Source organism: Chitinophaga nivalis (assembly GCF_025989125.1).
In the GTDB taxonomy this organism is placed as follows: domain Bacteria; phylum Bacteroidota; class Bacteroidia; order Chitinophagales; family Chitinophagaceae; genus Chitinophaga; species Chitinophaga nivalis.
In genome coordinates this window covers 3,684,861-3,915,546 of the sequence record NZ_JAPDNR010000001.1, presented here as the reverse complement: position 1 = coordinate 3,915,546, position 230,686 = coordinate 3,684,861, and the positions used below count along the sequence as shown (strand labels likewise).

Annotated in this window: 156 protein-coding genes and 2 tRNA genes (2 of these 158 only partly in view); 67 read left to right on the top strand and 91 right to left on the bottom strand. The window is 46.6% G+C overall.

The window, feature by feature from the left end; genetic code table 11:
- From OL444_RS15620 to OL444_RS15560, 13 genes are all read right to left on the bottom strand, one after another.
- Positions 1–2,248, bottom strand: partial view of a SusC/RagA family TonB-linked outer membrane protein gene (locus OL444_RS15620; RefSeq protein WP_264731872.1) — the 5' portion only. Its footprint begins 812 nt before the window's first position; the window shows 2,248 of its 3,060 coding nt (coding positions 1–2,248); the start codon lies at positions 2,246–2,248; its stop codon lies beyond the left edge, outside the window.
- A 399-nt stretch (positions 2,249–2,647) separates the two neighbouring features.
- The gene (locus OL444_RS15615) at positions 2,648–4,429 is read right to left on the bottom strand and encodes a family 43 glycosylhydrolase (protein ID WP_264731874.1); all 1,782 of its coding nucleotides are present in this window, start codon (positions 4,427–4,429) and stop codon (positions 2,648–2,650) included.
- Positions 4,430–4,439: 10 nt separating this feature from the next.
- Positions 4,440–5,768: a glucoamylase family protein gene (locus OL444_RS15610; protein WP_264731876.1), complete on the bottom strand. Its 1,329-nt coding sequence runs from the start codon at positions 5,766–5,768 to the stop codon at positions 4,440–4,442.
- An 18-nt stretch (positions 5,769–5,786) separates the two neighbouring features.
- The gene (locus OL444_RS15605) at positions 5,787–7,463 is read right to left on the bottom strand and encodes a glucoamylase family protein (RefSeq protein WP_264731877.1); all 1,677 of its coding nucleotides are present in this window, start codon (positions 7,461–7,463) and stop codon (positions 5,787–5,789) included.
- 17 nt (positions 7,464–7,480) lie between these two features.
- Positions 7,481–8,320 carry a LamG domain-containing protein gene (locus OL444_RS15600; RefSeq protein WP_264731878.1) on the bottom strand — a complete coding sequence of 280 codons (840 nt, stop codon included), beginning with the start codon at positions 8,318–8,320 and terminating at the stop codon, positions 7,481–7,483.
- A 16-nt stretch (positions 8,321–8,336) separates the two neighbouring features.
- A complete protein-coding gene (locus tag OL444_RS15595; RefSeq protein ID WP_264731879.1) occupies positions 8,337–9,818 on the bottom strand; it encodes a RagB/SusD family nutrient uptake outer membrane protein in 1,482 nt (493 codons plus the stop codon).
- A gap of 14 nt (positions 9,819–9,832) precedes the next feature.
- On the bottom strand, positions 9,833–13,075 hold the full coding sequence (locus tag OL444_RS15590; protein ID WP_264731880.1) for a TonB-dependent receptor: 3,243 nt from the start codon (positions 13,073–13,075) through the stop codon (positions 9,833–9,835).
- Between the two features lie 225 nt (positions 13,076–13,300).
- Positions 13,301–14,377 carry a FecR family protein gene (locus OL444_RS15585; protein WP_264752024.1) on the bottom strand — a complete coding sequence of 359 codons (1,077 nt, stop codon included), beginning with the start codon at positions 14,375–14,377 and terminating at the stop codon, positions 13,301–13,303.
- Positions 14,378–14,464: 87 nt separating this feature from the next.
- Positions 14,465–15,034 (bottom strand): RNA polymerase sigma-70 factor, encoded by a 570-nt coding sequence (locus OL444_RS15580; RefSeq protein WP_264731883.1) that lies wholly within the window; start codon positions 15,032–15,034, stop codon positions 14,465–14,467.
- Positions 15,035–15,135: 101 nt separating this feature from the next.
- Complete coding sequence (locus tag OL444_RS15575; RefSeq protein ID WP_264731884.1) at positions 15,136–27,099, bottom strand: hypothetical protein; 11,964 nt, start codon at positions 27,097–27,099, stop codon at positions 15,136–15,138.
- Positions 27,100–27,165: 66 nt separating this feature from the next.
- Positions 27,166–30,687, bottom strand: a complete 3,522-nt coding sequence (locus OL444_RS15570) for a hypothetical protein (protein ID WP_264731885.1) — start codon at positions 30,685–30,687, stop codon at positions 27,166–27,168.
- A gap of 213 nt (positions 30,688–30,900) precedes the next feature.
- The gene (locus OL444_RS15565) at positions 30,901–31,515 is read right to left on the bottom strand and encodes a hypothetical protein (RefSeq protein WP_264752023.1); all 615 of its coding nucleotides are present in this window, start codon (positions 31,513–31,515) and stop codon (positions 30,901–30,903) included.
- A 182-nt stretch (positions 31,516–31,697) separates the two neighbouring features.
- Entirely contained in the window at positions 31,698–32,366 is a 669-nt protein-coding gene (locus tag OL444_RS15560) for a hypothetical protein (protein ID WP_264731887.1), read from the bottom strand.
- Positions 32,367–32,904: 538 nt separating this feature from the next.
- On the opposite strand from OL444_RS15560, the gene OL444_RS15555 reads away from it, so the two are divergent.
- From OL444_RS15555 to OL444_RS15545, 3 genes are read left to right on the top strand one after another with little or no spacing between them, the layout of a single operon-like run.
- Positions 32,905–33,885, top strand: a complete 981-nt coding sequence (locus tag OL444_RS15555; RefSeq protein ID WP_264731888.1) for an NAD-dependent epimerase/dehydratase family protein — start codon at positions 32,905–32,907, stop codon at positions 33,883–33,885.
- Positions 33,882–34,649, top strand: a complete 768-nt coding sequence (locus tag OL444_RS15550) for a phosphatidylethanolamine N-methyltransferase family domain-containing protein (protein WP_264731889.1) — start codon at positions 33,882–33,884, stop codon at positions 34,647–34,649. Before OL444_RS15555 ends, OL444_RS15550 begins: the two co-directional genes overlap by 4 nt.
- Before the next feature lie 21 nt (positions 34,650–34,670).
- The gene (locus OL444_RS15545; protein WP_264731890.1) at positions 34,671–35,777 is read left to right on the top strand and encodes an ABC transporter permease; all 1,107 of its coding nucleotides are present in this window, start codon (positions 34,671–34,673) and stop codon (positions 35,775–35,777) included.
- Between the two features lie 44 nt (positions 35,778–35,821).
- Here OL444_RS15545 and OL444_RS15540 read toward each other — a convergent pair whose 3' ends face one another.
- Positions 35,822–36,820: a quinone oxidoreductase family protein gene (locus OL444_RS15540; protein ID WP_264731892.1), complete on the bottom strand. Its 999-nt coding sequence runs from the start codon at positions 36,818–36,820 to the stop codon at positions 35,822–35,824.
- 142 nt (positions 36,821–36,962) lie between these two features.
- Between OL444_RS15540 and OL444_RS15535 the strand changes: the two genes are divergently transcribed.
- The 7 genes from OL444_RS15535 (at position 36,963) to OL444_RS15505 (ending at position 43,883) form a co-directional block, all read left to right on the top strand.
- Entirely contained in the window at positions 36,963–37,301 is a 339-nt protein-coding gene (locus tag OL444_RS15535; RefSeq protein WP_264731893.1) for a winged helix-turn-helix transcriptional regulator, read from the top strand.
- 318 nt (positions 37,302–37,619) lie between these two features.
- A complete protein-coding gene (locus tag OL444_RS15530) occupies positions 37,620–38,096 on the top strand; it encodes a DUF4920 domain-containing protein (RefSeq protein WP_264731895.1) in 477 nt (158 codons plus the stop codon).
- A 479-nt stretch (positions 38,097–38,575) separates the two neighbouring features.
- A complete protein-coding gene (locus OL444_RS15525; RefSeq protein WP_264731898.1) occupies positions 38,576–38,716 on the top strand; it encodes a hypothetical protein in 141 nt (46 codons plus the stop codon).
- Between the two features lie 362 nt (positions 38,717–39,078).
- A complete protein-coding gene (locus OL444_RS15520) occupies positions 39,079–39,219 on the top strand; it encodes a hypothetical protein (RefSeq protein ID WP_264731900.1) in 141 nt (46 codons plus the stop codon).
- Between the two features lie 167 nt (positions 39,220–39,386).
- Positions 39,387–40,628, top strand: coding sequence for an outer membrane protein assembly factor BamB family protein (locus tag OL444_RS15515; RefSeq protein ID WP_264731902.1), 1,242 nt, complete (start codon positions 39,387–39,389; stop codon positions 40,626–40,628).
- Between the two features lie 233 nt (positions 40,629–40,861).
- Complete coding sequence (locus tag OL444_RS15510; protein WP_264731904.1) at positions 40,862–43,222, top strand: mechanosensitive ion channel domain-containing protein; 2,361 nt, start codon at positions 40,862–40,864, stop codon at positions 43,220–43,222.
- Positions 43,223–43,364: 142 nt separating this feature from the next.
- Positions 43,365–43,883, top strand: a complete 519-nt coding sequence (locus OL444_RS15505) for a VOC family protein (RefSeq protein WP_264731906.1) — start codon at positions 43,365–43,367, stop codon at positions 43,881–43,883.
- A 107-nt stretch (positions 43,884–43,990) separates the two neighbouring features.
- Here OL444_RS15505 and OL444_RS15500 read toward each other — a convergent pair whose 3' ends face one another.
- Entirely contained in the window at positions 43,991–44,251 is a 261-nt protein-coding gene (locus tag OL444_RS15500; protein WP_264731908.1) for a hypothetical protein, read from the bottom strand.
- A gap of 180 nt (positions 44,252–44,431) precedes the next feature.
- Positions 44,432–44,560: a hypothetical protein gene (locus tag OL444_RS15495; RefSeq protein WP_264731910.1), complete on the bottom strand. Its 129-nt coding sequence runs from the start codon at positions 44,558–44,560 to the stop codon at positions 44,432–44,434.
- A gap of 489 nt (positions 44,561–45,049) precedes the next feature.
- On the opposite strand from OL444_RS15495, the gene OL444_RS15490 reads away from it, so the two are divergent.
- The 3 genes from OL444_RS15490 (at position 45,050) to OL444_RS15480 (ending at position 47,133) form a co-directional block, all read left to right on the top strand.
- A complete protein-coding gene (locus OL444_RS15490) occupies positions 45,050–45,394 on the top strand; it encodes a hypothetical protein (RefSeq protein ID WP_264731912.1) in 345 nt (114 codons plus the stop codon).
- 3 nt (positions 45,395–45,397) lie between these two features.
- Positions 45,398–46,078: an SMI1/KNR4 family protein gene (locus OL444_RS15485; protein ID WP_264731913.1), complete on the top strand. Its 681-nt coding sequence runs from the start codon at positions 45,398–45,400 to the stop codon at positions 46,076–46,078.
- A gap of 245 nt (positions 46,079–46,323) precedes the next feature.
- Positions 46,324–47,133, top strand: a complete 810-nt coding sequence (locus OL444_RS15480; RefSeq protein ID WP_264731915.1) for an AraC family transcriptional regulator — start codon at positions 46,324–46,326, stop codon at positions 47,131–47,133.
- 15 nt (positions 47,134–47,148) lie between these two features.
- Here OL444_RS15480 and OL444_RS15475 read toward each other — a convergent pair whose 3' ends face one another.
- Positions 47,149–48,318, bottom strand: a complete 1,170-nt coding sequence (locus OL444_RS15475) for a cupin domain-containing protein (RefSeq protein WP_264731917.1) — start codon at positions 48,316–48,318, stop codon at positions 47,149–47,151.
- Positions 48,319–48,641: 323 nt separating this feature from the next.
- On the opposite strand from OL444_RS15475, the gene OL444_RS15470 reads away from it, so the two are divergent.
- Together OL444_RS15470 and OL444_RS15465 are read left to right on the top strand one after the other, a co-directional pair.
- On the top strand, positions 48,642–49,556 hold the full coding sequence (locus OL444_RS15470; protein ID WP_264731918.1) for a bestrophin family protein: 915 nt from the start codon (positions 48,642–48,644) through the stop codon (positions 49,554–49,556).
- A gap of 178 nt (positions 49,557–49,734) precedes the next feature.
- A complete protein-coding gene (locus OL444_RS15465) occupies positions 49,735–50,430 on the top strand; it encodes a porin family protein (RefSeq protein WP_264731920.1) in 696 nt (231 codons plus the stop codon).
- A 64-nt stretch (positions 50,431–50,494) separates the two neighbouring features.
- Here the strand turns inward: OL444_RS15465 and OL444_RS15460 are convergent, their stop codons facing one another.
- Both OL444_RS15460 and OL444_RS15455 read right to left on the bottom strand, forming a co-directional pair.
- A complete protein-coding gene (locus OL444_RS15460; protein ID WP_264731922.1) occupies positions 50,495–50,908 on the bottom strand; it encodes a carboxymuconolactone decarboxylase family protein in 414 nt (137 codons plus the stop codon).
- Positions 50,909–51,015: 107 nt separating this feature from the next.
- Positions 51,016–51,876, bottom strand: a complete 861-nt coding sequence (locus OL444_RS15455; RefSeq protein ID WP_264731923.1) for a helix-turn-helix transcriptional regulator — start codon at positions 51,874–51,876, stop codon at positions 51,016–51,018.
- A 201-nt stretch (positions 51,877–52,077) separates the two neighbouring features.
- On the opposite strand from OL444_RS15455, the gene OL444_RS15450 reads away from it, so the two are divergent.
- Entirely contained in the window at positions 52,078–52,824 is a 747-nt protein-coding gene (locus OL444_RS15450; RefSeq protein ID WP_264731926.1) for a class I SAM-dependent methyltransferase, read from the top strand.
- A gap of 85 nt (positions 52,825–52,909) precedes the next feature.
- Positions 52,910–53,311, top strand: coding sequence for a DoxX family protein (locus OL444_RS15445; protein WP_264731928.1), 402 nt, complete (start codon positions 52,910–52,912; stop codon positions 53,309–53,311).
- A gap of 117 nt (positions 53,312–53,428) precedes the next feature.
- On the opposite strand, the gene OL444_RS15440 is transcribed toward OL444_RS15445, so the two are convergent.
- Complete coding sequence (locus OL444_RS15440) at positions 53,429–54,208, bottom strand: AraC family transcriptional regulator (RefSeq protein WP_264731930.1); 780 nt, start codon at positions 54,206–54,208, stop codon at positions 53,429–53,431.
- Between the two features lie 98 nt (positions 54,209–54,306).
- Here OL444_RS15440 and OL444_RS15435 point away from each other — a divergent pair, with 98 nt between their 5' ends.
- Entirely contained in the window at positions 54,307–55,461 is a 1,155-nt protein-coding gene (locus OL444_RS15435; RefSeq protein ID WP_264731932.1) for an Atu1372/SO_1960 family protein, read from the top strand.
- 137 nt (positions 55,462–55,598) lie between these two features.
- Here OL444_RS15435 and OL444_RS15430 read toward each other — a convergent pair whose 3' ends face one another.
- Positions 55,599–56,093, bottom strand: a complete 495-nt coding sequence (locus OL444_RS15430; RefSeq protein ID WP_264731933.1) for a hypothetical protein — start codon at positions 56,091–56,093, stop codon at positions 55,599–55,601.
- Between the two features lie 234 nt (positions 56,094–56,327).
- Between OL444_RS15430 and OL444_RS15425 the strand changes: the two genes are divergently transcribed.
- Both OL444_RS15425 and OL444_RS15420 read left to right on the top strand, forming a co-directional pair.
- Positions 56,328–56,738: a helix-turn-helix domain-containing protein gene (locus OL444_RS15425; RefSeq protein ID WP_264731934.1), complete on the top strand. Its 411-nt coding sequence runs from the start codon at positions 56,328–56,330 to the stop codon at positions 56,736–56,738.
- A 307-nt stretch (positions 56,739–57,045) separates the two neighbouring features.
- Positions 57,046–57,729, top strand: a complete 684-nt coding sequence (locus tag OL444_RS15420) for a DUF6624 domain-containing protein (protein ID WP_264731936.1) — start codon at positions 57,046–57,048, stop codon at positions 57,727–57,729.
- 159 nt (positions 57,730–57,888) lie between these two features.
- Here OL444_RS15420 and OL444_RS15415 read toward each other — a convergent pair whose 3' ends face one another.
- Together OL444_RS15415 and OL444_RS15410 are read right to left on the bottom strand one after the other, a co-directional pair.
- On the bottom strand, positions 57,889–58,353 hold the full coding sequence (locus OL444_RS15415; protein WP_264731938.1) for a VOC family protein: 465 nt from the start codon (positions 58,351–58,353) through the stop codon (positions 57,889–57,891).
- Between the two features lie 238 nt (positions 58,354–58,591).
- Positions 58,592–59,962: an OmpA family protein gene (locus OL444_RS15410; protein WP_264731939.1), complete on the bottom strand. Its 1,371-nt coding sequence runs from the start codon at positions 59,960–59,962 to the stop codon at positions 58,592–58,594.
- A gap of 731 nt (positions 59,963–60,693) precedes the next feature.
- Between OL444_RS15410 and OL444_RS15405 the strand changes: the two genes are divergently transcribed.
- Positions 60,694–60,921: a hypothetical protein gene (locus tag OL444_RS15405; RefSeq protein ID WP_264731941.1), complete on the top strand. Its 228-nt coding sequence runs from the start codon at positions 60,694–60,696 to the stop codon at positions 60,919–60,921.
- Positions 60,922–61,389: 468 nt separating this feature from the next.
- On the opposite strand, the gene OL444_RS15400 is transcribed toward OL444_RS15405, so the two are convergent.
- Positions 61,390–63,531, bottom strand: coding sequence for an Ig-like domain-containing protein (locus OL444_RS15400; protein WP_264731943.1), 2,142 nt, complete (start codon positions 63,529–63,531; stop codon positions 61,390–61,392).
- 306 nt (positions 63,532–63,837) lie between these two features.
- Entirely contained in the window at positions 63,838–65,757 is a 1,920-nt protein-coding gene (locus tag OL444_RS15395) for an Ig-like domain-containing protein (RefSeq protein ID WP_264731945.1), read from the bottom strand.
- Between the two features lie 314 nt (positions 65,758–66,071).
- On the opposite strand from OL444_RS15395, the gene OL444_RS15390 reads away from it, so the two are divergent.
- On the top strand, positions 66,072–67,013 hold the full coding sequence (locus OL444_RS15390) for a FimB/Mfa2 family fimbrial subunit (RefSeq protein ID WP_264731947.1): 942 nt from the start codon (positions 66,072–66,074) through the stop codon (positions 67,011–67,013).
- Between the two features lie 105 nt (positions 67,014–67,118).
- On the opposite strand, the gene OL444_RS15385 is transcribed toward OL444_RS15390, so the two are convergent.
- The 3 genes from OL444_RS15385 to OL444_RS15375 all read right to left on the bottom strand — a co-directional run bounded on the left by OL444_RS15385 (position 67,119) and on the right by OL444_RS15375 (position 75,618).
- Positions 67,119–70,403: an Ig-like domain-containing protein gene (locus OL444_RS15385; protein ID WP_264731949.1), complete on the bottom strand. Its 3,285-nt coding sequence runs from the start codon at positions 70,401–70,403 to the stop codon at positions 67,119–67,121.
- 311 nt (positions 70,404–70,714) lie between these two features.
- The gene (locus OL444_RS15380) at positions 70,715–72,931 is read right to left on the bottom strand and encodes an immunoglobulin domain-containing protein (protein WP_264731951.1); all 2,217 of its coding nucleotides are present in this window, start codon (positions 72,929–72,931) and stop codon (positions 70,715–70,717) included.
- 506 nt (positions 72,932–73,437) lie between these two features.
- A complete protein-coding gene (locus tag OL444_RS15375) occupies positions 73,438–75,618 on the bottom strand; it encodes an immunoglobulin domain-containing protein (protein ID WP_264731953.1) in 2,181 nt (726 codons plus the stop codon).
- A gap of 592 nt (positions 75,619–76,210) precedes the next feature.
- Here OL444_RS15375 and OL444_RS15370 point away from each other — a divergent pair.
- The gene (locus OL444_RS15370) at positions 76,211–76,675 is read left to right on the top strand and encodes a hypothetical protein (RefSeq protein WP_264731955.1); all 465 of its coding nucleotides are present in this window, start codon (positions 76,211–76,213) and stop codon (positions 76,673–76,675) included.
- A gap of 17 nt (positions 76,676–76,692) precedes the next feature.
- Here the strand turns inward: OL444_RS15370 and OL444_RS15365 are convergent, their stop codons facing one another.
- The gene (locus tag OL444_RS15365) at positions 76,693–77,088 is read right to left on the bottom strand and encodes a hypothetical protein (protein WP_264731957.1); all 396 of its coding nucleotides are present in this window, start codon (positions 77,086–77,088) and stop codon (positions 76,693–76,695) included.
- Between the two features lie 88 nt (positions 77,089–77,176).
- Positions 77,177–77,557 carry a DoxX family membrane protein gene (locus OL444_RS15360; RefSeq protein ID WP_264731959.1) on the bottom strand — a complete coding sequence of 127 codons (381 nt, stop codon included), beginning with the start codon at positions 77,555–77,557 and terminating at the stop codon, positions 77,177–77,179.
- 164 nt (positions 77,558–77,721) lie between these two features.
- On the opposite strand from OL444_RS15360, the gene OL444_RS31815 reads away from it, so the two are divergent.
- The 4 genes from OL444_RS31815 (at position 77,722) to OL444_RS15340 (ending at position 82,377) form a co-directional block, all read left to right on the top strand.
- Positions 77,722–78,306: an acyl carrier protein gene (locus OL444_RS31815; RefSeq protein WP_307734882.1), complete on the top strand. Its 585-nt coding sequence runs from the start codon at positions 77,722–77,724 to the stop codon at positions 78,304–78,306.
- Between the two features lie 397 nt (positions 78,307–78,703).
- On the top strand, positions 78,704–79,276 hold the full coding sequence (locus OL444_RS15350) for a Crp/Fnr family transcriptional regulator (RefSeq protein ID WP_264731961.1): 573 nt from the start codon (positions 78,704–78,706) through the stop codon (positions 79,274–79,276).
- Between the two features lie 274 nt (positions 79,277–79,550).
- The gene (locus OL444_RS15345) at positions 79,551–81,266 is read left to right on the top strand and encodes an amidohydrolase (protein ID WP_264731962.1); all 1,716 of its coding nucleotides are present in this window, start codon (positions 79,551–79,553) and stop codon (positions 81,264–81,266) included.
- A 142-nt stretch (positions 81,267–81,408) separates the two neighbouring features.
- Positions 81,409–82,377 (top strand): leucine-rich repeat domain-containing protein, encoded by a 969-nt coding sequence (locus tag OL444_RS15340; RefSeq protein WP_264731964.1) that lies wholly within the window; start codon positions 81,409–81,411, stop codon positions 82,375–82,377.
- A gap of 14 nt (positions 82,378–82,391) precedes the next feature.
- Here the strand turns inward: OL444_RS15340 and OL444_RS15335 are convergent, their stop codons facing one another.
- Positions 82,392–82,751 (bottom strand): DUF4180 domain-containing protein, encoded by a 360-nt coding sequence (locus OL444_RS15335; protein WP_264731966.1) that lies wholly within the window; start codon positions 82,749–82,751, stop codon positions 82,392–82,394.
- A 44-nt stretch (positions 82,752–82,795) separates the two neighbouring features.
- The gene (locus tag OL444_RS15330; protein ID WP_264731968.1) at positions 82,796–83,923 is read right to left on the bottom strand and encodes a helix-turn-helix domain-containing protein; all 1,128 of its coding nucleotides are present in this window, start codon (positions 83,921–83,923) and stop codon (positions 82,796–82,798) included.
- 211 nt (positions 83,924–84,134) lie between these two features.
- Here OL444_RS15330 and OL444_RS15325 point away from each other — a divergent pair, with 211 nt between their 5' ends.
- Positions 84,135–85,193, top strand: a complete 1,059-nt coding sequence (locus OL444_RS15325; RefSeq protein WP_264731970.1) for an alpha/beta hydrolase — start codon at positions 84,135–84,137, stop codon at positions 85,191–85,193.
- Here the strand turns inward: OL444_RS15325 and OL444_RS15320 are convergent.
- Positions 85,190–85,627 carry an SRPBCC family protein gene (locus tag OL444_RS15320; RefSeq protein ID WP_264731973.1) on the bottom strand — a complete coding sequence of 146 codons (438 nt, stop codon included), beginning with the start codon at positions 85,625–85,627 and terminating at the stop codon, positions 85,190–85,192. The two genes, OL444_RS15325 and OL444_RS15320, sit on opposite strands and share 4 nt — an antisense overlap.
- Positions 85,628–85,909: 282 nt before the next feature.
- Between OL444_RS15320 and OL444_RS15315 the strand changes: the two genes are divergently transcribed.
- The 4 genes from OL444_RS15315 to OL444_RS15300 all read left to right on the top strand — a co-directional run bounded on the left by OL444_RS15315 (position 85,910) and on the right by OL444_RS15300 (position 92,034).
- Complete coding sequence (locus OL444_RS15315; protein ID WP_264731976.1) at positions 85,910–86,530, top strand: RNA polymerase sigma-70 factor; 621 nt, start codon at positions 85,910–85,912, stop codon at positions 86,528–86,530.
- Between the two features lie 65 nt (positions 86,531–86,595).
- Positions 86,596–87,555 carry a FecR family protein gene (locus OL444_RS15310; protein ID WP_264731978.1) on the top strand — a complete coding sequence of 320 codons (960 nt, stop codon included), beginning with the start codon at positions 86,596–86,598 and terminating at the stop codon, positions 87,553–87,555.
- Positions 87,556–87,680: 125 nt separating this feature from the next.
- A complete protein-coding gene (locus OL444_RS15305; protein WP_264731981.1) occupies positions 87,681–90,893 on the top strand; it encodes a TonB-dependent receptor in 3,213 nt (1,070 codons plus the stop codon).
- A gap of 70 nt (positions 90,894–90,963) precedes the next feature.
- Positions 90,964–92,034 carry a hypothetical protein gene (locus tag OL444_RS15300; RefSeq protein WP_264731983.1) on the top strand — a complete coding sequence of 357 codons (1,071 nt, stop codon included), beginning with the start codon at positions 90,964–90,966 and terminating at the stop codon, positions 92,032–92,034.
- Between the two features lie 144 nt (positions 92,035–92,178).
- Here the strand turns inward: OL444_RS15300 and OL444_RS15295 are convergent, their stop codons facing one another.
- Genes OL444_RS15295 through OL444_RS15280 form a run of 4 tightly spaced genes read right to left on the bottom strand, consistent with a single transcriptional unit; the run spans position 92,179 to position 96,301 of the window.
- Complete coding sequence (locus OL444_RS15295) at positions 92,179–93,261, bottom strand: hypothetical protein (RefSeq protein ID WP_264731985.1); 1,083 nt, start codon at positions 93,259–93,261, stop codon at positions 92,179–92,181.
- A gap of 47 nt (positions 93,262–93,308) precedes the next feature.
- Complete coding sequence (locus OL444_RS15290; protein WP_264731987.1) at positions 93,309–93,830, bottom strand: hypothetical protein; 522 nt, start codon at positions 93,828–93,830, stop codon at positions 93,309–93,311.
- Positions 93,831–93,845: 15 nt separating this feature from the next.
- Positions 93,846–94,910 carry an RHS repeat-associated core domain-containing protein gene (locus OL444_RS15285; RefSeq protein ID WP_264731988.1) on the bottom strand — a complete coding sequence of 355 codons (1,065 nt, stop codon included), beginning with the start codon at positions 94,908–94,910 and terminating at the stop codon, positions 93,846–93,848.
- Between the two features lie 23 nt (positions 94,911–94,933).
- The gene (locus OL444_RS15280) at positions 94,934–96,301 is read right to left on the bottom strand and encodes a hypothetical protein (RefSeq protein WP_264731991.1); all 1,368 of its coding nucleotides are present in this window, start codon (positions 96,299–96,301) and stop codon (positions 94,934–94,936) included.
- Between the two features lie 546 nt (positions 96,302–96,847).
- Between OL444_RS15280 and OL444_RS15275 the strand changes: the two genes are divergently transcribed.
- Both OL444_RS15275 and OL444_RS15270 read left to right on the top strand, forming a co-directional pair.
- Positions 96,848–98,812, top strand: coding sequence for an amidohydrolase family protein (locus OL444_RS15275; RefSeq protein ID WP_264731993.1), 1,965 nt, complete (start codon positions 96,848–96,850; stop codon positions 98,810–98,812).
- Positions 98,813–98,822: 10 nt separating this feature from the next.
- On the top strand, positions 98,823–99,653 hold the full coding sequence (locus tag OL444_RS15270) for an outer membrane beta-barrel protein (RefSeq protein ID WP_264731994.1): 831 nt from the start codon (positions 98,823–98,825) through the stop codon (positions 99,651–99,653).
- Positions 99,654–99,678: 25 nt separating this feature from the next.
- On the opposite strand, the gene OL444_RS15265 is transcribed toward OL444_RS15270, so the two are convergent.
- The 3 genes from OL444_RS15265 to mrdA form a co-directional block, all read right to left on the bottom strand.
- Positions 99,679–100,068 carry a RidA family protein gene (locus tag OL444_RS15265; RefSeq protein ID WP_264731996.1) on the bottom strand — a complete coding sequence of 130 codons (390 nt, stop codon included), beginning with the start codon at positions 100,066–100,068 and terminating at the stop codon, positions 99,679–99,681.
- A gap of 128 nt (positions 100,069–100,196) precedes the next feature.
- On the bottom strand, positions 100,197–100,766 hold the full coding sequence (locus OL444_RS15260) for a Crp/Fnr family transcriptional regulator (RefSeq protein WP_264731999.1): 570 nt from the start codon (positions 100,764–100,766) through the stop codon (positions 100,197–100,199).
- Positions 100,767–100,909: 143 nt separating this feature from the next.
- Complete coding sequence (gene mrdA / locus OL444_RS15255; protein WP_264752022.1) at positions 100,910–102,886, bottom strand: penicillin-binding protein 2; 1,977 nt, start codon at positions 102,884–102,886, stop codon at positions 100,910–100,912.
- A 975-nt stretch (positions 102,887–103,861) separates the two neighbouring features.
- On the opposite strand from mrdA, the gene OL444_RS15250 reads away from it, so the two are divergent.
- A complete protein-coding gene (locus OL444_RS15250; protein WP_264732000.1) occupies positions 103,862–104,371 on the top strand; it encodes a GNAT family N-acetyltransferase in 510 nt (169 codons plus the stop codon).
- Between the two features lie 64 nt (positions 104,372–104,435).
- Here the strand turns inward: OL444_RS15250 and OL444_RS15245 are convergent, their stop codons facing one another.
- The 14 genes from OL444_RS15245 to OL444_RS15180 all read right to left on the bottom strand — a co-directional run bounded on the left by OL444_RS15245 (position 104,436) and on the right by OL444_RS15180 (position 153,260).
- Positions 104,436–104,666 carry a DUF4287 domain-containing protein gene (locus OL444_RS15245; protein ID WP_264732002.1) on the bottom strand — a complete coding sequence of 77 codons (231 nt, stop codon included), beginning with the start codon at positions 104,664–104,666 and terminating at the stop codon, positions 104,436–104,438.
- 778 nt (positions 104,667–105,444) lie between these two features.
- Entirely contained in the window at positions 105,445–105,912 is a 468-nt protein-coding gene (locus tag OL444_RS15240) for a hypothetical protein (protein ID WP_264732004.1), read from the bottom strand.
- Between the two features lie 127 nt (positions 105,913–106,039).
- The gene (locus tag OL444_RS15235) at positions 106,040–106,477 is read right to left on the bottom strand and encodes a PepSY-like domain-containing protein (RefSeq protein ID WP_264732006.1); all 438 of its coding nucleotides are present in this window, start codon (positions 106,475–106,477) and stop codon (positions 106,040–106,042) included.
- A 110-nt stretch (positions 106,478–106,587) separates the two neighbouring features.
- Complete coding sequence (locus OL444_RS15230; RefSeq protein ID WP_264732008.1) at positions 106,588–108,219, bottom strand: hypothetical protein; 1,632 nt, start codon at positions 108,217–108,219, stop codon at positions 106,588–106,590.
- 4 nt (positions 108,220–108,223) lie between these two features.
- The gene (locus tag OL444_RS15225) at positions 108,224–109,054 is read right to left on the bottom strand and encodes a DUF4397 domain-containing protein (protein ID WP_264732010.1); all 831 of its coding nucleotides are present in this window, start codon (positions 109,052–109,054) and stop codon (positions 108,224–108,226) included.
- Positions 109,055–109,069: 15 nt separating this feature from the next.
- The gene (locus OL444_RS15220; protein ID WP_264732012.1) at positions 109,070–112,486 is read right to left on the bottom strand and encodes a TonB-dependent receptor; all 3,417 of its coding nucleotides are present in this window, start codon (positions 112,484–112,486) and stop codon (positions 109,070–109,072) included.
- Positions 112,487–112,629: 143 nt separating this feature from the next.
- Positions 112,630–113,565, bottom strand: coding sequence for a FecR family protein (locus tag OL444_RS15215; protein ID WP_264732014.1), 936 nt, complete (start codon positions 113,563–113,565; stop codon positions 112,630–112,632).
- Between the two features lie 45 nt (positions 113,566–113,610).
- Positions 113,611–114,210: an RNA polymerase sigma factor gene (locus OL444_RS15210; protein ID WP_264732016.1), complete on the bottom strand. Its 600-nt coding sequence runs from the start codon at positions 114,208–114,210 to the stop codon at positions 113,611–113,613.
- A 122-nt stretch (positions 114,211–114,332) separates the two neighbouring features.
- Positions 114,333–115,490, bottom strand: coding sequence for a glycosyltransferase family protein (locus OL444_RS15205; protein WP_264732018.1), 1,158 nt, complete (start codon positions 115,488–115,490; stop codon positions 114,333–114,335).
- Between the two features lie 18 nt (positions 115,491–115,508).
- A complete protein-coding gene (locus tag OL444_RS15200; protein ID WP_264732020.1) occupies positions 115,509–147,848 on the bottom strand; it encodes a non-ribosomal peptide synthase/polyketide synthase in 32,340 nt (10,779 codons plus the stop codon).
- A 540-nt stretch (positions 147,849–148,388) separates the two neighbouring features.
- On the bottom strand, positions 148,389–149,150 hold the full coding sequence (locus tag OL444_RS15195) for an ABC transporter ATP-binding protein (protein WP_264732022.1): 762 nt from the start codon (positions 149,148–149,150) through the stop codon (positions 148,389–148,391).
- An 11-nt stretch (positions 149,151–149,161) separates the two neighbouring features.
- On the bottom strand, positions 149,162–150,172 hold the full coding sequence (locus tag OL444_RS15190) for a FecCD family ABC transporter permease (protein ID WP_264732024.1): 1,011 nt from the start codon (positions 150,170–150,172) through the stop codon (positions 149,162–149,164).
- Entirely contained in the window at positions 150,169–151,041 is an 873-nt protein-coding gene (locus OL444_RS15185) for an ABC transporter substrate-binding protein (RefSeq protein WP_264732026.1), read from the bottom strand. The genes OL444_RS15190 and OL444_RS15185 overlap by 4 nt, the downstream gene beginning before the upstream one ends.
- A gap of 38 nt (positions 151,042–151,079) precedes the next feature.
- Positions 151,080–153,260: a TonB-dependent siderophore receptor gene (locus OL444_RS15180; RefSeq protein ID WP_264732028.1), complete on the bottom strand. Its 2,181-nt coding sequence runs from the start codon at positions 153,258–153,260 to the stop codon at positions 151,080–151,082.
- 94 nt (positions 153,261–153,354) lie between these two features.
- Between OL444_RS15180 and OL444_RS15175 the strand changes: the two genes are divergently transcribed.
- Positions 153,355–154,350: a helix-turn-helix transcriptional regulator gene (locus OL444_RS15175; RefSeq protein ID WP_264732030.1), complete on the top strand. Its 996-nt coding sequence runs from the start codon at positions 153,355–153,357 to the stop codon at positions 154,348–154,350.
- Positions 154,351–155,161: 811 nt separating this feature from the next.
- Here OL444_RS15175 and OL444_RS15170 read toward each other — a convergent pair.
- On the bottom strand, positions 155,162–155,557 hold the full coding sequence (locus OL444_RS15170) for a VOC family protein (protein ID WP_264732032.1): 396 nt from the start codon (positions 155,555–155,557) through the stop codon (positions 155,162–155,164).
- Between the two features lie 338 nt (positions 155,558–155,895).
- On the opposite strand from OL444_RS15170, the gene OL444_RS15165 reads away from it, so the two are divergent.
- From OL444_RS15165 to OL444_RS15140, 6 genes are all read left to right on the top strand, one after another.
- Positions 155,896–156,666: an NAD(P)H-binding protein gene (locus tag OL444_RS15165; protein ID WP_264732034.1), complete on the top strand. Its 771-nt coding sequence runs from the start codon at positions 155,896–155,898 to the stop codon at positions 156,664–156,666.
- A 13-nt stretch (positions 156,667–156,679) separates the two neighbouring features.
- Positions 156,680–157,138, top strand: coding sequence for a GNAT family N-acetyltransferase (locus tag OL444_RS15160; RefSeq protein ID WP_264732036.1), 459 nt, complete (start codon positions 156,680–156,682; stop codon positions 157,136–157,138).
- A 398-nt stretch (positions 157,139–157,536) separates the two neighbouring features.
- On the top strand, positions 157,537–157,986 hold the full coding sequence (locus tag OL444_RS15155; protein WP_264732038.1) for a lipocalin-like domain-containing protein: 450 nt from the start codon (positions 157,537–157,539) through the stop codon (positions 157,984–157,986).
- Positions 157,987–158,096: 110 nt separating this feature from the next.
- A complete protein-coding gene (locus OL444_RS15150) occupies positions 158,097–158,801 on the top strand; it encodes a thioesterase II family protein (RefSeq protein WP_264732040.1) in 705 nt (234 codons plus the stop codon).
- 473 nt (positions 158,802–159,274) lie between these two features.
- Positions 159,275–165,727, top strand: coding sequence for a type I polyketide synthase (locus tag OL444_RS15145; protein ID WP_264732041.1), 6,453 nt, complete (start codon positions 159,275–159,277; stop codon positions 165,725–165,727).
- Between the two features lie 270 nt (positions 165,728–165,997).
- Complete coding sequence (locus tag OL444_RS15140; protein ID WP_264732043.1) at positions 165,998–166,447, top strand: SRPBCC family protein; 450 nt, start codon at positions 165,998–166,000, stop codon at positions 166,445–166,447.
- A gap of 211 nt (positions 166,448–166,658) precedes the next feature.
- On the opposite strand, the gene OL444_RS15135 is transcribed toward OL444_RS15140, so the two are convergent.
- Positions 166,659–168,053, bottom strand: a complete 1,395-nt coding sequence (locus OL444_RS15135) for a S41 family peptidase (protein WP_264732045.1) — start codon at positions 168,051–168,053, stop codon at positions 166,659–166,661.
- Between the two features lie 325 nt (positions 168,054–168,378).
- Between OL444_RS15135 and OL444_RS31965 the strand changes: the two genes are divergently transcribed.
- From OL444_RS31965 to OL444_RS15125, 3 genes are all read left to right on the top strand, one after another.
- On the top strand, positions 168,379–168,708 hold the full coding sequence (locus tag OL444_RS31965) for a LytR/AlgR family response regulator transcription factor (RefSeq protein WP_371878155.1): 330 nt from the start codon (positions 168,379–168,381) through the stop codon (positions 168,706–168,708).
- Between the two features lie 93 nt (positions 168,709–168,801).
- Positions 168,802–169,314: a hypothetical protein gene (locus OL444_RS15130; protein ID WP_264732047.1), complete on the top strand. Its 513-nt coding sequence runs from the start codon at positions 168,802–168,804 to the stop codon at positions 169,312–169,314.
- Between the two features lie 59 nt (positions 169,315–169,373).
- Complete coding sequence (locus tag OL444_RS15125) at positions 169,374–170,792, top strand: S41 family peptidase (RefSeq protein WP_264732049.1); 1,419 nt, start codon at positions 169,374–169,376, stop codon at positions 170,790–170,792.
- Between the two features lie 128 nt (positions 170,793–170,920).
- On the opposite strand, the gene OL444_RS15120 is transcribed toward OL444_RS15125, so the two are convergent.
- Positions 170,921–171,868 (bottom strand): tetratricopeptide repeat protein, encoded by a 948-nt coding sequence (locus OL444_RS15120; RefSeq protein WP_264732052.1) that lies wholly within the window; start codon positions 171,866–171,868, stop codon positions 170,921–170,923.
- A 264-nt stretch (positions 171,869–172,132) separates the two neighbouring features.
- On the opposite strand from OL444_RS15120, the gene OL444_RS15115 reads away from it, so the two are divergent.
- On the top strand, positions 172,133–172,849 hold the full coding sequence (locus OL444_RS15115) for a YARHG domain-containing protein (RefSeq protein WP_264732054.1): 717 nt from the start codon (positions 172,133–172,135) through the stop codon (positions 172,847–172,849).
- 283 nt (positions 172,850–173,132) lie between these two features.
- Here the strand turns inward: OL444_RS15115 and OL444_RS15110 are convergent, their stop codons facing one another.
- The 13 genes from OL444_RS15110 to OL444_RS15050 all read right to left on the bottom strand — a co-directional run bounded on the left by OL444_RS15110 (position 173,133) and on the right by OL444_RS15050 (position 190,642).
- Positions 173,133–173,342 carry a class I lanthipeptide gene (locus OL444_RS15110; RefSeq protein ID WP_264732056.1) on the bottom strand — a complete coding sequence of 70 codons (210 nt, stop codon included), beginning with the start codon at positions 173,340–173,342 and terminating at the stop codon, positions 173,133–173,135.
- A 568-nt stretch (positions 173,343–173,910) separates the two neighbouring features.
- Entirely contained in the window at positions 173,911–175,392 is a 1,482-nt protein-coding gene (locus OL444_RS15105) for a S41 family peptidase (protein ID WP_264732058.1), read from the bottom strand.
- Positions 175,393–175,467: 75 nt separating this feature from the next.
- Entirely contained in the window at positions 175,468–176,787 is a 1,320-nt protein-coding gene (locus OL444_RS15100; protein ID WP_264732060.1) for a MutS-related protein, read from the bottom strand.
- Complete coding sequence (locus OL444_RS15095; protein WP_264732062.1) at positions 176,784–178,097, bottom strand: MutS-related protein; 1,314 nt, start codon at positions 178,095–178,097, stop codon at positions 176,784–176,786. The genes OL444_RS15100 and OL444_RS15095 overlap by 4 nt, the downstream gene beginning before the upstream one ends.
- A gap of 34 nt (positions 178,098–178,131) precedes the next feature.
- The gene (locus OL444_RS15090) at positions 178,132–180,456 is read right to left on the bottom strand and encodes an ABC transporter permease subunit (protein ID WP_264732064.1); all 2,325 of its coding nucleotides are present in this window, start codon (positions 180,454–180,456) and stop codon (positions 178,132–178,134) included.
- Positions 180,456–181,391 carry an ABC transporter ATP-binding protein gene (locus tag OL444_RS15085; RefSeq protein WP_264732066.1) on the bottom strand — a complete coding sequence of 312 codons (936 nt, stop codon included), beginning with the start codon at positions 181,389–181,391 and terminating at the stop codon, positions 180,456–180,458. Before OL444_RS15085 ends, OL444_RS15090 begins: the two co-directional genes overlap by 1 nt.
- A gap of 29 nt (positions 181,392–181,420) precedes the next feature.
- Complete coding sequence (locus OL444_RS15080; RefSeq protein ID WP_264732068.1) at positions 181,421–182,188, bottom strand: hypothetical protein; 768 nt, start codon at positions 182,186–182,188, stop codon at positions 181,421–181,423.
- A 31-nt stretch (positions 182,189–182,219) separates the two neighbouring features.
- Positions 182,220–183,677 carry a RagB/SusD family nutrient uptake outer membrane protein gene (locus tag OL444_RS15075; protein ID WP_264732070.1) on the bottom strand — a complete coding sequence of 486 codons (1,458 nt, stop codon included), beginning with the start codon at positions 183,675–183,677 and terminating at the stop codon, positions 182,220–182,222.
- 10 nt (positions 183,678–183,687) lie between these two features.
- The gene (locus tag OL444_RS15070; protein WP_264732071.1) at positions 183,688–186,987 is read right to left on the bottom strand and encodes a SusC/RagA family TonB-linked outer membrane protein; all 3,300 of its coding nucleotides are present in this window, start codon (positions 186,985–186,987) and stop codon (positions 183,688–183,690) included.
- Between the two features lie 227 nt (positions 186,988–187,214).
- Entirely contained in the window at positions 187,215–188,414 is a 1,200-nt protein-coding gene (locus OL444_RS15065; RefSeq protein WP_264732073.1) for a FecR family protein, read from the bottom strand.
- 63 nt (positions 188,415–188,477) lie between these two features.
- On the bottom strand, positions 188,478–189,065 hold the full coding sequence (locus OL444_RS15060; RefSeq protein ID WP_264732075.1) for an RNA polymerase sigma factor: 588 nt from the start codon (positions 189,063–189,065) through the stop codon (positions 188,478–188,480).
- A 385-nt stretch (positions 189,066–189,450) separates the two neighbouring features.
- Positions 189,451–189,960, bottom strand: a complete 510-nt coding sequence (locus tag OL444_RS15055) for an AAA family ATPase (RefSeq protein ID WP_264732077.1) — start codon at positions 189,958–189,960, stop codon at positions 189,451–189,453.
- Positions 189,961–190,165: 205 nt separating this feature from the next.
- Positions 190,166–190,642 carry a hypothetical protein gene (locus OL444_RS15050; RefSeq protein ID WP_264732079.1) on the bottom strand — a complete coding sequence of 159 codons (477 nt, stop codon included), beginning with the start codon at positions 190,640–190,642 and terminating at the stop codon, positions 190,166–190,168.
- A 470-nt stretch (positions 190,643–191,112) separates the two neighbouring features.
- Here OL444_RS15050 and OL444_RS15045 point away from each other — a divergent pair, with 470 nt between their 5' ends.
- The gene (locus OL444_RS15045; RefSeq protein WP_264732081.1) at positions 191,113–191,706 is read left to right on the top strand and encodes a 2OG-Fe(II) oxygenase; all 594 of its coding nucleotides are present in this window, start codon (positions 191,113–191,115) and stop codon (positions 191,704–191,706) included.
- A 216-nt stretch (positions 191,707–191,922) separates the two neighbouring features.
- Here OL444_RS15045 and OL444_RS15040 read toward each other — a convergent pair whose 3' ends face one another.
- The 4 genes from OL444_RS15040 to OL444_RS15025 are packed head-to-tail and all read right to left on the bottom strand — an operon-like array spanning position 191,923 to position 199,200.
- On the bottom strand, positions 191,923–192,624 hold the full coding sequence (locus OL444_RS15040) for an HlyD family secretion protein (protein ID WP_264732083.1): 702 nt from the start codon (positions 192,622–192,624) through the stop codon (positions 191,923–191,925).
- A 12-nt stretch (positions 192,625–192,636) separates the two neighbouring features.
- Positions 192,637–194,826 carry a peptidase domain-containing ABC transporter gene (locus tag OL444_RS15035; protein WP_264732085.1) on the bottom strand — a complete coding sequence of 730 codons (2,190 nt, stop codon included), beginning with the start codon at positions 194,824–194,826 and terminating at the stop codon, positions 192,637–192,639.
- Between the two features lie 13 nt (positions 194,827–194,839).
- Positions 194,840–197,986: a lantibiotic dehydratase gene (locus OL444_RS15030; RefSeq protein WP_264732087.1), complete on the bottom strand. Its 3,147-nt coding sequence runs from the start codon at positions 197,984–197,986 to the stop codon at positions 194,840–194,842.
- Between the two features lie 32 nt (positions 197,987–198,018).
- Complete coding sequence (locus OL444_RS15025) at positions 198,019–199,200, bottom strand: lanthionine synthetase LanC family protein (protein ID WP_264732089.1); 1,182 nt, start codon at positions 199,198–199,200, stop codon at positions 198,019–198,021.
- Positions 199,201–199,496: 296 nt separating this feature from the next.
- Between OL444_RS15025 and OL444_RS15020 the strand changes: the two genes are divergently transcribed.
- The 7 genes from OL444_RS15020 (at position 199,497) to OL444_RS15000 (ending at position 203,451) form a co-directional block, all read left to right on the top strand.
- Complete coding sequence (locus tag OL444_RS15020; protein ID WP_264732091.1) at positions 199,497–199,697, top strand: class I lanthipeptide; 201 nt, start codon at positions 199,497–199,499, stop codon at positions 199,695–199,697.
- 72 nt (positions 199,698–199,769) lie between these two features.
- Complete coding sequence (locus tag OL444_RS15015) at positions 199,770–199,949, top strand: hypothetical protein (RefSeq protein WP_264732093.1); 180 nt, start codon at positions 199,770–199,772, stop codon at positions 199,947–199,949.
- Positions 199,950–200,159: 210 nt separating this feature from the next.
- The gene (locus OL444_RS15010; RefSeq protein WP_264732095.1) at positions 200,160–200,336 is read left to right on the top strand and encodes a class I lanthipeptide; all 177 of its coding nucleotides are present in this window, start codon (positions 200,160–200,162) and stop codon (positions 200,334–200,336) included.
- A gap of 149 nt (positions 200,337–200,485) precedes the next feature.
- Positions 200,486–200,674, top strand: a complete 189-nt coding sequence (locus tag OL444_RS31960) for a class I lanthipeptide (protein WP_371878156.1) — start codon at positions 200,486–200,488, stop codon at positions 200,672–200,674.
- A 69-nt stretch (positions 200,675–200,743) separates the two neighbouring features.
- Positions 200,744–200,938 carry a class I lanthipeptide gene (locus OL444_RS31955; protein WP_371878157.1) on the top strand — a complete coding sequence of 65 codons (195 nt, stop codon included), beginning with the start codon at positions 200,744–200,746 and terminating at the stop codon, positions 200,936–200,938.
- 664 nt (positions 200,939–201,602) lie between these two features.
- Positions 201,603–202,703 carry a sensor histidine kinase gene (locus OL444_RS15005; RefSeq protein ID WP_264732097.1) on the top strand — a complete coding sequence of 367 codons (1,101 nt, stop codon included), beginning with the start codon at positions 201,603–201,605 and terminating at the stop codon, positions 202,701–202,703.
- Positions 202,704–202,713: 10 nt separating this feature from the next.
- Complete coding sequence (locus tag OL444_RS15000; RefSeq protein WP_264732099.1) at positions 202,714–203,451, top strand: LytR/AlgR family response regulator transcription factor; 738 nt, start codon at positions 202,714–202,716, stop codon at positions 203,449–203,451.
- A 215-nt stretch (positions 203,452–203,666) separates the two neighbouring features.
- On the opposite strand, the gene OL444_RS31950 is transcribed toward OL444_RS15000, so the two are convergent.
- From OL444_RS31950 to OL444_RS14940, 13 genes are all read right to left on the bottom strand, one after another.
- Positions 203,667–203,858: a class I lanthipeptide gene (locus OL444_RS31950; protein ID WP_371879031.1), complete on the bottom strand. Its 192-nt coding sequence runs from the start codon at positions 203,856–203,858 to the stop codon at positions 203,667–203,669.
- 57 nt (positions 203,859–203,915) lie between these two features.
- Entirely contained in the window at positions 203,916–204,821 is a 906-nt protein-coding gene (locus tag OL444_RS14995; RefSeq protein ID WP_264732101.1) for an LLM class flavin-dependent oxidoreductase, read from the bottom strand.
- A 45-nt stretch (positions 204,822–204,866) separates the two neighbouring features.
- Positions 204,867–205,025 (bottom strand): class I lanthipeptide, encoded by a 159-nt coding sequence (locus tag OL444_RS14990; protein ID WP_264732103.1) that lies wholly within the window; start codon positions 205,023–205,025, stop codon positions 204,867–204,869.
- A 56-nt stretch (positions 205,026–205,081) separates the two neighbouring features.
- Positions 205,082–205,252, bottom strand: a complete 171-nt coding sequence (locus OL444_RS14985) for a class I lanthipeptide (RefSeq protein ID WP_264732105.1) — start codon at positions 205,250–205,252, stop codon at positions 205,082–205,084.
- A 174-nt stretch (positions 205,253–205,426) separates the two neighbouring features.
- Positions 205,427–205,579 (bottom strand): class I lanthipeptide, encoded by a 153-nt coding sequence (locus OL444_RS14980; protein ID WP_264732107.1) that lies wholly within the window; start codon positions 205,577–205,579, stop codon positions 205,427–205,429.
- Positions 205,580–205,751: 172 nt separating this feature from the next.
- Positions 205,752–205,904, bottom strand: coding sequence for a class I lanthipeptide (locus OL444_RS14975; protein WP_264732109.1), 153 nt, complete (start codon positions 205,902–205,904; stop codon positions 205,752–205,754).
- 173 nt (positions 205,905–206,077) lie between these two features.
- Complete coding sequence (locus OL444_RS14970) at positions 206,078–206,248, bottom strand: class I lanthipeptide (RefSeq protein WP_264732112.1); 171 nt, start codon at positions 206,246–206,248, stop codon at positions 206,078–206,080.
- A 100-nt stretch (positions 206,249–206,348) separates the two neighbouring features.
- Positions 206,349–207,458: an MDR/zinc-dependent alcohol dehydrogenase-like family protein gene (locus tag OL444_RS14965; RefSeq protein WP_264732114.1), complete on the bottom strand. Its 1,110-nt coding sequence runs from the start codon at positions 207,456–207,458 to the stop codon at positions 206,349–206,351.
- Positions 207,459–207,475: 17 nt separating this feature from the next.
- A complete protein-coding gene (locus OL444_RS14960; protein ID WP_264732116.1) occupies positions 207,476–209,884 on the bottom strand; it encodes a TonB-dependent receptor domain-containing protein in 2,409 nt (802 codons plus the stop codon).
- 152 nt (positions 209,885–210,036) lie between these two features.
- A complete protein-coding gene (locus OL444_RS14955; RefSeq protein WP_264732119.1) occupies positions 210,037–210,297 on the bottom strand; it encodes a hypothetical protein in 261 nt (86 codons plus the stop codon).
- Between the two features lie 258 nt (positions 210,298–210,555).
- The gene (locus OL444_RS14950) at positions 210,556–211,212 is read right to left on the bottom strand and encodes a hypothetical protein (RefSeq protein WP_264732121.1); all 657 of its coding nucleotides are present in this window, start codon (positions 211,210–211,212) and stop codon (positions 210,556–210,558) included.
- 179 nt (positions 211,213–211,391) lie between these two features.
- Positions 211,392–211,464: transfer RNA gene (locus OL444_RS14945), tRNA-Lys, on the bottom strand.
- Positions 211,465–211,570: 106 nt separating this feature from the next.
- The gene (locus OL444_RS14940; RefSeq protein WP_264732123.1) at positions 211,571–211,840 is read right to left on the bottom strand and encodes a hypothetical protein; all 270 of its coding nucleotides are present in this window, start codon (positions 211,838–211,840) and stop codon (positions 211,571–211,573) included.
- A 270-nt stretch (positions 211,841–212,110) separates the two neighbouring features.
- On the opposite strand from OL444_RS14940, the gene OL444_RS14935 reads away from it, so the two are divergent.
- Positions 212,111–212,569, top strand: a complete 459-nt coding sequence (locus OL444_RS14935) for a glycosyl-4,4'-diaponeurosporenoate acyltransferase CrtO family protein (protein WP_264732125.1) — start codon at positions 212,111–212,113, stop codon at positions 212,567–212,569.
- Between the two features lie 426 nt (positions 212,570–212,995).
- Entirely contained in the window at positions 212,996–213,859 is an 864-nt protein-coding gene (locus OL444_RS14930; RefSeq protein WP_264732127.1) for a CPBP family intramembrane glutamic endopeptidase, read from the top strand.
- A 345-nt stretch (positions 213,860–214,204) separates the two neighbouring features.
- Here OL444_RS14930 and OL444_RS14925 read toward each other — a convergent pair whose 3' ends face one another.
- Positions 214,205–214,714 (bottom strand): hypothetical protein, encoded by a 510-nt coding sequence (locus OL444_RS14925; protein WP_264732129.1) that lies wholly within the window; start codon positions 214,712–214,714, stop codon positions 214,205–214,207.
- Positions 214,715–215,489: 775 nt separating this feature from the next.
- Between OL444_RS14925 and OL444_RS14920 the strand changes: the two genes are divergently transcribed.
- Positions 215,490–216,221 (top strand): DUF1266 domain-containing protein, encoded by a 732-nt coding sequence (locus OL444_RS14920; protein WP_264732131.1) that lies wholly within the window; start codon positions 215,490–215,492, stop codon positions 216,219–216,221.
- Between the two features lie 300 nt (positions 216,222–216,521).
- Here OL444_RS14920 and OL444_RS14915 read toward each other — a convergent pair.
- A tRNA-Lys gene (locus tag OL444_RS14915) sits at positions 216,522–216,594 on the bottom strand.
- A gap of 205 nt (positions 216,595–216,799) precedes the next feature.
- Between OL444_RS14915 and OL444_RS14910 the strand changes: the two genes are divergently transcribed.
- The 4 genes from OL444_RS14910 to OL444_RS14895 all read left to right on the top strand — a co-directional run bounded on the left by OL444_RS14910 (position 216,800) and on the right by OL444_RS14895 (position 222,394).
- Positions 216,800–217,612 (top strand): SDR family oxidoreductase, encoded by an 813-nt coding sequence (locus tag OL444_RS14910; RefSeq protein ID WP_264732133.1) that lies wholly within the window; start codon positions 216,800–216,802, stop codon positions 217,610–217,612.
- A 255-nt stretch (positions 217,613–217,867) separates the two neighbouring features.
- Entirely contained in the window at positions 217,868–218,695 is an 828-nt protein-coding gene (locus tag OL444_RS14905) for an SAM hydrolase/SAM-dependent halogenase family protein (RefSeq protein WP_264732135.1), read from the top strand.
- The gene (locus OL444_RS14900; protein WP_264732137.1) at positions 218,692–218,985 is read left to right on the top strand and encodes a putative quinol monooxygenase; all 294 of its coding nucleotides are present in this window, start codon (positions 218,692–218,694) and stop codon (positions 218,983–218,985) included. The genes OL444_RS14905 and OL444_RS14900 overlap by 4 nt, the downstream gene beginning before the upstream one ends.
- Positions 218,986–219,169: 184 nt before the next feature.
- Positions 219,170–222,394, top strand: a complete 3,225-nt coding sequence (locus OL444_RS14895; protein WP_264732139.1) for a glycosyltransferase family 117 protein — start codon at positions 219,170–219,172, stop codon at positions 222,392–222,394.
- Between the two features lie 71 nt (positions 222,395–222,465).
- Here OL444_RS14895 and OL444_RS14890 read toward each other — a convergent pair whose 3' ends face one another.
- On the bottom strand, positions 222,466–223,311 hold the full coding sequence (locus tag OL444_RS14890; RefSeq protein ID WP_264732142.1) for a sugar phosphate isomerase/epimerase family protein: 846 nt from the start codon (positions 223,309–223,311) through the stop codon (positions 222,466–222,468).
- Between the two features lie 207 nt (positions 223,312–223,518).
- On the opposite strand from OL444_RS14890, the gene OL444_RS14885 reads away from it, so the two are divergent.
- From OL444_RS14885 to OL444_RS14875, 3 genes are all read left to right on the top strand, one after another.
- Positions 223,519–224,613 (top strand): vWA domain-containing protein, encoded by a 1,095-nt coding sequence (locus tag OL444_RS14885; protein WP_264732144.1) that lies wholly within the window; start codon positions 223,519–223,521, stop codon positions 224,611–224,613.
- 56 nt (positions 224,614–224,669) lie between these two features.
- The gene (locus tag OL444_RS14880) at positions 224,670–226,169 is read left to right on the top strand and encodes a sigma 54-interacting transcriptional regulator (RefSeq protein ID WP_264732146.1); all 1,500 of its coding nucleotides are present in this window, start codon (positions 224,670–224,672) and stop codon (positions 226,167–226,169) included.
- Positions 226,170–226,501: 332 nt separating this feature from the next.
- The gene (locus tag OL444_RS14875) at positions 226,502–227,239 is read left to right on the top strand and encodes a 3-keto-disaccharide hydrolase (protein ID WP_264732148.1); all 738 of its coding nucleotides are present in this window, start codon (positions 226,502–226,504) and stop codon (positions 227,237–227,239) included.
- A 76-nt stretch (positions 227,240–227,315) separates the two neighbouring features.
- Here OL444_RS14875 and OL444_RS14870 read toward each other — a convergent pair whose 3' ends face one another.
- Entirely contained in the window at positions 227,316–227,789 is a 474-nt protein-coding gene (locus OL444_RS14870; protein WP_264732150.1) for a GNAT family N-acetyltransferase, read from the bottom strand.
- A 430-nt stretch (positions 227,790–228,219) separates the two neighbouring features.
- Between OL444_RS14870 and OL444_RS14865 the strand changes: the two genes are divergently transcribed.
- From OL444_RS14865 to OL444_RS14855, 3 genes are all read left to right on the top strand, one after another.
- Positions 228,220–228,816 (top strand): RNA polymerase sigma factor, encoded by a 597-nt coding sequence (locus OL444_RS14865; protein WP_264732152.1) that lies wholly within the window; start codon positions 228,220–228,222, stop codon positions 228,814–228,816.
- A gap of 69 nt (positions 228,817–228,885) precedes the next feature.
- Positions 228,886–229,878, top strand: a complete 993-nt coding sequence (locus tag OL444_RS14860; RefSeq protein WP_264732154.1) for a FecR family protein — start codon at positions 228,886–228,888, stop codon at positions 229,876–229,878.
- 168 nt (positions 229,879–230,046) lie between these two features.
- Positions 230,047–230,686, top strand: partial view of a TonB-dependent receptor domain-containing protein gene (locus OL444_RS14855; protein ID WP_264732156.1) — the start only. It continues 2,504 nt past the right edge of the window; the window shows 640 of its 3,144 coding nt (coding positions 1–640); its start codon is at positions 230,047–230,049; its stop codon lies beyond the right edge, outside the window.

The following is a 230,686-nucleotide window of genomic DNA, read 5'->3' as shown; positions in this document are numbered from 1 at the left end:
GCATATCGCCGGCATTCAGGCTGGCAGCGGCAAAGCCGGTAGCCCCGGAAATAGGTGTACCCGGTGTTAAGAGGTCGAGACTTTTCTTATCGAAGTAACTGATATCGAGGGAAGCCCGGTTGCGGAAAAATTTGGTTTCCAGACCTATTTCAAACTCCTTCACTTTTTCGTTGCGAAGCGGGAAGGCGTAGGTAGTAGACAGCTGGTAACCATTTTGTCCGTTGAAGGGGAATGTAATATTGCCGATGGAGGTAGGCCGGATAAACGGCGTGGTAAGCGAATAAGGCGGCACATTATCATTACCGACAGCAGAATACGATACGCGGATCTTACCAAAATTAAAAATCGGATTATCCGCCATCTTCAATGGTTCGGTGAAGATAAAACCAGCGCTCACGGAACCGTAGGGATAGAACTGTTTATCTTTCGACAATACGGAGCTACCATCGTAACGGCCGGTCAGGCCCAGGGTAAGCATCTTTTTATACTCAATGGTAGCCTGGCCATAGAAGCCTACTTTCCGGCTCCGGTAGTAATGATAGGTAGAACTTACATTACTGGCATTGGCCACGTTGTATAAACCAGGTACGGATAACCCTACCCCCTGTACGAAATTACTGTTGTTGTAGTTGGTCAGGATGTTGTTACCCAGGATCAGGTCTGTTGTCCAGTCTTTCCCGAAATCTTTTTTAATCTGGATCATCAGGTCATTGTTGAACTGCTGGAACTGATTCTGCCGGGTGTACAGGCGGCCATCTGTAGAAGTAGAACCGATGATACCGATATTTTCGTGGTAGTCGGTATTGTTGACATACATATCCGCGCCTAATCTTTCAATGATGGTGAGCCAGGGCAATGGCGAGTAGCTCAGGTTGATCACCGGCAGGATACGGTTGGTACGATCCCGCAGGCCGGTGTTATCTGCCAGCCAGTAGGGATTGTTACGCGCTGCACGAAACACGCGCTGTGAGCCGTCATCCGCATTGGTACTGGGTTTCGGATTCCAGGAAATCGGCGCGGAATACACCGTCCACAAAGGACTGGCCAGGCTGTTTCCTTCCAGTAACCGGTTGTTGTCTGAAGAGATATAATTGAACTGGGTGGTGAGTTGCAGGTTCTTCAACAGTTTGGTGCCGTATTTGGCAAACAGGGCATGCCGGGAATAATTGGTATTGGGCATGGTACCATCTGTTTTCAGATAGGAATAAGACACCAGGTAGTTGGAATTTTCTGTAAAGCCGCTCACCGTCACGTTGTTATCGGTAGTATGACCGGTTTTAAAAAAGTCTTTTACATTATCGCGTTTCGGTACCGCTACACCTTTTACTTTTAAGGTGTCGATGAGCGGGCCCCAGGAGCCGGAGCCCTGTTCTCCGTTGTTACCATCTACATATTGTCCCTCCGATCCCTGCGCATATTTGTCCTGAAACTTAGGCAGGATCGGATTTTCGAAAGAGTAGCTGGAACTGAAAGCCACCGTAGGCCGGCCGTTTTTGATGCCACCCATCCCGTTTTTAGTGGTAATGATAACAGCGCCACGAGCGGCAGCTGCACCATATAAAGCCGTTGCAGCAGCGCCTTTCAGCACGTTGATACTTTCAATGATATTGGGATCAATGTCACTGGCACGGTTCACGGTACCGCCCCCACTGAGGGAACCGTCCGGATTACCTGCTTCCCCGTTGTCCATGGGAATACCATCTACCACCAGCAATGCCTGGTTTTCACCGGTGAGGGAGCTGTTACCACGGATCACAATCCTGGCAGAACTTCCCGGCATACCGCTGGAGTTGGTGATTTGTACGCCCGCCACTTTTCCGGACAGGGCATTGACCAGGTTATTTTGTTTGGCATCTACGATAGCTGCGCCTTTTACTTCCTGCGTAGCATAGGTAAGGGTGCGTTTATCCCGTTTGATGCCCAGCGCGGTGACTACTAATTCGTTCAGCGCCGTATTGCCCGCTTTCAGCTGTATGTTCATGGCGGAAGTACCATCCGGCGAAACCGTCTGGCTGATATAACCTACAAAAGAAAATTCAAGTGCGGCGCCGGTGGGTAGTTGTAATTTAAAAGAGCCGTCTGGTCCGGCTACGGTGCCTTTACCGGAACCTTTAATCAATATGTTCACTCCCGGCAACGGCGATCCATCCCTGGCATCTGTTACCTTACCGGTGATAGTTCGTGTCTGGGCATACGCATGCATCACACTTATGGCCACGAACAGCCAAAGGAATAATCCTTTCTTCATAAAACTAATTCAGATTTTGTGAGAGAAAACGCTGGCAATAATAAAAATGGCACATCCACCTTTTAATCATGACACGCTGCAGTCGTGTAATGCATTAAAAGCACTATTGATTCCCGATATAAATTGTAAATACCTTAAAAGCAAAGCTGGCAAATGCTTTTCTTAGACGGATTTAGATTTAGATTTTTACTTCGATCAGATTTTTGGTCTTTTGTTGTTTACGCCCTTGTTTCAGTTAGCCAGAACAAATTAAGTAAATTTTTTAAAATTATCTTGATAATTCATCACTTTTTTTTGATTATCAGTCACATTAAAGATTTTACTTATCGAGATATACAGGTCCCCAACTACCTGAAAAGGCAATAGGATCGCGGTAAAACAAGGACGGGGCCATCCTGTTTATTCTGCCTTTATGATCCGGCTTCTGGCCGACACCCCATTTTCATTAATCGCTTCAATGGTAAAATAATACGGACGTTCTTTATCCATCCCTTTAAAATAATATTCATTGCTGCCATGTACCATGATGCAGTTGTAGAGCTGGTCCGGTGCAATACCGGTATAAATGTTATACGCCCAGGCATGGTCTACCGGCGACCATTTCAGCCACGCACTTCGTTTATCCTTCTCCGTACGTAACACCTGGAATCCTGCTACCGTATCCGGTGCTGTACCACCACCCTGTCCAAAAACCCGGAGCCCGCTCACGGCAAATTTTCCGCCGGGCATATGTATATTTTCCAGCTTAATAAAACGCGCTGCTACCGGCGTTTTCAGCGGCACATAGTCGTGTGGCACATCGGTTTTGTTCTTACTTTTATCTGCCAGTATTTTCCAATGACGACCATCTGTTGAATAATACAATTTATACTGATGATAGCTATCCGTTTGTTTACCCATCCATTCCGCATCCTGGTCTGCATAATTTATCTGAACCGCATTTACGGTACTCAGCTGCCCGAGATCTGTTGCGATCCATTCTCCTGCATGCCCGGTTGCCGCGCTCCAGTAGGTTTTAATATTTTCATCTACGGCATAGTTGGGAAGGTACCCACCCAGTGTGGATGACACGGTCACCGGTTTGTTATAGTTCAATAGCATCCAGCCGGTAAATGTTTGCGCCGTTGCCTGAAATGTTGTTGACGTAGGGGCGTTGCCGTTACCCTGCAACAGATAGTGCGGATAATCACCAAATGCCGTGTTGCAGAACATGGTGCCACTGCTGTCGAAACCCATCGGCCATAAACCGATACGCCGTTCAAAACTGTTTTTCACGGCAATCACCAGGGTAGACACATGCCACCAATAACCTTTGTTATCGCGGAAAGTAGCGCCATGTCCGGCTCCCCGGGCAAAGCCACCCGGCTTGTACGCTACCGGGTTATGCGCCTGTGGCACAAAAGGTCCCAGCGGATGATCACTCACCACTACCCCATCTGCATAACCGCTGAACTCTGTACCCGGCGCACCATATTGCAGGTAATAACGGCCGTTGTGTTTGGTCATCCACGCACCTTCTATAAACGGGTCCAGGAAAGTATTATCCAGCAACTCTCCGAAACGCTGCCACCCGTAACGGTCCGGCTCCAGCAGATACAGCTCCCGGCGGGCGCCCAGCGGCTGCCAGGTACGCCGGTTCATCTCCACCCCGTACAACGGATAGCGGTTGCTGCTGCCATTGTACATATACAGCCGGCCATCGTCGTCCGGAAAAAAGGCAGGATCCCAGCCACCAATGGTCAGTGAGTCCACGGCTTCTTTCCATTCGTTGGCTTTCGGGTTGGTACTCATCCACACGGGAAAGTCAGCCGTATAGGTAGACCCGAATACCAGCAGGGTATCGCCCATCACCCATACTGCCGGCGCACATAACTCATCGTATACGTGATGCTGTGGTTTCAGGAACTTGCGGGCAATGAATTGCCAGTGCAGCAAATCGGGGCTCCACCAGTATCCCCACTGATTGGTGGCAAACAGGTAATAATCTCCTTTGTATTGCACGATCACCGGATCAGCGGTAGCGCGGTGCCGGCCCCACTCCGTAAAGCCGGGAATGGGGCAGTAACCGTAATCAATATTTATCGGGTTACAATACGTGTCGCCCGGCGATTGCGCCGCAACAGCATTTGTTACCAACAATAAGTAGCATAACAGCCAAAGTTGCACTATGATCCGTTTCATCGGGTACCATTTATTTTTTTAAATACGGACTCTGAAAACCCAGCTTACCTAATCCGGCCTGGATTTCCGGACATCCCATAAACAGTTTCCACAACAACCCTGTGCGGTAGTTTTCGATCATCACAATCACCGGGCCCTGGTCGATGGCCAGGTGTGAATCTGCATACCATTGCCGGCTTTCATTAAACGCATCTGCAAACCCGTAAGGGCGCCAGATCTTATCACCCAGCTGGTAATAAAAATGTTTCAGCGCCTGCATGGAATAAACCGGCGTATAGGGAAAAGCAGACAACGCTGCCGTAGGCGCAATGGTACCAAAATCATTATCCGGCGCATGTGCATTATAACCATCATAGGTATCGCAGGCGGTCAATCCCCAGCAGTCGGCCCCATAACCTTTGAACTGTTTGGGATTACGGATACAATGTTCCCGGTTAATGAGGGTATGGTGCAGGTTCTGTTCCCAATAATCAGCGTACTGGTCTTTTAAGCCATGCGGGTCCAGTCCCAGGAAAGTATAATGGGTAAAAAACAGCGGGCCGCCGTAGTTCATACCCAGCGGCAGGCGGATATCATAAAAGGTTTGCCCGTTTTTAAACGAGCGGCCACCGGCCCAGCCTTCGTGGTATACTTCCGGTGCAATGGCATACGAAGGAGAAGCAGCGGCCATCACATAAGTAATCAGACATTCATTCCAGCCTTTGATAGCATGGTTCATACTCCAGCCATGGTTGGGACTCCAGTGCCAGTACAACTGATGTTGTCCGCCCTGGGTATACCAGTTCCATTCCGCTTCCCGCCAGATCTGGTTGATGTTATTGCGCAGGGCCGTTTCCCGGGCATCTGCGCCGTTAAAATACTGCCGGACGCTCAGCAGTCCCTGGAACAGAAAGGACGTCTCCACCAGATCTCCCCCATCATCCTTACGGCTGAAAGGAATGGTTTTACCTGTCGTACCATTGAGCCAATGCGGAAAAATACCGTGGTAATGATCCGCATGCCGCAGGAAGTCCACCAGCTTATTCAGCCGCTCCACAGCGGCTTTGCGGGTAATCCATTTTCGCTCCGTCGCTACAATGATAGCCATGACTCCAAAGCCGGTGCCACCGGTGGTCACCACCTCATTCCCATAACCAAAATTATTGTTGCTCCGCTCCCGCGCCATGCCGGAAACCGGATGGCCAAAGTCCCAGAAATACCGGAAGGTTTGTCGTTGTACCCGCTCCAGCAGCTGCTCATCCGTCAGCGACGGCCGTTTGTTTTTGGCGGGTGGCTGTGCTACCGCCATGGTAGTGCATAATAACAACCACGTATATACGTAAACGATATAAATTTTCATTTCCTTTTTTTGATGATATTATACATGCGGACTTTGAAAGCCCAGCCGGTGCAGGCCGGACTTTATCTCCGGACAGCTCATAAACAATTGCCACAACAGGCCGCTGCGGTAGTTCTCCATCATAATCATGGCAGGCCCCTGGTCGATGGCCAGGAAAGAATCGGCAAACCAGGCCTGTTGCAACGAGAAAGCATCCGTAAAGCCATATGTCTTCCAGATGCGGTCGCCCAGTTTGTAATAGAAAAAATGTAAGGCCCGCAACGATGCTGCCGGCGTATAGGGCATAGCCGATAAGGCCGCCGTAGGGGCAATTACGCCTACATCATTTAACGGCGACGACGCCGTATAACCGTTGGGGTTATCGCTGGCTGTCAGGCCCCAGCAATCGCTGCTATAGCCATACATACCTTTGGGATTGGCCACACAATACTGATAGTTGATCTGCGTATGATGTAGGACCTGTGTCTGGTAATCGGCATAGGCATCGGTGAGGCCCATGGGATTGAGACCCAGAAACGAATACTGGGAAAAGAAAAGCGGACCGCCGAAAGCAGGTCCCAGCGGCAACGCCAGCCCATAGTAGCGGCCATTATGCCGAATGTTGCCTTTATCGGCCCAGCCCTCGTCATACACAGCTTTGGTAATCGGATAGGTACGCGACGAAGCCGCCAGCACATAGGTGATCAACGCCTCATTCCAGCCACGCACCGGCAGATTCATCTCCCAGTTGTAATCCGGACTACGATGCCAGTATAATACGTTGGCCCCGTCTTTCTGAAACCGGTTCCACTGCACGCTGTCGCAAAGTGCGTTGATGTCTTTCCGCAACCCGGTTTCCGTAGGGTCGTTACCGTTAAAGTACTGTCGCACCGTCAGCAGGCCCTGTACCAGGAAGGCCGTTTCCACCAGGTCGGCGCCGTTGTCTTTGGCACTGAAAGGAATCACCTGCCCGGTGGTGCCATGCAGCCAGTGCGGGAAGGCGCCCTGGTATTTTACGGCTTTATGCTGCAGGAAACCAACGATCTGCTGCATACGCGCCAGGCCTGCCGCACGGGTAATAAATCCGCGGTGGATGCCTGCCACGAGCACCATCAGCCCGAAGCCGCTGCCTCCTGTTGTCACGGTTTCACCGGAAGTATTTCTTTCCCGTGCCAATCCACTAACGGGATGGGCAAAGTCCCAGAAGTATTGAAAGGTGCGTTGCTGCACCAAGGTGAGCAACGCATCATCTGAAAGCCGTGGAAATTTATCGGTGGAATCTATCTGTGTGGTCAGCTGCAACGTGATGCCAGACAAGAGCGGTTCCTTTTTTACCGACTGCAGCGCCGTAGATATGCTTACCTGGTAACGTGTTATATACGCCAATGGCGACACCGGCTGCAGTACCACCGTACTGTCGCCATTTTCATACGTCACCGAAAACGGTATAGCCGTACCCGTGCGACTGCTAAAGGCACACGCAGCCGGTACGGTTGACCGGTCGGCTTTTCCGGAGAAACGGAAACGTATCACAGGCCGCACACCCGCTCCTTCATACACAAAACCACGCGGCGCCCCGTCTACCGTGAGGGCGGTATAGCTGAAAGTAGCGGCTGGCAACGGCGGCGGCGTGGCTGTATCCTTTCCTTTGCCGCAACCAGCCAGGATGGCTACTCCCAGCAACAGCCGCGTAATCATCGGATATCCGGTTTTCATCTGCCTGATTTTATGTGTTATTTACCTCTCCCCTCCAGCTTTACCAGGGCATTGATTTCTTTCTCCGTCAATGCGCGGTTATACATCCTTACTTCATCCAGCGTACCGGTCAGGTAACTGGCCCAGGACTGTGCATCGCCGCCAGTAGTGAGACTGGGATTCGTTTGAAACTGCATCGTACCCAATACCATACGGGTGGCGTTCTTAAAGGTCACAGGACCATAACCGCTGATGGCCTGGGTGGCAATCGCCACACCGTTGACATACACCCTGAAGGTATCTGCACCATTGTAGGTAAGCCCCAGGTGCGTCCAGTTATCCCAAACATTCCGCAGGTAATAGACGCCCAGCCACGCATCTTTGGTATCATTGGTCACATGCATTTTCAGCACGGCGGTATCTTTACTGCCGCCGTTCTCAAAAAATATTTCCAGGTTACCCCAGAAGTTCTTATTGTTATTCAACGCCAGCAAACCCACCACACCCTTTGTATTCTGCGGGCTGTTTATCCATAACATCGCACTAAAGCTTTGCAGCTGTACCAGCGGATTACCGGGCGTTATCAACGCGTAGGACTTATCGGCTCCACGCAGCCCCTGCCCTTTTATACCGGCCGAAAAACCAGTCCCGCTACCCACACCGGTGGTTTTGGAAACATCGTCTGTCAGGTTGCCTTCAAATGCCCAGTGTGCCACCAGGTTGCCGGCGGCTATCTGATTCGTTTGTGTAAAGCCGCCTATTTCCACGGGGGGCGCGTAGGAAGACGGATCAAATTTTTTGTAGCAGGCAGTCAGCAGCACACTGATCATCATCAAGGTGGTCAGACAGATCCCGCTGGTATGATATCGTTTTTGCATGATCATGTTTTTTGAATTAGTAACCTTTGTTTTGGGTAAGTGTACCGGCGCTGATGTCGATTTCATTCTGCGGCACCGGCCACAGTTCATTTTTGCCGGCGACAAAGCCGCTAGGCCCAAACAGTGTCGCTGCGCGGCCCTGGCGGATCACATCAAAATAGCGGTCAGACTCCATGGCCAGTTCCACCCGGCGCTCCTGCCAGATAGCCAGGCGCAGCTGTGCCTGATCCGTGGTGGTTACATCCGGCAGAATAGCCGGATTACCGCCGCGCGCCCGTGCCCGCACCGCATTCAGCGATTTCAGCGCCAGCGTGGCATTTCCCAGTTCGTTGGCTGCTTCCGCCTGCATCAGCAACACTTCCGCATAACGGATCACGCGTACATTCTGGTCGGCCCCTTCATTATAGCCGGTTACATACAGCCGGAAGGGTACATAGGATTTCTGGTTATACATCGGATTATCGCCGAGCGGCGGAATGATATCGCCATCCGGTGTAGTTTCTCCCCGGAAAATAATGGTGGCATCGCGGCGCGGATCATTGGGTTCATAGGCCTTCACCAGCTGCTCCGTAGGCACATTAAAACCCCATCCGCCACCTACAGAGGCCCGCACGCCCTGTATCTGAGAGTATTGCGAATTGGAAGCATCTTTATTACCCGGTATAAACTGACATTGAATTTCAAAAACAGATTCCGGCGCATTTTCATTACGGATGCGAAACAGTTGCTCATAGTTGGGAAACAGGGAATAACCCAGCGTAGTGACTTCATTCGTATAGCCCAATACGTTAGCCCACTTTTTCTGGTACATGGCTACCTTCGCATGCAGCGACAACGCCGCTCCTTTCGTAGCCCGGCCCAGATCTGCGGGGCCATAGGCTGGTGGCAATACCGCTGCAGCTTCCGTCAGGTCCTTCTCTATGGCTGCCCATACCTCCGCTTTATCTGTACGCGGCAGGTTGTATTCGCTGGCATCTTTCGGCACACGCAGGCGTAACGGCACATCGCCATAGGCGCGTACCAGCCGGAAATAGGCATAGGCCCGGATAAACTTAGCCTCTGCCAGGTAACGGTTTTTCAGGTTTTCATCCATACTGATCTGCGGCACATTATCCAATACCTGGTTACAGAAATTGATCTGCTGGTACTGCCCTTTCCAGAAGTCCATCACCTGCCCGTCGGTAGCACCTACCGTGAAGTCGTCGAATTTGGTGAGGTAGCTCGCATCACCCGGACTACTCCCTTTTTCGGTATCGTCAGATCCCAGGCTTTCTACGGCTACCGCCGCAAAACCCACCTGCCGCCATTCGTGCAGATTGGCATACATGGCGTTCACCGCTTTGGCAGCATCGCCGGCATTTTTCCAGAATTCTTCACCGGGTTGTTTACCCTGGGGAGGCGTATCCAGGAAGCTTTTACCGCAACCGGACATCAGGAGGAAAGCAGCAGGTAATCCCCATCTCACTGCTTTTTGTATATAGGAAGTAGCTTGTTTCATAAATGAGTGTTTAATCAGAAGGTTACATTCACGCCAAAATTGTAAGTAGCATACAGCGGATAGAAATTATTGTCGATGCCCGCATTGGTAGGCTTTCCGCCTACTTCCGGAGAAAATCCGCGATACCGGAAGAAATTAAAGGCATTCTGTGCATTGACGTATACCCGCAGGTTTTTCATGCGCCACCGGCTGGTAACAGCAGCCGGCAGGTTGTAACCTAACTGCATATTTCTGATCCTGAAATAACTGCCGCTTTCCACGAAAAAGGAATTGGGCAGGTAGTTGTCGCGGCCGCCCAGGTTGGCAGAAGGATACGTATTGGAAGTACCTTCCCCATGCCAGCGGTTATCATAAAATGCTTTGGTGAAATTTTCATTTCCATACCGGATCACCGGGTTGGCATTGTAGATATCAATACCGGCTACACCTTGAAAATCGAGGGTCAGGTCAAACTGTTTATAGGCAAAGAAGGTATTGATGCCGTAATTGTATTTAGGATTGGGATTGCCCATCGGTACCCGGTCGTTGCCGTCAATCCGGCCATCTGCTTTTACGTCGCGGTATTTGAAATCGCCCGCTTTGGCATTGGGCTGCGCAGAAGCCGCCGCTTCTGCATTTGTCTGGAAGATGCCATCTACAATATAGCCGAAGAACTGACCAATAGGTTGCCCGACGATGGTGCGGGTAGCCAGCGCACCGCCGGTAGCGGCATCGCCGCCGGCATAGATCGGATTGTTACCGGAGATAACAGACAACACTTTGTTATCGTTGATGCCTATATTACCACTGATGGAATAGGTAAAGTCCTTCCGCGTTTCTTTCCACGTTACAGCTAATTCCACACCCTGGTTCCGGATATTGGCCTGGTTGGCAATGAGCAGGCCACTGTTGGTACCCACTGATGCCGGAATAGGTACATCAAACACAGCCCGGTCTGTTGTTTTGCTGTAGAAGCCCGCTTCTACCATCAACCGGTTTTTCAGCAAGGTAGCTTCCAGTCCGATGTCTGTACCCACACCTCTTTCCCAGTAGGTAGTGGGCGGCACTACCGTATTGATGCTGGCGCCGGTATAGATACCACCGCCGAAAATAGCCGTCAGATAAGGGTCCTGGGCCACCTTTAACACCGATACGCCGGACTTGATGGAGGCATTCCCTATTTTACCCCAGCTGCCGCGCAATTTCAGGTTATCGAAAACGTGCTGTCCTTGCATGAAAGCTTCTTCACTGATCACCCAGCCCACACCTATTGAAGGGAAGTATCCCCAGCGGTTTTCGTCATAATATTTGGAAGAACCGTCTGCACGTAGCGACGCTGTAAGCAGGTATTTGTTTTTATAAGCGTAATTGATACGGCCAAAGTAGGAAGATACGGTAGACAGATCTCCTTCATCCTTTACCAGGCGACCGTCGAGATTACCCAATACCAGGTATTTATCGCCGTCGCTGCTGTTGGGTACATTGGAAGCGGAGCCGGTGAGTTTATAAAATTTATACCGCTGCGCGCCTTGTCCGATCAGGGCTTTGATGCTGTGGTCTCCGAATTTGTTATCATAGGTCAGGGTATTCTCTACGATCCAGTTCCGGTTATCTGAATTTTCCAATGTCAGCAGGCTGGTGGTATTGCGTTGCTTGAGTGTGGCAGCATATACCGGTATATACGATTTCATTTCATCGCGGCTGAATTGTCCGCCGGCGCTGGTATGAAAAACAAAGTGTTTCGCGATGCGCAGGTCTGCATATATGCTGCCTGTTACCAGGTATTTCCGCATTTGCTGATCATAGAAATCCAACGTGGCCTGCGGATTAAAACTAGCGCCATCTCCCAGGTTATAATCGTTCGGATCACCATAGGTACCATCTGCATAATATACCGGAACAACAGGCGCCGCGGCAAACAGCTGGTGATGGATATAATCCGGTATATCATGAGACGTACTGGCCGCCGCCGTAATGGTATAACCTATCTTCAACGGTTCAAATACCTGGAAGTCGTTTTGCAGCCGCGCCGTATACCTGCTATAGGCATTGGTTTGTACAATCCCATCCTGTTTCAGATAACCCAGTGAAAAATTATAGGTTGTCTTTTCTGATCCGCCGCTCACAGATAGCTGGTGGTTGGTGATCAGGGCATTCCGCAGGATCTGGTGATGCCAGTCTGTTCCTTTGCCATAGGCAGCAGGATTCAGCAAAGCCGGTTTACCATTCTGCGCACTCAGTTCATTCACCAGCGTAGCGTACTCATTGGCATTCGCCATCTTCACTTCGTTGGTCACTTTCTGATAGCCTACAAATCCATTGTAGCTGACAACGGCTTTACCTGGCCGCCCTTTTTTGGTCGTAATCAATACTACGCCATTGGCTGCACGAATACCATAGATGGCTTCACTGGAAGCATCTTTCAGGATACTCATGTTGTCGATATCTGCCGGATTCAGGAAACTGATATCTTCAAACCAAACTCCATCTACCACATACAACGGCGTAGCGCTGCCATAGACGGTACCCAGGCCGCGGATCTTGATTTCAGGCGCCGTACCGGGCTTGCCGTTATTGATGATCTGTACACCTGCTACCTTTCCCTGCAGGGCGCTGACCGGGTTAACGGCCGCCTGTTTCGCAATTTCTTCTCCTTTCACCTGGGCAATCACACCGGTGACATCCAGTTTACGTTGTACGCCGTAACCTACTACCACTACCTGTTCCATCTGGCTCACTGCTTCTTCCAGGCTGATGTTTACCACAGCGCGACTGCCAACCGCCACCTCCTGCCGGGTGTATCCGATGAAAGAGACCACCAGCATTGCGTTTTCAGGCACCGTTATCGTATAGGAACCATCTGTATTGGTAACAGTACCATGGGCAGTACCTTTAATGGTAATGGTTACACCGGGCAGGGGTTCTCCTCTTTTACTGGTTACCTTTCCCGTAATTTTTATATCCTGCAAAGCAGCTGTACGCAACAGGATAACGACCAGGTTATTTTCAATGACTTTGTAAGTCAGCTCCGTTCCGGAGAGCAGGTTACGCATAAATGCATCGATATCCGCATCGGTCACCGCTACGTTTACCTTCTTCCGGATATCTTTTAAAGCATTATTATACAGAAACCGGTAGTGGCCTTGTCTTTCAAGACTACTCAGTACATGTGTGATTTCAGTTTCCTTAAAGCGAAGGGTAATGGCACTTTGCCCGTGTACCCTGGCAGATACGTGCATAGCACCTACCAGTAGGAATAACATAGTGAACTTCATCATCAATAGGGCTTTTTTGATGGCATGGGGTATTCGCTCCCTAATAGTTAGCGATTTTTGCATAATTTTAAATCTGGAAGGTTATAGAATGGAAGCCCGGTGTATTTTCTCACGACACGTCCGGTATTCCTGTTAAGCTTCTGCGGGAGATGTTAGCGCATTTCCCGTTTTTTATGTCTTCTCTGTTATCAGGAACTATTATACTGATGACGTTTCATAACGGCGGAATTATTGGTTGATAATAATTTGTGTCCCCTCTATTGTATAGTCAAAAGCAGCAATCAGCTGCAGCGCATTCAGGGCCTGTTGTACCGTTTCTTTTTCAAAGATGCCGGTGAACTGCAACGCCGCTGTGGCAGGGTCTTCGAAACGTATGGTCACGCCATACCGGCGCTCCATCCGTTTGGCCAGCGCAGCAAAGGATTCTTCCCGGAAAACAAGTTTATTTTCCATCCAGGAAGTTTCCACAATTGCATCAGCGTTGTTATTATAATGTGACAGGGTTTGTATGAACAGGGCCGGTGTGCTGGTATCTTCAGCCGGCAGCGAGGCCTCCGGGTTATTACGGATCAGGACTTTCTCATGGGGTTTCAGCCGGATAGCTTCCCGGGGCCGGTCTTTCAGGGAGGCTTCAATACTTCCCTGTATCAGGGTAGCTTCTGTTGTTGGCTCATTGGGATAGGCTTTTACATTGAACTGCGTCCCTAATACCTTTACATCCATTTTAGCGGTATGAATGATAAACGGCTGCTCCGCATTTTTTGTCACGTCAAAAAAGGCTTCTCCTATCAGCGTTACTTCCCGGTTTACCTGGCCAAAGGCGTGGCCATAGGTGAGCTTACTGCCCGCATTCAGCCATACGCGTGTACCATCCGGCAGTTGCAGCTGGGTTCTGGTACCATTGCGGGTAGCCACTTCGTACGTATCGCTACGCTCCGCGGGGCCTCTTCCGGCAATCATCCACCAGCAGGCAGCCATGACCATACCTGCTATGGTAGCCGCGATCATATACCGGCGATAGGTGGGTATCCTCACAGCAGGCGTAGCTTCCGCGACCTCTGCTGCCGGTAGCCCAATAGGAATACCTTGTTGCTGCATCCGCAGAATATGCTTTTCATGTGCTGTCTCCGCTATGGATTTTGCTGCCGGGTCTACTGATTTTTTCCAGTATGCTGCAAGCACGGTTGCCGGGAAATGCAGGTCGGGATTGGCACGCAGCAATTGCTCCAGCTCCTGTAGTTCCGCTACAGCAGCCTCGCCAGCCAGCTTTTTTGCCATTAGTTCCCAAATACGGTGCTCGTTCATAACGTGAATATGGAGGGTCCTCTATCACTAAGACCCGATTTTCCCGGCTATCTACTAAAAGAAAATAAAAAAAATGCTGGTGGGTCTTCAGCGGGGTGTTTTCCGGAACGTCACTTTTATGGTATTGGCTATTTTAGTGAGCGCAATGGCTAACTGATTATCAATGGTTTTAACCGATACATTCAGTATCTCGGCAATTTCCTTATACTTCAATCCATCTTCCCGGACCAGTTTAAAAATAGCTTTACAACGCGGCGGCAGTCCGTTGATAGCCGCTTCAATACGTTGCAGCATTTCAGCCGTTACCATCAGCTGCTCCGGATTGTGGTACTGACTTTCCGGCTCCACCAGTAAATCGTCGATGGTAACAGCGGCTTGTTTTTGTTGCTTCAACAGGTATTTCAGCGACCTGTTTTTGGTAGCTACATACAAGTAAACTTTCAGCCGCTGAATTGCTTCCAGTTGCCGGCGTTTTTCCCAGATATTGATAAATACATCTGAGACAATCTCTTCTGCTGTTTCGTGGGAACGTACAAAGGAAAAAGCGAATTGTAACAAGGGTTTGTAAAACACCACAAACAACTCCCTGTAGGCGATCTCATCGTCCTCTAAAGCAATGCGGCGCTGCCATTCTCTTATCTGATCGGCGTGGAACATAACGCTTACCAAGATAAGTTAAAAATCAATACTGATAAAGAAATCAGACAGGATGAAAAGATGGATCAACGGGTTGTTTTTTTCATCCTGTCTGTTGTTTTTCAGGAGGGCCAATCCGTTACATACTGGATTTCCAATACCAGGTTTCTGAGACGGATCAATGGCAATGGCTGTGCCGTCAGATTGGAGAAAAGTGTCAGGTCTATACATAAGGTACCTGCTTCCTGTACCGGCTGCAACGTAGCCGCCCACAACAAGATACTATCTGCCCAATCACGGATCATAGCGGATAGTTTTTTATCTGTGCCGGTATCATCTTTTACCCATATGCTTTCCATGGGTTGCATCATGACCGGTAAACTCACGGGTATCATACCATCGTTTAGTTGATAAGTATACAGACAGCTGGCCAGTACGCTGATAGTATCCTGTGAATTTTCTTTCAGCAGGGCATCAAACAAATTCGTCAGCTGTGCTGCCAGTGTAGTAATATTATAACCACTGCTGCCACTGTTGATCGCTGCAATATTGAGCAGCTGGGGACAGTCTGCCGCCGGATGATATGGATTGGCAAACGATACCGGTCCGGCCGTATAGATAAATGGTTCGCTGGAAGGCTTACCAGGTATCAGTTCCGCATTTCGTTTAAGCGTGGCCGTTGTAAGTGCATCCTGTCTGGCCAGCAGGTTCATTTCCGGTATTACCACCGTACGGTCCTGTATCACTTGTCCATCTGCGGCTTTCAGGATGGTACCGGTTCCTTCCTGCTCGTAGTAATAACAATAATCTCCTCCGCATGGCTGACTCAATGGCTGTGCCTTATAACCTGCAATGCGTACCTCCGGTTTACCGACGCCGGCAGGCGGCTTACCATAAATAGTTACCACCAGTGCTTTTACACTTTGTATGTCTGCGCTGCTTTCCCGGATGAAGAAGGAATACGGCAAGGCTTCGGTACTGCTGAAACGCGACAACGATGCGCTCATCGCCATGGCATTACCCTCCGAAGCAGCCACAATATGCTGTACCATCTCCAGGAAGGAAGTCAGTGCAATGGATACCGTTTCCAGCAACGGATCATTCGCGGGCGTACTGGCAGTAATCTGCGTGAGCTGGGTATTCAGTACCTTGTTCACGTCCGGATATACGGTAATAAATTCTGCCAGCTGCGGGAAGGCATCCAGCATTTCACTTGCTTTCATATTTCCATTATCTGCCACGTTGAAATCAATGGTCATATCCACTTCATCCTGCGGATAATGTACCGGCAGTGAATACTGTATGATATAACCCCAGTTCAGCATATCGCCGATACGACTGGCGTCCGGCGGACACTGGGCTTCTCCGTTTTGTTTTACCATCGCCGGTGCAGCCGGGAAGGCACGTAATATCATCGGCACCTGGAAGCGTTCCAGGTCGGCCGCCAACGGACTGTCTGCAGCTGCTATCACAAAACTCAGCCAGGAAGACGCTTCATATCCTTCGATATTGGGCAGGGTGCTGATCTGCTGTTCGATGGCTGATCCGGCGTAAGTAAGATCCAGATCTGCATAAGGCAGTATTTCATTATCTGTACCCCGCACCAGTTGCGGCGCGGTAATCAGGAATGGTAATGGTACGCTTGCATCCGGCCGCAACGCCAGCCGGCTGGCCGTGAAAATAAGGGTATCACTATTGTTGCCGCCATCCGGTACCGCCGTTACTTTCCGGGTATATGGCGCCAGCAGCAGCTGCCCGCTGACATCCCGCAACGTATTGCTGACAGTGACCTCCGTGGTATCTACTGTGACGTTGTTATCCAGTGTTAAGATCACACTGCGGGTATTGCTGGTATCCACCGCGGCGGTCAGGATACTCAGACTGCCGGAAACGGTATAATTAGCCACATTGCTGGCTGCCAGCGGATCTGGTGGTGTGGTGAAATACAAGTATACCACGGTGTATTCTTCCTGTTGTACAGCTGCATTCACCAGGCGGAAATTCCGGGTAAAGTTGCCAAACAGCCGGGGTGCTATGCCCACCGGTTTATCCGCTGTTACTGTGGCGTTGAACTGTACTGCCGCCTGCGTATTATAGGCGTTACTCAGTTTCACCAGCAACAATTGCCGGAAGGTCTCCTGTACATTGGTTGCATCAGGTGTCTCCCCTGCCAGCACCGGGATCATCCAGTTTTGAATGATGTTGGCCAATGCTGTTTTATTCTCCAGGATATCCTGCAGGTATCCCGTTCCTTTTTTCTGGTCCACCAGTTGAATGGCTGCTGTAAATTCAGGCGCCAATACACCATCTACACTGGTCAGGAACTGCTGGCCCCACTGGTCCATATCAATGTTCATAAAGTCCATGTAGGTGCTGGGGGTGCTGAAATCGATACCGGTTTCCGGTGAATAGGCATACACCGGTACCTCATGGCGGCTTTCCAGTTTATTGGAAATCGGCCGGGGTGCAAAGAGTGCCGGATTGCCTTTGTCATTGATCTGGTATCCCAGCGCAGTGGTTTTATCCAGGCCTAACCGCACGGCCCATACTTCACGTTTGCCGGCGGGCGCCAGCCGGTCGTTGCCGGTGGCCACTTTCAACACATACTTATCTTTTTCCGTCAACGCGGCTTCAAAGCGGGCCGCAAATACATTGAGACTTTTTGCATCGCTGCTATCCCCGGCTGTAAGCGGCGCGATGGCAGCAGCTACTGTGCGGATACCGCCTGTGGTGGCAAAATCGCCGGCTACGGCGCCACCGGTACGGGTGATAATGAAGTCAAGATCCAGCCGGAATAACTGCGCCGTATTCAGGTTTGTTTTTACGATCGGACACTGAATGAGGTGCCATGCTGCCGGCGGCGGTACGGTAGTTAACCCCTGCGCACGGTCAGCCAGGAACTGATAGATAGATACCAGCCAGGTTTGTACCAGGGCATCTGTCTGTGTAGCCGTCAGCGTATAGCTGCTTTGCAGCAAGGTAGTACTTACCGTATAGGCAATACCGTTAGGGTCTGTCAACTGGAAGTATAACTGCCGGTATACCTGCAGATCCTGTTGCGCCTGCTGGATCAGCGAAGAGCCGGATTCTTCCGGAATATCCGGATAGGTAAACTGCGCATTACCACTATAGGTACGGGTTTTATCAGCATTACTGATACCGTTGATGGTGAGTGTTATTTTTTTATCCTGCGGGATATTATCTACCTCCAGTGTAACGGCCGCATTACCGGTATCTAACGTTACCTTCTTAATGACTATCTGTGCATCCAGCTGATAGTTGTTCACGTCTGTAGCCGTTGCCGGGTCCAGCGTAGTGGTAAACTGCGCCTGCAGCGTGGTGGTGCCGGTGGCTTTGGCACGCAGCAATCCCTGATAGTAGCTGTCGCTGAAAGAACAATTGAGTTGTACCTGCGGCGTAGTGCCGTTACCGTTATTCACTTCCCATGATGTAGCAATCGATGGCCATTGATTCAGACCGATGATCGGATCGGTATAGCCAGTCAGTACCGGCGGCTGGTTCAGCGGAGCGCCGGAACCTGCCACTGGATTCGACAAGTCGGTGAACAAGCGGTTACCATAAAGATCCTGCCATGCAAAGTCTGCCTGCAGCAATTTGCCTAAGCCACGGTAAGGACTTTCTGCCGGATCCGGCAGGTTTTGCAGCCGGGCGGCCGCCTGTTTGGCGAAGCGGCTGTAGGGAACAGACACTGTGTATTCCCAGTCGTCGCCCACCTCCAGCTCTCTGGCATAGCGTATTTTATCGTCGCCGGCATCCGGTGCATCAGACAACGGAGAAGCCGGTAAGCCCAGGCTACTGCTATTGAAAAACGCATTGGCTGCTAACTGATAAGACAACAGGTTATAGGTATGTTGCAGGAACAGTTTGCCATAGTCTGCGGCAGCCGGATCATCCGGAATCGGCGCCGGTACAGGCCTTACCGCTTCCAGTCCTGCTACGCCGGCAGGTACGGTCGCGGTGCGGGTTACAGGTCCGCCGCTGACCAGGATGTTGCCGCCATCAGCAAAAATACCGGCCACCAGTTGGTTACTATCTGCCAGTACCGTCAACGAGGTACCGTAATAAGCCGCGATGCTTTCCAGGGTAGTTCCTCCTTTGCTGGTACCTACTGTTACCGGGATATCCGGTAAATATAAGGCGGTATAAAGCGGCAGTGCCGTCTGCCAGTCGGTGATCTGTGGATTGGCCGCTTTAATGGCGGCATCTGTGGTACCAAACCAGGCCGCAATAGCAGCGAGGTTACCTCCCGGCGTACTGCCTGCCGGGCCAACTTCATATACACCTTGTTTCACCTGCAGTACGATGGTGCTCCGCAGGGTAAGGGTCGTATTATCTGCGGCTACATCTGCCACATTACCATAATAATCATAAGCCAGTGCAGCAAGCGTCTGGCTGCTGTTGGCCGCTATAGTAACCGCATAAGGGTCCGCCTGGGTAAACACCACAGTATTGGTGGTATCAATGGCTTCTCCGGTAACAGTAGTATTCATATAGGCGGTTACGTTATTACGCAGGGCTGCGGTATCCGGTGCGGTATACAACACCACGAGCGACAGCACCGCTTCGTCTCTGTCGTTGAAAATACGGTCTGGTAAGCCTCTGTCGCTTTCACTGTTGTAGTAATAGAGGTAGTAACCACCACCACGGGTGATGCCTGCCTGCCATAACAGCCGGATAAAGTCTGCCGGCTGATTCAGCAATACGATTTCTTCCTGTGCCAGTACCACTGCTTTCGCGGCAGCATCCGGCCGGGTTTCGGTAGAAAGATTTACCTGGGCAATACCAATGGTGAGACTATCAATTACATCGGTTTGTATACCATTGGTAGTAGTACCGTTGGGATCTACCGGATACGCAAGCGTTAAGGTATGAATCAGACTGTTGTCGGTACCAATACCACTGACCATTTTTTCCAGGATGGCTACATTGCTGCCATCGGCGCCCATCACTTCATACGTATAGGCGGTATTCGGGCTATCCGGTACCAGTGGCACCCGTTTGATGGTAAAGGCCACGAGCGAACCATAGCCGTAATACTGTACCGGCGTATTTTTCATGGTGCGGGTAGCCTCATCAAAACGGCCCGTCAGCAGTTGTACACGCGGATCTGTTTTACGGGTAGCACGATCCGGCAATTGCAGCAAGGTATCCGGCAGCGGCCATATGGTGAGGGCAGGCACGCCTGGTGCTGTTCCGCCATAAGGCATCGGTACACTGGCGGCACTGTTCCAGGCAATCGCTGTTGTAAAAGGATAGGTGGCGGCCTCTCTGCTGAATACTTCCTGTGCGCCCAGCCAGGTAAGGCCGGTATCCAGGTTGTTGCCGGTAGCATACGTTCTGACACTGTTGATCCGTTTGGCATCTACAGAATCAGGGGCAATGCTGATCGTCAGCGTTGTTTTATCGGTACCGGCAAACTGCAGCCAGCCGGGGCCGCCGGTATTGGTGAATGTTATGTTAAACGGATCTTTACCGGTTAATGCCGGAATCGGAAACTGCTGTCCGGTAAGGGCATATAAACCCGCGTAGGATGGTAGTTTGTAATCACCGGCATTGCCCGTTACCCACATACCCGGGTAGTTCGGCGTTACGCCTTCCGTTGGTAACCGCAGCCCGGCCATGTAATACCGGGACGACATACCAGCCAGGTATTGTAAGCCGTGGGTAGCCTGTATTTCGCGAATCAGCTCTCCGGCTTCCATCTGCGATAACATCGCAATGTCTATGGTAGCACTGGCGTTGCTGTCGAACAGGTCGGTGACGGCGCCATTGGCGGTTGGCGTACCCAGTATCGCCAGGGTAATATTGAATTTCGCGGCGATGGTCTGCAGGTTATCACCCGCTGCTGTGTTGTATCCGAAAACAGGTACTTCCAGGGTGGCCACTGGCAACAACAGGTCAGCCAGTGTGGTGATATTTCCTTTCTGAATCAGGTCACTCACGGAAACGCCTATACTATCTGCTACCTGTTGCAGGGATTGTCCCGGCAAAGTGGTATACGGATCTTTTCCGGGATAGGTGATGATTACACCCGCCTGCAGGATATTGAGGGTAGCCGCATTGGCCGTTGCCAGGCTACTGCCGGTAAATCCTTTACCAAACAGCGGCAGGGCAGCAATGCTGTCGAAGGTATCTCCTGCCTGTATCAGGTAGGTTGCTTCCGCTATCTGTAATGTCTTATTCGTATTCAATGCCGCTGTAGCGTTATCGGTAAACAGGTGCGCCAGCGTATAGGTGTCATCGTGGGTAATTTTATGTACCTGGTCCACAATGCCCTGTGTACTTTGCCCCGGTATCAGATTATATTTATAATCCCGGAGGGCATCTCTGGCTGCCTGCAGCATCTGCCGGCAGATCAATACAAAATAGTCGCCGAAAATAAAGCTGCCTACAGATACCGCCGCGGTATCATTCAGGGCAAATGTTTCCTTCGCGGCAGGCGTTTTAGGCGCTACCTGTACCGCCAGGTCATTAAAGTAGGTGCGCAGGAATTTCGTATAGCCGGAAGCGGTATTGTTGTAGCCGCCGAAAGTATAGGACACACCTTTATAGCCCGTACCATAGGCGGGCACGCTCAATGTCAGTTCCGGTGGCACCGGGAAGTATACGGCATTCACATCTGCCGAAGGCGCCTGTACAGTCAGACTGAACTGTCCGGTCATAAAGCTGCTGATAGCTGTTGCCGGTATGGGTTCCGCCAGGTTTTCATCATTCAGATAGGCCAGGAATGCCACCAGTTGCAGATCTGTTACCACCTTGGTATCTACTTCGCCTCCGCTCACAGGTCCTGACTGCAGCGAAGCAATCGCCCAGCGGAAGATTTGTTTACAAAGGGTTTCAAAAGAAGTATCGCCCGCATCGGCATAGGCTTTCAACCGGGCGCTTACCCGATCCGCTGTGGCGGATTGTGGCGATTCGAGGAACAGCATGGCAACGTAACAAGCCACCTGGTCTGCCAGTTGTGTAGCAATGTCGCCGGCCATCGTGAGCCCCACGCCCATATAACCGGTTAAACCAACGGGTGTTGCCGGCGCCTGCAGGTTACTCCATACCGGGTTAAATACGGCCAGAGCAGCCAGCAGTTCCTGTCTTTCGTAGGACAACTGTCCGCGGCGCAGCAATGGCGCACTTATACGGGCGGCAGGTTTGCCCACCACATGCCACGGCGGCGTACCACCAATACCTCTGATGGTAATACCTTGTTGTATGCGTGCGGAGAAACTCAGGTGTATCTTTATTTTGAAAATACCCAGATTGATGGACACACTCAGGGAAACATCCACAGAAGCCGTAATGGATAATTCAATGTATTCATAAGGTGCAAAAGTCATCTGCACCAGCAACCGGATATCAATATTCAGTTCTGCCTTGATAATCTTAAAGTCGATACTGCCATAAAGCTTACCGATGATACCCACGGTACCCCGGAACCAGAAGTAATAGGATGTTTCCAGCTGGTTATTGGTGCCAATGGCATTCGTTGGCTGGTAAGGGTTAAACTTGGCCAGGATACCTTCCAGTATCGCTACCGCCGTAAGACTGAAACCGGCTTTCAGGATACCGGCATCAAAATCATATCCGAAGCCAAACTGGATACCAAATCCAAATACCAATACCGGGTTAAAAGTACCGTTGTCGATCTTGGGTACCCGGTTGGTAGTGGCGCTCGAAAGCTTACCGAAATAAAGGCCCACCGAACCCATTACCGGGATCGGAATACCGATCGGTGTCCAGATCAGCGTCTGGAAAGTAAAGGAGCGGGAGAAGTCTGCTTTCCACGGAAAGCCTATATCCACCTGAAAATCGCCGTTGGTATAGATCGCAATACCAAATACCGGCAGGGTGATATTAAACTGCCCCATTTTTATTTTACGCATGACATCCGGCAGCGCTATTTCTGCCTGATACACGCCTACACTTTCACTGATCTTTTTATACATGATCTGGAAGTCCAGCCCCTTGAATATCTTAGCGGGGGTACCTTCCAGGGCTATACGCAGTGCATATAAATTGGGATCATTAAACACTACCTGCAGCGTGAGGAAGTATTGGGCAGCAGCAGCCAGCTGCGCTTCTTTATCGCCACCTTCTTCCAGCTTCAGAATACCAAAGTCCATACCGGTGAGCCAGGAGCTGTTGGCATCCAGTTGTACGGCTGGTATTTCACCATCTTTGGTATCCGGCAGTTTCGCCATACAGGCAATGGCATCCTGTACTTTATCTGCCGTACGGAAACAATCCAGGGTAACATGTTGCCCCATGGCCAGCAGGCGCAGATCCAGGTATTTGTTGCCCTGGCCGGAAGGCGCCGGTGTGGTTTCCGGTTTGGCGGCATTCCATTTCTGCGGTTCACCAGGATTAGACTGCCAGAAGAAGGAACCTTTCAGTTCCACTATCACGCCATTATCTTCCGGATTCGCCGCACCAGACACATAGGATACACTGATCGCCTCTATGCGGGCAAAGCCCATATTGATAGGCCCGATGTTAATCTCGAAGCTGACTTTATTATCTGTGAAGTCGTATACCAGCTGTAATTTATTCAGCGGAATACTGTTCAGGATACTCCAGGGCGCTGATAGTCCAAAGGTGGTACCGGTAGCCCAGGAAATCATGGTTTCCACGATACTGCCCAGCGTAGTGGGTTTGTTGAAACCCAGTGTTGCAATTTTATGCAGTTTGTTATTGATGATTTTTTCTTCAATTTTTCCTGTGAGAATACCCCAGGAAATACCGTAGGATTTATAGGTAGGATCGAAGTTGTAAAAAATGGTTAGTTCAATATTATTCCAGCGGATACGGGCATTCAGGGTACCATAGTAACCCACTGCCATTTCCATACCCACCGCTGTCACGTAATGTACCCGTTTATCGTCCAGCAACAAGGGTACTGCGGCAGTGCCCAATGGTACGCGGGTCATCGTGGTCGTGGTCGTAGTGGCTTTACCGTTATAGCCTATTTTCATATCGCCGGTAAAGTCGCCCAGTGGCGTCACCCAGGCGCTGGCAGTTTTAGCGGTAAATTCCCAGGAGCTGCTGCCGGTAATAACAGTAATGCCTAAACCGTCGACCTGCAGGCTGAATACTTCCGGATCAGGCCTCCAGTCGGCGGGTAAATACCAGGTAATCATCTTCACCAGATCTACGGTACCGGAAGTTTGCTGCCCCATAAAGCGCCAGCCGTTATTGGCACCCAGGTAATCAGCGGTAAGTGTCAGTCCGATGCGGTCTGAATCAGGTAATACCAGCAAAGAACCGTTCAATGATCCGGTACGTAAAGCGTCGGTACCGTTCATGGTCATACCTACACTTTCGATCTGAAAGATAGTAGTGCCAGCCACCGTCAGCGGCCATTTCAACTCCAGTTGCAACAGTACGGCATAGTCGCCGGTATTCATCGCATAGTTGAAACTGAAATCTGTTACGACCGGCTCTTTACCACCAGGCCAGCCAGGTTGCAGGCCCGGCCAGAAAATATTAATCAGTTTATTGATAGGCAATGTGGGATCATAGAGTTGCCCCCGCAGTACCAGGTCCGGTACGGTAGCGGCGACTTCCAGCCGGGGATCGGTATCGCCGGTGCCTAAACGTAATTTAGCGCCCATCGTGGCGATGGTCTCCCGCTCTGCTAAAGAAGCAGGGTATCTCACCGATACCACTACATCAATATCTTCCAGCTGTAATACATCAAAGAAATTCCACGGCGTAGCCGTTTTTACATTAAAGGAAATATAGTCGATGGTGGTTTGCGCCTTGTTATAGGCAAACTCCATGTATTTAATACCTAACCCTGCCAATGCCTGAAATGGCCCTGGTATATACTGTAGCAGGTTAACGCCACCAGCTATACTAAAAAAGTCGGCGATGGTTTTCAGCTGTTCAAATTCTCCACGAATGAGTATCCGATCTTCTGCTATCGGAAAGTCCATCATCAGTTCAAAGTCTTTGCCTTTTATTTTACCACCGATGGCAGTAGCCGGCGGCAGATCGCCTTCCGATATGCGCGCCTGCAGGAACGGACTTTCAAAGATGATCCAGGGGATGTTGCCCAGGTTCCAGGGTAATCCGGCGGTAAAACGGGCCGAACTGAGTATATCGCCGAAAGAGAGGGTAAACAGGAATTTAGCAGTAGTCGTTAGTCCAAAAGCCCGGGTACTACCGGTCAGGGTTACACTTTCTGTGATCCCGTTTTGCTGTACGGCTTCCACTACAGGGGAAGTGATAATCAGCGTGCCGCCATAATCTGCCAGCAGACTGGTGTAAAAGTCATGAATATTACCTTCCGGGAAAATATCATCCAGCAGGTCTACCTCACCCGTAGCCGCTGCGGCTTGCAGTTTTTCATACAACACGGTCAGCGGATCATCATCGGCAGCAGCCTGTGTTGTTTGCTGGTTACCAACAAAAAAGCCTCTCATCATCTGATAAGCAGCACCCAGCGCTACGTTGAATTTATCATTCAGGTTATAGCCGGCCATTGGATCGGGCTGGCTGTAAAACTGTTTGAGGGCGCCAAAATAGATGAGATAGGGATTGCCGGGTACCTGCATCTCATTCATCGAATTACCCATGATCAGGGTGGGCGCATCCTTCCCTATCGTAGGCCAGGTATCCAGGCTGCTTTCTATCTGATCGGCAATACTTTGTAATTTTTTAACCGGCGCCAGGATGTTCTGACCACCCAGTAATCCTGTGGGATACAGAATTTCCTTACCACCGGGGCGATTGGCATTGAAATAGGGATTACCCGTATTGATGGCTACCACAGCGGTATTAGGGCCTTCAAAAACAGGCGGTAGTTTTACTTTACTCATGTAATAGTTAAACACCAGCGGCGGTACAAATCCCATCTGTAAAAACAAGACTCTTCTCGGTGCACCTGTGACCCAGGTGATCACTTCTTTCACATCCAACCCTGATTTCAGGTAGTCTGCCAACAGGTACTGGGTATCGACATCCTGAAAGTTGATGCTCCTTTTACGGTTTTCCCAGTTGAGTTTTTTCAGTGTCCAGGCTTCTCTTTCCAACCGCGTCGCATCGGGTAAAAAAGACATCGCACGGGCTAACTGTTCACCAATTGTTAACCCTCCCTTCAGCAGATAGCTGATATTGTTATAATGCATGATAAAATTCTCTTCCGGCTGATAATTACCGAAGTTGAGTATCAACGGCGGAAGAATAGGATGGAGTGCCGCATTTTCCAGGGCCGTTCTGACGGCCGCCATTTCCAGAAAAATCCGGTAATGGGTAGGCTTGGCAAAAGCGCATGCTTTGGGATAGTTGATACCATAGGTTAAAGTAGGCGCTATTTTACTGACTACCGGACCGCTCAGGAAATATTCGATGGCCTCCACCCTCCTTCTTATTTCATCCGAAAAGTCAGGCCCCTTGTAATAGTCCCAGTCTGCCTGCACCAGTTGCTTCACGGGCAGAAAGTAAGCCCGGTCCTTTATCAGCAATTGTTTGGTATCACCATCATCCAGGTTAATTTTCGCTACTTTTTTATTATCCGGCGTCAGCGATACCTGCAGATTATTTCCCGGCATCAGGTTTTGGGTGCCGCCGGCATCCATGGCCTCATAATTAAACGGTTGCAGGATAAGCGTCAGCGAGGATTTATAATCTTCATTCAGGTTAAATTGCACCAGGTCCCAGCCACCGGTAAAAGCCAGGAGTACCTGCTCCGCGGGTTTTACCTTATCGAAATTCAGGATGGCCACTGTGGCGCCATCCAGCCGACCCGTCAGCTGCCCTTTCAGTTCAGGCAGCAACGATAATATCTTGGGTAAGGGATCTTCCAATTCAGGGGTACCATCATAGTCATACCAGATTTCCACGGCACCGCTATATCCGAACCCGTTATATAAACCATTCGGTGCACCGGTTATTCTCCGGAGAATATTAATACTGGATGCCTGATGCCCATATCCGGGTGTGCCGTCTACCACTATGCGGATGGTAGCCTGCTGATTGATAATACCTGCCCAGGCGGCCAGGTTATTGGTCAACGTATCCCTATACTTAGTAGTTGTAACGTTATTCACGAGGTCAAACGGAGGAAACATGTGTGCCTGATTTAAACGGGTAAACAAATATTTTTACCAGCGGAAAGTGTTCAACAGCTGCTATCATCAGCTGGTAAGTGCTGGTTTGTTTTGCCGGTACATGGCGTACCAGCCCAGTCCGGAAGCCTTTCCGCCGGCATCCGGGTTGCCGAATAAATAAAATACCGTTGCACCATTCGGCGGTACCTTCAACAATCCGAAAAACTTGAGTGCGATTTCTGTAAACAACAACAGAAAAGATTTTTGCGTATCGTTATAGGTAAGCCTGATTTGGCCGATGGATAAATTCAATACGGTTTGTAAACTGATCAGCTTTGCGCCGCCACCGGTGCCTGGTAAGGCAATACCGAGCGCCGAACGGTAGTAGTTGTCTTCTGTACTGAGTGGCGACCAGGCGGTCAGTAAATAGGCATTCAGTCCTAATTTTCCGGCCAGCTCACCCGGTGTACCCAGGTTTAAACGGTACCGCAGCCCATACCAGGTATCGTCGCTGACATCCGACATCGCGAGATCCGGTATGACGCTCACATAACCATGCTCCTGTAAAGTAGACAGCGGTGCAGCTGTGAGTAGTCCCTGGAGATCCAGGGCGAAGTTGAGGAATAAGCAATTTTTACGGGGCGTACTTCTGCTGGTGTCAAAGGTAATCTCTGAGGTATTCAGGTTTAATTCTTTCAATGTCGGATCTGCAGCCGGGAACACCATACGTACGCCCAGGTTGCTGAACATCAGTCCTTTATTGGGTGCATCGCTGTTCGCATCATTTCCAAAAGAAAAAATATCAAAAACAGTATTATTGGTCGTATCTGCTACTATCTTAAAATCAATCATCCCCTGTAATCCAAACCAGGATTCCACCATTCCCTGATTATTACTGTTACGGGTACTCATCACCACATTCGTTACCTGTATCTTGTTGATGATATTACTGTTGAAGTAAAAAGTATTATCACCTGGCGCAGACAGATTGTAGATAATGCTCTTTCCATTCAGCTGGAAGCTACCACTCAGCAGGATGTTCCGGTATACATTCTGTTGGTCGGCCATGGCTGAAACAGGCATATTCAGGATTTCTGCCATCGTCAGCTGGGCAAGGCTTTCAAAGCTGCTCACGGCTGTACGTTCAAACAATACCTTTAAGGTCAGTAACCGGAAGTCATAGATAGCGGGCGTAGTGGGGGCAATCGTCACCGGATTATTATCGTCCACAAAATCCGGATCTACATAATAAATCAGGCCGAAGATATCGCCGGGATTATCTACTACGGCGCCCCCCTTCCCTTTCTTCACGGGATTGATCTGTATGCCCAGGTGATGTACATTAAATGAATCCGGTGCTGTCACGCCAGCCATGATGCCCAGCAGGTTTTCCGGTAGTTTGGAAATATCCATGCGCAGGAAAAGAATGCCGGTCCAGTTTTCACTCCTGGCAATCGTGTTAAACTGATCGAAGTATTTATTGTCGGTTTGTAAAGATGCCTGCAGGAAATAATTTTGTATCCACTGCGAGAGAATCACCAGCTGATCCGGATCGGGTGGCATCAGCTCTCCTTCCCGGTCTATGACCGAAGGGGATGCCATCTCCGCTCCCTGTGTCCATTGTGATGGATTGGCGGTCAGGCTGTTGATAAGGTCATCGGGATCAAATAATTTACCCCGTTTCCCTTTTACAATCATCACATTGCGGTAATCGTCGTAGCGGTTGGCAGTACCTACTGCAGCCGTCATTTCCCAGCTGCCGATACTCATTGTATTGTAGAAGGCGCCCTGGCCATTTCCTCCGCCACCAGCTGTACCCAGATAATCAGCATTGGCCACCACCAGCATCAGGTCACCGCTTTGCAGGGCAGTGATGAGGGCATCATCCGGCCGGGTGAATTTCAGCGTATATTCCTTTCCGTTATCTGTGTTCTTTCCCAGAAACACTTCTTCCCACGTTAATACACCTGCCGTAGTACTGGTAGTCACCAGCAAACCGGAAGGCGTTGTAGCCGTAGCGATGTTCGTATCGGCCAGCATTGCTCTGCCAGCGGCGGCACTGGTGCCTGCCCCCGACAACTTACTTACATATTTTCTGCGCACCGGGCTTACCAGCGTATTCTCAAAGTCTTCCAGCTGCGTAGCAGAAAAGGTAGCGCCATTCTTGGTGAAAACCGCACCGGTATAAGGTATCAGCGGGAAGGTAACGGTATCGTTTGTCCGAACGGTAAAGCCGGGGGTGACGTGTCCGAAAATATCGGTAAAGGTATCTGTTACAAAAGAGTCGACGCCAAAGAGGGCCGATCCTTTGGGTTGCGCCACATAGGCAACGGTATTGCCTTCTCCGGGTACCACGGTAGCCCAGGCGGTGGTATAGGTGGTATCCAGCAAGGGGGCGTCCGGTTCCTGCGGCGCTTTTACCGGCGACGCCATTTCAAACGGGAATACCGGCGCATAGGCGGGCTGCCCCGATAAAAAACGGAGGGTATCACCCGGTTGGTCAGTCAGCTGCGGCAGGAGGCTGAAAAATTCGGTTCCCTGCCAGCCTCCCATCAGGAATTGTGGTTGTCCGGCTTTGGCGCCGGCAATCACCGGGGTAAAGTCTCCTTCCGGTGTTACAATAAACTGTTCATTCACCAGCGCATAGTTGCCTCTGGCAAATACCAGCCGGGCGGGCATGGCGCCTGTAGCTACGGGCAGCAGTTGTACCTGTGTACCATATACCGTACGGTAAAAAGAAGACAATACGGTGGTGGTGTTATCATCATTCAATCCGCTGAAACCAAACCAGGTACGCCTGCTGGCATAAGCGCCACTGATCGTACAGGTACCGGTGGTACAGGGATTAAACACCTCGTTGTATACATCCGTCGGATCTATGTTTATCGTAAATCCCAGGAAATCATCCGGGTCCGGCACGTAATCTGCCAGCGGCAACCACGACGATAGCAAGGTAACCCCATCAGCCGCTGTATACAACAGTTGAAATCCCCATGTCATATTTTCGTATAGTGCCTGGCGTTGTATGGCGGCGCCGAATTGCACCGTCCCCATCAAAGATCCGCTGAAAGCCAGCGTACCCATGATAGGACTTCTCATAGCCGGCGACATATTTCCGCTGAAACTGATGTGGTACTGATAATCCTGCAGGTTACCAATCACGATGACAGGCGTACTGCCGGTTTGCCACGACAACTCCATCCCGTTATCCATGGTTAGTGCAAGACCAGGCGCCAGCAGGGCCGTAAATGATGTATTCAGGGCGCTGCCATCTGCTTTGATGCCAACAGCCGGCGCGGTGTCCTTGTTGATGATATGCAGGTCCTGCAACCATACCAATGCCCGGTAGAGATTTTTATTTCCCAGCACATTATATATCGCCGTCAGAAAAGCAGTGATATCAGCAGGAGAAGATAGTACGGGCGTAGCCGCAGAAAATACAAAGGTACCGGCGTAAGCCGTGTTACTCCAGGCATCTTTCAACTCAATGGTATCTTTACCAGGTGGCGCGATAGCAGCCGGGATGACAAAGGCTATAAAGCCTTTATCATCCGCTGCATTATCCGATACGTATAAACGGTCATCGCTGCTTTTACGGAAAAAGTCCATGAGGGTTTTATTTCGGTAGTGATGAAAATGGGGCTAACCGGCAGTATACACCACTTAAAGGGCAGCGCATACCCATCCTGTTCAATGGGGAAAGGAACCGGTTAAATAGCTCATTACCCGCAAAGACAGTGCGGCCTGCATTTTCCGTTCTGGTGATACGGACTACATTCACTTATCCCACACTGGTTAACGGGTATACTGCGTGTAGGGATGTTAGTTAGTAAAGGAAGCAGAACAAGCCAGCGCAGACTGCGTACTACCACCCGAAGATTTAAAGCCGCTCATGAACAGACCAATGGTATAGCTGGTGCCGATACCGATGCTCACATTGTTAAAACCGGTGGTACCCTTGGCCACATTGGGACTGATTTGAATGGCGGCAGTAGGAGGCGTACCATAGAGATCAGGATTTAATCCTCTCCACAGGCCGGCCCATGCCCCATTTGCGGTAGGTGTAACGCCATCCGGCAGGCTAAAGTCAAATAATACAGAGGTAGATCCTACATAAATATTCTCAATACTGGAACTGAATACCGTATTGGCACCAGTAGAACCCAGTGGTATGTAGGCAGTAGCGCAGATATTCCCAAATTGCTGTACCGTAGACCCGGTCAGCTCCTGCCCTACTGCATAGCCGATAATGTAATCGCTTTTAGTAATGCTCAGGTTGAGGAAATTGGCGTCGCCACTGGGCGTATCTGTAGAGATAGTCTGGATACCGTTTTTACCCGGACTGGTACTCCAGGGTATGGAGGAAAAGTTTTGCCAGATGGCGAGAAAGTTATTGTTTGTTTTAGGGCGGTTACCCGGCATCGTGTTATAAGACAAAAAGATTGCATCCGTGGTTACTCTGATAATAGAGATTTTTGTTTGGTACACAAGCTGGGACTGAACTTGAATGAGGGTTTCTTGTTCCATGATGGTAATTTTGGGAGGTGAGAAAAGAAGTCGCTTAACGAGTCGTGTGTTGTCTTCTAATGAATCTTATTCTGAGGGAGATAAATGCATTATTACTCGGACATCAGGAAATTAGCAGTGCTGAAATTGAGGATGGCCGCAGCTGATGAGTAAGCTGCTCCTGTAAAATAAATAAGGGTATAGTTGGAATTGATGCCCAGCTGTATGTTATTGATGCCTACGCTGCCTTCCGTGTTATTCGTATAAATAGGTGTATATCCAATTGGGTCGGGCGCGTTATAAGGAGATACCAAGCCTTTCCAGATGCCTATCCAGTTGTTGTATTGATTAGGGAGATATCCTGCCAGTGTCTGATAATGGATTGTAATAGATGTTGTGCCTATATTCTGAATACTGATACTGATGTGTTGAGGAGTGACAATCATTCCACCCAGGGAAATAGTGTTGGAACACGCGATATTGGTAACATCAGGTCCTACACTGTATCCAACTATGTAGGAAGATCTGGTAATAACCAGTCCTTGTAATACCACCGAGCCTGTCTGTGCATTAATCCCTATATCCACAAAGGTAATGGGTGGCACATTCCAGGGTATCATCGAAGCTTCCCAGATAGCTATATAGTTCTCGTAGGTAGCTGGCTGATTTGCCGGCAGGCCACTATATTTAACGGTAACGGTGTCTGAGGTATAGTCAGTGATAATAGCTGAGCAGGTATACAAATCAGAAGTACCAAATACAACAGCAAGGTGACTAGTCATAGTTTGGGAATTTACCGTTAATGGTCTGAGGATGCACACTGGTTACTTTTAACCGGCCATGAAAGTAGGATAAAAAAGAGATAGATAAAATTTTTATTTTCCGGCTTTATTTGATATTTTTTAATAACCGGTAAAATATTCGCCGGTAGCAGCTTGAACCATCCTGTTCGTGATTGTACACGTACTTTTTTCCTCTTCGCGTAAATTGTTTTCCTGATTGCGTAATATTTTTCCCCTTACATGTAGTACATTTGTAGCCGTTTACACAAAGCAAAGTACTTATACTACCCGTACTTTACAGCCATTGTGCATATGGAGAACCACCAACGTTGTTTTCCATTCTCCCCCCACTTTATTCAAACACCGATAATTCTTTCGTAACCATACCGGGCCGGCTTATTTTGGCCGGCTCTTTTCGTATACCCGTATACGTTAAGTACCGCTTGCGTACTGCGCGATTCTTCTTGTCTGCTCTTGATTATTGTAATTAATGCCTTATTTTACCGGCGATTTAAAGACCCGGACAATTACTTTCCAGATGAAAATTGCTATCACCGGCGCGACTGGTTATATTGGTACTGTACTCACGCCGCTGTTATTGGCAAATGGGCACCAGCTACAGCTTTTAACACGCCGCCCTCCTGCCGTTGCTCCCTTACCGGCAGTAACCTTCGTACCCGGCGACCTGTTGGATGCCGCCGCCATCCGGCAACTTGTCAGTGGCGCGGATGCGGTGATACACCTCGCTGCCGTTATCTCTGTCAGCGACCAGCCGGATGAACAGCTATTCCATACCAATACGGAAGGTACCCGCCTGCTGGTGACTGCCGCACAGCAAGCCGGCGTAAAAAGATTCATTCACGTCAGCTCCGTTACGGCCTATAACCAGGTACCCTGCGATGAGCCACTCAATGAACAACGCGCCGCCGCTCCGGATACCCATTACGGCTACGATCGTTCCAAAGCCGTATCCCAGGCCATTGCACTGGCGCACAACGGCAATGGCATGGAAGTGATTGTACTGGCCCCCACAGCAGTGATTGGCCCGTATGACCAGCGGCCTTCCCTCATCGGGAAAGCAGTGATCAGTTTGTACAAAGGGAGAATACCTGCACTATTCCCCGGCGGTGTTGACTTTGTAGATGTAAGAGATGTGGCGCAGGCGATTGTAAATGCCCTTACCATGGGCACACCCGGCCAGGCTTACCTGCTGGGCGGCGCGTGGCATTCGCTCACTGCATTGAGTAAAGAAATCGGCATCATCAAAGGGAAAAAAAGCAACCTCCCCGTTTTACCGGTATGGCTGATATTTGGTATGCTGCCGCTGGTAAAAGGACTGGCCGCCATCACCGGCGGTGCGCCTTACTATACCCGTCAATCTGTTTACAATCTGCTCTACAGCAATAAAAAAATAGATCACTCCAACGCACGCACAGCATTGCAATTCCAGCCACGTAGCCTGTCTGTCACCCTACAGGATACGATACAATGGTTCAAACAAACAGGTAAATTATCATGATCACCTATCCTTCGTACACCGCCTACACCTTATTCATCACCTGCTGGTCGGCCATCGGTATCGGCGCCGGGTTGTACCTGCTGCGGCAGGCCGCTCCCTACGGCCGGCATACCAGCAGCAACTGGGGCCCGATGGTCAGCAATAAAATAGCCTGGCTGCTGATGGAAACAGTCGTGCTGATTTCCTTTGCCGCCTGGATTCCCTGGTCCTCCTTTCAATGGGCTTCCATCAGTGGTTTTATGATTGGGTTGTTCCTGCTGCATTACCTGCATCGCAGTTTCGTATATCCGTTTATGATACGTACCAACGGTAAAAAAATGCCATTGGTCATTATGTTATCAGCGATCCTGTTTAACACCGTCAATGGTTCCCTGCTGGGCATCTGGTTTGCGGCCTTTGCCCGGTATCCGGATAACTGGGGGACGTCTCTGCCGTTCCTCCTGGGCGTAGTTTGTTTTGGCGCCGGCATGTGGCTCAACTGGTGGGCCGATTACCGGCTTATCCGCTTGCGCGGGAAAGGCGACACCGGTTATAAAATCCCGCTGGGCGGCGGCTTCCACTATGTATCTTCTCCCAACCTGCTGGGCGAAATACTGGAATGGGGCGGCTATGCCCTACTGACCTGGAGCCTGCCCGCACTGGCCTTTTTCATCTGGACCTGCGCCAACCTGGTACCACGTGCTTTATCCAACCATCGCTGGTACCGGCAAAAGTTTCCGGAATATCCTGCTCAACGCAAAGTATTAATCCCGTTTATCTGGTAGAATTATTAGATTTGGTGCCTTATGTCGAAGAAATACAGTCAGCTTAAAGCGGCGATGGTACTGGCCAAAGCCAGCCTTATTGCTACCCTCCGCAGCCCTACTTCTGTAGTGTTTGCCCTCCTGTTCCCGATCATCTTTGTTACCGTATTTGGGGCTATGGTAGACAGTACTGCCGTGAAAGTAAAAATAGTGCTCTCCCCGCACAGCGATACCAGCAGCCCGTTATACACTGCGATAAAAAAAATCTCCATCTTTAACCTGGAAGCCGGTAAAGACTCCACAGCGATGTTGTCCGGACTAAAAAAAGGTCGTATTGCCGGTATCCTGCACATTCACCCACCGGTGTTATCTACCGGTATCCCGCGCTACGATATCACCCTGCTGAGTGCCGGCGCCGCGGCCGACAAACTGCCGCTGATAGCCGCCACCCTGGAGGAAGCCGTGAACCAGGTCAATAAACAGGTATTGCCCAACCAGCCTGCCGCCGCTCACCTGGAAATGATCAGCGTTCCGGGCAGGATATACCGTCAGATCGATTTCATTCTACCGGGTCAGCTGGGCTTTTCGCTGCTGATGGCCGGTGTATTTGGTTCTGCCTTTCTGTTGTTCAACCTGCGGCATACGCTGGTGCTGAAACGTATTTTCGTCACGCCTATCACCCGGCCGTATCTGCTGCTGGGCGAGATGATCAGCCGGTTGTTGTTTCAGGTACTTTGTTTTATGATTATCACAGCGCTGGGCTATTTTGTATTCGACTTCACCCTCGTAAACGGCATCGTCACCTTCCTGGAGATGATGCTTTTATCGGTGCTCGGGTTAATCATCTTCATGGGTATTGGTTTTATCATCAGTGGGTTGATCCGCAATGAAAGCTCCATTGCGCCCGTGGCCAATACCCTCACCGTACCACAGATATTGCTGTGTGGCCTCTTTTTTCCGGTAGAAAACTATCCCACGTGGTTACGTTCTTTCTGTGAACTGCTGCCACTTACATTCTTTGTAGACGGGTTGCGTAAGATTGCTTTTGAAGGATTGCATATCTGGCAGATACCCGGGCAGGTAGCCGGGCTGCTGATCTGGAGTATCGTGATCGCCTTCTTGTCCATCCGGCTCTTCAAATGGGAATAGGGTCCGGTGCCGCGTGTTGCCCCGCGGGCAACACGCGGCCTGGTTTATATCGTCATCACCAGTTTCTTTCCTTTTGTCTGGTTGGCTTCCATCAGCAGGTGTGCTTCCTGCACGGTTTCCACCCGTAATGGTCCGACTTCTCTTACCGCAGGCGGCATAATGGTACCGTTACGGATCAGGTCAGACAGCTCCTGCAGGGATTGGCCGTACCAGGTCAGGTTGTTGGCCAGGCCGTAGGCATAGTTGGAAATGTTCAGCACCATACAGCCCTTGTCGAACAACAGCTCCCGGGCCAGCTCCGTACCCAGAAAAGTGATATCTGCATAACCTCCGTTCACCCGCAATACCGACGCCGCTACTTCTGCTGATTTTCCGCCCACAATTTCTGCCGCCCAATCGTAGGGTTTTCCCTGATTAGCCGCCAGTACCTGCTCCTCCCAGTTTTCCTGCCGGTAATCGATGATTTGCGCGGCCGTCAATCCCAGGGTAAGCAACGCTTCGCGGCTTTCCTCACTGCCGGCAACAGACACGATATGATCTACACCGCTTGCCTTCAATAGCTTGATAAGAAAACTACCTACCCCACCGGCGCCGCCGGTGATAAAAACAGTCTGGTCCCGCTGTACCTGCATCCGTTTGAAAGTCTGTAAAGCCGTGAGTCCGGAAGACGGGATAGCTGCCGCTGTGGCGAAAGCAATGCCTGCCGGCTTGTGTGCCACTACTTTGTAAGACAATGCCATCAGCTCTGCATAGGTACCGTTGGAACCCCGGCTACCGGAAGCGGCGATCACTTCATCTCCCGGGGCAAAGCCCTGAACAGCGGCGCCCACGGCCACCACGATGCCAGCCAGTTCCCGGCCCATCACCGGCGAATGCAGGAGATGTTTTTCCCGCCGGCCCTGCCGCATCTGGTAATCTATCGGATTAAAAGTAGCTGCCTTAATACGGATCAATAATTCCTCCTCCCCTGGCACCGGATCTTTTAATTCGGCCAGGCGGAAATGGCTGACATCTCCAAAACCATCCAATACAATTGCTTTCATATGATTTGCTGTTTTGATTATTTACACGACCGGCCCTTGTCTTGCCCGTTTTTGTTTAATTTTGACAAAACTACCAGACTGTAGTGAATCATTCAATAACTCCCGGGAAAGGGAGTTACTCATAAAAAAGTGAGGTAAGGTTATGATAAAAGAAACATCTTCCAATGCATTGAACAAGGCTTTCCTATACCAGTCCTGCCGGATTAATGCTGCCCTGGAGGTTATTTCGGGCAGATGGAAAGCGTTGATACTGATACATATTGCTGAAAACACCAACCGATTCAGCCTGTTGAAAAATGTATTGCCTACTATTTCAGATCAGACACTGGGCAAACAACTGAAAGAGCTGGAAGCAGATAAACTGATTGTACGGGAAGTGATTCCGGAAGTACCGGTGCGGGTAAACTATCACCTGACAGCAAAAGGAACCGCCTTGTTACCGATCCTGACGGATCTGTGTGACTGGAATGATATGCCATAACACAACCGGCATCCGTCATGACAACAGAAACCCCAGCGGTATTTTTTATCCAGGCCATTATGATAGGCGGATTAATTGCACTGCCCTAATGCCATATAGATGATAATGAACACGACAACCGTCCCCAGACAGCCACCACCCAGCTTTTTAGCGCCATACCCTGCAATAATTGCTCTCAGGAATTTATTCATGAATGCTTATTTAGAAGTAAATGAATGCACTGCTGTCGCCCTAATTTCGTGAATCTTTGCTGGATATACAAATATATCGCCGGTACCAACAACCTATAAAAATATTCGTTAAGTTTAAAATAAAAAGATGATGAAACACAGGATACTTACTGCATTTTTAGTAATGGGCTGTATGAGTGCCTATGCACAGCTGCCACAGGGTCCGGCCAAACCCGGTACCAGTTACGGCGCTGCTACCACAACCAAAGATGCCATCGCCATTGCGCAGCTGCCCGATGCCTTAAAAACACAACCCAATCTGACCACCAAGGTGAAGGCCAAGGTACTGGATGTATGCCCTAAAAAAGGCTGCTGGATGAAACTGGCAGTTAATGACAGTACCACTGCTTTTGTGAAGATGAAAGATTATGGCTTCTTTGTACCATTGGATATGATTGGTAAAACGGTGGTAATTGACGGCGACGCCTTTATCAAAGAAACCTCTGTGAAAGAATTACAACACTATGCTGAGGATGCTAAAAAATCGCCGGAAGAGATCGCAGCGATCCAGCAACCAAAGAAAGAAATCCGCTTGACAGCGAAAGGTATATTGGTAGTAGAATAACGGTTTTGCAAGTAGTTTCCACAAGATAAAAATCCCCTTTTTCCGGGAGAAACAGCAACGTTTTTTCGATTAAATTTAGCTATTATCTCACCTTTAAATAAGCTAGATGATGAAAAAGAAAACTGTTCAGAAATTACAGCTTGCTAAAATCACTATTTCAAGTTTAACGACTGTTAATCAGGGTGAAGAAAAAAACCGCACATTGCCTCTCTCCAAATTCGTTACCTGTTCTGCCACTGAGTGGGTTTGCTAGTAGGGTGAGCGATGGTGGTTAACAATCCGGCCACTACCAGCTGTAGTAACATTTTTTAAAACGCGTAAATAAGGCTTCGATCCTGTTTACGCGTTTTTTAATGCGGCCCCATCTCACAACTGCCGCAAACCCGCACCCCTATTATAAAAATCCCGTTTTTACGGGATAGATGCTCCCCCTTTTACCGTTACATTCAATGATTATCTACACCTCAAAATCAAACACCATGAAAAAGAAAACCGCGCCAAAATTAAAACTGGCAAAAATCAGCATTGCTCAGCTGAACATCGCCTCCCAGCCTGCTGCTGGTAAACAGGCATTTCTCAGTACGATAAGAAATTGTATCGAAACCTGGCGTGTCTGCTGATAACAGCCCGGTTATCTGCACATCCGGTACGCCGGGACCAACATCCGTATTCATCGCGCATGTACTGCAAACGCAACAGCATTTACAGTGCATGCGTCTTATTTTTATATCCCCTGGCTGTCATTCATTTTTGGGATGAAAGTAACAGCTGGCTGATAACAATCCGGGCATTATCAGCGGTTGTATTTTTTAAAACTGCGCAAATAAGACACCCGTCCCATTTACATATTTCTTCCATGCAGCCACATAACAGAACTGCCGAAAACCCGCACCCATATTATAAAAACCCCGTTTTTACGGGAGAAAAAATCCGCCTCTTTATATTACATTCATGATTATCTACACCTCAAATAACAAACATCATGAAAAAGAAAACCCATCAGAAATTAAAGCTGGCAAAAATCAGCATCTCTCATTTGAACACGGCAACCCTGGATATCTCAGGTAACCGAACCCTTGCTACCAATTTCAGAACCTGCTACGAAACCTGGCGCATCTGCTGATAACTGCGCCGTTATCTACACACCTGGCACCCTGTGTCTACCGCTGTATTTATCATGCACGTACTGCAAACAACCATTGCAGTACGTGCATTGTATTTTATATCCCCTGACAGCTATTAACTCTTGGTGAAAAACGATATCTTCATCGTTCCTAATTCCGCTACCTTATGAAATGGCTGTATCTATGTATGCTGTTGCCAGCCACCTGGCAATCGCTTTCCGCCCAGCAACTGGGCCGCACTTCCAACAGAAATAACCACGCCCCTGTTACAGACGTACGCAGTACGCCTGCCGTGAAATGGCGTTTCCACACGGGGGGTAAAATCATGTCTTCTCCTGTAATACAGAAAGAGCGCCTTTTCATTGGCGGCGGCGACTCTTCCCTGTATGCCCTCCAGCGACATACCGGCGAAAAAATCTGGCGATACCAGACCGGTGGCGCCATTACCTCTTCAGTTGCCTGCGACAGCACAGCCGTTTATTTTATGAGTGAAGACGGCTATTGTTATGCCCTGGCCATTACAGATGGAAAATTATTATGGCGTTTCCGGACCGGCGGCGAACATGCTACAGACACCTGGGATTATTTTCTTTCCTCCCCAACCGTACATAACGGGGTCGTATATACGGGCAGTACCGATAAACACCTCTATGCCCTGCAGGCCCGTACCGGAAAATTATTATGGAAATATGCCACCGGCGGCGCCGTACATGCGGCCCCGGTAGTAGCCGGTAATACCGTGCTGGCCGGCAGCTTCGATGGCTATTTCTATGCCCTGAAAACAGACGGTACCCTGCTTTGGAAATTCGACACCATGGGTCAGCAATACTTTCCCGATGGGGCGGTACAATTCCATGCTACCGTGGCCGACAGCAGTGTATACTTCTGTTCCCGCGATTTCAACGTATATGCATTGCATTTACGTACCGGCAAAGGATTGTGGGTATACCATGAACCCGGCAGCTGGACCAGTGTGCCCAGCATGGCCGGCAAACAGCTGCTGGTATCCACGTCTGACACCCGGCGGGTGCTGAGCTTCAAGGCCGGCAGCGGGAAATTCCAATGGCACGCACCAGGGCAGCTGAATATCTTCGGCAGCGTAGCCACCACCACACAATACGGTTACGTAGGCGGCCTCGATGGAAAACTGCTGCAGATAGAACTGGCTACCGGCAAAACCCGGGTACTCTTCCAGACGGATGCCAGCCAACAGCAGGCGCCCCGCTTTTTTGACCCCACCACGCAGGAATTACTACCCGAATCCGAACTGATAGCCCGCTCCAACAACGATTACCTGAAAATGTACCGGGATTTTCTGGACATGGGCAGCTTCCTGGCTACTCCCTGGCTGGAATCCGGCGTGATATACATTGCCGGCACAGATGGTAACGTATATGCATTGGAGTAAATAACAACGGCGCTGCAGCTACTGCTGTTCCCTGCAGCGCCACTAAATATCGCCGGTTTCTGCTATATGTAAAAAAAGCCTTATCTTCCGCCCTCTTTTATTACTGTCCCCATAACACGTCACGTCTTTTAATACTTTTAAAACAGCTGCTGCAGGCGTTTTCGCCCTGTAATAGTTATTTGTATCCTATTCTTATGACGAATCCGGTATTATCAACAACAACTGTATCTTTTATGAAATTGGTCAGACATTGCCAACATGCATGCTACCTGGCGCTGTTATGCAGCATTTTATTACTCACCGGCCAGGCTTTTGCACAGGACACGGTAAAACCTGCAGCTCCCCCTGCGCCGCCTGTACAGATCAGCACCGACAGCTTGTTAAGACGCATGGAGGACCTCCATACTACCCTTAACCGCATCAACAATATTACCTCCCGGGGTTTCGATACCCGCGAAATATCCGGTGACCTGCCTACCATTCAGGCCAACCTGCAAACAGTACAGGAAAACCTGGAACGTTACAACAAAGTACTGAATATCAGAAACCTCCAGATGTTTCAGGTATTGCTCGCCGATATGCGGCAGCAACTGGACGACTGGCGTACCCGGTTGTTTAACTACAACAAGGAACTGATGACGATGAATGCTGAAATGACCGCTTTCACCAAAGACTCCCTCAGTAAACAAATCAAGGCAGATACCATCTTCCGGAATTTTTATCTGCCCGAATTGAAAGAGCTGAAAAGCAAATGGGCGGATGCCAAAAAATCTACTTCCCAGAACCAGGGCCGGATTACCCAGCTGCAGGCAGCCGTTTCCGGTAGTTATTTCAAAGCCATAGAACTGGAGAACAAGGTGAAGAGCCAGCTGCGGATATTTGGGTTACGTTCATTCAGTAAAGAATATAATTTTCTGTGGGAAGATAAAAAAGAGGATACCACCGCTACTGCCAGTCTGACAAAGCTCACGACCCAATCACTGGAAGGACAGGATAAAATCATGCTCTACTACCTCGTCAAACATGCCGAATACTGGCTTTGGATGCTGGTGATAGGCGCCGTATTTTTCTTCCGGATCAATAAATATTTCCGGCGTATCCGGAAAGCCGGGCAGCAGGCATTACTCACGCCACCTCATGTAAAATATGTACGGTATTTTCCGGTGTTGGCGACGATTGTGCTGGTATTGAATATTGCTCCCCTCTTCGACCTGAATCCCCCTGCTATATATGTAGAGCTATTACAGGGATTGCTGTTACTCTCGTTAACGGTGCTTTTCTGGCGCAACTGGACGCGGCGCATGTTCCTCTGCTGGATGGGTGTTTTCGTTTTATACTTCCTCTTTTCAGGCACCGCGGCTGTCATCGTGCCGGATCATGCTACTAGGGTATGGATGGTCACCCTGAATGTACTCGCGATTGTTTTCGGTCTTTTCTTCTACTACCGCTTTTATAAATTATTATCTGTAGGTAAATTAGTGCGCAGAGTGGTGATGGTATTTATCATCCTGAATATACTGGCAGCCATCTTTAATGGCTATGGCCGGATGAGTTTATCCAAGGTATATGGTATGGCCGCCATTGCAGGCTTATTGCAAATCATCAGCCTGACGGCTTTTATGCAGATCATTACAGAAGCCCTTTACCTGCAGATGCAATCCAGCCGGATTGCCGGCGGTTTCAGCTCGCGGCTGAACTTTGAAAAAATACAGGCCGGATTAAACAAGGTGCTTTCGATTCTGGTGGTGATCATCTGGCTCATGGTATTTACGTCCAATCTGAATATTTACAATGAACTCTATAACCTCATCAGCGGATTGATTGTTACCCGCCGCAATATCGGCAGTACTTCCTTTACCATCGGTAATATTCTGCTCTTCTTTATCATCCTGGTGATCTCCAATTTTTTTCAGAAATACATCGGTTATTTTTTTGGAGAAACGGATGAGGAACAGGTAGGCGAAGTAAAAGCCAAAAGTTCCCGGCTGGTATTACTGCGGCTCATATTGCTGGTAATTGGTTTCCTGCTGGCCATTGCAGCATCCGGCTTACCACTGGACAAGATTACTGTGGTATTGGGAGCGTTGGGTGTAGGTATTGGTTTGGGCTTACAGAATATTGTCAACAACCTGGTATCGGGTATCATCCTCATCTTTGAACGCCCGCTGAAAATCGGCGACTATGTAGAAGTAGCGAGCCAGAAAGGGCGGGTAAAAGACATTGGTATACGGTCCAGTAAAATGGTGACCACCGAAGGGGCGGAAGTTATTATTCCCAATGGCGATCTGTTGTCGGCGAAGCTGGTTAACTGGACGCTCAGCAGCAACCATATCCGAACGGAACTGCTGTTTACCATTACTCCTTCCCAACAGCTATCTGCAGCTACTACGATCATCCTGGAAGAAGTACAGGCGTCCGACCTCATTATTCAGCGCCCGGTACCCGAAGTGCTGGTAAAGAGTCTCAATGACACTGCTGCCGCCTTAAAACTGCAGGTATGGATCAATAATGTACATGAGGAAGAAGCCTTTAAAAGTCAATTGCTGCAGCGGGTGTATCACCGGCTGAAAGCAAACGGTATTAACTTGTCCTGACTACCCTTTTATCAACTATTCCCCCCGGCTGCCAGCTACGGTAGCCGGGGATTTTTTTTGCCACCTGTTTCCGTACAATAAAAACCCCGATTTGTTCAGGATGCCGGCCGGGCTGCCAGTATAACTTTGTGCAAAAAACAATATGGCTAAAAAGCAGGTACAAAGAAGAACATTTTTAAAACAGGGTATGGCAGCCGTAGCAGCTACCAGCCTGGCTCCGCTGGCGGGTATGGCCGCTACCGCACAGCCACCCGCATCAACCACCGTAAAGGAACTGCGCCTTGTACTTACCGTAGATAACCTGGAAGAAGTGATCCGGTTTTACCGGGATGTGGCGGGTATGACCACTTCCAAAGAATGGCATGCCGATACCGGGAATGGTATTATTCTCGATGCCGGCCGGGCCACGTTGGAGCTGATCGATAAAAACCATGCTGCGTTCATCGATCAGCAGGAAGTAGGAAAACGGGTAGCCGGCCCCGTTAGGCTGGCCCTGAATGTAGGCGACCACGTAAAATCGGCGACGGATGCACTGATCCTGCACGGGGCTGTATCCATTGCACCACCGGTAAAAGCGCCCTGGAGTGAGGTATCGCGGATACAGGCGCCGGATGGCATGCAACTGACTTTATTTGCCACCTCTACTTTATTTGATCAATAACCCGGCGGCAACCGGATTATTGTTGTTGCTACTTTCGGCAGGCATGCGGACTTAATCCGGTTGTTTTCTTAAAGAGCCGGTGCAGGTGACTTCCAGCTGCACCAGACTCAGTTCATACTACAGGATATGCGCCGGGATGATTTCTCCGGTGGGCTTCCGGCGGTATCTGCATTTGTACCGGTAATATTTCTGTAGATGATATTCAGGAGAATACTGATAAAATGCTGCAGGTTTTCCCGACTGTGCGTGCCGGCCTGCTGATATTCCTGAATGGTATTGTCCGGAATAGCTTTCAGCAGCTGCACATCTTTTTCATCGCGCCATAGTACCCGGCATTGTTTGTTATGATGGAAGATGATATACGCCATTTTCCGCAACCATATCTGCAGTGCGGCTTGCGCTGCTTCCGACCTGCAATGCTCAAACAGTATCGGTCAAAACCGTACGAAACAAAAAGTAGTGGGCGTAGCTATTTCAAAAGAACGACAATCCAGTGGTGTGTAAACAAAAACGTCTCCTCTCTCATAGGGATACCGGTGCTGATTAACCTACCGGATACCACTGCCCTCCAACACGTGCGCTATCTCAAAAAAATAATACACATAGGGCAAACCGGCCCGGTTATCAATGGTGAGCTGATGTACTTCAAATGGTTTATATAAATGCCTGTCGGACATAGTGATACTGTTTTTAAACCGGCCGTAAAAGGAATACATGCTATCTTGTAAACAGCGTCACAGATCTGCGCAGCCATCCTCCCGTAAAAGGGCTATTTATAATTGATAATGTGTCTTTGTTAATTTTATTTTTATATTTGCAGACCTTATTTTCAAAGCAGCTAAAAACAAATCATACAAGCCCGGAGAAAGTATATGGAAGCCTACAGGCTGGTAATTAATACATCCTTAAAATTTTCAATCAGATAAACATCTTATATTCAGTATGTACCCCCGAAATTTAGCGCCATTCACCGGGAACGGTAATGCTACCAGGCAGCCACGTAATCATTTATTCCTTCCTGTTTCCTGATTGGTCATCATGTAAACAATTCCTGATACGTATCCTTATTTGCAGGAAGAAATACATTAACTTTAATCACGGATGAAGCGAGTAGTTCCTCATATATAAGTTGAATTTTTATGATTCCCCACATAAAAGGTTTTACGATGGGAAGATATTCCGGCGTATATCCGTTAAAAATGCTGACAAGAGAACGGAAACCTTGTATTTCCAGGAATGTGGTACCTGTATATGATGAAGCTCTACAGCGGCTATCCCGGGCAACTGCCTCTCTCCCGCAGGTATACGTGCATACAATATCGATACAAACAATACTTAAAAACGGTCCGATACGTTTAACTTATCTCTCCGCAACAACAGCAAAGGAATGGAAACCAGACTACAGCGAAGATGAAATGCACCGTTATTCAGTTATACAACCAAAAATTAACCCACAAGTAAGCTACCTGTTACAGGCAGTTGAAATGCCTGCGTTAGCTTTAGCAGATTAGATCATGATACAACAACATGTCAACAGTATCCTGGAAAAAATGTCCAGACTGGGAATTTCTCCGGCCCCTGTCATCAGTCCGGAGGCATTGCAGGCAATCGCCGCTTCTCTTTCCATCACACTACCTCCCACTTATGTCGCATTTCTTACGCAGATTCAGAACGGAGGCGCCTCCGATGAACTACATAAAAACGGCCCGTACTATGGGATTTATTCAATTGAAAAATCACTGGCCGAAAACGAAGAATGGGAAGTCAATGTAGCCAATCACAGCCCACTGATCAGCGACATTCATTTCAGCGACTGCTATCAGGCAGAAGCAGATTGGGATACCCACGTATGGCGATATGAAAATGACAGTGCCTACAAAGAAAGAGTAGAAACCGTGCTCGATCGGTTTCAGCATACCGGTATGCTCGATGGTACATTGCCTGTATGTGAATACGGCGACGGCGATTATTTCCGGATCATGATCACCGGTAATAATCCGGGACAAATATGGGTAGATAGTGGGGTTATCAGTGACACCGGTTACTATTGCCTGAATGTAGACATCCTCACCTTTTTTGAACGCTGGCTGGACCGACAGCTGCTGGCGAAGCAAGATCCTTCGCAGCAACTGGTACGCGCCTGGTACCCGTTCCTCGAATTTGGTAGCAATGAACGTTACCAGCTGCTCGATTAATACCTGAAAACTTTTATCAGCAGCCATCTTTAGTTTGCCGTGCAGTTTATTTCCCTGCAGGATGACCATTTTTTGCCTGTGTTGACCTCCGCTGCCGGTGCGCAGCGGCAACTTAAAATGACCTTAAAAACAGCGCCACCACCTTAAAATACGCTTACAAACGCAGCACGCCACCAGCGGAATGATTAATTTTATAAAGAGGCAAACAACCTGTCGGCCTTTTCATCCATTTTAATCGTTCACAGATGTCAGCACTACGTCTATCAGGAGAATACTATGGCACTACCCGGAAAACCATTCATATATCCGGTATCCGTTTATCCCATCAGCAATATTCACCTTTATCTTCTTCTCCGGTACACGCCCATCAGCGCGAACACCTGTGTTATACACTCGCAGGCACTTTCCGGGAAGTCACCTCCCGGAACAATCAGCTGATTGCTGCCGGGGAATTGCTCATCTATCCCAAACAACGGGAACATCAAACAATTATGCAGCAACAATACCGCTCCTGCCTGTTCATTGAATTCAATGACGACTGGCTGGAGCGGCTACGCGACCATCATATCAGATTTGATCATTTCACAGTCATCCGGCAAGCGGATGTGAGCCAACTGTTTTCACGGATATACCAGGAGTTCAGCCATCCCGGTGAAGCGGCGCCGTTGCTGCTGGAAGGGCTATTAATCGAAAGCGCCGTCACCTTGTCCAGACAACCCGCTGCTGATAAAAAGCTGCTCCCTTCCCAGATCCGGAAAATCCGGGACCTGTTGCAATCCGATATTGCGCAAAAATGGACCCTTTCAGATCTGGCTACCCGCCTGGATTTCCATCCGGTATACCTCAACCGGCTTTTCAAACAGCATACCGGTCAAACTATTCATCAATACCTCGAAGATATCCGCATCGCGCAGGTATGTCATCTCCTAAAACATAGCAGCAACACGATCAGCGACATTGCCTACGCCTGCGGTTTCACGGACCCCAGCCACCTGCACAAGGTATTCCTGAAGAAAAAAGGTATCCGGCCCCTGGCCTATAAAAGCCAGGCATAATCATCTCCTTTCGTATCAGAAGATACCATGTGGGGCATTGATTAACACTTTTGCCTCCGCTGCTGTAATGCCAAAATGCTCGGCTACCAGCAGCGGCGGATTGGCCTTCAACCAGGTACTGAGCGAGATCTCTTCATAGAAGGGACTGTTGAACAGCACCACCAGTTTCAGCGTTTCCTTGCCGGTATTCTCAATATAATGCCCGAATCCCTGTTTAATAAAAGCAACCTTTCCCTGGCTATAGCTCATCGTTTTTACCCGGCCGTGCGAGCCAAAAATGCCTACGTTGCCCTCACCGCTGATCACATACTGCCATTCATCTGCATTCGGGTGCCAGTGCAACTCCCGCATCGCACCCGGCTTAATATCCATCCGCAAGGCGGTCAATGTACTTTGGATAGGAAACTCTTTCGAAGATACCAGCCGGGTGAAGCCGCCTGTATAGGTTTGCAGGATACCATCTGTTTCCATCCGGAATTTATGGCTGCTGTAACTTTCCGCAATATGCGGATCGATATTGGCTGGCATGGGGTCCGTGATGATTTTTCCGGTGCCGATATAGAGTTCCCTGGCAGGCAGTTTAGATAACAGATTTCCTGTGGCCAGGTCACGCGCCAGCAGTCCGGGTGGCAGATGCCCCATCCAGTCGGTCAGGCTGAAAGTACCGAATTCTGAAAAGTGACCACTGTCAAACCCCAGTATAAATTTGCAGGATTTATCGCCCAGACATTCCAGGCAATGCCCATGTCCTTTGGGGAAATACCAGATGTCGCCTACCTCAAATATATCTGTGGAAGTAGTACCGTCAGGGGAAATAACGGTGGTACGTACACGCCCTTCCAGGACATACGCCCATTCTGCCGCAATGGAATGCCAGTGCAGTTCGCGGAAGGCGCCGGGTTTCAGCATCATCAGTACTCCCGCAATACTTTGCGATACGGGAAACTCTTCCACGGTAGCTTCTTTGGCGGTACCACCAGCGCCTTCCCATCCCTGAGAACCATGTTCGATATCATAAATAAAATCTTCCAATGGTTCGGGGGCGGCGGTAGCAGCGCTACCCTTACCTGTAGCAGCGGCTTTTGCCTGATCCGTTGCCATCAGATTGATACCTGTTGCAGCAGCCAGCAATCCCATGGCACTCACAGAGGATGCTGCCATAAATCCGCGTCTTGAAACGTCCATAAAAAATAACTTTAAAGGTTCCTAACAATGCAACAAAGTTATCTGCCCCCCGGTTGACGGGATAGGTAAAACGAAACCGCTATGGTATAATCTGAACTTTATTTTTTCATCTTTCTTATCGCATTCCCATCTGATCCTGCCCGTCATTCCCCCTCCTCCATAACCAACAAAGGCATCTATCCGAAAACTTTTCCGGGAAACCAATGGTATTCCTACCTTTGGCAGGTATTTGTATCTTATTCAATGTCTATCAGTGATGATAACCCGTATAACGGTAACGGCTATACTACAATAACGGTATCATCCTGTCAAACAGTCCGGCTATGATTATCAAAACAAAAAAACACTGGTTTCAGTTATTGTTCGTGTGGAATGGATCTGTCTTACCCAAGCTGCTACCACGTTTATTATTATTGTTCGGTTATGCCGTATTGATTACCTACAGTAAAGACACGTTGGTGCGTTACCACATGGAGCTGAGTCCAGTCCCCTTTACGTTGTTCGGTATTGCGCTGGCGCTTTTCCTGGGCTTTCGCAACAATGCCAGTTACGACCGCTTCTGGGAAGGCAGAAAACTATGGGGCGCGTTGCTCAATGATACCCGCTCGCTCGCCCGGCAGGCCTTAACCCTGGGCAACACGGCCAAAGCACCTGGTACTTTTATCCAATACCTGATTGCCTTTACCTATGCCCTGAAACATCAGCTCAGACATACCGATGCCACTGCTGATATGGAAAGATTATTGCCACCGGCTACCGCCGCCTTATTACCGGGTGCGAAATACAAACCAATTGTGCTGATGCGGGAGATGGGTAAATGGGTACAAGCTGCCAAAGCAGCCGGGGATATAGATTCCATACAGCAGGCTGCTTTTGATCAGAACTTCAATAAGCTGTCTGATATTGTAGGAGGTTGCGAAAGAATTGCCGGTACACCGATCCCCTATAGTTACAATGTATTGTTGCATCGCACGGTGTACATTTATTGTTTTCTGCTGCCATTGGGGTTTGTAGATAGTCTGGGCTGGCTGATGCCGGTAGTGGTCACCTTCATCGCGTATACCTACGTAGCCCTGGAAGCAATCGCCGATGAACTGGAAGAACCTTTTGGCACCGCCCCCAATGACCTTGCCCTGGATACCATGAGTGAGATGATTGAACATACCTTACTGGAATTAAATGACCAGCCATTGCCGGCAAAACAAACGGTCATCGGTGACCGCTATTATCTTACCTGATTATTGGTGTTGCCACGTATACACACGATGGCAGCGAACAGATAAGTTGCCGCATCCCTTCACACAACAATCCTCATTAGGAATCAACTGGTTTCCGGATGGCTTGATAAGTACTCCTGAAAAAACAATGCGCGTATTACCGGCGATAAATATATTTGCCCCTCATTAATTTCCGAGAATGAAAAAGCACATTTATTTATTAGCCTTAGCCCTTTCCAGTGGCCTCTATTCCTACGCGCAAGTAACCTTTGGTGTAAAAGCAGGATTCAACGCTGCCAGCATGAGTTCTAAACTGGAAGCCCACGACGGTATTGCATCCCAAAAAGCCAGTACTAAAACCATTCCCGCATTTCATGCAGGCGTTATCGTGGATTTCGCTATTTCCGAAAACTTCTCCCTGCAACCCGGCCTTTTCTACAGCTCCAAAGGCAGTAAGGTAGATTATGTGATTCCTAGTCCTGCAGATGGTATCCTGGACAAAGGTACCGTTACCAGTCGCCTGCAATACCTGGAGTTACCCATCAACTTCCTGTATAAACACCAGCTGGGAGCCGGTAAAATCTTCGGAGGCTTAGGCCCCTATCTGGCTTATGGCCTGAGCGGAAAAATGAAAACCAGTTCCGATATCAGTGGCCGTAGCCTGGATACCAAATTCAAGTTCAAAAACTCAGAGGAGTCTGCTGTCAACGAATTAAACGTAAAACCTTTCGACGCGGGCGCTAACTTCACCGTAGGCTATGAGCTGAATATGGGATTACTGTTCAGTGTTAACTACAGCCTGGGATTAACGAATACCAGCCCGTATAAACATGAAACGGAAAAGAACCGTTATTTTGGTGTGAGCGTAGGTTATCTGTTCAACACCCACAAATAAGCTGCTATCCGCATCACATAAAAAAACCGGTTGTGATCACAACCGGTTTTTTTATGGCATCTCCTCAATGATTCCCCAATGTCATGCGCAGGCGGTTCAATGCATTCATCAGCGATATGGAGGTGGTCAGTTCTGCCAGCTCCTTTTCGGTAAAGTGTTCCAGCAGGAGCGGGTAATAACTTTTAAAATCCGCGGGCCGCGTAGTCACCACCTCGGTCCATTCCAGCACCAGCTGTTGCCGGAGATCGAAGCCGGTTGCCAACCGCCAGCCAGGCAACTGATCAATCAGCGCAACGGCCAGGCCCATCTCCCGTAATTCATTGGCGTGATACGCGCAACAATAGGCGCAGCCATTGAGCTGAGAAGTTCGTAATTCTGCCAGCGCAATCAATTGCACCTCCAAACCAGTTGTACGAATACTCCGGTGAGCCTTGTACAGGTATCCTACCGATTCTTTTGCTATCTCCTGATAATCCATTGTCCGATAAATTTAATTTTACACAGCACCATCGTTATAATGATGGCACAAAGGTATCACCAGCCCATTGATCAGCAGGAGTAATAAACGGGGTTTAAAAGGTACAATCAGGGGTTTTTACGGACTGCCTGTTTTAGTGCCTGCCGATGTGCGCCCGGCAATGTTTCGCGGTATCTGGCAAAAATTTTCCGGAAGTGTGCCAGGTCTGTAAATCCCAGCTCGGCAGCGATTTCACTTAAGGTAAGATCTGTGTGTTGCATGCGGATATCCGCGAGTTTCAACCGGTAGGTCAGGATATATTGTTTGAGACTGACCCCATATTGTTTTTTAAAGAACTCTCCGAAATAGCTGGGGGCGATATGAAACACGCCCGCCAGGTGGTGGATGGTAAGCCGTTCCGGCGTATGGATATGATATTGCAGATAGGGTAAAATAGCCGCATAGCGGGAAACGGCCGCGGGAGCCGCGGGCTGACTTAAATTCCGGGCGATGATATGCAGGATAGAAAATAAGGTGTTCTGTACAATGATGTCACAATAACCCAGCTTCCGCTGGTGTTCCTGTATGATCAGCGTTAACAGGTTTTCCACCACCAGCTGGTCATTGGCAGCTTTCAGTACCGGCAGCTCCCACCGGTTTTCACTGTAAAAGAGGAAGGCCAGCTGCTGAAACCAGGATTTAAAATTAAAGGCATAATCATGTATGCCGGTACGTTCAAAATACACTTTCTGAAACTGTATGAAATGCAGGCAAGATGCTTCCTCCAGGGTGATCTGTCCTGTTTCATCCGGCAACAATAAAAACAGGGCGCCTTTCCCAAACGGGATGACCTGCTCATTTATCTGCAGGGCGCCCTTCCCTTCCGCTACCCATACCAGTTCAAAAAAAGTGATGCGTTCTTTTTTCCAGGGGATGGTGGTACCGGTAATCGTCACTACTTTAAAAGGCTCATATATGTTTCTGCTCATCCTTTGCCGGTTTGTAAGGCACGGGCAAATATACAGGAATGTGGCGGGCTGTATGCCCATGAATAAACCGGCGCAATGATGTAACTTTAGTAGGTGCGACCCTCATCATCCGATAACAGGGAAACCTGTTGATTCCATTTACTGTCATACAGGAAGCCGCTGCTTACCTGTTTATTTTATTCACCTCCTCAATCTACCATCATGGAAACAACTTCATTCGACGACGTTTATCAGGAGTACCGGGAGTCCCGCGAATTGCCTTTCCGGGAAATCATTGAAGTGTATACCATCCGGCAGTTATGCGGCGACGTCACCGGGCTGCAGGTACTGGACCTGGCCTGCGGCGAAGGCGCCTATACGCGACGGTTAAAAACATGGGGCGCTGCCGATGTACTGGGTACGGATATGGCAGCCAATATGATACACCTCGCAGAAGAAGCGGAAAAACAACAACCGCTGGGATGCAGGTACCTGTTGAAAGAAATGACGGCCCTTGGTAAACAGGGCGACTTTGACCTGGCCACCGCCATTTATCTGCTCAACTATGCCCGGACGGCCAAAGAGCTGGCTGGTTTTTTAGCCGCTGTTTATATCAATCTTAAACCCGGCGGTACTTTTGTAGGCATGAACGATAATCCCATGCACCGCCTGGCGCCTGGTGATGAAAACTATGAGAAATATGGTCTCATCAAAACCATGCACCTCCCGCTAAAAGACGAAGATTATCTGCAGTATGTATTTAACAATCCGGACGGCAGTTCCTTTGTACTGGACATTCCCTATCTGACGCCGGAAACCTATGCAGCGGCATTTAAAACGGCCGGTTTCCGCACCTTCTCGTGGGTGGGTCCTTATGGGGATACCGCTGGTATGCCGCCACAGAAAGCGGCATTCTGGGATCATTTCCTGCAACACCCACCTATTATTGGTTTCCGGGCTACGAAATAATTTTTTTCCGGGTGGATGTCCAGTTTTGTTTCGCTGAGTACTTATGTAGGTGTAAACAAATTATTACACCACACTTATCATCATTATGCGCAATAACATCACTGCCGCCACCCGTACCCGTATTATCGCCTATTGGATCACCACCGCTATATTAACCTTTGAACTGACATTAGGCGCGTTCTGGGACTTTAATCTCGTCAACAAGGGGTATGTGCCCGCAGTTATGCAACACCTCGGATATCCGGCTTATATGGCCATTATTATAGGCGCCTGGAAACTGCCGGCTGCTATTGTGGTGGCAGCACCCCGTATGCTCCGCCTCAAGGAATGGGCTTATGCAGGCGCTTTCTTCACTTTTACCGGCGCCGCTTTTTCTCATGTTGCCGCAGGGGATGGTATCGCCGCCGTGATAGCACCGCTGGTGTTTGCCGCTATCACAGTAGCTTCCTGGGCTTTACGGCCGGCCACCCGCCGGATGGCTGCCTGATACCTGGCCGGTAAAATAAAAACAACCGCGTGTATACGCACTGTCAAAAACAGTGGATATACACGCGGGGCTCCTTTTCCCGGCACCAGTCTACCGGGTATACAAGCCATTAAAAAATCATTTGAACATATCCTGCGGCCGCAATCCGATCACCTGTTTGAAGGTATTGCTGAAAGTAGGGATGCTGTTGTAGCCCACTTTATAAGCTACGCTACTGACATTTTCTTCGGGGCGCGACAACAGCTCCACCGCCTTTATCATACGCAGTAACTTGATATAGGACACCGGCGACATGCCGATATCTTTTTTGAAGAGCCGTTCCAGTGTTCTGGCAGAGAAAGTATGTTTAGCAGCCAGCTGCCGGAGGTTAAACGGTTCGTCCAGGTTGCCGGCCATTTCATCGGCCAGCTGCACCAGCCGCTGATCCTGCGGCACCGGTATCATCAGCGGCACCGATGCCTGACACATCACCGGCAGGCTGCTTAATATCGCCTGCAGGAAATCCGCTTCCACCGGATCTTCCGCTTTCAGCCGGGAGTAACGGGCCGTATGTAAAATCATTTCCCGTAATACCCTTGGCGTATGGAAGATGTTGATCTCATCATAGAAAGCGTGGCCAGGTGTTGTTTTAAAGAAGGTACATCGTAAAAAAACGGCGGCTTCCGGCGAGGAGGTTCGGTGCGGTAATCCGGGCGGAATCCACGCACAATGGTGAGTAGGCAGCAGGTATTTTTTCTGTTCCGTATGCAGGTACTGGAAGCCCTGCTCCACATAGATCAGCTGTCCTTTCTGATGGGCGTGCCATTCTTCCCCGAACTTCCATTGTGCTTCATGCCATACATAAGCGTCTTTCTCCACTTCATCCACTGTCAGGTGACAAAATTTTGCCCGATCCATGCTTTGTCGGTTTTGAATAATTAAATGGCAAATTTAGATATTTAACCCAACACAGGATCCATCACCTTTGCCCAGGAAAACAAAACCTCCGCTGTAACATGAAATCTTTGATAGCAAGCCTTTGCATCTGCCTGTGTGTATATACACTCCAGGCCCGGCCTGATCTGCATAAAAAACCTACCCGTATACTGGTGCTGTTCCATACCACCTCCGGTGGCACCTGGAAACTTGCGCAGGCGATAGCTGCCGGCATTACCCAGCAAGGCGCTACGGCGGTGTTGAAACAAGTACCCGCCATTGATAAAAACATCGCCAATGCGGCGCCCGGCGTACCTTATGCCGACGTAGCCGAACTTCCGCAATATGATGGTATTGCCTTTGGTTCGGCCGTTCATTTCGGGAATATGACCGCCGCCATGCGCCTGTTTCTCGACGGCACGGTAGATCATTGGACCCATCACCGGCTGGAAGGTGTTCCGGCTACGGTGTTTATGTCTGCCGGCAGTGGCGCGGGCCGCGAGGCCGCCATCCTGTCGTTCTGGAATACCCTGGCCGTACATGGCATGGTGATCGTACCCACCGGTATCATGGGTGCGGCTACTCTCCAAAAAAACATCGCCCAGGGCAATACTGTCTTTGGCGCCACTTCTCTGGCCAGCATGCCGGGGAGTGCAAGGCCTTCGGCCAGTGAGCTGGAACAGGCTACCCTGCAGGGAGCTGCCCTGGCGAGAGTAGCCATCGCATTGGCCGCCGTGCCCCGCACCGTTCAAACATCCACACCGGTAGCTACAACAGACAGCATCGCCATCCGGATGAACCGCGCCGGCATCGTACTGCCGCCGGTACCTGCTCCTGCGGGCAATTACAAACCTTTTACCAGAGCCGGCAACCTCGTGTACATCAACCAGGTGGCTTTGAAGGAAGGCAGCATCCTCCATCCCGGCATCGTGGAAAAAGAGATCAGCGTGGCAGATGCCACCGCCGCTACCCGGCAAACCATGCTGAATGTACTGGCGGTATTGCAAGCTGCCTGCGACGGGGATCTGAGCCGCGTGAAACAATGTGTGCAGCTGACCGGATTTTTCAATACGGCACCAGGGTTTAAAGACCATGCAAAACTGATGAATGCAGCATCGGACCTGACGGTAGCGGTATTCGGCGATAAAGGCAAACACGCCAGAGCTACCGTAGGTGCCGCTTCCCTGCCGGTAAATTCATCTGTGGAAATACAGGCGGTGTTTGAAATAGAGTAAAGCCATCTGTTGTTACAAAAAGCGTATTTCTTTTTTAAAGAGATGCGCCTTTTGTTTTATGATAACAGGGATATCTGACCGATTAGAAAATTTAGTAGGCAGTTCGGGTAAGATGTTTATCGGCTGGGATTTAATATTCATACAGGAAGTTTTACAAAATTATTTTTTGCTTTTGCTTTACGCATGCGCTCTTGCAGCCCTAAAGCATGAAGGGTTAGAAAAAAGGTCTTGAAATAATTGCCAGCAATGGCCGCTATAGTTCCATCCATCCCCTCATCGTCGTCAATTAAAATGGTAATATATTGATCCAACGCAGCTACCAGCTCCTCTATCTCAATACCAGACTCAAAACTGGTCAATTTATAAAGATCGCTTTCTAACTCCGTTATCAACGCTGTAGTCAAATTTTCTACGCCTTCCCGCCTCAAAGCATCACGAACTTTAAAAGTGGAAATAATAGTATCTCTGAATAAAGTATAAAATAGCATAAAATCAGCCCGCTGATCTGCCGACCAGTTATCAGATGCGTTATTCCCAATTACATTAGATAACCCGTACTCACAAAGCTCCACGAAGCCCAACGAGGTACTACATGATGTAATTTTGGTCAAGATGGTTAACAGATTCTCCATGACAAAAGGTTTAAGTGATGATTGGATGTTAAAAATCCCCGCGCGGATAATAATCAAAGGGACGATTTAACAGGTGAATAACCTATTCTTTAACAGCATATTTTAGACAGTAAATAAGGATATTTTAGCTGGTAAATAAGGATACCGTAGAAAGAAAATAAATATATCGTTGCAGTATGCTATCTAATTTTTTTGTATTTTTCCGATTATTTGAAACCATTTAAATTTGTAAAAATGAAAGAAACACATGAAGGAAAAGGCGTAAAGTTTTTCCGCGAAATGCGGGGAATGAAGCAAGATACGCTTGCTTTTAAACTTGGTAACGATTGGACACAAAAGAGAGTCTCGTTGTTAGAAGGAAAAGAAAAAATAGAGCCTGATATTTTAGAGCAAGTGGCAACAGTATTGGGAGTAGCCCCGGATGCTATCAAAAATTTTAATGAGGAAATGGCAATAAATTATATTAATACATTCAATGATCATAGTTCTAATCAGGTGATTGGTGCCCATCATTGTGCATTGAATTTTAATCCGATTGATAAGCTAATGGAGGCTTTGGAGGAAAATAAGAAACTGTATGAGCGTCTTCTTGCAAGTGAAAGAGAAAAAATTGAGATATTGAAAGCTAACGCGAACCGATCATAATTCCTGACACCACCTGTAATACCCCATTCTAATAGTTACCCCTTCTTTTTAATAGTTACCCCTTCTTCTTTTAACAGCTTAGCCAAAGAAAATTAAAAATGGTACAGATAGTACTATACTACCGCTGATCATCCTCTTTAGGAATGCCGTTAATACAGCCGTAGGCCGGGAATGTCATGCGGGTAGCTTCATGACCTGCAAAATAACCAGGCTGCCGGTTACTCAACTTATTAAGCCAACGGACAGGGTTGTTTATACGCCTGGAATATCGCAAATTTATGGCCGCTCTATCTCCTATAATCAATCTATGCAGCAGTTCATCAAGTGCTTCTTTTTTGCCGGTTTGTTGCTGGTATACCAGTATATATCCGCACAATCTCCGGGCCTTTCATCTGCCGAAAAAGATTCCCTCATCGGGCTGTTGCTGACGGCAGACAAGGCCGATCAGCAATACCGGAGCAACCTGGAAGCTATACAACAAAAGTATGGCAGTGATGCACCGGAGATGAAAAAGTTGCTGCAACAAATGGCTGCAGCAGATGCAATAAATCAACTAACGGTAACGAATATACTGGATAAGTATGGATGGTTAGGACCCGCTGTTATCGGGCAGCAAGGCAACCGTACTTTATTTATGGTCATACAGCACGCCCGGTTACCCATACAGGATAAGTACCTCCCTATGTTGCGCGACGCCGTTGACAAAGGGCATGCCAGTGCATCACAGCTGGCTTTGCTGGAAGACCGGGTGGCTTTATATCATGGTAAACGACAACGGTATGGTAGCCAGGTGATCTGGAATATGCGTACGAATCAATACCAGCTGGCCCCGATGGAAGATCCGGATCATGCGGATGCACGGCGGCTTGCAGCAGGATTACCTCCGCTTCGGGAATATCTTTCTGCCTATGGAATGACATGGGATGTGGAACAATTTAAAAAAGAGTTGCCGGCTAATGAAGCGGTATTTTTCAAGCGTAACGGGGAATGAAAGGGGTATTGACAACGGGTTACAGCTATTGTCTTAAACAAGATCCAACTTTTCACACATGATTTTTTTCATCTGCGCAGCAAAATATTTTTTATGTGAACACGGGTATCATTGGGTATTTTTATCCGCACCTATGGAAAAAATGACACGGCACTTTCTTTACCTGTCCCCACTTTGATTCAGTTGCAACCATGCTTCGTAGGATACTACCTCACCAGCAGGATGTGCCTCCCCTTCCAATATCGCAATGAATTCCAGCTGATGTCCATCCGGATCATTGAAATAAATAGCCACTGCCGGCATCCAGGTAAAAACCATAGGTTGCATAGAGCCATCTTTCAGGAAGTTATAAGGTTGTACGCCATGCTTCGTCAGGAAATCAATCGCTTCCGTTAATATAAATTCGGGATCACAGGTAAAGGCAAAATGCCGGCTATCGATTTCCGCTGCAGGTTTTTCCCAAAGCCCCAGCATGGCAGCCTGCGGCTGACCTATCCACAGGAAAGCCGCCCGTCTGCCTGCTTCAAAACGACATAGCTGTAATCCAAGTACATGCCGGTAGAAATTTATGGATCTTTGCAAATCTTCTACATAGAGATGGGTTTCATAGAGGCCTTTTATCATAGATAATAAGTTTGAGGGAGTATGATAAAATATATTCTTCACGAAGCTACGCAAAAGCCAACGATATCACATCATAGGCATTCCTTTCGTAACACATGATCCTGTCTCTCATAAAAAAACCTGCGCAGGGCGCAGGTCTTATCTTTCCTATCTATACTAAAAAAAGAAACTGCCCTGTAAAACAGAGCAGTTTCAATATTACCATAACGGTATATTAAAAGTGGACCTTTGCCACAGATTAATACAGCGTAAATTCTACACGTCTGTTCTGTTGACGGCCAGCTGCTGTTTTGTTGGAAGCAATTGGCTGATTAGATCCGTATCCGGTAGCTTCAATCCGGGAAGGATTGGCACCTTTGGATACCAGGTAAGATTTAATGGCTTCTGCACGTCCTTTAGACAAACGCATGTTGGTAGCGGCAGAACCAGTGTTGTCGGTATGACCGGCTAATTTCAGACTGAAGTTTTTCTCTACCAGTAAAGCAGCTACTTTATCCAGGCTGGAGAAAGAGGTTGGTCTGATGGTAGCTTTACCCAAATCAAATTCCAGGTTGTCGATCGCGTCTTTTACAACTTTCTTATCGGCATCTGTTACAATGATTTTTTCTTTCACTACCTGTACAGGCGTTGGCAGCGGACAACCGGAACCATCTACTTTTGTACCTGCTGGTGTGTTCGGGCATTTATCCAGGAAATCCGGAACGCCATCACCATCGGTATCCTGTTTCATAGCGGCAATTTCACCTTGCAACTGAGAAATAGCAGCCTGATTACGTGCATCGCTTTCTGTCAGGGAATTTTTCAGCGCGGCATTTTTATCCATTAAATCCATGGTTGCCTGTGCAGCAGGATTTACAACTGCCAGCTGTGGTTTTTTCTTGTTACCCAGCGCAAATTCAACCCCTAAACGTGCGGTGGAGAATTTGTCTTTGTTGCCACTGTTTACACCGTCAAACACTTTACTGTTAACGAAGTTGGCCGTGTATGCCAGATCAATGTTTACACCACGCGCTACGTTGAATTTAGCACCTACACCAACCGGAATAAATAATTCTCTGTGGGTATTGCTGCCATCGGAATTCAGTACGGGTGTTGCGCTACCATCGCCTGCCTGTATGCTTGGTTTGAAACCAATCGCACCGGCACCGGCAGATACGTAAGGAATGATATAGCTTTGTTTGTTCAACCAGTTGATACTTCCCAGGCTGAATACACCGCTTACGGATGCAGACCAGTCGATATCTGTTTTAAAGGAGGTGATACCACCTGCCAATGTTTGAGAAGCTTTGGTGGATCCTTTTACCTGACCTCTCATGAAGTCTGCCTGCAGACCAAAATTGTGGAAAATTTGCTTTTTAATATAACCACCGTACACTAACCCTGCATTATTAAAATCAAAATTGTTGAAATAATAAGGGCCTCCGACAGGACCAAAAGCAGCGGAACCGCCACCCCATACGCCTACAGACCATGTGCGATAATCTTTCACACCATTAAAAGGGGTAACACGATCAACTTTTTTGTGTGTACTATCCTGCGCAAATGCAGTACCTGTTAATGCCAAAGCAGAAGAAGCCAACATTAAAGACTTCCCAATTTTCGTAAACATGCTCATAAAAAAAATAATTGGGTTAAATTATAATACTCAGTTTTTTTTTTGCTATAACGTCCATAGCGTGTGAGTAACATAACGGTTTAGTTAGAACAGCAGCCTCTTTGCAAAGTCTGTGCCAACACACTGACAATTCACCGCATTAATTTACTAAACAACTGCAAATCAATCATTTAACTAGATAGATTTACACTTTTGTCTGATGCCTGTTACCTTCCTAACGGTAATGGATATGGTATTTATTGCCTCATAACGGGCAAGGTTAACCGATGATAACAAGTAGGTATCCATATAAACAGGATGACTAATCAACCGGATCAACGGCCCTCTCCTGCCCGGCTCACGGGGATGCAGTTACGGAAAAAAATAGTATCTCCCAAAAAAATAAATGACGTTCCTATACGGAAAAATAACCCCTGCTAATGGCTGCTTTTTTTCCCATACTGCCGATACGGCTATCTATAATCGCTATACAAAAGCAGTACAAACTTCAGCGGGTATCAAACGGCCACCAACCAATCAACACCAGCATATAGCTATTTATCCCTACCTAAAGTAGCTGCTATTTGTTATGGGTTGGTTAAGCAACATACATTAAATACCTCCCCGACAACCGCATTTTTCTTTCGTGCTTTATTTGCCTGACAATCATCATAGCATACCTACAGTACCAGCATCAGCTTATGTACCGGTTGCTATTTATTCACACACCCATCAACAAACAACACATGCAAATTTATCAAAACCTGGATGGCGCATCCGCCGTCACTTCTTTTCTCATTGGTCCGGATTCCATTACGGTAGAATTTAACGGTGATGCAGCCTACCTGTATGATTACGATCAACCGGGCAGCGGCGCGGTAGAACAAATGAAAACGCTGGCCTTGTCCGGTCGCGGGCTGAACAGCTATATCAACAAACATGTTGGTAAAAACTATGCAGCCAAATTAAGATAGTCCCGATGCGCGGAGCATACACGGCTCCCCCACAGCTATCATTTACTTGTATCCTGGTTACCCCTATGACCAGGATACTACCCGTCCGGGGTGTTATCTGCTTCCTTTATCACCTGCCTATATTGCCCGCTATATACCGCATATCCCCTGCTGACGATCCATTTCTGCCCGCTTACCTGGCCTGATTGCCTGCTGACTGTGCCAGACTGTCTGCTTACCACGCCTGACTGCCTCCTGACAACGCCTGACTGTGTATGTACACCGCAACGTTGTCAGTTGCCGCCCCTTGGTTGCCTGCTGACATCACCGGAATGGCTGTTTACCACACCTTATTGCCTCCTTACCATCCTTTTCCGGCTATTTACCCACTTAGTAAAACAACCTGCCGCTTCTTTCTGCCATCTGTCTTTCAACAAAAAAAGCCAACCGGACGGGTCAGCTTTTTCTGTTGAAAGACATTTATATATTTTATCGTTGCAGTACTATTTTACCGTGATAGCGTTCCTGTTTATCCGTCATAATCCGGATAAAATAAATACCGGCAGGCAAATCTGCCGCCAGCACCAACCGATGCTGATTTAAGACGCCCCGTTGCACTTCCCGTCCATACAGGTTACTGATAATAAACCGGCTGCCGGTCAGCTCCTGCTTATCACCGGCAAACCAGATGGTGCCCACCGATGGATTGGGGTACAAGGTGAGTTGATCAGCTGCTTTTACCGGCGAAGCGGTACTTAACGGACAAGGGTTCACGATCACCTTTACCGGCCGCCTGAATGGGTATTCGCAGGAGAAAGCAGACGTGACATAATAGGTAGTGGTTACCGCCGGTGTTACCGTATAGTCTTTCCCGGTATATAACAACGTACCTCCTACCGGTGCATTGTACCAACGGATATTCAGCAGTGGCGCCGCGGGTACATTGGCATGCAACGTAACGCTGTTGCCACTGCAGATGGTCACACTATCCGCGCTCACATCCGGATAGGCACCCCAGGCATCCAGTACAAACTGCTGGTGTACACTATCTGATATACAACCCGTGAGAACATCTGCCGCCTGCACATAAATATCTGACTGCACCGGAATGGTATACAGAAATACCGGTGTAACAATCGTATTGCTGGTAACCGTATAGGATGTATCCAGCAATACGGCAGTATTGGCGGTATATACATTTCTTACCTTATAAATCAGTCCGGCCCTGTGATTGGTTACCGGCAACGACAAGCTGCCACGGTTACCGCAAACGAATCCCTGCGGCACCGTATAAACAGGATCCGGCAGCCGGGTAACCACTACCTTCACAGCTTTACGCCGCGGATATTCGCAGGCAGAAATAGCCGTTACATAGTAGATAGTTGTTTGGTTGGGACTAACGGTATAATAATTTCCGGTATAGAGTAACCGGCCGCCAACAGGTGCATCATACCAACGGATCGGCCAGAACGCAGAAGTAGGCGTATAGGCATGTAACGTCGCGCTCTTGCCTTTGCAAATGGTTACGCTGTCGGCATCCACCGTAGGTAACTCTGCGGACCCGCCCCGGATAAATGCCTGGTGTACCGTATCCGATTTACAGCCTGTGAGCGCATCCACCGCCTGTATATAGGTATCTGCCTGATAGGTGATGTTATTGATAAAATCAGGCAACGGAATGGTGGCGCTGTTGGTAACCGTATAGGCAGTATCCAGCAGGGTACTGAATGTTTGGCCGTATTTTACCCGCACCCGGTAGTTGATACCAACCTTGTAATTCGTGACCACGATGGATACCGGACCACATCCGGCTCCCTGTGGTACCGTATACACCGGATTCGCCGGTTTAGGCCGGATGATTACCTTCACTGCTTTCCGCAGGCTTTTACAACCACCCTGCGTGGCTTCTGCATAATAAGTGGTCGTCACCAGCGGACTTACATTATAGCTGTTGCCGGTGGCCAGCAACGTACCTCCCGCGGCTGCATTGTACCAGCTGACGGTAGTTCCCGGTGCGGTGGTCACCGAAACGGTAGTTGTATTGCCGGCACAGATGGCCACACTGTCTGTTCCTACCGGCGTGGGGACTGCCGGCTTACGATACGCATAATACAACTGCAGGGAATTTAATAATCCTACTAAAGTACTGTTCAGGGTTACCTTTACCCGGTCGAAGGTCTGGGATGGTTTTAAGGTAATTTCACCCCGGTTATTTGTTTGCAGCAATCGCAGTGCCGCTACACTGATCGTCTGTAAATCATTATTCGCTGTGGCGCCATTAAAGGTTTGTACTGTAACCCCACCCAGGAGATTTACCGACAGTAACGCGGCGCCACTGCCAATACCAATGATGAGTGAATCACAGCCAGGGGTACTTTGTGCCGGAAATATCAGGGTCTGATAAAGCGTCACGCCCAGTAATCCTGCTGTGATATTAAATGTGGAATAATCATCCAGACTGGCATTGTTCACCGGATTTTCCGGATTACTGACACCGCAAAGTACACATAGTCCGGTACTGCCATTTGTTTGGCTATTGGCGTATAGCTGCGCCTGCAGCTTGCCGGACGACAGGCAAAGTAAGAGCAGGATCAATCCTGTCATCTTGTTGATGAAGTAAAATTGCGTCATTGTATTGGGTTATTTTAAGGGATGATAACAATGCTAATCCAGCCGGGAGATAATGGAGCATTGGGATAAAGCCTACGCTACATCTGTTAAAATTAACCGTTAGCACTGCTATGTGCATGATTTAACCAGGCCACTCTTTATTCCCTGTACAGGTACTGTTCTACAGTACTACAGCAAGAGTATGCTATATAGGATTCCGGAAGATGATAAACCGGCTTTATCATCATTATACCCTGCGCATATTTATTACATTGAAATCAGCTGTTGATATCAACAGCCGATTTCAATGTAATAAACAAACATCCATTATCTGATCAGTAATATCCGGGTTGTATACTGTTTACGGGATGGTGTAGTAATCCGGATCATATATATACCCGGAATAATGGAGGATGGAAAACGGAAGACCGCTTGCTGTAACACTCCATAAAACACTTCCTTCCCCCTTTGGTCATACACCACGATCACACCACCTGTCAGATCAGCAGCAGCGGCAAATTTAACCTCTCCACTGGTGGGATTCGGCGATGCCGTAAGGGAAGTGCCATCTTCTTTACCCTTGTTATATCCACTACTGTTTGCAGCAACGGAACAGGATAACACAGTTACTTTTACCGGTTTGCGGGCCTGGCTTTCACAGGTACCCATGCCACTCACATAATACACAGTGGAAGCAACCGGATTCACGGTAAAATAATTACCGGTATACAGCAGCTGACCTCCCACAGGCGCATCATACCAGCGTACCTGCAACAAACTGCTGCTGGTATAATAACCATGCAACGTTGCGTTACTACCGCGGCAAACAGCGATGCTATCTTTATCTACCAGCGGTAATCCCGGCGTTCCGCCTAAGGTAAATACCATACGTACACTATCAGACCGGCAACCGGAAAGCGGATCAACGGCCTGTACATATACCGCTGCATTGGCCCCATTGACAGGGTTCAGGGCAGGTACAAAAATAGTATCCCTGTTATAGACCACATAAGCCGTATCTGCCAGCGGATTGCTGAAAAGGGTATAAATAATCCGCACCCGGTAGTTATAACCTGGCTGGTGATTTAAAACCGGCAACCGGGAGCTGCCACATACAAAACCACCCGGCACTGTGTACACCGGATCGGGTAGTTTCCTTACGATCACTTTTACAGGTCTTCTTTGCTGATGTTCACAATCCAACGCAGCTGTAACATAATAAGTGGTATTCGTATCCGGTGATACGGCATAATAACTACCGGTATGCAACAGGATACCACCGGCAGGTGCATTATACCAGCGAATGACCGGTATCGTGGAGCTGGGTGTATAGGCATGCAATCGTGCCGTATCTTTTTTACAGATCGTGACGCTGTCTGCATCTGCCACCGGTAATTCTGCATAGCCTCCCTGTACATAGCTTTTGCGCGCAGTATCTGACTTACAGCCGGTAAAAGGATTGACGGCCTGCACATATACATCTGCCTGCAGATAAATATAACTGATCGGATCAGGTGTAACAATGGTATCATTATTTTTCACGACAAAAGCAGTATCAATAGGTTGAGGTAAGGTGAAACTGGTATATCGTATCCGTACATTATAGTCGATGCCTTTTGTATGATTAGTGATCACCAGTTTTTGTTTGCCGCAGGCGATCCCTTGTGGTACGGTAAACACCGGGGCGGCAGGCTTACCTGCACGCCTGTAGGCATAATAAATCCTGAAATTATTCAGCAGCCCCAATAAACTGCTGTTGAGTGTGAGCCGTACCCGGTCATAGGGCCGGTTGGGTTTCAATACGATCTCACCCCTTGTGTTTGATTGTAGTAATCGTAACACCGGAGCGCTGACGGTTACAGAATCATTATTCGGTATCGTGCCGTTAAATGTTTGTACAGATACGCCTCCCAATAAATTGGCAGACAGCAATGCATTGGAACTGCCGATACCTATCACCAGGGAATCACAGGCAGTAGTACCTGTTGCCGGAAAAATGAGCGTCTGGTAAACCGTAACGCCTAATAATCCAACTGTAATATTGAATTCCGAATAATCATTCAGGTTAGTGTTATCTACCGCATTACCCGGATTGATCACACCGCATAACAGACAAAGACCTGTTACACCCGTGGTTTGATTATTGGCATACGTCTGTGCATGGGAAACAGCCGGCAAGAGTAAACAAACAGACACTAAACAAATAAGATAATGTATAAAGCGGCCATGTGTAAAATAATCGTTCATAGGACAAGGAGTTGGGGAGTGATGGAATACGTTAGCTATACAATATTACAACTCCCCGCTGCCACACCATTTATACCACTTATAAAGATGATTAAAAAAAAGTATCCCCCTGATATATCCACTGCTGCTCACCGACATGACAACTTTTACTATCTGCTATCTATTCATGTTATTTTTTTCTGCTTCCTGCCAACAATTATACAGACAGCCCTTTTCCAGTTAAACGCCGACATTATCTGTCACACGATATTTAAAAATGTAGCAAAAGTATTTTACTCTTGCTCAAACAAATTATTTCACTCATTCATTTATCCATGAAAAAATTACTACTCATCCCTGTACTGGCATCCTTATTGTTTTCCTGCAAGAAAGAAGATAGCACCTCCACCACTACTGTACCGAAAGAAAAACGCCCCGTTCAATTCAGTATAGCAGACTTTATCAGGGAAGAAGAAAACCTGGGTTCCGCCCATGGCCGGGCTATTCAGGCTACCGCCAGCCAGGACACGGCGCCGGCAGTCAGACTATCTGACATCTATTACCTGGCCTATAACGATAACGGTGTAAAAGTCAGCTACCGGCACCAGGATACCGTTAACCAGCGGGCTACATTTGGTACCATTGCAGATTCTCTGGCGCCGGGTACCTACACCATTGTTTTTATCGCTTCAGAAAAACCCATCTATACAGAAGCACTTACCTTCAACAACAACATCAATGCGCACTATTTCGGACCTGAGCTGACCGGTGTAGGGGTACTGCCGATGGGTGATTTGTTCTATAAAAAATTACAGGTAACGGTAAGTGCAGCCGGTAATATCGCTACGCAGCCGGTTACCCTGGATCGTATTGTTGGCCGGCTGGAAGTAAACATCCTGGATGCTTTGCCAGCTACGGATAACAATGGTTATATCTGGACACAGGTAAATCCGATCACCTTATTTTATAACATTTATAATAATACGGTAAGGCCACCGGAGTATACCTGGGATTGGAGAGGTACCAGGATCAATCAAAACACTTTCAGGGATTACATTTTAGGTTCCGACTCGGCATTCAATGTAACCATTCATTACAGAGATAAAAATACCGGCGCCGATCAGGTAAAAGTAATCAACAACGTGAAGTGCAACACCAATAAAAAAACCATTATCAAAGGTTATCTGTATGGTGTGCCTGGCAACCCCGGCGGCCCGGCTTATCAGGTCAGGATCAACCAGGACTGGAATACCAGCTCCAACGTGATTAATTTTTAAGGTGCCTCCTGTTACTTCATTTAAAAGGGCTTATCATCCGTGGATGATAAGCCCTTTTAAAATAATACTTTCAAAAGAAGTAATCTTTTACGGAGAAAGTATATACTATTGAATGACCACTTTCGTCTGCATTACTTTTTTCTGTGCGGTTGTTACTGTGATCACATAAATACCTGCCGGTTGTTTTAACAGATAGGTATTTCCTTTCAGTACATCCTGCTGTACCCTTCTACCCTGCAGATCCGTCACGGTAATGAAGCTACCTGCAAAGTCGGTCAGTCCTTCCAGTTTAATTTCACCGCCGGATGGATTCGGGAACACCTTTAAAGTGTTACTCACCTTAGCCGTGTTACTGGTAGCCTGACTGGTTGCAACCGGTGTTTTGGCACCGCTGGCCGGTCTATTGAAAGGTTCTACCAAACCAAACTGATAGGAATCGTAGAATGTTTTTACTTCTGTAGCAGATAATGTCCTGCCATACACGTATACTTCATCTATGCGGCCATTAACGGGATAAAATTCATTCTCGTCCTGAAACGCACCTATACCAAAAACGTCTGAATTCAGTCCCTGGTATACGATATCACCACTTACTGTGGTGGTACTGGCATAAAGCGCTCCATTGAGATAAAGGCTCATGGTAGTACCGTCATAGGTTGCCACTACGTGATACCAGGTATTATTTTGTATATTCTGGTCTCCTCTTAAATAAAATCCTGCAGTATTATTAGCCCCCTGCAGGAAAAAAAACATGGAACTATTTTGATATCCGACTCCCCAGCCACCTTCAGTTTGATTATCTTGCAACGATCCATTTACGACAACAGTTTCCACACTACTGCTGCTGGCAATATTGACCCAGTAAGCAGCTGTTAATGTCTTCTTAGGTAAAATAGACGATGATGTTGCGCCGGATTTAATGGTAACAAACGTATTATTAAAAAGGCCCGCCTGATTGGCCACCACATCCTGCTGATATCCGACAGACCCCGTAGTGGCGGTGCCGTTATAGTTATTGCCGGAGGCATCATTCAGGTTATTGGAGAACTTGTAGATAGCAATGGCTCCCGATGGGCCGGCGCCATTAGGCAATACCTTTACCGTTACCGGTTTTCTGGCACTGCTGCAACCGCTGGTGCCATCTGCCTGTACATAATAGGTAGTAGTGGCAGTAGGTGCTACTACATAAACACTACCCTGGAACAGGCGTGTACCGCCGGTAGCGGCATTATACCAGGAAATCGGATTGCTGCTGGTAGCGCTAAGTCTGACACTATCACCCGCGTGTGAGAACACGGTATCTTTTGCTACTGTTGGTGGTGCCGGCGTTGGCAGCGCGGTAGCCGTTACGGCCTTACGGGCGCTGCTACACCCATTACGGGAGGCGCTTACAAAATAAGTGACACTGGCACTATCCTGCCTGAAAGTATAGGAATTACCAAAGGTTAGTACTACACCATTGCTCTTAGTCCAGCTGTAACTCGTACCGGCTACAGGAGCTACTACAGAAAGCGTAGCATTTTGTCCTATACAGGCCGGGGTGAGGGTAACATCCGGTTGGGGTGGCAGCGGATTTACAATAACGGTAATGGATAAACGGGCACTACTACATCCCTGACTATTCACTGCTTCTACATAATAGGTAGTAGTATCCGTTAATGCCGGCGTATTAAAGGTCGCACCGGTAAAGATAGCCGTACCACCGGCTGGCTGCAGGTACCAGTTAAATACATAGCTTGAGTCGATAATCCTGACCCTGACCCGGGTGCTTCCACCTGTACAAACAGCAGGCACTTCTCCCTGTACAACAGGTGTAGCCGGCAATGGGTTTACCACTACGGTAACGGGGGTACGTACCGTACTGGCACAACCGGAAGTAGCCGTCGCTGCGACATAATAAGTAGTTGTAGCGGAGAGTGCCGGAGTAATAAAGGTAGCACCGGTAAATACGGAAGTACCACCGGTAGCCTGGGTATACCAGCTAAAAGTAGCACCGGCCGGTCCGGTAGCCTGCAACGTAGCCGTTGCACCTTTACAAATGGCCACGGTATCTTTTGCCACTGTCGGCGGCAATGGTGCCGGCAATGCAGTAGCGGTTATGGCTTTACGCACACTGATACAACCATTACGGGTAGCACTTACAAAATAAGTAATACTGGTACTGTCCTGCCTGAAAGAGAACGTATTACCAATGGCCAGCGGCGTAACACTGGTAGCAGTAGCATACCAACTGTAAACAGTACCGGCTACAGGTGTTACCACAGCAAGGGTAGCATTCTGTCCTTTACAGGCCGGGGTGAGCTTAACATCCGGTTGTGCCGGTAATGGGTTCACGGTAACGGTCACGGACGAACGCTGACTACTGCATCCCTTGTTATCTACCGCTTCTACGTAATAAACAGTAGTAGCCGTTAATACCGGCGTTACAAAGGTAGCACCGGTGAAAATGGCCGTACCACCGGTTTCCTGCAGATACCACTTAAATACATTGCCGGAATCGCCAATCGCCTTTAGCGTGGTGCGCGAACCGGTACAAATAGACAGGGTGTCTCCCAACGCAATCGGTGTGGATGGCGCCGGATTCACCACTACTTTAACAGGGGTACGTAACTTACTGGCGCAACCGGAAGCACTAACTGCTGCAACATAATAGGTAGTTGTAGTGTACAGTACCGGGGTAATAAACGTAGCGCCGGCAGATACGGCCGTGCCACCGGTAGCCTGGGTATACCAGTTAAAAGTCACACCCGCAGGTGCAGTAGCCTGCAACGTTGCGGTATTACCTTCACAAATAGTCACAGTATCTTTTGCCACTTTTGGTGCGGTTAGTAACCTGGAAGCATAATGGATGTTGACCGCATTCAGCAGTTGTAATACGCCGGAGTTCAGGCGTACTTCTACTCTATTATAGGACTTGGTTGCCAGCAGTGTCACTTCTGCCCGTTCCGGACTGATTAAGCGCAACGCCACCGCATTAATAGCCTTCCGGTCGCCATTATAGATCGTGCCATTATACGTGGCTACCTGCACACTGGACAACACGCCCAGGTCCAGTAAATTCACCGGAAAAGACAGCAATAACCGGATACTGTCGCCGGTATTACCGGTAAACGGGAACTGCAAGGTTTGTTCTGCATATCCGCCTAATAACCCCAGTATGACATGCAGGGAAGAAGCCGTGGTGGTGTCGTTATCTACAGCCAGATCCGGCTTATCTACATAACAGCCCACGCAAAGTCCGCTGGTAGCATTCGTTTGCGAGGTAGCCGCATCGCAGGGCACATTTTGTGCCCGCAAGGTGCTGGTGCTGATCAGCAACAGTCCTAGTAGTAACAAAAAAGGATGCAACAGGTATGGCCTGCTGCGGGGAAGTGTAAAATGCGAAAACATAAAAAACGTTTTAAAGGATGATCATCTAAACCGTCTAATGTGCCTTGTAAGCAGACATACCGGGATTCATATCCTACATTTCTCCGGATATCCTGTTTACCCAACCGTCATCAACAATTATAGCTATCAGTGTTTTCACTGTTTGTCTGCCGGTTAAAAGAAATACCTAAAATATTACAGGTACCAACCTGCCTGTGTTATGTATGGGTATGATTCAACTGTTGGTCTTCATGGTGCCACCTATTTGCCGGTTACTCCCGCTCCATAAAAAATGAAGCGGGAGTAATACATCATTGGCTATATAGGATGGGTTAATGTTTACGTTGTTTTTTAATGGGCTGTCCGGTTTTTTTGTTGGCTTTTTGAAGAGCCTGCCGGGTAGCAAGCGGGCAACCATTGGTGATTTGTATTTTTATAATCCAGGCATCTTCCAATCCCTTATTACCCGTTGTTATATCTCCATCCTTAGAATAGGTATAGCCTGCTGCTACATATTTATTAGCAAGATCATGCTCATCGGCAAGTAGTGCGGGCTGCAGGGCAAACAGCCGGTCGGTTTTACTGCCGCCCAATGTCAGGTCACCCATTTTTTGTCCGTCTGCCGTAATGGTAATCAGCAGAAAATCATCTTCTCCTTTATTGCCGGAAGTGATGTCCCCATTGGATGAACGGGTATAACCTCCCAGTATATAACCGCCGTCAGACAGTGGCAGCAAGGCCGTCAGCACATCAAAATCGCTGCCGCCATAGGTTTTATCCCATTGTTTTTTACCCAGGCTATCTGTTTTAATCACCCAGAAATCTTCCAGGCCTTTATTACCACTGGTAACATCCTTATCTGACGAGGCAGTCGTGCCGGCAATCAGATAACCACCATCTGCGGTTTGTATAATCTTCGCGGCTTTATCACTTAAACTGCCACCATAGGTTTTATCCCACTGTTTTCTGCCATCGGCATTTAATTTAATGATCCAGACATCTTCTGCTCCGTTATTACCATCTGTCACATCTCCATCTGCAGAATTCGTATAGCCGGCCAGGATATAACCACCATCCGCAGTTGTGGCTGCACTGGTTAAAATATCATTCTCCGTACCACCCCACATGCGCTCCCATTTTGAAGTTGCAAGGATATTTATACCCAACTTTCTCACCCATATATCTGCTTTCCCATTATTGTACTGAACTTGACCAAGAGGAGCATAGTTATCATTAAAAGAGAATCCTCCTACCAGGAAACTGGTATCTTTTTGGGTGCTAATAGCAACAGTAGCCCGCGCACTACCATCATCCGTACGGCGGCCGGTAAATTCGCCACTTTCCTCTCTACCCGTATAAGCACTATAAAGGGTGTATATAGCTTCCTGTATGGTTCTGAAATCCTCGCCATAACCAGCTGCCAGCACATCATCATAAATATAGTTATCGACCACCAAACTGGTGGCGGCTACTGCTTGTCCGTTGGCAGGACCATTTCTTTTTTCCGACAATTGGTGATAGCCGCTATCCAGGCGGGTCAACAGCATTTCCGGCTTCCAATAAGAACCTTCGGGAACCGCACCTGGTCCCTCCGGGCCACTATTGGAAGTACCTATCAATACATATTGCCGCTTTTCCGGTACATGAATAGAATTGGGAATAGTAACCATATCATATACCCGATCAGAAAATTTACCACCAAAGGTTTTACCGGATAGTTTTTTGAAAGTACTCACTACCGGTAGTACGTTCACGGTTACTTTTGTCCGGGAAGGCTGGGTACAGCCACTGGTAATACCAGTCGTTTCTGCATAATATACAGTGGTATTATCCAGGGCTGGTGTCGTAAAATTAGCGCCGGTAAATATGGCCGTGCCACCAACCGGTTGTGTATACCATTTGAACACCGCATTGGCAGGCGCGGTGGCCTGTAGGGTGGCAGAACCACCCTTGCATACAGATACACTGGTGTTGGCGACCGTAGGAGCCGGTCGCATGTACTGCGCATAGTTCACCCGCAGGATACTGGGGGCGCCGGCATTGGTAATGATACTCAGGACAATATATACCTTGTTAAATGGTTTTTCTGCAGGAAACGTAACCGTTAGTGATGGCGCAGTTCCTGTAAATACCGCATCAATGGCATTCAATGGATCCAGGTCATTATTATCAACATTTCCGTCATAGGTACCGATGGTTACATTTCTAAATTTACTGACATCGGTACTGGTTAGTCCGGAAAATACAATCCGGATACTATCTCCCGCGCGGCCGGTAGACGGGAATTGCAGGAAAATCCGGCTTTGTCCGCCAGGGCCGGTATTTTCCAGTTCCGCATAGGTGGTTACATCATTATCGACAGCCTGATCAGGATTTCTGACCGCGCAGCCGCTGGCACAATTAATGGTCGTATTCGTTTGGGTAGTGGCACGTATACAGGGCACGGGCTGCGCCTGCATCATACTTGTCAGGCATAAAAAAAACAATAACAAACAAACCCGCTGTTTCCTCAGCAGGCGAAATGGGGCAAACAACATCTGTGTAGGCATAAAGAAAATTTAAGGTAAACGGATAGTGTTCAAACAGGGTTAACAATAAATATATCTTATCATGGGGTCAAACTTCAAGGCTATTCAAGTGCAGTAATAAGGAAATTAAAGGCTGTTGGTTTTCAAACAGTGAATGTCGGATAATGATAGTATACAGGCTTACCAAAAATTATCAATAAAGAAGATAATCGTTCAGGGTTTGATGGTTTATAATCCGCTTGTAAATTACATCGAATAGCAGGAAAATAAATAGCAGTCCACAACTATCATCTATGTTAAACACCCACCGGTATTACCCTGCCGTACTACTTTTACAGGCACCTCTGCCGTTACTACCTATCCTCCTGTCAGGTTTAATTTTCTGCTCATGGAGCGCATCATTACTGTTGTGATCAAATTTATAGCCGGCGTATACGTGGAGGTAAATCGGGCGACCTATCTACCAGTTACTCCCGCTTCAAAAAAAATGAAGCGGGAGTAATCCATGGTGAACACAATAGAAAGCATTAATGTCTGCGTTGTTTTTTTACCGGCTCACTGTTTTTTTTATTGTTTTTTTGCATAGCCTGGCGGGTCGCAAGCGGGCACCCATTGGTGATTTGTACTTTTATGATCCAGGCATCTTCCAATCCTTTATTACCCGTTGTTATATCTCCATCTGCAGAGTAAGTATACCCTGCTGCTACATATTTATTGGCCGGCTCATTCTCATTAGCCAGCAGTGCGGGTTGTAAGGCATACAACCGGTCGGTTTTACTGCCACCCAATGTCAGGTCGCCCATTTTCTGCCCATCTTCCGTAATGGTCATCAGCAGAAAATCATCTTCTCCTTTATTGCCGGAAGTGATATCTCCATTGGATGAACGGGTATAGCCTCCCAGTAGATATCCGCCGTCAGACAATGGCAGCAAGGCCGTCAGCACATCAAAACTGCTGCCACCATAGGTTTTATCCCATTGTTTTTTACCCAGGCTATCTGTTTTGATCACCCAGAAATCATCCAGACCTTTATTCCCTCCGGTGACATCCTGGTCGGACGAAGCCGTAGTACCGGCAATCAGATAGCCGCCATCGGCTGTTTGTAGAATTTTAGCTGCTTTATCACTCAAGCTGCCACCATAGGTTTTATCCCACTGTATTACGCCATCGGCATTTACTTTAATGATCCAGACATCTTCCGCTCCGTTGTTACCATCCGTCACATCACCGTCTGCAGAATTCGTATAGCCGGCCAGGATATAACCACCATCGGCAGTTACGGCCGCACTGGTTAAAATGTCGGTTTCAGTACCGCCCCAAACATGATACCAGTTCGGATTGAGAGTTCGCCCCAATTCTGCCACCCATATATCTGCTTTCCCATTATTGTACTGCGTCAGTTGGGGCTCATCTATATCGTTAAAAGTAATCCCTCCTATCAGAAAATCCAGAAAATTTTCACCATTGGTAATGGTAGTGGCCCGCATATTTCCATCCTGAATCCGGATGCCGGAAAATGTTAACTTGTCTTCGGAATCACGAAGGGAATACCTACGATATATGCCCTCTTCCGTCTCCTTGCGCCCCCGGCCATAACCCACCGCCATTACAACTTCCCCTCCAAAATCTGAGGCAGTCAGCGCCAGACCATTAGCATTAGCAATTCTTTTTTCTTCCTGTTGCTGATAGCCCGAATCCAGCCGGATCACCAGCATTTCCGGTTTTCTGTAAGGCCAGGCGGGCACCTGACCCACTGCGCCGCTATTGGAGGTACCCACCAATACATATTGCTTTTTTTCCACATCAAAAGGTCTAAGAATCGAGACCATATCATATATCCGATCAGATAGTTTACCGCCAAAAGTACTGCCCGACAGTTTTTTGAAAGTACTCACCACCGACAGTACATTCACGGTCACTTTTGTTCGGGAAGGCTGGGTACAACCACTGGTAATACCCGTGGTTTCCGCATAATACACGGTGGTATTATCGAGGGCTGGTGTCGTAAAGCTGGCACCGGTAAATATGGCCGTTCCACCAACCGGTTGTGTATACCATTTGAACACCGCATTGGCAGGCGCGGTGGCCTGTAAGGTGGCGGAACCACCCTTGCATACAGATACACTGGTATTGGCAACCGTAGGAGCCGGGCGCATGTACTGCGCATAGTTTACCCGGAGTATACCCGGAGCGCCACTACTGGTAATGGCGCTCAAAACAACGTATACCTTGTCAAATGCTTTTTTCGCAGGAAATGTAACTGTCAGTGAAGACGCGGGTCCTGTAAATACCGCACCTATGGTGTTCAGGGAACTCAGGTCATTATTATCGACAGTCCCTTCATAAGTACCGATACTGACATTTTTAAGTTTACTGACATCGGTGCTGGTTAATCCGGAAAACACTATCCGGATACTATCTCCCACACGGCCGGTAGATGGAAATTGCAGGAAAATCCGACTTTGTCCGCCAGGGCCGGTATTTTCCAGTTCAGCATACGTTGTCACATCATTATCGACTGCCAGATCAGGATTTCTGACCGCGCAGCCACTGGCACAATTGACGAGCGTATTCGTTTGGGTAGTCGCACGTATACAGGGTACGGGCTGCGCCTGTACGGTACCCGTCCCGCATAAAAAAAACAATAACAAACAAGCCTGTTTCTTTATGAACAGGGAAAACGGGGATAACATCATGTGTGTAGACATAAAGAAAATTTAAGGTAAACGGATAGTAATTAAACAGGGTTAACAATAAATACACCTTTTCATAGGATCAACATTCAGGGCTATTCAAGTGCAGTAATAAGGAAGTTAAAGGCTGATGGTTTTCAAACGGTAAATGTCGGATAATGATAGTATACAGGCTTATTACGTCTGTTGATAAAGAAGATAATCACTGAGGGTTTTATGGTTTATAATTCAGTGGTAAATTACAATAGATAGCAGGAAAATAAATAGCAGTCCACAACCATCGTCTCTGCGCACTATCATACCTGTATTACAATACCGGCCTTATTTTACAGGCACCTCTACCGTTGTACGATCCGGTTGTAAGGAGTTTCATTTCTGCACACCACGTACATGGCTATTATTGAGGTAAAATTTTCCGGCGGCTACGTGTGATGTACAGCTACTATTGTTGGGCTGTGTAAAGCAGCAGATGATGCTATTAGGAGTATAGCAACTATCTTTACCTTTTTATTGACTATTCTTATACCTTACCATGTCCCAACGCGCCAACAACATCCCTGCTTACGCCATACTCATACTAACTGGTTTAGCGGGCATTATATTCAACATGTACAATCGGCATGATAGGTATTACCTGGGGGAGACACTGGAAACATTTACCCTACGGATGGAAGCACCACCATTTTATCACCCTGGCACTAAAGGACACTCCTCCCATTACAGACTTAAAGCTACCGGCTATTATTGTCAGTTCCGGCTTTCAAATGGTGCTTATGCAATAATCGATGAAGATAAAGCGGTAAAAGATATGCTTACCAACCTGCAGGCCAATGATACGATTGCTGTGGCCATCAGGGCTAATGATAGCGATCTTTTAACAAAGAACAACAGCGAAATCCGTATCATGGGCTTAACGGTCAAAGGCGTTTCCTATATACAACCTGAGATCGTTGCCAGCAAAGATTGGAAAACCTGTATTATCAACTTCTCTGTTTGTATAGGTGCCCTTTTAATAGGAATAGTAATATTTTTTTACAAGAAGATGGCGACAGATAAAGCCACTACAGCATAATAAATATGCCACACACTTTATTTTCCTTGCAGCGGACTTACCAAAAACGCCGTATCAAATCCCAGCTCATTCAAATAAGCTACGCCATCCTGTATACCCGTTAGATTCCTGCCGGTCCAGCCCCGCCTGATACCCTCTGTAATCAATGCACGGATGTATACCGGCCGGTGGATAATAAACCGTACCGTCTCCTGCGTTCGTTGATTGAAAATATCGATACCGGTGTACAAGGGATGTCCTTGTATAGGATCACAATACGTTAAAAAGTGTAAGATTAACGGCGTAGCTTTATGCCCGTCTGAAAATATACGGACGATGAGCGTTGTTGTATCAGTAGTCACGGCATACACTTCCTTAATCGTGTATACGTACACGTTATTGGCAACGGTTATCTTCCTTAATTTACGTTTCATCTTCTTCCCACAATAATACTAAAAAGCGTAATACCACTATCAGGGTGGTATTACGCTTTTACAGACTTCATTATACAACAAACTACGCTTATGCCCGGAGCATAGGTGCGTACTTGGCTCTGTTTTCAAAAATAACCCACAGGTTGATCGCCAGCAGGACCAATGCGATAGGCAGGCCGGATGGTGCTGCTGTGATATTGATCAACAAAATACCGATCATCACCGGGAAAATAATAATCGCACCCAGTGCCCGGTATTTATTGGTAATAAACAACACACCACCTACTACTTCTGCCACACCCACCAATGGAATCAGCCAGCTTACCTGCATAAAGGCGGTCATGACCTTCACCATGCTTTCCGGTAAATCCTTGGGAACCGGCATGTAATTAAAAAACTTATTGAGTCCTGCATTGATGAACATCAACCCAAATAACAGGCTGAGTATAAAAAGGATTTTCTTTTTCATAGTGGAGTTTTAAAATTTAGAAATTGGTTTTGTGTGACGAGCTCAAAATTACTAAACTATTCTTGTTAATCCTAGCTCCTTTTTCCACCAGATATCCCCCAAAACGATCGCTACATGCGCTTCTCCGAAAATATTTACTTACTTTGCCATATACCTTTTCAATAATGGGCCTGGACACCGTAGAACTAATCATAGCGATTGAAAATTATTTTCAGATAGCCATTCCGGACGCCGAAGCGGAAAAAATCTATACCCTCCGGGATATGGCCCGGGTAGTCGCCCGGCATTTACAGATCACCACCGAACACACCGGGTTACAGGAACAACTATTGCAACAGGTCGCCGGAGGTATCCGATCATCGGTTTTGACAGACAGAGAGATCGCACTCACTGATCTTGTCTCCACCTATCTTTCACCCGGCGCTACTGCCAGCTGGTCCATATTTACGCAACAGCTGCTACTGCAGGTACCGGTGCCGGAAATTGCGCCGGCAGGCAATCGTTTCAGCGACCGGTTGAAACGGGCCTTCCGTTCCTCTCCCACTTATGACTGGGCAACGATCACCATCGAACAATTTATAGCCGTCATGGCTGCCTGTAATTCCCGCGTACTCATTGACCCAAAAAACATCAGCAGTACCTATGAAATCTATGTTATTGTTGCCAGCATTACGGTGGAGCAAACAGGGGTTGACCCTTATGAAACAGGACCGGATAAATCATTCACCGATGACCTGGGGATAGAATAAACGCTCTCCTCCTGCTTTATCATTTCCTCGCTCACACCTACGCCTCCTTCCTTTGATACGAATACCTTATATTTGCCCCATCATTTTTGCGGCGGTGGCATGCTTATACCTGACAACAGTACTGGCTTTATTGGGCCATTGCTGACATTTCCCTTAAATGAACCATTTTTCAGACACTGTTATTACTGCATCGAATGAGTACAACGCTATAACGTACCTCAAATAAACCGTCGTTATCAACAGCCGGCTATACACCATACACCGGGGTGTGATTGCTCGTCCTTCAGATCAGGGTCTTACCAGACACCATTACAGCAAAATGGAAACGCTACCAGGAAAGCTGCAGGTATGGATGCCTGTCTTCACCAATGCTTTGTAAAATTTAAAACATCACGCCATGAGATTACCACCACAAATGGTAGCTATCTTTTCAACTATTGGCCCGCTGACAGATGCCTTTTTGCAAGACATTTCGCAGATGATGGAACCGGTGTATATACCTAAAAAAACACAGTGGCTATCCAACGGTAAAATATGCCGGCAGGCACTATTCCTGGAGGAAGGGCTATTGTATAGCAGCTATGAAGAAACAAAATATACCGCCACTACCTGGTTTATGAAGGAAAATGAGTTTGTGATTTCCGTAGAAAGTTTCCTCCGGCAAAAACCCTCCACCGAAACCATCACCGCACTGGAAGACTGTGTAGCCGCAGGCTTGTCTTATGAGCATCTGAAACAACTGCTGACACGGCACCCCTGCTTCCAGCATATTTATACCCATCTCATCGAACATTATTATATCCAGAGCGAAAAGCGGGCTTTTAATCTGCGTAAGCGGGAAGCTACCGACCGTTATAAATTCCTGCTGCAACACCATGCAGAAATCATTCAACGGGTACCTTTAAGCCTGATAGCGTCTTATCTGTGTATCAACCTGGAAACCCTCAGCCGTATCCGGAGCAAAATCTGACACCACCCCGGCCGTCAGTAAACAGATGCATGATAGTACCCTGGCCAATCCGGAGGAACATACCTCCCCGGCGGGGAAATAAAAATAAGCCTGCCACCACAACAACTATCCGAAAAGGGGTGTTTACTACAGTAATGCAGTGCGTTACTGACACGACGAAACAATTGCATATCAGCGGCTCTTCTATGATCAGGCGATAAACAACCAGTATACCCTGCCCCTCATTGTCACCATTCAAATGAACCATTCCATGTTAAACGAAAACTTTCATGCTATGAAGAAAACCGGCTATTGCGCGCGCTACCTCATCTGCACCTGGCTGCTATTATTGTTCCATAGCGGGTATGCCCAGGATACCTCCGCCCTCATTTTTTATACTGCCGGTGGTAAAATCCTGACCATGACCGGCAACCAGCCCACCTACGTAGAGAGTGTAGTGGTGCAACATGGTAAGATTACCTATGCCGGTAGCAAAGCACACGCACTCCGGTATAAAAAAGCACACGCCAACATGCGGCCGGTACAACCCGGCGAAGTACTGATGCCTGCCTTCATTGATGCACACGGCCACGTTGTGCAGGATGCCACTACCGCCGACCTGACAGATCTTAGTCCGGCGCCGTATGGCACCGTCAATGATATTCCGGCTATCCAGCAGGCCATACAGGATACCATCCGGAAAAGCCCTACCGATACCGCTATTATTATAGGCATTGGCTATGATGATTCCCGGTTAAAAGAGTTGCGGCATCCGACAAAAACAGAACTGGACGTCATATCGGCGGCACATCCTGTTTACGTGGCGCATGTCAGCGGCCATATGGGCGTAGCCAACTCCAAACTGCTCCACCTGTTAGGGTTTGATATTCCCGGCGCTACTGTGCCCGGTGGCGTTATTGTCAAAGATGGCGACGGAAAACCACTGGGGTTAGTGATGGAAAATGCCCACATCGCCGTATTGCTTTTTATACAAAAACATAGCGCGGCCCCTGATCCTGCGAAGGTGATGCAAAGCCTGCTGCGTTCGGAGAAAAAATGGTTCTCCTATGGCATTACTACCCTCTGTGAAGGACGGGCAGATCCCAATGCCATTAACCTGGTTCGCACGGCCAATCAGCAAGGATTACTGAGCGGAGATTTTATCGTAGTCCCGGATTATGACTTAAACAGGTACCAGCTGCCTGCATTAAAGCCCTACTATAATAAGTATGATGGCCACTTTAAAATAGGCGCCATCAAATTTACCTTTGACGGGTCGCCGCAGGGCAGGTCTGCCTGGTTATCTCAACCTTATCTAAATCCGCCACTCGGCGAGCTGCCGGGCTATGCGGGGCATCCCATCTACCATCATGATTCTGCCTATCAATTCGTGAAATCCGTCTTTCAACTAGGGATGCAGGTACACATTCACTGCAACGGCGACTCGGCCATACACGAAGGCCTACACCTGATCGATACCCTGAAAGACTTTGTTCAGAAAGATATGATCAATGTACTGATACATAGCCAGGTTTGCAGACCCGATCAGGTGCCGCTGTTCAAAAAGTATAACGTCATGCCCAGCTGGTTTCCTACCCATTGTTACATCTGGGGAGCATGGCACCGGGATAGCATACTGGGGCCTGCCCGCGCGGCGCATATCAGTCCGTTGAAACAAGGGCTGGACAACCAGGTGCTATTCACGATTCATACCGATGCCCCGGTTACGCCGCCTGACTTACTGACCGCCGTTTACAGCGCAGTGAACAGACGTACCTATAAAGACAACCAGGTACTCGGCCCCGATCAGGTAATCTCCGCCTACGAAGCATTGAAAGCCATCACCATCAATAGTGCGATACAATGGGGAGAAGCAAATACGAAAGGCACCATTGAAGTCAATAAACGTGCAGACCTGGTACTACTGAAGGGCAATCCCCTCACGGATGACCAAAGGTATATCAAGATAATAGCCACTTTCAAAGATGGCCAAAAGGTATATGGCAAATAGTACCAGCTGATCAGACGCTGTAAATTTTCCATGACATGCTTTCGCACCTGGCAACAGCCCTGTACCCTACATGGGCTGTTGCTGTTACTTCCTCCTCCCAAGCATGCGGCAGGATGAACTTTATGTTTTACATTTGAAGCCTATGGAAGGTACCTTATTGCATTACAAAGGGCAGCAACTCACCGCATTTCCCAGAGAGTTATTACAGCACAAACATATTACGAACCTGAATCTGGATGACAATCAATTGGCTGTGATCCCGGAATGGATCGTGGAAATGACACAGCTGAAAGTATTGTACCTGAACAATAACCGGCTGACAGACATCTCCCTGTTAACACAACTGCCATCGCTGGAAATTCTCCAACTGGATAATAACCAGATTACCCATCTTCCCGACAGTATTGCTCAAATGAAGCATTTAAAAAGACTGTATGCCAATGGCAATCAGATCAGCCACCTCCCCGATGCCTTGTGTGCATTACCGCAATTAAATACCCTATTACTGGCTAAAAACAATATCACTACCCTTTCCCCTCAGCTGAGCAACTTAACACAACTGGACACGCTAAATCTCTTTCAAAATCAAATAACGGATATACCGGAAAGCATTGGCCAGTTCCCCCTGCTGAAATACCTGCAGCTGAGCCAAAATAACATCCTTCATTTACCGGATAGCATCGGGCAAAACAAACAATTATCCAACCTGCAGATTTTCTCCAACCAGTTACAGGAGATCCCATCCGGATTAAAAGAAGCCACCGCCTTACAATATCTGCGTATCGGTGACAACCATATCAAACGGATCGAAAATATACCGGATACCATCCGGCAATTGAGCATCTATGCCAATCCTGTCGACTACATCGATCCTTGCATATTGGAGTTATTTACACAGGACACCCAGGAGAAAAGATATAATTATCTATATGTAGACCGCCTGCAATACGAAGCCTTTAATCAGGAGTTGCAAACTATTTCACCACAACAGCTTAAAAAAGCAGACCTTTCTTCCGGCCAGATTTACTGGGAAGATTATAAAGATATGCCCATCGCTTTAATACAAAAATGGGGGTTACAACGTAGCAAGGATACGGATACCTTTCATTAATACCTGCACGACTATTATTTCGACAGTCGTTCTATCGCCTGTGTCAGCGAATCCAGGAAATTGACCTGCTTTCCTTTATTGCTTTCATAAATAAAATCCCGGAGGCTCTTACCCGGATACTTTGCAAATTCGCCAATGATCACCAGGCGCAATTTATAGTTGGATACTTTCTGGAGAATCTCCCCTGCCACACCCGTTTTCAGGTCAAAAAAATCAGGTATAATATTTTCCTCGTGTAAAATTATCTTGTCAAAATCCTGATAGGCAAGATCCATCATTACCTGCAATGCATCATCAGGATTATGAATCAGGATACCTTCTGCCACTACTTCTGCCGCCTGGCTGTTTCCGGTCTGGTGTGCTACTATATTCATCTTCATTAAAAATATGAGGGACGAAAATAAAACAAATCCCTGGGTTATACTTTCCCCTTTTGTTGTTGTTTCAGGTAATCTGTAGGTGACAGACCGGTCCACTTTTTAAATGCCGTATTAAAAGTGGTTTTTGAATTAAACCCGGCAGCAAAGGCAATCCCTAGCATATTCCAGGTTTCTGCCTGGGCAGACAGCAGCAACCTTTGCGCTTCTTCCACCCGGTACCGGTTCACAAAATGATAAAAATTACTGCCGGTAGCCTGGTTGATCAGGTAAGAAGTATCATGAATGGTGACACCTAATTTTTCTGCCACCACCGGCAGGGTTAGTTCGTTATCCAGGAAAATTTTATCTGTTTCCATCAGCTGCGTCAGGCGGCGGGATAACTCCGCAAGGGCATCATCGCTTAAACGCGGCGGCCGCACGGGCGCAGCATCTGCCGGCGCCTCCACCATGACCGCTATCTCTTCCATTACAGCCGGTTGAAAAGCAAATACTGCGCCTTGTCTTACGGCGAAATAAGCCAGAAAAAACACAGCTACCGCATACACAAAAGGAATAACAGCCAACACCACCGGCCACCCAAACAACGCATCATTGATCCAGAAAAAACAGATGACAGCCAATATCAACAGGAAATGCTGCAACCAGCGGAGATCAATTTTTTCTGTATCCGCAGCAATCAGCTGTACTTGCTGCTGATGCTTTATCAGTGCCCGCCCCGATGCTATAATATAGCCCAGTAACAGCAATGGCAGCAAATCCCGGAGGATGACGACTGTATCTCCCACCTCGAAAAGTTGGTGGAGTATAATCGTACTGCTGCGATGAAAAATCAGCAGCTCCGCTACCGCGTAAACAACAAAAGGCAAGCAATGCAGGGCATCCCGTCTCCCAAAAGTCTTCGCCGGATGTACAAAAAACAGGGTACTGATATATAACAAAGGCCCCAGTAAAAACTCCGTACTGTAGATCCATTTCAATACATAGGGATAGGTAGCTGCCAGCCCCGTTACTTCCAGGTAAACACCGGTAAATGCCAGGTTCATTGCCAGCATAAACAGGGCCAGCCACCGGTTGGCTGCCGGATTTTGCCGCAGCGGGTGAAAACACAACAGTAACGCCAACAGACAACAAGCCCCTTCCGAAAAGGACAGTAAGAAAATCTTCATCACTGAAAGATAGCCATTTTCAAAAATTACAGGAACAACTTCCCCCCTCCCGGCGATCCAAAACAAGGATTTCCCAACCCGAACGGATACAGCCGGACTTGTGCAAACCCGCCAGGAATCAGCCTTACCCGCCAAAAGGTGTTCGAACGGATAAGGTCGGGCGCTCATGAACGGCCATGCGGATACTTTTGTTCCAACAAATTCAATGCACATGAAAAGATTACTTTCCCTGCTGCTGCTCATCAGCGGGTATGCGCAATCCCAACACAAAGGCACCATACAAACCGACACTGTGGTGTCCATTGCCCTGGCGCATAATATCACACACGAAAATGTAAACAGACCCGTAACGATCTATCTGCCACCCAGCTATGCCCGCTCCGATAAACGTTACCCGGTTCTTTACCTCCTCCACGGTATCGGGGATGATCATCAGAACTTCGTGGATAACAACGGCCGGTTCAATACCATTCAGGAATTGATGGACACCGCTATTGCGGTACACCGTATGCCGGAGATGATCATTGTAATGCCCAACGAAAAAACAAACCGGTATGGCAGCTTCTATACCAACTCCGCGGCCACCGGTAACTGGGAAGACTTTACGGTGCAGGAACTGGTAGCCTATATAGATACCCGGTACCGCACGATAGCACAGGCAGCCTCCCGCGCGATCGCCGGCCACTCCATGGGAGGTTATGGCGCAATCCTGCTAGCCATGAAACATCCGGACGTTTTTGGTACTACCTATGGGATGAATAGTGCCTTCATTGGGCCCTGTGGGGAATTTAACACCAACAACCCGCAGATGAAGGCATTTGTACTAGCCAAAACAGTGCAGGATTATGATACCCTTTTTGCCCGAAAACAATACGTGGCAGTAGGTACACTGACGGTAGCGCAGGCTTTCTCCCCCAATCTTTCCCGTCCACCGCTCTACATCGATAAGCCTTTTAAAATGCAGGGACACCGGCTGGTGATCAATCCGCCGGTTTATCAGCAATGGTTGCGGCATGATGTGGTAAGGCTGGTGAAAAAATACAGAGCCAATCTGTTAAAATTAAGAGGACTGAAATTTGATACCGGCATAGCAGATGAGTATCAATTCATTCCCCTCAACAACCTGGCCTTTTCCCGGCAACTTACCGCCTTTCGTATTCCACATATATATGAAGCCTATAACGGCGATCACAGAAATCGCCTATGGGGATTGGAGGGCAGAATTTACACGGAAGTATTTCCCTTTATAGCAGCTCATATTGCTTATTAGGCGCCCTGCTCCAGCTGCTTTTTTAAAATGACCAATGTGGTATTCCAATAAAAATTAAGATGCTGGTAGATCTCCTCCGTAGGGAAATTGGATAGTGTCAATAGCAACTCCGTCTGCTCTTCCTGCGGTACCAGCACAAACCCGATCTCCGTGTAGTGCGCCGCATCATCTGACAGCCGGGACAAAGAACTTAGAAAGTTGTAACGCAGCTCTCGCTCCGGCGTATAGGCCAGCACGATTCCTTTGTTTTCAAAGGCAACATGATGAAATCCTTTTATCAGCATAGGGCTGCCTATTTCCCAGGTGGTGGTGATACGGAGCTGAAAGTCGGCGCCACCCATCCATTTTATCATGAATGGAATAGTTGTCAGGGATTGCCATACGCTCGTCACAGGCGCATGAATCGTTATCTTTTTTTCGATGACGGAATGCATATTTTGTATATAGCCGCTTTAACCAGACTATTGGGTAAAGATCGGTAAAACAGGATTAGCAATGTGGTTGGTTTCCTCCGGGAAACCAACCACATTAAAACTATCTTTAGCGGGAACGGTACACCTCTTTAAAGTATTACAGCGCCTGGAGCGCAACTCACTGGTCGGCAAACAGGTATTCGTATACTTTAGTTCCGCATGGAAAAACACTGGAAAAGATTATCAATGAAAATGGACCCACAGTCTCCCCCCTGTACACGCTGTACTTAACTTTAAAATAACATGCATGCACTAGCATGGCAGCGCAAATTGGTGCATCTTACTGCTATGCGCTATACCGAACTCACCGACCGGGAATTATTGGAACGTATTAAATGTGATGACATCCCCGCATTTGAAACATTGTACCGGCGTATGTGGGAATCGCTCTACCTGTTTGCTTTCAGGCGACTCAAAAGCAAAGCAGATGCAGAAGATGTGGTACAGCAGGTATTTATGAACATCTGGGAAAACCGGGCCACCAAAAACATCACCGGCTCCTTCTCCAACTATATTTTCACCGCTGTCCGTTACGAAGTAATAGATCAGCTGACCGCCATGCTGAAAGACCAACAGCAACTGGCACATATACAAACCCATATCCTACCCGACTTCAACGAAGCCCTGGAAAACCTGCTGGCGAAAGAAATGGATAAAGAGATCGCGCAACATATTCAACAGATGCCGGCACAGATGCAAAAGATTTTTCGCCTCAGCAGGGAAGCACAAATGACGCCGGAAGAAATAGCGAAAACCCTTTCGCTGTCGGAGAAAACCGTCCGGAATCAACTCAGCATGGCCGTTAGTAATTTACGCCCGCTGGTTAAAGAGAGCCTTGTTTTACTGCTCCTTTTACAGGCATAACAATTTGGTAACACCAACAACCGGGATAACATGCCTGTTTTTCGGGCATATACCAAACGGCCCGTATGGAGTTACACGAACTAGCACCCCTTTTACAACAATACAGGAATGGAACAGCTACCCCGGAAGAGATCCGGCTGGTAGAAGCCTGGTTGCTGCGAACAGAAAAGACAACTGCCTATCTCTCCCCCGCTGAAAAAAGCAGCACGGAAGATCGTATACTCCGTAAGTTAAGGGCCCACATCGGGGTACCGCCTGCCAAACGCAGGCGCTTATTCCCTCCTGTTTTTATTCGTATAGCCGCCATGTTTATCCTGATAGCAGGTGCAGGTTATTCCCTGCATCAATATCGTTATCACTTGCTGGATTATTTCGATCCCATTCCGCAATTAACCATCAGCAGTGGTCCCTATAACCTGCAACAGGTAGTACTCTCCGATAGTACCCGGGTAACACTTGCGCCCAACAGCCGGCTTACCTATCCTGCAAGATACCGGGGACCGTTGCGGGAAATCACCTTCACCGGCAAAGGTTATTTCAGCGTGGCTAAAAATCCGGCACAACCATTTGTAGTACATACCGGCAACCTGCAGGTGCAGGTACTGGGTACTTCCTTTGTAGTCAGCAATCAGCCACAGGACAACATCGTAGCCGTGAGTGTATTGACAGGGAAAGTGCAGGTACGCCATCAGCAGCAATCACTGGGTATTCTTACCGCTCATAAAGCCCTTCGTTTTAATAAAACAAGCGGCCAATCGCTGCTTAGTGAAATGGAACCGGCTCCGCAAATGGATTGGATCAACAAACGTCTGGTATTTAATACCACCCCGTTACCGGAAGTATGGAAGACACTGGAAAGCCAGTACCACATTACAATTCAAGTACCCATCAGTGTCGTGAAAGAGAAAGTATTTACCGGTGAATTTACAGCCAAAGATTCCTTCACTGCCATACTGGATATCATTACCATCTCAACAGGTTTACAATATCAGTCATTGAATGATAGCACCATAAAAATCTATTAATAAAAAAACCGAAGCGTCTCGCAAACGCTCCGGTTATCTATTTAAACGCCCATTGCGTCTGGGGAGACCTTTCATTGTCTACAATGAAACAGGGCATCTTTTTTCAAAAATAAACTAAAAACGGAATGAAATTTTTTTTATGTAAGGCCATCACACACTTACAACAACAATGGAGCAGGATGATCTGTCTGACGATCATCATCGGTATGGCTTTCCCGGTGCTGGCTCAGGAAGCAGCCCCCCGGCTGATTACCATCACTTTTCAGCAACAAAGTCTGACAGATTGCTTAGATAAGATCACAGCGCAGACCAACATCCGCTTTTACTACGAAGGACATGCACTGCAGCAGATTGCTAAAAAACATACGGCTGTCTACACCCGGCAACCGTTAGCTGCTATCCTGAAAACATTATTGGACGGCTCCGGTTTTTCCTGGCAGGAAGTGAATCAGCAGATCATTATCAAACAAGCTATCTCTTCCCCGCAAGAGAAAACACCCCCTAAAAAAGCAGCCGGAAAAATTACCGGAAAAATTACGGATGCGGAAAACGGGCAACCCGTTATTGGCGCTACCATCCGTATCAGCAACAAAGGCACCATCACCGGTATAGATGGAACATTCGATATGACTTTAGACCCAGGTAACTATACAGCCCTGGTAAGTTCCCTGGGATATGGCAGCAAGGAAGTAAATGACATTGCCATAAAAGACAACCAGCTTTTTATGCTCCCTATCAGCCTGAAAAGAAACAAAGGGCAACTGGCAGGCATCGTAGTAAAGGCTTCCGCCAGAAAAGAAAGCGTACAGTCGTTATTGCTCCGCCAAAAAAATGCAGCAGAAATGACCAACGGGATCAGCGCAGAACAAATAGGCCGTACTCCCGACAAGAACATCGGAGAAAGCCTCAAACGTATCAGCGGCGTAAGCTCCGTAGACAATAAATTTGTAGTGGTACGTGGTATTACCGACCGTTACAACGCCGCCGTGCTGGATGGCACGGCTTTACCCAGCACCGAAGCACAAAGCAGGAACTTCTCTTTTGATATGATTCCTTCCAACCTGGTAGATAACGTAGTCGTGAGTAAAACCGTCACACCGGATATGAATACCAGTTTTGGCGGCGGATTAATCCAGATCAATACGAAAGATATACCCGTTGAAAATTTTATGAGTCTGGGCATCGGCACCTCTTATAATGACCAGACTACCGGCAAACCATTCCTCAGCCACCAACGCGGTAAATATGATTACCTGGGATTTGATGACAGCAGACGGAGTGCACCGGATAATCTCCTGGTAACAAATCCCGTTATGACCGGCCCGGGCACCATCAGAGGCGATGAAAATCTTTCAAAGACCGAATTCCAGGAACGGATAAACGCACAAAGCCGCCGTTTTACGCACGATAACTATACGCTTTATCAGTATCCCGGCGCCCCCAGCCAAAACTATCAGTTCAGTCTGGGAAGACTAATCAGCCTGGATACCGCGAAAGGATATAAAATGGGTTTCACTGCAGCCCTGAGCTATCGCAACACACAAAGCAATACGGTTTTCAGTGATTATCACCGGGGGAAATGGGCCAATGAATATAATAATAACGGGAACGCCTATGGGTTTAATACCACCTGGGGGGCCTTGTTAAATATAGGTATACAGGTAGGCAAACACCGCTTTAGTGTGCGTAATACCTATACCCATATGTTTGATAATGACCTGGTGCGTACCTTAGGTTATGTGAATGACCAGCAGGATCAGATGGCGATCCGTCCGCCCAACATCCGGGAAAATGATAACCCGGTATTTACCAGTCTGCTGCAAAACAAACTCGCCGGACAACATCAGCTGGGCAACATTAAACTGGAATGGGATGTAGCGCGCACCAGCATCAAACGGGAAGAAAAAGCCATCGTTAATGCAGAACAGCTACCCCGCCTGATCGAAGGACAATACATCTACCTATATTATCCGGGCCACTATTCCGAACCCAGAGTACCTCCTTTGTCCAGCCAGTTTTACGAGAATCATGAAAGTCATTATACGTGGAGTATGGCGGGTACCCTGCCTTTTGAACTGGCAGGTACACGCAACACGATTAAAATAGGTTTCTACGGCAATCGCAAAAAAGGAGGTTTTGACTGGCAGATTCTCCCCTTTACCAATAGCTCCAGCCAGATGGACCCAGGGTTGGTATATCTGCCTGTAAAGGAGATGCAACGGCCCGAAAACATGCATATCAACGGGTATAGTTATCAAATGTGGTATAAAGACCGTTATGCAGGAGATAGCCGTAATGATGCTGTGTATTTTATGTTTGATAACCGGCTGGGAGAAAAACTACGGCTTGTATGGGGAGTACGCGGAGACTATTACAAATACACGGAAATCAACAACCCTATACTTCCTGGTACCATCAGTACGTTTACCCCTAAACCTGAACCTGAATGGAGATGGTTACCTGCTGCCAATTTAACCTACAGCATCACACCTGAAATAAATATACGCAGTTCCTGGTCTATTGCCGTAGTACGCCCGGAGCTGATGGACAACAGTAAATTCTACCGGTACAGTCCTTATCTGGATGGTACCATTGAAAACGGTGGTCTTAGCAGTACCCGTATCAGCAACTATGATGTACGTGCCGAATGGTTTTCTGCGCTGGGCGAAACCTTTTCCGTGAGTGGGTTTTACAAGTACTTTGATAAACCGATAGAACTGAGCCAGGCAGTCAACGCCAACATCTTTTACCAGATCGCCAATTCTGAATGGGCGAAAGTATACGGACTGGAAGTAGAATGGCGTAAAAATCTGCATTTTATTGGGGCCAAAGACTGGCTGAAATACTTCACCTTTTTTGGTAATGCTACTTTACAAAAGTCAGAAGTAGAGGCAAAATTCAATCCGATGGCAGCCGCAGATAAAGAGGTCATCTCCAGACTAAAACGCCCGATGTCGGGCCAGACACCCTACCTTATCAATGCAGGACTGCAATATCAGGCGGCTCGTTTGGGTTTCAATGCGGTATACAATAAAAGCGGCCGGAAAACCTATGTAGTAGCGTCGGAAGCCAGACTGATAGATTATGAAATGCCCAGAAGCCAGGTGGATGTACAGGTCAGCTACAAATGGTTCAACAACAAAATGCTGGTCAAATTAAATGCTGCCAACCTGTTTAATCAACCATCCGCATTTTATAAAAACCAGGCAGATGTACACGCCGTGAAAGAACCTGGATATCAGCCGGGCACCTCGGACAACTATGAAGCCGGTGAACAAAAAACGTTCTCCCGTTTTTATGGCCGTACCTACAGCATCCAGTTAAACTATAATTTTTAATGACATCCGTTACCAATAGCATGAGCCAGGTGGTCGTTCATGTATCTTTTCTACCAGCTAATATATAAAGATGAAAACAAACATACAATCCATTCTCCGCACCTGTTTCGGCCTTTGCTGGCTGTTCCTGTTCAGCTGTAAAAAAGGAGAGCTGGCAGTAGCCAATCCACCTAAAATAGTGAATCTGGTGGTGCAAGGATATGCCCTCACCGATACCCTGGAATTCCTGAAAGCAGGAAAAGTAATCGGCCAGACGGATAGAGAGCATAGTGATTTCGAGCGCAATGTTTTAGTGCAAGAGACAGGAGACACCTTATTGATCCGTAAAAAAGGTCAGTCGAAAATACTGGATACCCGGATCATTTCTCCCCTCTTGAACAAACAAGCCATTCGTTACTATTTTGATAGCGAAAAAATATATCCGGATTTTGTTACGTTACCCGTAAAAGGATTTGCCCAGGCTGATACCCTGGAATTTGTAGCAGCGGATAAAGTAATCGGACAAGGCATCGGCGCGGAATTCCCTTTACTGTACATCGGTTTGGACGCCACGCAAAAACAAGTGCTGCAGATTCGTAAAAAGGGCACCACCACTGCCTTAATCCATAAAGAAATCACAACAGATATGGCGGCATCTCCATTGGTATTTTACTATGACGGCGCCAAAATCTTCGATAAGATCACGGTCACTAAACCGGCCAATCCGGCCAACATGACCGTGATTGCCTCCTTTACCAATAAGGTAGGCGTTTACCAGGGGCCTATAGATCTGATCTTTTATAAAGGCAAGCTGCTCACCTCTCCCCATGCCAGCGAACCTACTACGATGAGATTTGAATTACCAGCAGATGGTTCTTTTAGTAAGATGATAGAATTGCCTGCACTGCCGCCTACCGAAACCTTCAACAAAAATGCCTACACATTCAGGATCGTCAAAAGGGGCACCTTAACAGATCTTCCCTATGATATGACTAATGAATATGGTCCTTCCAGACCGGAAAGCGGCTTCCTCGGCTTCTATATGACATTTAATCCAGGAGAGGCAGCCATTTTGGTCGTGACAGATCAAAAAATACCGGACGACTGGGATGGTACCATCATCCGCCCTCATATGGAGGACATCGGGCCTAACTTTAAATAATCCGCGCTGCAGCTATTGAAAATTTATCCCTGTAACACCTGCCACCTGCAACTTTGGGTGGCAGGTGTTAAAATTTTAGCGTAGCATCGTTGTTTTAAAAACCTTTACATGCAAGACCTGCAGGATATAAGAGGACATCGAAAGTTATTTCTTTTTGGCAGGTGTATTAGTTCCTTTGATGGTTGCATGTAGCTTTTTATTGCTGTATTTCTCTTTTTCTGTAACCAAACCTGCCAGCCATTGCAGGTACATTTTTTCCGGCATTTCCCGGTAGCCCAGTTCAAATAACTTTATGTATACCTGCTCCATTTCATGATAGGTATTTTTCGCAGCGTAATCCTTTGCTTTTTCCTGTTTTTCATATAGCCGTTTCAGTGTTTCTGCTTTTAGTAATAAGGCTTGCACATTAACCGGGTGATATGCCAGTACTACTTCACAGCACTTTAATATAAATCCATCATAATAGTCACGCGTTTGAAATTCATACCCTTTTGCCAGGTCTAGTATACATAAGGCAATCGCCTGCCGGTTGCTCAAGGTATCCATATAAATACCATTCTGAATAGCTTTTAACGGTATATAGCCAGATGCAGTAATCCAGGCATCTATCGGGAATTGACCGGAGGTTAGTTCCGTGTTGTACCAGCCTGTTTCCTTACATCTGTTTTTGATGTAAATGTGATTGGGAGCTAATGAAAGCCAGCAACTGGCTTTTAATTCATCCGCTAAAATCTTATATAAATAAGGAAAACTATGGCAATTCCCGCTTCTGGTAATCAAAAGCTTAGACACAAACATATTTGACCAATTATGTGATCCATTAAAATCACTAAAATCGTATATAAACGGCACAAAAGAATAAACGGAACTATCTTCATCTATCAATTTCACAGTATCTTTTAAAATTGAATATATTGAAAAATTCTTTTGAAGATTTAAGCTATCTGAAAAACGATATTCAGTAATTCTATTGGAATTAGTCCACAACAGACAGAGGGTTCTCAAATCATCTATTGGTCTATAAAATTTCTCACGATCTAGTTTATTATTAAAAAAAGTATTCTCAACGATATAAACAGCTTCCTTAAACAATCCGTCATTTTTTACGCTATAATTCAACTCTATAAATGCACTATCATAATTTTTACGAATTGTGTCAGATAGTATATTGGCGGTAACACTATTGAAATAAAAGAATAAAATAACTACAACTAGAACACGTATCATAAAACTTATACGTATTTAAAAATGAGAACAATTTAAATATCTGGGGGTTAACTCGTCCAACCGTATATTTCTTTTACTATTACCCAAGCATCTCCTTTCTTTTCAAGGATGTAGATAGAACCAAATCCTTTTACGAGAATCAGATAGATTATTGCTTTAGTATTGTTATGAAAAAAGACAGGAGCAGATGCCAGATAAAATGGTTTGTTATTATCAATAATTTTCGCACTTGACGCATCAAATTTTGCCAATGCTTGAAATATTGGAGGGGCTGGTATTAGCTTTAATGCTGCTAATGAATCAGCGCATAATTTAAATCCGCTGGTAGCTTTCACGTTTTTTTTAAATTCTTTTTGTTCTTCCTTTGTAAGAAGACCGATAAATTCTACGGATTTTTTTTTTGTTTGGATAGGGAATAGACTATCAACTATGGGGAAGTTTCCATTTATTTCTTGTGATGAAATCAGTGTCTTTATAATTTTATATGGATTACAATCCTGTGCTTTACCATTTAGGGTAAAAAATAAAACTGAGGCGACAAACACCGCTAATATTTTTACAACTTTCATGGTAATCGTTTTGCTTTAAAATACAGGTAATGCACTGGGGTTTTGAATTTTTGTTTTTTTAGTGTGATCCTCTCCTGTCCTTTGTATTGTACCTTGTCCCATGACTCGTAAGATAAGATTTTCCATTCGAATGGCATTTACATGATGTCCAGCAGTTTCTTCGCCACCTACTGCTGAATATCTGCCATGCCCGAAAACTTCATGCCCTGCAACACCTGGTCTTCCTACAGGATTACCACCCTTAGTATTAGTTGTTGAATTAAGATAGTCGCCCCCTGCTTCTTCGGGAGTAAGGCCTTCAATGATGATAGAATGTGTTCCCGACCTGGTATTTACTGTCGTAGCCCCCCATATACCAGCAATAAGCCCACCAGATAACCTACCTTCATTATTTTCCATTGTTTTCGTAAACGCCCCTCCTATTTTATCATTGAGTAAATCGGATGCTTCCTTTGATAGATTTCCGATCTTGCTCACATATTCTACTATATGCTCATCTTTTGAATTAATGGAATTAAATACCGTTTGAGCAAAAGCTTTTTGATCATCGTTCAGGCCGGCAGTTGCTTTAGCAAAAGCATCCTCATTTATCGATTGAAACGTTTTCCCTTTTATGCCAATTAAGGCTTTGAGCTGATCATAAGCCCTATCCTTTAACATTTGATTCAAATCATTTTGAAACTTCTTTGCATCCTCCTTTGTACTTCCAATAACCAGCCGACCATCGGGATCAAAATTTTTTATCGGATTATTTAAGGTAAAACTGTAAGGCGAATAAGAAAAATACAAATACACCAACGGATCAATACTATACCACCGGCTGGCTGCGGAGTTATCAGACACCTTACTAAAGGTACTATCCGCATTCAGCAACCTTACCACCTTTTTTTGGCGGATATTGAACAATACAGTGCCAATACGCTGCACTGTATCCATATCAAAAAATTCCACGTATTTACCCTTGGAAAGGGTTAATATCTTCGCTTTCCTGCCAATGGACTTAAAGGGGTTATAATCTTGTCCTGTTGCTGTCAGACATCCCATCAGCAAGATAAATATTAGTATTGGCTTAAACTCCATATCAAGGTAGGGGTTTAAAAAGATTAACGATTAGGGTGTCGTGCTTCCTTATTATTTTTAAGGCCTGTTATCTCCCGCTTCATTTTTTCCTTGAGTATCCTGTATTCCTGCTTTTTCTTTTCGGCTTCAATAGATTTCAACCATACCTGATAAGCTTCCCTGGGCATATCCTGATAGCCCAGGGCGTCCACTTTTTCAAAGGCCGCCTGCATGTCCAAATAGGCCTGATAGGCGATGGGATATTGAGGTAGTTTATCGGGAGGCGGATACCCCGCAGTAGCTATTTGCCGTATGGCTATCTCCCTTTTAATATTAGCCCCCACAATCAAAGCAGTCATATTACCAGGATGAATCCGTAAAACGCTTTCCCTGATATGTTCTGCATATACATCATGCCCAAATTTTGCCAGATACCCTAATAGTAAGTCCGCCAGACATTGCGCATACAATTGCCTTTGCGAAAGTGTATCCAGATAAGTTCTTTCCTTTAAGGCGTTTGCGTTAATAAAACCAGACTGATATAGCCATTGCGTAGAAACCAGGTGCCCGTTAGTAGTCTCAAAATTCATGAGATGCCCATTATGATCCGTAAATTGTATGAAGGAATGTTGCGGCGCCAGTGACAGCCATGCCTTCGCACCTAATTGTTCAGCGATCATCAGGTACAGCAAAGGCATAGAGTGACATTGCCCTTTACCTGTTCCCAATAGTTTTATCGTAAACATCCTGGTATAATCCTCTTCACCGCGGAAATCAATGTGGTCATACTGAAAGGGGGGAATAACCACATTTTTCCCGGTGGCAGGGTTATGGTAAATATTGGATTGTGAGAACAGTTTTTGAATGCCGTAATTTAGCGCTACCTGGTTCCGCACATCCAGGCCCTCCCGCTTCAATATTTGCTTTACATGTTCCACCCGGTATTTAAGGCCATTTAACAACGCTTCATAAGGTAGCCTATTATCCAGGAAAGCATTTTCAACCAGCAACACCGCGTTGGTAATGGAAAAACTATCCGGATTGAATTGATTCAGCTGATCAAATGCCTGTCTGTAAGCAGCAGTCTTGTTAAACCAGGCCTTTTGCTCCCAGTAGGCATTCGCTTCCATGATCTCGTATGCTACGGCTGCCTGCTGTGCTGTCTGTTGTGAAGCAGTGATTTGATGTGGTAGTATGTTATGAGGTGGCAGCATGCGCTGATGCTGTTCGTTCATACCATTATCAAAAGGATCGGAAACGATGTTATTGGGTAACCCCGGTTGGCCAGACGTTCGTTGATGAAAGAACTGATATTCTATGGATTTCTTATCCGATGATAATAATTGAGGCTGTGCAGTCAGTTGCCAACTGCATGATAGGAATAGTAGGAGGGAAATAACCAATGTTCTCATAAAAGAGCGGTAAATGGGGCAATAGTAATGTAGAGAAAAACAACACGTTACCAAAGATTCTTCTTACTCAATAACAGGCCATCCAGACATAATATTTAAATCATATATCTCAAATTGTTTGAGACAAAATATAAGGCAGACATAGTGCATTACTAATACAATCTTACCAGAAATCCTTAGGTCCAGGTTACTACTATGAATGCACCACCTTAACACAAGGAAAGCCATTCGATTTTTTAGTTAAAATAATATCAGTAGCTGTAAGTCAGTAGGAAAAATAGTTAGGTAGATGGGATACGAAAATAAGTTTTTTTGTTCTCAAAAAGAAAATAAGAATAGACTCCCCTTTACAAACGCCCCCTTCTCTCTTAAAACATTTTTGTTTTTCTGTTGTTTAAGGAGATAATAAAATGATATTCCGTCAATCAGATAGCCCAACAACGTTAGTAGTAACTACCTTGAATCACCGTGCAGCTGGCATTTTATCACCTACTAACGGACTCACAGCCCTGCCGGAATATATAATTCTCCTGTAAACCTGGCCAGATGCAGTTATTAACCAACATCTACAGATGCCTCACAGCAGGCACTTTATTATTGTTCAGTACTGCCGGGGCACAGCAACGGGATACTTCCAGATACCGGTCTTTCTCCGATTTCCATATTCATACCTCTTTCAAAAATTACTACCGCTTTGTAAAAGATCCGGACAGCACCATCTTACATGCCGGCAACGCTGCCTATCTCCATAAAAAATATGGTCATACTGACTGGATCGCACATACGAAAAAACCGAAAGACAAAAAGCATGGGAAAGAGTCTAACATGAGTAACTATGATCAGTGCAACTACGCCAACCTGCAGGGTTTGAGAGGGTCGGTGCTGTGTATGTCTATTACGCCACCTGAAAAGATCATGTTGTCATCGCCTGGGTCGCGGTGGATGAACCTCCATTTTGTGACACATATGTCCATGAAGCGGCAGGAAGTACTGGCCGCCGAAAACAACTCCTCTTTCAAGGAGTTTATGGGAGAATACTATTATGCCATTCATCAGGACTCGGTACACAACGGCACTAAAATACTGATTGCAAAAAACAATGCCGACCTGCGGCGCATTGTTGCGGAAGGCGGCATCGGCCTGGTGATCACCGCGGAAGGCGGACATGTACTTTTTGGTAACGAAGTACTGAGCCGGATAGACAGCATCAAAGACAAAGACTGCGGCGCCCCCTGTCGGGCTGAAATATTGGGCAATATCGAAAAAATGCGGCAACTGCCACATCGGGTATTCTTCATCACGGTTGCACATTTCGGCTGGAACAAAATGTTTGGTAACGCTAAAAGCCTGGATAAGCCCGGCCTGCGCCGGGGACTGCTCACCGCCGCCAGCTTGTCTGACGACTTCCGTAAAAACGTCTTTGCCAAATACGGCGAAGGTATCATCGGGCAGGTACAGGGCGAGCGTTACCGGGATAGCCTTGTAACAACAGGCGCCCGTAGTATGAAGATCCGTACTCCCTATACGCCCGATGAATACCGCACCGACATTGGCTATGCTGTGATGTGTAAACTGCTGGATGCCGAACATGACTATCAGCAACCTATCTACATCGATGTGAAACACATGGACCTGCGCGCCCGTTTTGAGTATTATGCATTCATCGATAGTGTCAATACCCTCCGCCGGGCAACAGGCAAACCGCTCATTCCCATCATCGCTTCTCATATAGGACTCAGCGGAAAACGCAGGCCCGTAGCGATGGCTACCGGCTTATATCCACTGCGTGACTCTTATGAGGAACTCATCTTTGGCCGCACCTTTTATAAAATACAGGCGAATGAAAGAGATCAATACTGGCGCTCGTATACCCAGGCCTTACGGCCGGAAGACCGGGCCCGGTACTTTGGTGATAATCCGGCTACCGTACCGGCTTCCTTCAACCCTTTCGATAACACCGCCAATTTCAATACCCTCGGCTGGTTTTATCCCTGGGGTATCAATTTCTGCGATGAAGAAATCCGGTATATCTACCAGAGCGATGGCATCGTAGGGCTGAACCTCGACCGGCGTATCCTGGGCTTCACTATGCCCAACTATACCTGGCGCTATAAACTGCACCTGAAAAGGATATTCAGGGATCTTGCCCTACGTCATCAGTTTAAATTATCCAATGGTCACAACATCACCTTTGAAGATTATTACCGCGCCGAACCACTGCTACGTAATATTTTTCATACCATCAGTGTTTGCGGCCGCCAGGATGCCAGTGCCTGGGACCATGTGGCCATCGGATCGGATTACGATGGATTCATACAACCGTTACAGTTAGCTCCCACCACCGAATCGATTCCGCTCTTTCATGAAAAGATGGTCGCATTTGTACAAATATTCACTGAAATACATAACCAGCAAAGACTGTTGTATGGCCTCTCTCCGGAGACGGTGATGCATAAATTCTTTTATACCAACGGACGGGATTTCATCTTCAAATATTTCCAGAAAAATTAAAGCTGCCCTTATGAAGATCAATAGTCTGACGATACACCTGGCCTGCCTCCTGCTGCTGTTCACCACTACCGCTGCAGCGCAAAGCACGGCTCCCTATCTCATTTTCAAAACCACCTATGGTTTTGCCGGCAATCCGCAAAAGATCAATGAGGCAGAAGTAACCGTCCAGGGAAAAGCCTATACCAAAGGTATTTATGGTTCTTATGGCAAGGGCGTAAATTTCCAGCTGGGCATCGGCAAGATGATCAACCCCAACTTTGGCTTTGAAGTGAATGTAGAATACCTGATGGGACAAAAGATGCGCGCCTACTACAATGGTACGGAAGATAGTATCAATGGCGATGTGACCGATTATGCCCGCAGTGTGCTTTTCAAGCCACTCATTGTCATTCGTAACAGTGGTGATCTGCTGTCTATCTATACCAAACTGGGACTGGCCATTGCCGTCAACACCCGGCGTCATGAGCATGTGAATGTGCAGTTCATCACAGATGCCCAGGGTATCCAGCTGGTGACCACGTCGCAGGAACAGGCAAAAGCCAAAGTAGGCTTTTCTGCCTGTTTTGGGCTGTCATTCCGTGTTGCGGAGGCCATATCCCTCTTTACAGAAATCAACGGCCAAATGCTTTCTTTATCCATAGACCGGGGGCATTATACGCAAAACACCATCAATGGCGTGGATCAGCTACCGCAGCTGACTACCAGTCAGAAATCATGGGTATACAGAAAGTCGGGGTTCTTTGATGCGCCCAACGATCCCAATCAACCGGAGCCACGGCTCTACAATCCCGCCAATGCATCCTACATAGGTATTGGCGTTGGTATACTTTATCATTTCTAAAGCCGTGTCTCTTCTTTTAAAGCAGTTACTTCACTACGGTAGCTTCCAGTTCAACCTTCAAGGTTTCAAAAAGGCTTTTCACCTCCAGCACCGTACTTGCCTGCCGGATACCATGCTGTGCAATCCAGTGCTGAAAGATATCAAAGCAGGAGAATAGCTCCGCCGTGGAGGTGGTATAAATATTCAACCGCACAATACCACTGCATGCATATCCTGCCTCTTGAATCACCTGTTCCAGGTTTTGCAGTGATAATATCAACTGGGCTTTCATATCGCCGGTACTGTTGGTACCATCCGCATGTATGGCTGCCTGCCCGGAACAATAAAGGGTACCTGTTATCGCCTTTACTTCCACCGCCTGCACATAACTGCGTTCATCCTGCCATTGCCAGGGATTGACTACTTTTTTTTCCATGGGTTTACGTTATTGCATTGTGCCTTACAGACACAATAGTCAGTAAAAAATTGTACCCGCCAAAGGTGCGTACAATACCCTTTTTTTTGTGTGACAAACATCACAATAACGAACGGATGGAAATAAAGCTAGGCAGAGCGCCAGATCCGGCTGAGGGTTTCGCGCGAAACACCGAGATAGGAAGCCAGTAAGGTTTTAGGTACACGTTGTAACAGGGCAGGATACCGCCTGAGCAGTTGTTCATAACGCTCACGGGCATTGGCAGTAAGAAAGGACAAAATACGTTGCTGCGATCCGATATGTCCTGCTGTAGATTTTTGCAGAAAAAAATGTTCCATCTTCCGGAGGCCTGCACATAGTTGCTGGTAGTGTTCCAGCGTGAGGCAATACACCTCCGTATCTTCCAGGCACTGCAATGACAGGGTTGCATGAGTGCCGGTGTAATAGGCCAGGAAATCACTCTCCCACCAGTCTTCCATCGCAAAGGAAACAATATGCTGCTTTCCCTGTTCATCGTGATGTACCAACATCAACAGCCCCGATACCACAAAATAAACATGTCGCACCCGTTCTCCCTGCTGAATCAGCCAGGCGCGCTTTTTATATACTTCGGTGGTGAAATGCGCACTTATAAATGCGAACTCTTCATCCGTCAGTGGTACTATCTTTTCTATATGTGCCCTGAGTTTTTCCTGCATATCAACCAGCGCCGGCAGCTCATACTTTTATCTGCGACGCTGCTACAAAGCTATTATATATTGTGCTATCATTCTTATGCGTCCCCTGCTAAAATAATACAGCCAGATAAATCAGCACTGCAGCACTGGCAGCATAAGCGCTTTCACCAGCCAAAATAAAGTTTAAGTATTTCCGCACTGGTCAGTTTGGCGACTGCTCCGTTTAAAGAATCCAGCACCGATTGCTTACGTACCACCGGATCAATGGTATTATAATCGAGCATCGTTCTCATGACTTCCCTCTTTTTGACGGAGATACTATCCTTCAGGTATTTCTCTATCATTAAACCTGCAATGGGCGCAGAGAAAGTACCACCATAACCCGAGTTTTCCACCAATACGGTAATGGCTATCCGGGGATTATCACGAGGGGCAAAAGCAACAAAAAAAGCATGGTTTTTCAACTTCGTCAGTTTTCCGTTTACCATGGCATTGTTTTCTGCCGTCCCTGTTTTACCACACACCATGACGCCTTCTACCTGTGCCCTGCGGCCGGTACCACTGGCCACCACATCCTGCATACCATAGATAACCGATTTGTAGGTGGTATCCGATACCCGTGCTACCACATGTTTTTCTTTGTATTTTTTCAAGAGGTCCGCTTCATCATTATCTATTCCGGATACAAAATGCGGCAGATAGTAATACCCGTGATTGGCAATGATACACATGGCATTGGACATCTGCAGTGGCGTAACAGACACCGCGCCTTGTCCCATACCCACAAATAATTCCGTACAGGAACTCCACTGCCCGCGATATCTTTTATTCATCCCGATGGTATCTATCACATAGCCCGGATATTCACCGGGAACATCAATCCCTAAACGATGGCCCAAACCAAAGGATGTCATGTAATCAAACCATCGCTGGTGGCCTTTGCGGGTATTACCCCATTTTTTTGCGTCCACCTCCATCCGATACAGGTTCACAAAGTAGGCGTTACAGGAATGAGAAATAGCCAGCCGCAGATTGGCGGCATGCCCCGGCTCACTATGCTCACATTTAATAGGTCGGTTACAAGCCACGTAAGCGCCGCGGCAGGGATATCCAAAGCTGGAAGTAATCAGCCCTTCATCCAGGGCTATCAGTGCGGTTAAAGGTTTCATGGACGATCCGGGCGGGTAGGTACCTTGTATCGCGCGGTTAAATAAAGGCTTGGTGGTATCTGTAAACAGTTTACTGAAATTACGCGCCCGGTAGCTACCGGTCAGCAGATTGGGGTTGAAAGTGGGGCTGCTCACCATCGCCAGTATACCACCCGTTTGCGGATCAATAGCCACAATGCTGCCTATTTTATTCCGCATCAACCGCTCTCCTAATTGTTGTAGCTCCACGTCCAATGATAACCGCAGGTTTTTACCGGCAATAGCAGCGGTATCGAATTCCCCGTTTTCGTAAGGTCCTTGCGGCCGGTTCAGGTTATCCTTCACCCGGTACCGGATACCCCGTTGCCCCATCAATACGGTTTCATACGTTTTTTCCAGGCCGGTCATTCCCAGGTAATCGCCCATCTGATAAGCGCTGAAACGGGGATTGGTCAGCATTTGCGGAGACACTTCGCTGATGTATCCCAATATATTGGCGCCTGCCGCATAGGGATAAAAGCGGATCTGTCGTAATACCAGTTCAAAACCCGGCTGGAACAGATACATGCTTTCTTCGAGCTTGCCGTATATCTGCTGCGACAGCAAAGGTGCAAATACCGACGACCGTACGCGTCCGTTTTTAATAATAGCCGTAAGTATCCGCTTTTTAAACTCCGCAGTATCTATCTGCAGCAATTCGCATAAATAAGTAGTATCAATATGTTTCACATTGGCCGGGGTGACCACCAGATCGTACATCGCATCATTCTCCAATATGCTTCGTCCCTTGCGGTCATAGATCAAACCACGACTGGGGTATACCACCTCACGTAATACGGCATTGGCATCCGCCAGTTTGGAATACTTTTTTTCTACTACCTGCATGAAGAATAGCCGGGTAATAAAAATCAACACAACTCCCAAAATGAGGAGTTGTATAATCCTTTTCCTGGAATGATTATAGATGTACATCTCTATAAGTAGATGAGTCATTCATAGGAATGACAAATGATGTTGTTATAACCCTTCATCTTCTTTGAAAAGAAAAAGCCTACTGTTTACAACGCCGGACTACCCTACTAAAATAACCAATATTGACGGAATACGAGCCTTACTCCGATTATGTATTTATCCATTTATCCAATGCGCTTTGTTATACTAATAAAGCGTGTCGCAGCAGGATTGCTGCTCAACCGATCATAAGGCTGCTTTACGGATAAAGCAGCCTTATACCATTAGTTAATATGGTGACATTGTTTGTAAACCAAACTGCAGGTACAACCTACTGTCCGGGTACATAAGGTACCATTCGTAACGTTGTTACATATCACATCCGGACATGGGTATGCCTTTCCTCCGCCTACAATACTTCTCAATACATCTCTTGTCAGCTTTTTGTTTAACGCCTGTACTTTTTTCAAGGTATAAAATTTAAAGGTTTAAAAAATACTGCTACAGCAGTGGTTATAATGAAGATGATTCACCTTATTTAAAAATGATAACCGACAACTGCTGTTTAAAAGCCAGGGTATCCGGCAGGTTGGATACCTGCATACATCATACCCGTGAAAGCGCCAGCTTCCCTCCTGTTAATTTAAGTGACCTGTGCTTGTACATGATGCATAAAATCGAATAGAGAAAAAGCATCTCCGATCCTATCAGGCTGTCACTTTTTATATATCCGGCATTCACCGGGGATTGCTGGTTGATGAGATGAATAGCTGTTAAAGCATTGTAATCAGGTACATGATATGTTAATAAACAAAACAGGTGATAGCGCGTTCACACCAAATCATAACGGGATATTTCATCACGGGATACAGCGATACACGAACTGGTATCCTGTGTAATATAGCAAATGCATATTACATTTTACAACTGCTTGCTATAAGAATGCGCAACACTAGATAAGCAACCTGTTTAATTCCGGACATATTGCTTATTTTACATCGCTTTCAAACAAATATTATGCACTTTACCAAAGCTACTGATACCGATATACCACAGCTGGTTGCATTAATTAACAGCGCTTATCGCGGAGAAGTGTCCAAACAAGGCTGGACATCCGAAGCGGATATGATAGGCGGACAGCGGATTGATGCCGCCAGCCTGGCCCGCTATATAGCGGATACCGATACGACAATACTAAAATATACAGCTGAAGATCAACAAATAAAAGGCTGTGTGTACCTACAGGTAAAAGGAGAAAAGATGTACCTGGGCCTGCTCACGGTATCTCCGCTACTCCAGGATAAAGGCATAGGCCGGCAATTATTGCAGGCAGCGGAAGCCATTGCGGTCAACCATAACAAATTCACCATGACCATGACAGTTATCAGTACCCGGTATGAATTAATCAGCTGGTATGAACGCCGGGGTTATGTAAAAACCGGTGAGATGATTCCATTGGATATCCCTGAAACATTTGGTATACTCAAAGCGCCCCTGGATATGTATATCCTGGAGAAAAAATTATAACCGGCTACCTGCCGGGAAAAAGCAGGATCGCACGCATGCGGTCCTGCTTTTTTATTTCCTGATCTTATTTACTACCTTCTTCTTTAATGCCCTTTAGTAAGGCGTAAACCGCCATGGCATGACCATGCCCCAGTTCAAACTCTTCTTTCAGCCAGTTGGTCACCTGGGTGGCTTTTACGGCTGGTTTTAATACCCCCTTGTCGGAAAATCCTTTTGCATCTGCCAGTTTTTTAAAATCATCTGCTGTTTTACCGGTCTTCTTTTGAATGTTGTCGAGATAAGCCTGAAAGGACATAAGTTCTTTTTTAAAATAAATAAATGTTGCGTCACTACCCCGACGCATTCTTTTCATATCGGGATGATACCACAAAGTTAATTCCTGCCAGGCATAGTCATGCGTGGTGAATACGACAATTTATGTGGCTGATTGCGCCAAATGAGATTGCTGACTCACATGCGGTCAACGAAATTGTGTTCACCCTTTCCGCGGAAAGCACAGACCAAGTAAATCTTGGGCAAAGGAAGCGGAGATAGCCGGCGGGCAAGTTATTTCCGGGCCGGAAGCATTGGGAGCAGGATATTATGGATTCGTTTTTTCCGACCCGGATGGTCATAAATTTAATGTCTTTTACATGGAAGGCCTGTGATGTTAGCGCCACACACACCTTCCCGGGAAATCACAGCAGATCGGAGCCGGTTCACAACGGCAATCCGGTGAGCACTCCAGTCCGGTTATGCCACCGCAAATCTGGTCCGCACATCCCCTGTTGGATATGCTGCTTCCACCATGGATAGCTTTGCGTTCACTTCTGGCAAGCCGCTTGCCGACTGATTTTAAGTTTTTCATACGCTTAATTTTTAAGTAAAAAGTGGACTGTATCCGTATGCCATACTACTTAAATCATAAAGTTATACGATACAATATTACCGCTATTCTCTGCGATCACGGGGCATTATCGCGCTGAAAAAGGTGATATAGTACCTGTATTTGCCTGCATGTTAAACCGCAACATAGCAGTTGATGGCCTCCTGTTGCGGTTACGATCTATCTTTATTACGATTAACAGCAGCTTTTAGACAGCCCTATTTTTCTCCGCGTCATCGATTCTCTTCATATACATCTCCAGCAGGTAGCTGATTTCAGCGGCATCTCTATCCAGGTGCGATATGGCTATCTTCGCAGCAGTTCCGTCTTTCAATGACAGCGTGATAAAATTTTTGTAGATGCGCCCGGCGTTATCACTCCCGGTTTCCTCTGTGCTGCTTATAAAGGTGGCTATATTTTCCCAGGCATAAAAACGGCTATCTTTCAACATTAACCCTTGCTGCGTAAAGGTAAGCTGAGGCGTCTTTTTAATGAGTTCGCGCAGCGCATAGCTGAACATCAATACAGGAATGATACTCAAAACAGTAAAAATGGATATCGTTACCGGTGTAAAAAATCCATAAAAAATATAGCAAAAAAACAGCAACAACAACACGGCCAGCACTAATAAAACATACAGGTTTGCAGGGGCTTTTCGGATAATCAGGGGCTTCATGCAACTATTTTAGCGTTGATAATAAAATCATTCTTCCTCTAATATAATACCTTTCTGATCTATACACATATGACGCCCACAAAAAAGGGGCTGATCAACATGATCAGCCCCTTACAACACTTTCCGGTTACCAATACCCCAATGTGTTGTCTACTTTCCCCTCTTTCGACAACACTACTTTCTGGTCATGGGGTTCTCCATCCAATTCCAGCTGGTACCAGACCTTTTGGTTCCTGGTCACCTGGGCGGCATCCGATATCCGAAATCCCTTGTATTGCTGGCTGACCGTATTTTTCACCGCAACCGGCAATGCCGAAGCGGGTAGCTCCTGTTTATAGCGCAGCAGGTTACCGGCGCTATCCAACAATGCTTTGTGTTCCCGGTGATCTACCTTAAATTCCGCTTCATATCCAACTATTTTCCGTTCCCATTCCAGGCCTGTGGCAGCCGGGAAGCTGGTTTTAAAGGTCTTCATCACAGCGGCAGGTACCTCTCCGGAAGGAATGTCCTGCGCCAGGGCGGGCAACGATAACCCCATCGCCGCCAATAAGGTAAGTAGTTTCATAAACAACGTTTTACTCCGCTATCCTTTCACATTTACCATGCCGGATCAGATCAGGCGTACCGTGCCATTTATAGCCACGCCTGCGGCGTGGCAGCTTTTTAGCTGTACTATCATTTACCTAAAGTGTAGATATAAGGCGGCACATATTTGCGGGCAGGATAAGTTATTTTCTTACCCCCACGCATAAAATACACCTTGCCACTGGCATCAGTACCAATGAAAACCAGGTTACCCTGTTCTTCACTGAATCCATAATTCACGTACAGGGCCGGGCCAGTCAGTTCTTTTTGTTTTGGCAACAGGAGATCAGGGTTCTGTGTGTTGGTACACCCCAGCTCGATACCCGCATAGACGTACAAATAGGCCTGCGTATGATTGACAGCAGCCATACTGAAAGAGTTTACAAACAGCATTTCTTTCCGGGAAACCGGCAAATAGGTACCGGTAGGAATTTCCATTTCAGGAATACCAAAAAAGCCGTTCTTTTCTTTCATCCTTCTGGCCGGGTCAGGATCAAAAGAGGCATAGGTGAAATTCACACCGGCATCTACATAGGTATCCGGTTCCTCTCTATCGAGATCATATACCATCACACCGGAAGACCAGGGATAATCCGGTTTATTTTCATGTGCCACAAAGGCTGCCAGCCCATCCTGCGTAAATCCGAAGAGCATCAGGTATTTAAAAAGTCCGCCCTGACCATAGTAACTTTCTATTAATGGCGTTACATTACCTGCCGCATCTATCCGGCCATAGAACTTTAATCTGTCATCTGCAAACAGCAGGCGGCCTTTGGCATCTACTTTCAGTTGTGTGGCAAACAGCGGCAGCTGACTGGCCTTGCCGCGCCAACCTGGTGTAGCCGGACGGGTATTACCCGTCATATCATCAAAGTCGGGATATACTTCCAGCTCCGTTTTATTCAGCACGGTGATCTGCCCGCTGGCCAGATCTTTCCGCAACAGGAAATTCGCCCACCGGTAATCATCCGTTGCCGGTACGATAGCCCTGACAGACAGGTACAACTGTGTATTCGCGGGGTCCGGCGCCATGCCCAGGATTTCCTTTATCTCCAGTTGCTGCCCATCGATGATAATACCATCTTCTTTCTTCAGCACGTTCTCTACCTGTCCGTTGGCAAACCGATAGACATCCCAGGCACTGCTGATATACACGGTACCGTTACTGGTCACCTGGCGGCCCCGGGTAAAATATTCATTCTCCTTATACGGCTTATACCTCACCGCAAAATCAGGGATACCGTGGTTAAATACGGCCGTGACCATCATCGTGGTATCGGGCTGGTTGCCTCCTTCTCCCGGCACCATGAGCAAAATATCCGGCGCCTTGTTGCTGAACCGGCCGCAGGTAACCACTAATGGTTGCGGTCCTGATCCCATTCCAGCCGTTACCACAAACCTGGCTACCTCAAACGTGTACCACTGCCCTGTGAAAAAATATTTGTATGCCAGCGTATCTACACTAATGATGGCTGCATTCTCCTTCCCAAGGCGGATGACAGCTCCTTTGTGCAGATTCAGCCGGCCACCGATTGTAATGGTATCACCGGGTTTCGCTGCTTTCGGATATTCAAAGCTTTTGCCATTGGCCATGGTGAAAGTGGTGGTACTCACACTGGGCTGCTCAAACTGATCGTCGATATCATTCTCCACTTTCCGGCAGGACATACTTACACAGCCCACCAACAGCAGCATATATATTACAGCAGTTATCTTTTTCATGTTATTATTTATTTCTGATGAAGGAAAGCCTGAAATCCGGTGAAGCATAATTTGTTTCCTCATGATAATTCAGATAGCCATTGATGATAAGGGTGTAGGATTGCATCCGGCCTGCTTTCAGCAGGTACTGTTTCAACACGTTGGTGGTATCGCCCGCAGGAGTTACCTGCACGGTATATAGCGCAGACTGTAAGCTGTCTGCCATAGGCAGCTGATAAAACCCGGAGGCCGTACCATAGCCCCAGTTTTCGCCCAGCCAGGTTCTGTTCACCCTCACGCGCAATAAGCCTGTATCCGGCGTAGCCTGTATGATTCTAAGACTGAAACCCTTATCATAAACCGTATGCTCATCATTGGTAACAATCGTGCGATAGATGCCCAGGCTATCTGTCAGGAATACGGTTTGTGATACATCCTGACCGGCAGTAATGGTTGTCTTTACCGCGGCCGTCGTATCCGGTTGCAGGAAAGTAAGTTCCTGTGTGCCCGGCACTACCCGCATATAGGAACACCAGGGAACAGGAATCGGCTGTACATTCAGCATCGGATAGAATTGTTGTCCGGACATGCTCACCGCAAAATGCGGGATATACTGTCTTTCAGGCAACCGCAATGTATCCGGCTTCACCGGTACCGGCGTATTTACCAGAATAAAGGCAGGCTTTACCGCCACGCCCGGATTTTTCCTTTCCAGGTCCTGTCTTAATAACTGGGAAGCATTATAAAAAGCAAGGGAACTATTGGCCGGCAACACTCTTTCTCCCTGGTCAGTACAACCGGTAAAAGTCAAAGCCAGGCATATCATAGCAGTTAATAACTGGGTAAAGTATTTCATATACTAACAATAAGATCAGAAGGAATAAGTGAACGTAACGGTGTAATATCTTCCTGTACGGTATTTCAGGTAGGTATTGTCGCCTTCATAATATAAAAGGCCTTTAAATTGTTCCGTCGCTGCTGGCGTAGCCTGCTCCCGGTCGTAGCGGTGATTGAAGTTTTGGTCTTCTACAATATGCACGGGTTCATCCAGCAGGTTCTGAATGTTCAGCTTCATCTGGAGTGATTTGTATAACCGTTGTGTAAAAGAGAAATCGAGCAGTTTACGTGGCAGCTCCAACAGGTCTGGCTTAGTTTCCAGCGTAACGTAATCGGCCAGGGTATATCCGTCTTTTTTATTCCGGAGCTGCAGCAACTCTTCTGCGTTGACATCTGCCAGTGCATAGATAGATGGTCCACTAACGTTGAACAATACACCGAATTTGGTACCCCATCCTGGGTTTTCATAGTACAGGCCAGCGTTAATGACGTATGGCGCCTGTCCCTGCAACGGGCGGTCTTTAAAAACACCCATTTTATCACCGGCTACGGTTATAACACCGGCAGGTCGTGCCGGCAGTGCTGCACGGGAAGCCTTACTTTCCATCCATGCGCCGTTAAAGACTACTGATAAGTTGCGGAACAATGCACCCGGTATAAAATCCAGTTGTTTACGTAATTCTACTTCCAGTCCGTATACGGTGGCTTTGTCTGCATTAAAGTAGGTAATGCCGGTCTGGCCTACATATACTTCATTGCCATTGGCAAATCTTAAACGTTCAACCGGTTTGTCGAGATTTTTATAGAAGATACCTGCACTCACGGTTTCATTACCGTTGCTGCGGGGATACAACTCTACCCGGAAATCATAATTGTCGATTACAGTACCGGTGAGCAGGGTATTACCGGAGATCCTTTCCTGGTTTACGAAATCAAAATCGCTGAAAGGAGCAATTTCCCGCAGTTCCGGTCTGTTTACCGTACGGCCGTAGCTGGCGCGGAAAACCCAGCTGCGTCCCGGACGATAGTTCACCTGTATGCTGGGCAGCAACTGATCTTGCGGCAATTTTACCTGCAACGGTAAAAATATACTACCGTATGCGGCAGCGCCGGAAACCTGTTGCTGATGATGTTCAAAGCGAAGGCCCGCCTGCACGGTGAGCGTACTGTCCAATCCTGTCCACTCCCCCTGGATATAACCACTGTTATTCTGTTCGCTCGCCACATAACGATCAATAGGACTGCTCTTATCATATAACTGCAGACCACTGCCATCATCCCGGAAGTTATGTGGCTGCCAGAAGCTGGCCAGATCCTGTTCCCGGAAAGTCAGCAGGCCCGGATGAATACGGCCGTTGTTGTCCCATCCGCCCGATGTAAACTGCAGGGTGGTTTCATCACCGGTCAGGCCACCTCTTGTTACTTTAAAGAACCGGCGTTCTACAACCCGGTTGCGGAAAAGCTGGTAGGTACCGGCTTTCAGCAAAAAGGAAGGCGACAGCTGCAGCGAATAATCGATCGCCGCACTGTAGGTATTTTCCCTGTTCTGTACAAAGAAGCGGTTCGCCATACCATAGAACAGCTGGTTTTCGCTTACGCCGTAATCCACGATCCAATGCAGTTTCGGGTCTTCGGCCGAGATGATGCCTGTGGGTGCATATGCCCTGTAAAACCGGGAAACACGCTGGTCCGGAATATCCTGTTTACTATAGGCATAACCCAGGTTCCAGTGCAGTTGCTGCTTCTTTTTAGCGCCCAGGGTATGATAGCCGTCCAGGTTACCATTGTACAACAGCCGTTGCTGGAACTGGAGCAGGTTTTGTTTCGTTTCCCGGAAATTATCCTGGACTGCAAAAGCCGGATCACTGTTTTGTTTATTGATTTGTATACCAACTGTGTTTTTACCTTCATTGAGGAAAAAGTTTTTCCATTCTATCCTGTTGGCACTGTCTATCCGTAAAGTAAAATTCTGCATCAGGTTTACTTTCGCCACCTGCGTGCTCAGGTCATTCACGCCAATGGTATTGGCGCCACCTACCTGGAAACCGTATTTATCCAGCCGGTAAGCATGGGTATTACCGGTTTGGCGTTGCTGCTCATAATGGCGGTTTTCATTGGTATAGGTCAATGAAGTGAGGTTATACAACCGCCAGCGACCCAACCGGAAATTATCAAAGTAGTTCAGGAACAGCTGCATATCCGGCATCGCTTTTTTACGGTGATAGCTCCACTGATCAGAAAATCCGCTGATCATCTCCTGCTGACTCATCTTATATCTGCCACCGGATGCACGGTAAGTGGGCAGGTAGGCAGGCAGCTTCCGCAAACCATTGTCGAAGCCCAGCCAGTCGGTGCTGCTTTTGGGCGCCACGTAAAAGTCGCTGAAAGTATTGCCCTCCCTGAAACCACCTTGTATCCCCATATCGAAGTGACGCACCGGCTTCGTGTTTTTGGTAAACACTTTCACAGCGCCACCGGCGTAATCGCCCATCAGCTCTGCGGAAGGAGATTTAAATACCAGTATTCTGTCGATCACCGGTGCAGGAATCATATCATAGGCAAAGGAGCGGTTGTATACTTCTGTAGAAGGCGCCAGGTTATCATTCAGATAGGTCAGATTATAGCGCGGATTCATACCCCTGACGATAATAAATTTATCATCTACGATCGTGACACCGGCTACACGCCGTACTACTTCCGCCGCATTGCGGTCGGCAGATTTTACAATTTGTTCGTTGGAAATACCAGACACGATTCCTCTTGCATTGCGGATGGTTGTCAGCAGTTCCTTTTCGCTGGTATAGGAAACCGGCGATTGCGAAAACCCTTTCCTGGTTTTTATTTCTACGGTATTCAGGTTGGCAGCAGGTTGCAGTTTGATGTCCAGCACCAGATTTTTTTCGGTGACAGTGATGGGCAGCTGGTATTCCTGATAACCGATGAAACTTACTTTCAGTACGTATTTACCGGCAGGAATACCGGCCAGCTGATAATAGCCTTTTTCATCCGTGGCCTGCCCTTTATTAAGCGGCATCAGTACCACCGTAGCTCCCGGCAGCGGCGTAGATGTTTCAAAATCCACTACCCTGCCACGCACCGCACCAGTAGCCTGTTCTGGCGCCTTACCGGGCACCACTTCCCGTACGGCTATCTGGCCATCGGTACGGGTAAACTGCAGATCCAGTGCGGTTGCCAGTTGCTGCAATACCTCCTGCAGATTGCTCTGCGGCAGGTGCAGGCTAACAGGTCCCCTTTCTCTGAGATAAGCCGGATACGAAAAATGGAAGGCAGCACGTGCTTCCAGGGTATCCAGCATCTCCCCCAACTTAGCCTGACTGAAACGTACGCTTACCGGTACTTTCCGCAAGTTCTGCGAACTGCCGGGTGCAGCGATGAGCAAGCTGACAGAGCAAAACATGACAATCAGGGAAAAAAAAGCGAGCTTCCCCATAAACAATAGCGATTTAATTACACTACTTTTTGTAAAATTGTGCATAGTTTAATAAACATTATGGTGGTGAAAATCCTGATGTGTTAAACGAATCCGGCGGAGGTGGTGCAAACACTTCCGCTTTTTATTTAACTATCTTTCTATCATCTGATAATAATCTCGTTGTTGTTGATGGTGTAATGGAATCCGCTGCCGGATTCACTCAGCACTTTGAGTACTGTTGGCAGCGGGATACGACGGGAAGTATAGTACCAGGCAGTAGCCGGTAACTTTTTGCCAACGATCCGGATATGCACGCCATAGCGGCGTTCCAGGTCTTTGCAGATATCACCCAGCGGTACATTTTTATACAATAGCATGCCCTGCTGCCAGGCAAAGGCACTTTCCAGGTCGGCTTCCTTTACCTGCATATTTCCTCCTGCATAACGTAGTATTTCTCCGGGGCGTAATACGATCCCCGCTGCCGGATTTGTTGTACCGTTTACCTTCACCTGCCCGCTTTCCAATACCACTGCTGCCGTGCCTTCATTGGGATAGACAGCCATATTAAAGCGGGTACCCAGTACCTGTACATGCAGGCTATCGGATTGCACCCGGAAGGCATGCCCTGCATCTGCTTTAATATCAAAAAAGGCTTCTCCCTGCAGGTATACTTCCCGTTGCTGTGTAAAATCCTGCCGATAACGGAGTTGAGAACAGCTGTTCAGCAGCACGGAAGAACTATCTGGCAGGATGATCCTTTTCAGTTCGCCGGCGGAAGTATGTATGGCTGTCCAGCTGGCGGGAGGCGCCACCCGGCGGGTATTGTTTTTCATCAGGAAAGTGGTGAATAGCAGTACCAGGCTGGCAGCAGCAGCGTATAGCCGTATCCGTTTCACCTTCTTGCTGGTACCTTTACGGATACGTTCCATGACATGCTGATGTACCGCTTCCAGATCAGGCGCTTCTTCCGGGCTGATCACGTCTGCGGTATGATCGAACCAGGCGTCTACCAGCCGGACTTCTTCCGCTGTACAATTTCCCTGTTTATATTTCAGGAGTAGCCACCGTGGCAGGTGATCCGGTAATTGTTGTCCCATATCCCTATTAACCGGATAAAAGGCTTATTGTACCGACAGATGATGTTAACTTAATGTTACCAAAAAATCGAAGATCAGGGTGGAGGGTAATAACAACAATAGCACAGGCGTACCCAGCTGGTGCCGGATTCTTTGGAGTGCGAGGGAAATATTATTACGGACCGTTTGTTCGGAGAGATTAAGCCGGGCAGCAATTTCGCGGGAAGAGAGTTGTTCTTCCCGGCTCAGCATAAATACTGCTTTCATCGTAGCAGGCATGGCATTAACGGATTGCTGCAGCGATGCTTCCAGCTCCTGCAGATACAGCTGATCTTCTACACCCGCATGATCTGTTGCCAGCGAATCGGCCAGCTGTGTATCAATAGCTATATTCTTTTTTGAGCGCAGTACCTGATCTATCACCGCGTTTTTTGCAGCCCGGTATAAATAAGGATATAAAGAAGCCGTAACGATAATCTTATGGCGGTTTTTCCAGACAGCGATAAATATTTCCTGTAGTATATCTTTTGTAGTAGCTGATGTACCTATATGCTTATACACCAGGCGGTACAACTGACCGCTATAACGTTGCATCAATTCCCGGAAAGCATCCTCGTTATCCTGCTGTACCTCCCGGAACAGCCATTCATCAGATAAATTATTCACGCGTCAAAGATAATTCTCCAACGTTACCGTTATGTTAATTCTCCGCCTATACATCCCCGCCAGCCGGCTGGCGGGATCAGACAGGTACCTGTCTGATCCCGGATCAACTTATCATATGGTCTTTACAACTTTGTTTTAATATAGTTGATAATCATCCCTGCCGAATAATCATTACAACCCAGCCGGTCATCGTAGTTAGTTCTGGCAGCCGGATCCAGGGCAGATAATGTTGTCAGCCGGATGTCTCCTTCCTCCCGCCGAAGCAGCAAACAATTAATCAGTGGTGCATTTCCCCACCAGGAATCTGCATCCCACTTGCCGGTATAGGTAATCATCAAAGGTACCTGCTCCACCGGCTTCCCATTGCTGACATCATTGTTATAGATCGCGGATGCGCAATGCACCATGCCCGTACAGGGCCCCAGTATAAATCTGGTGTTATCGGCGCCGAGTATCGGCATCGCTTCTCTCAATGTCAGACCTTTTGCTACAATGATCTTTTTCATGAGTTTACTACCCAACCACTTTTTGTAAAAATCTTCCTTCCCCATATTATTCTCATCAAAGATCAACACCTTTATATTTTCCTGTTTCAGTACATACAGGAGTATTTCAAAATACACGTCCAGCGGCCATAACTTCTCCCGGCTGGAAGAAGAATCCAATAATATAAACAACCGCTCTCCTTCCTGCAGGTGATGTTCGCGCAGCCAGGTATTTCCCCATTCCCGTTCTGCCGGTTCCAGATAAAGTTCATGTGGTTCACCCAGTACTCCCTGCAGAAAATCAAGCAGGGCTTCATACGGATAAAATACGGTCTCCACTTCTCTTCGGGGAGCCAGTAACAAGGCGGAAAAAGAAAATACCGCTACCTTAAACTGTCCGTTATGAATCCTGTCTGCATAGCGTGTATGCAGCTCCTTTAGTAACACCGCTTCATTATAGGCGATATAGATCACCACCTCATACTGTTCAAAATCAACCTCCGCATAATCCAGGTTGTATATCTTATTGATATGCGGATTATTCCGGGCGAAGGCCTGATACAGCGTTGTATATTTTTTATTCAGGCAGTTCATATCAATCGTCACGTGTTCACCAAAAAATCGCTTGCACAACCGAAACCGATCGAATAAAATACAGGTATCTCCAATAAAAAAATTTTCTTCTTCATAAAGCACCAATACCCTTTTAATAGCCGTTTCCTTTAATTCCTGATTATGCTTTAAAAGAAGATGCAGTGTTTGCTGATATTGATCATCTAGTGTTGCTATAACCATATGTCACATTTTAATGCGTTAAACTGATTTAAGTATACCTGCCAGCAAAGCGTTTTCATCTTCCAGTATATTGGCATGATGAATCGTATCGATCGTGATCAATTGTAATTGCGCGTTACTTTCCAGTACATGATCCACATTATTGTAGGCCAGGCTCATCAGGTATGCCTGCACCTCCAGCTTTTCCGGTGGCAGGTTATTATCTACCAGCGTAGCTTTAAACAACACCACGCTGGTATGCCTGAGCACTGCGGAAATAGCCTGGTCTCTCAATGCATATTCTGCCAACAAAAAGTCGCTGACATTTTCTTCAAAGTCTTCCGAACTTTCTGCGATTCCTTTTACATGCGATCCGGCCTTTTCCATATCCACGATGGCTTTCTGTACATCAGCTTCCGTAGGCGGCGTTCTCAATGCGGCCATCTTACTGTCGCCGTCCGATAACATCGGATCCAGTAAATAAACAGTGATATCCTTCACGCCTCTTTGTTCCAGTATCGCCGCCATTTCCAATACAATCTGTCCACCGAGTGACCAGCCCAGTAACCGGTATTCCGTCTGACCGGTTTCTGCCTGTATTTCATCTATATAAGACAGATAAAATGCCGCTATGTCGGTCAGGTCATCTATTTTCTCTTCATGATGCAGATTATAGTTATCTACGCCATAACAGCTGTAATCCCGGCTTAACTTATCGGCGAGCGAAGCATATACTTCACAACCGCCACCGCCCGGATGCACCATGAAAATATTATCCTTGCCAACAGCTTTGTTCAGCTTGATGATAATACGGTTGTTGTCTCTGTCTTCATGTATTTTCAGCGCCAGTTGTCTGACGGTACGGGCTACAAAAATGGCCGCAATTTTTATGGTTACATGAAACCGGCTGTTGATGGTGTTCACCAACCGGATGGCCATAATACTATTACCGCCCAGTTGAAAAAATTCATCATCAATACTGATCTTATCTGCTTCCAGTGCCAGTATTTCTGCGAAAATATCACAGAGCTGTTCCTGCATCTCATTTTCGGGCGCCTGGTACTCCTGGCTTTCCGTCAAATCCGGTACCGGCAATGCTGGCGTATCTACTTTACCATTGATGGTGAGTGGTAAACTGGTCAGGTGTATAAGCGCTGCAGGCAACATGTATTCCGGTAGTAACTGTTTAAGATGATCCAGCAATGCTTTTCGCTCAATGACTGTTTCCGCCACATAATAAGCCGCGAGATATTTATTATTGATCTCCCGTTGCTCTTTCACCAATACCACCGACTGGCGGATACCCGGATAAGATGACAGGGCCGCTTCTACCTCTCCCAGCTCAATACGGTATCCCCGTATCTTTACCTGAAAATCATTTCTTCCCACGTATTCCAATATACCCTCTCCCACGTAACGCGCCAGGTCACCTGATTTATACAGTATTCCATTATGCCCCAGCGCCTTTTCAGCGGCAGACTGGAATGGATTAGGGATGAAACGTTCTTTCGTCAGGTCCGGACTGTTGAGATATCCCCTGCTCATGCCCGCACCACCAATATAAAGTTCTCCTGTTGCGCCGGGTGGTACAGGGCGCAGATAATCGTCCAGCAGATAAGTATACTGATCATGGATGACCGTACCAATCAAAGATCCCTTGTGCAACACCGCACTACTGATTTTGAACCCGGTACTTAACGCGGTCGTTTCTGTAATGCCATATACGTTTACCAGTTGCGGCGCCGTATCGGAATAGTTGGTATACCACGGTTTCAGTTGTATCGGATTGAGTGTCTCCCCACCGATCATCACACAACGCAGGCTATTCAATCGTTCCCTTTTGTTTACCGCGATTTCAATAAAAGGATAGAAAGCATTGGGCGTCTGGTTCAATACCGTCACGCCTTCTTTCAGGTACAATGCATACAATTGCTCCAGATCCCTGATCTGTTCCTGTGAAGGAATCACCAGGCTGCCGCCCAACAACAAGGCGCCCCAGATTTCCCATACACTGAAATCAAACACATAGGAATGGAACAAAGACCATACATCCTTTTCATTAAAATGATATAATGCCTGCATAGCGGTTACCAACCGGGGTACATTACGATGTTCCTGCATAACGCCCTTCGGCCTGCCGGAGGTACCACTGGTATAGATAATATAGGCCAGATTTGTTGGCTGAAGGGTTGTTTGTACATTATCGGCCGCATAATTTTGCTGCAAAAGCGTCTGGAAAGATGGCGTATCGGCCACCACCACTGCCAATGCATTTTCTGCTGTCAGGGTGTGTATCCGCTCGGCCTGCCGTTCTTCTGTAATCAGTACTTTCGCCGCGGTATCTGACAGGATATAACTAATCCTTTCATCCGGGAATCCGATATCCATCGGCACATAGGCAGCACCTGCCTTTAATATACCCAGTATCGTGACCAGCAGGTTTTCGGATCTGTCCATCAGCATCGCAACCAGATCATCCGGTTGCAGGTGATAGGTTGCTTTCAGATAGTGCGCCAGCCTGTTGGCCCGTTCATTCAGTGCCGCATAGGTGAGCCGCCGCGTACCAAAAACGACCGCCATATTATCAGGCGTCTGTAATGCCCGTTCTTCAAACAGTTGCGGTAATGTTTTATCTACCGTATATGTTTTTCCGGTACCGCTCCACTGCATCACCTGCCGGAGCTGCGCACGACTGAGATAACTGAGTTCATGGGTATGTACATCTGCTGTTTGTATCAGCTGATCTACCAATCCTTCCATACCTGCCAGTAACTGCTGTATTTTTTCCACAGCAAAAAGTTCACCCGCATACTGCAACCTGACTACAAGTGCGTCGGAAGATTTATGGGCAATAACCGCCAGTGGATAATCCAGCTTTTCGACCGATTGTTTAAACTCCAGCACCAATGTATGATCAGCACTGCGGCTTTCCGGTACCGGATAGTTTTCAAAAACAAAAAGGCTGTTGAATAACCGCTCTCCGTTTTTCTGTAACCCAGACAAATTCACATCACTCCGGTTGCCGGCTTCATTGATAAACACCTGCAGTTCGCGGATGGCATCTACCACTGTAGCAGCGCCGTGTTGCAGTATGACCGGCAGCGTATTGATATACAATCCGACAGACTGTTCGATGTCATCAATCACAAGGCTTCTACCCGATACGGTCATCCCTGTTACAGTCGTATCTGTTCTGCCATATACACTGAGTAGCTTATGCCAGCAGTACTGCAGTAAGGCATTCGGTGTAAAGCCATGTTCCGCACAGAAATCTGACAAGCGTTTCAAACGTTCTCCCTCAATGATTAATTGTTGTTCTTCCGACTGTTTGATGTGGCGGTAAGTAGCTAATACCACATGTTTCTGCTCCTCCTTCAACAATCCTCCCAGCTCCTCTCTGTTTTCTATCTGCGCCGTATAGGCTTTCCAGTAAGCTGCATTATCGGCCCGATGCTGCTGCAGGTACTGTTGCGCCGCTTCATAGCTTTTATCTTTTTTCACGGCTGCAACCCCTTTACTGAGCAATTGCAGATAAGTATCATGTACAAAATTGATCAGCAGCGGCGTACTCCAGCCATCCAGGATGGCGTGGTGACAACTGAATACCGTTGTATAATGCTGTTCGTTTCTTTTTATCAGGTAGATCCGGAAGAGATTACCGGCATCCAGCTGATAGGAAGTGGCACGGTCGGCTGCCAGCAAATCACGGACAGCCGCGTCCTGTGCTGCTGGTGCTGCTGCAGATAAATCCGTAAAACGCCAGTCGTTCTCTCCACCTTTATCTATTATTTGCACCAGTTCGGCTTCCCATGCAAACCGCAGCCGCAGCGCGCTGTATTTATCCCGGGCCAGCTCCCATGCATGGCGTAGTTGCGGCACCTGCAATACATTTTTATAATCCCATATCAGCTGCACAGTGTAGGCGTCATCGGTATCCCCCTGATGCAGGGAATGATAGATAAATCCTTCCTGCAGACTATTCGCCAGATAAACCGCGGATATCTCCTGTGATGCCTGCAACCTGTTCAGATAGCTGGCAGCTATCACGTCACCGATGTCTGTTGGGGTGAGATAAGTTCTGGTATATTGACTCAGGTTGACAATCATACGCTCCAGGCTTTCCTGATAGGCCTGCAGGAACGTCTGCAACAATGGTGCTGGCAAACGGGCAGCGATGTCGAAACGGAGCTGTCCATCTGTAACGGCGCCGGTAATACTGAGCACATCGCTACGTTTGTTGGCCGCATCAGTGGTACTACCTGCAGCGTCGCTGCTGATACGCCATGCTGCTTCCGCGGCTATCTCCCGTTTTTCAAACTGGCCCAGATAGTTAAAACTCACGACCGGCAAATCCTGACTGGTGTAACCCAGCAATGCGCCATATTCCAGGCCATGGAATGGTATCCGCCGCAACATCTCCTTGGTGGCCACCACAATCTCGCCGGTGTCTTTTCCACTGGTGTCCAGCCTTACCGGATACATGGTGGTAAACCATCCCACGGTTCCGGTAATATCCAGTTCCGGAGCCATCTCTTCTCTTCCGTGTGCTTCCAGTAATACATCATGCTGACTGTTTCCGGTAAGGGAAGATAAAGCCAGTCCTAATGCGCTGAGTAAAATATCATTGATCTGTGTATGATACGCCTTACCGGTTTCCCGCAACAGTAAACCTGTTGTCTGTTCATCCAGTTCCAGTGCAGCGTTATGCCAGGAGGCGGTTGCCTGCTTCTGCAGTACAGCGTTATTATCTGCGATAGCTGCCGTCGTGTCCTGCCAGTACCTGCGTGCTGTTAATTGTTCCGTTTGTTTGTAAGCGCTGATAGCCTGGCTCCATTGTCTGTAACTGGTTCTCTTAGGACCCAGTACTGCTACTGCCAGCGGCAACGGAGCAGTCGTTTCCTGTTTGTTTTCAGATAAATAATGATAGATTTTCTGCAGGTCATCCGAGAGAATATGCCAGCTCACAGTATCCGCTACCAGGTGGTGGAATGCAAAGAAGATCCTGGCACTGCCATCCGCATAACCATCCAGGTAACCGGTTTGCAGCACATACCCGTTAAACAGGTCAAACTGGTTTTGCCAGCCGGTCAGGATATCGGTTATTGCAACTGCGGATAAATCACTGACGTTGGCGTAGTGGATATTTACCGGCGCAAGGGTACCACTATATGCCTGCTGATAATGTGCTGTTTTGAAAAATGTTAATCGTAATGCATCATGATAAGCGATCAGGCAACTGATACTTTGTGCCAGTATTGCTTTGTCCAGTGGTGGTACCTGCAGCATAAAAGACTGGTTCCAGTGATGGAACGCCGGGAACAAACCTTTTGTCACCTGGTCGAAAAACCATTGCTGTACAGGCAGGAGCGGTACTTCGCCCGTCAGCAGCCCTTGTTCTGTACTGACTGGTTGTATACTGCTATTATCTTTTGCCATCACATAATCGTACAATGCAGCGATCGTCCGGTGTTTGAAAATATCTCCGGCATTCACCTGTATACCTGCCTGTCGCCGGATGCTGCTGATCAGCTGTATACTGATGATACTATCTCCGCCCAGTCTGAAAAAGTCATCCTGAATACCTATCACAGCAGGGTCGATACCCAGTACCTGCCCATAGATATCACACAGCAGTTTTTGCAGCTCATTTTCCGGCGCCTCATAGGCCACTTTACCTGTCACCTGCGGATCCGGTAAAGCTTTCTTATCGAGCTTTCCATTTACCGTTAAAGGCATTTTATCGAGATGCACCCATGCAACAGGAATCATATAGTCCGGCAGTGTTACCTGCAGCCACTGCGACAACAGCGTGTCTGCTACCGGATGATTTGCCGTATAATAACCAACGAGGTAACTGCCGGTTCTATTGGCCGGCTCTTTCGCCAGCACTACTGCGGCTTTAATGCCGGTATACAATAGCAACCTGTTGGCTATTTCTTCCGGTTCAATACGATAACCACGGATCTTGAGCTGCACATCGTTACGGCCGATATATTCCAGGCTGCCATCCGGCAGGAAACGAACGAGGTCACCTGTTTTATACAGTCGTTCACCATGTTGCAATAATGGATTACTGATAAACCGCTCCTTACTGAGTTCCGGCAGGTGCAGATAACCACGTGCCACTCCCGCACCGCCAATGTACAATTCGCCTGGGGCGCCCACAGGTACCGGCAGCAAATCTTTATTCAGCACATACACCGTCACATGGGGTAAAGGCCGGCCGATATTACGGTTGCTGCTACCTCTTTCATACTGATGTAAGGTAGCACAAACGGTTACTTCGGTTGGGCCGTAGGCATTTACCACAGCTATCCCCTGTTCCCGGTAACGTTCCATCACACCGGCAGGCGTCACATCTCCGGCCACTATCAGCGTTTGTAAGGGTAACAGGTTGGTTTTATCCAGTAACGCCGGTGGTATGGTTGCCAGGTCAATTGCATGCGCCTGCACATATTGTTGCAACTGCACGATGTCTATACGGATCGCCTCTTCCGCCACGTATAACCGATGTCCGAAAAGCAAAGGCGCATACACTTCCCACACATGTGCATCAAATACATAACTGGCGTACCACAGACAACGCTGATGCCGGTAACCGGCTGTATTGCGAATGAATCCGAAAGTACGTCCCTGTGCAGCGGCCAGCTGTACCACGCTATTATGCTCAATCATCACACCTTTGGGATGGCCTGTAGTACCACTGGTATAAATCACGTAGGCCAGGTGATACGGGTGTACCTCCGTTTGTCTGTTTGTATTTTTGTAAGACAACAACAACTGCCGGAACGCTACACTGTCGGTAGCTACAACAGGGATATCACCTGCTATGCCGGTTAAGGCAGATGAATATTTTTCATCTGTCAAAATAACTTTTGCCGCAGTATCGCGCAGAATATAATGACTGCGATCCTGCGGATAGGAAGGATCTATGGGTACATAAGCCCCACCTGCCTTCAACACTGCCAGCATCGCTATCAGCATCGATGCAGAACGATCCAGATACAAGGCGATGAGATCATCCGGCTGCACCTTATAGGTAGCGGTAAGATAAGCTGCCAGCTGGTTGGCCTGTTCATTCAGTTGCTGATAACTCAGTTGTACATCGCCATACACCAGCGCTATTTCATCCGGTGTGCTACGTACCTGTTGTTCAAACAATTGATGAATGGTTCCCAGTATTACTTCTCCGGCCGCCTGCCGGCTCCAGTTGCGCACGATGGTATCGTAATCCGTATCCTGCAACAGTTTAAAATCATAACGGTTATCCAGTAAGCTATCGATATTGCGGTCCAGATAACGCATAAAGTAATCCAGCTGTGCCTGACCGGTTACTTCATCATGTGCCGTCAGCAATAGCGTGAATCCTTTATCGCCATACTGGGAAACATTCAGTACAAAAGGAATATTTGATTTCTCATAGCCGGAACCTTCCGCTATGTTATCGATGCTTTCACTGAAAATATGGAAGTGTACAAAGTTGAAGGCAAACTGGTACAACTCTTCTCCCACCAGCGACTTCATTTTTGCGTAGGGATATGCCTTGTAGGCATGTAGTTCCAGTTGCTGCAACTGCGTATGCCTGATGGCCGTTGCATGATCCGGGAAGCCCTGATTCACTTTATAGCGGTAAGGAATGGTATTCAGGAAGAGGCCAAACAAACGGTCCCCTCCTTCTTTTTCCAACCTGTTGTTGACTACCAACCCCATAACCAGCTCCTGCTGTTGTAAAAACAGAGACAAGGTTTGCTGATACAAATAAATAAATACGGTATCCGCATTCACCTGCAGGGACTTTGCCAACGCCAGCAACCGGCGGGTTTTCACTTCTTCTATTACTAGTGCAGTTGTATACAAACCATTCTCTGAAAAAGTATCACCGTTTTTCCAGCTCACTGGCTCCAGCTGTAAGTCGGCCAGATAATGCTTCCAAAACGATTCCACTGCCGGATCATTGAGTACCGCTTGTTCCCGGGCTACAAACTCGCCATAATGCAGCCCGGCATCTGCTTTCACCGGCTCATTGCTCACATCCGCCACAATCAGTTCATTGACCAGTGAGGCAATGCTCCAGCCGTCAGCGATGGCATGATGGAAAGAAAAGATAAAGTCGTAACTATCTCCCAGCTCATTGATCAATAATCTGAATAATCCTGGTCGGGCAAAATCAAAATCATGCCCTTGCTCCTCTCTGATGATCTCTTCCGGATTGCGATCCCGGTAAACCAATATCTCCGGCGTTACCTCCTGGTAAACGATACAGTCATATCCTTTCGGTGAAAGCCGGAAGGCCGCTCTCAGCAAGGCATGCTTTTTCATGAGCTGTTGCCAGATGCGAACAAACCGTTCCCGCTCAAATACCTGATTGATCCTGTACCGGAATACATCATGATAGGTACCCCGCTCTCCCTGTTCAGATTCAAACAGCATCCCCATCTGCAGATAACCGGCCGGATAGATGTCGGCTACCGCTGTCAGATCCAGGCTATTTTCATAGGCTGCCTTATCAGACAGGCTGAATGGTACATATATCTCCTCTTTATAGTAATGATCCTGCGTTTGCAGATAATTACCCAAAGCACGTATATGCCTGTGGGTGAATACATCTTTCACCTTCACCCGACCTGGAAAGGATTGATTGATTTTACTCACCAGTCGGATAGCGATGATACTATCGCCGCCCAGGCTAAAGAAATCATCCTGTACACTGATGGTTTCCGGAGCCAGTCCCAATACGGTTGCATAAATAGTACATAGCTGCTGCTCTATCACCGTTGCAGGCGCTACATAATTTCCCGTGCCCGCAAAAGCAGGATCGGGCAAAGCAGCGGTATCCAGCTTACCATTCACCGTCAGCGGCAGTTGCGGCAAATGCACCCATGCCGACGGCAACATGTAGGCCGGCAGGTAAGCGCTCAGGTAAGCTGAAACTGCCAGCGCGTCTAAGGCATTATCTGATACATAATAACCTGCCAGGTAACGGTTCCCTTCTTTCTCTTTCGCGATTACTACCGATTGCCGGATACCCGGGTAGGCAGATAAACGTGCCGTGATTTCATCCAGCTCGATACGATACCCACGGATCTTCACCTGGTAGTCGTTACGACCGATGTATTCCAGACTGCCATCCGGCAGGGAACGAACGAGATCGCCCGTGCGGTACAACCGGCTGTTGCTACCGGCGTTCGTTTCTGCGGCGGTGCGGAATGGATTCGCGATAAACCGTTCTGCTGTTAACGCCGGCTGGTGCAGGTATCCGCGGGATACCCCCGCTCCGCCTATATACAATTCTCCCAAGGCGCCTTGCGGCACCGGTCTTAAATAACGGTCCAGTATATACGTAGATAAATCCGGTAATGGTACGCCTATCAGTGAGCCACGGTCCAATGCGTCAGCGCGCAGTGCCTGGAAGGTCACATGCACCGTGGTTTCGGTAATGCCGTACATATTCACCAGCTGCGGTACGGTATCGGCATAACGGCTGTACCACGTTTTTAACTGTGGTAATTGCAGCGCTTCTCCACCGAAGATGATATAACGTACATGTGTCAGCCAGCTTGCCTGCTGTACTGCTGTATCTGCAAACTGATAGAAGGCATGCGGGGTCTGGTTCAGGATGGTCACGCCGCCGGTAGCACATAGTTCATAGAATAAAACCGGGTCATGTACCTGTTCATCGGAAGGTATTAACAACCGGCCGCCATGCAGCAAAGCACCCCATATTTCCCATACACTGAAATCAAACACATACGAATGATACAACGTCCAGACATCGGCCGCATTAAACTGATACCACTGGTCGGTAGCACTAAATAAACGCAGTACATGGCCATGTTCTACCATCACCCCTTTCGGCTTGCCGGTAGTTCCGCTGGTATAGATCACGTAGGCCAGATGATGGCTGTTGGTTGCCCGTTCCGGGTTATCTGGACTGCAGGCAGTAAATATACCTGCTTCATCTATCGGCAACACCGGCACCGTGCCGATCGTAGCTAACCGCTGCTGATGCCCTGCCTGCGTAAGTACCACAAGTGGTTGTGCATCTGCCATCATATAGGCCAGTCGTTCATCCGGATAGGATACTTCCATCGGCACATAGGCAGCACCGGCTTTTAACACGGCCAGGATACCTATTACCTGCCACACAGAGCGATCGAGGCACAACGCAATCCGATCGTCTGGTTGTATGGTATACGTTGTTTTCAGATAGGCTGCTAACCGGTTGGCCTGCTCATTCAGCGCGCTATAGGTCAGGGATTCATTGCCTGATACCAATGCGATCTGCTCCGGAGCTGCCAACACCTGTTGTTCAAAAAGCTGCTGTAGCGTACCAGTTGTAATACCTGCCGGCAACAGCTGCTGATCGTATATCCGTTGCTGATAGGTAGCGGCATCCAGATAATGCAGGGATTTAACCGGCGTATCATACCTACCGCTCCGCATCAACGCAGCAAACTGTGTCAGTATTTCCTGATAGGTATCGATAATAGCACGAATCGTTGTGGCATCAAACAATGCTGTCGCATAGTTAACCGTACCGGTAATCGTATCGCCCGTATTATCCAGTACTACCGTTATATCGAATCTGGCAATACCAGCGCCGACATCAGCAGTCAATGCGATCGTCTCCAACAGTTGATCCGCCTCATTTTTCGTTCCTTTTTCATCTGCTGCTACATCAAATAAAAGCTGAAATAACGGATGTCTGGAGCTGTCAGGAGTTACTTTCAGTTCAGCCACCAGTTTTTCAAAAGGCAAATCCTGGTGTTGCTGTGCATCCGTTATATTTGTTCCTACTTCTCTGATGAATGCCGCCAGCGGTTGTTCCCCGTCTATCTCCTGCCGCAAGGCAAGGGTGTTCACAAAAAATCCAATGATGTCTGCAGTACCCGCATGATGCCTGTTCGCAACCGGGCTGCCAATGATCACATCGTCCTGTCCACTATAGGCACTCAACGTAAGATAATAGCCACTCAGTAAAAGGCTGTACATACTTACGGACAAGGTTCTGGCCATTGCCCTTAATGTATCCGTTGTCGTTTCTTCCAGGCTGAATGCAATACTGGCCCCTGCATAATCTTGTACTACCGGCCTGCTGCGATCTGTTGGGATATACAGCTGTTGATAGCCTGCCAGCCTGTTTTTCCAGTAGGCGAGTTGTTTTTCCAGTATATCACCCGATAACAGTTGCCGTTGCCATAAGGCGTAATCTTTATATTGTACCGGCAATGCAGGCAGATCGATGCCCGTTGTACCACTTTGCTGTGCTTCCAGATGCTGATAATAATGATGGAGTTCACGTATCAGTATCGATGCTGACCATGCATCAAAAGCAATATGATGCAATACCAGACTAATGTAATAGCCTTCCTCTTCCACATAATAAAGTCTTACCCTCACCGGATACTCTTCGTCCAGCCGGAATACCTGCCGGGCGAAGGCCGTTACTTCTGCAGTCAGCATTTCCGCTGATGATACCAATGTGGTGGTAATGCGTAAAGGGAATTGGCTGTAATCATTTACCCGCTGGTATCCGATCCCCTCCCCACTGGTGCTGATAAAACTATGTAGTACTTCGTGTCTGCTGATGATGCGATGTAATGCAGCGACCAGGCTTTCCGGATTTACGGATTCCTTCAATCTGAATACCAGGGGAATGTTATACACCTCACTGCCGCTTTCATAGGTTTCAATGAACCATAACCGTTCTTGTGCAAAGGATAACAACTGGTCTTCCGGCTTATCGACGGTTACCCGCAATAATGGCGGTACAGCAGCCCGCTCCTTGAATAAATTGACCGCCAGTCTTTGTATGGTTTTATATTGAAAGATATCGGCCACACTGATATGCGACTGCATCTCTCTATTCAGTATGCTTACCAGCCGGATAGCCAGTATACTGTTGCCACCCAGTCTGAAAAAGTCAGCTGCGGTACTGATTTCCCGCTCATCTGTTTGCAGGACTTCCGCATAAATAGTTACCAGCCTTGCTTCCGTTGCTGTGGCCGGCGCCTGATAATTTGCAGTAACCGCATGCACGGTTTCCATCAGCGCTTTTCTGTCCAGCTTTCCATTGGCACTAAGTGGTAATTGGTCGAGTGGGATCAACTGTGCAGGTACCATATATGGCGGCAACTGCGCTGCCAGGTAATGTATCACTTCTTCTGTACTGATGTGATCTGCCGCTACAAAATATCCGGCCAGCGATGTGCTACCGGCTTGTTCCAGAGCTATCACCGCCGCCGCTGTAATACCAGGGAAAGTTGTCAGGCAGGCTTCAATTTCCCGCAGCTCTATCCGGTAGCCATTCACTTTCACTTGTTCATCATTTCTACCTACATACATCAGGTTACCATCCGGCAGATAATATACCAGGTCACCGGTTTTATACATGCGGGCATTGATACCCGCGGTAATCTCTGCTGCCGTACGGAAAGGATTGTCCAGGAAACGCTGCGCCGTCAGTTCATCCAGGTGAAGATACCCTCTGGTAACGCCGGCTCCGCCCACATACAGCTCACCCACCGCTCCCGGCGGTACCGGATTCCCCTGCGCATCCAGGATATACACGCAGTAATTCGCATAAGGTTTTCCGATCGACAATACCATGCCCGGCTCGTGAATGCGGTAAATGGTAGCGCCTACCGTTGTTTCTGTAGGGCCGTATTCATCCAGGATGCTATCGGCAAATTGTAAGATCCGTTCGGCTTGTTGTGGCTGTAACTTCTCCCCACCTGCAATAGCGAGGCTGATCCGATGTCCGTTTACGCCAGCGGTATCTGCTGTATGTATTAAAGACAGATAGGCGGGTGTAGCCTTCAACAACCCGATCTTATGATCGTACAAATGTTGCTGATAGGCTCCTACATCGGTCAAATCTCCGCCAAAAATAAAAATGGTTTTACCGGAACATACAGGATATAAGGTAGTCGTTACTGACAAGTCAAAGGAAAGATTTCCGGAGAAATCTACCCGTTTGATCTCATCCGGAATGGTATCGCTCAGGTTAAATAAATAATTGACTACGTTACGATGTTCCACCATCACACCTTTAGGCCGGCCAGTAGTACCACTGGTATAAATCACATAGGCCAGGTGTGCAGGCCCGGTATTCGCCACCGGCGCCACATCTATGGTGATGGCCTGCAATGCAGCTTCCACATACACATTATCCAGGCTGACCACTTGCAGGGTACCCGCTACGGTCAATTCCTTCAACCGGTCTGTATATTGTTCGTTACTCAGTATCACCTGCGCTTTCGTATCCGATAAAACATAGGCGATCCTTTCATCGGGATAGGCCGGATCTACGGGTACATAGGCCCCTCCAGCTTTCAATACTGCCAGCATCGCTATCAGCATATTCTCCGAACGATTCATACAGATTGCTACCAGGTCATCAGGACCGATATGGCTGATGCGTTGTAAATATACCGCCAGCTGGTTAGCCCGGTGATTCAATTCGCGGTAGGTTATTTCATTGCCTTCAAACACCACTGCAATGCCATCCGGATGCAGCTGTACCTGTGCTTCAAACAGGCTATGTACCGTATGATGATGCGCATAATCTTTGCCGGTGATATTCCGGCGGTAAATAACTTCTTCGTATTGTGCATCAGGCAGGAAGTGGAATGATTGCAATTTTCTTTCCTGTTGCGCCACAGTAGTCAGCAACGACAGTTGATACAATATCTCTTTAAACGTATGGATATATCCGGCAACAACGGCTTCGTCAAACACGGCAGTAGCATAGTTGAAGAAGCCGGTGATCTCTTCTCCGCTATTATCTATAAAGGCCGTCATATCAAATCGGGCAGCCTTGTAGCGACCTGCAGCCGGACTTTCATACACCTCCATCAGTTCCGCCGTTTCCGTACGCTGACTATTCCCAAAATCTGCCAGCTCCAATGTTACCTGAAATACAGGATGCCTGGAGCTATCCTTCGGAACAGCCAGTTCTCCCACTAATTTCTCAAATGGAAGATCCTGATGCAATTGTGCTGCCTGCACGGCCGCACCTACTGTTTTTACAAATGCAAGGAGTGGTTGTTCCGGATCAATAAACTGCCGCAAGGCCAATGTATTTACAAAGAAACCTATCAGCGGCATTACCTCCGGATGATGGCGGTTGGCCACCGGGCTGCCTACAATGATATCCTGTTGATGGCTGTAAACGCTCAGCATCAGGTAATACCCACTCAGCAACAGGCTATACATACCAACACCCTGTTCTTTTGCGATCTGCCTCAGATTATCCGTGGTAGCCCTGTCTATTGTAAAGTGTATATCTGCGCCTTCATATTGTACAACAGGTGGTCGTTGCTTACCTGTCACCAGGTTTAACGGCACATGCCCTGTCAGTTTTTGCTTCCAGTAATCCAGCTGTTGTGCGAGCAGGTCGCCGGTCAGGTACTGGCGCTGCCAGCGGGCAAAATCTTTGTACTGGATAGACAACGCCGGCAAAGGCACGGCTGCTTCGCCATTTTTCAGCGCTACGTGGTAATGATAATAATGCAGTAATTCATGTACCATCACATCTACCGACCAGCCGTCAAAAGCAATATGATGTACCACAATACCCAGCCAGGTACTTCCATCTTCCAGTTGGTAGACAGTAATTTTCACCGGCACTTCTTCCGCCAGCTGAAACACATGCCGGGCATCTGCAGCCATGGCTGCATCCAGCGCAGTGATGGAGGAGTACAACTTCTTCACTGCCTGCTGTTGTGCCGCTATCACTAGCTGATAAGCGGTGCCGTCAGCAGCTGTTTTGATCAGCGTTCGTAATATCTCATGTCTGCCGGTAATCGTTTGCCAGGCGGCCAGCAAACTGTCTATATCAGTAGCTTTCCGGAGCCGGAGTACTACCGGAATATTATAGGCATTGCTGCCCTGTTCAAAGTTCTCTATAAACCACAGACGTTCCTGCGCAAAGGATAATACCTGTTCTTCCGGATGAACAACCGGACTGCTGGTGATTGCAACAGGGGTTGATTTATGCTGTTGCAGCTGTGCGGCCAGCAGCCGGATGGTATGGTTACCAGCCAAATCTGCAATACGTATGTTTATCTGCAGCTGTGTGTTCAGTTTACCCATGAGCTTAATCGCCAACAGGCTGTTTCCGCCGAGCCGATAGAAGTCATCGTTTACACTGATTTCCGCAGCAGGTATGCCCAACAGTTCACTATAGATACCAGCCAGCAGTACTTCTGTTTCATTGGCAGGCGCCTGGTAAGGTACGCCGCTGTTATAGCTGACTTCCGGCAATGCTTTCCGGTCCAGCTTTCCATTAACGGTCAACGGGAAGGTATGCAGGTGTACCAACCGTGCGGGCACCATATACGCCGGCAAGTGTTGTTGCAGATAGTCCTGCAGTGTTGCCTGTGCGATCGGCTGCTCCGCCTCATAATAGGCTACCAGATATTTACCATGGCCGGATGGATGATCTTTGGCCAATACCACAGCCTGTTTTATTCCCTGATAGGCCGACAGCTGCACCACAATTTCATTCAATTCAATACGGTACCCACTTATTTTTACCTGTTGGTCTGCTCTTCCTATAAACAGGATACTACCATCCGGCTGGTAACGTACCATATCGCCGGTTCTATACAACCGGTCATTTACCTGCAGGGACTTTTCTGCGTCTGTACGGAAAGGGTTGCTGATAAAACGCTCCGCCGTCAGCTGCTCCTGGTTCAGATAACCGCTGGCAACACCGCTACCACCGATATATAGTTCACCGGGCACTCCAACAGGTACGGGTCGTTGCTGTTTATCCAATACATATACCGTTGTATTGGCTATCGGCCGGCCAATGCCCGTATTATAATACGCCGGGGTATTCAGCTGATTCAGTGACCAGATGGTTGTTTCCGTAGGGCCGTATACGTTAAGCAGGTAACGGATATCCGTATCAGCAAATATTTTATGCAGCAACTCCGCGGGAAGCGCCTCTCCTCCCACCAATAATTTCAGGGAAGGATTATTGAATCTTATTTGTTCAAAATTAGCCGCCAGTAATCCGGGCGTTATCTGGATAAACGTATAGCTGCTCGTATCTACCGGCAACAGTTTATTACCGGTTAGCTCAATAAATCCACCGCTGGTGAGTGCCAGACCATATTCCAATCCCCAGATATCAAATACAAAAGCAGTCAGTGACAAGGTACTAATGGCTGCTTCCTGCGCAAAGTGGTGGTTTCGGTAATAATGTAACAGATTCACAAAGGAATAGTGCGCCACCATCACCCCTTTGGGCTGCCCTGTTGTACCACTGGTATACATCACATAACACAGGTCTTTCGCACTGTTGCTGCGGGCAGGTAAGGTTCCGCCTTCGTCATTATTCAGCGTAGCCATGAACGCAGCACTGTCGATGCATGCCAGCACGGCTTTGCTTTCCGTAAGTACCGGCAAGGAACCATAGCTGTCATTGGTCAGGACGACCTTTGCAGCAGTATCCTGGAGTATATAAGCGGTTCGTTCGGCAGGATACGCCGGATCTACAGGAACATAAGCCCCGCCGGATCTTAATACTGCCAGCACGGCTATCAGCAATTGTTCCGAACGATCCATATAAATCGCCACCAGGTCATTGGCAGCGATGCCTTGTTTGTTGCGCAGCCAGACAGCCAGTTTGTAGCTGGCGGCATCCAATGCCGCATACGTTAATTGTGTATGCTGATAAATGACAGCTATCTGATCGGGTGTAGCCGCCAGTTGTTTTTCCAACAGCGTATATAGGGTCTGATCATCTGTAATTGCTGCTGGCACCTGATTCCATTGGTATAACAGCTGATGCCGTTCTTCCGGAATCAAACGGCTGCAGTCGGCCGCACCATTTAATATGCCATACAGATTACGTTCGTAATAATGCATGAAATGCTGCAGATAGGCGGAATCGCTTACTTCCGCGTGGGCTACCATACTCACTTCATATCCTTTTTCTCCGCCCGATACATTTAACACAAAAGGAATATTCGTACGTTCATAACCGTTGGTATACGGCATTTCTTCCTGCAGGCGTTGGTCCAGAATATGGAAATGGACGAAATTAAAAGCAAACTGATAAAGTTCCTGCCCGAAATCCGCCTTTATTTTTGCATAAGGGTATGCGCTGTATGGGTGTAATGCCAGCTTGTGACTGAATATACCCGTAATATCCGCTTTGTAGTCTGTACCAGCAGTTGGCTGATACCTGTAGGGAATGGTATTCAGGAATAACCCGAATTGCCGGTCGCCGCCTTCCTGCTCCAACCGGTTGTTCACCACCAGTCCTACAGTAATATCTTCCTCGTTCAGGAAAGTGCAAAGGGTATGCAGGTATACATACAGGAATATACTGTCGGTACCAACACCCAGCTCCCGGGCCAGTGCCGTAATTTGCTTGCTTACCTGTTCATCGGGTGAAAAAGCAGCCGTAAAAAATTCCGGTCCAACCGGGCCTTTTTGCTCATACTGCCAGTTGGCATGGGTAATGGTAACCTCCTCCAGATAGTTGTTCCAGAATGCCTGGCTGGCAGGATCCCGGAGCGCCTGTTGTTCTTTTGCCACAAATGCGCCATAAGGAGGTATGGTATCAGTAGTTACCGGTATGCCGGATACGTATGCCCGGATAAATTCGCCGGCCAGTGACGCCACACTCCAGCCATCTTCAATGGCATGATGAATAGAGAATATGAAATCAAAATCGTGCTTTCGCCGGTTGATGATTAACCGGAATAATCCTGGTTTATTGAAATCAAATCGTTGCTGCTGCTCTTTCGCAATGATTTCATCGGTATGCAGCGCTTCATAAACGATTATTTCCACCTCCGGCTTATGGTAAATGATACAATCAAATCCATTTTCAGATAACCGGAAGGCCGCCCGCAGAATTTCATGTTTACCTGCTAACTGTTCCCATATACCGGTAAAATGCGGATGATTATATCCCCCTTCGATCCGGAAAGCGGAGATGTTATGATAAGTACCAGGCGCAAGCTGTTCAGACTCAAACAACATCCCTGTCTGCAGATAACCAGCCGGATAGATGTCGGCTACCGCTGTCAGATCCAGGATATTTTCATAGGCTGCCTTATCAGACAGGCTGAATGGTACATATATCTCTTCTTTATATTGATGATCCTGCGTTTGCAGATAATTACCCAAAGCACGTATATGCCTGTGCGTGAAGACATCTTTCACCTTCACCCGACCCGGAAAGGATTGATTGATTTTACTCACCAGCCGGATAGCGATAATACTATCGCCGCCCAGGCTAAAGAAATCATCCTGTACACTGATGGTTTCCGGAGCCAGTCCCAATACGGTTGCATAAATAGTACATAGTTGCTGCTCTATTACCGTTGCAGGCGCTACATAATTTCCCGTGCCCACAAAAGCAGGATCCGGCAATGCAGCGGTATCCAGTTTACCATTCACTGTCAGCGGCAGTTGCGGCAAATGCACCAATGCCGACGGCAACATGTAGGCCGGCAGGTAAGCGCTCAGATAAGCTGAAACTGCCTGTACATCCAAGGCTTCATCTGATACATAATAACCTGCCAGGTAACGGTTCCCTTCTTTCTCTTTCGCGATTACTACCGATTGCCGGATACCCGGGTAGGCAGATAAACGTGCCGTGATTTCATCCAGCTCGATACGATACCCACGGATCTTCACCTGGTAATCGTTACGGCCGATGTATTCCAGACTGCCATCCGGCAGGGAACGAACGAGATCGCCCGTACGGTATAAGCGGCTGTTGCTACCGGCGTTCGTTTCCGCGGCGGTGCGGAATGGATTCGCGATAAACCGCTCTGCTGTTAACGCCGGCTGATGCAGGTATCCACGGGATACGCCTGCTCCGCCTACATACAGTTCTCCCAAGGCGCCTTGCGGCACCGGTCTTAAATAACGGTCCAGTATATACGTAGATAAATCCGGTAGCGGTACGCCTATCAGTGAGCCACGGTCCAAGGCGTCAGCGCGCAGTGCCTGGAAGGTCACATGCACGGTGGTTTCGGTAATACCATACATATTCACCAGCTGCGGCGCCGTATCGGCATAACGGCTGTACCACGTCTTTAACTGCGATAACTGCAGCGCTTCCCCGCCGAAGATGATATAACGTAGATGGGTCAACGCCGAAGGCTGTTGTACGGCGATATCTGCAAACTGATAAAAAGCATGCGGCGTCTGGTTCAGAATCGTCACGCCTCCGGCAGCACATAATTCATAGAATAAAGCCGGGTCATGTACCTGTTCATCGGAAGGTATTAGCAACCGGCCGCCATGCAGCAAAGCACCCCATATCTCCCATACACTGAAATCAAACACATACGAATGATACAACGTCCAGACATCGGCCGCATTAAACTGATACCACTGGTCGGTAGCACTAAATAAACGCAGCACATGGCCATGTTCTACCATCACCCCTTTCGGTTTGCCGGTAGTGCCGCTGGTATAGATCACATAAGCCAGATGATGGCTATTGTTTATTATTTCCGGATTATCCGGGCTGTAAGCAGCCAGTACAGCTGCTTCATCTATCGTTAACACCGGCACGGTACTGATAGCTGCTAACCGCTGATGATGCCCCGCCTGTGTAAGTACCACACGGGGTTGTGCATCGGCGATCATATAGCTCAGTCGTTCATCCGGATAGGATACTTCCATCGGTACGTAGGCAGCACCGGCCTTTAACACGGCCAGGATACCTATTACCTGCCATACAGAGCGATCGAGGCACAACGCAATCAAGTCGTCCGGTTGTATGGCATAGGTTGTTTTCAGGTGGGCTGCCAGCCGGTTGACTTGCTCATTCAGTGCGCCATAGGTCAGGGATTCATTGCCCGACACCAATGCGATCTGCTCCGGAGCTGCCAAAACCTGTTGTTCAAAAAGTTGCTGTAGCGTACCAGTTATAATACCTGCCGGCAACAGTTGCTGATCGTATATCCGTTGCTGATACGTGGTGGTATCCACGTAACGCAGGGATTTAACCGGCGCCTGATACTGACCGCTCTTCACCAATGCAGCAAACTGTGTCAGTATTGCCTGGTAGGTATGGATGTAGGCACGGATCGTGCTTTCATCGAACAAGGCGGTTGCATAGTTGAAGGTACCGGTAATCATATGGCCGCTGGTATCGAGTGTGGTTGTCAGATCAAACCGGGCCACCCGGTGCCGGACAGCAGTGATATCCAATGGCGTCAGCCATTCATTTACTTCCGACAGCGCTGCGTTGCCAAATTCGGTTACGCCAAACAACACCTGAAAAACCGGATGCCGCGAACTGTCTGGCGAAACCTTCAGTTCTGCTACCAGTTTTTCAAACGGAATATCCTGATGCAGCTGGGCTGTGGTAACAGCCTGCCCTACCTGTCTGATATAGCCGGATAGTGACTGCTCCGGATCGATTACCTGCCGTAATGCAAGTGTATTGACAAAGAAGCCGATAACATCTTCCACACCGGCATGATGCCTGTTGGCCACCGGGCTGCCAATGATAATATCTTCCTGACCACTATAGGCATTGAGCAACAGGTAATAGCCCCCCAGCAACAAGCTATAGAGACTCACTTCCAGTTCTTTTGCCAACGCGCGTAGTGATGCAGTAATGTCTTCTTCAATAACAAAATCAATATCTGCACCGGTATAGTCAATCGCTGCCGGCCGTTTTCTGTCAACAGGCAGGTACAACTGTACATATCCAGACAACGTTTCTTTCCAGTAATGGAGTTGTTTATCCAATACCGCTCCGGTCAGATATGCCCGTTGCCATAGCGCAAAATCTTTATACTGAACAGGCAGTTCCGGTAATGCGGTAAACGCTTTTCCATTTTCAAAAGTCTGATAGAAATGTAACAACTCCCGGATCATAATATCAGCAGACCAGGCATCAAAGGCGATGTGGTGTAATACCAGGCTGATATAGCGGGAATGATCCTGCACGTATACTTTTATCTGAACGGGATATTCCGCTTCTAATTTAAATACGTAATGAAAGGCAGCATCTATGGCCGCTGTCAGCGATGCATGATCGGCTACGGTAACCGTTTCCACTGGTATCGGGTGATGATCATCCGGCGTCCATTGATATCCGATACCCTCGCCGCTGGTTTTCACAAAACTGCGTAAGATGGTATGTCTGGCTATAATTGCCTGCAAAGCAGCCAGCAAGTGAGGAATATTTACAGTGGGGGATAATTTAAATGCCATCGGTATATTATAGGCATTACTGTTCCCTTCATAGGTTTCAATAAACCACAGCCGCTCCTGGGCAAAGGACAACCATTGTTCTTCCGGATTGCTCACTGTCACGGGATGTACCGTTTGTATACCTGCCACGTCCGCATGCAGCTGCTGTGCCAGCAGCCGGATGGTTGGATACGTAAAGATATCCGCCACACTCAGTTGTGCTTCAAAAGCCGTATTGAGCTTACTTACCAACCTGATAGCCATAATACTGTTGCCACCCAACCGGAAGAAATCGTCCTCCACACCTGTTGTAGCCATGTCCAGCTCCAGCACCTCCGCATAGATCTGGCTCATTTGCAGCTCTGCTGGTGTGGCAGGCGCCGTATAATGCGTAGCATTGGCTTTGCCTGTTTCCAACAATGCTTTTTCATCCAGTTTTCCACTGATGGTACGTGGGAATGCACTCACTTGTACAACGATAGCAGGCACCATATAAGCAGGCAGGTAAGTCCGCAGGTAAGCCAGTAATGCCTCAAGATCGATGATGGATGCCGCTATAAAATAGCCGGTCAGATAGCTGCTACCTGATTGGCTTTGTTTATTGACCAGTACTGCTGCCTGCTGTATACCCAGATAAAGCGATAAACGTGTATTGATCTCCGTTAGTTCAATCCGGTACCCCCGGATTTTTACCTGGGTATCATCCCGGCCAATAAATACGAGGTCGCCATCAGGCAGATAATAGGCCAGGTCACCTGTTTTATAAAGATGTGTATTAATCTCCTGCGCTATTTCCTTGTTTGTCCGGAAAGTATTCGGGATAAACCGTTCACTGGTTAAAGCAGGTTGATGAAGATAGCCTGCTGCTACACCCGGTCCGCTGATATATAATTCGCCGGGTGCGCCTACCGGTAAAGGATGCCCGTCTGCATCCAGTATATAGGTTTTCACCTGGCCTATCGGGCGACCGATATTCCTGTTATTACTTCCTTTGCTGTAATGATGCAACGTGGCACATACGGTAGTTTCTGTAGGACCATAGGCATTGATTACCTGTACACCTGCATCATGGTATAATGCCAGCAACCGGCTGTCTGTGACCTCTCCTGCTACTACCAATGTTGCCAGCGGCAATAAATGATCACTGTCCAGCAATGCCGGTGGAATGGTAGCCAGCTGGATGTGATTAGCTGCTATAAATGCCTGCAGTAATCCGATATCCAATCTTGTTGTATCATCCGGTATGTATAAACTATGTCCGTTGAGCAAACAGGTGAACAGCTCCGATACATGCGCATCAAATACATAGTTGGCATACCACAAACAGTGGTGGACATCGCTGGTCACATCCGCCGTTAAACCAAATTCCCGGCCCTGTGCATGGGCCAGATGTACGACGCCTTCATGCCGTAATACCACCCCTTTGGGCTGACCGGTAGTGCCGCTGGTATAGATCACATACGCCGGGCTATCTGTCGCAGCCGTGGTATCCGGATGATTATCCGCAGGCATCATGGACAGGGCTGTCTGGAAATACAAATCATCTATGGCCACTACGCGTATGCTGCCAGCTGTTTCAAAGGCCTGCAGCTGATCGCGGTACGCTTCGCTGGTCAGTATAATCCGGGCCTTCGTATCTGCCAGTATAAAACCGGTACGTTCTTCCGGATAGGTCACATCCACCGGTACGTAAGCAGCACCTGTTTTCAGGATGCCCAGTATCGCTACAGGAACGATGACTGATCGCTCCAGGTATAAAGCAATCAGGTCTCCCGGCTGCACCTGGAATGTTTTTTTCAGATGAGCGGCTAACTGGTTAGCTTGTTCATTCAGTTCCTGGTAGGTCAGCCGGCTGTTATCATCCACCAAAGCTATCTGGTCTGGCACACGTAATACCTGCGCTTCGAATAATGCCTGTATGGAGGTATAATCCGGAGAAGCCTGTGTGGAACTATTCCAGTCATACACCAGCTGTTGCTGATCCGCTTCCGACAGGTATTGCAATGATTTCACCTGTCTGGCTGCGTTGGATGCTGTTGTCACCTGCGACAATTGCGCCAGTATCACCTGGTACGTCTGAATATAAGCTGCAATCGTGTCTGCATCAAATACCGCCGTTGCATAGTTAAAAGAACCGGTGATAATATGGCCGCTGATATCGATATCAGTGGTAATATCAAACCGGGCTATATTAAAGCTGTCTGCTGATGCATAGGCTTCCAGCAAAGTATCTACCTGTGTTCTTTGCTGCTGCCCAAACTGGGTAATGCCGAAAACAACCTGAAATACCGGATGCCGGGAAGGATCCTGTTCAATATCCAGTTCTTTCACCAGTCGTTCAAAGGGCAGGTCCTGATGCAACTGCGCCTGGGCAACAGCCGTTCCTACCTGTCTGATAAAATCTACCAGGGTTTGCTCCCGGTCGATCTTTGTACGCAAGGCCAGGGTATTGACAAAAAAGCCTATTACCTCCGTAATCTCCGGGTGATGCCGGTTCGCAATCGGACTGCCTACTACGATATCGTTTTGATGGCTATACGCTGCCAGCAGCAGGTAGTACCCACTAAGTAACAGGCTGTACATACTCACGCCCAACTCCTTCGCCACTTCCCGTAAATCTGCGCTCACGGCCTCTTCTAAGCTAAAGAACAGATCTGCACCGGCATAATTGTACACGGCAGGTCTTTCTTTGCCGGTTATCAAAGACAACGGCTCAAATCCTGTCAATTGCTGCTGCCAATAAGCCAGCTGGGTATCCAGTATCTCTCCCGTTAAATAATGACGTTGCCATAAGGCGAAGTCTTTATATTGAACAGGGAGGGGCGACAACTTATTGGTTAATGCAGCGGCATCTTCTCCTTTACGGATTGCCTCAAAATGATGGTAATGCTGCAACAGCTCCTGAATCATCAGCTCACCCGACCAGCCATCAAATGCAATATGATGGATGACGATACTGATGTAGTTATCCGCGCCATCTACCTCATACAACGTGACCCTGATCGGATATGCTGTGGCTAAATGGAAAATATGATTAAACGATTGCTCCAGTGCGATATCCAGTTCGGTAGCAGCCCCCTGCCATCTTTCCACCGGCAGGGTATACTGCGCTGCCTCCGTCACCAACTGGTAACCGTTGCCTTGGCTATTGGTCTTTATATGACTGCGTAATACTTCCTGCCGCAATACAATCTGCTGTATGGCCAGCAACAGGCTGTTGACGTTCGTAGATTCCCGGAGCCGGAATGCCAGCGGAATATTATAGGCGCTGTTACCGCCTTCAAATGCGGCGATAAACCACAACCGTTCCTGGGCAAAAGACAACAACTGCTCTTCCGGATGCTTCACAGTTACCGGTGTGATAGGCGCCTGCACCAGCCTATGCTGCTGCAAATAAACGGCGAGTTGCCGGATGGTTCTTTGCCGGAAGATATCTGTCACCCGCAATACACTATCGAGGGCTTTATTGATACTGCTCACTAACTTAATGGCGAGGATACTATTTCCTCCCAGCGTAAAGAAGTCATCATCTATACCGATTTGCGTGGCGTCCAGATCCAGCATAACACTATAGATGCGGCTCAGCTGCTGTTCCGTAGCGGTAACCGGTGCCACATAATTAACGGTGCCTGCAAAATCAGGATCAGGCAAGGCACGGGTATCCAGCTTGCCATTGACGGTCAGCGGCAGCTGCCGCAGGTGTACCCATGCGGATGGTACCATATAGGCCGGCAGGAAAGCGCTCAGATATGCTGATAAGGCCTCCTTATCTATAACGGCATCTGATACATAATAACCAGCCAGGTAACGGCTACTATTCTTTCCCCGGGCTATCACCACGGATTGCCGGATACCGGGATAGGCAGATAAACGTGCCGTGATTTCATCCAGCTCGATACGATACCCACGGATCTTCACCTGGTAATCGTTACGACCAATGTATTCCAGGCTGCCATCCGGCAGGGAACGAACGAGATCGCCCGTGCGGTACAACCGGGCATGGATACCGGCTGCTATTTCTACGGAAGTCCGGAAGGGGTTCACCATAAACCGTTCTGCTGTTAAATCCGGCTGGTGCAGGTATCCGCGGGACACGCCCGCTCCGCCTACATACAGCTCGCCCAGCGCGCCCGCCGGAACCGGTCTTAAATAACGGTCCAGTATATACGTAGATAAATCCGGTAACGGTACGCCTATCAGCGAGCCACGGTCCAAGGCGTCAGCACGCAGTGCTTTGAAGGTGACATGCACTGTTGTTTCGGTAATGCCATACATATTCACCAGCTGCGGCGCCGTATCGGCATAACGGCTGTACCATGTCTTTAACTGCGATAGCTGCAGCGCTTCCCCACCAAAGATGATATAACGTAAACGTGTCAACGCAGCCGGTTGCTGTACGGCCGTATCTGCAAATTGATAAAAAGCATGCGGCGTCTGGTTCAGGATAGTCACGCCACCGGCAGCACACAATTCATAGAATAAAGCCGGGTCATGCACCTGCTCATCGGAAGGTATTAACAACCGGCCACCATGCAGCAAAGCACCCCACAGTTCCCACACACTGAAATCAAATACATACGAATGGTACAAGGTCCAGACATCTTCCCTATTAAAAGCATACCATTTTTCGGTAGTACTGAACAAACGCAACACATGGCTATGTTCTACCATCACGCCTTTCGGTTTGCCTGTTGTACCACTGGTATAAATCACATAGGCCAGGTCACTGCCAGCTGTTACCGCTTCGGGGTTGTCTGAGGTATAAGCTGCAAACAAGGCGGCTTCATTTATGTTCAGCACCGGTACCTCAGTAATGACCGACAAACGCTGCTGATAATGCGTCTGGCTGAGTATCACACGAGGCTGTGCATCTGTTAGCATATACGCCAGCCGTTCATCCGGATAAGACACTTCCATGGGTACATATGCGGCGCCGGCTTTTAATACAGCCAGGATACCCACCACCTGCCATACCGAGCGATCGAGGCACAAAGCCACCAGGTCGTCCGGCTGCAGGGCATACGTTGTTTTCAGGTAGGCTGCCAACCGGTTGGCCCGCTCATTCAGTTCCCGATAGGTCAGTGATTCCTCTTCTGATACCAGCGCGATCTGCTCCGGCGTAGTGGCTGCCTGTTGTTCAAAAAGTGCGTGTATGCTACCCGTTACAGGGATTGACAAGCCTGTATCGGGACGGTATATCAATGCCTGTATGGCTGCTGTGGTCAGATATTGTAACTCACTGGTATGGATCAACGGCGTATTGACAAGTTGCTCCAGTAAAGTATGGATGCCCTGTAATACCTGGCTGATCATGGTAGCGGTAAACAACTCACCGGCATATTGCAGCTGCAACCTGACAGCACCTGTTTGTTCGGTAACTGTAATGGCCAGCGGGTAATCCAGTTTTTCAACACTATGCTGGAAAGTCAGCACCAGCTCCTCCTGTTTAAAGTCAGCAGGCATCGGGTAGTTCTCATACACAAAAAGACTGCTAAAAAGCCGGGTAGCGGCTGTTTGCAGGCTGGCCAGACTCACATCACTACGGCTGTTGATTTCATTGATATTTGCCTGCAGCCGTTGTATAACGGCCATCACACTTTCATCTGTGTGTTGCAGTATCACCGGCAAGGTATTGATGTATAGTCCGGCAGACTGCTCAATCCCATCTACCGGCAGGTTACGGCCGGAAACTGTCATACCCAGTACTGTGGTAGCGGTATGACCATACACACTTAATTGCCTGTGCCATGCATATTGCAATATCGCATTGATGGTGATACCATTTACCGCAGATAAGGCTTTTAATTGCTTATAATGATCTCCCTCAATGACGAGCGATTGTGTTTGTGTATCCTTCACGTGGCGGTAGTCCGCTAAAACAACCTGCCTGGCGGCTTCACTCAGCAGACTACTCAGGTCTTCCTGTTGTTCCAGCTGCGCGACATACTGTTTCCAATAGGTATAATTATCTGCACGGTGTTGTTGCAGATACTGCTGTGCGGCTGCATAACTTTTATCCGGTACCGTATCTACCGGCTGGTTGCCGCGCAATCGCAAATAAGCATCGTGTACATAGCCCACCAGCACCGGCATACTCCATCCATCCAGAATAATATGATGGCAGCTTAATATACAGCTGTACCGGTTATCGCTCCATTTAAACAGATATACCCTGAGCAGGTTGCCGGCGGCCAGATCGTAAGGTTCCTCCTTATCGGCATGCAGCAAACGATCGAAGGCTGCCTGTTGGGTAGCTGATTCGTCCTGATTGACAGCGATATAGTGCCATGCCAGCTCCTGTGCTACATCTATCACCTGTACCAGCTCTTCTTCCCAGCCAAAACGCAAACGCAGGGAACTGAACTTTGCCAGGGCCGCCTGCCATGCCTTTTCCAATGATGGTACATCCAGGTGATTGTGATAATCCCACACGTGCTGTACATGATAGGCATCATCAATATTACCCTGGTTCAGGGCATGATAAATAAATCCTTCCTGCAGACTGTTGGCCAGGTATACGCCTGTTACTTCCCGTTCTTGCTGCAACAGGGAGAGGTATTCAGCAGAGATAATATTATCGATATCTGACGGCGTACAATAGCTGCGGGGCTGTTCCTGCAACCAGGTAATAAGCGTACGTAACTGCGTACCAAAAAGTTCCGCCAGGCGGGATAAGGTATCAGGTGGCAGCGCAGCGGCTATTTTAAACTGCAGGGCCGCATTCACTACGCCACCATTGATATCAATAATGTTATAGTCTTTATTGGCCGGAGACACGGCGACACCGCCACCTTCTCCACTGATACGCCATGCCTTTGCATCACTTCCCTGCTCATCGAAACGACCGAGATAGTTAAACGTAATACGCGGCAATGTCGCGGCTTCATAGCCTACCAGCACACCATATCCGAAACCATTCTGTGGTATTTGCCGGAGCATTTCCTTCACGGCCGTAATATCAGCAGCGATATCATCCGATACTTCCAGCAGTACCGGATACATCGTAGTAAACCATCCTACTGTATGTGTAATATCCAATGCCGGAGAAATCTCTTCCCTGCCATGACCTTCCAGCAGGATATGCTGCCGTTCCAGCCCTGTTACCAGTTTTAATGCCCTGGCCAGTGCGGTCAGCAGTAAGTCGTTGATCTCTGTATGATAAACGTGGTTACATCCTGTCAGTAAAAGCGTGGTTTCTGCAGTGGTAAAGGAGAGGAAGGTTTCGCTGACTGTGGGTACCGCCAGCTGTTCCCAGGCACGGTTACTGTTCCCTACACCTTCGGACATCTGCTCCCAGAAGGCTATTTCCGATCTCCGTTCTTCATTGTCTGTTATTTTATAGGTACGGGCAGCGTTTATCCATTGCCGGTAGCTGCTCCCTTTTTCACCCAGGATCACACTCACCGGTATTCCGTTTAAGACCCCCTCCCGTTCTTCCTGACTCATGCTAAAATGCTCCGCTCCGACCCGCCGCCATAAATAGTCATAAATCTTTTGCAGATCATGATGGATAATACGCCAGCTGACAGCATCTATGACAAGATGATGGAAAGCAAACCACAGGGTAGCACGATGCGCCTCAAACCCGGTTAAGTAGGCTATCTGAAACAGGTTACCCTCGTAGATATCAAATCCCGATTGCAACAGGGTAAGCTGCTGCTGCAGCTCTTCAGGCCCGGCGATATCACCGGCATCAATAAAGGCGAGTTTTATGGCCGGCATTTCCGCCCGGTAATGCTGGCTAAAAACCACACTTTCGCCCGTATCGCGGCGGAAAGCTGCGCGGAAAATATCGTGGTATTGTACCAGCTTGGTGAGGCTAACTATTAAGATTTCCGGGTGCAACAAAGGTACATCCAGCGTAAAGGACTGGTTCCAGTGGTTATATGCCAGGAAATTTCCTTTTTGCACCTGCTGAAAAAACCATTGCTGTATCGGTAACAATCCGTATGCCCCTGTTAATAATCCCTGTTCTGACTGAATTGCGATGCGCTCCCCGGTTTGTTGGGTAATCAGGTGTTTGTATAGGGAGGCTATTGTTTTATGATTGAATATATCCCTCACACTCAGCATCGTTCCCAGGCGCTGTCTTATTCTGTTTACCACCTGTATGCTGACAATACTATCTCCACCGAGTTTAAAAAAGTCGTCATCTATGCCTATACCAGCTGCATCCAGCCCCAGTACCTCTGCATAAATGGTACAGAGTTGTTCTTCTGTTTCATTCCGTGGCGCCGTATATTGCTGCGCAGTCAACGCTTCGGGATCTGGTAAGGATTTAGTATCCAGCTTACCATTGGGCGTTAACGGAATATGTGAGAGTGCCATGAATGCCGTCGGCTGCATATACTCCGGCAGCATCGTTTGCAGATGCGCGGCCAGGGCAGCATGATCAACCGTGGTGGCTGACACATAATAACCTAGCAGGTACTTCGGTCCTCTTTGGTCGGGCTCTTTCACCACTACGACCGATTGCTGGATGTCCGGGAAAGAAAGGATCGCAGCCGCAATCTCTTCCAATTCAATCCGGAAGCCACGAATTTTTACCTGGGAATCATTTCGTCCGATGTATTCCAGATTACCATCCGGCAGATACCTGACGAGATCCCCGGTTTTATATATCCGCACATGGGTGCCTGCAGCCTGCTGTTCCGCCGTCTGGAAGGGATTGGCAATAAACCGCTCCGCTGTTAGTTCCGGCTGATTCAAATACCCTCTCGCAACGCCTGCTCCGCCCAGATACAATTCTCCGATGACGCCTACCGGTACCGGATGCAGCTGTGCATCCAACACATACGCCGTCGTATTCGCAATAGGTTTTCCAATGCAGGTATCTTTTCCCGACACATTTACAATAGCCGTCACCGATACTTCCGTGGGTCCATAGGAATTGATGATATCAAAACTTCCCTGATGCAGTTTTTCCAGCAATCCCTGACTAAGCTGCTCTCCGCCGGAGTTGATGCGACGCAGGGTAGGCACTCCCGTTACGGGTAACTGTTGCAGAAATGACGGCGTCATTTCCATATACGTGACCTTGTTGGCGATCAGGGTATTGATGAAGCGCTGTTCATCACTCCAGCTATAATTTTTTATGATCAGCAGCTTATGCCCGTTCAGCAATGCCAGGAACAATTGTTCCACTGAAGCATCAAATACATAATTGGCAAAGTGCAGTATGACTTCATCCGTTCCAAATCCATATCGTTCCTGCAGATCAGTAACCAGGTTTACAATACCCTGATGTTCGACCATAACGCCTTTGGGCTTACCTGTTGTACCACTGGTATAAATAACGTAGGCCAGATCAGCAGGAGTAACCCCACCGGCTATATTGGCAGCCGGATAACCCGCCAGCAGCTCTTGCCGGAATACGTTATCATCAATGCTCACTATAGAAATGTTGGCATTGCCTTTTATTTCATTCAGTTTGCCGGCATAGTGTTCATTACATAAAACAACGGTACACTTACTATCTGTAAACAGATAAGCAATTCTCTCAGCCGGATAATCGGGATCTATTGGTAAGTAAGCGGCGCCGGATTTCAACACGGCTAAAATGGCGATCACCATATCCGGCGACCTATCCAGACACAATCCCACGATCGTATCCTTCTCTGATATATACCTGTTTCGCAGCCAGGCTGCCAGCTGATTGGCCCTTTCATTTAACACCCGATATGATAGCTGGGTACCTTCAAATAATAAAGCAATATGATCAGAGGTCCGGGCTGCCTGTTCTTCAAACAGGGCATGGATGGTCTTATCCAACGGATAAGAACGGTCCGTATCGTTCCAGTCATACACTACCTGCTGGCGCTGGTCTTCATCCAGCAAACGGTAACGGCTGACACGTTTATCATATTTACCGGCCAGTATATCCCGCAGCATGGCAGCAAATAGTTGCCGGTACAGTGTTACAAAGCGCTCCACCAGTGTTCTGTCCAGTACCCGGTTGTTGTATTTCACGCGATATTTCAGTACGCCATCTTTGAGCTCCTGTATCAATACCAGTTTATCGGTGAGATCAACATGCAATTCGTCATTAATTTTCACATCCGTTACGCCCTCATAGGTCAGAATGATCTCACGCATGGTCGTTTGTACAAATCCCACCTCCAATATGCCATTGTTAACGCCGTATGCAATAATTTCCGCTACGGGCATATATTTAGACATACTCGCTTTCAGGTCACGAAAATATTCCTGGGTCTGTAGCAGGAGATCTTTCAAGGTAGCATCCCCATCAAACCGATAATCTGCCACTACCGTATTCACATGTCCACCATAAATCAGTTCTTTACCTTCCGTAATGGCCACAGGGAAGTTGATACCAATAATCTGCTGACCGGTTATTCTATGCAATAATACCGCGTAGACGAGTTGTCCTAAAGTATAGGGTGTAATCTTATACTTTTCGAACAGTTCCTGTACACCGGCTAATATATCTGCATCAAAATTGAAACGGAATTCCCCTACCAATTTATCATTTGCTTTTACGACATGTGTAGTGGGATGCCGCAAAAAAGTCAGATCAACGCCTTCCACACCTTCCAGCCGTTTCTGCCAAAATGCAGCCATTACCGGCTTTTGTTTCTCCAGCAACACATCCAGCTGTTCCGACAACTGCTGATATAACGTACATTGTTCTTCCAGGCTGATTTTACAGGCATACGCTTCATCATTATAAAACCGGCTCATTTCCTGTAAAATCTCTTCATAGCTTAGCCCATCAATCAGTATATGCGACACATAATAGATAAGCCGGATAGTATGATCATCTATCCTGATATAGTTAAAGCGGATCAACAGATCCTTCTCCAGATCAAAGGGCTTTTGTACCAACTGCAGCATTTCTTCAGCCGAAAGCGCTGCCGGGAAATAATTAATCAGCGTCGCATCTGCCGGTAACACAGGCCTTTTCACCCAATACAAAGTACCTGCTTCATTGAAGATATTACTGTTGACAATCAGGTATGAATTGACGAATCTTACCATACTCCGGTTGAGCCGGTCCATATCCAAATGGCCCGTCAACGTGAGATCCAATACCATGTTATAGTCGCTACGCAAAGGATCCAGCAGCCACTCATAATAAAACGTAACCTGGTGGGCAGTTAAACGGGCACTGAATGGCAATCCGGGCAAGGACTTATGACTTTGAGGGTTTTCCGCTATTTCGTTTTTCATAGTTTCTTTGATTGGGTTAATTGAGGCATAAAAATTCAAGTCGGCAATAATGAAATTGCATGTTGATGTGAACAGGGAATCAGATAATCTTGTAACTATTTACTATTAAATACACGTTTCCGGGTTATTTGCTAATCTCCGGGAATATGCTATTGGGTTATTTTTATGATAGTACTTTTCTAACCATACTATTTAAGCAGGTACAAACACTGGAAAATTTTTTCCTTTGAAATCAGGTGCGATGGTTTTTATCTTGTGTCTACCAAATTTGGTTTCAAAGAAAATAAAAATAGAGAAAAAGATGAAGAATCATCACAGTTTTTCGACGAAAAAATAACAATATCTTGGTGATAAGCATTCTTAATGAAATAGTTTTGCAGTCCTTAAAAACAGCAGATACCTACAACAACCATTCACACCAAACCTGCTACAGGCAACACATTAAAAACATCAATCTACATCATATTCAAATAAAAAACAGCCGGTGGCTATGCTACCGGCTGCTACTACTTTTATCTATCTGTCAGATCAAAGCATCACTTACCCTTCATACAACACCGCCACCTTATTCTCTTTTTCACATCGCAACAACGCGATATCAATACCGAATAATTGCTTTACATTTTCTTTGGTAATCACTTCTTCCGGTCGGCCCGACAGCAATAACCGTCCATCTTTCAGGGCATATAGTTTATCACAATAGTTATATGCCAATGCCATATCATGAATGGCTGTAATTACTGTCTTCTCCATCGCCTTTAACATCGTAAACAATTGCAACTGATGTTTGATGTCCATATGATTGGTGGGTTCGTCCAGGATCAGACAGGGCGTTTGCTGGGCTATTGCCCGTGCAATAACGATCCGTTGTTTTTCGCCGCCGGATAAACCCATTACTTTTCTGTTGGCATAATCAGACATGCCCAATTCATGCAATGCCTGTTTCACCAATGCATGATCCACCGCAGTCATACTTTCGTACTTTTTTTTATGCGGGTATCTGCCCATCATCACAAACTCCGTCACCGTATAGTCTACATCCATACTATTAAACTGTCCCACGACGGCTATCTGCTGCGCCAGTTCCGCATAGGATACCTGGGATATACACCTGTCATTTATTCGTATGGACCCGCTATCCGGTTGTATGATTTTGGTAATACTCTTTAGCAAGGTTGATTTCCCACTGCCGTTTGCACCCAATATCCCCACAAACTGCCGGGGTTCTACGGTTAAACAGATAGCTGCAATAATGCATTTTTTATTAATGGTAACACTTATATGATCGACTTCAATATTCATCCGGATAAATTTCAGGAACCGTAACCACGTTTTAGGAAAATCAAAAAGAAAACAGGTGCACCGATGAGGGAGGTGATAATCCCAATCGGGATTTCCTGATTGGTCAGTAACACCCGCGACAAGGTATCTACCAACACCATAAACAGCCCTCCTCCCAGCAACACAACCGGTAATATAACGCTGCCGGATGTACGACATAATGCCCGTACAGCATGCGGCACCACCAACCCGATAAATCCGATAATCCCACACTGCGCCACCATCACACCGGTCAGTAAAGTGACAATAGCGATATAGACTTTTCTCTTTTTATTGACATCCAGGCCGAGACTTAAAGCAGGTTCGTCACCCAGACTCATCAGATTCAACGCACGGTATTGTGTTAAAAAATAGATAACGGATACGCCTATCGCCACCATCACGCCGATTACCTGGTTCCAGGATACATTGGCCAGGCTCCCCATTGTCCAGAAGGTGATGCTTCTCGCCCCTTCTATGTTTTTGGCATAGTATATCAGCAGGTTGGTTACCGCTATACAGATGGAGTTGACAATCACCCCGGCCAGAATCAAACGGGTAGTGGATGACCGGCCTTTGTAATTTGCGGCAAAATAAACAAAGGCGATGGCCCCTAAAGCGCCGGTAAAGGCCAGCAAAGGCACCAACAATTGTTGTCCAGGCCCGCTGGTGGCAAAATGCAAAGAAATCCCCAATGAGGCCCCCAGGGAAGCACCGGAGGAAATACCCAGAATATAGGGATCTGCCAGTGGGTTTTGTATCGCTGTTTGCATGACATATCCACACATGGCTAACCCACCACCAACCAACGCGGCAAACAGTATCCTGGGCAACCGGAGATGCAGGATAATATCGCTTATCAATGTATTGCTTTCGTTGCCTGTCATCACCTGCAGGATTTGGGCGTAGGAAATCTGTAACTGTCCAAGTTTCAGGGATAGCACGATGGCTGCCAGCAGCAATAGTGAGACAACAGGAATTTTTATTTTGTATAAAGTATTCATAGCTGCAAAAATTTAGAAACGGCGGAATATATTGTCTCCATATCCGTTGTTCCCCGGATAGCCTCCGTATAATCGACTTCCAATATTTCCCGTTTTTGAATGACCCGTAAATATTGCAGGAATGGATTATCATATAACTGCTCAGCTATATTTACGCCGGCCTGCTTTCTGAACTGCGTGATGATGATCTTATCCGGATTAGCCTGGATAATAGCTTCCAGGGGAAGAATAAAATATTGCTTACCCAGGTTCACATAATTTCCGCCACATTTTTCCACTACCTCATCCAATAAACACATGGTGGGTGGGTAATAATAGAACTGACCAAAACTACCGGCATACGACAGATGTAATACACGTGGCGCAGCAGCCCGAGGTCTGGCATACTTTGTTGCCGTGCATTCCAAGTGACGGATCATGCTATCGGTCTGTTCCTCCATATGCAGCAGGGTACCGGTCTTACGGATATCTGCCCGGTAATTTGCCTCATTTTTATCCTGGTTATAATTATCTATTATACAGGTTTTAATCCCTCTGTGATGCCAGAACGCTTCACTGCCAATCCGCTCTGTTCTAAAAGCAGATTCCAATGCAAAAATCAGATCAGGCTGTAACGCCAACACACTTTCTTTATCTACCCAACCACGCGACAAAACCGGTAAGCTATCATAGCCCTGTAAATGTTCGGGATTATCCAGATAAGCGATGCCTGCGATCCTATCTTTCAGGCCCAATGCCAGCAACAGTTCCAAGGGGGTTTGGCCCAACACCACCACCCTTTTATAATGTGCATTTACAGGTATTTGTGGCGCGGTGTTACAAGCAGTAACTGTCATTAAAAAGATCAACACATTCCGGAAATACTTCATCTGTTGCTGATAATGATAAAAGCTGATAAACAAAACTGCTAGAAACTATAAGCCATCCCAAATCTGAAATTTCTCGGCGGCTCCGGGCGCCAGTAGTACCAGCCGCTGGAATGATGCGATCCATTATATAAATAAGTATCCAGGATATTGTAGATATTCAGGTCCAATCGGAGTGGTCCCGTATGCCAGGATATGCCCGCATCAAACCGGCAATAGTCCGGCAGTGATTCCCCATTTAAATCGCCCGTCCACCAGGTTTGCCGGTCGGCCATATAACTCATGCTGCCAGACAAACCAAGATTTTTTAATACGCCTGATTGGAATTGATAATTCAGCAGGATGTTGCCCGAATGTTTAGCAGATCCCGGCACCTGTGTTCCTTTTTTGTAGCTGCTGGTTGATTCGGTAATTTTTGAATCGGTAAAAGCATAGTTAGCGATCATATACATTCCTTTAAAAATCGTTCCTTTCAGATCAAATTCAACGCCCTGCGTTTTGGTTTGTCCGAATTGCAATACATAGTTTTCGCCGCCGCCATTGTCGGGGTCTGCAGACAGCTGGTTCTCTTTCATGATCCGGTATAGCGACAACGAGGTATTCCAACTTCCCTCCCACCAGTCTTTCTTGATGCCCAGCTCGAAATTGTTACCTGTTAAAGGTTTCACGCTTTTACCACTGCGTAATTTTCCGGTTTGTGGCAAAAAAGCCTGATCATATAAAGCATATATATTCAGTGCATCAGCAACGGCATAGCTCAGGCCAACTCTGGGCGTGAATTTCCGGTTCTCCGATATCGTACCGTAATTATTATCCTTCACATAGGTATAACGTCCGGCCAGCGTCAAATGCAGCCTGTTATGAAAGAATCCCAGGTCATCCTGTACATACAGTCCAGCCACGTGGGATTCCAGCAGAAATCCGGTTCCGATGCGTCTTCTTACGTCAATGCTCCGGTCGAACTTCCCGGTACCATAGTACGGTTTCTGATAACCCTCTTTATAGATGTTGAATGTACCGATGCTATCCATATTATAGCTCTGCACAAAATCGGCCACATAACTTTTACTGCTCAGGTCCAGGCCCGCCAACAGCTTATGTTCTATAGGTCCTGTACGATGTTTGCCATTGACAAACACCTGACCAAAACGCATCTTGTTATTGGCATCCCAGATATTGAGATAGCGTTGCATATGACCCGTATTATTGATATTCCGGATCCAGATAAAAGATCCCTGCTGATTATAATCAAAATAGGATACCTGCGCCGTTATTCTCCAGTTGTCGTTCAGCACATGTTGCAGGTTGACATGTATGTTCTGGTCATGTACGACCGTTTGCTCAATTCCCGGATCAGCCAGTGTTTGCTGCCGTGGCACGGTACCATACCCTGTTTTGGAGAACAGGTATTTCACCCCGAGATCGGGCATACTGGCGTATTGAAAAATATACTCCACCGTGAGCGATGTTTTTTTGTCTAACTGATAAGTGAGTACCGGCGCTACGCTCCAGCGTTTTGTTGATTCATAATTTCTAAAGGCGTTATTGGTTTGCCCGGCTACGTTCAGGCGATACTGTAAGGTCTTGCGCTTATTCAGCAAGCCATCCAGGTCCAGTGTTGTTCTGTAAAGACCATAGCTACCCAGTCCAAACGAAAAATTCCCTTTGGGTGTACCGGAGGGTCGCTTGGTGACAATATTATAGATACCGCTCGGTTCTCCATTCGATAACATAAAGCCAGCCGGCCCTTTAACAAACTCAACCCGATCCACGAAACTCATATCCTCAGACAATACCCCGTACATCCCCGATACACTCATGCCGTTTCTGAATGCCGCCGCACGGGCGCCTCTCATGGTAATATAGGTGTACATATCGCCCCATCCTTCCAGTTTATTTGCCCCGCTTACATTACGGGCAATGGCATCAGACATCGTATACAACTGTTGTTCACTCAGCAGCTGGTTATTTAAAATCTGTATATTCTGCGGCACTTCCTGCAGTTTGCCGTCTATACGCAAAGAAGCAGACAGCTCCTGCACATTATACCTGTTTTTCCGGGAGGTGACAATCACTTCTTCCAGTAATTTTTTCGATGAAATACTGTCTGTTTGAAGGGAATCCTTTGCTATCTGGCCTTTGGCAGCGGTTATGGTAAACAGGGAGCATATGACTATCCAAAAAACTTTTACATTACACTTACGCGATATATTACTCTTCATGCTGAATAGATGATTAACTTTGCGCAAAGTTCCTTTAACCGCCTGTTTCAAGAGGTACGCAAACGGAAGTATTAATAACGCAAAGCGTAGTATTATGGATTATATCATGACGATAGACGCAAGTAACTACCATATTGGTGCTGGTCAGGATAAACCGTTTCTGGAAGAAAGAGTAGAAAAGCTGACCGATAACAATGGTTTTGAAATTGAGCTGGATAATGTTTTTCTGGATGGTATACACCTGAAATCCGGAAAGTACACTACTGATACTTCCAAATATTATGCGGTACATCCGGAGAAGGAAACCATTGTGGCACATTTCTGTCTGCGGGGTTCGTGCATCAGCGAGCATAAAGACTACCTGACGATGCAGCGTGGTGAATGTATTTTATTCCGGGAAGAAAAGGAGGAATATCTGTTTGAAATGGGTACAGATAATGGCGTCGGCGCCTTTTTTGAAATATCTTTCTGTCCGGAACTATTCACACCGCTATTCCTGGGAGAAAATGAGATCATTGATGGCATTATGGACGGACGGAAATTATTTGCCCACCTTTCACAACAGGAGGAACTGCAAATATTGATTAATGATATCCATCATAAAAAAGAACGCTATACCGGAAAACTAAAAAAGCTTTATCTCGAATCCAAAGTCGCAGAACTATTAATCACGCAGATGTCCTGCCTGCAGGAAAAAAAGGAAACCAGAAGAACCAAACTATTAAGCCGGGATATTGAAGCCATCTATCATGCAAAAGAAATGATCAGCAAAGACATGGAGCACCTTTCTATTCCATGTCTGGCACTGTCTATCGGCATCAACCAAACCAAGTTAAAATCAGGCTTCAAAGAGTTGTTCGGCAAAACTGTTTTTGAGTACCTGACCAGTCTGCGAATGACTAAAGCCAGGGATCTGTTATTATCTACCGATCACCCGATTGCGGATATTGCCAACATTGTAGGTTATAAATATGCCCAGCATTTTATTGTGGCTTTCCGCAAAACATTTGGTTATACGCCTGGTGAATTGCGCATGAGTAATCAGCGTTCTCCGTTACAGGTTACCGGCAATATTAAAAAATACGACTAAGCCATAACGTTTACGCATATACAAAGAACAGGGACACAATCGTTTGAAATTTGCTGACAGTGCCTATCGTTGGCAATCTATAACCACCTATTTTCGGCGGCGAAAAATAATTCTTCCTTTCCTACAATTTTATGGCCTGATAAGGGAGCGCAGTACAATGGTTAGAATGCCTTACAGTAGCCGCATTACTATTGCTGTGGGGCCTCCACTCACATATGCAACAATTGCACACAAACACCCTCATTGCGTCATTTTTGAAAATAATTTGCATGTTAATACAATTAATTTGCAGAAAAATTCAATAAAGATGCATAAATTGCGTTAAAAGAATGAAACCCTGTAATCATTAAAACACGTCATACAGTGCAGTGAAGTTTTTATGATAACAATGAAAACATGCCTATGCGAGCAATAAGCTCGTCTACTACTTTCCTTTTAATTATCTCGTTATCGCGCATAGCAAAGGAAGAGCCGAAAACCTTCATAAAAAAGTAGGCAAACACGAGTTAACCATTTAATTTCTCTTTATGAAAAATTATTCATTTGTAAAAACAGGTAAAGCACTTTCACGTGCGTCATTGAAAAATATCTCCGGCGGTAGCCAGTCTGCTGCCTACCCCGCCTGTATTGATATTCCATATTGTGGTGGAGATGGAGCCTGTGGCAATACTTGCTACTGTGTGCTTAAAGCTAACAGATGCTGGCCCAGAGGCTAATTTCCTGTAAATCAGAAACGGCTGCTGATCCTTATCAACAGCCGTTTCCAGGGTTATACCAACAGTCGGTATAATGAGACGGAATAACTTTTCCGTTATAACATTTCTATCAGCTGAATATTATTTCCACAGGTGTCATCAAATACCGCAATTTTAACCGTTCCCATTTCTGTTGGCTTTACACTGAAAGCAACACCAAGGGCGATCAACCTTTCATACTCTTCCTGTACATTATTCACATCAAATTGCGTATAGGGAATACCGGCTTCCAGCAGCGCATGCTGGTATGTTCTAGCTGGCTCAAAATGGAGCGGAGAAGGCTCCAGTAATACCTCCGGCCCGTCTTCATCTCCTTTGGCCACCACGGTTAACCATCTGTTATTACCACCTACGGGCACATCCTGCTTTTTGATAAAACCCAATGTATTCGTATAAAACTGCAGTGCCTTTTCCTGATCCAGTACAGGAATACTGATAACTTTTACTCTCATTTTTCCCGCTTTTATTTAACTATGTAAAGTTCTGTATTTGCTTTTAATGGCGATGCGTATGTTGTACCTGTAGCCATTTAACCGGGACCAAAGAACAGACCTTGACAAGCATAAGCCACCCATTTTTGCATAAACCGCTTATACATGTTATCTTAGTAACGCTAATCAAGCAGATAGGCGCCAGTATACTGTATGGAATGCTGCATCACCAGTTTTAAACATAATTTACAAAAAAAGGTTGCTTATCCCCTTAATAATTTTAGATGTTGGGAATAGCCTTCTCCTTATCATTCAAGGCTGCCCTCAACGACTAAAACGACAATAAAACATTTCAATACATGATTACATTAGTAGTTGGAGCGAGTGGCGCTACCGGAAAACTATTGATAGATCAATTATTAAGTGCGGGGCAATGGGTGAAGATCCTTGTTCGCGCCACCAGTCAAATTCCGGATGCGTGGCTTCACCATGCTCGCATCACTGTACTCAGGGTCAACGACATCACCCGCATCCCGGTAAACGAGCTGTCTGCCCATCTCCAGGACTGCCAGTCCGTAGCGGTTTGTCTTGGACATACCCTTAACTTGAAGGGTATCTATGGCCCGCCCAGGCGGCTGGTCACCGATATGGTGCAACTGCTTTGTACCGCCATCCGGAAAAATACGCCGGAAAAACCCTTCCGGTTTGTGTTAATGAATACGGCAGGCAATAGTAACCGGGACTTAAACGAACCGGTTTCTTTCGGACAAAAAATCGTCATCGGATTACTGCGGTTGCTCTTACCACCACATCCCGACAATGAAAAAGCAGCAGATTATTTAAGGCTAAAAACAGGGGGCCAAAACCCTTTCATCGAATGGGTTGCTGTGCGTCCCGACAGTCTGATCAACAATGCCTACGTAACAGCCTATACACTTCATCCCTCTCCCACCCGGAGTGCCCTGTTTAACCCGGGACAAACAAGCCGGATAAACGTATCCCATTTCATGGCGCAACTACTAACGGATGATAACACCTGGCATCAGTGGAAAGGACAAATGCCAGTCATCTACAATGCTACAACCAGTTTAAATAAAGCGACTACTCATCAACCTGCAGACAGGACATAAATAATAACAACACATGCATACGACGATTACATATCTTCCTGCTGCGGCAGGCGATGCCGAAATACTGACTGATATCGCTTTCCAATCCAAACGTCACTGGAACTATCCGGAAGCATGGATACAGCTTTGGACGGAAAGCCTGACGATTACCCCTGCCTACATCCAGCAAAACCAGGTAATAAAAATTATCTATGCAGACCAGGTGGTTGGCTTTTATTCGCTGGAATATAACGGGGAACAACTCTTCATTGATCACTTTTGGATATTGCCATCATTCATTGGACACGGGTTGGGCAAAGAAGCTTTTGCAGATCTCCGGCATCGATGTATTGCCAGGAATGAAACTATCATAAAAGTGGAGTCCGATCCGAATGCAGATGGTTTTTATACCCGGATGGGCGCTACAAAAACCGGCATAGTTAATACCCTTATTGAAGGCAGGACATTAAATATCTTTCAATTTCATTTTTAGTATGGCGGGTATCCATACCCGCCATACTAAAAACCAGTTTATAGCTTACTGCCAGCCTGCATCACCGGTTCGCTTCACTGCTGCTGCGCCGGATAGTTTTCCGAATATTCGTTTTCTTTCCCATCGCACTATTATTCTTTACTTGATCCTGAATTGCAGTGTTATGTATTAAGTTTGTATAACTTGAATGGAGTATTGCCTATAGCACCCTCAAAATAATCCATCAGCATAACTAATTTGAATCTCAGCCGGATAGGCAAAAATGCCTGATGAACTGCCATATAAGTCATTTATATCAGTTTGGAATTTATTATTCCATCATCATTCTCCATACAATTAATTAAATGATACAGGAGCGTCACACAAATCCAGCTAGCATAACGTCTAAATAAGCAGGTATGGTCAATCTCATTTCTTTGTTTAAAGGAGTCTGGAAACTGCAATCATATGAAGCGCACACCATGGATGGCGAGAGAATTTACCCCTGGGGTAAAGCAGCCCGGGGAACACTTGTGTATGGTGATCAAAATGAAATGTCTGTTCAGATTATGAATGAGTCGAACATATATCTTGAAAAAAAGGAGCCGCATGATAGTACGGATGTAGAAATACGTACGGTATTTAATGGATATGGCGCTTACTTTGGTCACTATAAAATTGAGGAAAGCTATATTATTCATTTCGTTACAGGCTCACTGAACCTCAGCTGGATAGGCACGGAGCAAATCAGATTGTATGAAATAGCAGACGACATATTAATCTTAAAATCTACCCCTATGATACTGGATGGCAGAGAAGTGATCTACAAATTGATCTGGAAGAAATGTATAGATGAAGCAATCGGCTGATTGAGCTTACTGCCAACAGTTATTCCTCCTGTTTACTCCCGCCGTTATATACTGGTAACCGGCAGTATCATTTATTGATCATTATTATTGTTAAATACTAAATAATAAAGATGAAGTCACAAGTGTTTATTTTTCCCTTTGCAGGCGGGAACGTATTCTCGTTTCAACCATTGGTGGATAAACTGCAGGATCAGGTAGAGGTAATTGTATTGGAATTACCCGGCAGAGGTTTACGGACAGATGAACCTTTGTTATACAACAAAAAAACAGCTATTATCGATTTATTACAGCAATTAAAACAGAAAAGAAATAAAATGCCATTTCTACTATATGGGCATAGTCTGGGAGCGGTGCTGGGCTTTGAATTAAACAGCAGATTGGAAAAAGAAAAAGATGCGCCGGTATGCCTGGTGGCATCCGGTTATCCCGGACCAAATGTCATCGATGAAGAAAGAATTTCCACCCTGCCACGGGAAGCATTTTTTCGTGCATTACTGAGAATAGGCAGGCCCTCAGATAAATTATTAGCCAATGAAGAACTAATGGATTTCTTTGAACCAATCTTCCGCGCGGACTTAACATTGCTGGAAGAAGAGTACACGCAAAAGATAGTATCGAAAATTAATACCGCTATCCATGCACTCATGGGATATGAGGAGAAATATGTAAAGGATATACAAAACTGGAGAAAATTTACAAGCGGGGGTTTTGATTATGAGATATTGGAAGGAGATCATTTCTTCTTATATGACCATATAGACAGGATTGCAGCCATCATTTGCAAATATTTGCCAGGTGAATTTGAAAAGGGATGATTTTTTATATCAGGGATAAGGCAATGCCTGCATTTGTCATGACGCTCTCCTGCATATTTTCAAAAAATCATTTACAGCGTTAGCGAAGCTTTATCTTAACCCTGATGCCAATAGGGCGATCCCCTGTCATAGTACTAAAAGTGAATAAATGATCGATGTTATTTAATCAGACAAATTTACCGGCTGTTATCATCATACTATCTTGTAGTAATAGTTATTGGGTATACCTCTTCCATTTCCTATAAGAATAACGATGGCGTAAGCCAGCATACACGCGGTTCTTGATTATTAAGGCAACGGGCCCCCTTAATGAGTGGCAGCTGCATGCATCAACAATCCTGCTAATCAATATATCCGGATGATGATATCATCCGGGCCGCCAGGCCATGCCTGCAACAAAGTAATCGTTCAAGACAGGAATAGTAAACATAGAGCGCTGTTTTTTTCATTCCCTCAAACGTCAAGCTATTAAAATGAATAACACAACTAACAAACCAGCTACTTCTCTTCAACATGGGATCGCCATTGTGGGGATGAGTTGCAGATTCCCGGGTGGCGCTGATTCCCCCGAGGCATTTTGGGATTTGCTACAGCAAAATAAAGATGCGATGGAGGAAATACCCGCAGACCGGGTAGACCTGGATAGATATTATGATGCGCAGAAAGGCCTGCCGGGAAAGATATATGTACGCCAGGGTGGTTTCCTTAAAGATGCAGCCGCTTTTGATGCCGGATTCTTTCACATATCCCCTGTTGAGGCGGAAGCGATGGATCCTCATTTTCGCGTGTTACTGGAACTTAGCTACGAAGCTTTTGAAGCAGCCAGTATTAAAACAAATAGTTTACAGGGTACGAACACAGGTGTATTCATGGGGCTGCAATCATTTGATTTCGGAGATGTAGCTGGTGATGTTACCAGCATTTACTCCTTAACCGGTTCGATGAAAGCTTCTGCTTCCGGCCGTTTATCATTTGCATATGGCCTGCATGGGCCAGGCGTAAGTATGGATACTGCCTGCTCTTCAACGTTGGTGGCCATACACCTGGCCTGCGAAAGTTTACTGGCTGGCAATTGTCAGATGGCCCTCGCAGGAGGCGCCAATCTTTTATTCTCCCCTAAAACGTATATAGGTTTTTGTATGGGCGGCATGCTCTCTCCCGAAGGGTATTGCAAAGCATTTGATGCGGAGGGAGACGGATTTGTAAGATCAGAGGGCGCCGGCATCCTTCTACTCAAACGCTATGAAGATGCCGTCAAGGATCACAATAACATACTGGCCGTGATTGCAGGAACCGCCGTTACCAATGACGGCGCTACCAAAGGTTTCACGGTACCCAGTTCAGCTGCCCAGGAAATGGCCATCCGGCATTCCATGAAAAAAGCAGGCGTCACACCCGACGATATAGATTATTTTGAAGCCCATGGAACAGGCACCAATGTAGGTGATCCTTTGGAAATGATAGGCATCGGAAATGCCTTTAAAGAACGAACAAGACCGGAGAAACTGCTGGTAGGATCCGTTAAAACCAATATTGGTCATACAGAAGCTGTTTCCGGCCTGGCAGGCCTGATAAAGTGTATCCTGGCCATGCAGCACCATTGTATCCCGGCCAACTTACATTTCCGTACGCCTAATCCCGGCATACCGTGGGCAGACCTGCCTGTTGAAATAGTATCCCATAACACCGACTGGCTGCCCGGTCCCAAGCCCCGATATGCCGGTGTTAATTCTTTCGGTCTTAGCGGTACCAATGCACATATCACCTTGCGGGAAGCGCCGGCACCGCTTCAGCATCTCCCTGAAAAAGCGCCGGGAAGCCTGTCTAGAGCCGTATTACCCATATCTGCAGCAGATGATGCGGCCCTGTCGATCCTGATAAAACAATATCAGGCACTATTGGAGCAGCAGGATATCCCTGTAGAAACACTGGCAGCTGCCGCGGCATTGCGGCGATCAGATCTTCCTGTGCGCCTTTGCATACATGCTACCAATAGCGCGCATATGCAGCAATTGCTGCAGGATGCGTTGGATGATCCTATTGCACAACGATATGCCAACACAGGAGAAAACCGGCGGATCATTTTTGTATTCCCCGGCCAGGGGGCACAGTGGTTGGGCATGGGAAGAGAACTGATGGCAAAGGAACCGGTATTCAGGCATGCGATGGAAGCATGTGAGCAAGCCATCAGTCATTTCGTGGATTGGTCGCTCATCGAAGAAATCAATCGCAATGAAACGGACAACCGTTTTGAAGAGGTAGATGTGATTCAGCCGATTCTTTTCGCCATGGAAGTAGCTATTGCCCGCCTGTGGGAGTCATGGGGAGTAAAACCAGCCGTGGTGATTGGTCATAGTATGGGAGAAATTGCAGGCGCCCATATAGCAGGTGCATTAAGTCTGAAAGATGCGGCGAATGTCATCTGCAAAAGAAGTGAACTGGCTGCAGGCATCAAAGGCAAGGGAGCAGCAGCAGTAGTAGAACTTAACAGCCATGAAGTAACAGACATCCTGAAAGGATGGGAAAAAAGAATTGCAGTGGCTTCTTATAACGGGCCTAAATCTACCGTACTATCCGGAGACCGGGAAGCCCTTACCACGGTCTTACAGGAATTAACGGAAAAAGATATTTACAATAAATTTATACGGGTCGATTTTGCGCCGCACAGTCCACAGTTAGATCCGCTAAAACCCGCCATGCTGGAAGGTGTCAAAACATTGCAACCACAAGCAGCTAAAGCAGCTATCTATTCAACGGTAAAAAATGATTTTATTCGCGGGGAATTACTGGATGCCACCTATTGGGTAGATAACTTCCGGGAAACGGTCTTGTTTTTACAGGGCATACAGCAACTGCTGCAGGATGAAAACAGTATATTTATTGAAATAAGTCCACATCCGGTATTGACCGCCTTAATTACGCAGCAGATTGAATCACTCAATAAACAGGGCGCCAGTGTAGTTGCTTCATTGAGCAGAGAACAACCGGAAGTAGCAGAGATGCTGCATAATTTTTGTCAGGCTTACAAATACGGAGCAACCATAGATTGGACGGCCTTTTATAAGATTCCCCTATCTGCTGTTGCAGACGTACCGCTTCCCCGATATCCCTGGCAGCATGAGCAATATGCACTTAGCCATCAGGCCGTCCATCAGGATACTTATGTATGGGGACATAAAGACTACAGACATACTTTTGACGCCGTGCAAATGCGATTTGCAGTTGATCCCGCTTTTATTTGCTGGGAGTCTGAAATAAGTACCCGGCAGTTTCCTTATCTGGAAGATCATGTCATCAATAACGTCATTATTTTTCCCGCCACTGGTTTTTTAGAATATGTGCTGAGTGCCGGCGTCATTACGTTTGCGGAAAACAGGGTCACCATCCGGGAGATGCAATTGATATCTCCTGTTATACTTGCTGACCAGACCATTCGCATACAGTTGGTATTTACTGTGGAAAAAAAAGAGCGCGTTCAATTTAAATTCTTCAGCGCTGTTGTCACCACACCACCCACAACTGCTCCCTCCTGGGAGTTGAATGCCCAAGGTTATCTGGAATTGAATAATAACGCCCGGCCGGAAAATCTGGTAGATCATTGGATAGATGATAGCGTGTTGCCGTATATTATTTTAAAGGAGGATTTTTATAACAGCCATGAGGCAATCCGAATGCAATATGGCAAACGTTTCAGAGCAGCCAGTGAAATAAAGTTCAGTGACACCGCTGTTTGGGCGAAGATCATTCCGGATGAGATCATCACCAAAACGGCTGGCCAATACCTGCTGCATCCTGCGATGCTCGATGCCTGTTTACTGGCAGGCAATGCGCTGTTACTGGAAGAGATGAAAGATAAAAAATGGAACTATATACCCATCGCTATCCAGGATTATCAGGTTTTCGACTCTGGCCGGACGAATGGAATATTATGGGTCACCGTACATAAAGCACCCGAAGAGGAAGCAGATAAAATTACGTACCATATTAACGTCTATAACGAAAACGGATATCCCAGAGCAGCCATCCGTCGTTGTACCTTAAAAAAGGTGCCTTTATCCAATCTCCGGCAGGTAGCACAAAATTTATTTGCTTTAAGCTGGCTGCCCTTAGATCAAAAAGCAATACAGGTGGCCAGTACTCCACTGCAAAAATCAACCTGCCTGATATTTGGTCAAAAGCAGGAAACCAGTCACCTGGTGAACTACCTGGCCGCCAATGGCACCACTGTTTACCTGGTTGAAACAGGCGTCACCTCGCCTACACAGGTAACAGATGCTATCACCCACATCAGTATCGATACGCTGACGCCGGCTTTTTATGAACAGCTGTTACACGATATATTGGATAAACACGACGACCCTGTTCTCAGCGAAATCATTTATTTCAGTGGTGCCAGGGAAGTCACAGCACAAACACCTGCAGATACAGTCACCACGGACGCTATGTCTGTCATCAGCTTGCTGCAAACATTATCCGGATTCAAATTGGCCTCATCTCCCAGACTATGGCTGATCACACAAGGGGCGCAGCAAATAGCCGGCACGGCGCCGGTAAACGTCTGGCAAACAGGCATCGCCGGTTTATCCAGGGAAATATTCCTGGAATACCCCGAATATGATTGCCATCAGATTGATATGGAACCGGATGCCTCCTATCCCGATTGGAAATTATGTGGTAAACTATTGCTGGGCAGCTGTCAGGAAAAGGAATATGTTATCCGGGAAGGTGTTGTATTTAAACATCGGTTTACACACATCATCCCTGCAAACAAAAAAACGGATAGCCGGTCAAAGCGCATAGCAGCAGGCGAATCAGCGCCTCCGTTTCAATTCATTGTAAATAGCCCGGGCATACTGGAAAGTATCGAGGCCACCTCTTCTGAAAGAATACCTCCGGCATGGGGTGAAGTGGAGATCAATATCAAAGCCGCCGGGCTTAACTTTCTCAACCTGATGTCCGCCCTGGGTATATATCCTGGTGTAGAAAACGGCTACTTAAGTCTGGCCAACGAATTCGCCGGTATCATCACCAACGTAGGCGCAGGGGTTACTGCTTTCAAAGTCGGCGACCGCGTAATGGGCGTTTCTTTTCAGGAGTCATTTTCCAACTTTTTCAACAGCTCCGCTCAATTGATAACGGTGATACCAGATGAGCTGGCATTCACAGATGCAGCCACCATGCCCATTGCCTATCTTACGGCGTATTATGCCATCGTTGAATTCGGAAAATTACAACCGGGAGAGCGGATATTAATTCATACCGCTACCGGCGGCGTAGGTATGGCAGCCCTGTATATTGCCCGGATGATAGGTACGGAAATTTATGCAACAGCAGGCACTGAAAGCAAACGGCAATGGCTGAAAGATGCGGGCATTCCCTACATCATGGATTCCCGCAAAACCGGATTCGCCGCGCAGATAAGCACCTGTACCCATCAGGAAGGAATAGATGTTGTACTCAATACGCTGACCGGAGACGCCATGCTGGAAGGTCTCAGCAGTCTCCGTAGTTTTGGAAGATTCTGTGACATCAGCAAAAAAGATGTGTATGACAACAGTCACCTGGAGATGCAACTATTTAAAGAAAGTACGGCGTATTTTTTCCTGGATATGCTCAAATTAATGAGCGATCATCCTGAAAAAATAAGCCGGTTGCTGGGGAAAATTATACGTTTTTACAAGGAAGGCCATTTTCCACCCATCAGCAAGACTGTTTTTCCGGCTTCGCGCGTAGCAGCAGGTTTCAACCTGATGATGAAAGGAGAACATATGGGTAAAATCATCTTCGACCTGGAAGATCCTGATTTGCTGATCACACATACCGACCCGTTATTCTCCGGACAGGCCACCTATTTAATCACCGGCGGAATGGGCGGACTAGGATTAATCACAGCAGCATGGATGCATAAAAATGGCGCCAGACATATTGTACTGACGGGGAGGACGGCACCTCCTGCCACAGCAGCAGCCATCAACACATTGAGGGAAAAAGGCTGTCAGGTAGTGATTCAATTGGGAGATATCACAAACTATCAGCAGGTGGAGGCTATTCTCACAACACTCCGAAAAGAAATGCCACCATTAAAGGGAATCGTACATACAGCAGGTATATTGGATGATGGCGGCATGGCTAATATGGAGGCCGGAAAATTTAATGCGGCCCTCAGGCCTAAGGTAGATGGCGCGTGGTGGCTTCACGAACTGACAGCAGAAGATGAGCTGGATTTTTTCCTCCTCTACTCCAGCGTGTTAGTCACACTTGGCGCCATAGGCCAGGCCAATTATGTGGTGGCCAACTCATTCCTGGATGGTTTTGCACGATACCGCAGACAAATAAACAAACCAGCCACCAGTATCCAATGGGGGCCTATAGCAGACGTAGGCCTGGCCGCCGCCCAGGATATCCGGGGCAAGCGAATGGATGAAGCAGGTATATGGAGCTTCTCGAGAGAAGAATGCGAACAGGTATTATCCATCATTTTCGATAATAATTTTACAGAGATCAGCGCTGTTTTTTTAGAGATGGATACTTTTTTTGATCACCAACCTACTTCCAAAAATTATAAAATCCTGGATGATCTCATCGCACAATCGCTTCATCAAACGAAAAACACAGCGAAGGATGATTTGATTCAAACCTGGATAGACAGCGGTACCATCGCCAATGCCCAGGAATTAGCAGAAAAACAATTGCAATCCATTTTGTCGCTTACGCTAAAAACATCCGCCAGTAAAATCAATACAGATACCCCCTTTACCAATTTGGGTATCGACTCCATGATGGTCGTGCAATTACGGAACTATATAGATAAACTAATGGGTATCTCCATTACGGTTGCCTCCATCTGGAAGTTCCCAAAAGTGACGTTACTGGCCAGGCATATACTGGAAGTAACAGGTGTCAGTTCAAAGTTTCCGGAAGAATAAATCAGTCATTCCTATCGCTTATTACAATTGCAGCAGCCGGAAGTATTACTTCCGGCTGCTGCAATTGTAACGATTACCTATTGATAACATTTTCTGCCAGGTCGCAAATGACCCGCTATATTGTCGTATACAGCCTCCCTCCGAATAAAATATTCTTATCATCTTTGCGGTATCAACCTTCATAGCAACATACTAGGTAAGTGGAGCAGCAACCACCTCAAAAACGGGCGGAACCGAAAAGCCAGAAGAGTAGGAACAAAAATGTATCTTATGTCTAACAATACGGTTTCACTACACAGGATGCTTAAAACATCACCGGAAAAAGTATACCGCGCCTTTACGGAACCCACCGCTATGGCCTCCTGGTTACCTCCTTATGGGTTTCTTTGTACGGTCCATCACATGCAGGTAGAGATAGGCGGCACCTATAAGATGTCATTCCAGAATTTCACTACCGGCAATAGTCATTCTTTCAGTGGCACCTACCTGGACCTCAAACCCAATGAGTTGTTGAAGTACACCGATAAATTTGACGATCCCAATCTGCCGGGCAACATGATTACCACCGTATGGCTGCACAAAACGGTAGCGGGTACAGACATAAAAATTACCCAGGAAGGCATCCCCAGTGCCATACCGGTAGAAATGTGCTATTTAGGCTGGCAGGAATCATTGGAAAAGCTGGCTAAGCTGGTAGAACCAGAGATACCGGATGCCTGAGGTGATAGACAAAGCATTTTACAAACAGCAACGCCGCATAAATCAGGTGATTTACGCGGCGTTGGTATTTTCGGAGGCATCGCTCCTCCTGGCATATTAAGTAACGTCTCTTCCTGATCACCTAAATGCCCATAAAAAGTAACGCCGGTTTAATGTATGTCCGGCTACATCTATAATTCTCTTTAACTGTCTGATGTATCACCCGGAACTGTTATTGTTCCAATATACCTGTTACATAATCCAGCCATTTCGTCGGCGGAATACTTTTATCGATGTAATAATCCGGCATAATACCTTTCCCATCGATCGTCAGATCTGGTATCCGCAGACTTTTGGAAAGGCAATACCTTAATTTGAATTGTTTATCCGGCGAATCCACGATATAGGTATTGGAGATATCCAGGACACCCTCCGTAGTAACCCCAAAGAGTTTTACTTTTTTACTCTGCCTGGCTGCCAGCAAAAACTGTTCTGCGGTACTGCCGTTACCTTTATTGATAATAATCCCTACGTTTTTCGGAAAAGGAAAAATAGTATCCGGCTTTTGCTCACTCACGATTCTCCCACTATCCAGGTTCACAAACTCTCCCAGGTGATCATTTAATTTTTTGAGTGCATCTTTTATTTCAGTTTTGTCTCCATCCGAAATACCTGGATTGGATAAAAATGCTTCCATACGTTTGTTATTCAGCGGTGTGGAGAGAAATTCCATATTCACGATACGAATAGGGTTAGTAAAAATCAATGGCAGGATGCCGAAAAAGCTCCCGTCAGATCCACCGCCATTATTCCGGATATCGATGATCAGGTTTGGGGTACGTTTCAGTAGCTGGTCATTAGCCAGTAGTACACTGTCAATCAGTTTTTTTTGAGCGTCGTCAAACGTTGGGATGCGGAGCAGTATCGTTTGGGCAGACAGTTGTTGCAGGAAAGGTTCACTGGCCGTCATCACTTTTGCATACAATTGGATACTGGGATCATCCTCCCATACAGGGTATACCCTGCTTAAAAAGATATTACTCAGTTGCAGCGTATTTTTTCCATAGCAGACCACTGTATTGAATGTTTTCGGAGAACGGTCTCCCATATAAAACACACCGGAGCTATCCCCTGAAATCTTCAGTTTCACCTCACCAGGTTTCCAATTCTTATTGGCAGAGGTCAGGATCACGCCTTTGTAACTATTCCCTTTTTTGATGATAGCCAGCTTATAGGCGCCCGTACTCCAGATACCTTCGAAAGAAGCGGCACCAGCGGAAGATATTTGTTGTTTGACTTCCGCTTCTGAAACCGGCAATGTTTCCCAGGCACTGGTGTTAGTTGCCGTTGCAACCGGGGCATCATCCACCGGAATAATACCATGATGCTCCTTACGGAAAAACTGTAGCCACTCCCGCATCACCGCTGCACATGCTTCCCGGGTAGTTGCCTTGTTAATACGGGCTTGTATGGCCTTGTTGAACTGTTGATAGGCATCCACGCCTTTTTGCTCCAATGCATACCGGAAGCCGGCATCATTTTTTTCGAAGGTTTCTTTTACCCACTTGAAGCTACCGGCACAATCACATTTGTTTTGCGCCATCAGGCGGAACGGGCCGAGCAACATGCTCCAAAGTAAGATCGCTGTAATTACAGGTTTGCATGAACATTTCACTGCGCGCATAGGCTACGGGGATTTTAGATTGATTTTGATTGAAACAATAACTATTACCAAATATAAGTTTTGGTTTTTAAAAATCCAATCTACGGGCCCTATTGAAGCCTTTTGATTTCCGTAATCCCGCCGGGATAAACCCCGGACCCCGTATTAATAGGTGTAAAGCTGTTAACATACTCCGCAAAATCAGGATTCTCCATAGGTTCCGTTAACTAGATAAGAAATACCGCATATATTTGATCTTTAACGGAAACTTTAACAACGCAATCCTGATATGACGAACAAACAAGACTTTACTTTCATAAAAACCGACAGAAAACTAATCAAGTTAAACTTTGACGACATTTTGTTTATAAAAGGATTAGGAAATTATGTTGAAATATTTATTAGCAATCATAAAAAGTATGTCTATTACAAGACGTTAAAAGACCTGATAGAGAAATTACCTGATGAATTTATGAGAGTCCATCATTCAAATATTGTGAACCTGAAAAATGTGGACTATGTAGAAGATAATCATTTAATCATCGGCGAACATAAAATCACCATCGCTAAAAGTTACAAGGACTGTCTGCTAAATAGCATTGACAAATTGTTACTCTGAATAAGAAATCCGACAAATCACATAAAAACGGGAACAAACCGGATAACTTATTTCTTTGCAGCTATCTATGTGAGTTGCTTTGTAAAAAAGATCATGAAACAATTTCTATTTTACTTAACAACGATGGTATTTATGGCAGCAGGCAATTTAAGCGCTCAAAACAACACATTTGAAAATGACGCCAAAACAATTGACGCGTTAATGAAAGCGAGCTATGAGGTGGTATCTGGCGAAAAAGGCGCAAAGAGGCAATGGGAAAGAGATAACTATTTACATCACCCCAAAGCAGTATATTCTTATTTCGACAAAAACAAGCAGGAACAGGCTACCATGACATTACCGGAGTTTCACAAAGAAACGGACGACATGATTTTTAGTACTGCCTTTTATGAAAAGGAAATCAACAGGGAAGTCAGATTATTTGGTAATATGGCGCATGTCTGGAGTACCTACGAAACAAAGCTGGAAAAAGACGGAAAAGTCGCCAGAAGAGGCATCAATAGCATTCAATTAATCTTTGAAAATAACCGGTGGTATATTATATCCTGGACATTCTGCGGTGAAACGGACAAAAATATAATCCCTAAAACATTCGACAGCAATTAAAAAACTGCCACTCACGGGAGTTCATATACCGGTCCTTTTTTTACAAAATATTTAATTGAATGAAGAAGTTATACGTGTTGTTGCTGGCGCTGATTGTTACAAATGGAGTATTTGCCCAAGACTGTAATTGTGAGACCAGTTTCCTTTGGATGAAGCAAACTTTTGAAGATAATGATGCCGGCTTTGCCTATATACTGTCTAAAAAGGGAAAAGAGGCCTATGCAATGCACAACAGCGCCTATCTGGAAAAGGTAAAGCAGATAACCAGTGATAAGGAATGTGCTGTTGCGCTGGGCCATTGGATGAGATTTTTCAGACAGGGCCATATCGGGGTTAGCTACAAAGCAAAGGAGATAGCCGTTGGTACGGTTCCAAAAAAAACAGAGACGATAGCGGTCAACACCCCGGAATTTGAAAAATACCTGACCGCTAAAAAGGATCCAGGCTATGAGGGAATCTGGCTTTCCGAACCCTATAAAATAGGCATCAAAAAAATAGGTGGTAGCTATGTTGGCTTCATCATTGAAACCACTGCTGCACATTGGAAGACAGGTGAGGTTAAAGCGAAATTTGATGAAAATGGTGGCGTATACTACGGTAGAGACAAAACGGAAGTCAAATTCGGCAAATCAAAACTTAAACTGGAAGGTAAGAATGACCTGGAATTGGGCAATTTTTCCTTAAAGAGAATCTACCCGCTACTAAAGAATGATCCTGATACGGAACTGGACTTAAAGCTCTTGAAAAGTTCCAGGCCTTTTCTCGAAAGACTGAATGCTACCACGGTAATCCTGCGTGTGCCTTTCTTTGAAATTACAGAGAAAAAATATATCGATAGCGTGATCAGGGTAAACAGGGCAACTATTTTAGCGACGCCTAATCTGATCATTGATCTGCGCAACAACCCGGGTGGCAGCGACGAGAGTTTTGAAGAGATCCTTCCGTTTCTCTATACAAACCCTGTGAGGTCGGTCGGGGCAGTATTTCTCTCCACCAAACTTAATAATCAGCGGATGTTGGATCTCTCGAACAACCCGGAGTTCGATGAAGCTTCGAGAAAACAACTCAGGAAATACTATGAAAAGCTGGAACAGTCTTTGGGAAAATTTGTCACCCTTTCTGATCAAAAAGTTGACATTCAGACAAGAGACAGCGTCTATACTTATCCACAACAGGTCGGTATTCTGATCAATGAACGGAACGGCAGTACCACCGAACAGTTTCTGCTTGCCGCAAAGCAGAGTAAGAAAGTAAAATTATTTGGTGTAACGACCTTTGGTATGCTCGACATTTCCAATGTACATACTATACCTTTTCCTTGCGGGAAATTTGAACTCTTTTACGGGCTTTCCAAAAGTTATCGTATACCGGGGATGGCGATAGATGACATTGGCCTCCAACCTGATTACTACATAGATAGTACCATAGAGCGCTCTGGATGGATAAAATTCGCCAATGAAGTACTGAATAATAAATAGCCGTAAGAGGAAGAAATTGAGGTCATATAAAAGAAACACGATTTAAAAGGAAAACCTGCGACTAGCACAGGTTTTCCTTTTAAATCTTCTGTGATCCTACTGGCATTACGTGTAGCCAGCCCCCAACCTTAAAAAACGCAGTGCTTTTCCAGTAACTGTTGTACATCGTCTCCATACATAACAGTATAACCCAGATTAATTGCCTGATGAAGGTCTTCACAAGCTTTCTCAGGCTGTTTCATCGCCAGATATACCAAAGCCCTGTTCCTGTAGGCATATGCGTTTTTCGGGTCTAAAGCGATAGACCGTTGAATATCTTTTAAAGCGTTCTTCAGATCTTTCAGCTGATATTTTGCGTGCCCCAAATTATTATATGCAATGGCATTATCGGGATCTATTTCAAGCACTCTGGTATACTGTCTGATCGCTTTTTGATAATCTTTCATACTCATATAGTGAAATCCCAGGTCCCCGACAGCAACAATCTCATTCGGGGCAAGGTTAACCGCCTTTTCGTAGTAAGCGGTAGCTTCATTGCTTCGTCCTAAATTTCTAAGTATGGAGCCCATAGCCACCCATGCCATCACATTGGTCGAATCGAAATCAAGCACCATCTTATAATCCTTATAGGCGCCCGAAAAATCCCGGCTCATCACACGCGCCAATCCCCTGCTGGCAATAATACCGTATTTGGCATCCTCATTGCCTACATACTTTATGGCCGTGTTGTAATCTGCTATGCCCTCATCAAACAGGCGTATGCTGCAATAGGCAAAAGCACGGTGGAAATAAATCATGGGATCGGTAGGGGCTAGTAACAAGCCCGCGTTATAATTTACCAACGCGGAATCCATATTGCCTTTGGCCAGGTAAATTTCGCCTCTCAGGTCAAAAAACTTTTCGCTGACCATATTATTAGCCAATAATTGATTCACCAGTATCAATGCCTCGTCATATTTGCCGGCATCATACATGGCTTTGGCCTGATCGAATAATGGAACCTCAGACTGCCCGTTTTGCTGCGCATAGACGGATAATGTTACCAGCAATAGAAGGCTTAGTATAATTGATTTCATCGATAAAGAATAAACTGCGGCTAATATACTACTTTCAGGCTTTCCTACTTTATCATTCCGGCACGTCATCTACCGGGATACCTCACCTGTTTTGAAGATATGAGCTTAATCTGAACATAGCCACAAAAAAATAATAACATCATCTTTTCAAGCTTCGGGTAATAACAATGATGGGTGTAATTATTCTTCTCTTGAACCAACTGGCATTGTCATAGCGGTTTTCTGGTCAGGATAGTCTATTTTAGTAGTTTAAGTCCCGAGAAAATGAAAACATTTTACCTTACGCTATTTACCCTATTCGTGTTGAAGTCTGCATGTGCACAATCCCTGCATGACTGCACTTCCTGTACTACGCAACGGCTCAAGCCGGAACAAATTGAAAACCTGAGTATTGATGACATCCGGTTCTTAACGAATGACCTGTTTGCCAGAAGAGGATACCGGTTCAAAAGTGGAGAAGTGGATAGCTATTATGCAGAGAAGCCATGGTACAAACCCGTAAAAAATAATGAGGATATTGTCTTCAATGAAATAGAAAAGCAAAATATCAGTTTATTCCAGCAAAGAACGCTTTTCTTAAAAAACAAAAGGGAGAAAATGATTGCTGAACTTCAAAGCCTGAAACAATATGTGTTGGCTGATAATACACCGGAGCTCTCCCGGAGATTTAAATATATCAAATCTACCAGCGATTTTCAATACCTCCAAAAAGCGATAGAGAAGATTAGTATCAATGACATCAACTGGTTCAAGCATAAAGCGAAATATGAACTGACAATCGACGATGGGGATTTTGTCCGGGTTTATTCGATACATATCGATAGGAACAAAATTCGGATACAATATAATAACCAGGGCGGTTCTACCTTAGATGAGCACACCACCCTTTACCCAACAGCCTCTAATAATGAATTTGCTTACTGGTGGGATTTTGAGTTCGATACCATATTGAAATTTATCCGGTTTGATGTAGCCGGCTAAACAGGGGCAACCACTTTAGTATCCGTCATCGAAAGATATCTACTTCCACCACCTGGCCCCCGGAACTTGCTGATGTGCTGTATGCTGAAGCTTTGCGCATGAATATGCGCCGGCTACCCCGCTGAAATCAGCACTTCCGGGTATGGCTGTGGATGGAGATTCTTTACAGCAGCAGCTGCGCATTAATATACCTGCTATAATGGTCAGGCTGTAAAAAATCGGGGGTTCAGACAATGGATGTTTAATGATACAATGACGAAATAAATTTGCTGACATGCATAGCTCAACAATTAGTTGCAAAGCAACTGATACCTTTTAGAGTAGGACAATAAATCAGCCTGCTTACAACAGGAACGCAGATTTCAAAACAACTTTTGATGGCACCGCTGTTCCACGTATTTCCGCCACCATTCACCTGCTGCTGGCTCTCGGGGTTTAAAGTGGCAATGTTGATTTTCTTAAGCGATATTTTTTTGACGTTTTGTTTTTTCATAACATAATATTTGTGAAGGTTAAAGAAAGATTCCGGGGTTCAGCATAAAAAACACGAAACAGTCAGGGGTTCAGCATTAAGTAGTGATGACCGATCCGTTGGAAAGAAAGAGACTACCAAACCGGAAGTGTTCACGTCCGCACAATATTTGTCAGGACCTTCCTAGTCATACCAGGCTAAAAAGTACTTTATTGCCGATTAGCAAATACGATATGGACATTTTTATTAATCAATATTCCTTCCTTTTTAAGCGCTATCATTCATCCCAAATTTCGCTCTTTCCAGCCAACGGGTATAGGAAAAAAACGACATCCTGGGAATTACGCCAGAAGACTTCCCGCTGAACAATCTGGGCTGCTATCGGGAAGTATGCATCGCTTCCACATGTTTATAAATATTCCTGTCTGCTAAGGAACGAACCCCACCACTATACCACAAAAAACAAAAAAACCTTGTAGCATCAAATGCTACAAGGTTTTAATTACGCAAGCATATTTATTTTTACGCTTATCTGTGAGCCCGTTGGAAATACATCGGTAAAAAAACGTTATACGCAACCTTACAGAGTCTATTGCTTACTGCCCCCTATTATGTCCAACGTATATTGGATCTCCGGATCTTTGCCCGCATGGATGTATTGCTGAAACGCTTCAAAAGTCAGCTCTTTGTCGGGCAGACAACCTCTCCCCTTATCTTCCTTCGCCTTCATAAAATATATTTCGCTCATCGGAACAGTTAACTTGCTTTTTGTTTTAGGCAGCATATAGGTATTGAACCATGCCGCTGTAGTGGATGCTTCGCCACTACCGGTTTCCGTACCGATCAGCATACCACGCTTGTTATTCTTCACCAGCGCAGCAAAGTAAGTAGCGGCACTTACTGTACCGCCGCTGATCAGCACATACACGTTACCTTTAAAGCTATTCTTATCCGGCGGATAGTTGGATATAGAACCTTCTGTCAGGCGCGCATTACCATAATAAAACCCGGCTGCACTGTCGTAATCGAACCGTTGTTTCAGAAAGTTCTCGGTCTGCTTTACTTCTTCTTCTCCCATTTTGGTGCCGTAACCATTCAACAGGTTTTCGGCATTATGCAGCTGTATATTCTTTGTCCGGTAATTGAAAACATTGTCGAACGGCTGTAACGCCACAAAGGAATACAGCAGCGCAGACATATTCGGGTTGCCGCCGCCGTTCGACCGGATATCGATAATAACATTGCTGATCTTGCGCTTCTTTACTTCCGCGAAAAAATCGTTCAACTCCTTATACATGGCATTTTCGGCCAGCATAAATGTAAGAACGGTCAGGATGGCGGTAGACTCCTTATCCTGGTATTCCTTCGTTACATAGGCACGCTTCAGGAAAGTATTAAAAGGTAGCTCACCCAGGCTTCGGTTATGGTAGCCGGTTTTAGCATCTACTGCTTTCAGTTGTATGGTAGTGGGGCTTTTAGCGCCGGGCTCCTGGTATACTACTTCATAACTGGTGGCTTCCGGGAAAACAAGGCTGATGAACAAACTAAGACTTGTTGCGGTACGATCGGGCCCCGTTCTGATGAAGCCATCACTATAAGTAGCATACCCAATTTCGCTGAGCAGCTTTGCAGCAGGCATTTTATTAATACGCAGTATCTCTGCGCCGAAAGGAATCGTTGCTCCTTTGGCATTCACAATGATCCTGTCTTTGAAAGTGGTGATGGCCAGTGGAAAATGATTAATACCATAAAATACATCCACCACACGTTCCTCATCATAATCCAGTTTCAGGTGCACATCATTGAATAACTGTACGGGAGAATACCGTAAAGCGCTTACCAGCGACGGATCTTTATCCAGCCGGTTCATCAGGGAATCCATTTTACGATTAAACGTCACCGTGTCTGTGAACTTGTAAGGATTCGGGTGCTGCTGCTTCAACAGCTCAACGGCGTATTTAAAATCATCTTTCAGATCCTGTCTGGTAAATCCGGTAAAAGGTTGTACCTGGGCCAGGGCAGATGTAGTGAGCAGGGACATAAGTATCCCTGATGCAAAAATTTGCTTCATGCTATTGGTAATTTTAAAAACAGTAATCAACACGGTATATTGCCGCGATACAGCCAGGTGAGCGTTGCTCCCGGGTTACATTTTATTAATCAGCGCAATGATGCCCTCATTTTCGATGATCATCATACCCTGCCGGTCTTCGGTAATACCTTCCTGTAAAGTGTAGGTGTACCTGGGCACATTTCCTTCCAGCACCGTAGGCATAAACCGAAACTGTACATTAGGCAGGTCTTTCAGCGCTTCCCCTACTTCGATGATATGGGTGGATACAATAAACAGGCAGTTGTTGTATTCGGAGAATCCTTCCGTAACCGCCAGGGTACCATCAAAGGCGTCTTTCACATTGGTGCCTTTAAACAATTCATCGAACATCAGCAGCAGGTGTTCGCCGGTAGCTGCTGCCAGCGCAGCATCCTTTACCCTGACTACTTCCGCATAGAAATGGCTGTACCCCATGGCGATGTTGTCAGCCACATTGATGCTGGAGAAGATGCCTTCGCGCACCGAAAACACCATTTCAGCAGCGGCTACCGGGAAACCAATATGCGCCATATACATGCCAATACCGATAGATTTCATCCAGGTAGACTTCCCCGCCATATTGGCTCCCGTGAGAAACAGTACATTACTGCCCTCTTTCATTTCGATGTCGTTGCCCACCGCTTTTGCGATACAGGGATGCCGGAGATTACGGGCATGGAACAGATTTTCGGTTTTCTCCACTGCCGTTGCGTAACAAAAATGCCGCTCACGCGATACGTTGCTGACCGCGATGTATACATCTGTTTCTGCAATGAACTGCAGTACGTTCTTCATCGCTTCGTTGTGCCTGTTGCGCAACAGAAAATCATACTGGGATACCGTTTGGGTAGACATCGGCTTGTAGATATCGCAGTCCAGAATTTTACGGATATCCTTTTGATGCATAATGGTCAGTAAGGCTTCCACCCGCTCCTGCAAAGGACTGTTTTCGCGCCGCAGCAACTCCAGCAAGCCAAAACACTTCTTCAGCGTTACAATCGTTGCCTGCAACTGCAACAGGGTATTTTTGAAACGGCCATCTTTCGTAAGGCCGGCCAGTAACTTTTTCAGTTGCATGTCCACCGTCACCGCCCATTGCGATTTTCCTCCCGTCGTGTCAATATACTCCCGCATCAGGGCAACCTGGTCGGCCTCAAAAGGAAATGCGATACCTTTCTCTTCAAAAAACTCAAAAACTGCTACCCGCCGGTTGATGGCAGCGGCATCATGCAGCGGATGGGAAAACATCTCATCCATCAGTTTCTCTCCGATCCGGGTTTTTACTTTATTGAATAAAAAGTATACGGATCCCTGGCGGAATTTCCCCATGAGGTTCAGCTCCCCTACCGATTGGCGATCTATTTTAAAACTCATAATTGCTTATTTAACCGTTTTCCGCCTTTGTTTCCCTGCTTAAGAATGTCCAGTATCCCTTCGTTATTAATAATGATCATTCCATGCTTATCGTTGGTAACGCCTTCTTCCAGCGTATATGTGTATGCAGGCACAGTACCTTTCATCACGGTGGGAAGAAAGTAAAACGCGGCGCTTTCCTTTTTGCGTAGTTCGTCCGCCGCTTCGATAATATGGGAGGAGATGATGAACTTACTATCTTTCCGGTTGGTAAACGCATTACAAACTGCCAGGGTTCCTTCCAGTGCATCTTTCACATTTGTACCCCGGAACAATTCGTCGAACAATACAAACAGTGATTTTCCTTCACTGAGCTCCTGCCCTATTTTCTTCACACGCAATACTTCTGCGTAGAAATGACTGGCCCCGATACCCAGGTTATCAGGCAGATTGATGGTGGTGTATACGCCATCCATCACAGAAAACTCCATCGCCGCTGCGGCTACCGGAAAGCCCATATGCGCGATATAAACGGCGGTACTGAATGAACGCAAGAAGGTAGACTTCCCGGCCATGTTGGCTCCGGTCAGAAAAATCAGGTTACGGGCAGGCGTCATATGAAGACTGTTGGCCACCGCGTTTTTTAAAAGCGGATGATAAACACCGTCCACTTTTAAAATACTGGTTCCTTTCGGGTGTACCACAGGGAATATCATATTATGTTTCAGGGTTACCTGCGCCACTGAAATATATACATCGATATGATAAATAAAATGCAGTAATTGCAGCACTTGCTGTTTCTCCTTACTACGGATCAACACATCAAAAGCCGTAACGGCGGCGAATGAAATGCTGGCATTCGGCTGCGCATTAAACACAGGTATAAAAGCCGGGGCATTCAATATCCCTATGGCCGCCAGCCGTTCTTCCTCCAGCTCTTTTACCGTTCCCATTTCCGCTGATGCCAAATATTGTCTGAGCGTGTGGAAAAGGTTAATTATCGCCATAACCCCATGCTGTACTTCCTTTTCGCTGAGCGATACTTTTGTTCCGCCATCCGGGTTATCATCAAAAGAGATGTATTTCTCTACCTGATCCAACATGGCTCCATCGAAAGGAAAAGAGGCCTTCCTGTTCACAAAAGCAGTAATGGTATTGATCCGTTTGAGGATCGCTTCCCGGTTGTTCAGCGGTTTCCTGAACATGGCTTCCATAATGGTTTGCCCACCACGGGTAAATGAATGATTATAAATATCGTAAATACCCTGTGTGTCTGCTTTCGAAAACAAGCGCAGATCATCCATCGTCTGCATATCTGTCTGCAAATACATAATTATACTTTTTATGAAACAATTAAAGTACCCGCTATTTGCGTTTTCTTCTTATCAGTATCACGATAGCTGCGGCCAGGATAAAGGCAGGTACTACATATTGCAGCACCATCTTCCATGTTTTGGCCGGGGCCTTTTTGATCGTCAGCCGTATATCGGTGGGCACTTTGAAATTATGGTAAACAGGGAACCTGTTATCAACCGTATAGCTGTAGAACGCATTGCCATAATCCTTTCCGTCTCCTTTAGCCGCAGACATCATGTCCGCATCGCTGGAAATAATGATCTTCTGCAATTTGTTACCGATTTTGCGGGTAAGCTGCAGGCCCACAGGATAAGGTGCTTCCGTCCTGTAGTCCCCCTCCGCGGCATTGAATACAGGCGCTGCAGAATCCACTACCAACAAGCCTCTTTCTATCCAGGTATTGGGATTGTTATGTACAGTGGTAATCTGTTCTACCTTAAATCCTGTGGTATCAGAATAGCGTAATACACTGGCGCCAATGATAGCGGTATAGCAAGCATTCGTCAGGCCGTTTCTGAAGTAGAAAAACGGCTGCTCATCAGCCATGTCCGTACCTTTCTTAGCAATCAATCCGGCAAACTTGTGTGGCATATCCTGCGGATTCGGCGCTACGATGGTACCTTCATCCGCATTTACCCCCACATGATTCAGAATCGGGTTCATGATAAACTGCTTGCCTGGTTCAGTATAAAACATAGCGTTCCCCCCGTTGTCGATATACTGTTTAACGCTATCGATAAGGGCCTTATCCAATATTGATTTCGGATCAGCTATCACCAGTACATCATCGGGATTAAATCTACCGGAACCCAGGGCCGGGATGGTGTCGAAATTCAATCCCATATTAATCAATGCATTCCTGGATGATTTATTGACGGTATGGTTGCCATACTCCCGTTCACCGGATTTAAGGGGCGAACGCTCATAGTGACCTGTCAGAAATTTAAACGTAGGCGTTGTATCATTCATTAAACGTAACAGACTGCCGGAAACATGCCTTTCACTTGGAAAAACTTCCGGATCCAGGTACGTTCTCAGGAATGTCTTTTTCCCTTTATACTCCACCTGCATCAATAAGCCTTTTGCTTCGGACTCCAGGTCGATGAGGCGCCTGATTTCTGCGGGTGTTTTATAGATAGAGAGGTCGGTTTTATACATTTCCGCATACTTCTCCGCTATTTCTTCCAGCGATTTGCCCGGGTACGTCTGAAATATGGAATTGTCACCCTTGTTCACATCGTAATAATATACATACTCAAACTCCATATTATTGTAAAAGCGGCGGTATCTGGCCCAGAAGTTCCACAGATAGCTATTGCGCGCAGTAGGCACCCCACTCCCCAGATTATACCCCAACAGGTTCGTATACAGCGTTATCTTCAACGGCGATCCGTCCAGCTGCTTCAATACGCCCTGGGTATTTTCATGCAGCGTATTTACTTTTCCTCTCGTCACATCACAATAGCCGATCAGCCCGTGCAGAGAGGTAACAACAAGTATCACCACCGTTATCGCAAACACCGACAGGTATCTGCCTGCCGATACACGCCATGATTTCGACTCGGTAACGGATTTCGTTTTGATGATGGTGAAGATGATAAAAAGGGAAGTAATACTGAAGAAGTAAATAAGGTCCTTTGTGGTAATCAGGCCAGCCAGTAAGTTTTCTACCCTCCCCGAGCTGGAAAGGAAATAGGTGACATCCCGCACATAATCTGTTCCCTGGAACAGCATCCGTAACGTGGTGAACAGGGTCAGTACCACAAATGTTCCGATCCCGGCAACAATCGGATAGGAAGTTAAACTGGAAATATACATCCCTACTGCCACATACATAGCCGCCAGTAAAAAGAAGCCCAGTACCATCGCCAGGATATGCAGGAACTCTGCATCCTTAATAGAAAAGGTCAATACGATTACCTCTGCCAGGAAAATCAGGATCATCAGGCATACAAAACTGTACACACCCAGAAACTTACCCAGGATGATCTGGCGTGTTTTCACAGGCGACGAATGCAGCAACTTAATGGTCCCGGCTGCATATTCCCGGTTGATTACGCCCATGGTCAGCAGCGGAATGAATAAAAAGAAAATCATCAGCACCGTATCAAGCCCCTTACCGATCACCGTTCTGGTCAGCGGCATATTCAGAAACCCACTGAAAGCATCCCCTTGCAACTCAAGCATGGCGTCCTGCTGTAGCGCAGTATCATACAGATTCCCCATGATAATGCCCGCACTGGACATCAGGAATAAAATCAATACAAACCATGCGATCGGTGAAAAGAAAAAATACCGTAATTCCGCCCGCGCTATATTAAAAACTACTTTCATTAGTGTAAGATTGAAGAAGAATTTGATGATAATTGTTTGAATACATCGTCCATACCGGAAGATTCCGTGTGAATAGCAGTGAGTCTCCAGTTTTTCTCTGCGCTCTTCCTCACAATTCTTTCCGCCAGATCGTCGTTGGGCTGGAAATAGATCCGGCATTTGTTATCCGGCAGCAACTCTACTTTCTGTACATCTGCTATCGCCATTAGCTCTTCAGGTGCAGGCATATGGAGCATTCTGGCCACCATGGTATTGGGCTGGAGGATATTATTGAAAGCATCGAGGGTATCTGCAAACACGACCTGCCCGGCTTCTATCATGATGATCTCTTTGGCGAGCAGGTTCACTTCAGACAATACATGCGACGACAACAATACCGCATGGTCCTGCGCAATTTCTTTTATCAGTTTCCTGGCTTCAATGATCTGATTCGGATCGAGACCATTGGTAGGCTCGTCGAGAATCACCACCTTCGGTTTATTGATGATGGATTGCGCGATACCTACCCGCTGGCGATATCCGCCCGACAAATTCTTTATAAGGCGCGACCTCATCTGCGTAATAGACGTTTTCTCCAGTACTTCTTCCACGGCCCTTTTAATCAGGCGCTTATCCATCAACCTTAGCTGTGCGGAATATTCCAGGTACTCCTGCACGGTAAAATCCATATAAAGGGGCGCCTGCTGTGGTAAAAAGCCGATCTGCTTTTTATAGGCAATAGGATCCTCTTTGATGTTCAACCCATTGATGGAAACATTCCCCTCTGTTTGCAGCAAGGTGCCGCAGATGATATTCATCGTGGTAGACTTACCGGCTCCGTTCGAACCCAGCAATCCAACAACACCGGTATCATTGATCTCAAAATTTATTTCGCGTATGGCCCAGGAACTGGCATACTTATGCGATAGGTTCTCCACCTTTAATATAGGCTGCATATGCTATTACTTATGATTTAAAACTTGGATTAGAAATGACCGATACTTTTTGCCCTGGCCGAAAAAACACTGGCATTGGTCCATGTTCCGGTTACCAGCATCGTACGTGCTTTAAACAGCCATTGGACGCTTAGTGTAGTACTACCCGGACTAATATTTATTTCGGACAGCGTATCCAGTGCGACGCCGGTTGCATGATCTTTCACGGCAAAACGGAAATTCTTTACAGATGCGTTAACAGGCACCTTTATAAAATCAGACAGTTGTTCATAGGCGAGATTGGTCACCATAGTTACCGCTACCGGCTCCAGCTGCACCACATCGATTGATCTGTTATCGAAGAGGTTAATAATCCGGAGATGGGCCACACTGTCATGCAGACTACGCGGAGGAAGCTGTTCCTTGATAGTTTTTTGTTTCACCTGCGTTGGACTACCGTATACGAATTGCGTAAAAATCCCGCCGGGCTCCAGTTGCAGGCTGGTTTTCAGGAAGAATTTGCCGGGCTGGAGGGTATCATTATTCCTGAACAACGTAACCGGTTGCTCCATTTTATCCGTAGCATAATCATAAGAGTTGCCACTGCCGATATAAGACAGCCGGTTGTAGTATTTGGGTTGTGCATTTCCAAAATAGGCTGTCAGGAAAGAAGTATTGTCGTTAACGCCATTCACAATCGTCAAAGACGCCGGAAATATCGCTTGCGGTAATTCCTTCTTACAGGAAGTACTGAACATCAACATACCACCCGCTAACACGCACGCTTTGAAACATCTTTTATAACTGAATTGAAACATCTTTTTTTATTTGTATGGTGATCACTTTTTACTAGTAGCCGATATTCTGGGAGAGGTGATTGTCCCAGCGGATTTCGTCCGGAGGAATGGGGTATAGCAACTGATGCTGATTCCACGGCTGTTTGTAAGGGATCGCCGAAAGCACGGCTGTAGCCTTGTTCGTTCTTTTCAGATCCAGCCAGCGATGTCCCCATTCAGCAAACAACTCTATACGTCTTTCCTGCGCAATGGCATCCGTTACCTGCTGATCGGTTAAAGTATAAGGCAGCCCTTTCAATCCGGCACGTACCCTGATGGCGTTCAGATCATCGATCACGGCATTCTTATTGACCGCGCCCCGCAACATATTCGCTTCCGCCCTGATCAGGTACATTTCCGCGAGCCGCATCACTACATAATATTCGGATCGGTATCCTCCAAACACAAAGTTGGTGGAATTGATTTTATACTTGTCCGGAGAAAAACCGGCAGGTGTAAATGGGCCGCCGGCAATAGCTGCTGTCCAGGCGGTCTTTCTGTTATCGCCCGTTTCGAAAGCATTCATGAGCATCGGCGTGAGGTACCGGCCCGTTTTGACATATCCCTCAGGCGTGGCATTGCCTCGTGCCCGCAGCGTATTGACCTGCTTCAACTGGAAAATAACTTCCCGGCTGGATATGCCGAACACGTCATGCAGACTTTCCAGTTTAAACAAATCCGTCCTGTTAATCACATCATTAGCATGCTGCCAGGCTTTCTCATAATTTTTGGTATACAGGTACACCCTTGCCAGCATTGCCTTCACATACCATTTATTGATCCGGATGCGCTCCACGTTGTTACCATCATAATCTTCAGAAAGATACCCCGACGCTTCTTCCAGGTCGCTGATGATTTGCTGGTATACAACGGCAGGACTGGCGGAAGGGAGCTGGCGTGTATCATTATAATCGATGGATAAGGCAAGAGGAATTTTTTCGAACAGGTTTACCAGGTAGAAATATCCCATTGCCCGCACTGCCAGCGCTTCGCCCATCACTCTTTGCCGGTAGGCCTGCGTAAACTCTTTTGACTTAGCAGCTTTTACACCTTCTATCAGCGCATTGGCATTGAAAATCGCTTTATAGGCCGACTTCCATAATTTCGTGGAATAGCCCAACTTCTGCAATGTAATCCTGGCGGCAGTTTCCACATAGTATTTGTCATCCCCGCTGAGCGAGGGATGATATAATTCATCTGCAGAATGTCCGGCTGCCAGCGTAATGCCTCCGGCACTGTATAAATCATTGCCCAGCGTCTCCCCCGTATTGACTTCGAGTTCTCCTCCACTGATCAGGTAAGAATACAAACCATTGAGCGCAATAGCTGCCTGCTCGTCACTCTGGAAAACCTGGTTGGTAGTGATCGAATTTACCGGGTCCTTTATATCCAGCATTTTATTGCAACCTGTTACCAGCAGGCCTAACAATAAAACACCGGCTGCAGGTATATTGAAAGCAATTCTTTTCATACGATTGATTTTAGAAGCTTAATCTCATGTTAGCGGCAATTCTTCTGATCTGCGGCGTAGTACCCAATTCAGCATCCGTCGTTCTGTATTGCGTGAGTTTGAAAATCTTTGATGAATTCACCGAGATCGTTCCCTGCTTCATACCCACTTTCTTCAACCATGCGGCAGGCAACATGTATGACAGACTAAGATTATCCAGGCTGATAAAAGCACCTTTGGCATAGTAGGCATCTGATCCGAAAAATGCACCGTTGTTTTGGCCGGAATACCTGGCGTAAAGCGCTTTGTCGCCCGGTTGCTTCCAGTGGCTGTTCTCGATTTCCCGGTGCATTACCACGTTGGTCACTCTCCCATACCCGAGGTCATTCAACGGATCCATGACCAGGCCATTTTCGAAGCTGAATTGTGCATCCAGCGATAATACCCGCTTGAAATCTACCCGAAAACCCGCGCCACCGAAATATTTAGGGTTCAGGTCAATCACCCGGTAATGATCATCCACTGAAGGGTCCGGGTAATTTGAGCTCATCCCGGCAGGCATACTCCCATCTCCATTATAATCCTCAAACGCAGGTGTTCCTTTCATCGGGTTGATGCCAATATAGTGGGAGTAGGATTTAGCAGTTACAGGGGAACCGATCTTATACATATCCCTGTAGGGAGAATCTTCCAATCCTTCAAAAGCCACCAGTGTATTATTGTTCTTACTTACCTGGAAACGTGCGGTCAGGCCCCAGGTATTTGTATGCAGGATCGTTCCATCCAATATCAACTCCATCCCATTGTTCCGGATAACAGCAGGCCAGTTGCCCACCACTGAAGGAAAGCCTGTGAATGCCGGGGTAGTAATGTTTGTCAACTGCTTACCATCCCTGTTGATGTAGTAATTACCTTCGATGTTTAATCTGCTGTTGAAGAATCCCACCCGGGCGCCCACTTCGAACTTGCTGGCGCTGGACCAGCTGTATTGCTGGTTAACGGGTTGTATGAGTGTATAAATGGTCTGATCATCATAGTCGGGCAACTTTTCTATGGAGTTCGGCGGAATATTTGACCAGCGCGAGAGGTATTGGTAATCGCCCACATTAGCATTCCCCATAACGCCATAGGTAGATCTGATCTGGGCAAACGTCAGCCAATCCATGTTGGCGCGCTTAAACCATGCTTCATTGGATAAAATCCACGAAACGCCTGCAGATCCGAAGTTGCCGAAACGGGCCCCGTCACCGAAGCGCGACGAGCCATCCCTTCTGCCATTTAAACTAACGATATACTTATTCTCCCAGTCGAAGGCCACTGTTGCCAGCAGGGAAGCCACTTTCAGCTGGGCATAATTATTCATGGTTTGTACCACCTGCGCATTCGCATAGCTTTTGATGAGGTTATCGTTAGAGAACATCTGCCCCAACACCGTTGCCGCTTCCTGATCGGCGTAACTGTAATCTGCTGCCAGGGAAACAGATACCTTGGCGCCACCGAACAGTTTAACATAGTTGATATTCGGCCTTATCAGCAGGCTCTTTCCGGAACCAATGCCGTAAATGGCCATGCTTATGGGAGAGAACAGGGGATCTTTCCCGGATTTAGGAATATAGTAGCCGGATTTATTAGAGAAAAATTCCCCGCTAACGCGAACACCTGCCGTCAGGTCCTTCAATATTTCGTACGTAAACCCAACATTGGTCTGATTCTTCAACGTTTGATTCTCGCCCCAGTTTTTAATATCCCGGAATGGATAAGTGCTTCCGGACAGCGTTCTGTACGGACCAAAATTGTATTGCCCACTCTCATCATACATCCATGGAGCATTAGGCGCCAGCGAGAAAAAGTCTACCGTTGCCGCAGTTTCATTGTTGGAATAGGTATTATTGGAAGAAAGTTCCACCATCAGCTTACCGTTCGAACTGCGGTGATTGAAAGACAATCCCGCCGTTAAACGCTTGTTCCCCCTGCCCTGGTTGTACATTTCCGTTGTGGACGTATATCCCACACTCACCCGATACGTATTTTGCAACAGCCCACCTTCTACACTCAGCTGCACATCATCCGACTGCTCATTTTTGAAGAAGACGCGTTGCCAGTCGGTATAGGCTTTGGGGTCCCAGATCGTGAGGTCCGGGGCATTATCCCGGGTAGGAAAAGCGGCATCATTCAACATCGCTTCCTTTCTCATCGCCAGGTACTGTTCCGTGTTCATCATATCCATGTACCGTTGCACACCTGAAAACACTTTGGAGTAACTGACATTAAACCTGGTAGGACCCGGCTTTCCCTTTTTAGTAGTGATAAGGATCACACCATTGGCACCTCTGGAGCCGTACAATGCGGTAGCATCCGCATCTTTCAGCACGTCCACACTTTCAATGTCCAGGGGATTGATCATATACAAAGGGTTCTCCGTATTCGAATAACCACCGCTAACAGGTAACCCTGCCCCTAATGGATTAACGGATAAAGTAGCAATCGGTAATCCGTCGATCACATACAGCGGATCTGTAAACATATTTTCATTCAGCACATTCCGGCCGCGTAACTCTACTTTCCTGGATCCTGCCGTGTTGGCCGACTGGCTGATCCGGAGGCCGGGGATACGGCCTGCGATGGCATCCAGCACATTTACCACAGGTTGCCGTTCAATATCACGGGCTTTCACCGTGGTGATATTGGCCGTGCCGATTCTTTTATTGGTCGTTCCCAGAACGGTCACCTGCACTTCATCCAGCTTGTTTAAGGAGAGCACCAGCTCCGTGTTGTACGATCTGGCAGCAATAATTTGTTCTGTTATTGTAAATACATGGTCCACATACCCGATATAGCTGATCCGCAGCTGGTCGCCCAGCCTGACCGGAATCTGGGCCGACCCGTTTCCTGCAGTCAGATAGTTCCGCTTGTCGGTAAGATTGCTAACGGTAGCGCTGACCAACGGTGTGTAACCGGAAGAATAGATAAAGACATTGATCAGTTCCGGTTTTGCCGGCACCGTATCAACAGGTTGACTGGCCGCAGCCAGCTTAGGCTCCTTCCGGGATACCAGAATATTTTTATCGATAATCTTGTAGATCAGCGCCTGGTTCTCGAATACCTTATTGAGAAAGGTTCCCAGCTCAATTCCCCGGGCACTGATGGTGACCGGTTTTGCTACCGATAAGGCGGTAGCCTTGTACAGGAAAACATAATCCGTTTGCGATTCTACCGCTGCAAAAACTTTTTCCAGTGCAACGTTTTTACCGTTAAAGTTGATGTGCTGTGAAAGACCTCTGGCAGATACCTGCAACAGCGCAACGGTAAGGAGAAAGAATGTTAGCTTCATGACTAACAGAGATTTGGTTGAGCTACGTTTCCGGCTATAGGGAACCCGTATGCAATAAAAAATAATTTGCATAGATTTGCATCAGCCGCCCTTCTTATAAAGGACGGCATGTTTAAGTAAATAAATAAGCAGTCTTTAACCTGATTGTGATGATTACATTACCTGAACATCTACCGGAAGTGTCGTAAGCACTTCCGGTTTCGTTTAAGCAATAGGCCGTTCTATCCTTATCTTACATATAGCGTATTCCCCTTTAGTTCGAAATTAACATCCATCGTTTCCAACACTTCCAGTACATCAGACAAATTGGTATGGCGGTGCATTTTCCCTTTGAAGATCACATTCTCCGGCTTTCCAACATATTGTATTTCTATATTGTACCATCTTTCCAGTTGGCGCATGACACTGTATAAATCCATGCCGTCGAAATTAAACAGGCCGTTTTTCCACGCGATAATTTTACCCGGATCTGGTGTTTCCGTTATGGTCAGCGTAGCCCCCTGCGATGCATCCGGCCTGCTTAAATCCGCTGTCTGGCCGGGTACCAGCACCTTAGGCTGCGCGGTATGCATAGGCGATATTTTCACCGCACCGGTCAACAGTGTGGTGCGGATGGTTTTTTCGTCATCATAGGTATTGACATTAAATGAAGTACCCAGTACTTCCAGTTTCATCTGATTGGTTTCCACCACAAAGGGCTGCCAGCTCCTGGCGGCTACTTCAAAATAAATCTCTCCGCTGATTTTCACGCTTCGCTCCTGCCCCTTGAAAGCGACCGGATATTGTATAGAAGACGCTGCATTCAGCCATACTTCCGTTCCATCAGGAAGAATGACGTGGTACTGGCGACCTTTAGGTGTGGTAATGGTATTATAGGCCACCGCGCCTGTTGCAGCGGTAGCATCATATTTAAGCTCGTTATTGTTCAGCGAAATTTGCGTCCCGTTCTGCGTAGCGACGCTCCCGTCGCCTAAACTGTCCAAGACCAGTTGCGTGCCATCTGCCAATGTCAGGATGGCGCCATTTCTACCTGGTGGAATATCCTGCCGGACAGACTTCCGGCCCAACAGGTCCCTATTTTGCGCATGATGTGTCAGCAGGAAATAAGAAGACACCCCTAACACCAGTACCAGCAATGCGGCCGCCCATTTCCATGTATAGAGGAACCGCATCCGGTGTACGTTTGATCTTACAGGCTTGTTGGAAAGAAAACGCGCCAGCGCAGCGTTTTCGTCAAACCGGGCCATAGCACGCACGTTTTGCTGTAGTACATCCTGATCGTTCAATGTTATCCATAACTGCCGGTTTTCATCGCTGGCAGCGATCCACGCATCCAGCTGCTCCTGCTCGTCGGCTGTAAGCCTGCCCTGTTGCGAACGGGAAATAAGCGCTGCAATGATGAACGGATCGTTTGAAGAAGACACCATGTCTAATGTGTTTATATTATTACAACATGGTATCCCAATCGTACTAAAAGAATCGAAAAAAAATTACAAATGGTGGGAAAATAATAAGAATAAGGCCATTAGATCCGCCGACAGGCGCATTCTCAGGAGCTTCATACCCCTGGTTTTCTGATTTTTAACTGTTTGGAGAGAAATGGAAAGGATTTCGGCGATCTGTTCATTTTTCAATCCTTCCATATAACTCATGCGCACGATCTTTCCGCATTGCTCGGGCAGGTTGCTGATTTCGCGGTAAACCACCCGGAAAACCTCCATGCGGATGATGTCGTGGTCTTCTGCTGTGGTTCCCTCTTCCTGCTCGTGGAGAAATTTGGCCTGGCGTTCCTTACTATGCTGCGCCCCTTTCAAGAAATTAAGGGCCGCATTACGTGTAGCCTTGTACAGGAAATCTTTCAGATGCCGGAGATCCTCGAAGGCATATGGCTTCTGCCATAATTTCTCAAAAACGTCCTGCACAATATCTTCTGCATGCCCAGGCTCGCCGATAATCGTTTCGGCATAGTGGCAAAGCGCATTGTAATACGCTTTAAAGATATGAGAATAATACAAGGTATCCCCTGAAGTCAATCCCCGCAAAAGCTGATACTCGTTATAAGAAGATTTCCGCGACAAATTTGCAGCCCGATTTTAGTTGAAGTGTAAAAATATAAAAAAAATCAAGCTATAAAAATGCAATTGACGAGCGGAAGATAGAATTTTAAAAAAGACCAGGGGCCGGTATTTATATACTATAAATACTTCATGCAGAGAAAATAGCGGTGTATACTGGCGGCATCAAAGGGATATCCTTCGTAAACCTGACTGGTTTATTTAGTACCACACATGATGCCGAAAGCACTTCGTCATGCATACACTTCATGAAGATCATCCATACCGCTCTTTATCACAAGGCAATTACTGTCTCTATTACCGTTGGTAGCGCAAGTTGGCATATACAGTCGCTATGGCTATATAAAAGCCCAACCCATCTGTAGATCGTATCCACGTGGCTGCCCTATCATGCAATTTTAGCGAGTACCTGCTTGCTGCGGTCCGATAAAGTACCACTCACTTCAAGTGCCGCTATACCCAAATCCGCTATCCATTCATGCAGTAAATCATTCACCTGGCCTCTGAGTTTTGGCAGATCTGTCTGATGGCCCGGTATCAGATCTGGTTCTTCTATCGGAACAAACACGAAAAGGTCGATGTCAGCAATGACTGTTTGAGCTGTTTCAAATAGCGATTGAATATTCCTGCCTGGGTCGATAGCATGCAGATAGGCTAAGATATCAATAACACATCTGTCAAATATCACATTGCCTTCACTCTTGGAAACCAGCCTGGCCGAATAGTTAAACTGTTCCATAAAATCCTCCGCAGTGGGGACTTCAGAAAACTCATACCCTGTTGCTTCCAGTTGATAGTAGGGTTCCATTTCAAGTGTATACCCGGGAAGATTCATCAGCAGTTCTTCCGCCAGGGTTGATTTACCTACCCGGTGAGCACCGACTATTGCAATTTTCATAGTTTAGTTCGATTTGTGGAATACCATAAAATAAAACGGGTTTGCAAATGCTAACCTGTTTTTCCGTGATCCCGCTGGGAGCAACGCGTATCCTTGTAATAACTTGTGGCGTCTGTATTTGATAGTGATGAGCGTTTATTGCTGACCTGATTATGTGTAACCGTTATGGTCGGGATAATGATAAACAAATATAAAGAAACTAACTTTATAATATTCCCGGGAAATCCGTCTCTATCTTTTTATTTAACTTGTTGTAAAGTTCATAGGAAAATTCGCGCTCCCGCCCATTTGCGAAACTTTTTTCAGTTAGGAGATGATAATTCTTCTTCAACTGATAGAATAGAATTATCAAAAGCTGCTTAAATTTTATTTTAAAGTCTACAACTTTTTTATAATCACTTCCTTGTTGGTCAATGCAACTACCCACCTCTACTGATAGGATATGGCGCTCTGTATGCCCTCTTGTTACCCGTATCACACTCCAATCAGGCTCTCCAAACCAGTTGACGCTTATCTCATCCTCATTATTCAACAATGCAAGTAACAAGTTCGTGATGTCATAAACCGGACTGCTAAGTACACTGGAAACCAAGATTTCATGAATTACACCATCAACATTAATCAAAAATGTTATCCAACCATGTTTATGTAGCATTAACGAAAAATCAATATTATCATCCACGCGGGTCGATCATTTAATCTCAAATATAAATAATCTCCAATAACAAAAATCCGGTGCAGCAGTACTAATATTTTATATACAATATACTGCGGTCTGGTTGGCAATTCTCTCTTATCTATTTGCGAAGAGGCAAAACACACTTTTACTCCGACAGGCTTCCTGTCGCGGTTGCAACTCACATTCACGACTATACAATGCCGGATATCGACGTGACTATACGCCAGGGCCAGTTGAGCGCCATCGAATTACATACGCCATTACTCCTATCTTTAGAAGCTCCATAAATAAAATGGCATCTCAACCCCAAAGCCGCAGATAATATCTGCGTCCACCTCGCAGACGGCTATCAGCTGCTGGCAAACCCGATTAACCTGTTTTGAAAGAATATTAACGATTCCCTCTTAAAATCCTTTATTTCCAGTTATCTTCACCGGAATACGGATAATTCTGTCCCTATAATCTACTCCTTTTTGCAACAGTCATTCGACACATTGATCAACAGCTTTATTGAAAACAAGATTGGTATCTCAGCAAATTTTCTAAGCCTGCAGCTGGCGGGCGACCTAAAGGAAAACCTGCTGCAACTACATTCGGGAAAGAGTATGCTCCCGGCGGGCACGGGTAACCAGCAGCTGGTGGCACACGACAAATCCGTTCGCGGCGATGTAATATACTGGCTGGATAAGGCGCATAACAACGTCCATGAAAATGCTTTCTTCGAAGTAATGGATGCTTTTATAGTATACCTGAACCGCTCCTGTTATACCGGCATCACCGGTTATGAGTTTCACTACACCTTATATGAAGCGGGCAGCTTTTACAAAAAGCACCTGGATCAGTTCCGCAATAACGATAGCCGGCAATATTCGATGATCATTTACCTGAACAGCGATTGGGTGCCTGCTGATGGCGGACAGCTGGCTATTTACCCCAAAGATGGCGACGCACAGCAAATAGATCCGGACAGTGGCAAGACTGTTTTTTTTAAAAGCAGTGAGCTGGAGCATGAAGTGTTGCTGACGAATAAGTCCAGGATGAGTATTACGGGATGGCTGAAGCGCTAAGCCAATCAATAACGCTTGTATACCATTTAAGGCCAGTGAAGGTTAGCACAATTAAATCATGCTGTTGCTAACCTCAACGCTCACTTTCGGATCCCCACACATCATTTCACAACTTTACCACCAAAAACAAAAAACCTTGTAGCATCAGCTTTTACAAGGTTTTAATTACGTAAGCGTATTTATTTTACGCTTATCGGGAATACACTATCGGGTAGATCAGAATCTGAAAATTCTGCTGAAGAGATTTCCGTTGCTGACTATAATAGCACCCTGACCTGTTTCCCTGTGCAGGATACGAATACTTTTATGTTGCGTGGTATATAAATTATCCGGCTGCACCAATATACCGGACTCACTGCTATCGGTTGCCGGAATAATACTGCTGACATGTCCGGTGATCAGCCCGTATTCAGCCACCGGAAAGCTGTTCAGCGAAATCGTAACGCGCTGCCCGATGGCTGCTTTGTGCAGTTGCCCTACTCCCGCCGACAGGCGTATATCCCACGTGTTACCATCAGGAATGATCAGCGCCAGCGGTATTTCAGTGCGGATACTGCTGCCGGGCGTAACGTCTGTCGTCAGTAATACATGGCCGCCAACCGGCGCATACAGGGTATCCGTATCCGTTATAAATAGCAACGCTCCTTTCCGCACAGCACTGTCATCTTTAACGTAAGCACTGATAACCGAGCCGTTTAGCGGTGCTTTCACGGGTACCGGTGCTTTGTCCGGACTGATCGTCACGGTGACATGTATAGTTTCCGGATAGGTAATAAACCTGGAAACCACCAGCAACAATAAAATAACAATAAGGAGGTACAGGTTTCCCCGGCGCAGTATCCAGGAGGGGCTTGTACCAATGGCTTCCTGTACTTCGCCGGTAGCCAGGTATCCGTCGTTTGACTGAATGAGCGGCATATAATTATTTTTTTAATCTCCCAGTTCCAGCTGGTTACGAATGAGGTTATAGTAAAGTCCTTTTTGTCCTATCAGTGAATGATGATTGCCTGTTTCTACAATTTGTCCCTGCTCCAGCACGATAATCTGATCTGCATGCCGTACGGTGCTGAGCCGGTGGGCGACTACCACTACGGTTTTACCCTCGAAAATATGATTGAGATTTTCCATGATCGTTTTCTCATTATTGGCATCCAGTGCGCTGGTGGCTTCATCAAAGAAGAGAAACTCCGGGTTGCGGTAAATGGCGCGGGCGATCAGTATCCGCTGTTTTTGTCCGGTACTGAGTCCCATACCATTCGTGCCGATTTTGGTTTTGTAATGCAGGGGAAGCGAAGTGATATGGTCGTGGATATTGGCTATCTGCGCGGCTCTGTGCACGGCTTCCATATTCATGGATTCTTCTCCCACAGCGATATTGTTGGTGATAGCATCGGAAAAAATGTATCCTTCCTGCAACACCGCACCGCAGTTTTCCCGCCAGGTACTATGTGCAATATCTTTCAGCGCAATATTATCACCGATGGTGACCTGTCCTTCTGTAGGATCATAGAACTTGAGCAACAGTTTCAGCAAGGTAGTTTTGCCGCTGCCGCTGGCCCCAACAATAGCAGTAACGCGGTTGCGGGGTATATGAAGATTTATATCGCGCAACACCCAGGGCGCCATCGCACCGGAATGATATTTAAAGGATACGTTTTTCAGCTGCAGTGCGCCGGTTTCCGGTACATCCTTTATGTACTCCTGATCAATGGGGCTTTCATCGGGTTTGTTATGGATTTCATTGATACGCGAGATACTCAGCTTTGCATCCTGCAGTGTTTGCATAAACTCCAGCAGCTGGGCAAGCGGAGCATTCAGCTGACCAATGATGTAGGAAACGGAAAGCATGATACCCAGTGTAATGTTGCCATCCAGTACCAGCCTGGCCGCAAGGAAGGAAATCAATATATTCTTCAGCTCATTGATAAGGCTCGCGCCGGAAGTCTGCAGCTGCTCCAGCGACATACCGCTGAGATTAATCCTGAACAGCTTTACCTGCAGGCTTTCCCATTGCCAGCGCTTCTTACGTTCGGCATTGTGCAACTTTATTTCCTGCATGCCATGAATCAGTTCCAGATTTTTTTCCTGATTGAGAATTAACTGGTTGAACCGCTTGTAATCCAGCATAGCTCTTCGTTTCATGAAATATGATATCCATATGAAATAGAGTATGCTGCCGGTTGCGAAAACAGTAAATATCTGTATATTATAAAACGCCAGTACAATACCGAAGATAACGAGGTTGATAAGCGAGAACAACATACTGAGACTGCCGGTGGTAAGAAATTTCTCTATCCGCTGATGATCCGCAATCCGCTGCAGAACATCTCCCGTCAGCTTTACATCAAAAAATCCCAGCGGGAGGTTCATGAGTTTGATGTAAAAATCTGTCAGCAGGCTGATGTTAATTCTGGCATTCAGATGAGTGAGAATAAATCCCCGCAGTATTTCAACGGTTGTTTTGCCGATGAATATAGCCAGCTGGGCCAGCAGTATCATGTAGATAAATGACAGGTTATGCTGGAAGATGCCTGTATCTACAATACTTTGTGTCAGGAACGGGAAGGCCAGCTGCAGGAGGCTGGTAATAACAAGGCCGCATATTACCTGTGTGAGCAATTGCCGGTAGCGAAACAGATAGGATGCTATTAAATGAACGCCCCGTTTTCTTTTAGGGGGGGATTCTTCTTCCCTATCTTTCAGCGCAGGCGTGGGCGCAATATTCAGGATAATGCCGTTAACACCGTCGGCAGACCAGCCTTTTTTGAATTCTTCTGCAGTATAAACAATCCTTCCGAACCCCGGATCAGAAACGTATATTTTATTCTTACGTACTTTATAGATAACAATAAAGTGAATCTGGTTCCAGTAGGCAATGCAGGGATAGAGGTCTTCTGTCAGCAGGTCTTCAAATGACACCCTGGCGCCGAAGGTTCTGAAGCCCAGTTTCTCCGCCGCTTCGCTGATATCCAGTAAGCTGCTGCCCACGCGCGTGGTATGACATAGGGAACGGAGGTATTCCAGTGAAAAATGCCTGCCGTAATACCTGGAAATAATACGCAGGCAGGTAGGACCGCAATCCATTTCATCATATTGAAGATAGTTCGGGAACTTTTTCATCTTGCTGCTGCTTTTAGGAAATGATTTCAGATAACATGTTTTCCGGTTGTTCTTTTTGCATCCTGCAGCAGCGTGAATGATAGTACCTGTACAGGAAATCGTACATTACCAGTTCGTGTAGCCGCTGGCGTGAGGTAAACAGTCTGTTCAGCAACATGTGAATATGGCTGGATAGCAGATCTTCCGGATACGCTACGGCGTTTTGCTGCTGTAACTGCGTGATGCGGCTTCCGGTAGCTGTAAGTGCGGCTGCATGTATTGCTATACTTTCTATAAGCGGCGTCAGGGGATTGCCGGCAGCGGCGGTAGCCATTACCGCGCTGATGGCTGTTCTGTAGCGGCTGTATCGGGCGTTTAACTGAGAGCGGAGAGATTTATCCATGCGAAATTCTTTGCCAAACAATTCTTTCAATGTTTCCATCAGCGCTGCTTTTTTGGAAAGCGTATATCCGAAAGCGTTCAGCAGCTCATCTGTTGCGCGCATTCCCCAAAGCCAGCGGTAGTCTTCACGCGCATCTCCTTCCGAGATGTTCAGAAAATCAATCACCATATTACTGGTGATAGCAAATAGCGATTCAGAAAGATCCATGGTGTGTATACCATATCTTTCCAGTTCTCTGTGATAAGTATCCAGCTGTGTTTTCCAGATGATGTCTTCTTGCTGGAAAGGCTCCAGGAAAGCAGTCACCAGGCGGATACAGGTATCCAGGTGCGCATTGTCCGTCAGCTGTATCCGGAACCTGATATGAAAATGCGGATCATAATACCTGATGAAGAACCATTTCCCGATCAGGCCGGCGGCAGACAGCTGCTGCACCAGCGGCCGGATGATTTCCTGTAGCAGGCGGTCGGCAGCCTTTGTACCGCAGTAAAGTTTAAAGTACAGCCAGGATGATCCAATATTGAATTTTCTTGCTGCGGTAGCAGCTACTTGCTCCACAGCCATTGGAGAGAAGACGGAAGTATATACCGGTGTTGTTTTTATGAGAGAGGCAATGAACTGGTTCACATAGCTGCCGGAAGCGCCGGTGATAATATCTTCCGGCTGATGCAGGAATTCTTTCAGCAGCATGGCAGTACGTTTTCTGATGGATTTAATAAAGACGCTTATACTCAGCGTGTTTTCAAAATCTACCAGCAATTCGTTATCGCCGTCGGCCAGTAGTATATGCCTGGGGAACTTCCATTTTTCGCGTACAGTCGTTACAGCATTGGCGCTTTCAGATTCCAGGTGTTGAATAATTTCCAGTATGGCCGGTTCTTTCAGGTACCAGCTGGCAGTAAAGAGTACTACGCGGCCTACAGTCACCCTGGGCAGAAAACTAAACCGTGTTGCCATGTTGCCCCAGTTGAAATACAACGATGAACGCAGCTGTTGTGTCTGCAGGTCGCAGAGGAACTGGTACACCGGAAGTGCCTTGTACTTATAGTTATGGGAATTATGCAGGCGTGGAATAACTTCCCGTTGCAGCTTTTGAGAGTAGAGTACGATGCGGTTATCAACAATAGTTACATACAGGTCATCGGTAGTAAGCTGATGGTCTGTATCAACAGCTGCCTTTGTCAGATAAGGGATTTCATGCGTTGTTAACTGCGGATGCAGCAGTATGTTCCCCAGCCGGCTTTCCGGCAGATGAATAATCTGTGCCATCAACACATGGGGATTCAGCTGTTCTTCCTGTTGAATAATGTCAGTGCATATTCTGCTGATACCGTCGCTGGCGTGTGCAAATCTGCTGAGGATATTGGTGGCGCTGGCTCCGGCAATGATATCAATGAGTATACTGCCGGCATCAGGGGTAATGATTTTAAACATGACGGATAAGGAAGCAGGAAGATCTTTCCAGGAAACCGGTAGTGTGTCTGTTTCTTCCAGTGATATATCTACCTTATAATCTCCGTTGGCAGTGGCCTGTACTAATTTTTCCAGCAGCCAGTTTTCTACTTTATTATACTTTACCTGTATAATATTTTCGGAGGCCTCCGGGAGTAACAGCTCTTCTATCAGCGGACAGGTATCCTGACCTGTATTCTCCGGATAGCCGATACCGTATTCTGCATCCAGTACAGTCAGCAAGGGCATGGGCCGGTCTTCATACCGTTCGGTGAAGCGCTGAATAAAGGAGCTGAGATGAGCATTGTCTGCCTCTTGATTGATGGCATTCAGTACTTTAAATGCCTGTAGTATATCCTGTTGCAGCGTTTGGTCAACACCGCCGGTGGCGGTTCTGATAAGATCTGTCTGAAACAGCTTGTTTTCTTCAAAGGGGGCCTGTAGTTCCTTCAGTACCGCTACAATAGCTTTATAGGCAGCCACGTCGTTTACCTGATTATCGTCCAGTTGCCGGAGCATGTTGCACGCCTGTTGCAGCAGCTGTATCATTTTCGCCAGGTCGGGATGGGCTGTTTCCTGAAATATTCTTTGCAGGCAATGGAGTATACTGAAGGCATATTCAACACCGGTAACATTCGGCTCCAGTTCACTGACGAGCAGTTGTGTTTCAATCAGCTGATCAATGAATCCGGTGGCATCGGAGATACTGATTTCTGTTGTTACCAGGCTTTGCGAGAGGGATTGATAGGTGGCGCCGGTGCGGGCCAGTTCCAGTATCCCGGTAATGGCGGGGGTATGATTAACGGCACTGATCTGATATACCCTGTTATCTTTTATATGCTGATATTCCGCATACCGGATTTCTTCTTCAACATAATAAATACTATTGTTGGGATAAAAAAACAGGTACTCCCGGACAAATGGTAATGAAGTCAGGTGAGCGGAAAGTATACACAGGTAATGCATGTCCAGTCTGGTATGCCTTCCGGTGGGCCTTTCGTCGGTTTGAATGCGGGTATCTCCTGTTGTCCATGAAACCGGCGAGCAGCTGGAAAACAATCCGAAGGGGGTGCAGCGGGCGCTCATCCTGGAATAGTATTTAGCCAGGGAGATGACCAGTTTGCTGATTTCTTTGGTGTCCGTGATATGGCCGGACTGGTATTTCCGGCATGCTTCATATAAAACAGGCGATGCCAGGTAAATGCTTTCCATGAATGCGGTATCCGCCATCAGCTGAAGGATATAAGCTTCGTTGTACTGCTCATGGTACGGGAGCCGTGGGGTGCGCAAGATAAGCTGATCGTGAAATTGATAGGGAATAGACATCTTTGATAGGTTTACAATGTTATGCCGCGCTATTACAGCAGAAATACACCCGTCCAGGGTAATTCTTCATTGGTGATCAGGGACGAAAGCACCAGCACTGGTCCCGTGAGACCAACCAGCAGGGAGTTTTCTTTACCGGCGAAGAGCCGGGCGTCAATATCTCTGGCCAGCAGCCGGGCTGTTGCTGTGCCCCAGTACTCCCTTGCGGTATTATATTTATCCCATCCGGTGTGCCGGTAGAGCGTGTGATAAAACTGTGCAAGTCCGGCAGTACCATGACAGAAATGGCTGTCGGTACATAATGTAGCCTCCGTATTCTGTCGCATGATAGAGGTACTGCCAATCAGGTCAGCGAATTTTATCATATGCTGATCATGCAGCAGATGACCGGCTTTGTAGAACAGGAGGGCTTCGTTAAGATCACCATAGCACCAGGCAAGCCGGTGATTCATGGGAGGCATACTGCCATCCGGAGACATGCTCAACGGGAAAAAGGAATATTGCTGATGCTGAAAGTCTATTTGCTGAAGGCGGCCTTTTATAAAGCGGAGACCTTCCATTAAGAGATACCGCACTTTATTCTCCGCGATACCTTTTTCCAGCAGATCGCAAAGGATGCATAGAAAAGCGCACTGGCCGTGGGATAAACTGAAGTTGATCTCCTCTTTTTCCGCAGGATCTATAATGTAGTTTCTGAACCAGGTACCCTGGTCGGTGACTACGCGACGTTCATACAATTTATGGATGATCTGTTCCAGATACGCTTGTATAACCGGGTCAGGAAGGCGTTCCGTGAAATACCAGATAATGCCGAATGCGCCATGCAGATAATCCAGGTGATCTTTTTCAATTTCCTGCAAGGCAGTCTGATGAAGATATGCATCCAGTTCACCCAATTCTGCCCTGAGGTCTGTATCCAGGAACCCGTTTTTTTTCAGCAGCGTAACCGCATAGGTTAAGCCGCAGGCGCCATTGCCGAGAGAGGCGCCGGACAACGCTGTTGACCCGCTGTTGAGACCAGCGAAAATTTCTTCCAGCAGCTGATATGCCCTGTCTGCAAATTCACTGCGCTGATACGCCAGAAACATGGAATGATAATAAAGTATCATACCCAGTTTCCCATTCAGTAAAGAGTCATCTGGCACAGGACTGCTGATAATTGTTTCGTGGGCTGTCCAGACAGTGGTTTCAATATTTTCATCCAGTATAATCATCTTCGGATACTTTTGGCAAACATAGAACAGCCCTATTCCTCCGGGAAATATGATACACCGATTGATATATTGTAGGTATGGATGATGTAATTAAATAAAGGAGATGTTTTACGGATAGTATTTTGCCTGACTATCCCGCGGAATGCAGTGCGCTTCAAAAATACCGACAAAAGGACATTGCGTCCTGGAAAAATGCAAAACGGTACATTTCTTTTCCGGGCATTACAGGTTCGTATTACTTTTATCACACAATTCACAACAACCCGATTCTTCCCGAAAAATTCAATCGTTTACCCATGAAAAAAAAGAACAACACCCACAAGAAATTATCGCTGAAAAAAGGGATAATTACGCGGCTTACGCCGAATGATATGACCAACGTTTATGGAGGTAATCCATCAGGGGGTACGTATACGGTACCCACCTCGCCGCCAAAAACGTTTGAGGAAACAGGATCCGGGAGGGTAGCTTCTCCTGTCATCCTACGTGAATACTGACTGTTGCTGATGATCACTTTATGATACTATTCAAATTAATCTATATTCCCTGATAAATTTAATTGTTTACCCATGAGAAAAAAGAACAACACCCACAAGAAATTATTGCTGAAAAAAGGAATTATTACACTGCTTACTCAAAATGACACGGCCAGGGCTTACGGCGGTGGTGAATCAAATACCGGCCCCATACCAGGAGCGCCGCATCCAAGGCCTTACAAACCCCGTTTCGACAATGATGAGACTTTATGATATTAAGAAAAATAGTCAGTGCGGCATGCTGCACTGACTATTTTTCTTAAACAATCTGCGGGGAGGGATTTATTAATAATACAGGCAAAAATGTATAGTGTCCTGAACAAATGCAAAATGGTCCATTTCTTTTTCTGACAATCGTATTTCATACTACTTTTATTTCATCACTCCAAACAACCTTCTGTTTATTTCTTCAATTATTCACACATGAAAAAACAAAAAAACACCCGCAGGAAATTATCGCTGAAAAAAGAGATAATTGTTGTGCTTAACGAAACTGATATGGCTAAACTTTTAGGTGGTGCAGATGGACAATCAAGCCTCCGACCTCGTTTACCAACACTGCATCCCACACTTTCACCTGGCCCGACAGCGCGTGACTGATATTTTTACTTCGGAAACAGGTCAAACCCTTCTGCCCGGATGCATCGGGTATGGATACCTACTTTCAGAAAGATTGGCAGGAAATGTAAAACATCAGATTTTATTATCTCATTTACAACCACCTTTTATTTATCCCTTCATTATTTACCATGAAAAAACGAAACAACGCCATCAAAAAATTAGCGCTGAAAAAGGAAGTAATTGCTCAGCTTAACAAAACTGACATGACCAGACTTTACGGCGGCAACGGGGAACCCACTTATTATTCGAAGTGCCTCCCGATTAAGACCAGACCATCTTTTGCAGGTGGAACAACAACGACCACTGAGCTAGCCTGATGTTTTGGTTTTGATGATCCCGTACACAACATTTTTTTATTTATTCCTGACAAATTCAATTATGTAACTATGAAAAAAAAGAACAACACGGACAAAAAATTGTCATTAAAAAGAGAGACAATTGTTCAGCTTACCTCCAATGATATGACTAAAATTCACGGAGGTGATGGAACCGGCATCGACACAAGCTGCACCCTGCCTCCCCAAAAGACCAGACCTACACCACCTCGCGTCCCGGGCAGTTCCTGTGATTTTACATTTTAAAAAGTATTCAATACCTTTTACAGAGATGTAGAAGGTATTGATATTGCGTTCCGCCATACCTACAAAATGGCATTTCGTCCCGGGCAAATGCAAAACGATACATTTTTTTTCCCGTCCATGTTATTTCATTTTATTTTTATTATATTAATCGAAGTTTTTCGCTTATGCTATTCCTGACACATTCATTTATGTAGCCCATGAAAGAAAAGAACAGTACCCTCAGCAGATTATCCCTGGAAAAAGAGATAATGGTACCACTTGCCCAAACTGATTTAAATAAACCTGATAGTAGTGACGGGGGCTTTGCATACCAACAAAGCCGCTGCGAAAACCTTTCCATCTCATAGCTTTAGTATCCCTTTCCGTTTGAGAAATCAGTCTCTTTTTTATTGCCTCATGCAAAAAAAGTTACTTATTCCTGATACACTGATGGACGGGTCTATGAAAGAATATAATGTCCTAAGGAATTTATCACTAAAAAAAGTGACTGCATGATTCCTGCCGGCTATCTTGTTAATTACCTGCAATGCCTGTTATCAGCTGGCATTGTAGCTGTTTTTGTACAGTCCGTAGCGAAAAGCAACTGTTACCCGGGACGCATGTTGATAAGCGTGAAATGTGCCAGGAAGTTACCTCCGGTAACAATAAAAATATCCGAATAATTATGAAAAAGAAAACAACCGGTATCAGATATAAATTTTGGATACACCTGATGGTATGGGTACTGTATGGAAGTGAATGTACTTATGTATATACTGTTACAGCAGGGCATCCTGAGATAGTGTTAATAGAAAATGTACAGATATTTCTGATCTGCGCGGTTTTATTTTATTCAAATTCAGATTTTTTATTGCCTGCTTTTTTTGAACGGAAGAAATACTTTTCCTATATAGGTTTGTTGCTGTTATCCTTTGTGCTGAATAATGTTGTCCACTATCTGGTTTTAACGGTAGCCAACCCGCATTGGTTGGGACCTAACGCAAATTATGCCTATTATACCCCTTATGAGCTGGGTGTAGGTGCTACCTGGTGGTGGTTTCAGTCTATCCTGCTGTCATTCGGATATTGGTTTGCCCGATTGTCTATTAAACGAAAAGAGGAGGTGCAGATTATCCGCACCGAAATGACAAAGAAAGAAATGGCGCAGCTAAAACTGGCCCAGGAAAAACTGGAGCTGGAGAATGAAGTCCTGAGAACCCAGATAAATCCGCATTTTCTGTTTAACACCTTAGGCTACTTTTACAATAAAGTGGAAGATACCCATCCCGAGGTAGCAGAAGGCATCGTAGCGCTGACACATATAATGCGGTCATCTCTCCGGAAAGTAGATACCGACGGATTTGTTTCCCTGGCAGAAGAGGTAGATAATATCGACTATCTGATCAGTATATATAAAATGCGATACAGTAATGGTGTATATATCAATTTTGAAAAAACGGTCCGCTGTCATCACCTGCGGATCGTGCCGCATACATTGATTACCCTGCTGGAAAATGCATTCAAGCATGGCGACATGCATGATGCTGCTCATCCACTGACGGTCAGACTGGAAGCAGATACCTCACATATCTCCTTTTTCATTCACAACAAAAAACGTTTCGGCCCGAAAGAAATATCCAATGGTATCGGTCTGGCCTACGTGGCCAAACATCTCGAGCAGGTGTACCCCGACAGGCATCTGCTGCATATTGATAACAAAGAATTTTTTTATACGCTGACCCTGAATATAACAGGCGAAGCCGCCATGACACAACAAGAGATTTAAAACCCGGTCTATGATAAACTGTTATATAATCGACGACGAACAACATTCCGTGGAAATAATGGAAAAATATGTAAACCAGACTCCCTTTCTGAAACTGGCCGGTAGTTCCACCAATGCCCTGGAAGCGCTGAAATACGTCAGCACCAACAAAATTGACCTGATTTTTCTGGATATCCACATGCCGGAAATCTCAGGCATTGATCTTTTAAAGATCATGAACGATAATGTAAAAGTAATTCTTACTACCGCTTATAGTGAATATGCGCTGGAAGGGTTTGAACACGATGTGGTGGATTATCTGCTGAAACCTGTTACCTATCAGCGTTTCCTGAAGGCTTCCCAGAAAGCCCTGAACCTGTTTCAATCTCTTTTTACGCAACGTATGGACGTTGATAGCAATAAACAGACCGACCAGCCATATCTGTTTGTAAAAACGGAGCATAAAGGCAAGCAGATTAAAATAAACTTTGAAGATATTGATTACATTGAAGGGATCAAGAATTATGTGGCCTTTCATTGTGCCAATGATAAAGTACTGGCGCTCATGAATATGAAGGATCTTGAAAGTACCCTGCCTAAATCACAATTTGCCCGTGTGCATAACTCCTATATCATTTCCCTGAACAGGATTGTTTCTGTTGAAGGTAATCAATTGATAATCCGGAAGAAAAATCAGGTGCAGCAATACATTCCTATCGGTATCACTTTTAAAAGCGCTTTTTTTGAACTGATACGCCTGAAGAAATAACACATGCTGCGGCTTTAAACCAGACTCCCTGCTGTTGTATAACAGCAGGGAGTCTGGTTTTGGCAGATGATGACTGGTCTTTAATTTTCTGTATTTGAGAAAGAGTATTATATTTATAGTGGTTTCATGATTGTACCTGAATCAGGTATATTCATGCAAAAGTCCTGGGCGCAACCAGGACTTTTTGTATTTATGGGCGGAAGGAAAGACGGTTATCAGCATGGTATTACAACTGGTTCGAAGCACCTGATGCCACATGATTGACCGGTAGCGCAAATACATCCGGAGGCTGCTATTTTTAACGGTTCGCCGCCGCCTTTCAGCAAACCCAGTGCAGCCGGCGTTAACCTGGCAACAGTAGTTTTCTGCAGGAAGAGCCTCCGGGTTGAATCTGATGTTGGTTTCATAACTGTACGTATTTTAGAAATCATTGTATTCATTATATGCAAGGGTTGCTATGTTGGCTACTGCACTGTCATGTGTGCCGCGGGCAGCTGGAAAACCGGCGCCAGTAGTCTGAGTGAATGCAACCGATCCCGGATGCCGGCAGCAAGGTTGAGAAAAATGAACTCATTAATCCCAAAGGCAGCGGCATATTCACAGATGGTATCCTGGAAATAAGACGGACTTCCCAGGAGATTACACCTGATGAATGCGGATTGATAGTAGGGAGATTGCTTATACAGTTGTTTCGCCATCGCTTCTGAATCACTGCATATACCGGATACCGCCAGGTTGATTTTCGGGTACGCCCCGTGCCTGTCAGCATAACGTTCCATAAATACACGCAATTGCTCTTTCTGTGCAGCGTCGTCGGAGATCTCATGGAATAATGATCTGGAAAAGTTGAGCCCTGACTCCAGAACGCTATCCAGCCTTTTGCAGGAGCATCCCAAAGACCATAACTCCGGAATTTCGCCGCGGTAAGGCGGAACAGGTATTCCGTTCCCGATCATATTGTCTTCTTCACGGAGCAGCTCCAGCACCTGCCGTAGCTTCTCATCAAATGCACCGGCATCGGCATGTAACAGTTGCCGTATGTTATCGCCTGCCGGCAAACCGGCTGCAAATCCAAGATCTACGCGATTGCTGAACATATTGCTCAGCTGCTTGAAAGTAATGGCTATACGATATGGCGTATGTGCTGATAATAGTATGCCGGCCGTACCTATGCGTATTCTCTCTGTATATGCCAGCAGCAGGGGAAGTATCGGCTCAGGATTACACCATAAGCTGTTGAAAATATAATGCTCCCCCAGCCAGAAACGGCTGTAGCCAAGCTGGTCAGCGTCAGTTGCATAAGTTATAAGGTCATGCAGACTGTCATACCCTTCTCCAAAATCCAGCACGCCTAATTTTATTGCGTCCATACATCCGGGATTTAATTGCTTAACAGATGGTTGAAAGGAAGCAGGTTAAAACCTGCTCCATTTGATAGGGATAATAATTTTAATGCTCACTATCGGCTCCTCGGCGCCGCCAACAATAGTGTTCATCTGGATGTCACTCAGTTTTGCAATGGTTTTTTTATCCAGACTGAGTCCTTTGATTTGTTTGGAAGTTGTTGATTTCATAAAGTATTTTTTTAAAGGATTAATAGAAAAACAGACCTTGCAGGGCCATATATTGATTAGTTCTGCGTACCACCACCGGCATTGGGAGTTTTGAATACCGAGATCTGTACTGTGAGGTTGCAGCTGAAAGATGCACCACCGTTGATACCGGCTAACTGGCTATCGTCGAGTTTAGTGATCGTTTTTTTGCTTACGTTTAATTTGAGCGCATTTACTTGTGGTTTCATGATTGTTATCATTAAAATGGTTTGTTGTTTTCCTACTCTTTTCTAAAGGTTTTCGGATTCCCCTTTTATTCAGGCTGAAAGATGTTGATAATGGTTGGTTCGGCGCTGCTAAAACTTCAAAGCTGTTGTACACACGCGGAAAGATGCCCCGCAGGAGGCAGGGCCATCTATTGATTAGTTGGTACCTGTTTGGAACACAGAGATCTGTAATGTCAGTTTACAGCTGAAGGATGCACCACCATGGATACCGGCTAATTGGTTATCGTCCAGTTTAGTAATGGTTTTTTTACTTACGTTTAACTTAGGCACATTTACTTGTGGTTTCATGATTTTATCATTAAAATGTTATGTTGTTCCCTACTCTTTTCTGAAGGTTTTCGGATTCCCTTTTTATGCAGGCCTGAAATATGTTGATAATGATTAATTCAGTATCGATAACTTCAAGGCCATTCTACATGGAAAAAAAAGAAGCCCTGCTGGGCACAGGGCCATATATTGATTAGTTAGTACCTGTTTGGAACACAGAGATCTGTAATGTCAGTTTGCAGCTGAAAGATGCACCACCATGGATACCGGCTAATTGGTTATCGTCCAGTTTAGTAATGGTTTTTTTGCTTACGTTTAACTTAGGTACACTTACTTGTGGTTTCATGATTTTATCATTAAAATGTTATGTTGTTCCCTACTCTTTTCTGAAGGTTTTCGGATTCCCTTTTTATGCAGGCCTGAAATATGTCGATAATGGTTGGTTCAGTATCGATAACTTCAAGGCCATTTTAAACGGATAGAAAAGAGGCCCTACAGGGTGCAGAGCCCGTATATTGATTAGTTCTGCGTACCGCCACCGGTATTGGGGGTTTTGAATACAGAAATCTGTATTGTCAGGTTGCAGCTGAAAGATGCACCACCGTTGATACCGGCTAACTGGCTATCATCGAGTTTAGTGATCGTTTTTTTGCTTACGTTTAATTTGAGCGCATTTACTTGTGGTTTCATGATTGTTATTATTAAAATGGTTTGTTTATTCCTACTCTTTTCTGAAGGTTTTCGGATTCCCCTTGTTATACAGTCCTGAAATATGTTGATAATAGTTGATTCAGAATTTATAGATCACCTTGCCGAAGCGCTCGGGATCATTGAAGGAGCGCTGCATAAAACTTTGCGGATCCTGTTCGTATATGCTATCTATCGGCACTTCAAAGCTGTTGTGTACATAATCCTGTAATGCTGTCTGCAGATGGGCACTGGCGCCGAGGCAATTTCCTTTTATGGTAATGTTGTTGATGATCACCTGTAACAGTATATCTTCTGTCAGTAGCTGCCTGTTCGCTGTGGTGATGTTGTTGGAAACGCCGCACGTAATATATGTTCCGTTCATTGCCATCAGGGGGAGCGCTTTCGTCAGGTTGTTATTGCAGAAAGGATCGATGATATAATCAAATTTTCCTTTCCCGTTGATGTATTCCTGCAGTCCTTCATTTTCCAGATAGTTGGGAGTATCCGGTGAGATAACGAACAGCTGATGAAGCCCCATTTTCAGCAGTTTATCCCTGAATTTGATACTGCGGGCTATTCCTGTCAGTTCAACAGATTTGTTTTTCAGGGCATTGAGTGCAAAGAGCGCTGTATTGGAACTAAGGCCCAGCAATAATACTTTGCTGCCTGACGTTATGTTCAGTCTGGAAATCATACTGTACACCGTCTGCGCTCCTATGGTAAATGCTGCTGCCTGCTCAAAGGAAAGTGAATCAGGAATGACAGCGAGTTTGGAAGCATGCAACATTTCCAGTTCTGAAAAGGCATTGTTGGTAGGCAGGCCGCCCCGGTCTTTGCTTTCACCGGCGAAAGGATAGCCTGCATCAGGAATTACCCTGTCACCCGGCCGGAAACCCTTTACAAGATTTCCTACAGCCACCACCACACCTGAAAACTCTGATCCTATGGGATAGTAGAGAAGCTGGTCGGGGTTGCCCCTGAGTATACCGGCTGCCACATGCGTCATGACGCCCATATCGCGGTAATTGGTGGATACTGCTACTTTCCTTACCAGCACATATTCAGGATACTTATCTCCGTCGAAGGTTATATCTGCTGTTTCAATCAGGGCATATGTTACGGCGGAACCATCGATATTTATTGAACCGGAAGGGACTTCATAGTTATAATACTCCGGTAATTCTTTACTGCAGACAACTAATTGTTTCATAAGTATAGGGATAAATGTTATTTGCCGGTGTTTACTCTTTTCTTTTCATCTTCAATGGCTGTCTGCCTGCTTTCGGATGATTTGATGTGCTGGTTGCCAAACCGGTAACTGAATGTCAGCATAGCATACCGGCTGTCGTAACGCATAAACTGATATACATTGATATGCTGATATTCGGAACGGTTCCAGTATTTCGTGCTCTTGAATATATCATTGACATTCAGGCTCAGTGTTCCTTTCTTTTGGAGTATCTTCTTCTGTAATCCTGCATTTACACTCCAGTAAGCGCCTACGTCATTTAATCCTGAAGATGCCCTGGAAGAATACAAACCGCTTATTTCCATTTTTATATCGCCCGGCAGCAGGAATGTATTGCTGGAATTAATATAGTAGCCGGGCCTGGAATCTGCTAACGGAATATCATTGCTGTAGTTGAACCGTACATAGTAACCTTGCAGGGAGGTGGCGGTAGTCCACCATTTTGTAAGGTCCTTGCTGTAAGTGAGTCCTGCATAGGCCAGATCATACGTGTGCAGGTTCTCATAGGTTGTGATGAGCGTATTCTCCGGTCCTTGCTTATAGATAGGGGTGAATACGTCTTTTGTTCTTGCGTATGATAAGGTAGTGATCAAACTGTTTTTAAAGGAATGTGATAACTCAACGGATGAAACCAGCTGTGGATTCAGATCAGGATTTCCCCGGAAGACATTGTATTTACTCTGAAATATCAGGAAAGGATTTACCAGATCATAATTCGGTCTGTCTATACTTCTTCTGTAAGTCAATCCAAGCTGATGATTGTCTGATATAAGATACTGCAATGCTGCAGAGGGAAATAGCTGGGTGTAGCTTTTGGTAAATTCCTGTCTGGTAGTAACAGAAGTTCCTTTTACCTGTGTGTTTTCCACCCGGAGTCCTGCCTGCACCACCACTTTCTTAAACTGATTGGCATATGTAATATATCCGGCGTTTACATTTTCATGGTAAATAAAGTAATTGGTTTTACCGGCATCTGTTTCCCAGTCTTTTCCCTTCCAATTCTCCCACTGGATGTTATTATCTGTTTTTACAAATACGGTTTTCAGTCCGGCGTCTAACTTTCCTGTTTTGACAGGCTGTGAATAGTCAGCAGATAAGGACTTCATCATGATAGTCTGAGGAGAATTATTCCTGAGATATTCAACAGGCTGCTTCTTATCGTAATCGGTGATGAACTCGTCCTGCCATTGCTGATTGTAGTGATAGTAACTGCCGTTAAAAACGATTTCTTTTCCCAGGGTATCAAACTTATGCCGGTAATACAGGTTAGCTGAAGGGCTGCTGAATCTGGCATTGCCGGTTTGTGTAGTGGTGAATGCCACATCTGGTTGTCCCGGCCTGGCATTCAGGAATGTTGTCTGACTGGTGGCCGCTATATCTCTGATGAACCAGGTATTTTTCAGTTCCAGTGTCATGGTATTACTGGCATTGAAATCGTAGTTGATCCCGGCGTTTATATTGTGAATATCTCTCTTCCGTACATCATAGGCGTCGTCGTATATATGTGGCGGATTGGTATGGCTGGCACCCATTTCCCGGTCGGTTTGTGTGTTGAGGTAGGATTGGTTATGCAGGTAGTCGTATCCGCCGTATATATTCAGTTTATTATTCCTGTAGTTCAGGTCAAGGCCTCCTGTATACCTCCCGTATCGTCCGCCTCCGCCACCGACAGATACCCTTCCGTTAAAGCCGCCATGCTTTATTTTTTTGATTTTTATATCTATCACTGCGGCCGCCTGTGCATCGTATTTAGAAGCAGGATTGGAGATGAGTTCTATTTTGTCCACATTATTACCACTGGTGGCTACCAGCAGATTCTTAAAAGCCTCTCCGGTAAGGTACGATGGCCTCCCATCTATGTACATCATTACTTTTTTCCCATTCAGGGTAACGCTCCCGTCATCATTCACCTTAACGCCCGGCGATCGTTTTAGAATTTCTTCCAGCGTATTACCCGCAGCTGCCGGGCTTTCTGATACATTCACGGTCAGTTTTCCCAGTGACTGTTCAATAAAAGGTTTACGGGCGGTAATATTTATACTGTTAAGCTGTTGCACTGCCGGTGCCAACTGTACCGGAGGAATATTGACCTGTTCAGCAGATATGGTCAGGGAGGTGGACTGATAGTCGGCATATCCGATAAATTTTACGGCTATTGTATACGTACCATATGGTACGGCAGCAAAACCAAATTGTCCGTCTTTATCTGTTAATGTATTCTTTTTCTCAGTACCATCTTTAAGCAGTACTACCGTTGCAAAAGGCATGGGAGCATTGCTCAGTGAATCTGTAACTTTACCGGTCACACTGCCGTTTTTTTCCTGTGCATGAAGAACGATAACAAACAATAAGAGAATGAGTATAGAGATGTTTTTCTTTGTTTTCATCTGTTTTTGTTTTGATGATACAAACGTACATCAAGACATACAGCGGGGAAAAAATACTACATCGATATAGGATTTACGGGTACGGATTATCAGATTAACGATATTTTCGTTTATGCGAAGACAATTTTCCGGGGAAATACAGCAGTTGGGAATTATTTATTCATTGCATTCAATTGGCCACTATAAAAGAAAACAACAAAATCGGCCCAAACAAACAAAAGCAAATAATGCCATAGCGCATTACTCCAATACTCACTAATCAACTGGCGACGTGTCGCCTCCGCCGGCCAACTGGCATAAATATCGCGCTGCCCTTCATGAGTTTTACGAAAACGGGAATAAATGTAACTGTATTTAACCGGTAGGTCAAAGGTGAAAAAGGATTTCAACAGCTTCATGTTCAACCTTCTCATATCCTTGTGTTTTTATGAGGTAAGAAAACAACAATGTTTATCAATTTACAAAATTGAAGTCTAGCATCCTAAATTATTTTACTATTTCTTTACATGATAATACAACGGTAAGAAAAACGAGTAAATACCAATACAAATATTTCCTATCTCATAAAAGTTGAATCGTTCATGCCATTGCACGACAGTTTTTATCCCCCCTTCATAAGTGAAAAATAATACTCATTATTGCAATATTCACTTATCCAATAACTTCACAGGTTATCCAGCAATACTGCTTTTTTTTGCCTCTGTAGCCGCTTCTTCCATCAACATAGTTATTTTCGAGGTTAGATCTGAATCGGGGTTTTGACTTACAAACTCACGGATCTTTTGGATTAATATCTTGTAATATTGTAATTGCCCTTCGACGAACCCTTTACTGCAGGCTTTTCCGATCACATATTCCCACATTATTGTATTGGAAATATTACTGACATCTTTGAAAAAACACTCAAAGTACATTTCAGTAAAATTTTCGAGGGATGTATTTTGTTGGTTTTCGATTTTCACCAAGTACTCTTTACTAAGGAATTTTTGCAGATTAGGTCTAACTTTTAGACAAGCTGAAAAAGTAATCACTAGAGGATCACGTAGAAATACGTTTCTTATTTCAATAAGTTTTCTGAACTTTACTTCGTCCTCCTTCTTAATGGCTTTAATGTGAACTAACAGCGTGATAATTTGATTAAAGGGTAACTTTTTTGAGATGTCACCCAACATGTCAACATGAACATTCTTAAAATCCCCACATCCCAGCGAGAGCAAATGGGATAGTCCAATAGAAAGAAGCCGTTCAACAAGCACCGCTACGTCAACTACCTTGCTTCTTGCAGCACTGTAGATTAAGCCAATATTATCATTAGAGGTGTTAAGCATGTATTAGATTTTACAATCTGAAAATAGAGAATTAGTTTAAAAATAACTAATTCAGTAAAAGCTGATTAACCTGTATAAAGTACGGGAAAGAAATCGGGGTTATATAAAAGGAACTCGACCAAACGCTCGACTAAAAAACTAAACCCCCACGCCTTGCGTGGAGGTTTGTAAGTTGCTTGTGATCCCGCTGGGACTCGAACCCAGGACCCATACATTAAAAGTGTATTGCTCTACCAACTGAGCTACGGAATCATTCCCTCAACGGGAGCGCGAAGGTAATAAAAACATTTTCATCTCCAAAAATATTTACATGTTTTTTTTCTGACAGCTGAAAAATCTATCTTAAAAATGAATAACCCTAACTACGGTCAGACAATCTCAGATCTATTTTGTCCCCTACGCTGCTGAGACGCCACACACTTCTTTTTACCTGTGGCTCCCACCCTGCAGCCAGTGCATATAAAATCACCTGCCGGACTATATAACCAGTAATCTCCCGTTTTTGTTTTAAAGTAGTAATGATTTGACCATCTGCTGTAACATTAGTTTCCACCGGCAGACTGTAATAATCAAATACAGTGGTTAATAAACTATCGGGCTGTTTCAAAGGCACTATACTAAGACTCATCACCTCATCCCTGCCGGTAACGCTCCACGTATATTTGTTGTTATCAACCGTAATCTTCCGGAGTCCTTTTTTTAGGTAATGTCATAGGTTCCTTTATAAATACTCTTTTCTTCCTTTCAACAACCAGATCTATTGCTTATATTGGAAAGCTGAGCAACATTTGAGTATCCCTAACCTAAACAAAAGTCATCGATGAAAAAAACTGTCACTTTAATTTTAATTGTCCTCATTACAATTGGCGCAGTGAGTGCCCTGGTTAAGTATATCAACATGGATAAACCTTCATTCGCATTGGCGCTGAACTTCCTGTTGATGCTATGCGCGCTTACTTTTACGGAAACCCTGAAAAGCCCATTTACGTCTACCTACTATCATGAAAAGGAATGGGAACAGAAAGGAAAAATATACGAACAGCTGGGCATAAATTTATTTAGAAAACTATTGGTTTGGACAGGTTGGGAAAAACTGAATAAAAAATCCAACCCTATAGCAAAAAATACCGCAGCGTTGGTGCATGTTCATTATCAAACAAAAAAAAATGAACTGGGTCCCCTGATTATCTTCCTGATAGTCCTGGGCTTTACTATTTTCGTGGCATTCCAATTTGGCGTGCGCAGGTCTTTGTGGCTACTGGTATTAAATGTCTTGCTAAACCTTTATCCGATTTTCCTGCAACGCTATAACCGGCCACGGGTAGCAAGAGCGATTCAGTTAAGCAAACGCAGATAAAAGATACCTATACGACGGAGCAGGTATGGTAAATGGTATACAACAAGGGAAAAGGCCAGTGCAGACAGGATACTAAATGGCTCTGCACTTCTTCGGTATATATTCCTTCCTCGTTGGCAGCCAACGTAAATACCATATTTGCGCAATGGCATGGAGTATCCTCCCGTACCCAGGTACAGGGTCCTTCAGGAAAAATCAGAGGGGAAAAACATCTGGCTTTATGGCGGGGCAAAAGTCGCCATAACTTTTTAAATCTGGATTTAATAGATGAAATAAGGCTGGCCATACATCCTGTTATATGGGAAAAAGGAACACTACTTTTTCAACATATTGAGCAAAAGAAAAAATTGCCTTTACTTTGCACACAGGATTACAAGTCAGGCGTGAACGGTGGAAAACAGCTAAAGCATTAACAAGAGAACCCTTATGTTATTTGATTTACAATTATTACCCGGATACCTTTTATTTATCGTCAGTATACTCCTCTGCTTCTTTCGCATGGTAAAGGCAGGTTGGATCATATTGGCGATTGCTTATGTACTGGCATTTATCAACGGAGGCATTAGTATTACCGGCGTAGCGTTCCTGCTAACAGAAGTCATACTCCTGTTACTCGCCGTACGATATTCGTCGGGCTGGCAACGGACCACCACACATATCGCCTTTTTTCTGTTAAGCGTCTTGCTTTTAACACATCAGCTGCCGGGGTTTAGCAACGTACTTATTTTTGACAGGGTGAGATTTACGCCGGATGCAGCTCCCTTTACCATGCATTTCAACCTGGACAAGCCCTTTGCAGGTTTTGCCATATTTACCTGTTTGCTCAAACTGGGTTACGTAGAAAAATACGATATCAGGAAGATCGGAAAAGCGATCATAATACCACTGGCCGCGATCATAGCCATTTGCATACTGACCGCATGGGCACTACATTTTGTAGCATGGGAACCGAAATTGCTGCTTCACTACCTATGGATATGGGCGCTGCACAATCTGTTGATTGTAGCGGTGACAGAAGAAACAGTCTTCAGGGGATATCTGCAGGGATATGCAGGGAGCAATGTATTCGGGAAACAACCGTATTATCTTTCGCTGATGATCTCAGCACTCCTGTTTGCGTTAGTTCATACCACCGGCGGATGGCCATTAATGTTGCTGGCATTTATAGCGGGCCTCGGATATGGCGTAGCCTATCATAAAGCGGGCATTATGGCGGCTATTTTCACCCATTTTGGATTCAATCTGCTTCATTTCTTACTGTTCACCTACCCTATGCTGGGAAAATCTTAAGGCGGCGGTATGGTCTGCAGTGCTGCAACCGCTGCTTCCTGTCCGGCGCAGCGACAGCGTGAACCTGTTTTAAGATCCTTTTATAGCATAAAGCGGTTACCGGTTCATCTATCTTGCTGTAGCCTTCCATCAAGCAAACACCTTTAGCTGTTTTCGGAAGCCTCTCCGGAATAATATGCATGATGGCTATTGCGGCAGATCGGTTATAAATGAAAAAGGGCAACTTTTAGTTGCCCTCCGTGACCCTTATCGTGTAAGGATCCAGCCTTTTTTTCTCTTCGTTTTACAAAGAGTAATCCCATAAAGTAACTAACCTATAAAATAGCTTAGTTGAAGTGAAAAATATTACACTACTTCAGAAAGTTCAAAAAGTGCCAGGCAACAACTCCTTATTTGAGTCCGTGTGGCAGAAAACAGATTAGATATGGCTGCGTTACCGGCATAAATGGTTTGATTAGGATATTTGGCTTCCCACAATTGCCCGATATGACCGTCTAATGAACTAAAACAACACATAAATAATATTCTCACGGCTTTATTTGCGCTGCTTGCAATTAATACATTCATGGCATCCGTAGCCTTGATCTCCAATGGAGGAACATTTGAGAACAGCCAGTTTTTTGCATCTTTACTTCCGTGAGCAAATACAATAATATAATCCTGATTGGTTACCGTAAACTGAGAATCTAAGTATACTACCTGTACACTGCTGATTAATGCACCAATATTTTCGCCGATGCGCTTGTTGCTTACTGCCTGAAATGCAAGGTACAATTCATTAGCTTGTAGCGGAAGATCCTTAGTTGGGGATAGTTCATGCTGGTTGAACGGAATAAAAACAAATAGTGTAGGCATAACATAGCATTTTGAGGTTTAGAAATTGTGTGTATTCGGGATATAAAATGTGACAATATTTGTATCAGGTGTAATATTCATAGCACATATTTAAATTGTCTGTGCACAGCAACTACCATAATAACAATTACTCCGTCCATAAAGTTCTGTAGTAATTGTACAAACGCTGGTTTCCGCTTGCCTGTTTTTTAACAGCAATGGAAGATCCTGTAATTTCTCATTTACCTTCATAACACCTTTTGTAAGGGAGGAACATATCCTTCCGGATTAGCTTACTTTGTATTAGTTTTGAAAGAACTTATAACTGGTACGATTAAACGAAAAGTCTTGCTAAATCGGCATAAATGGCCGGTGCCTCTTGTTCTCATATAGCCTCCGTCAGGAAGGGAAAGGACGCTCCCCGATTAATTCCGTATTATAATAATGATCATTCTCAACGTGTACAAATCCTGGATTATAGCTGTAATTGAAGATAGGCAGCTGCCCACATGAAAAATGTAGTCGGCAAGGTTAACCAACAACACTATTAAGATCCGTGCTGATTCTCCCTGTCACCCAATCGCCAATAAAGCCTGAGGCTAATACGATGATTACTTCCCGACTGGCATCAACCAGATTAATATTTAAAACATTTTAAATATTAATTTATTTTATTACTTTTAGACCAGACAAAGGCCTTTACATACACCGTTTTCTGTAGCAATTATATTCCTGACCTATAACTTACTGACTTCAAAACATAATCAAACAACCAATATTAAACATCCCTATTAACATGAACACTTACCTTATTATCGGTGGAATTGCCTTGGTATTTATTGTATATATGCTTGTCTTAAAAGCGAAGATGAAGAAATACAATAATAAACAACTGGAAAGTTTCAATACCAATCATTCAGACCAACCATTAACCGACGAACAAAAGAGACTACTTTCATTTGGCGGAATTTTGTTTTATTATAGAGGAGAGAAAATTCTTGGCATCAAACCAGAAAGTAGTTTGAATGAATATATCGGCGGATTGGCGCAACAATGGGAAATAACAAACGAAACAACAGCGAAAGAAACTTTACATGCTTTAATATCATTGCAAAGAAGTAATGAATTTGAACCTCTTTTTCTGCAGTCAACAAACGAATTAAGCGTTATTCAGAAAAACATTTCAAAAGGTTTAGGCCTGGACCTGGATAGGGTTGCGCAAGTAAAATCTGCTTATGCCTGGGATATTTGCAGGGCCGTATCATTGGCAAAATGGTGCTACTGGGTGGGCTATTTAACAGAGAACGAAACATGGGAAGTGATGAAAAAAGCGTCGGAAGTAGCAACTGCAAAAAGTGATAACTGGACAGATTATACCATTTCGTTCCTATTAGGCAGAACAATACACGGGTTTGATTTAGATGAAATGATCGTTGAAAGCAAACAAATATTAACCAGCAAGGGGCCGGCATTGAGAAAAATTGAGGATGTAGATATCTATGCGAAATATCCTTTTATAAAATCATAACATAATAAACACGAGGATAGATTCGAACGCCGCTTAAATACAGGATACAGGGCTAACTCCAATTAATTCCGATGTTTTGTTTGAGGTATTGCCAGGTTGGTTTTGTATCGGTTTGTAAACTATAAGCCACCTTACTGACAAGCATTTAAGAAAAAGGATACCGTAAATTTAGATGTACGGTATCCTTTTTTGTATCCTTTCAGATTCGTTTCCTATGATTTATCTTTTCATCATAAAAGCAGAAAAGCCGCATAAATCCTATGATTTAAGCAGCTTTAATTTTCTTTGATAATCTTGTTGTGATCCCGCTGGGACTCGAACCCAGGACCCATACATTAAAAGTGTATTGCTCTACCAACTGAGCTACGGAATCGTTCCCCGTTTCTGTAAGGGAGTGCAAAAATAGGAATTATTTATTTCCAACCAAATTTTTCTTTCAAAAACTTTTAAACCCACTGCAGCAAGGTGTTACAGAGAATAGCCTCAACAGTCATCGTCGTACATTTCCGTGAATACGCTGTAATAATTTGCTGTTACTATCATCTTCTCACCTATTTTTGTGGGGCAAAAATATACCCATGAATACTTACTTTCAGAACAGGATCGTAGTAATTACCGGTGGCTCTTCCGGCATAGGAAAAGCATTGGTAAAGGAATTACTGGCATTGGGCGCAAAAGTAGCAGTGTGCGGCAGAAAGCAGGAAACCCTGACGGAGTTGCAACGGGAAACCGGCAGCGCCGATTTATTTACCGTAGTAGCAGATGTAAGTGTGGAAGCCGATTGCGAAGCCTTCATCACAAAAACGCTGGCACATTTTGGCAAGATCGATATCCTCATCAACAACGCAGGTATTTCGATGCGGGCCCTGTTCCGGGATCTGGATCTCAGCGTACTGAAATCACTGATGGATATCAACTTCTGGGGTACGGTATATTGTACAAAGTATGCTTATCCTTCCCTGTTGGCCAACAAAGGTACCATTGTAGGTGTTTCTTCGATCGCTGGTTACCGGGGGCTGCCGGCACGTACCGGTTACTCCGCTTCCAAATTTGCGATGCAGGGATTCCTGGAAGCATTGCGCACCGAAAATTTACATACAGGCGTTAACGTAATGTGGGTATGCCCGGGCTTCACCGCTTCCAATATCCGGAATACGGCGCTGAATCCTCAGGGACAAACCCAACGCGAAACTCCGCTCAGTGAAGATAAACTCATGACAGCGGAAGCCGTAGCCACCGCTATCGCAAAAGCGATTGCCAAACGCAAACGTACCCTCGTACTTACCGGACAAGGTAAACTGACGGTACTGCTCAGCAAGCTGTTGCCGGGCGTTCTGGACAAACTGGTATACAACCATTTTAAAAAAGAACCAGGATCTCCGCTGCAGTAAATGAACAATTATTTCACCCTAGCCGTTAACGTTAGTACTTTTACAAGATAAAAAAATACGCTAAAAATACACGCTCATTGGTATTTTTACCTTTATTTGCATCAGGATTCATATATATAACCCCAATGGCATCGTTTTTGGTAGGAAAGCGCCACTAGCAGATAGCCATTTGAATGTGATAAAGTGAAGGCAAGGTGAGGATAGATTTTGAATCGTGGGTTTTGAGCATAGGGATTTGGATTTAGATTTTCTGGCATGTCCATTATAACATTAACATCAGACATAGGGATGCAGGATTACCTGGTAGGTGCCATCAAAGGGCAACTCTGGCAATACTGCCCGGAATGTCATGTTACGGACATCACCCATCATATCAGCCCTTTCAACCTCCCGCAGGCTACCTATATCTGTAAAAGTGCTTTCGCTTACTTTCCCCTGGGGACTTTCCACTTTGTACTCATCAACCTGTTCGACCGCCGGCCCGACCACGTGCTCGTAGCAGAACATAACGGACAATACATTGGCTGTGCCGATAACGGCCTGCTCACCATGATTGCCGGAGGGATGCCGGATAAGGTCATCAAAATACCGCTGGATAAACAGGCGCCTAAAAATACCTTTACCATCATTCAGCTGCTGGCTGCTGCTGCCCGGGAACTGAGCCGCGGCAAAGCGCTCGGCGAACTCGGTCCACTGACACAAAGCATTACGGTTAAACATAACCTGCAACCACTGGTAGGCGACGATTTCATTGAAGGCCAGATCATTCATATCGACAGCTTCGAAAACGTAGTAGTCAATATTACCCGCGATCAGTTTGATGCCCAGCGTAAAAAACGCCCGTTCCGCATCTTCTTCCGCAGAAATGAAGTGATCAGCCAGATCAGTGAAACCTACGCCGATGTAGCAGAAGGCCAGAAACTGGCCCTCTTCAACGCCGCCGGATACCTGGAAATCGCTATCAATAAAGGCAATGCCGCCGGCCTCTTTGGCCTGCAAGGCTTCCGCCGCGATCAGCTGACCCAGCCCACCGGCTACCAGCAACTTTCATACTACCAAACTGTAAGAATAATTTTCCAATGATCAACCGCCTCGTAAAAATGGAATTCGTTCCGGAACAGGTAAATACCTTCCGCGAACTATTTACCCGGCAACAACAACTGATCCGGCACTTCCCCGGATGCCTGCACCTGGAACTCTGGGAACACGAAACTTCCGGTAATATCTTCTTCACTTTCAGCCAATGGGAGTCGGAAACCGCACTGGAAACTTATCGTGCTTCTGATCTGTTCAAAGAAACATGGGCGGCCACCAAAGTCCTGTTCAACGCCAAACCGGACGCCTGGACCGTCAAAGCCGCTGTCAGCCTATAGTTGCGGCAGTCACACGCCATTTCTAATCCTATTCTAATACGCACTGTATGCCCCTGCTGACGGGCTTGCAGCAACATGCTTTTAGATAACAGTGAAAAAGATATTTACAAAAAGTTAAAACTGTTCAGCAGATTAGCATAATTTGCTACTTTTTATATTTTTGTCGGAACCTTAAAACAACCTTATGAATTTTAAAAGGACCAACAACCTGGTCGGTTGGGTGATCTGCATCATTGCCTGCTTTGTTTACATTAAAACAATGGAAGCTACCGGCAGCTTATGGGATTGCGGCGAATTTATCTCAAGTGCCTATAAAGTACAGGTGCCTCACCCGCCCGGAGCACCATTGTTCGTGTTGCTTGGAAGATTGTTTACTATGTTCCTGGAACCTTCCCAGGCCGCATTGGGCGTGAACCTGATGACTGCCCTGGCAAGCGGATTCACCATCCTGTTCCTCTTCTGGACCATTACGCACTTTGCCCGCAGACTCATGGTAAAGGCAGGTGAAGAGATCTCCCGTGAAAAGATGATTGCCATCATGGGCGCCGGCGCCGTGGGCGCACTGGCCTACACTTTCTCCGATTCATTCTGGTTCTCTGCCGTGGAAGGAGAAGTATATGGTATGTCCTCTTTCTTTACTGCCATCGTATTCTGGGCTATCCTGAAATGGGAACATGAAGCCGATGAGCCTTACTCCGATCGCTGGATTGTGCTCATTGCCTACCTCCTCGGATTGTCTATCGGTGTGCACTTGCTCAACCTCCTCACCATTCCGGCAATGGTAATGGTATACTACTTCAGACGTTTCAAAGTAACCGGTTGGGGCACCTTCTGGGCTTTCATCGTAGGTTGCGGTATCACTGGCCTCGTACAAAAATACCTCATCCAGGACACCGTTAAAGCATCCGGCTATATGGATGTATTTTTCGTGAATACCCTCGGTATGAGCTATTTCTCCGGCTTCATCTTCTACTTTGTATTTATTACAGCTATTCTGATCATCGGTTTCAGAAAGCCTAAATTCAGCATATACGCCCCACTGATCGTGATTGCCTCCGTTATCCTGGTACCGGCATTCAACGACGTTAGCGGTGGTGTGATCTTCATAAAATTCCTGCTGGCAGCATTTTTCCTGCTGATACCTTACCTCCTGAAAACAGTAGGTATCAAACTGAATACTGCTAAAACAGTACACATCAGCAGACTGACCATCTCCTTTGTGCTGTTCATGCTGCTGGGATACTCCACTTATGTTACGACCATGATACGTTCTACAGCCAATCCTTCTGTAGATATGTACAATGTAGATAACCCGATTTCACTGGTAGGTTACCTCGGCCGTGAACAATATGGCGACTTCCCGCTGGTATATGGCCAGGTATTCACCGCCCGTCCTGAATACAAGGAAGGCGCGAATATCTACGCCCGTGGCCCTAAAAAGTATGAAGTATCCGGTAAGAAAATGGAAGCCGTATATGCGGCGGAAGATAAAATGCTCTTCCCGCGTGTATGGGATGCCAGCAACGAACAAGGTCACGCAGACTTCTACCGTACCTGGTTAGGCCTGCAACAAGGTGAAAAACCTACCTTCGGCGACAACATCAAATTCTTCCTGCAATACCAGGTAAACTTCATGTACTTCCGTTACTTCATGTGGAACTTCGTGGGTAAACAAAATGATACCCAGGGTTATGGTAACGTAAGAGATGGTAACTGGATCTCCGGTATTCCGTTTATTGATAATTTCATTTACGGCGACCAGTCCAAAATGCCGGACAGCCTGAAAGAGAACAAGGCCCACAACACCCTGTTCTTCCTGCCTTTCATCTTAGGTATCATCGGCTTCTTCTATCAGTATAAAAACCATCGCAAGGATACCCTCATCGTATCACTCCTGTTCTTCTTTACAGGTCTGGCGATTGTGGTATACCTCAACCAGGCTGGTAACCAGCCACGTGAACGTGACTACGCCTATGTAGGTTCCTTCTACGCCTTCGCGGTATGGATCGGCCTCGGTGTACTGTCTGTATACGCTTTCCTGAAAAAGAAAACAAAGAACGCTACCCTCTCTCCTGCCCTGGCCACTATTCTTTGCCTGGTAGCAGTACCGGTACTCATGGCCGCTCAGGAATGGGATGACCATGACCGTTCTACCAAATACATCGCAAGAGATATCGCTAAAGACTACCTGGAATCCTGCCAGCCGAATGCGATCCTCTTCACCGTTGGTGACAACGATACCTATCCGCTGTGGTATGCACAGGAAGTAGAAGGCATCCGTCCGGATATCCGCGTGATTAACCTCAGCCTCCTGGGTGTAGACTGGTACATCGACCAGGCCCGCAAAACGGTGAACCAAAGCCCGGCCATCCAGATGAACTGGTCTGCAGATAAATATCAGGGCGAAAACCACAACTTCGTGCGGTTCTTCGATCCGGGTAACATCCCTGCTGAAAAATACTTCAACCTGAAAGAGATCATCAACTTCATGGGTAGCGATGATCCGAACAGCAAACTGTCTACAGAAGGCGGCGGATCTGAAAACTTCCTGCCTACCAGACAGGTCTTCATTCCGGTTGATAAGGCAGCCGTACTGAAATATGGCGTGGTAGCCGCTAAAGACAGCGCTAACATCCTGCCTTCCGTACCATTCAAAATCAGCAAAAACTACCTGGTGAAAAATGACCTGGCAGTATATGATATCATCGCAGCCAATGAATGGAAAAGACCTATCTACTTCACCAGCCCTACTGACCTGGGTCTGAATGAATACCTGCAAACAGATGGTCTGACCTATCACCTGGTACCATTACCTAAACCTACTGCCGTAGATCCGTTAAACCTGGATATCAACGCTAACGTAGGTGTGATGTATGATAACCTGATGCACAAGTTCTCCTTCGGAGGCGCGCAGACACAGGGTACCTACTTCGATGAGTCTAACAGAAAAATGTTGCAGTACCTGCGCCAGGCATTCACCAAACTGGGTGTAGCCTTGTCTCAGCAAGGTGGCAGCAAAGACAGCGCCCTGAATGTGCTGAAACACATGGATAAAAACATACTGGAAACCAACTTCCCGTATGCCATGACTTCTCCGGGCAACATGCATAACTATACATCTCTCCAAACCGTATACGCTTACTACATGGCAGGCGATGCGAAAAGAGGAGATGAAATAGCAGAGAAAATCATCCGGGATTGCGAACAGCAGCTGGCTTACTACCAATCACTCCCAGCCAGCAAAGTAACCAGCGATCTGCAACGCGACGGACAAAACGCGCAGCAGTTTGTGGCCTGGCTGCACCAGATGAAAACAGACTTTGGCAGCGGCGCCAAAAAACACAACACCCAGGAACAAGCCGTTCAGGTGTCTACAGACAGCAATGCAGTGAAAGATTCCGCTAAATAAGCAACACTGCCACCATATAAATAAAAAAGGCGACCATCATGGTCGCCTTTTTTATTTATATGATATATGGCTTACAGGTTGGTCACCATTTGACGCCAGAAAGCAGCGCTGGCCTTCACTTCCGGTACATTGTAATCCCATTTGTATTCGTATTCGGCAGAAAACAAGCCTTTGAATTTCTGGTTTTTCAGGGTTTCCAGCACTTTGCTGATCTGACATACCCCATTGCCCCAAACCAGGTCGTGTGAATCTGCTGTTTTATTATTCAGGTCTTTCATATGCAGGCTGATCACACGGCCATTCAGTTTTTTCAGGCATTCAACCGGGTCAAGACCGGAACGTACCCAATGACCGATATCTGCACAGGCACCCATCAGTTTACTTCTGCCTTCTACCGCTTTCAGCACACTTTCCGGACTCCAGTAAGGGCTCGGGTTAGGATGGTCGTGAATCGCCAGCTTAATATTATATTGATCGCAAAGAGAAGAAATCAGATCCAGGTACTCTGCCTGTGGCTCGCTGGTAATCACCTGAATGCCCATGCGGTTGGCAAAGTCAAACAAGGCGCGCCAGTCGGCTTCCGAATCCGGCACCACTACCCCGAATGCCATCAGTACTTTGTGTTTTTTCTTAAAGAGGCTTTTTACTTGTTCCTGTTTTGCCGGTGGCATATGATAATCCATTTTACCTTCAATGCCGCCACCAATTACCTGGCCGGGATAGGCTTCCACGAACTGGATACCGCAGCTATCCATTTTTTCCAGTGCTTCTGCCAGGGTGAAGTGGTTAAAGGTCCACGCCTGCGCTCCCAGCTTCCATCCCAATGCATCTGCCCTGGCCTGCGCCCCGGCAGATTGTGTCAATAATGCCATCGCCATTCCTCCAGCCAGCATAAATGCATTTCTCAGTTTTTTCATATAGATATTTTTTTGATGATTGAAAGTAATTGGTTTCAGCTTAAAATGCAAGTTTATTGCAGCAAAACCCCGGAAAGCGACTATCCCTTCCCGGCCGGATCTCTCCGGTGTAATCTTGCTGCATAATGCCGTATTATACCGGTATTTATTCCCAGGGCTTGCAACTTTGTCCTTTAAAAGTGCTATTTTTATTACAGAACTTGTGCTATGAGAGGAATAACTTTTTCCCGGTTCAATCCGGATGAAAACCAGAAACCGCCTTTTCAAAAACTACTGGATCTCTTTACCCAACTCCTTACCTATACAAGTGGAGATGTGTCAGAAGCACTACAGTGGCTCACCCAACTGGACAAGGAATATAATCTTACCGGTAAGGATTATGGCATCGGCGACTTTATCCAGGAGCTGAAAGAAAAAGGCTATATCCGCGAAAACGAAGAAAGCGGTAATATAGAAATCACTTCCAAAACAGAACAGACCATCCGCAAAAATGCCCTGGAAGAAATTTTCGGCCGATTAAAGAAAACGACGTCCGGGAATCATAATGTGCACCGATCGGGTATGGGAGATGAACTGAATGCAGAAACCCGCCCGTTCCGGTTTGGAGACAGTGTGGACCAGCTGGATGTAACCGCTTCTATCCGCAATGCGCAGATCAATCATGGTATCGATAGCTTCTCCATCCATCAGGACGACCTGGAAGTAAAGGAGACCGATTTCAAAACCCAGACCTCCACCGCACTGATGATCGATATTTCCCATTCCATGATTTTGTATGGGGAAGACCGGATCACGCCCGCCAAAAAAGTAGCGATGGCACTCAGTGAGCTGATTACCACCCGGTATCCCAAAGATACCCTGGACATCATCGTTTTCGGTAACGACGCGTGGCAGATAGAAATCAAAGACCTGCCCTACCTGGAAGTAGGCCCCTATCATACCAATACTGTGGCAGGGCTGGAACTGGCCATGGACCTCCTGCGCCGCCGCAGGAACCCGAACAAGCAAATCTTCATGATCACCGACGGGAAGCCTACCTGCCTGAAAACCGGTACCCAGTATTATAAAAACAGCTTCGGCCTGGACCGCAAAATCCTGAACCGGACCCTGAATCTGGCAGCGCAGTGTAAAAAGCTGAAAATACCCATCACGACTTTTATGGTGGCTACCGACCCGTGGCTGCAGCAATTTGTGCAGGAGTTCACTGAAACCAATAATGGCAAAGCGTTCTTCTCCGGCACCGATAACCTGGGCCAGTTCCTCTTCCGTGATTTCGAAAGCGGCAAAAGGAAATTCTATTAATCATCCTGGCGATAACCGCCATACTTTTTCATATTCGTAATCAGCAATCATCTTCCATGGATACTAGCATAAAAACATTAGGCGAGCTTAAAAAGAGTGGCTATAAACCCATCTCTGTCAAAGAAGAGATCAGACGTAACCTCATCAGCAAACTGAAACAAAAGGAAGCTACTTTTCCTGGTATCGTAGGATATGAAGACACAGTAATTCCGGATACCGAAAGAGCCCTGCTCTCCCGGCACAACATATTGCTGCTCGGCTTACGCGGTCAGGCAAAAACCCGGATGGCCCGGCAGATAACAGACCTGCTGGACGAATACATCCCCATTGTGGAAGGCTCAGAAGTAAACGACGATCCTTTCCAGCCACTGTCGCGCTATGCCCGTGACCTCATCGCGGAAAAAGGTGATAAAACGCCCATTGCGTGGCTGCCTCGCAGCGAACGCTATGGCGAAAAACTGGCTACGCCAGACGTTTCCGTGGCCGACCTGGTCGGTGATATTGATCCGATCAAAGCGGCCAACCTGAAACTCAGCTATGCCGATGAAAGAGTGATCCACTTTGGTATCATCCCCCGCTCCAACCGCGGCATCTTTGTTATCAATGAATTACCCGACCTGCAGGCCCGTATTCAGGTGTCCCTGTTTAATATCCTCCAGGAAGGCGATATACAAATCCGGGGCTTTAAGGTGAGAATGCCGCTCGACATCCTGTTTATCTTTACGGCTAACCCGGAAGACTATACGAACCGGGGATCTATTGTCACCCCGCTGAAAGACAGGATAGAAAGCCAGATCATCACCCACTATCCAAAAAGCATTGAGAACTCCCTGCTCATCACCGAACAGGAAGCCAATATTCACAAAGAACAGGAAGGCAAGGTACAGATCGCAGATATGGTAAAACGCCTGATCGAACAGGTTGCTTTTGAAGCGCGTAACAGTGAGTACGTAGATAAAAAGAGTGGTGTTTCCGCCCGTTTAACCATCGCCGCCTATGAAAATGCGGTCAGTGCAGGCGAACGCCGGTCCATCATCAATAAGGAAAAAGAAACCCACGTACGCATTGCAGACCTGCAGGCCATTGTACCTGCCATCACCGGAAAAATAGAGCTGGTATACGAAGGCGAACAGGAAGGCCCGTTACAGGTAGCCCATAACCTCCTGGATAAGTCCATCCGTACGCTGTTTGCCATTTATTTCCCGAATCCGGATTCCTTCAAGAAAAAGAAACAGGTGGCGCCGGTGGAAAATCCCTACCGCACCGTCATTCAATGGTTCGATAAAGGCAACTCCGTACAGTTACTCCAGGATATCAGCGATAAACAGTACGAAACCATCCTCAATAAAGTAGAAGGCTTAAAAGAACTGGTGAAATCCCGTTTCCCGAAAGTCAGCAACCGGGAATCCTTCCTCCTTATGGAGTTCGTTTTACACGGTCTTTCTTCCTATTCACTCATCAGCAAAAAAGTGGTAGAGAACGAAACCCGGTTCAGCGATCTGCTGGGTACCATGATGAACTTTAACATGGGGGCGGAAGAACAGGAAGAGTTTTAATAACACCACTATATACAACACGCATCTCCCGGCAGCACGCGGCTACTGTTCGCACCTGCCTGCCGGGAGATGCGTATTTATTTAAGCGCCGTTGATCATAGGGATTGTTTTTAATACTTCAGGTAGATGCCCACCGGTATTTTCATATAACCGGCGCCGTAGTAAAATACCCACCGGAGAAAGCCAGTGCTAAAAGCCAATACCAACAAGGATATACCATCATTACAAGCTACCCCTCCTCCCTTTTTTTCTTAAAATCTGCCGGCAGGTATTCCATTATTACCGCCTGATTTGTAATTTCCCTTTTCATTTTCCACGTAAAACAATAAAGGATGCGTACACTATTAGTATCAGCATGTACTATGCTCTCGCTCAGTGCCCTGGCTCAGAACAGCCAGCAGATGAAACCCGCAGACACTGAAGTATGGGAACCGGTACCCAAAGTAATTGTATCGGGTACAGCCACCTGTTCTGCGCCGGATGACGCCATCATTTTATTCGATGGCAAAAGCCTGCAGCAGTGGGAAAACGAAAAAGGCGGTACTCCGCAATGGCAGGTAAAAAACGGCGCGCTGACCGTGGTAAAGGGTGCAGGTATGATCAAAACCAAACAACAGTTCGAAGACTTCCAGCTGCACATTGAATGGCGTACCCCGGCGGTAGTGGACGGAGAAGGTCAGGGCCGCGGCAACAGTGGTGTGTTTCTGCAGGAATACTATGAGCTGCAGGTGCTGGACAGTTACAACAACCGCACCTATTCCAACGGACAAGCCGGTAGCTTCTACAAACAAAAGATCCCCCTGGTAAATGCCAGTAAAAAACCGGGAGAATGGCAAACGTACGATGTAATCTGGACGGCGCCCCGCTTCCATGCAGATGGCTCCCTGCAATCACCGGCCCGTGCTACCGTATTGCAAAACGGCGTGCTGGTACAAAACAATGTTACACTGGAGGGTCAGACCCAGTACATCGGTAAACCGTTCTATGAAAAACATGGTCCTAAATCCATCGCACTCCAGGATCACGGCAATCCCGTAAGTTACCGGAATATCTGGATCAGAACATTATAATCCGAATGACGAATGAAAGCCTGTGGATCTTCCGGTAAAACAAAGGTTGACCCGCAGGTATAAATTCGTTATTCCCCTACTCTATATTCAACGATAAATATACCGCATCGCTGATAGGGTTATCGTAATAGGCCGCAATAGGCTGAAATCCTAACGAAGTATACAATTCTATCGCCGGTTTCATATGGGCCAGCGTATCCAGTATAATGCGCTTATAGCCCAGTTTTTTACTTTCTTCAATCGCTCTCGCCGCCAGCGCTTTACCTACGCCATGGCCTTTAAACGCATCTTTTACAAAAAGACGCTTCAATTCTGCCGTACTGTTATCAAATGCCCGTACTGCCACGCATCCGGCCAGTTGACCATCTGCTTTAGCCAGAAACAACGCACCGGTAGGTGCAGCATAGGGACCTGGCAAATGTGCCATTTCTTCTTCAAATTGCTGAAAGCTGAGGTCAACATTTAACCAGTTGGCATATTCGCGGAAAAGAAACTTTGCCTGCTCCAGGCTGCCGGTATCTTCTACGGTTACTTTAATTACCTCTGTCATACCATTTCTTTATTTGGTTGCAAAAACGCAAACAGCCTTCTGACAACAGAAGGCTGCTAATGTCTGGCTTTGGAAACCGCCGTCGCTGAATAGAAAAATGCGATTCCCGGCGCCTTTATTTTCAATTACATGTATTAACCAATCATGTATTCGTGGAAATCATTTCGCCTTCTGTTTATTTCGCCCGGCTTATTTGCGGGTATGCAATTTAACATTAATTCATGTAAAAAGATCTATCTGAAAAAGATATTCTTTTCCGCTGTTTAAACTAAAATAACACTCACCTGCGAAACCCCGCCATACACGCCACAGTAGCTGCATACACTGCGTTCCAAAGGCAGCAGCCAACCGATCCGTAACCGGTTTTTACGGGCACATTGACCACATTTAATATTCAGTTCACATCAGACTGCTAAGTTTGCTATCGGATATGGAAAAGCTTTCTGACAACAAGCTGTTGCTATTGATAAAAGAGGGGAATCATCCTGCTTTCACAACACTGGTAAACCGTTACTGGGAACAGCTATACGTGTATACAAAATCTAAGGTCAGACAGGAAGCAGATGCCCAGGATATTGTACAGGAAATTTTCATCAGCTGCTGGAATAACCGGGCCACTTTATATACCGGCCAAAACGACCGGCTGACGGCCTACCTCTATCAGGCCGCCAGATACGCCATTATCAGCTACTTCTCCCGCCCCGGTAATACCATTTATAATGAATCCTTACTGACAGCCATCAGCGAGCATCAAACCGAAAATATCACGGAAACAGCGCTGCAACTGAAAGAGCTGGAACAACAAATACGCATCGAAGTAAACAAACTGCCGGAAAGACTCCGCACCCCCTATCTCCTTAGCCGCGATGCCAATCTGAGTCTGAAAGATATTGCACAGCAAATGTCGTTGTCAGAACAAACCGTTAAAAATAATATCAGCAGTGCCTTACGGGTGCTACGTACACGCCTGTACGAAAATAATGACCTGATAACCATCCTCGTGCTCATCACACATTTCTCTTCCTGATACGAGTTCACAATTCCATAACATAAAACAGCAGTACTATGATCCCCCAGCGGAGATATTATAGTTGTTATGGATCAGCAACAATCGCCAACCGGTCAGGCCCGGGCCCTGCTGCAACGTTATCTGCAGGGAACTACCACACCGGAAGAAAATAAAATAGTAGAACAATGGTACAACAGCCTGGGATTTCAGGCGATGCCGGATAGTGCGCAGCAAAAAGAAAGCATCCGGCAATCTGTACTGCAACAGGTAACCGCTCAAACGCAGCCCGGCAAAAATAAAAAAGCGGTTATCCGCCGGCTGTCGTATCAGCTAACAGCTGCAGCAGCGTGTTTGCTGCTGATAGTGGCGGGTATCCGTTATTTTACGACCAGCACCTCCGGCCAGCAACTGCCCGGTACTACGCTCTATGCAGGCAAACATACCAGGAAGAAAACCGTGCTGCCTGATGGCACCGTCGTTACGCTCAATGCCGCCAGCAGCTTGTATATACCAGCAGGTTTCGGAAAGGATGGCAGAAATGTAGCCCTCTCCGGAGAAGCATTCTTTGAAGTAAAGGCACAGCCGGAACAGCCCTTTCGCATTCACAGCGACCGCATGGTCACTACCGTATTGGGGACCTCCTTTAATATAAAAGCCTATCCCGGTGAAGAAACCAGTAAAGTGGCCGTCGTCAGCGGAGCAGTACAGGTGAAATTACCAGGACTGGCAACAGTACCGCAACGGCTGCAGGCCAACGAGTCCCTGCGGTATAATCCGGCTTCCGGCGAACAATGGCGGCTACAGGAAGCCGCAGCTGGTATGGCCCGCTGGCAACAACAGGTACTGGACTTTAACGATGCGCCGATTACAGATATCGTAGCGGAACTACGCCGCCACTATGCGGATTCCATCCGGTTAGTAGCCACACCAGCAGATACGGCTCACTATACCATCACCTTCCGCCAGGAAAACCTGGAAAACATACTACAGGTGTTGTCCGGCCTGACCGGCATCACCAGCCAGCATATAAACGGAACCGTTATTATTCATACTAAAACAGCAATGCAACACATGAAATAATACCCTCCACAAAAAAACCGGAAGTGCTACCAACACCTCCGGTTCAGACCTGCACACAAAGGATGTGCAGCATTTTTAACAGATTATACGGCAATTAAAAACACTACAAAAATGAGAAATTTTTACGCTGGTTGTATCAAACCGGCCCGAACTCTTTTTTCCAAAAAAATGAGACTTACACTCTTTTTCGCCATTTTCTCCACCACCATGGCTTCTGCAGCTCATATATCGGGCCAGTCCATGGAAACGGTAAAAGTGAATATTGCAGTAAAAGAAGTACCGCTGAAGCAGGTACTACACATGATAGAAACGCAATCTTCCTTTTCTATCGGATATGACATGAACAGTATTCCCACCGACAGCAGGATCAGCTACAATGCCACTGCCAAACCCGTGAGTGCTGTACTGAAAGAGCTGCTGAAAACCTTTGCGGTGGATATTGTACAGATAAACGACAAATACGTGCTGATACAACCGGCTATGGAAGCCCTGCGGCAGCAGGTACGCATCACCGGTAAAATCACGGACAACATCCGGAAAGAACCGATTCCCGGCGTAAGCATCAGCATCAAAGGTACCACCTCCGGTACCCAGACAGATGCAGATGGCCGCTTCTCTATTGGCTTTCCGGCCAACAAGGAAGCCATAACCCTGGTGGTGTATTCCCTCGGATTCAAAAAAAAGGAAATCGTCCTCCAGCCCAATAACAGCAACGGATTAAACATCGTACTGGAAGAAGACCGCCTCGGATTGGATGAAATTGTGGTAACCGGTCAGGGGGTAGACATCGCCAAACGGCGTTTATCCA

Excerpts from the sequence above, each read along its gene's own strand:
- OL444_RS15235 (WP_264732006.1), bottom strand. The coding sequence starts at position 106,477 with ATGAAACTACTTACCTTATTGGCGGCGATGGGGTTATCGTTGCCCGCC.
- OL444_RS15560 (WP_264731887.1), bottom strand. The coding sequence starts at position 32,366 with ATGACTAGTCACCTTGCTGTTGTATTTGGTACTTCTGATTTGTATACC.
- mrdA (WP_264752022.1), bottom strand. The coding sequence starts at position 102,886 with ATGACTCATCTACTTATAGAGATGTACATCTATAATCATTCCAGGAAA.
- OL444_RS15460 (WP_264731922.1), bottom strand. The coding sequence starts at position 50,908 with ATGGATTATCAGGAGATAGCAAAAGAATCGGTAGGATACCTGTACAAG.
- OL444_RS15465 (WP_264731920.1), top strand. The coding sequence starts at position 49,735 with ATGAAAAAGCACATTTATTTATTAGCCTTAGCCCTTTCCAGTGGCCTC.
- OL444_RS15430 (WP_264731933.1), bottom strand. The coding sequence starts at position 56,093 with ATGGAGAATCTGTTAACCATCTTGACCAAAATTACATCATGTAGTACC.
- OL444_RS15410 (WP_264731939.1), bottom strand. The coding sequence starts at position 59,962 with ATGTTTACGAAAATTGGGAAGTCTTTAATGTTGGCTTCTTCTGCTTTG.
- OL444_RS15435 (WP_264731932.1), top strand. The coding sequence starts at position 54,307 with ATGAAATCTTTGATAGCAAGCCTTTGCATCTGCCTGTGTGTATATACA.
- OL444_RS31960 (WP_371878156.1), top strand. The coding sequence starts at position 200,486 with ATGAAAAAACGAAACAACGCCATCAAAAAATTAGCGCTGAAAAAGGAA.
- OL444_RS15190 (WP_264732024.1), bottom strand. The coding sequence starts at position 150,172 with ATGAATACTTTATACAAAATAAAAATTCCTGTTGTCTCACTATTGCTG.
- OL444_RS15475 (WP_264731917.1), bottom strand. The coding sequence starts at position 48,318 with ATGGACGTTTCAAGACGCGGATTTATGGCAGCATCCTCTGTGAGTGCC.
- OL444_RS15315 (WP_264731976.1), top strand. The coding sequence starts at position 85,910 with ATGCATGCACTAGCATGGCAGCGCAAATTGGTGCATCTTACTGCTATG.
- OL444_RS15415 (WP_264731938.1), bottom strand. The coding sequence starts at position 58,353 with ATGATAAAAGGCCTCTATGAAACCCATCTCTATGTAGAAGATTTGCAA.
- OL444_RS15585 (WP_264752024.1), bottom strand. The coding sequence starts at position 14,377 with ATGAACGAGCACCGTATTTGGGAACTAATGGCAAAAAAGCTGGCTGGC.
- OL444_RS15350 (WP_264731961.1), top strand. The coding sequence starts at position 78,704 with ATGAGATTACCACCACAAATGGTAGCTATCTTTTCAACTATTGGCCCG.
- OL444_RS15455 (WP_264731923.1), bottom strand. The coding sequence starts at position 51,876 with ATGAGCAGAAACATATATGAGCCTTTTAAAGTAGTGACGATTACCGGT.
- OL444_RS15595 (WP_264731879.1), bottom strand. The coding sequence starts at position 9,818 with ATGAAACAAGCTACTTCCTATATACAAAAAGCAGTGAGATGGGGATTA.
- OL444_RS14950 (WP_264732121.1), bottom strand. The coding sequence starts at position 211,212 with ATGCTTAACACCTCTAATGATAATATTGGCTTAATCTACAGTGCTGCA.
- OL444_RS15340 (WP_264731964.1), top strand. The coding sequence starts at position 81,409 with ATGGAAGGTACCTTATTGCATTACAAAGGGCAGCAACTCACCGCATTT.
- OL444_RS15590 (WP_264731880.1), bottom strand. The coding sequence starts at position 13,075 with ATGATGAAGTTCACTATGTTATTCCTACTGGTAGGTGCTATGCACGTA.
- OL444_RS14875 (WP_264732148.1), top strand. The coding sequence starts at position 226,502 with ATGCGTACACTATTAGTATCAGCATGTACTATGCTCTCGCTCAGTGCC.
- OL444_RS15205 (WP_264732018.1), bottom strand. The coding sequence starts at position 115,490 with ATGGTTATAGCAACACTAGATGATCAATATCAGCAAACACTGCATCTT.
- OL444_RS15390 (WP_264731947.1), top strand. The coding sequence starts at position 66,072 with ATGAAAAAATTACTACTCATCCCTGTACTGGCATCCTTATTGTTTTCC.
- OL444_RS15185 (WP_264732026.1), bottom strand. The coding sequence starts at position 151,041 with ATGAAGTATTTCCGGAATGTGTTGATCTTTTTAATGACAGTTACTGCT.
- OL444_RS15245 (WP_264732002.1), bottom strand. The coding sequence starts at position 104,666 with ATGTCCTTTCAGGCTTATCTCGACAACATTCAAAAGAAGACCGGTAAA.
- OL444_RS14900 (WP_264732137.1), top strand. The coding sequence starts at position 218,692 with ATGATCAACCGCCTCGTAAAAATGGAATTCGTTCCGGAACAGGTAAAT.
- OL444_RS15270 (WP_264731994.1), top strand. The coding sequence starts at position 98,823 with ATGAAGATCAATAGTCTGACGATACACCTGGCCTGCCTCCTGCTGCTG.
- OL444_RS15085 (WP_264732066.1), bottom strand. The coding sequence starts at position 181,391 with ATGCAGCCTATATTAAAGGTGGAGAACCTATCGCATAAGTATGCCAGT.
- OL444_RS15600 (WP_264731878.1), bottom strand. The coding sequence starts at position 8,320 with ATGCAAAAACGATATCATACCAGCGGGATCTGTCTGACCACCTTGATG.
- OL444_RS15550 (WP_264731889.1), top strand. The coding sequence starts at position 33,882 with ATGATCACCTATCCTTCGTACACCGCCTACACCTTATTCATCACCTGC.
- OL444_RS14985 (WP_264732105.1), bottom strand. The coding sequence starts at position 205,252 with ATGAAACCACAAGTAAATGCGCTCAAATTAAACGTAAGCAAAAAAACG.
- OL444_RS15025 (WP_264732089.1), bottom strand. The coding sequence starts at position 199,200 with ATGATTATACTGGATGAAAATATTGAAACCACTGTCTGGACAGCCCAC.
- OL444_RS15260 (WP_264731999.1), bottom strand. The coding sequence starts at position 100,766 with ATGCAGGAAAAACTCAGGGCACATATAGAAAAGATAGTACCACTGACG.
- OL444_RS15385 (WP_264731949.1), bottom strand. The coding sequence starts at position 70,403 with ATGTTTTCGCATTTTACACTTCCCCGCAGCAGGCCATACCTGTTGCAT.
- OL444_RS15240 (WP_264732004.1), bottom strand. The coding sequence starts at position 105,912 with ATGAAGCCCCTGATTATCCGAAAAGCCCCTGCAAACCTGTATGTTTTA.
- OL444_RS15075 (WP_264732070.1), bottom strand. The coding sequence starts at position 183,677 with ATGAAAAGAATTGCTTTCAATATACCTGCAGCCGGTGTTTTATTGTTA.
- OL444_RS15320 (WP_264731973.1), bottom strand. The coding sequence starts at position 85,627 with ATGCATTCCGTCATCGAAAAAAAGATAACGATTCATGCGCCTGTGACG.
- OL444_RS15495 (WP_264731910.1), bottom strand. The coding sequence starts at position 44,560 with ATGTCCGACAGGCATTTATATAAACCATTTGAAGTACATCAGCTCACC.
- OL444_RS15490 (WP_264731912.1), top strand. The coding sequence starts at position 45,050 with ATGGGAAGATATTCCGGCGTATATCCGTTAAAAATGCTGACAAGAGAA.
- OL444_RS15215 (WP_264732014.1), bottom strand. The coding sequence starts at position 113,565 with ATGGGACAACAATTACCGGATCACCTGCCACGGTGGCTACTCCTGAAA.
- OL444_RS15380 (WP_264731951.1), bottom strand. The coding sequence starts at position 72,931 with ATGCCTACACAGATGTTGTTTGCCCCATTTCGCCTGCTGAGGAAACAG.
- OL444_RS15540 (WP_264731892.1), bottom strand. The coding sequence starts at position 36,820 with ATGAAAGCAATTGTATTGGATGGTTTTGGAGATGTCAGCCATTTCCGC.
- OL444_RS31955 (WP_371878157.1), top strand. The coding sequence starts at position 200,744 with ATGAAAAAAAAGAACAACACGGACAAAAAATTGTCATTAAAAAGAGAG.
- OL444_RS14890 (WP_264732142.1), bottom strand. The coding sequence starts at position 223,311 with ATGAAAAAACTGAGAAATGCATTTATGCTGGCTGGAGGAATGGCGATG.
- OL444_RS15510 (WP_264731904.1), top strand. The coding sequence starts at position 40,862 with ATGAAATTGGTCAGACATTGCCAACATGCATGCTACCTGGCGCTGTTA.
- OL444_RS15150 (WP_264732040.1), top strand. The coding sequence starts at position 158,097 with ATGAAGTCACAAGTGTTTATTTTTCCCTTTGCAGGCGGGAACGTATTC.
- OL444_RS15440 (WP_264731930.1), bottom strand. The coding sequence starts at position 54,208 with ATGGATCGGGCAAAATTTTGTCACCTGACAGTGGATGAAGTGGAGAAA.
- OL444_RS15300 (WP_264731983.1), top strand. The coding sequence starts at position 90,964 with ATGAAAACAAACATACAATCCATTCTCCGCACCTGTTTCGGCCTTTGC.
- OL444_RS15525 (WP_264731898.1), top strand. The coding sequence starts at position 38,576 with ATGAAAAAGAAAACCGCGCCAAAATTAAAACTGGCAAAAATCAGCATT.
- OL444_RS15070 (WP_264732071.1), bottom strand. The coding sequence starts at position 186,987 with ATGAAGCTAACATTCTTTCTCCTTACCGTTGCGCTGTTGCAGGTATCT.
- OL444_RS15095 (WP_264732062.1), bottom strand. The coding sequence starts at position 178,097 with ATGTATTTGCAGACAGATATGCAGACGATGGATGATCTGCGCTTGTTT.
- OL444_RS15335 (WP_264731966.1), bottom strand. The coding sequence starts at position 82,751 with ATGAATATAGTAGCACACCAGACCGGAAACAGCCAGGCGGCAGAAGTA.
- OL444_RS15055 (WP_264732077.1), bottom strand. The coding sequence starts at position 189,960 with ATGAAAATTGCAATAGTCGGTGCTCACCGGGTAGGTAAATCAACCCTG.
- OL444_RS14940 (WP_264732123.1), bottom strand. The coding sequence starts at position 211,840 with ATGAGTCTTAGTATAGTGCCTTTGAAACAGCCCGATAGTTTATTAACC.
- OL444_RS15555 (WP_264731888.1), top strand. The coding sequence starts at position 32,905 with ATGAAAATTGCTATCACCGGCGCGACTGGTTATATTGGTACTGTACTC.
- OL444_RS14990 (WP_264732103.1), bottom strand. The coding sequence starts at position 205,025 with ATGAAATCAACAACTTCCAAACAAATCAAAGGACTCAGTCTGGATAAA.
- OL444_RS15470 (WP_264731918.1), top strand. The coding sequence starts at position 48,642 with ATGATTATCAAAACAAAAAAACACTGGTTTCAGTTATTGTTCGTGTGG.
- OL444_RS15160 (WP_264732036.1), top strand. The coding sequence starts at position 156,680 with ATGCATACGACGATTACATATCTTCCTGCTGCGGCAGGCGATGCCGAA.
- OL444_RS15145 (WP_264732041.1), top strand. The coding sequence starts at position 159,275 with ATGAATAACACAACTAACAAACCAGCTACTTCTCTTCAACATGGGATC.
- OL444_RS15040 (WP_264732083.1), bottom strand. The coding sequence starts at position 192,624 with ATGCCGCTCATTCAGTCAAACGACGGATACCTGGCTACCGGCGAAGTA.
- OL444_RS15280 (WP_264731991.1), bottom strand. The coding sequence starts at position 96,301 with ATGAGAACATTGGTTATTTCCCTCCTACTATTCCTATCATGCAGTTGG.
- OL444_RS15130 (WP_264732047.1), top strand. The coding sequence starts at position 168,802 with ATGAAACAATTTCTATTTTACTTAACAACGATGGTATTTATGGCAGCA.
- OL444_RS15115 (WP_264732054.1), top strand. The coding sequence starts at position 172,133 with ATGAAAACATTTTACCTTACGCTATTTACCCTATTCGTGTTGAAGTCT.
- OL444_RS15020 (WP_264732091.1), top strand. The coding sequence starts at position 199,497 with ATGAAAAAAAAGAACAACACCCACAAGAAATTATCGCTGAAAAAAGGG.
- OL444_RS15110 (WP_264732056.1), bottom strand. The coding sequence starts at position 173,342 with ATGAAAAAACAAAACGTCAAAAAAATATCGCTTAAGAAAATCAACATT.
- OL444_RS14975 (WP_264732109.1), bottom strand. The coding sequence starts at position 205,904 with ATGAAACCACAAGTAAGTGTACCTAAGTTAAACGTAAGCAAAAAAACC.
- OL444_RS15015 (WP_264732093.1), top strand. The coding sequence starts at position 199,770 with ATGAGAAAAAAGAACAACACCCACAAGAAATTATTGCTGAAAAAAGGA.
- OL444_RS15345 (WP_264731962.1), top strand. The coding sequence starts at position 79,551 with ATGAAGAAAACCGGCTATTGCGCGCGCTACCTCATCTGCACCTGGCTG.
- OL444_RS15195 (WP_264732022.1), bottom strand. The coding sequence starts at position 149,150 with ATGAATATTGAAGTCGATCATATAAGTGTTACCATTAATAAAAAATGC.
- OL444_RS15285 (WP_264731988.1), bottom strand. The coding sequence starts at position 94,910 with ATGGAGTTTAAGCCAATACTAATATTTATCTTGCTGATGGGATGTCTG.
- OL444_RS15170 (WP_264732032.1), bottom strand. The coding sequence starts at position 155,557 with ATGAGAGTAAAAGTTATCAGTATTCCTGTACTGGATCAGGAAAAGGCA.
- OL444_RS15425 (WP_264731934.1), top strand. The coding sequence starts at position 56,328 with ATGAAAGAAACACATGAAGGAAAAGGCGTAAAGTTTTTCCGCGAAATG.
- OL444_RS15500 (WP_264731908.1), bottom strand. The coding sequence starts at position 44,251 with ATGGCGTATATCATCTTCCATCATAACAAACAATGCCGGGTACTATGG.
- OL444_RS15275 (WP_264731993.1), top strand. The coding sequence starts at position 96,848 with ATGCAGTTATTAACCAACATCTACAGATGCCTCACAGCAGGCACTTTA.
- OL444_RS15125 (WP_264732049.1), top strand. The coding sequence starts at position 169,374 with ATGAAGAAGTTATACGTGTTGTTGCTGGCGCTGATTGTTACAAATGGA.
- OL444_RS15065 (WP_264732073.1), bottom strand. The coding sequence starts at position 188,414 with ATGGTGTCTTCTTCAAACGATCCGTTCATCATTGCAGCGCTTATTTCC.
- OL444_RS15365 (WP_264731957.1), bottom strand. The coding sequence starts at position 77,088 with ATGAAACGTAAATTAAGGAAGATAACCGTTGCCAATAACGTGTACGTA.
- OL444_RS15180 (WP_264732028.1), bottom strand. The coding sequence starts at position 153,260 with ATGAAGAGTAATATATCGCGTAAGTGTAATGTAAAAGTTTTTTGGATA.
- OL444_RS15420 (WP_264731936.1), top strand. The coding sequence starts at position 57,046 with ATGCAGCAGTTCATCAAGTGCTTCTTTTTTGCCGGTTTGTTGCTGGTA.
- OL444_RS15265 (WP_264731996.1), bottom strand. The coding sequence starts at position 100,068 with ATGGAAAAAAAAGTAGTCAATCCCTGGCAATGGCAGGATGAACGCAGT.
- OL444_RS15105 (WP_264732058.1), bottom strand. The coding sequence starts at position 175,392 with ATGAAGCAAATTTTTGCATCAGGGATACTTATGTCCCTGCTCACTACA.
- OL444_RS15370 (WP_264731955.1), top strand. The coding sequence starts at position 76,211 with ATGTACAATCGGCATGATAGGTATTACCTGGGGGAGACACTGGAAACA.
- OL444_RS15165 (WP_264732034.1), top strand. The coding sequence starts at position 155,896 with ATGATTACATTAGTAGTTGGAGCGAGTGGCGCTACCGGAAAACTATTG.
- OL444_RS14910 (WP_264732133.1), top strand. The coding sequence starts at position 216,800 with ATGAATACTTACTTTCAGAACAGGATCGTAGTAATTACCGGTGGCTCT.
- OL444_RS14955 (WP_264732119.1), bottom strand. The coding sequence starts at position 210,297 with ATGAGAAGGTTGAACATGAAGCTGTTGAAATCCTTTTTCACCTTTGAC.
- OL444_RS15200 (WP_264732020.1), bottom strand. The coding sequence starts at position 147,848 with ATGAAAAACGAAATAGCGGAAAACCCTCAAAGTCATAAGTCCTTGCCC.
- OL444_RS15515 (WP_264731902.1), top strand. The coding sequence starts at position 39,387 with ATGAAATGGCTGTATCTATGTATGCTGTTGCCAGCCACCTGGCAATCG.
- OL444_RS15155 (WP_264732038.1), top strand. The coding sequence starts at position 157,537 with ATGGTCAATCTCATTTCTTTGTTTAAAGGAGTCTGGAAACTGCAATCA.
- OL444_RS14920 (WP_264732131.1), top strand. The coding sequence starts at position 215,490 with ATGAACACTTACCTTATTATCGGTGGAATTGCCTTGGTATTTATTGTA.
- OL444_RS15545 (WP_264731890.1), top strand. The coding sequence starts at position 34,671 with ATGTCGAAGAAATACAGTCAGCTTAAAGCGGCGATGGTACTGGCCAAA.
- OL444_RS31965 (WP_371878155.1), top strand. The coding sequence starts at position 168,379 with ATGACGAACAAACAAGACTTTACTTTCATAAAAACCGACAGAAAACTA.
- OL444_RS15610 (WP_264731876.1), bottom strand. The coding sequence starts at position 5,768 with ATGAAAATTTATATCGTTTACGTATATACGTGGTTGTTATTATGCACT.
- OL444_RS14860 (WP_264732154.1), top strand. The coding sequence starts at position 228,886 with ATGGATCAGCAACAATCGCCAACCGGTCAGGCCCGGGCCCTGCTGCAA.
- OL444_RS15530 (WP_264731895.1), top strand. The coding sequence starts at position 37,620 with ATGATGAAACACAGGATACTTACTGCATTTTTAGTAATGGGCTGTATG.
- OL444_RS15575 (WP_264731884.1), bottom strand. The coding sequence starts at position 27,099 with ATGTTTCCTCCGTTTGACCTCGTGAATAACGTTACAACTACTAAGTAT.
- OL444_RS14880 (WP_264732146.1), top strand. The coding sequence starts at position 224,670 with ATGGATACTAGCATAAAAACATTAGGCGAGCTTAAAAAGAGTGGCTAT.
- OL444_RS15400 (WP_264731943.1), bottom strand. The coding sequence starts at position 63,531 with ATGACGCAATTTTACTTCATCAACAAGATGACAGGATTGATCCTGCTC.
- OL444_RS15580 (WP_264731883.1), bottom strand. The coding sequence starts at position 15,034 with ATGTTCCACGCCGATCAGATAAGAGAATGGCAGCGCCGCATTGCTTTA.
- OL444_RS15140 (WP_264732043.1), top strand. The coding sequence starts at position 165,998 with ATGTCTAACAATACGGTTTCACTACACAGGATGCTTAAAACATCACCG.
- OL444_RS14930 (WP_264732127.1), top strand. The coding sequence starts at position 212,996 with ATGTTATTTGATTTACAATTATTACCCGGATACCTTTTATTTATCGTC.
- OL444_RS31815 (WP_307734882.1), top strand. The coding sequence starts at position 77,722 with ATGGGCCTGGACACCGTAGAACTAATCATAGCGATTGAAAATTATTTT.
- OL444_RS15135 (WP_264732045.1), bottom strand. The coding sequence starts at position 168,053 with ATGTTGCTCGGCCCGTTCCGCCTGATGGCGCAAAACAAATGTGATTGT.
- OL444_RS14970 (WP_264732112.1), bottom strand. The coding sequence starts at position 206,248 with ATGAAACCACAAGTAAATGCGCTCAAATTAAACGTAAGCAAAAAAACG.
- OL444_RS15535 (WP_264731893.1), top strand. The coding sequence starts at position 36,963 with ATGATAAAAGAAACATCTTCCAATGCATTGAACAAGGCTTTCCTATAC.
- OL444_RS14885 (WP_264732144.1), top strand. The coding sequence starts at position 223,519 with ATGAGAGGAATAACTTTTTCCCGGTTCAATCCGGATGAAAACCAGAAA.
- OL444_RS15310 (WP_264731978.1), top strand. The coding sequence starts at position 86,596 with ATGGAGTTACACGAACTAGCACCCCTTTTACAACAATACAGGAATGGA.
- OL444_RS15035 (WP_264732085.1), bottom strand. The coding sequence starts at position 194,826 with ATGAAAAAGTTCCCGAACTATCTTCAATATGATGAAATGGATTGCGGT.
- OL444_RS14980 (WP_264732107.1), bottom strand. The coding sequence starts at position 205,579 with ATGAAACCACAAGTAAATGTGCCTAAGTTAAACGTAAGTAAAAAAACC.
- OL444_RS15395 (WP_264731945.1), bottom strand. The coding sequence starts at position 65,757 with ATGAACGATTATTTTACACATGGCCGCTTTATACATTATCTTATTTGT.
- OL444_RS14995 (WP_264732101.1), bottom strand. The coding sequence starts at position 204,821 with ATGGACGCAATAAAATTAGGCGTGCTGGATTTTGGAGAAGGGTATGAC.
- OL444_RS31950 (WP_371879031.1), bottom strand. The coding sequence starts at position 203,858 with ATGAAACCAACATCAGATTCAACCCGGAGGCTCTTCCTGCAGAAAACT.
- OL444_RS15375 (WP_264731953.1), bottom strand. The coding sequence starts at position 75,618 with ATGTCTACACACATGATGTTATCCCCGTTTTCCCTGTTCATAAAGAAA.
- OL444_RS14925 (WP_264732129.1), bottom strand. The coding sequence starts at position 214,714 with ATGCCTACACTATTTGTTTTTATTCCGTTCAACCAGCATGAACTATCC.
- OL444_RS15520 (WP_264731900.1), top strand. The coding sequence starts at position 39,079 with ATGAAAAAGAAAACCCATCAGAAATTAAAGCTGGCAAAAATCAGCATC.
- OL444_RS15090 (WP_264732064.1), bottom strand. The coding sequence starts at position 180,456 with ATGAAAGTAGTTTTTAATATAGCGCGGGCGGAATTACGGTATTTTTTC.
- OL444_RS14960 (WP_264732116.1), bottom strand. The coding sequence starts at position 209,884 with ATGAAAACAAAGAAAAACATCTCTATACTCATTCTCTTATTGTTTGTT.
- OL444_RS15480 (WP_264731915.1), top strand. The coding sequence starts at position 46,324 with ATGTCAGCACTACGTCTATCAGGAGAATACTATGGCACTACCCGGAAA.
- OL444_RS15305 (WP_264731981.1), top strand. The coding sequence starts at position 87,681 with ATGAAATTTTTTTTATGTAAGGCCATCACACACTTACAACAACAATGG.
- OL444_RS15360 (WP_264731959.1), bottom strand. The coding sequence starts at position 77,557 with ATGAAAAAGAAAATCCTTTTTATACTCAGCCTGTTATTTGGGTTGATG.
- OL444_RS15175 (WP_264732030.1), top strand. The coding sequence starts at position 153,355 with ATGGATTATATCATGACGATAGACGCAAGTAACTACCATATTGGTGCT.
- OL444_RS14935 (WP_264732125.1), top strand. The coding sequence starts at position 212,111 with ATGGATAAACCTTCATTCGCATTGGCGCTGAACTTCCTGTTGATGCTA.
- OL444_RS15295 (WP_264731985.1), bottom strand. The coding sequence starts at position 93,261 with ATGATACGTGTTCTAGTTGTAGTTATTTTATTCTTTTATTTCAATAGT.
- OL444_RS15445 (WP_264731928.1), top strand. The coding sequence starts at position 52,910 with ATGCGCAATAACATCACTGCCGCCACCCGTACCCGTATTATCGCCTAT.
- OL444_RS15120 (WP_264732052.1), bottom strand. The coding sequence starts at position 171,868 with ATGAAATCAATTATACTAAGCCTTCTATTGCTGGTAACATTATCCGTC.
- OL444_RS15605 (WP_264731877.1), bottom strand. The coding sequence starts at position 7,463 with ATGAAAACCGGATATCCGATGATTACGCGGCTGTTGCTGGGAGTAGCC.
- OL444_RS15100 (WP_264732060.1), bottom strand. The coding sequence starts at position 176,787 with ATGAGTTTTAAAATAGATCGCCAATCGGTAGGGGAGCTGAACCTCATG.
- OL444_RS15030 (WP_264732087.1), bottom strand. The coding sequence starts at position 197,986 with ATGTCTATTCCCTATCAATTTCACGATCAGCTTATCTTGCGCACCCCA.
- OL444_RS15405 (WP_264731941.1), top strand. The coding sequence starts at position 60,694 with ATGCAAATTTATCAAAACCTGGATGGCGCATCCGCCGTCACTTCTTTT.
- OL444_RS14965 (WP_264732114.1), bottom strand. The coding sequence starts at position 207,458 with ATGAAACAATTAGTTGTCTGCAGTAAAGAATTACCGGAGTATTATAAC.
- OL444_RS14865 (WP_264732152.1), top strand. The coding sequence starts at position 228,220 with ATGGAAAAGCTTTCTGACAACAAGCTGTTGCTATTGATAAAAGAGGGG.
- OL444_RS14895 (WP_264732139.1), top strand. The coding sequence starts at position 219,170 with ATGAATTTTAAAAGGACCAACAACCTGGTCGGTTGGGTGATCTGCATC.
- OL444_RS15010 (WP_264732095.1), top strand. The coding sequence starts at position 200,160 with ATGAAAAAACAAAAAAACACCCGCAGGAAATTATCGCTGAAAAAAGAG.
- OL444_RS14905 (WP_264732135.1), top strand. The coding sequence starts at position 217,868 with ATGTCCATTATAACATTAACATCAGACATAGGGATGCAGGATTACCTG.
- OL444_RS15290 (WP_264731987.1), bottom strand. The coding sequence starts at position 93,830 with ATGAAAGTTGTAAAAATATTAGCGGTGTTTGTCGCCTCAGTTTTATTT.
- OL444_RS15225 (WP_264732010.1), bottom strand. The coding sequence starts at position 109,054 with ATGAAATACTTTACCCAGTTATTAACTGCTATGATATGCCTGGCTTTG.
- OL444_RS15080 (WP_264732068.1), bottom strand. The coding sequence starts at position 182,188 with ATGTTTCAATTCAGTTATAAAAGATGTTTCAAAGCGTGCGTGTTAGCG.
- OL444_RS15220 (WP_264732012.1), bottom strand. The coding sequence starts at position 112,486 with ATGGGGAAGCTCGCTTTTTTTTCCCTGATTGTCATGTTTTGCTCTGTC.
- OL444_RS15330 (WP_264731968.1), bottom strand. The coding sequence starts at position 83,923 with ATGAAGATTTTCTTACTGTCCTTTTCGGAAGGGGCTTGTTGTCTGTTG.
- OL444_RS15450 (WP_264731926.1), top strand. The coding sequence starts at position 52,078 with ATGGAAACAACTTCATTCGACGACGTTTATCAGGAGTACCGGGAGTCC.
- OL444_RS15230 (WP_264732008.1), bottom strand. The coding sequence starts at position 108,219 with ATGAAAAAGATAACTGCTGTAATATATATGCTGCTGTTGGTGGGCTGT.
- OL444_RS15485 (WP_264731913.1), top strand. The coding sequence starts at position 45,398 with ATGATACAACAACATGTCAACAGTATCCTGGAAAAAATGTCCAGACTG.
- OL444_RS15570 (WP_264731885.1), bottom strand. The coding sequence starts at position 30,687 with ATGGACTTTTTCCGTAAAAGCAGCGATGACCGTTTATACGTATCGGAT.
- OL444_RS15250 (WP_264732000.1), top strand. The coding sequence starts at position 103,862 with ATGCACTTTACCAAAGCTACTGATACCGATATACCACAGCTGGTTGCA.
- OL444_RS15005 (WP_264732097.1), top strand. The coding sequence starts at position 201,603 with ATGAAAAAGAAAACAACCGGTATCAGATATAAATTTTGGATACACCTG.
- OL444_RS15000 (WP_264732099.1), top strand. The coding sequence starts at position 202,714 with ATGATAAACTGTTATATAATCGACGACGAACAACATTCCGTGGAAATA.
- OL444_RS15615 (WP_264731874.1), bottom strand. The coding sequence starts at position 4,429 with ATGAAACGGATCATAGTGCAACTTTGGCTGTTATGCTACTTATTGTTG.
- OL444_RS14870 (WP_264732150.1), bottom strand. The coding sequence starts at position 227,789 with ATGACAGAGGTAATTAAAGTAACCGTAGAAGATACCGGCAGCCTGGAG.
- OL444_RS15325 (WP_264731970.1), top strand. The coding sequence starts at position 84,135 with ATGAAAAGATTACTTTCCCTGCTGCTGCTCATCAGCGGGTATGCGCAA.
- OL444_RS15505 (WP_264731906.1), top strand. The coding sequence starts at position 43,365 with ATGGCTAAAAAGCAGGTACAAAGAAGAACATTTTTAAAACAGGGTATG.